Below are 215,241 nucleotides of genomic sequence, written 5' to 3'. Positions count from 1 at the left end.
CGTCTACGAGCTGGCCAAGAAGCTTGGCATATCACGACAGCTCCTTTACCTCCACCTCAAGAAGCTCGAAAAGGCCGGGCTGGTGGAAAGCGAGCTCCGCCTCGAGCCTGGCGACCCGAGGGCGAAGAAATACTACCGCGCGAAGCAGTTCAGGATAGTCATCGACAACGAGCTGTTGAAGAAGCTGGAGGAGGTGTAATAAATGCCGTGGGGAGGTGAGCCAATGACAACCCCGAGCGGGTGGATAAGCATAATCCTGGGCCTGATAATCCTCGTCGTGCTCATATTCGCGTTCTACCAGGTGAACAAGACCCTGGGCGAGTTCAAGGTCGAGCTCGAGAAGCTGAAGAGCGCCCTTGAAGAGACGAGGAGGAACACCGAGGAGGTTAAGAAAAAGCTTGAGGAAGTCTGATTCCCCACTTTTGTACCCCACATTTTAGCGTTCAGACAGAAACTTTAAAAGAGGTTAAGCGCTTCTGTTTATTAGGTGATAGCTTGAGCGCTTTTAGGGACTTGAAGGTTGTCGGCGATGATAGGGTAACGGCCATAGGTCTGGGAACTTGGGGGATTGGTGGCTACGAGAGCCCTGACTACTCCCGAGACGATGAGAGCGTCGAGGTTCTGAGGCACGGCCTTGAGCTGGGGATCAACCTCATCGACACGGCCGAGTTCTACGGGGCAGGCCATTCCGAGGAGCTCGTCGGGAGGGCAATCAGGGGCTTCGACAGGGAGGAGCTCTTCATAGTCAGCAAGGTCTGGCCGAGCCACTTCGGTTACAGTCAAGCCAAGAGGGCCGCGAGGGCGAGTGCAAAGAGGCTCGGCACCTACATTGACCTCTACCTCCTCCACTGGCCCGGGGATAGCTGGAGGAAAATAGAGGAGACGCTCCACGCGCTGGAGGAGCTGGTCGATGAGGGTCTGATAAGGTACATCGGTGTGAGCAACTTCGACCTTGAGCTACTCAGACGCTCTCAGGAGGCAATGAGGAGGTACGAGATAGTCGCCAACGAGGTGAAGTATTCCCTGAAAGACCGCTGGCCCGAGACGAGCGGTCTGCTCGACTACATGAAGCGGGAGAAGATTGCACTCATAGCCTACACGCCCCTTGAAAAGGGCTCGCTCGCAAGGAACCCCTGCCTGGCGGAGATAGGTAGAAAGTACGGTAAAACAGCTTCTCAGGTTGCGCTCAACTACCTCATCTGGGAGGAGAACGTTATTGCAATTCCCAAGGCAGGACGAAAGGAGCACGTCGAGGAAAACGCCGGGGCGATGGGCTGGAGGCTGAGTAAGGAAGACAGGGAGAAAGCGAGGGGGTGCGTCTGATGTTTGCCTACCACAACAAAATAGCGCGGGTAAATCTGACAACTGGAAAGGTTACCTACGAGGAACTCCCCGATGATGTCACAAGGAAGTTCATCGGCGGGAAGGGCCTCGGCTACTACCTGATCTACCGCGAGGTTCCGCCGGGAACCGACCCGCTGAGCGAGGCGAACAAGTTTGTCTTCGCCCCCGGGGGATTGACCGGCCTCATTCCTGGCTCAAGCAAGGTCATAGCGGTGAGCAAGAGTCCCGAGACGCGCCTGATAAGCGACTCCAGCGGCGGGGACGCCTTCGGGCCCAAGCTCAAGGGCCACTTCGATGCGCTGGTCATAGAGGGAAAGGCCGAGGAGCCGGTTTACCTCCACGTTCACGACGGGGAGGTCGAGATCAGGGACGCGAAGCATCTCTGGGGGAAGGGCAACTACGAGGTTGCCGGGGAGCTGTGGAAAGAATATCCTAAGGCGAGCATAGCCTCGATAGGCCCCGCCGGCGAAAAGCTGAGCAGGATAGCCAACGTTATCTACGACACCGAGAGGGCCAGCGGCAGGGGCGGTCTCGGCGCCGTTCTCGGGAGCAAGAAGGTCAAAGCTGTTGTCGTCGAGCCGGGTGAAAAGCCCGGGGTTGCGGAGCCGGAGGAGTTCCAGAGGCTCTGGCGGGAGTTCTACGACCACTTCGCCACAGACCCCAAGTACGAGCACAGCAGGAACTACGGCACGAGCGATGGCCTGAGGAGCTCAGCTTCCCTCGGAATGAGCCCGGCCTACAACTTCTCGAGGCCCCACATACCGGACGAGCTTGCGAGCAAACTGGCTGGAGACGAGGTCAAGAAGTACGAGGTTGAGCCGGAGTGGTTCGTCCACGGCAAGAGCTGTCCGATAAAGTGCGCCCGTTACGTCGAGGTGGAATACAGGGGAAGAAAAATCCGCGTCAAGCCCGAGTACGAGAGCATAGCCATGCTCGGAGCAGCAACCGGAGTGTTCAACTTTCCAGCCGTTGCGTACTTCAACTGGCTGGTGAACGACCTCGGGCTGGACAGCATAGCTACCGGTAACACCATCGGCTGGCTCTTCGAGATGGTAGAGCGCGGTCTCGTCGGGAAGGAGGAGATAGGCTTCCCCGTTAAAGGCTGGGGCGACGAGGAGGCCGAGGAGAGGCTCATAAGGCTGATGGCCGAGAGGAAGGGCATCGGCGCGGTTCTGGCGGACGGTGTGAAGAGGGCCTGCGAGCGCCTGGGTAGAGGTTGTGAGTTCGCGGTACACGTCAAGGGCATGGAAAGCCCCGCCTGGGACCCGCGCGGAAGGAGAACCTACGCTTTAAGCTACGCCACGGCAGACGTCGGAGCGAGCCACCTCCGTGGCTGGCCGAGGCCCCACCAGCTCCCCAACCAGGGGCCTGCGAAGGAGCTGGTGCCCTCGCTCATCGAGGCGAGGGACGAGAGCTACATCACCGACATGCTCGGAACCTGCAAGTTCGTGTCCTACAAGATGGAAGACCTGGCCAGGTTCTACTCCCTCGCGACGGGCGAGGAGTGGACAGTGGAGGAGCTTAGAAAAAGGGCCTGGGCGGTTGAGAGCATCGCGCGCATACACGACGCCCTCGACTGGGTCACGCCGCCGCTCGACGATGTAATTCCGCCGCGCTGGTGGGAGCCGGAGCCGGACGGGCCGGCGGAGGGCAACAAAGCTTTCACTGACCACAACGACTTCCTTGAGGCTAGGAGGGAGTTCTACAGGCTCAGGGGCTGGCACGAGGAGCTTGGCGTTCCATTGCCGGAGACGATGGAGGAGCTCGGTTATGGGGAGTTCAGGGGAGATGCGGAGAGGGCACTGGAGGTCGTGAGGAAGAGGGTGGGAGTTTAGCCTTCTTTATCCTCTCTTCAACCTTTATTATGGCTGGAACAACGCATGTTCCATTGACATCTCTTGCGGTCCAGTTTTCGTTATAGGCGCTTTTCACGACTGAATTACAGTCGGAGACTTTCCCGCCGTGCTCCATGAAGAAGTGAATATAACTCTCCCTCACGCTTTCGTTCGCCAGAATTAGTCTCACACTTTCGTTTTCTAAATCAACAGACACCAAATAAGTTTCGTTCGAGCGGTTTACCAGACCTTCCGCCTTCACCACCGTGCAGTTTGGACATTCGCCCCTTACCCAGAGGGTGGTGTATAGTGGAGCAATCTCCACGTGGATTCCATACTCTTCCTCCAGCAGTCCCTGAATCTGAAAGTACGCGGAGAGAATCGGAGAAACCCTCTCCGGTTCGGAATCTCCTCTTGAATGAAGCGCCCAGAGGAGGGATAGCACCATCACCAGTATGAGCATGGACGAGATGAATTTTCTCACATTTATCACGTTACTATCTCAAGCCAAAAAGTTAAAAATTTTTTGATTGCGTAAAAAATCACCCCTTCAGAAACGCCTCCACGAGGTTTCTCGTCTCGTTGAAGGCCTCCAGGGGGACACCCTTTGGCAGACCACCTATTTCTCCTTTCACGTCCTTGAGGACGCCTTCGCCAGCGCCAAGGAACATGCCCTCACTGACTATTCCGCGGAAGTTGGCCGGTGGGAGCAGAGCGACGGCCACGCGGTTGCCCTCCTTGACGGTCAGGTCGTTCGTAACAACGGTAATGGCTCTGTCGCCGATGTTCACGTTGGTGACGAGAAGCCTGTCGGCGTTCGGGTGCTTGCCAACGCTCATGACTTCACCTACCTTGATGTCCACCGCTATGACCGGGTCGTTTATCTTCCCGAGGGCGAGGCGCTTGTCAAGACCAAGGATGGTGTTGAGGAAGAAGCGGACCTTCGCAACCTGCTCCTCGACCTTCTCGCGCTCGCTCTTGTCTGCCAGGCTGATGAACTTGTGGTGCCAGTCCTCCCCGCCGAGAGCCTCGATTATACCGTTGGCCTTTTCCTTCAAAGCTTTCATCTGAGGGGTCTCAATCAGCTCCTTCGGCTCCACGTAGCTGTACCTCATCGCCTGTATCTCGGGAATCATCTCCTTCGCCAGTTGAATCGCTCCCTTCTTGTTCCACTTCCCCTTGAACTTCGCGCCCTCCACCGTCTTCAGGAACAGCTCCACCGATTTCTCCGCCACCAGTAAGCGGTAATCCTTGCTCGTGTCCCACATAGCTCTCACCCTCCAGTGCCTCTAAAACGCGGTTCTTAACGCTTTCGTCCCGTATACCCTCGGCTATCGAACGGGCTCTAGTCCTATCGCCCCAGCGAGCGTAGGCCAAGGCCACCTCTCCAAGGAGCTCCGAGGCGATTCTATCGTCCCTGATGACGCCGGCCAGAACCAGCGGCTCCTCCAGGAAGCCTATGCGCAGGAAGCGTCTTGCTATTCCCCCCAGCTCTCTATCGGTAGGTCTGAACTTGCCGACGAGAACTATCTCAAGGGCGTCGTCAAAGACCCTCCTCCCGAGCCTGGGCTGCTCGTGGAGGAAAAGCCAGTATGCCAGCTCAAACATGGCTATAGCTCTTCCCTCCAGCGGGAGGAAGCGCATCATCGAGATTGCGAGCTCGACTTCTCCCATCTCAAGGAGCTCCTCCACCGCGGCCTTGCCCCTCTTCAGAACGTTTCTGATGAGCCTCATTTTGTCTTCGATGTATCTCGCCTGGAGTTTGAAGAATATTGAGGCGTAAACGTCCCTGGCCAGCCCGTAGAACTCCAGCGCCATCTCATTGGGTATCTCGTCGGCGCTCTTCTCAATTAGCCGGGCGACCTTTATGAGCGATGACGTTGCCGCAGATGATAGTCCCCGAGAAGCCTGGAGCAGCTCAACGGCCCCCCTGAACAGCTCCAGTCCGTCCCTGTAACGGTCGGAAAGGACGAGGTTCCTCGCTATTCCCGCCAGAACCTCTCCCCGGACCCTCGGCGAGTCTATGCTCCTCGCTATGACAATAGCGTTCTCTAAGTACGTCTCGGCGTCCCGATCCCTGTCAAGCGTGTAGAGCGCCCTTCCGAGGATTGAATATGCCAGGGCCCTCTCGGGTGCCCCACCTGTGGATTCCAGGGCATCGAGCATATGGCTCAGAACCTCGTCCCGCGGGAAGGCCGTCAGGACTTCTGTTAAGGCTATAAGGCGTTTTATTGGGTCTGTTATTTCCAACGCGCTTTTGAGGGCGCCCCGGTAGTCGCCCTTCGACACGTAAAGCTCAACGGCCTCCACGAGAACCACCAGCCGGTAGAAATAGGGGGCGAAAGTAAAAAAGGCTATCGCTACCCTTTAACCTTTTTATCCCACTGTTCGAGCATCGTGTCCAAGGCGAGAAGGCTGTTGAGCCTCAGGCGGACCTTCTTGTTCTCCCAGTCTATGGAGCCTTTAAACTCGTTGAGCAGTGCAAACACCTTCTCCGCTTCCCTCGTCGGCAGATTTTTCCCGTAGAACTCCTCGCCGCAGTGAGGGCACCTGAAGACAAAGGACTCGAAGGTCGCCATGAACCGTTCACGGTCCTTGAAAAGTCCCTCGGCGTCCTCAATGACGAGCATCTGCTCGATCAGCTCCCCCCAGTCAAGGGCCGTTCCGCAGAGCGGGCACTTCGCCATCAGTCCACCTCCCTGAGGAACTTCTCAATCTCCTTAAGGATTAGCTTTATCGCCTTATCAAGGTTGGCCTTACCGTTTGCCCCGGCCGCTCCCGCGTGTCCACCACCTGAGCCCTCTATCACCGGTCCGACCTTTTCCATGATTTTACCGAGGTGAAGGCCCTTCTTGACGAGACTCTCCTTTGCCCTCGCCGAAATCCTCACTCCCTTCTTCTCACTCCCCACAACCGCTATATCGGCCCCGAGCTGGAGGAAGACCTTGCAGGCGAGCGACTCGTAGGCGGAAACCTTCGAGACGGCAATGATGTACCTCCTGAACTTCCTTATCTCCATTCTCTGGCAGGCCTTTAGGACCGCCATGCGCTTTGCTTGGTCGATGTTCTCGTCGCTGGCAGGGGCTACAAGCTGGAAAATCTCACCCATCTGAACCGGGAAGCGCTCCAGCATCTCACTTACCGCTTTGAAGGTCCTCGCGTTGGCGAAGCGGAAGTTGGCGGTGTCGGTGACTATTCCCGCCAGGAGGGCTTTAACGGCGGTCTCGTCGTAGAAGCCGAAGTATTTGAACAGCTCCCAGACTATCTCGGCAGTTGAGGTGCGCGATGAATCAACGACCGCTATGTCAGCTCTAATCGGTCTCTCCTTCTCGATGTGGTGGTCGATGAGAACGACGAACTTCCCGCGCGGGATTTCAATCGGCTCGAGCTGTTCGAGGGAGGAGGTATCGAAGATTACAACCACATCTTCTTTAACCGCCGGGTTCTTCTCAACGGGAACGGGGGAGAACGCTAAAAGCCGCTTGGCGTAGGAGGAGACGCTCTGGGCGACGCCTATTCTAATCCTCTCGACCCCGATTGATTTGAGGTAGAGGGCGAAGGCTATCGCCGAGCCGAGGGAGTCGGGGTCGGCGTTGTGGTGGCAGAGAAGCAGGAAGGACCTGTCCCTTGAGCCTTCAAGGAAGCGTTTAAGTTTGAGTTTTCCCTTCATTGGCAATCTCCCTCAGCTTCCTCTCAACGGCCTCGTAGGCCCTCTCGACGGCCTCCTCTATCAGCCCATCGACGTCCACCCTGACGAAGACCGGAACCTCCAGGTAAACCTCCATCTCAAGGTCGAGCGTTTCTTCGCGGTTTATCCTCATCGTCACCTCGATGTCCTTCACGTCGCTCCGGTTGAGGGTGTCGAAGACGTGCTTTATCACAGTCTCCTGGGCGATCTCGCCTATCTCCATCAGCTGCTCCTCGCTCAGCTTCGGCAGACCGATGTGGATAACCCTCCTTCCGCTGCTTCCCTCGTCCATCGCTCTCACCCCGAAGGAAAAGAGAAGAGGTCAGCCCGCGGTGGGCCTGAGGGCGGACTGTATCTGAGCGGTGAGTTCCTTGAGCTTCTCGTTGAGCTTCTTCTCCTGCCTCTCGAGGGCGTTGAGCCTGACCTCCAGCGTCTCGACCTTCTCCTTCAGCTCCTCGACGGCCTTGCCCTTCTCGGTCCTGACGATGAGCGTTCCGACGGTCTTGTATATGGTAGCTCCATCATCGACCTTCTCGATCTCTTCGAGGGCCTTCTTTGCCTCGGTGAGCTCGAGCTGGACCTTCTGCTTCTGCTGAATGACGAGCTGGAGCTGCTGCTGGTAGCTCTCAAGCTGACCGAGCATGGCCTGAACCTGGGGCGGAATGTTCTGCATTAACAACACCTCCGTAATCGCGATGCCGGGTTAGAATAAGGGGCTGGCTTTAAATAGTTTCGGCTAAACTTCCAGGGAATCCATAGCCACCTTTATCCACCGGAGGTAGGAGTTCAGCGTTCCGCGCAGGGCCGAGTTGTCCCTGGCGAGAAAGCGGATTACTATCCTGTTCCCCTCGCGGAGGAACTCTATCCTGCTTCTCCGGTAAGGCACGCTCTCGTGCTCGTAGAGGACGCTTTCATAGATGACCCTGGCGACCTCTTCATCTGGAAAGGACAGCTCTATCACTCCTTCGATGGGCCAGTTTTCCTCTTCAGCCATGACGCCTCCTTGTAGTCCCATCTCCGCCCGTCCTCCATTATCCATATCTTGACGCTTATGAGAGGGCCGACGGCCTTCTCCCTGCTGACGTCCAGGCGGTAGAAGTTAATCGCCATTCCGCGCGGGTGCCTCTCGATGACGCTCAGGACGTTGGTGTTGTACCTGTCGGCTATGCCGAGGAGCGAGCGCTCCTTCCTCGGGACGAACACTCCACCGGTGAGTTCTGCAAAAACCTGGGCGAAGGCAACGTGGTCGAGGCCGACGCGCTTGGCTGTGGTCACCACGAGGGGCATCTCCTCCCGTATCGGCCTTACGTCCCTGAAACCGATCTCGCGCTGGAGCTTTATGCCGTGGAGGTAGAGGTAGCCGAGGTAGCCCCAGTCCTCGGGGTCGACCTTGATGAAGGTCATCTTAAGCGGGTTGCCCTTCCAGACGTTGATTATCAAGAGTCTCTCGTAGTTCCTATCGTAGGCCTCCATGAGCAAATCTTGTATCGTCTTCTTTCCCCTTGTCAGGTAGAGGGAGTTGGGGAACACCTTCTCCAGGTCGTGCCCGAAGCTCCTCGTTCTTCTGGTGGGTCTGTGGGAAGTCGTTATCAGCATCATGGTCCTCACTTAAAACCCGCTTTGGTCGATAAAAGGCTTTCGAAACGAAAGAATCAGATCGCCTTTACGCGCCTGGCCACCCTCGGCCTGGGCTTGTAGAGTATCTTGCTGCCGCAGTAGGGGCAGCGGACTTCCCTGGTGTTCTCGAGGTCGAGCTCGACCTCCCTTCCGCACTTCGCGCAGCGGTAAACGGCCATCACCATGTTTATCACCCTAAAACCAGGTAAAGGAAAGGAATCAGGCCTTGGAGGCCGTGACACGCTTGGCGACCTTTCCCGCCGGAGTGGTCGGCAGGTAGGCACCGCCGGCGAAGGTGGCACCGCACTTCTGGCACTGCCATATGCCTGTGCTTATCCTCCTGACGGCCTTCCTTCCGCAGACCGGGCAGACGTGCTTCTGCTTCATCTTGGCCTCAACGGCGGCCACTCTTCTTCTAATCTTGAGACCGTACCTTGGACCGAACCTTCCAGCGGAACCGACCTTGGTAGTCCTTCCCATGAGCATCACCCCTAATTACCAACCGATTTTCACGACTGGAGAGTGTTTCCGGGGACGTTTTATAAACCTTTGCCTGGAAACTTTGCCGGGCAAGGTTTCATAAAAGGGTGTGATTCCTCCCCGAGGCTCCTTTGAAAAGGGATTTCAACACCCAATTTAGTCCTTGGAAAGAGGATTCACTAGACGGAGTTTTTCCCACACGGGTTCCACTTAAACCGCGCTCCTACGGAGCGCTAAAAACTTGAACCCTTCCAAAAAAGCATTTCTATGAGAGAATCCACACTCAAAGATAACTCTCGAAGAAATCCACTCTTGATAGTCATTCCAAAAGGAATCACGAACCTTGATCAAACTTCGCGCAGGCGAAGTTTGTAAGGGGGGCATTTGAGCTGTCGCCCCCCTGGGGGTCCCGACGTCATCGCAACCCAATACTCGTCGGGCATTCGTCCCTATGCATAAAACCTTATAACAGTTGGCCCTACTCCCCCATAGGTGCAAGACATGGCAGGAACGATAAGCAAGATAATCCACTTCCATGATGAGGAGGAGTTCCTGGAGGATATGGACGCGGTGATGGAGCGCTTCTCCTACCTGGCGAGCAAGTACGGCCACAATCCCATAGAAGGCGTTCTCCTGTGGGACTATGTTGGAATCCGGGACGACGAGGGGATAAAGGTCTTCCGCGTCGGGGAGTTTCCCTACTTCGAGGGGACGTTGAAGCTTGACCTCGAAACGCTCCGCACGATGGAGCGCTACTTCGACGAGATGGAGAGCAGGTGGGACGAGCTGACGGTCGAGGAGATAAACTACTTCGTCGAGATGCTCAACGAGGCCCTCGGCGAGCAGCGCGTTTACTACGACGCCTACTCACTCGGCCTGGACAGAAACACGGCCTACATAATCCTCAACCTCGTCTCGCTCAACTACCTCGAGAGCGTTCTCGACGGAGGGGACAGGGAGATATTTGAGGAGGCCGTTGAACTGCTGATGCGGTACCTTTGAGCCTCCATTAACCATGCAATTACGCAATCACATAATTATGCAATTGTGGGGGTGGTCGCTTGCTCTTCAAGAAGAAGGGAACCTTCACCGAGGAGGACGCCAGGAAGGTCATCGAGTTTGCCAGTGCGAGGCCGGAGGAGGGGGAACTAATAGTCATGGCGGATAGGATCACAGATGAGGCGAAGAGAAGATTGTGGGATTACGCGAGGGCCGTCAAGCTGATGGCTGACCTGACGGGGGAGGAGCGCGAGGTTAGGGTCGAGATACTCGAGGGCTACGTGAGCGAGAAGATTAAAGGAATCGACGTGGAGGGGCTGTGAAAAGATGAAGCTGATAATGGCCGAGGTCTTTAACAGCTGGCAGGGTGAAGGGGGGAGCGTTGAAGGCTCAGCATTTGGCAGGAGGCAGATTTTCGTAAGGTTCGCCGGCTGCGACCTCGACTGTCTCTGGTGCGACTCCCGGGAGTACATCAACGCCTCCCGCGTTTTCCGCTGGCGCTCCGAGGTTGAACCCTTCACCGGGAAGTTCGAGTACAGGCCGAACCCCGCTTCACTCGATGAGGTCGTTGAAGCGATACTCCGCCTTGATACCGGCGATATACACTCGATAAGCTACACCGGGGGCGAGCCGACCCTTCAGGTGAAGCCTCTAAAGGCCCTCATGGAGGAGATGAGAAGCCTCGGCTTCGACAACTTTCTGGAGACGCACGGCGGCCTTCCGGAGCTGATCAAGGAGGTTGCCGATCTAACAGATTACGCGAGCGTGGACATAAAGGACGAGACGGCCAGGGCAACCGAAGACTGGCGCTCGTTGGTTCTCCGCGAGGTCGAGAGCATAAGGATCCTGAAGGAAGCCGGGGCCAAGGTTTACGCCAAGCTCGTCGTTACTTCCGAGACGAAGCCCGGGAACGTCCGCTGGTACGCGGAGCTCTTAAAAGGCCTGGCCCCCCTCGTCATTCAGCCGAGGGAGCCAATAGAGATAAACCAGGAAAAACTGATGAACCTTTATCGCGAGGCGGCTCTGGTTATGGGGAGAAAGAACGTCGGGCTGAGCTTTCAGGTTCACAAGTACCTCAACGTCCTCTGAGGTGGGAGCGTGAGGGGCGAGGTACTCATCGTGCTCTCCTTCTTCCTCGTGGCCCTCTCGGCGTATTTCCAGAATTCGGGCGGCGGATTATCCCTCGCGCTTCTCCTGGTGGCGTTCTTCGTGCTCCTCGCGGGGGTTCGGGAGCTTAACCGCTCAAGGCCATCGAAGCGCGCTGGAGACGCCCACCTAATTCTCGGCATTCTCCTGCCAATCCTGCTGTTCCTGAACTATGGAAACCCGCTCTACCTCCTGGCAGGGGCTTTCCTGATACCGGCCTTCTTCTGGAAATCCGAGAAGGCGGTTTTGCTGCTCGTTCCCGCGGGCCTACTGATGGGCTGGCTGGCGATGGGGGAGAACTCTTCCGTTGCAAGGTTCGTCGGTGCCTTCCTGATCGCGGTTTCCATCGTGGTCGGAACCGCCTCCCTGTACTTCTGGCTCAGGTACAGGTGAGTTTTTAAGCTCCCGACGAAACGGTCCATGGCGATGATGACATTGGCCTTTGGGGTGAACGATGCCCGGGATCGACGGCCTGAGCCTCCGTCAAATTTTTAAATCTCTCTCTTTTAGTAACCCCTGGAAAGATTAAGGGGGTGGTGTCATGCCGGTGATAGAGGAAGTGGCTCCCAGGAGCTTCGAGAGGGTCGGCATGCACTCCCACATAAGGGGCCTCGGTCTCGACGAGAACGGAAAGGCGAAGTTCATGGCCGACGGAATGGTCGGGCAGGTCAAGGCGAGGGAAGCGGCGGGGATAGCGGTCGAACTCATCAAGCGCGGCAAGCTCGCCGGCAAGGGAATCCTCCTCGTTGGTCCGACCGGGAGCGGTAAGACGGCAATAGCCATGGGCATAGCGAGGGAGCTCGGTGAAGATGTCCCCTTCGTCCAGATAGCGGGGAGCGAGATATACTCGGCCGAGGTCAAGAAGACCGAGTTCCTGAAGGAGGCCCTCAGGAGGGCGATTGGAGTTAGAATCAGCGAGGAGAGGAAGGTCTACGAGGGAGAGGTCAGGGAGATTAAAATCAACAGGACGAGACACCCCTTCAACCCCTACGTCGAAATCCCCGAGAGCGTCATCATAACCCTCCGCACAAAGGACGACGAGAAGACGATTAGGGCTGGCAGGGAGATAGCCTATCAGCTCATGGAGATGGGCGTCGAGGAGGGCGACGTTATACAGATAGACGCCGAGACGGGCAGGATTTCGAAGATAGGCACCACGAAGGAGGAAGAAGGCCTCTTCTTCAAGCGCAAGGTGAACCTCCCGAGCGGGCCGGTGCTCAAGATAAAGGAGTTCACCTACACCGTTACCCTCCACGACCTCGACGTTGCCAACGCCCGCGGTAACATCTTCGGACTGCTCTTTAGCACTGGCATGGAAATAAGCGACGAGATAAGGCAGCGCGTTGACGAGACCGTCAAGGGGTGGATAGAGGAGGGGAAGGCGACGCTCGTGCCGGGGGTGCTCTTCATAGACGAGTGCCACATGCTCGACATCGAGGCCTTCTCCTTCCTCGCGAGGGCGATGGAGAGCGAGCTGGCGCCGATTCTTATCCTCGCCACCAACAGGGGAAGGACAAAGATAAGGGGCACAGACATAGAGGCGCCGCACGGAATACCGATTGACATGCTCGACAGGCTTCTCATAATCAACACCGAGCCCTACAAGAAGGAGGAGATTCGGGAGATAGTTAAGATCCGCGCGAGGGAGGAGAAGATTGAAGTGAGCGAGGAGGCCATCGAGTACCTCGCGGAGCTCGGCGAGAAGACCAGCCTCCGCTACGCCGTCCAGCTCCTCGCCCCGGCGAGCGTCCTCGCGAGGGGCGGAAGGGTGGAGAGGGAGCACATCGAAAAGGCCAAGGACTACTTCGCCGACCTCAGGAGGAGCATGGAGTTCGTGGAGAAGCTGGAGGGCATGCTCAGCTGATTTTCCTCTTTCCACTCGTTTTTGGAGTAATACTTTTAAGTCTTGACACCTTAACACTTCCGGTGGGATAATGCGGGGAGGAGTTTTAACGGTCGTGGCCCTTCTGCTCGTCGGTGTCCTGCTCGTTGGGTGGACCCACATCGACGGCGGTTTTCCCAAGGGAGAATTTGAAAACGCATCCTCTCACTGGAACTCCAACGTGACGGTCTCTGTTGCCACCGTTGGGATCAACGGCCCCTTCACGGGCTACCTCACCGTCCCGAGGAGGTTCCTAAACGAAACGGACGCATTTCTCAACTCCCTTAACATCACCCTTTACGTCTTTACCGTCGAGGTGACGGGGAAGGAGCTAAACGCGAGCATGAGCATTCCCGTCCTTAGGCTCTCTCCGACCTTCGTTCTGAGGGACTTCAACGTGAGCATCAACGGGCACATGGTTACGGGCGTCACCTACGTCCCCTACGCCGAGAGGCTTCCCGTCGCGGTCTGGTCGGCGGAAGGAAGCCTTGAGACGACTTCATACCTCGCAGTTCACCCGGAGGACGAAAAGGCAGTGTCAGGCAGGTGGAGCGCGGAGTACCTGAACGACGCCTCGGGGAGTGTTCTTCTGGAGGCTGGGGAGCTTGAGCTTGTCCTCAACGTCACGGAACCCAACCGCTTCAAGTTTGTGGTACTCCACAACGGCACAGAGGTGTCCTCTGGAATACTGGGGGTGAACCAATGAGGAGGCTTCTCTATGCGCTCCCGTTCCTCGTCCTCGGGCTGGGCCTGCTGTTCTGGGAGCCCACGGTCGCGAGGATCGTTATCGTTCCCCTTAGCTGGCTCACCTTCGCGCTGGAGTACCGCTACGGTGGCGGGAGCGAGGAAGGGGAGGAGCTGGTTGCGCTCGGGGTCTCGGTGCCCCTGCTTCTCCTCCCCATCAGCCAGACCCTCGCGGAGTTCCTGGCCGTTTTCATGTTCGTGCTCGAGCTGGCGGCCCTTTTCGTGAAATTCAAGCTGAAGGCTTAACCGTTCATTATCTCCATCAGCTTCCTTGACAGCTTGAGGTGGAATTCGAACTCGTGATAGGCCCTGTTCTCGGCCGGAAAGACGAGCTTCAGTTCGTTGAGACCCTGCTTGCCGCCGAACTCGCCGAAGACGGTTATCCCGTTCACCTCTATGACGCCGAAGACGGCCGCGAGGTTGAAGAGGAGCGTCCTGAGCTGGTAGGCCGAAACCTCGTGCCTTCCAATCTCCTGCCGGGGGTACCTGAAGAGGAAGTACTCTAGGCCTTCCATCTCGGCCACATCGGTTATTGCTATGTCGGCGGTAAGGAAGACGAGAAGCGTGGGCGTCATGTTGTCGTAGTGCTTCAGGGACTTGACGATTATCTCGTCGTTGTTGTGGGCCGGCTCCTTAACGCTCTCGGCTATGATTATCCTGTCCTTCAGCCTCTCGAACTCCTTGAGGGCTATGTAGGCAGCCTTCCTGCTCCTCTTCGTTCTCCTGTTGCTGAACTCCCGGAGCAGGCTCGCGTTCCTCACCTCGCGCCTTATCTCCTCCAGCTCCCTGTGCCTGTACTTGTAGTTCATCGCGTTCTCTATCTCCTTCTTGACCCCCTCGGCCACGACTATCTGGTACCCGTCGAGGGGCCTGAACCCGGAGATGAAGCGGTGGTAGAAGAGGTTGGTGTCGGGCGCGAAGGCGACGCCCTTCTTGAGCCTCTCGTAGAGTTCAAGGTTCTGGAGGAACTCGTCGATGTTCGCGTACCGCACTATTCCGGCGGATATGAAGCACTCGTAGAAGTCGGTCCAGGTTGGAAGCTCGCTGGAGAGCCTTTCTGGGACCCTCTCGTTGAACTCCCTCCTGCTCACGGTGAGCTCGACGCGGTAGCCGGTTTCCGTCGGCTTCGCCCTCAGCAGGGGAAGGCCGTAGAGGGGATAGCTGACCCTTATTTCCCCCAGGACGTTGAGGAGTATCTGGAGCTCCGGCTTTTCGATGACCTCGCTAATCTCCCTCACTCTCATCACCCAGGAAGTTCTTTATCGGCTGGAGATGGGTTGGAATCATCATGTAGGGCCTGTCCGGGAACTCGGTGTCGAGGAGACCCATGTAGACGATGAACGACACCGGAAACTCCTTTATCTGGACTATGGCGGCTGCAACGAGGGCCTTCCTGCCGGAGGTTATGTCCAGACCCATGCGGTAGCCCTCGCGCTCCAGCTTCGAGAAAAGTTCCCTGAACTTCCTGTCCGCCACAAAGAACCCGTAGTCCGGCACCACCTCGGTCTCTATCTTCGGGTGGAGGTTGTAGGCCTCAGATATTGCCCTGATTGCCGAGACCACCTTTGGAAGGTTGTGCTTGTACCTCTCCTCAGTGAACACGTATATCCTCTCCGCCTTCCCGCCCCTCGTCAGGAGCTTGTAGTAGGTGTTCACGACCGCCCAGGGGGAGCGGCCGAGAAGGGTTATGTAGGCCACCTTCACCATGGCATATTCCCCCATATGTACGCCACGAGACCATAAACCAGTGCAAGGGCAAATGGAATCCAGGAAATGCGACTCTTCACAGTTTTGTGGGCTATTAGAAACGGCACAAGGGCAAGGACAAAGTAGCCAGCGCCGTAGGTTTCGTGAATCCCGAAGGAAGTGACCGCAAAGATGAAGAGCAGGGACGCGAGTACTCCAGCTGGAACGGTTAGAACCGTGAGCATGAGCATATCGGGAGCCCTGCTTGACCTTCTTTCCGGGATCAGGATTATCCAGAATAGGAAGCTCAAAACGAGGAACCGGGCGAGCAGTCCCCAGAACGTGACGTCCAGCTCCGGCTCCCCCCTCGACGGCAGGTAGTAGAACCACGTGGCTCCGAAGGCGTAGACGAGCGTCATGATGAGCGAGATTCCCCACTTCAGGCGCGGGGGTGAAACGTTTTCCCTCATCTTACCACCTTCACTCAATTAGCACCATCCCGTACAAAACGCTTTCGGAGAAGTCTATCTCGACGAGTTCCCCAATTTCAATCCCTACAGCGTCTATGCTCGGCCTGACCTTCGTTGGAAGCCTGCACGGCTCCCCCCTCTCGAAGGGGCAGTCGTCGCAGAGGTTGCAGTTCCCGGGAAAGAGCGCCATCGCATAGAGCTTCCCCTCCCTGAAGAGCTCGGCCTCGCGCCTGAGCAGGTAGAGGATCGCCTCCCGCTTCTCCTCCTCGAAGCGCTCCATGTCGATTTCGAACTTGATTATCAGGGCCCTCCTGAAGTGCCGCACCCACTCTTTGGTTTCCTTCCAGTCCGGCGCGTGGGGCGGACAGCTTGGCCTCTTTCCGTACATCGGGCAAGTTCTGCACTTCCAGACGGGTCTTGGCGAGACAACCATGCTCTCCGCCGGTATCTCCTTCTCCCAGAGCACCTTCATGGGGCATCAAAAGAATATGGGTGACATCTTTAAAAATCAATTCCCGGCCTAGTGAAGTTTTGAAAAGTCTAGTCCCGAAATGTTTTTACGTTTGAAAATCAATTTCTTCATATGAAGAGGTTGATGGTGGTGCTGCTCTTGGTTTTTATTGCCGGTACTGCCGGCTGTACCGCCGAGAAAAAGCCCGATGGAGGGGTAGAAATGGATCTTGAGATAGGTTCAGTGTTTCACAACGGGGACTACATACCCGTCGAGTTCACCTGCGACGGTGAGAACGTGAACCCCCCGATATTCATAGGGCACATAGATCCGAACGCTAAAAGTCTCGTCATCATAATGGACGACCCCGACGCACCTGGAGGGACCTTCACCCACTGGATAGCCTGGAACATACCGCCGCTGGGGGAAATTCCCAAAGGCGTTCCGCCCCAAGGCGTCGTTGATGCTCCTGTGAAGATGGTCCAGGGGAGGAACGATTTCGGGAAGATCGGCTACGGTGGCCCGTGTCCGCCCAAGGGTCACGGGGTACACCACTACCACTTCAGGGTTTACGCCCTCGACACAGTCCTCGAGCTTGATCCGGGAGCGAGCAGAAAAGAGCTGGAGAGGGCCATGGAGGGCCACGTGATCCAGATGGGGGAGCTGGTGGGACTGTACGGAAGGGAGTGAGCTACCCCTTCCTCTCCATCAGCTTCACGACGAGGTTTATGGCGCTCTGGAAGGCCGCCAGGAAGTTCAGGGCGAAGAATATCCAGTCCCCTATGATGTAGGAGTAAACAGTTAGCAGCGTCGAAGCGGTGACGTAGATCAGTATAAACTGCATGTTCAGGGGGCATTTCCTCGTTTTTATGGTCTCTATCGTCTGCGGAACCCATGAGCTGACCAGGAGAAGCATTCCAATAAGTCCGATTATCGCTCCGCTCTCCACCTTTTCTCACCTCCCTCCTTGGAGGGGGGAAGCTTAAAAAAGTCTTGTGGCCCCTCCGGTGTCAAAATTCTGGAGAAATCGGCAGAAAATATACAGATTCGCGCTAAAGCTGGCTGGCGAGCCTCGACATGGCCCAGGTCTTGACGTCGTCGTCCATGATGCCGTTGATTATCTCCATCGCCTCGCTCACCTTGCCGGATTTGGCGAGGACCAGCGCCACCTCCGCCTCGACCTTTGACTTATTCGGGAGGTCGGTTATGTACCGGGAAATTCTGAGGGCTTCCTCCGGATTGCCCATGTTCAGGAACTCAAAGGCCAGGCTCATCAGGGCTTTTGTGCTCTCGTCGCGGTTGTCGATGTCGAGGGCCGCCTTAACTGCCCTCTCCAGCGCCTCGTGATAATCCCTTTCCGACTTTGCCACCTCCACGGCTATGTGTGAGAACGCCTTCGATCGTATGTTGCCATCGGGTATCCCCTCAGCCATTTCGAGAGCCTCATCGATCCTGCCTGACTCCACCAGCTTTTGAACGGCCTCGTACAGTGCCCTGGAGCGGTACCACTCCTGCATGTTTACCCCCTACAATAATCGATGTTGAAGAATTTAAGGGTTCCGCGGCCAAGGTTTATAACTCCGGGGTACAACTATCACAGGGTGATGAAATTGAGAAAAACCGGGGTTGTACTGGTCCTCCTTCTGATCGTTGGGGTGGCCTCAGGCTGTATTTCGAACTCCAATGGCCCAACGGCGACCCAGACGACCACTTCAAGCATTCCTGATTACGTCGTCGTGAACGGGACGAAGATATACCTCGACGAGATTCACTTCTACATGTACGGTATGAAGACCTGTCCGCACTGTCAGAACATGAAGAAGCTCATTCCTGAGACCTACGGAGAGGATAGCCTCACCTACTACGAGCTGGTGGACAACGAAGAGAACACAAAGCTCTTCCAGCAGATCTACCAGCTGACAGGAATACAGGGCGTCCCGGCAATAGCCATAACCTACAACGGAACTCTCTACGCAATAATCGAAGGAGAGTTCAACGTCACCGCAACGCCTAGGATAATCCAGGCAGCCATGAGCGATAATGGCGTGATACTCTTTGTTGGCGGCCAGGCATACATACTGCCGCGCGACAAGGAGGACTCGGCCAAGGTAATAGACGAACTCTACGTCCTCTTCGTCGAGCACAAGATGCCTGACTCCAGCTGAATACTTTTGTTCCCAACTTTTTGTTTTCGAAATCCACAAAAAGGTCCGCGATAACTTTCTACCATGAGAAGTGAGGTAAAGGGACTGGCGATAATCCTTCTGGCCTCCTTTGGGGTTAGCTCCCTCGCGCTGTGGGCGCTGGGCATGGTGGACTTTGTACCAAAGTTCTTTGCCCTCGCTATGAGCGACTCGATAAACCCCTGCACCTTCGTTATCTACACGATGCTTCTCATAGCACTCTCCGTCAGGGAGGTGTCGAAGAGAAGGCTCTACCTCATCGGTGCGGCCTTCATTGCTGCCGTTTACGTCTCTTACTATCTCCTGGGGGTCGGTTTGCTGTACTTCGCCGGCTACCTGCCCCTTTGGGTCGCAGGGATTGCGGCGATAGTATTCGGAGGGTACACGATAGTAACCGGTCTGATGGAGAAGTCCCGCGTGGGCGACAAAAGCAAAATCCGGAGGAAAATATTCAGCAGCGACGCGACCGCCCTCGGGGCTTTTACGCTCGGAGTCATCGTCTCGACGACCCTGCTCCCGTGCTCCGCCGGCAGCTACCTCGTCTACGCCATAATAATCTCAAAGGCCGGGAAAGCTCTCGCCTTCCTTCTCCTTGCCCTCTACAACCTCGTCTTCGTGCTCCCGCTCGTTGTAATCCTGCTGGCGATGGGAAGCGTCACCGAGAGCAAGCGCTTCTCGCAAGCGATGGTGAGGCACAGCAGGGAGCTTTCGGTCATAGCTGGAACGCTACTGATTGCGATAGGGGTGTGGGTTCTTACGGGTGCTTCACTGTAAACCGAGCTTTTCTCTCACCCTTCTCTCAAATTCCGCAAAATTCGGAACCCCTATGAACTCCACTCTGTTGTCTATGAGTATGGTGGGGGTTCCCATTATGTTGTGCTCCATGGCCTTTCTCTGGCCTTCGGGTGTTGCAACGCTCAACTCCCTCGCTATTACACCTTCGTATTTCCTCTCAAGCTCTTGAGCCATCGCCCACGCTATCGGACAGTAGGGGCAACCGGGTGAAGTTATGACCTCAATTACAACCTTAGGCCCCTTTGGTTTGACCTCTATCATTCCGGCTCTCTTCATGAGTTCGAGCATCTTCTTTCTCCTTATCATCTCGAGCTCGTCCATGTTATCCCCCTCAAGGATAGAAATGCACTGGCTTAAAAAATTTAAAAATCTTAAAAAGATTCAACCAACTGCGTTTATGTGTGCTATCAGCAGGACCACGAATATCACAGTCAGCATGATGTGAACCTTTTTCCACTTCTCGTATATCTCAACGTACTTTTTGGTGGTTTCCATGTCTCCACCGTTGGCTTCACTTATGATCTTCCGATTCAGGTGGCGGCCTATAAATCCGGTGGAATTCAGGAGGATCAGCACAATGGCCATTCCGAGTCCTGTGGCGCCCGCGGTCCCGGTGTAGTTGTTGCAGGAGGAGAAGTGAATCAGCGCAAGTACCGTTCCAGTTATCGTGAAGAAGTGGTGAACGGTCATCGGTGAAACAGGGCCTATAACAGTCATGTAGGGATTCTCCATCTTCAGCTTAAAGCCCCACTCGGACGAGGTCTCATGAGTTATTATTAGCTTTCTCTTCGTCAGAGAGTAGTAGACAACTCCAATCGCTATCATCGCGACGCCCAGAACCGCCAGAGGTATGTAGCGTGCCTGATACTCATCTTCTTCCTCGTAGTCATCTGCAAGCGCCAGTGGGCTTACCAGCAGCACGAGAAGCAAAAGGGCGAAAAACGTTTTCTTCCTCGACATATCAGAACACCCCGCTTCCAAGTCCGCATATCTTCGCGAACGGGCAGACCGAGCAGTCCTCGGTGTAGGGCTTGAGGTATGGCTCTCCCTTAACGGCCTTCGTTATCTCTTTTGCCCTCTCCATTGCCTCGTCCTCGCCTTGAAGCACGAGGGTGACACTCCCCTCGGCCCCACCGGTTCCTCCTGCCGCTATCGGAATTGCCTCAACTCCGGCGAGTATCCTGTATGCTTCAACCTCCGTTACCGGGTGGGAGTGGGGTATCGGCACGAGAGCGGAATAAAGCCCGGTCCCCCAGTCGAAGGAGTAGATTCCGGTCAGCTTGGCACTCTCCTCGACGGGTGTTGGCACGAACTTCTCAAGGCTTACCGGCGTTATCGTGAAGACACCTTTCGTTATCGTCCAGCCGAAGGTCTTGCCTATCGTCCCTCCGTCGGGGGCGGCGGCAAAAACGGCAACGTTCCAGTTAATATCTATCGCGTTGGCGCCTTTGATGAAGACGTCCTTCGGACCCATCTGCTTGAGCGCTTCGAGAGGGTCGTCGAAGGGTTCACCCTTGTAGAGGACGAGGTGCTTGGGCCAGGTTTTCCTGGGCGTAACGCAGGTTCTGCCCCTGCTTATCACTCCAACGGTCCACTTCTCCTTTTCGATTTTTTCACCGAGTATCTCCTCCGCTATGTAAGCAGCGGTGGTGCCGGTCGCTATGTAAACGAAACCGTGCTTTAGGGCACGCTGAACTTCCGGCATAGCTACGACCGCCTTTGCGATAAGTCTCTTGCTCTCTGGAGGGGTTAAAGTTACGAGTGCCCTTTTCACGCCAATCACCGGGCTAAAATAGGCATTGAAAGGTATTAAACCTTCCCTTAGTTGGGCCGAGAGGGGTTAGAGAAGCCGAAAAAGCTCCCCATGCGGTGGACAACCAATGAACTAAACGTTTTCTATCATACCCAATCGTGCCCAGAAACGTTTAAAAATGTCCAATTTAATGTGACTGTGAAGGTGATAAAAATGAGCGAGCTGTTGAAGACCCGTGAGCAGAAAAAGGAGGCACTCAAGTCACTTCTCCTGAGGATACATGAGGGGGAGAGTGTTGAGAGCCTGAAGAAGGAGTTCCGGGAGGTACTGAGTTCGATCTCACCCCTAGAGATTCCTATCATAGAGCAGGAGCTCGTGAGGGAGGGCGTTTCTGCCAAGGACATAGCGAAGATGTGCGACCTGCACGTGGAGCTCGTGAGGGAGGCCGTCGCCGGGACAGATGAGCTCGAGGAGAAGGGCCTGCCCGACGGACATCCGCTCAAGATAAGGTACGACGAGAACAGGGAGATAATGAAGGACGCGGAGATGCTCAACCTCTACGCCAGAACCCTCGCGACGACGAAGGACGAACGCATGCGACAGGAAATCCTCGGCGTTCTGGAGGAGATAGTTGGTAACCTCAGAAAGGTCGGCTTCACCCACTACAACCGCGACGAGATGCTCACCTTCCCCTACATCGAGCGCCGCGGTCTCACCGCTATAGCCACCGTCCTCTGGACGAAGCACGACGAGATAAGGTTCATGATAAAGTACCTTGCCGAGCTCCTGAGAAAGAGAAACGAGATGCCCTGGGAGGAGTTCGTCGAGAGGCTGAAGAACAAGGCCGGTGAGGCTTCATTTGCGCTGAGTGACATGGTCTTCAGGGAGAATAACATCTATTACCCCACGCTGAAGGCTCTGCTGAGCGACGGCGAGTGGAAGGCGATACGAATGCAAGACGATGAGATAGGGTTTTACAAGGTAAACCCTCCTGCATGGGATCCGGGGGACGAGGTTAAGCCCCTCCACCCCTGGGAAATTGATCCCGAGCTGAGCGCCGAGGAACTCCTCACCCTTCCGAGGGAGGTTCAGGAAGCACTGAGGGGCCAGCCACTGGAGTTCGACAGGACAGAGCTGAGGCGCGAGGGGGACATAGACCTCGGAACCGGCTACGTCAGCGTCGAGGAGTTGAAGGCGATATTGGAGGCCCTGCCCGTTGATGTTACCTTCATAGACAGGGACGACAGGGTGAGGTTCTTTTCGCCCGGTGAGAGAATATTCGCGAGAACATCTTCAGTCCTCGGAAGGCCCGTTCAGCTCTGCCACCCGCCGAAGAGCGTCCACATCGTGAACAAAATCCTCAAGGCCTTCAAGGAGGGGCGGAAGAAGGAGGCGACCTTCTGGCTCAGGCTTGGCCCCAAGTACGTTTACATAAAGTACGTGCCCCTCTTCGACAAGAACGGAAACTACCTGGGGACGCTGGAGATGACGATGGACATCGCACCCTATAAAAAGATCGAGGGCGAGAAGAGACTGCTCGACTGGAAGGACTGAGGTGGGACGATGAGAGGGGGCGAAGAAATCTTCAGGAGAAGAGTGGAGCGCTTTCAGGAACTGTTACGGGAGAACGACATCGACGGGGCGGTTATAAGGACCCTCTCCAGCTTTATCTATTTTACGGGCACAAAGTGGCTCCGTCCGAGTCTTTTTATTCCAGCCGAGGGTGAGCCGGTGGTTTACGTCGTCAAAGGTGAAGCGGAACTTTTCAGGGAGAAAAGCTGGATTGAAAACGTCGTGGAGTTCCAGAAGGTAGAGGACCTTATGGCTGGCGTCGTGAGTTGGATCCACAGGAACGGTATGGAACGCGTGGGCCTGGAGTTCGGCATCGAGCGCGACGCTTACCTGATATTCCTCAAGATATTCGAGCGCCTCAACCCGACTGTGGAGATAGTGGACATACTAGACCTCACGATGGGGCTGAGAATGATAAAGGACGAGTGGGAGCTGGAGAACATCAGAAAGGCCGGGAAGATGGCAAGGAAGGGTATGAAGGTGGCGGAGGAAGTGATAAGGCCCGGTTTCAGCGAGCTTGAGATAGCGGCCGAAGTGGTTAGGGAGCTCATGCTAAGCGGCAGTGAAGACCCGAAGGTCTATGTCTCCACAACCCCGAGGGCACACGCCGAGCCCTTCCGCGACCTTAGGGTCCCCAAAAATGGCATTGTTACCGTCGTTATAGGGGCCGACTGGAACCACTACTACGCAAACATGGCCAGGACTTTCGTTGTAGGAGAGCCGGGCGAAAGGGTCAGGGAGGCCATCGAGGTTAAGGAGGAGGCTTACAGGCTTGCGCTGAATGAGACAGAGGTGGGAGTGCCGATCAACGCCGTTGAGAAGAAGCTCGCGAGCTTTTTTAGGGATAAAGGCTTTGGAGATGCGTACATAGCTGGCTACACCCATGGCGTTGGCCTGCTCATCGAGGAACCGCCTATAGCCACCATAGTCGTCCCTCAAAGGGCCGCGAAGGTTCAGGAGAACATGGTGCTGAGCATAATACACTCCCCGCTGATGCTCCCCGAGGGTGCCATAAAGCACGAGGATACCTACATCGTCAAGAAAAACGGGCTGGAGAGGGTGACCTAAAACACCCTCGCGTAGCCCCACTTCCTGACGCTCGTGAGGATTGACGTTTCCGTGCTTCTTATCCCCTCTATTCTTCCGAGCTTCTCGATGAGGAAGTTCTCAAGCTCCTGGAGGTCCTTGACGGTCACCTGCATGAGTATGTCATGGGCTCCAGTGGCTATCCCCAGAACGTCCACCTCCGGCAGCTTGCTCAGCTCCTCCGCGGCCTTCTTGACCCTGCTCGGCTCGACATCGACCGCTATGAAAGCAACGATGGAGTAGCCCGCCTTGAAGGGATTTATAAGGGCCGAGAACTTCCTTATGACGCCCCTCTCGACGAGCTTCTTCACCCTTAATCTGACGGTCGATTCCGGCACCTTCAGCCGTCTCGCTATCTCGGAGTAGCTGGCCCTTCCGTCCTCCTGAAGGACATGCAGTATCATCCTGTCGAGTTCGTCAAGGTGTTCATTAATACGCATTTTTTCACCCCGATTTTTGTCATTATCTTGCTACTCTTTTAATCCTTTCTGCGAAATTAGCAAAATTTGGGCGAAATTGCTATTAATTCCAAGCGCGTATAGCAGTACGGTGAGAGCATGGACTATCCCACGAGCAAGGAGGAGGTTCTGGAGCGATACTCACGGATTTTTCCGAGGTCGGCGCGCGTTACCTACGCTCCGATAGTTGGGGTTAAGGCCGAGAACGCCCGCGTCTGGGACATCGAAGGGAGGGAGTACATAGACTTCCTGAGCGATGCCGCAGTTCAGAACGTCGGGCACAACAATCCCCGCGTTGTCCAGGCGATAAAAGAGCAGGCCGAGGAGCTAATCCACTTCACGTTCATCTACGGCTTTCCGGTTGAGCCGCTTCTCCTTGCGGAGAAGCTCGCCGAGATAGCTCCGATTGAGCGTCCGAAGGTCAGTCTCGGCATGACTGGTAGCGACGCCAACGATGGCGCGATAAAGCTTGCGAGGGCATACACGAGGAGAAGGACAATACTCAGCTACCTCAGGAGCTATTACGGGGCGACCTACGGGGCGATGAGCATAACCGGCCTTGACTTCGAGGTTCGCTCCATAGTCGGAGAGCTGAGCGACGTTCACTACGTTCCGTATCCGAACTGCTATCGCTGCCCCTTCGGGAAGGAGCCAAAGACCTGCAAAATGGAGTGCGTAAGCTATCTAAAAGAAAAGTTCGAAGGGGAGGTCTACGCCGAAGGAACCGCCGCCCTCTTCGCCGAGCCAATTCAAGGCGACGCTGGAATGGTTGTCCCGCCGGAGGGCTACTTCAGGAGGGTGAAGAGGATCCTCGATGAGTATGGAATCCTCCTGGCGGTTGATGAAGTCCAGAGCGGGCTCGGAAGGACGGGGAAGTGGTTCGCGATGGAGCACTTCGGTGTCGAGCCCGACATAATAACCCTGGCCAAGCCCCTCGGAGGCGGGCTTCCGATAAGTGCGATAATAGGTCGCTCTGAGGTCATGGATTCCCTTCCATCACTTGGACACACATTCACCCTGAGCGGTAACCCGGTGACGAGCAGGGCGGCCCTTGCCGTTATCGAGGAGATAGAGGAGAAAGACCTGCTGAGGAGGGCGGAAAGGCTCGGAAGGTACGCAAAGAGGAGACTCGAAAAGATGAAGGAAGAGCACGAGTTAATCGGCGACGTCCGGGGGTTGGGCCTGATGCTCGGTGTTGACCTCGTGAGGAACAGGGAAACCAGGGAGAGGGCCTACGAGGAGGCAAGGAAGGTCGTCTGGCGGGCATATGAGCTCGGTCTCGTCCTGGCCTTTTTGCAGGGCAACGTGCTCAGGATTCAGCCACCCCTGACGATAGAGGAGGAACTACTGGAGGAAGGTCTGAACAGGCTAGAGCGGGCCATAAGCGACGTCGAGGAAGGGAAAGTGCCGGACGAGATCCTGACGAAGGTTCAGGGCTGGTGATTGACATAAATCTGTTTATTTTTCAATTCCTCGAAAACTTTTTAAACAAAATTCCACACAGCTTGAGCGGGCTTCAATGGAAACCCTTGAAATGGTGGAAAAGCCGGTAATGAAAATAGGAATCGAGGATAAGGTCGAACCTTCCAAGGCTTTGGTTTTTGGCCTTCAGCACGTTCTCGCGATGTTTGGAGCCACCGTCACTGTGCCCCTCGTCGTTGGGGGCGCCGTTGGACTGAGCGGCTCCGAGATTGCTCTCATGATACAGGCTGTTCTGCTGGCGATGGGCATCGCCACGCTGCTTCAGACGAGTATAGGCTCGCGCTACCCGATAGTGCAGGGCTCAAGCTTCGCCTTTATTCCAGGCCTCATAGCGATTGGCTCAAGCCTCGGAATGGCCGCGGTCCAGGGCGCACTGATCGTCGGCGGTTTGATAGAGGCCGCCATCGGGTGGCTCGGGATAATCGGAAAGGTCAGGAGACTCTTCACTCCACTCGTGACGGGAGTTACGATAACCCTGATAGGTTTTAGCCTGGCCGACGTCGCGGTTAAGAACTTCTTCAACTTCTACGCAGATCCCGCCGGGGGGACCATCGCCAGGGCGACCCTGGTCGCGGTCATAACTTTCCTCACGACGGTCTTCGTTGCCCTGCGGGCGAAGGGTAGCCTGAAAGCGATGCCGGTCGTCGTGGGGGCGGTGGTGGGCTACACCGTGAGCGTTCCCCTCGGCCTCACGGACTTCAGGCTCGTGAGGAGCCTTCCCATCGTGAGCGTCCCAAGGCCCTTCCCGTGGGGCGAGCCGATATTCGACACCACGGCGATAGTCCTGCTCCTCTTCGCCTTCATGGTGAGTATAATCGAGAGTGTGGGCGACTATCACGCCATAGCCACCGTCACAGGTTCGGAGATAACCGAGAGGCACATAGCGCGCGGAATCGGCAGCGAAGGCCTGGCCTGTTCGATAGCGGGCCTTCTGGGTGCCTGCGGGACGACGAGCTACTCCGAGAACATAGGCGTCGTTGCGCTCACCAAGGTGGGCAGCAGGCACGTGGTTCGGGTGGGAGCGGTTATACTCATACTCCTCTCACTGGTTCCAAAGTTCGCCGGGATTCTCGCCTCAATGCCCGCACCGGTGCTGGGCGGACTCACGCTGGCCCTCTACGGCATGATAAGCGTCACCGGCCTGAGGCTGATAAAGGAGAGGGTCGAGTTCAACGACAGGAACACGCTGATACTGGCCGCTTCGCTTATAGCGGGCCTCGGCGCTCCACAGCTCCCGGCGGAGTTCCTCGCCAGCTTTCCAAGGTTGATAGCCAGCATACTTGAATCCGGAATGGCAGTTGGAGCTTTGACCGCGATGGTTCTGGATCGGATCATTTGATCCTTCTTTTTTAGTTGCCCTTTGAATGGGGAGGGAACTTGGCACCATAATTACTCAGATCTCAAAGCTTTATTCAAAAAATGGAAAAGTGTCAGAATATCTGGCCAGATGTTGCCATCTCCCCAGTCTCTATCTCCTCTGGGAGGTTGGAGAAGGCCAGTATCTGGTAGACGGCCGCAACCAGGAGGAGTATCAGTCCGAGACCGAAGAGGACGAGGGTCACCGCACCCCACAGCATCCACGTCGCGGTCTTATCGAACTCCTCGACGCCGGTCAGCCCGTACATCGTGCGCCAGGTCTTGATGGCATAGTAGATGCCAACTATCGCCGCGGCCAGCAGGACAAGGACGCCGATGCCCAGGAAGGCTATTCCAACGGTGGAAATTGAGTCGGCCTCATCGATGAAGGCCGGGATTGAGAGGATTCCAATGGCCATGAAGACTATCGCGATGATGGCGCCTGCTATACCCGAGACGACTGAATAAAGGTAGTACTTAAAGGGCCTGTCGTCCCCGAGCTTTTCACCTATTCCCTTGAGGGAGAGGAGTATGAGAATCTGCCCAATGAGGGAAACCGTGCTCATTATTATCCCGATGTAGGGTATTATGCCCAGAAACCCACCGACTATCACAAGGACTGAACCTATCAATCCGTAGTTCTTTTCGCTCTTAATGTTCACTGTCACGGAATCACCCCGATGGGTTGTTGGACTTTAACACTTTAAAAGGTTACGCCAGCATAGGGGCTTCTGAAAACCTAAGGGATCAAAAGAAAAGAAGAAGATCACTTCTTCTCCCCAGATTTAGCCTCAGCCTTTCCGGCGGGTTTCTCTTCCTTCTTCGCCGATGTGGAGGCCTCTTTCTTCTCTACCGACTTCTGTGAAGGCTTTGCCGCCGGCTTCTTGGGAGGTCTTATGCCGTAGCCGAGTATCTTGAACTCAATCACGTCACCATCGCGGAGGTGGTAGCGGTAGGTGTCGTCCTCGAGCCTCTCGATCTTGACGACCGGGAAGTAGTAGTCCCCAAACTTCTCGTTGAGCTCCCTGACCTTGTCCGGGTGAATGGGCACCCAGTCGAAGAGTTCCAGCGCGTCCTCCGTTCCGTCCGTCGTGAGTATGTAGTTCTCACTGAATCCGAGCGCCCCTGTGGGACAGACGTCAACACAGAACTGGCAGAAGGTACAGCGGCCGTAGTCCACCTTCGGGTGTGGCCTCTTCTCCATCTTTCCGTCCACTTCGAGCCAGGTCATCTCTATTGCCCTTGCCGGGCATATCTGGCCGCAGAAGTTACAGCCAACGCACTTCTTCCAGTCCAGGGTGTGAAAGCCCCTGTACTTTGGTGCGGCGTCTATCTTCTCGAAGGGTATCTTTATAGTGACGGGCCTCTTGAAGAGGTACTTAACCCCCATCCAGGGCTTGACGAAGGACTTCTTGATCTTGACCTTTTCCTCACCCACTACTCTCGCCGGCATTGCCATCACCTGTCTATGTCGGGCGGGCAGTTGTCGAGGGTCTTCAATATGACCGGCACATCGGCAAGGCGCGCGCCTTTGAGCAGTTCTTCAAGCACGGTAACGCCGTGGCTCTGGCTTGGCCCTCTAATGTGGACGCGGTATGGCTTGTGGCTTCCATCGCTGACAACGTATGCTCCAAAATCGCCCTTGGTGCTCTCGACGTGGGCAAAGGCATCTCCGGCCGGAACCTTGAACCTCGGCAGGTTCTTGAGCTTCGGATCCTTGACCATGTATGGCCCGCTCGGCGGCCCCATGTCAAGGAGCTGCTCCAGTATGTAGAGGTCCTGCTCCAGCTCGTACCTCCTTACGAGAACCCTGGCAAGGCTGTCACCTTCCTTGAGAACCGGCACTTCAAAATCAAGCTCGGGGTAGAGGTAGTAGGGGTCGTCCTTTCTGACGTCGTAGGGGACTCCAACGGCCCTGAGGTTCGGGCCGGTGACGGCGTGCTTGAGGGCGAACTTCTTGTCCATGACCCCAACGCCCTCAGTCCTCTCGAAGGTGATGTAGTTGTCAAAGAGTATCTCGTCGAAGTCCTTCAGCTTGCCCTTGATGTACTCGACGGTGTCTCTGAGCTGGCGGAGCCACTTGTCCCCCGGTATGTCCCTTCTGACACCGCCCGGAACTGTGTAGATGTGGTAAACCCTTCCGCCGGTGAGCTCCTCAAAGAGGCGCATGAAGCGCTCGCGGTAAGCTGCCGCCCACTGTCCCGGCGTGTAGAGACCTATCTCGTTTCCAAATCCCATTATCCAGAACATCCAGCCTGCCACCCTGGCCATCTCAAGGACGGTGGTTCTGATCCATATCGCCCTCTCTGGAACCTCCCAGCCCACTATCTCATCGACCGCCATGGAGTAAATGTTCTCCGGCACATCGCTCTCGGGGACACAGATGCGGAGGAGCAGGGCTATGTTGGTGAAGTACGGTCTCTGCTCTGCGAGCTTCTCGAAGCCCCTGTGGAGGAAGCCGGGATTTACTATGGCCTTCTCTATTCTGTTGCCGTCCATCTTGAGGATTATGCTGAAGTTCTCGGTCGCCATGTGCTGTGGGCCGAAGAACAGCTCGTAGGTGTCCTTGTCTATGGGGTGAAGGTACATATCGTGCTGCTTTGCCTCCTGCCTGAGTTCCTTCGGAACCTCCAAATTCGCCATGATCATCACCTCATATCACGTAGTTGGTCTTGCTCTCATCATACCTGTCGAAGTCCTCGCCGTAGACCATCTTAACGTAGCCGAGCATGTTGAAGTCCTTCCTGAGGGGGTGTTTCTCGTACTCCTTCGGCTCGAGGATGAAAGGCCCAAGCCTTGGGTTGCCCTCGTAGATGACGCCGAAGAACTCATGAGCTTCTCTCTCGTAGGTTTCAGCGACGGGCCAGATGTCCATCACCGTCGGAAGCCTCGGATCGTCCCTTGGAATCCTCGTCCTGACCATGGCGTGAACGTTTTCACTCACGCTCCAGAGCTGGTAGATTACCTCGAACTCGCTCTCCTTGAGCCAGTCCACGACGGTTATCTGAAGCAGTATCTCGAACTTCTCGCTGGCGAGCCTGAGGAAGTTCTTCACCTCCTCTTTGGGGACCCTGAACTCTATCCTCCTCTCCCTTCTGACGCTTCCTTCGGCGTAGGGGGCCTTTTCGAGCAGCTCTGCGACGAGCCTGCCCTCCTTGGTGTCGGGGAGTTTTTGGACTTCCATCTCCTGGACCTCCTTCTCCTCCACCTTCGGCTTCTCGTTCATATCCATGCCAGCCACCTCCTGGCGTCCCTCTCGCGCCAGCCTTCACCGAAGAGCTCGTCTTGGTTCTTCCTGTACCACTCGTAGTTCTCCCTATATCTCTTCCAGCCATCGGCTTCCCCGCTCTCGATCTTCCTCATTATCTCCTGGATTCCGTCCATAACAGCTTCCGGCCTCGGCATACAGCCGGCTATGGCGACGTCGATGGGTATGTACTTGTCGAGCTGCTTGACCACGTTGTAGGAGTCCCAGTAGACACCGCCGTTAATGGGGCACGAGCCGTGGGCGATTATGTACTTCGGGTCGGGAATCATCTCGTAAGTTATGATTATCCTCTTGAGGGTCTTTGGAGTGACGTAGCCCGTGATGAGGAACAGGTCCGCCATTCTCGGGGAGGGGTTCGGCATCATACCGAACCTTTCGATGTCGTAGCGTGCCGTGAAGAGCGGAGGCATCTCTATGCCTCCGCACCCTGTACAGAAGGCCACTATCCAGAGGCTCTTCTTCCTGGCCCACCGGAACAGGGGCTCGAAGAGCTTGAACTCCTGGAGCTCGTAGGTTATGAAATCGTCATTCCTCTCGCTCATCCACATCACCTCACATCGTCAGCAGTACGGCTATTATTCCCATTATGGTCGGCCACTTCCAGAAGAACTTGGCTGCCTGGTCGATGGTGAAGCGCGGGTAGATGCTGGCCACGAATATCGCTATGAAGAGCACCGCTATCTGTTTGACAAGCAGTTCAAGGAGGTTACTGGCCCCGCCGAGGAAGAGCACGGCGAAGAAGGCTGTCTCCGCGAAGAGCTGAACCGCGTGCTGGGTGAAGAGCAGGGCCGCGTGCTTGCCGCCGTACTCGACCATGGGACCCATCGAGATTTCCGCTGGGGCGGTGATTATGTCGAAGGGCTCGAGGCCAAGCATAGCCTGGAAGACTATGTCAAAGACTATCATCGCCAGGAAGAGCGCGGGAACGAGTATGCTCCACCCCTGGGTCTGCTGGAGGGCGACTAGCTCTGAAAGCTTGAAGGTTCCCCAGTACTGTATGAGTGCTATCAGGGCCAGACCGTAGGGCAGCTGCATAGCCACCATGGTGAGCAGTCCACGCTGGACACCGACGGCAGAGTAGGGGTTGCCAGAGCTCATGGCACCGAGCATTATGCCGAGCATCGGCACCTCGAGGAGGTAGGCGACGACGATGAGGTCGGCATTGCTGCTGAAGAGCTGGAAGTTGGCTATGGGTATGAATAGGAGCGCGGTTATGCTGGCGCCGAGGGCGAATATCGGCCCGAAGTCGTAGATGAAGCCGTGGCTTATGCTCTCCTTTTTGCCGAGGAGTTTGAGGGTGTCGATGATGGGCTGGTAGATCGGCGGCCCAACGCGCCTCTGTATCCTGGCCATTGCCTTTCTCTCAATACCCATGAAGATGAAACCCATGAAGGTCGCGTAGATGAGCATTCCTATGACTTCAAGTATCAGCTTCCAGTCTATCATTCACAGCACCCCCCACAGAGCGAGTATGAGTAGTACTACCGCCAGATACCAGGAGTAGCTCTGGACGTTTCCGTTGTAGAAGCTCTCCCTGAGCGAGTCAGCGAAGTCCTCGGCCATTGAAGCCAGGCGCTCGTAGAACCTGTCCCAGCTGTACTTGAGCCAGAACTCAAGGGCCTCCGCGAGAGGCCTGTAGAAGTTCTTCCTGATGCTCAGGTTGTACTCCTCGGTGACGGGGTTACCGGACTGGTAAGTGTTGGTGACCGGAACCTTCCTGGCCCTGGCTCCGTAGATGTAGATGAGTCCTGCTATGGCGAGGCCGATGGTGAGCACTATGGTGACGAGAAGGGCGTTGTAGGTTCCCGTCTGGGTGACGAGCCTGTAGTAGTCGCCGCCCACTATCTCGCCGCCAAGCATCTTGTTGATGTAGTCGGTGACTAGGCCGGGGGCAATTCCGAAGACCAGGTTCGGTATCGCGAGTATCGCCATTCCAATGAGGAGCGGTAGCGGGGCCTCCTTGACGTCCTCGAGGTCGCTGGGCCTCTGGCCGAACCAGACGGCGTAGAGGAAGCGGACGACGTATGCGAAGGCTATGCCGCTTCCGAGGAATATGGCCCCAGCGACGAGGGGCATGTGGGCCTGTATTGCTGCCTCGTAGATGAGCCACTTGCTCGCGAAGCCGGCCGTTGGCGGGATTCCAGCGAGGCTGAGCACCGCTATGAGACCCATGGCGAAGGTGAAGGGCATCTTTTCCGCCAGACCGCCCATGTCCTTGAACTGGGTCTTGCCTGTCTGGAGGATTATCGCGGCCGTGACGAGCCAGAAGAGGCCCTTGAAGACGGCATGGCTGAGAACGTGGAAGAGACCTCCCGCAAAGCCGAGGGTGCTGCCGAGCCCAAAGGCGAGCAGTATGTAACCGACCTGGCTGATGGAGGAGTAGGCGAAGAGCTTCCTGATGTCCTCCTGGAGAACCGCGAGGAAGCCGGCGACGACGACGGTTATGGCGCCGAGCCAGGCTATGATGTAGGCGAAGACTAGGTGGTTGTTGAAGGTGCCGAAGGCGGCGTAGAGCTTGTAGCCCATGAGTATGTAGAGCAGGAGGAAACCGTAGGCCCCTGCCTTACTGAGGGCACCGCTGAAGAAGGCAGTGTAGCTCTGGTCCGTCTCGCTGTAAGCACCGGGCGCCCAGACATGGAGCGGAACACTTCCGGCCTTGACACCGAAGGCAACGAGGAAGAGGCCGAATATCATCGCCATCTCCCTGGTCGTTATGGTGCCCATAGCGGCGTCCATGTAGAGGGCCTGTCTGATGGTGGCGAAATCCAGCGCCCCGGTCTTGGCGTAGAGCATTCCGATGGCTATGAGCATGGCGTAGGCTCCGATGACGCTAAGAACGAAGTACTTCAGCGACTCGTGCCTGTTCCTCCTGAGCACCATCATGAAGCTGGCAAAGGTCATGAGCTCCCAGAGCAGGAAGAAGCTCACGAAGTCCTGGCTAAGGAAGACGCCGAGCACTCCAGTGTAACTCATGAGCGCGAAGAGCCAGTCGTAAGAGTTCCTGGAGGTCACGGCCATTCCGAGTGCCATTGCCAGGCCGACGAGCGAAGCGATGACCGCGAAGTACCAGCTCATCGGGTTGAGCTGGAGCTGGAGGGTGAACCCGCTCACGGTGATCGAGTAGTTGATAGCCTCATCGAGCACCTGGGAGTAGAGCTTGGCCAGCACTGCCAGCGGGATCGCGGCACCGATTATCCCTATTGCCTCCCTCACTCCCTTTACGTCGAGCGCCCACGCAATGACTCCCGCTACGAGGGGAGCGAAGAGGATAAGGAGTATCTCGTTAATCATGCTCCCACCCCCATCAGTGGAACGTTCTCAATGTACTGGGCCACGTTGAAGATGTCGCTTCCTGCCTTCTGGGCGATGCTCCAAGCGTAGTCCGGATAAACGCCTATGACCACCACAAGGGCCGCGAGGAAGAGCAGTATGAGGCTTACTGCCAGTCCCTCGCTTATCCTCTCACCCTCCCCGGCGAACCACATCAGGTGGACGAGCCTGAAGTAATAGACCGCCTCGACGACGCTGGCGATGAGCACGACCGCGGCAGCCCAAGTGTAGCCGGCACCTAGGGTGGCGAGGAGGATCCTGAGCTTGCTCCAGAAGACGTTGAAGAGTGGTATTCCAACGGCGGCTATGGCTCCGATGGTTATGGCGAAGGCCGTCAGGGGCATTCTCTTCCCAAGCCCCTCGAACCTCTCCATCTCCGCCCCGCCGAGGGTAACCGCGACGTGCCCGACGGCGAGGAACAGGAGGGCCTTGACTATGGCGTGGTTCACCATGTGGAATACTCCCGCATCGACACCGCTCTGAGTTCCGAGGGCGAAGGCGAGGGCTATAAGGCCTATCTGGGCTATACTGGAGTAGGCTATCATTCTCTTGACGTTCCTCTGCCTCAGTGCCGCGAACTCGGCGACGAAGACGGTGAGGGTGGCCATTATTATGAGCAGCTTGAGGACCGAACCCCAGCTCTCCACCGCCTGCATGAGGTAAAGCAGCCTGGCCATTGCGTAGAGCCCAGCCTTGACGACGAAGGCCGAGAACATGGCCGTTATCGGGTGCGGCGCGGCCTGGTATGCATCTGGCGCCCAGGCGTTGAGCGGGAAGAGCTCGGCCTCAACGGCTAAGCCGAAGATTACCAGCGCCAGTCCGACCTGGGCGACGGTGGCGTTCATGTTACCGGCGAGCTGGGCTATCTGGGCCATGTTGAGGGTTCCGAGCGAGCCGTAGATGAGGGCTATGCCGATGAGGAAGAAGCTTGAGCCTATTCCTCCGAGGATAATGTACTTCATTGAGGCCTCCGCGGCTTCGCCAGTCTTGTTGTAGGCGGTTAAAGCGTAGGCGCTTATGGCCGTTATCTCCATGAAGACGAAGAGGTTGAAGATGTCTCCCGTCGCTATCATGCCGGTGGCTCCGAGCATCAGCAGGAGGAAGAGCATGGCGTACTTGTCTATCGGCTCGACCTCGATGGCCCTGAGGCTGAAGACGGCCATCATGAAGCTGACCGCGGCAACGATGAGAATGAAGAGAGCCGCGAAGTGGCCGATGTAGAGGTTGATTCCAACGGGCGGTCTCCAGGCGCCGGCCATAACTATTATCGGCTTCCCGGTGGAGTAGACCTGCTGGAAGACCCAGGCCGCTATTCCGGTCTGGACTGCGGTGATAGCTATGAGATAATACTTAACGGCCTTCTTTCCGGCGCCCTTTATCAGGGGCACGAAGAAGGCACCTATGAGGGGCAATGCTATGAGGAGTGAAGCGTACTGCCCGTTCATCCTCTCAACCTCCTTATCTCCTCAACGTTAAGGGTTCCGTACTTCTCGTAGAGCAGCATGGCGACGCTAAGGGCCATGGCGGTGGTGGCGACGCCTATGACTATTGCCGTGAGAACCAGCGCCTGGGGAATCGGATCGACCGCCTGGTTCGGCCCGATTCCCTCGCTCAGTATGGGCGCGCTCCTTCCGGCAACGTAGCCGACGCTGACCAGGAGGAGGTTCACGCCGGTCTCCATTATGCTCAGCCCGATGAGCATCTTAAGGAGGTTCTTCTTAACGAGGACTGCGTAGAGGCCTATCAGTATGAGGGAGATGGCACCGAAGTAGTAGACTGAAATCATTCGCTCACCTCCTCCTTGAGCATGTTGTCGATGATTCCGCTCAGCTCGGTGCCGACCTTGAGGCCGATGATGGTGTAGATTATGGGGATGAATCCTCCGCTGAGGAGCCTGCCGATGTTCTCGGTGCCAAAGCCCCAGTCCTGCCATATCCAGTCGTAGAGGAAGTAGCCACCTATGGCAAGGCCTATGAGGCCAACGAGAACGTAGCTCACTCCGACGGCGCCCTCGACCTTCTCAAAGGCCTTGTGTGGTATCTCATACTGAACGAACGCCATGTAGAGCAGCAGGAACGCGGTCGCTATGGTGGCTCCTCCCGGGAATCCTCCGCCCGGGGTGAGGTGTCCGTGAATGAAGATGTAGGCACCGAAGAGCATCACGAACGGCACGAGGAGCCTGGTTCCAGTGGTGAGGACTATCGATCCCTCCGTCCTCGCGGTCCTCTCTTTTCTCCTCCTCCAGAGGAGTGCCCCGACTCCGGTTGAAGCTATGAACAGGACGGTAACCTCACCGAGGGTATCGAACCCACGGTAGTTGACGACCACGGCAGTTACAGCATTGACGGCTCCGGTCTGTTCTTTAACGTGATCGAGGTAGTACTGGCCGACCAGCATCTTGTCCTCGCCGAACGGAACGCCCGCCAGCCCCTGGGCGAGCCAGTAGCCGATTATGAGTAGGGTGATTATCGCGAGCGCGCGCTTGAGCATTTTCACCACCTCACCCACCAGCCGGGCTTCTCCTCCTCTTCCGTCTCAAAGCGCTGGGTTCTCTTGATGGCGAAGATGAATATCGCACCGCTGAGCGCCGCACCTATGGCCGCTTCTGTCATCGCCACGTCCGGTGCCTGGAGCATGAAGAACAGCAGTGAGGCAAAGAGACTCACCGCCGCCATTCCAACCGCCGCCGCCAGGAGGTCCCTCCACTCAACGGCGAGCACAGCGGAGATTATCATGATGCCGACTATGATGTATTCAATGCATGTTATGCAGTTCATTCCTCACCACCCTCCTCGGGGGTTTCTTTGGGGGCCTCTACTTCTTCCTTCTTCCCCGCCTCCAGGTGCTCGCGGTACTTATCAACGACGCTGCCCTCCCAGAGGGGGATTCCGCTCTTGTAGGCGGCTCTTATGAGGGCGTGGGCACTTATCGGGTTGGTGAGCAGGAGGAATGTCGCTATGACCAGGCTCTTGGTGAGCCAGGCGGCGCTTCCGAAGTCCGTTCCGAGGGCCCAGATGCCAACTCCTGCCATGACTCCGAGGCTTCCGAGCGTCGCGCTCTTGGTGGAGGTCTGCATTCTGTTGTAAACGTCAGGCATTCTGATGAGACCCAGGGCTGAGAGGAAGTAGAAAAACGTTCCTATCAACACGAGGGCCTCTCCTATCGCAGTCAAAGCGTTCATAGGCCTCCCTCCATGTACCTCGCGAAGGCTATGACTCCACCGAAGGCCAGTATGGCATAAACCAGCGCGACGTCGAGGAATATCATTCTCTTGTAGTAGAGGGCGAAGAGCACCATCAGGCCGGCTGTTATGGTGGTCATGATATCCACTGCCACGAGCCTATCGACGGTCGTCGGCCCTCTGAAGACCCGGTACATGCTGAGGAGCGTCGCTATTGCTATAAGCACGAGGTAAACGTTTATCCCTATCATCCGAAGATCACCTTCAGGAACTTTTCGAAGGGAACCGTTATGTTCTCGGAAGCGACCTTCACGTGCTCTTCCTCGTTCTCAGTCATAGCTTCCTCTGGAACCCATATCCAGTGAATAAAGTACTCGTCGCCATCGACGTCGAGGGTTATGGTTCCTGGCGTTAGGGTTATCGAGTTGGCCAGGGAGAGCTTTCCAACGTCGCTGTTGAGGACGGTTCTGCACTTCACTATTCCTGGCCTTATGGGCCTCTTGGGGTGGAGGACCCTGTAGGCAACGTCAAGGTTGGCCTTAATCATCGCCCACAGGAAGTAGGGTATGTAGGCGAGCATGTAGGCTATCCTCTTGGGGTGGAGGTTCGCCAGACCGCTCGTGGTGAATATCTCGTAGGTGAATGCTGCGACTATGAGCGACAGCAGCAGACCAAATCCCAATTCCTGCGGGTCCAGACTGGCCGTTATGGCCAGCCATATCAAGAACAGCACGATTACCGTGTACAGGTACCTGCTTATTTTGCTTGCCTCTCCCATATCATCAACCTCCAGCGGTTGGTGGACATGTCCGAACAGAGTTAAGCGAAGCTAATCTTGGGTTTTTAACAATGACTTATAAACCTTACCTGCGAAGAACAAAGGTTTAAAACTTTTGGTTAAAATGGGGGCATCAGATTTGTTCTTTAATGCCAGTAAGGGTTCTTCAGGGAGCACTGCCCTGTTAAAGCTGGCACTTCCCAAATTTGTTCAGTTTCTTTCAGGGGACCAAGGCGGTTTTAGTATCGAACCTCAGAAGAACCTTGGCGAACTAATAAATGGTGTGAAGAAGGGCTCAGTAGATGGAGATTCTCTTGACACCCTCGAGCTTGGAGAGCTCGTTGATGAGGTCGCCCGGAATGGGCTTCTCTGTGATTATCGTGAGGGTCGCCTCGGGATAGAGCTCCGGATCCTCCGCGACGACCTGGACGATGTTGATGTCGCGCTCGGCTATCTTGAGGGCTATTTTGGCTAGTATTCCTATCGCCCTTGGCTCAGGTTCGATCTCGATGACACCGTAGCCCACGTGCCTGCCGACGTACTTCATGTGGACCGTCGGCTCGAGGTTGGTGTATATCTCCTTCAGCTCGGGTATTTTGAGTATCATACCGACGGTCTCTTTCACAACCCTTCTGTCCACGTCGAGGGCCTTGGCGATCTTGGTGTAGGGCACCTCTATGTCACCGGCCTTGATCTTGAGATCATCTGAGACCTTGAGTCCGTACTTGAGAAGCGTCTTGGCGATCTGCTTCCTTACCGGGTATTCGTCAAAGTAATGCTCGATTTTCCCCCACATTAACCTCACCCACACTAGTCCATCGCTAGACTGTTTAATTCAATAATATTAAAATGTTTCCATGCCCGCATGATGGCAACAGGCCTGCCTTTAAAAATCTTTGGGCAGTGGGGAACCGGAAGACCCATCAATGGCGGGATTTTTTATCCATCGGCGGGTTTTTAAGCCCCCTATGAGAACCCCGAAACATGATTGAGGTTCACCTCCCCCACGTCACCTTCGAGGATCTCGGCGAGAGCGTGAGGTTGATATGGCGCGAGACCCTGTACGCGGACTTTGATAAGGACGAGCTCGCGAGGGTGATACGGAGAAAGTACAGGGTCAGGCCTGAAATCTCCGTGAGAAACGGCCTTCTCGTCATCGACACTGACTACCCCGGAATCGAGAAGTTCGTGGCGATATACATTCAGAACAACCTGGGGGCGCTGTTAAGGAACAGGTACACCGACAGAAAGGTACTGTACATTCACGAGGGAATGGAAATCCCCCTCTTAGGCTACAACGCCTTCGGTTTAATAGACAGGGGGACGAACCTCATACAGATTCGCGGTGTCAGCGGGTGTAATTTAAGCTGCATCTTCTGCTCCGTCGATGAAGGGCCCTATTCTAGGACAAGGAAGCTCGACTACGTCGTGGACGTGGACTACCTGATGAAGTGGTTCGATGACGTGGCGAGGATAAAGGGTAAGGGTTTGGAGGCCCACATCGACGGCCAGGGGGAGCCTCTGATATATCCCTTTAGGGTCGAACTTGTTCAGGCCCTTCGCGAGCACCCAAACGTCTCCGTTATCTCGATGCAGAGCAACGGAACTCTTCTCAACGACAGGCTTGTCGAGGAGCTCGCCGAGGCCGGTCTCGACAGGGTGAACCTATCTCTTCACTCCCTCGACCCCGACAAGGCTAAGATGCTGATGGGCAGGAAGGACTACGACCTCGAGCACGTCCTCGAGATGGCGGAGGCTTTGGTGAACGCTGGGATAGACGTCCTCATCGCTCCGGTCATAATCTTCGGGATAAACGACGACGAGGCCGAGGCCTTCATTGAGTTTGCACGGAAAATCGGCGCCGGGAAGCGCTGGCCGGCCCTCGGCTTCCAGAACTACATTCCCTACAAGTTCGGCAGGAACCCAACGATAGCGAAGCTCGTCCCCTTCAAGGAGTTCTACGCCTGGCTCAGGAAACTCGAAGAGAAGACCGGTATGAGACCTCTCGTCCTGAGGCCGAAGCACTTCGGCATGGAGAAGAGAGAGTTCATTCCGCTCGCCTTCCGGCCCGGGGAGATAGTCAGGGCGGAGGTGGTTCTCCCTGGCAGGATAAAGGGGGAGATGCTGGCCAAAGCCCGGAACCGTCTAATAGAGGTCATCAACACCGATGCGGAAGTGGGGGACAGGATCAGGGTGAGGATAGTCAGGACGAGGCACGGCATTTACATCGGAACACCCGTTTAGCGCTTTTTCGCTCACAAGTCCAAAAATTATTTAAGTGCCTCCACCAATTTCTACCCTGGTGAGTGGTTATGAAGAAGGCGCTCTTGATAGTCGTTCTTCTCGCGGTTCTCGCGGCCCCAACGCTTATTATGGCCTCCCAGGACAGCGTATTTACTGAGTACTCGGGGGGAGGGGTGTCTACAGGTGGTCCCACTTTAACCGACGACAACTCAGTCCACGTCCCCCTTGACCCGAACGAGCTTTACATAGTGGTCGTGGCGAGGGAACCGCTGAAGTCCAAACTTGAGGTCGCCATTCCTCCTGTGGCCCGGAGGTACGGACTTGACCCGGGGGTCGTTGCCACGGGAATGGATAGCCTTCCCGCGGTTCAATTCAAGGGCAGACTGCTCGTCGTCTACGTTCTCTCGGAGGACGAGAAGAGCGGACTTCTCTCCCGGACCTGCAAGCTGAACGTCGTTGCGTACTACTCCTCTGTGGGAGACGTCCAGAGCTTCCTGGCCGCCTACGCGGCCATCAAGACAAGCGACCCCGAGGCCTTCGCGGAGGAGCTCGATGCTAGGGCAATGGCATACCTTGGAACCAACAGACTTTCAGGGGACGTTGGGATAGCGTGGTGGAGGGGAATGAAGGCTGAGAGGGGCCGCTTGGTCGGAGGCGATCCCTGCGAGGGCGCGGTTGAGGCCATAGCGGAGGGCGTCGGAGAGCTTCTTCAGACGTCAGGGGTGTTGTGAATGAGGAAGCTCCACCTCGCGGCCGCGGTTCTCTTGGTACTCCTTCTTGCCTTCTACTTCGGCCCCTTCGTTTTCGGAAGCTCGAAAACGGACTCCAAGGTCGTGGTGATGCCGGACCAGGTGAACGTCTCCGCGGGTTCCGGCTTTTGCGTTTACCCCGACTCTACCCTCGGAAACCTCGTTGCCTCTGAACTCAGGTCCAGGGGGTACAGGGTCCTTCTCCTATCGGCCCCCGTTGAGTGCGACGGTCAATTCTTAGCCGTCTGGGTTGAGTGGATCAACATCACCTACTTCCCGGTCTCCTCACGGGGGCACATCAGGGTTGGCGCGTTTTACTCCAGCTCGGGCGACCCGGGCGACTACCTCAGCCATTTAAACTCAACTGGTGGAATGGGGGTTCTATCAGCCTTTAATGAAAGCGAGACGCCCGAGGGCCAGGCCTACCTTCTGGTGGACGTCTCTGACGAGTCCCGTGGCCTCATCGGTTTCGCAGGCTACAACAGGCACCTGCTGGAGATTTCCTCGGAGGCCCTGGTTGATCACGTTGAGAGAATACTGGAGGGTGGACGATCGTGAACCGGTCCGGAAAAGTCCTCCTGCTCCTCATGCTGATAGCATATTCGACCGCGGGCTATCTCCTCCTCACGGCCAACGTCTCGTGGAAATCCTCCGGTGAGTTCAGCCACCTCGAGAACGTGACGACAGGGGAGCGTGTGGTGGTTGATTTCCCCCTGGAGGTGGAACTTGCCTCCGACGTTTACCCGGAGTTTGGTCTTCGGGGGGATTTTGAAAGCGCCCTCAAATCCTCCATCAGGGAGGCCTTCGAGGAGAGGAACATCAGCGTGGAGTTTGCCCACGTCAGGCCGGTAATAATAATGCCCGGCGAGAGTCCGCCGGATTGGATAGACGAGCCAGTGGTGGTGCTGTTCATACCCTTCCAGGGACACGAGGATAGGTTCTACTACGAGACCTGCTACGCCAGCGTTCTGCTCTACGCGAGCTCCAGCGGCGACGTTGGGAGCTATCTCTCCGTTGAGGAAATGTACAGGGGGAACACGGACAACCTGGAGGACTTTGCCCGTGAGCTGTTCCAGACGGCCGAGGCGAGGGGGGACGCCAGCGGTAGGCCCTACTCCACGCTGGTTGTTTACTGGAACACCCTCGAGGTCAGGAACGGAAAGCTCAGCGGCGAGGACTGCTGGGAACTCCTTTCCCGTGAGGTGGTGAGGGAGCTGGAAGCCTGGGCGGAGACCCTGAACTAGATGAACTTCGAGCTCTTCACCTTCAGCTTTCCTTCCTCGTACAGCCCCATCAGGATTTCGGCTATCCTCTCTCCCGCCTTCCCGTCTCCGAATGGGTTCGGCGCGCTCGCCATTCTCCTGTAGAACTCCTCGTCGTCCATGAGTTTCCTCAAATAACCTATCGCCCTTTCCTTTTCGAGACCGACCAGGACGTTGCCGCCGGCCTCAATCGTTTCCGGCCTTTCCGTGTTGTAGCGGAGGGTTAAGCAGGGCACGTTGAGGATTATCGCCTCCTCCTGTATTCCACCGGAGTCCGTCATTATCGCAAAGGCGTTCCTCTCCAGCCTGAGGAAGTCGAGGTAGCCGAGGGGTTTGGTCACGATCAGGTTCCCTATCGAGCTTACCCTCTCCCACAGGCCGAACTCCTTCAGCCTGTTCCTCGTGCGGGGGTGCATGGGGTAGATTCCGATCATCGGCAGGCTCTCGAGGATTTCCACCAGCTTGGCCAGGTTCTCTCTGCTGTCGGTGTTCTCGGCCCTGTGGGCCGTTATTAGAACGTACTCCCCTGGCCTCAGGCCGAACCTTTCCAGGACGTCGCTCTTCCTCTCGGCCAGCTCAGCGTTCTGAAGAACCGCATCAACGACGGTGTTGCCGACGACGTAGACGTTCTCCGTTATGCCCTCGCGTTCAAGGTTTTTCTTAGCCTCTTCGGTCGGCGCGAAGAGGACCTCACTCGCGTGATCCGCTAAAACCCTGTTTATCTCCTCCGGCATCGTCCTGTCGAAGCTCCTCAGGCCCGCTTCAACGTGAGCCACAGGTATCTTCAGCTTGACGCTTGCCAGGGCTCCAGCTAAAACCGTGTTGGTGTCGCCCTGGACAATGGTTACATCTGGCCTCTCGTCCATCAGGACCCGCTCGATCTTTATCATCGCCGTCCCGGTCTGCTCCGCCTGTGTGCCTGAGCCTACCTCCAGGTGGTGGTCTATCTCGGGAAGCCCGAGCTCCTCAAGGAAGACCCTGCTCATCTCGTAGTCGTAGTGCTGGCCCGTGTGCACGAGGAGCGGTTTAACGCCCCTCTCCTCAAACGCCCTTATGACGGGGGCGAGCTTTATTATCTCCGGCCGCGTTCCGAAGACGAAGGCGGGCCTCAATACTCCCCCCTCCCGATGCCCTTGAATAGGAAGCCCCTCGGCGGGTTTTCAACTACGTGCCTGCCGTCTATCAGAATCCTTGTCCTCATGAGCTCTCCGAGTTTCTCCCAGTCGAGGGACTTGAAGGCCGTGTGGTCTGTAGCTATGACGGCCGCGTCGGCCTCCCTAAGAGCGTCTTCAACGCTCCCCGCGCTCCCCCCTACGAAGGGGTCGTAGGTTCTCACCTCCGCGACGTCACCCTCGATGGCCTCTATGAATGCCAGGGCGGGGGAATTCCTCGTGTCGTCGCTGTCGCCCTTGTAGGCCAGGCCGAGAACCGCCACTACAGCGTCCTCCGGCGGAACGTTGAGTTCCCTGAGGGCCGAGAAGAGCAAATCCTTGGTGAAGAGGGGCATCGAGTCGTTTATCTCCCTTGCAAGCCTTATCAGCCCGAAGTCCTCCCTAGCCGGCCAGAGGAGAAGGTGGGGGTCCTTCGGGAGACAGTGCCCACCGACGCCTATGCCGGGCGAGTGTATCCTGACCCGCGGGTGGGTGTTGGCCAGCTCTATCGCCTCAAAGACGTCTATCCCGTACTGGTGCGCGAGGAAGGCGAACTCGTTCGCTAGGGCTATGTTCACGTCGCGGAAGGTGTTCTCCATTAGCTTGACGACTTCACTGACGGTGGAGCTGGTCTTGAAGGTCTGCCCCCGGACGAAGGAGCGGTAGAGCTTCTCCGCCATCTCCGCGCTCTCGGGCGTTATCCCGCCGAAGATGCGAGAGTTGTAGACGAGCTCCTTGAATATCCTCCCCGGCATCACCCTCTCCGGGGCGTGAACCATGTAGAAGTCCTCTCCAGCTTTGAAGCCCGTCAGCTCCTCTATGAGCCCCGCCATCTTAACGGTGGTGAGCGGTGGAACGGTGCTCTCTATGACGACTAGGGAGTTCCTTTTCATGGCCCCTGCAACGGTTCTAACGGCGCTCTCAAGGTAGCTCAGGTCCGGTGTTTTGTCGTCCTTCAGGGGCGTCTGGACGCATATTATGTAGGCGTCCTTTCCCTCTATATCCCTTGGGTTGGAAGTCGCCTTAAGGTTCCCGCTCTCGACGGCCCTCCTGAGGAGCTCGTCAATCTCGGGCTCAACGATGTGTGCTTTCCCCGAGTTTATCCTCTCAACAACATCTTCTCTGATTTCATAGCCGGTAACCTTGAACCCGGCGTTGGCGAACATTATGGCAGTTGGAAGGCCTATGTATCCCAGGCCGATGACCGCGATCTCTGCCGTTCCCGTCTCGATCTTCTCCAGCATTCTCTTCACCCAGCGGTTCTAGGCTTGGTGGAATAAAAGCCTTTTCCAGAAAACGGTTTCCGGCCCGGTTTCTTTGCATATGGGCCGTTATCATAAACTCCGCAGGATAATGATGCCCCGATTGGAATTTTATCATTCCTGAGCTTTGTTTTCATAGACAGAAAGCGTTCTAAACGTTCTTTCCGGTGGGGACACCATGTTAAAGTGTTGAAAAGAAGGCTTTACAACCGTTTTTGGGAAAGCCTTATATTGAACAGGGCTGTCCAGTAGTATGGTGGGTGGAATGAAGGTATGGATAGACATCACGAACGCTCCTCACGTTCACTTCTTCAAGGGTGTAATCAGGGAGCTTGAAAAGGCCGGGCATGAGGTCCTTCTGACCACCCGCGAGTTCGACGGCCTTACGGGAATACTCGATATGTATGGCTTTGATTACTACGTGGTTGGTAAGCACGGTGGGGCAACCCTTGAGGGAAAGCTCCTGGCAAGCTCCGAGAGAATGTATCGGCTCAGCAAGCTCATAATCGAGGAGAAGCCTGATCTCGCGCTTTACAAGCACTCCGCAGAGGCCCCGCGCGTTGCCTTTGGCCTCCAGATACCGTCGATAGGCTTCGTAGACAACGAAACGGCCATCGGTCAGAACAAGCTCATTCTCCCCTACACCCGGCTTCTCCTGTTTCCAAAGGCCATAGACGCCTACGAACTCTTCCGTAGCGGAGCGGACCCTAACGGAATGAGGCCCGTGAACGGCTTTTCCGAGCTGGCCCACCTCTACGGCTTCAGGCCGGAGGCTCGGGTTCTGAGGGAGCTTGGTCTCAGAAAGAACTCTTACATAGTGATGCGAACCGAGCCGATCAAGGCCAACTACTTCAACGGGCCCGAAAAGAGTGTCCTCGAGGACGTCATTCCCCTACTTTCAGAGATTCCAATAGTCCTGTTCCCGAGAACCAAGGAGCAGAGGGAGCGCTTTGAGCGCTTTGACAACGTCATAATGCCGGAGAAGCCTGTGGACAGCCTGAGCCTCCTCTACTACGCCCGGCTGATGATCGGCGCCGGCGGAACGATGAACCGGGAGGCGATAGCCCTCGGAACCCCCACGATCTCAACATATCCTGGCAGGCTGCTCGCGGTGACCAGGTGGCTGATCGAGAAAGGTGTCAAGTTCCACTCCACGGATCCTGTGAAGGTTGCCAGAATGGCAGAGCGCATGATGGAAATGAACGGGAGCTACCGCGCCTACATAAGAAGCGTCGTGAGCGGCTTCGAGAACCCGATGGACGTCATACTGAGCGAGATAGAAGCGTACGAGGAGTCTGGAGCGTTCAGGACGCTAAAAATTGAAGAAGCGTCAGAGGCCGGCGACCTTGGGGGTTACGTAGGCCTCAATGAAGGCCGCAACGAGGAGGAGTAGAACTGACAGGACGAAGAGCTTGAGCCCCTTAACGGCTCCCCTTTTGAACCTTTCCTCCCCGCTTCCTTCCCCCCCAATTATCTCCCGGTACCACACTATACCGGCCACACCCGCCAGGGCTATCGCGGGTATCTCTATCACACCGTGTGGGATAAGACCCAGGATTATCTGTCCCATCGGCACCTCGCTCATTCTGTGAACTGCCAGAACAACTAGGCCCACCATCAGGCCGTTGAAGGCCATTATGAACCATGGACCGAGGCCGAAGAACAGGCCCGAGAGGAAGGTCATGAGGGCCACTGTCGCGTTGTTGGTGAATATCTTAACGAAGTTCTCGAAGCTGGAGTCCGAGATGGGTCCTATCTGCTCGATTATCCTCTTGACGGCATCTACCGCGGTTCCCGGGCTGGCGGTTCCGATTCCATAGCCTGCAAATGACGCCAGCAGAAAGACCAGGAGAAGGTAGCCGAGGGTCTTTTTGGGGACCTCCACTCCGAGCACGGGAATCACTCCTTCAGCGCGTTTTTGAGGGCTATCTTGAAATCCTCCACGTTCACGTAGGGCATCTCTATGTCGAGCCTCATGGCGAAGAACTCGTCCATAAGGTGCTCCAGCTCTTCAACGCGGCGGCCTTCCAGTCTCTGCTCGAGCTCTTGAATAGCTTCCTCCGGGTGCATGAAGAAGTCCCCGGTTATCTTGACGTGCTCCGCTATTCCGTCCTTCTCATCGAACTCTATCCTTATGAGGCCCTTCTTTGCCTTGTGCTCACCCACGCGGTGCTTCATTCTACCCACCTCCAGAGTAAATTCGCGGGAGAACTTTTTAAAGGTTGGGTTCAAGTGAGTGCGGTGGTGTGAATGGGATACGGCGAGGTTAAGGAGAGGGTAAAGCTCATTCTCGAAGAAGCCCTTGACGAGATGCTTAAGGAGGCCGGAAAAGAGTGGAACGGTGAGATAACGTTCGACGACACTCCGAGCATCGAGCTTGGCGACTTCGGAACGGCCGTCGCCTTCCAGCTGGCGAGGGTCTTCAGGAGGGCCCCGAAGCTGATAGCGGAGGAGCTTGCGGACAGAATTAAGGACAAACTCCCCGGAGAAATAGCCGAGGTGAGGGCAGTAAATGGCTACATAAACTTCTACCTGAACTACGACGTCTTTGGAAAAGCACTGGTGCAGGAGATACTCGAAAAGGGAGAGGTCTACGGCGAGAGCGACGTTGGAAAGGGTAAGAAGGTCATCGTCGAGCACACTTCAGTGAACCCCACCAAACCGCTCCACATGGGGCACGCGAGGAACGCGGTCCTCGGTGACACGATGGCAAGGATCATGAGGAAGCTCGGCTACATCGTTGAAGTCCAGAACTACATCGACGACCTTGGCGTCCAGTTCGCACAGGTTCTCTGGGGCTACCTAAACCTCAGGGAGGAGTTCGAGAAGATCGAGGCCGAGCTGATGGAGAAAAACCTGAAGGAGGACTTCATAGACCACGTCATGGGGCTCCTCTACGTCGAGGTAAACAAGCGCATCGAGGAGAACTCCGAGGTGGACGGAGAGGTTCGCGAACTGATGAAGAAACTTGAGGAAGGCGACAATGAGATAGCAGAAATCGGAAGGAAGCTGGCCGAGCGCGTGGTTAAGGCTCAAATGCTCACCACCTACCGCATGGGCATAGCCTACGACCTGCTCAGCTGGGAGAGCGACATAATGAGGAGCGGAATATTCGGGGAAGCCTACGGGCTGATAGAGAAAAACGAGAACTTCTTCTGGGCCACGGAAGGAAAATACAGGGGAGCCTTCGTTATGGACCTCAGGAAGCTCTTCCCCGACATGAAGAACCCCTTCCTCGTCCTCAGGAGGAGCGACGGGACCGCCACCTACACCGGCAAGGACATAGCGTATCACCTCTGGAAGTTCGGGAAGGTAAAGGCCGATATGCTCTACAGGCCCTGGGACAGGATTGGGAACCACGAGACGTGGACGACCGCACCGGACGGAGAGGAGATGCCGGGTAAGTTCGGCAGGGGGGATATAGTCATAAACGTCATCGGGGCGGAGCAGAGGCACCCGCAGATGGCGATAAAGTACGCCCTCCAGCTCCTCGGCTTTGAAGATGCCGCCGGGAACTTCCACCACCTCGCTTACGAGCACGTCGTGAGGGAAGAGGGCAAGTTCTCGGGAAGGAAGGGAACCTGGGTCGGCTTCACCGTCGATGAGGTTCTCAACGAGGCCGTGCAGAGGGCGAGGGAGCTCGTCGAGGAGAAGAACCCGGGCCTGAGCGAGAGGGAAAAGGAGGAGATAGCTGAAGCGGTTGGAGTAGGCGCGGTTCGCTTCAACCTCGTCAAGTACAGCCCCGACAAGGTGATAACCTTCCGCTGGGACGACGTGCTGAACTTCGAGGGGGAGAGCGCGCCCTACATACAGTACGCCCACGCTCGCTGCGCCTCTATCCTCAGGAAGGCGGACGAGAGCGGTCTCGACGTCGGGTGGAAATCCCTGCTCGAAAAGGCCGACTTCTCAGGACTCACCAACAGGGAAAAGGAACTCATAAAGCTCCTCGCCAAGTTCCCAGAGGTCATAGAGAGCGCCGGCAGGGACATCAAACCCCACCTGGTTCCAGCTTACCTCAACGAGCTGGCCTCGCTCTTCAACAAGTTCTACATGGACCACCCGGTGCTCAAAGCCGAGGAGGGAATCAGGGAGGAGCGCCTGTTGCTCGTTCTGGCGGTCAAACAGGTTCTCAGGAACGGGCTTGAGTTGCTCGGCATAGAGGCGCCAGAGAAGATGTGATTTTGGCTTTTCCAAATTTTATCCCGTCTTTTGTGGCATACCTGAAGAAGGGAGAAGAGGTTTAAATAGCTCAGTGAATCTTGTACCTGAGGAACGCCCCAAGGCCGCCGAAGGCCTTGTAGAACTGCTGGCCCTCGTCCGTGTCGAGGGAGATGATCTCCACGTTCGAGCCGGCCTCCTCGGCCATCTTTATGAACTCCTCCGCGACGTCCCACTTCTCGAAGCTTATGTTCTGGCTTCCGCACTTGGGGCAGTGGGTGAGCTTCTTCCTGTAGACGTGGAACTCCTGCTCGCTCATCGTCTTCTCCTCGCTCCAGCCGCAGTTGTTGCACTTGGCCCTGACGCGAACCTTGTCGTAGCCCTCGCTGATGAGGAGAGTGTCCACGGCTCCAAGTTCGAGCGCCTGCCTGACCTCCTTCTCACCGTAGGTTATCATCCCCGTGTCCTTGACGAGGTGCCTGAAGAAGTTCTGGATTAGATGCCTCTCCTTCACCGCCTCGTGGTCCTTGAGTATGTCGCTGGCCTTCTCGACGAGCTCCCTCAGGCCGTACTCGCCGTGGTAGCTGATGTCAACGACGCCTATTATCTTCTTCCTGAGCTCGTGGTGGAGGTAGTCGCCCTCGACGAACTCCTCCTTGGTCGGCCCAGGGCCACCAATGATGATTCCCCTCAGCTCGCCCTTCTCAAGGAGCGGGAGGAAGGCCTTGTTGGCGTGCTCACCGATCCTCTTCATGAACTCGTGGGTCTCCTGCTCGCGGATCCTCTCGTAACGCCTCGCCGACTGACCACCAGCCCTCGTCTTTCCGGGGACGTTCGAAGTCAGCTCGTCTATGACGTCGATGCGCTTTCCGCGGAGAAGGCCTATCGTGGCTTCGTTCTTCTCGACGGTTATCAGGCCGTAGGCGTCTTTGACGCGGAGCATCTCCTCGAGCGGTTCCGTGACGAAGGTCTGGTCACATCGGTAGAGGCGGACCTTCAGCGGCTCGGGCGGAACTATCGCCCAGAGCCTGATGTCGCTCACACCTTCCTGCTCGCTGACGTTCCCGACGAAGAGAGCGAGACCGTTCTCGGGCGTCTTCCGGTAGAGTTTGAGGTGCTGCATGGCCCTCTCAAGTGCTCCCAGAACGTTCTTTCGGGTCGATTTGCTCTTGATGTTCTGGGCCGTTCCGTATTCCTCTCGGAGCTGCTGCATCACCTTGTTTATGTCGTATCCAGCGGGAATGTAGAGGCTGACCAGCTCGGTAGCTCGACCCCGATGGTTCTTAAGTTCTTCCACCTTCTTTTTGAGCTCGTACATTTCCGCGGACTTGTGAGACATGAGCATCACACCCCCTCAGAATGCTTTCCACTCGGTTTTAATCCTGGAGAATGAAAAAGCGGAGAATTTATAAAGTTTAGGAAAAACCAGCTAGAACCAGTAGACTATTATCAGGGCAATTACGCCCAATATCCCGCCTATCGCCACTACCAGCACGTTGAGGGCCGTCAGTGGCACGTCCGAGATGCCTATCCAGTTCGTGAACCACAGTATTATAAGGCCAATTATTGCATTGGCCACTAGGTACTTGATTACTCCAAAGCCAACCTTGACCACCAGCATGATGGCCAGGAAGAGGAAAAACAGCAACAGCAACTCTTCGAGCATAGTATCACCCTGGGTATTTAAAACAAACGGGCTTATTAATTTTTCGCAACATAAATGGAATAATGTAGGAAACGTATCAATTTGAGTTCAGCTTACGAAAGTTTTTCAAGAACTTCTTTGGCTATATCCCCAAGAGGGACCCACTTCTTGCCCTCAAAGGGAAGTATCACCTTGTCCTCGACGCTAACGAGCTCTTCCACCATTGGCCTAAGTTCCTTCAGCCCAAGCTCGCCTATGACCATCAGAAGAAAACCTTTCTGGTCTTTGTTGCCCTCTGTGAGACCCCTTCTCACGCCTTCCACTATCCAGTCCCTGTGCTGGGACGCAACCTCTGGAAAGCTCTTTATTATCTTGTACGATAGGAGCATAGCGTTCTCCCTGACGTATGGATTTTTCCTCTCCATCAGCGCCATCAGCTTCTGGAAGAGTTCTGGGGTTATGTGGCTCCGCGTGGAATTCGGATTGATCTCGAGGACGTTGCTCAGCAGGAGAAGTGCATCGCCAACTATGCCGGGGTTGGAGTCGTCCAAAAGTTCAATCAGTGCCTGCAGGGCTTTCTTGTCCTTAACTGCCATTTTGAGTATTTCGTCGAACTTCTCTTCCTCGATCATCTTTTTTATTTTATCCCTTTTGGATCCGAAGGAGAGGAACGCCATGGGGATCACCTTGTTATGAATTGTGCAAATATTGTATTAAGTTTTTCGTTGTAATCTCTAGGGGGTCATTTTTATAAATCTAAGCTCGTACGTTAGATTATGGAATTACGGGAAGTATATAATTTTTTGTTGGGAGCGTCACTGGCCTTTGGGATTTTCGTTCTCGCTAAGATTAATCCCATACTTTGCACCGTTGCTGGTTGTACTTGTGGGATTTAATATAAGCAGGTATTTGTTTGAAGACATTTTATACCGAATTTCCATATCCCCCGCAATAGGAATGTCTATTCTTTCTATCTTTGCTTATTGCTTTAGTATTGTCCATGTAGATCTAAATGTTCTTGAGTACGTTGTGATCTTTCTTATCACTGTTACATTTGACATTGGAGATTTTCGTTTAATAACAAGCCAAAAAAAGTCAGAGTATATCCCCCTCGTAAAACTATTGCTCACGGTTTTTCTTGTAGTTGGAGTGAGAGCACTAGTGTTCAAGATGCCCACAGATAATGTTGATAACTATTTCCACGCTACAAAAATTCAGTATATTCTCGAATATATGACTCTGTTTCCTCCAAAGGTCCCTGTTTTTAACGTCTTCACTTATCCTGCTGGATACCATGTGCTAGTGTCCCTTGTTGTGCTTGTTTCGGGAGATTTGATACCTCACGCCATGCTGGTTGTACGTCTATGGAGCTGGGCCTTCATAGTCTTGGGAACCTATCTATTCGCGTCTGTTTGGTTTGATCGAAAAATTAGGTTATACGCATCAATGTTAATACTCGTGACTAACATTTGTACCTATTACCTGCTGGTTTACATAAATCCCAACTTTATTGGATTGTATTTCTTCATGGTACTTCTTGCATTGGCATACTTGGACATCGAAAACGCTGGTAACTCTAAGGCTCTTACAATATTTACAGTGCTAATTGGAGTTGGAGCTCTTTCGGTTCCCCCCTATGGTTTTCAGAATTGGGTATTCGTTTTGTCTGTGTACCTTCTTCTAAAAATTATAAGCAGGGAGATGTCCATTAAAAAAGCTCTCTCAGTCGGCGTGATGTATTTTGTTACTCCAGTAGTTTTGTATGTTCTGTTAAATCCATATTTTCTGTGGCCTCAGTTGGCATCAGATGTAACTATTGAATATCCCTGGGCGTCATACGTGGGGGTTGTGGTTGGAAATCTCGCGATATTTAAGGGAAAAAATCCGATGGATACTTGGTGGAAATTTATGTATATCATCAGATGGGCAACGATCAGGAATTCCAACTACCTTGCAACGATCTTTTTGTTTCTAGGTCCGATAGCCGCAATGAGGAAAAAGCTTAAACGTAAAGAAACATTGTCATTGTTGGCATTTACTGTGTTTGTTATACTACTAATGTTAAATCGCCTCACTTATAATGTTCCAGTGCCTTTTTTGGAACCGCTGCCATGGAGAGAATGTTCCTCTGGTTAATCCCGCTATTCCCGGTTTTCATTGCTCTCGGGTGGGACACGGCACTCACATTAACACGCAATATAACGGTTCGAAAATTGCATGTAATGAGTGAGGTATTCATATTGATACTTCTTTTTATAGTTCCAGCCCTCAGTATCCCTTACGATCTGATTGCTGGAGAGGCAAACTTCTATGTGGATTCAAATAATTTAGAGGATTTCAAGTGGATAAATGATAGGTTCAGTAATGCCACCATCCTTAATTCGTGTTTCCAGGATTCTGCACAGTGGATTCCATTTTTCACGTCTAATACTGTTATCTTCTCTCATATGAATAGGTGCAGAGTGGAAAATCTAACCCCCAGCAACGCTGAAAAAACGATACTCCTTGGACTAAGACCACTCAATGCTGAACTTGCTTATATAGATACAAATTATCCCAGTTTGGATCCTATGGTCTTTTATCCAAGATACAAACTGATTCGTTTTAATGATGGAAATTGGTTATTTGATTTAACTTCAACCGATACAAGGAATAATTATAGGATTTTATCTAACGAACTGACACTTTGTGATGATTATATCTCAGGAAATATGCACTTGGACGGTAAGTATTATGTATATGGCTTCTGGAAGAAGTACTTTAGAGTTGAGTACTTTTATCTCGAGGGCATTGACTACGCATGGCTTACGGCTCCTAAAGGAACCATAGCCTTTGTTCCATGCAGGGACTATAATAAAGTCACTATGTCCATCGTTTCATCTATGAGATCTCCTCTTAATCTGTCCGTTATAATAAACGGAAAGGAATACGACGCCACAATAACCCAAGGAGCTAATATCCTTTCATTTAATGTGACTATAAATAGGGATTCGTTGAACGTAATCGAAATCCATAAAGACTGTGATTGCATCATATTCGTGGAGTCGATAAGACTTGAAAACTGATTGATTAAACCCAACCAAAGACTGCTCCTTATTATTGCCGTAGTTACAGGTGATCCCTATGCAAAAAAGGAGGTCTAGTTACTTCCTGTGGGTAACAATGGTAACATACAGTGCGGCCATGGTGCTCATTTCATTTAACAGGCACTACACCTTCCGTACAAATGCCTTCGATATGGGAATCTTTATGCAGTCCCTGTGGAGCACTGTCCACGGAGATTTTATGTATAACACCGTTGAATGGTTCGTTTTTTGTGCCCCCAACCACTTCAGGATACACTTATCCCCAGTTCTCGCTGTCTTGGCCCCTCTCTACGGCCTTTTACCCCACGCCGAGACCCTGCTGGTTATCCAAACGGTCGTCATATCCCTATCTGCGTACCTGCTGTACCTACTGGCTGGGAGAATAATCGGAGAGTCCAAAATTGCCCTGGCGTTAGTGGTTATGTACCTCGGGAATTCCCTCGTTCAAGGGATAAACAGCTACGATTTTCACGCCGTACCCTTCGCAATGCCCTTCATCTTCCTGGCCGCGCTGATGATTGAGCAGAAGAGATATGGCCTTGCGCTTTTGTCCGCTTTGGGTATTCTTAGCGCGAGAGAAGATGCGGGCATTGCGGTCATTTCGCTGGGGCTTTTCTACCTCCTCAAGAATCGGGAGATATTCAGCCCCTCTACGTATGTTTCAATCATCAGGGCATTGAAATCCGGAACCCTTGACGAACTGGAAAGAACGTCCCTTGTTTTTATTGCAGTGGGGACCGCATGGATTCTTCTGGGGTGGGTTGTGGTGGATTCGTCTCACTTGGCGTCCTTCTATGGAGGTCTTCTTGACGGTTGCAACATACCGATGAAGGCGGTTTACTTCCTTGTGGCGAGCGCCACGCTTGGAATGCTAACGTTTCTTAAGCCGAAGTATTCCCTCCTGCTAACCGCTCTTCCCTGGGCCGAGATTTTACTATCGTGCGAGAAAAATCTCTACCGGGTGGGATTTCAGTATCCGTATATGCTCGTCCCCCTCTCAATGATTGCAATCATGTACGCCCTTGCCGAGATGCCCGGCAATCGCAGGAGCAGAACGGTTGTTATGGCGTTGGCCCTTGGCCTCTTCGTTTCCACCGTTACGTCCCCGGTACTTCCCGGTGAGAACGGTCTTACGGGAATCCTGGAGATCCCAGCCAATTACTACGTCCCCGTGACGGGGCACGACAGAATGCTGATGGATGTAACCAGGGCTTTGGCGGCTACCGATTTCTCCGTATTAACCCAGAACGATATATTTCCCCACCTGGCAAACAGAGAAAACACCTACGTCATATGGGCGTCCTACTGCGGGAGGGCCCTGCCGAGAGCGGACCTGGTGCTCCTTGACTGGACTCTGAGTTACGCCGATTACAACTTTCTTGTGGAGGACCTTCTTTCGGAATACACGGTGATATATAAGAGGGACGGAGTTGAAATCTGGGTCAGGAATGACCTCATTGGAACACGGGAGGTTGAGAATCTTCAGCGGGTGCTGGAGGGGATTCAATGAAGAGGGAGGCTCTTGAAAGATTGATTCCTGGGCTCATTCTGCTGGTATATATCCTTACGCGGGTTACTCTCCTGTTCCAGATGAACGAGTACGTGGACTACGACGAGGGAACATACCTGCTGATGGCGAGGCTCATCAACAGCGGTTACCTCCCTTACAGGGATATCTTTGCCGTTCACCCTCCGCTTTACTACTATCTTCTCGCCGGCTGGTTGAGGGTATTTGGGGACAGCTACGTGTCCGGCAGGCTTCTGTCTGTGTTTCTGGGAGGATTGGCAGTTGTTTTGGCGTACCGTACTGGTAAACTCCTTGGGGGAATCAGGCTCGCCGTTCTGTACTCCGCCCTCTTGCTCGTAGATCCAACGGTGTTCAGGATAAATCAGCTGGTTCTCCACGATACCCTGATTGAGTTCTTTGTAATTGCGTCTCTCTACTATTTTGTCAGATACACGAGGACTAAATCCCGGTGGGATATGTACGTCTCCCTTTTCCTCGCGGGACTGGGCAGTACGGCCAAGTTCACGATACTGCCCTTCGTCGTGGCCCTGTATATTACCTTTCTCGCTTTGAACCTGGACGAGACCTCCAAAATGCATTTCCAGTCTGCGGTGAGCCTTGTCCTATCGTGGAGGCAGGGACTGGTTATCGCTGCAGTTTACAGTTTCTTGATAGCCCTTTTCGTGTCCCTTAGAATGGCCTGGCCCTCTTCGATAACAAAGGACATAATCGTTGTCTTGGGGATTCACCCGGTTGTTCTGGTGGGTCACAAGTACGTGGGTGTCTTCATCTTCCTTATGTGGGCGATCTTGGTCGTGTATCTTTTCAGAGTTGAGTACTTTGAGAAGCTCGTACATATCTTTCGTTCGGCAATCTCTCAGCTGCGCCTGCTGATTTGCATGGCCCTTGCAGTTCTGATTCCGAAAGTTATTGTTGAGGGTGCCCTGGGCTATCTAATCTCAGGGGATTATTTCTACCAAACCTACCTCATGCAGGGAGGTAGATACGGCTCGTTCATGGGGCTCTACGAGCTAATTAACAGAGTGTTGTCTACGGTTGGAAGCAACCATCAGGAAACGGCGTACGTCTTTGTCCCCGCTTTCCTGTTGATCTTTGCCCTCATACTCTTCAGGTTTAGAGGATTCTCGAATGAAAAGCCCCTCCCAGTGGATCTCGCGGTTTTATTCGTTATGAACGTGGCCATGTACCTCCTTGTGTTTCCCGTCAGACCGATCACCAGGTTTATCTTACCCCTGCTTCTTACCTTCTACCTGTTCGCTGGGGAGCGTTTGGCTGGATACAGGGTTTTCTGGAAGGAGTGGGTAATCGTCGGTGCAGTCTCTCTGGTGTCGCTGATTATGATTGTGGGGGGGCTCGTTATAAACGCACCCTCGGGGGAGCTGGGCATTCCCTGGGCAGTTCACTCCGGAGAACTCAGGTCCGATGCGATCTCCTACATGAAAACCAGCTCTTCCTGCGGCTCGATGTACTCCGTCAATCCAATGAACACTTACTACTTTAACGCTGAGACGAATCCCCTGCTGGTGGACTCATTTGGTGTTCTGTACGTGAATGGAACACCCGTTGAGGAGTTTTTCAAGCAGGTAAAGGTGTCCTCAGACTGCGTTGTTTTTAGCACGTGGGCCGAAGGGGCCATACGCTCTGGAGGACATCTTGGAGAGATTTACAGCCGGCTTAAGGCTTTGATCGTAACGAATGGTGAGCTCCTATTCTCTGAGTCGTATTCAACTGGGGACGTCTTATCGATATTCAGCCTGCGTATCCCTCCAAGAAGCCCCACAGTAATCTCGGAAAACGGGAGGATCGTTATCCTCGATGACAATGGAAGTGCCGTGATGAGTATTTACGGGCTAGGGGACAACGTCTCCCTTTCCAGCAGAGCATGGATAACACGGATCACTCCTGGAGTGTTCTCAGTTCGCCTGTACTCCGAAAACCCCGGAGAGTACATCGAACTCACCGTGAGGAGCGTTTCGAGAGGCCTGTTGCTGTCCTCCCCCAACACCACGACAAAACTCGTGCTTGAATACGAAGGAGTTGCGACGGATACACGTGGAAATCTGCTGGATCCCGAGAAAAGGTACGGCGAGGTGATCGTTTACTCCGGACATCATAGATTTAGGATATCTGCAGAAGGTATTCACCAGAAAAGGGGCGGGACGATCATATTAGACCCCGGTACCGAGATTGAGGTGATTTTAGAGGATTAGTCGTTGATTTTATCCTCCATCTCATTTGATATCATGCTCTCGTAGGTCTGCTGGAGCGTCCCGGTTCTTCTTATGGTTCCAAAACGGGGATCGAAGAACCTCCTGATCGCAAGAACTATCATAACAATGGCGATTACTATCATAAACATGTACTCCAAAGATGCCTGGGCACGCCTCATCATTGGCAGTCCTCCAAAAGAAAAAGGAGCTGGGGTGGAGACTTCAGCCGTTGGAGCCGGAGTCAATCTCCTGCTGGAGCTCCGAGCTTATCTTGTCCTCCGCAGTGTCGGCAATCTCACTGGCACTGCTACCCCTGCCGCTGATCTGCCTCCAGACTATGAGGACTATAACCAGCGCAGCCGCAATCATAAACAGGTACTCGATGGCACCCTGAGCCTTCCTCTTCATGTTATCCACCTCCAAAGGATTACTTCATACCAATATCCACCGAAAAAGCTTATATAGCTTTCTGCCCAAATTTAAGGGGAAGCCCCCCAATACTGCGGAAACCCCAGGGGTGGTTCTGTGGAGTTGGTAAGCGTTCAATGTGAGTCATCGAGCATTGAAGATTGTATAAAGAACGTGGTATCAAAGTCAAGAAAACTGTTGTCCCCACTGCACGGGTCCATAGTGTCCTCCAAGATTAACCTAACGTTCGGTGCTTTTATGAACCTGACAGTCGTATTGTTGCTGGACGACCACGGTAACATGAAAAAGGGTATAATCGCAGATTACGCCCATGGGAAGAACAAGGAGGACGCCATAACCAAAACTATGGAAAAGATCAACCGCATTCTTCCGAAGAATGCCAAGGTTGTGGACTTCGAGGTCGGCACCTACACCACCCCCGTGACGAGGAGGACCTACGCCGTCGTCGTGGTCGTTTACAACGCTCCACCTGAGGAAAAGCCCCTCAGCGAGTTCACCATAAAGGAACGCCGCGAACTCCTGGCCAAGATACTCGAGAACTTCAACTACAATCCACGCGTTCTGAACATATCGGAGATAGCCAGAATGTTCGGCGTTTCGAGGGACTCCATTTACTATGACATCGAGCAGATACTGAAGGACAAGGAGGGAACGAGAAAGAAGGGGTAGCTCAGCCAGTCGCGCTTATCGGTGCGGGCGTGGCGGAGAGCACGAAGAGCAACACCGCTATAACCGCCAGAAGGATTCTTTTTTTCGAGATTGGAGACACCTCGTCGAGCGCCCCGGGGTTACCCATCGCCCCCATCAGCAGCACCAGAACCCCCCATATGAGCCACCCAACCCAGAGAAAGCTCATTCCTATGAGGACGAGCCCTATGACCGAGGTCATGTAGCGGTGCGCCCTCTCGCTCAGGAAGGCTCTCGCTATGTGTCCCCCGTCGAGCTGTGCCGCGGGAATGAGGTTGAGGAACGTAACGAGTATCCCAACCCAGCCGGCTATAGCAACGGGGTGGAGGAAGACGACGACGTCCTCCGGCAAGCGGAGGAAGTACTTCTCTATGAGCAAAAACAGCAGGTTCTCGCCGAAGGTTATTCCCCCTTCCATAGGCTGGATCGCGTCTACGGGGAGCGGTACCGAGAGCTTCAGCCCAATTATGCTCACCGGGACCGCCACGAGGAAGCCCGCTATCGGTCCGCTGACGCCCAGGTCGATGGCCGCGTTCCTCGTCGGGAGGGGAGACTTCACCCTTATCACCGCCCCCATAGTGCCCAGCATGCTGGGGAAGGGAATGAAGTAGGGCATCGTTGCCCTCACTCCGTGGTAAGCGGCCGCTATCTTGTGGCCCAGCTCGTGGGTTCCCAGTATCCCCATCACGCTTATCGAAAAGGCCAGGGCATTGATGTAGGGGTTCCTTATCCCCGGGAGGTTGTACTCGTTGAGCAGGGATATGTAGCTTAGTGACAGCCAGTAACCGGCTAAAAACGTCGTGAAAATCGTCGCTATCAGGAACACCCAGGGGAGCCAGCGGTTGTCTTCCCCGATCTCCCCCGCGGGGAAGACGTAGAGAAGAACTTTTTCGCCACGTCTCTTGAGGGCCGCCCAGTAGCCAAGCTCCTCGAGTTCCGCCAAAACCCTCTCAAAGTCCGTCTCGAGTATCTCCCTGACCTCGAAGACGAAGACGTTCCCCTCAACGCCGGCCGGCTCAAGGACGTAAAAGGCTCTCAGCTTCTCCTCGACGGCGAGGGGGAGAACCGGAGCGGCGGTCTCCGCTTCTGTGTCTTCCTTTCCAGAAACTTCTTCCGTTTCCCTGGGCTCCACCCGAAAGCCCACTAAAATCATGTCGCCGCCGCAGACCGGGCAGGAGTTCTCTATGACGGGTTCGTTCGAATCGAGAACCTCCCTGTGGCCGCAGACGGTGCACTCGTAGATTCCTCCGGGCATTTTCTGCCTCCAAGCTTAAAATGGGGAGTGGGGTTAAAAAGTTATTCTATTCATTTGACTTTGGACGTATACCACTGACTCCCACCTAACTTAGAAGTTCACGAATTGCCTCATCTGCGCTTAGTCCCTCGTCGGGGTTGTTCTTCAGGTAGTCAGCGCGCCTTTTGAGTTCCTGGTACTCGTCCTCCGGAATAACCTCAGCCCCCTCTTTCTCCACCTGGAGTTTCAGTAGTTCGAGCTTGAGTTCTTCTAGTTCTCTCTCGATTTTCTCTATGCGATTGATAATGACTTGAACGCTCTCGCTCACGCTATCACCAAAGAATGTTCAGTGTCAAACCTCAAAAGGTTTGCGAATTTCGCTTGGGTTGATAAGAGAAAAGAAGCCGGAGTTAGTCCTCCACCTCGACCTCGCCGGAGTCAGCATCAACTCTGACCCTGTCACCGCTCCTCAGTTTAGAAACGTCTATCCCGTCCACCATTGGAATGCCAGCTATTATCGCGCCGGTGGCGACTATCGTCTCGGCCTCGCCGACTATTATGGCCTTCGGTGCCTTTCCGTTTTTCTTGAGGGCGTAGATCACATAGGAACCGACGGTCGAGCCCTTGCCGCGCGGAAAGGCGAGTATCTTCCCCGCTATGCTCTGGCCCCTTATGTCGCTCTCGGCGTCTGTAACGATTCCGGTCTCTGGATCGACGCCACCGAGGAACGAGAGGGGCTTTTGCGACACGATGAGCTCTCCCTCCGCCTTTCCCCCGACGATTTTCCTCCCCTTCATCTTCATTCTCCCACCTCACGGCGCTTCCTTTATGAGCTTCTCGGCGTCGTCGAGCCTCACCTTAAAGCCGAAGGAGCGGAAGTAGAAGGCACTCTTCCCGCTGTTGGTCGCTATGCCGCGGTACCACCCCTTAATCGGCGAGACGACGAGGCAGGAATCCGCTATGATTCTTCCGTTGTAGCGCTCTATCGTCTCGGTGTAGCCGAGCGAATCTGCGAGGGCCTTAACGGCCCTGCTCGCAGTGATGAAGAGGGGTATCTTCAGGGGTCTGCCACGCATTTTCAGGAGCTCGGCTATCTCCTTAATCTCCGCCAGGGAAGCGTGGGGACAGCCGACGAGGATTATGTCAATGTCTCCCCAGTCATCGGAGAAAGCTTCCCTAACGGCTTTTACGTCGCTTTCCTCAACGGTTATTGTCTCAAGTTTATCCGTTACGGCATCGCGGTACTCCGGAGTCTCGCCCTCGACGTGGTAGAGCGCCACGCTCCCGCTCGCCGCCATCGCCGCGCCGAGCTCTTTCAGGAACTCGACCCTTTCGGGCTGGATCCCCCGGAGGTAGGGTACGTCATTGCCAAGGGTCTTCCCGAGGTGGTAGCCCAGGGCCGAGTAATCAACGAACGTCCTCACCTTCGCCTCAACCTCAACTACCACCGTCGCCTTTCTGTTCTCGTCGAGGTGGAGGCCGTAGTTGGGAGTCTTTCCAACTATCGCTGCCGCTAAGCTCGAGGGCCCACCCTCGCGGTTGGTTCTCGCGCCTACGATGGAGTTCGCGAAGCTCACAGCTGAACTCTCGCTCCAGGCAAGGTGGTCGCCGAACTTCGGCAGGTTCGCCCCGTAGTAGGGCGTACAGGTTGAGGTGGTCTCTATTCCCATTGCCCTGTAAAGCTCAAGAACTTCCCTCTGCTTCTCCATGAACTCGTCGTCGCCTATTCCTGCCGGGTTCAGCGTTGTGTAAACGCTGACCTTTGCGCCGGCGTCGGCGAAGTCCCTCAGGAACTCCATTCCGGCGTCGCCTATGTTCTTGTAGGAAACGCCCGCGATCTGAGCGCTCTTTATCGGAATGAGCCTGTCGGCGCCGTAAATTTCGCCGAGGGCGACCAGTATCTCCATGGCCTTCTGGAGGGCGTAGCCGTACTCCCCCGCCAGAACCAGCTCCTCCTCTTTCGTCAGGTACATAGCACCACCGGGGAATTAAGGGTGTCTCCAAATATAAAGCCCGCTCCGAAAAATTTATAAACCCACTCCCGATGACTAACTAACGGGTCAAGCAGCGGGGTGGGGCAGCTAGGAGTGCCCGCCGGGCTCATAACCCGGAGGTCGGAGGTTCAAATCCTCCCCCCGCTACCATGTTCATTTCTGTGCGTTGGTGTCTTTGTTTGTACAGTAGTGACTGTGTGTATGCTCGGCGATGGAGTAAACTTTTTATTGTTGCACGTGTTACGTTAATCGATAGTCATGAGAAAAATTAAAGATCTGGATGTAAATGAACTTCACGAGGTTGTTGAGAGGGTAAAGCTCCTGCGTTCTTTGGGATGTTCCTATGGCAAAATCGTCGATATCATAGCCGATGAGTACCGGCTCAGACTTTCAAAGGCAACAGTGATCCGCTGGTGCAAGGGCACACACGACCCGTTCAACCGGATTAAACGCATCGTGACAGAACCTTCACCGGAACTTTCCTATGTAATCGGAGTTTATCTGGGCGATGGGAGTATTCACAGGAAATCCAATGGAAAGTATCTCATCAAGCTTAAGGTCATTGATGAAGAGTTCGCTAATGCGTTTGCTGAGTCACTTCAACGGTTGGGAGTCAAAACAACTGTGGGTCTTGAAAGTGATTCGACCAGGGTGGATAGGTTCTATGTTGAAGGGAGCAACAAAACATTGTTTCAGCTTTTAAGCAGCTCAAAGGAGACCCTGTTCTCCCTGTCGGAGAGGTATCCGGTGCAGTTCCTCAGGGGGTTCTTTGATAGTGAGGGATTTCCAACTGTGAATGCCGGGAAAACGTTCGATGTTAAAGTCGGGGTCGTCAACTCAGACGTTCAGGTTCTGAAATTTGCCAAGAAACTCCTTAAAGAACTGGGGATTCGTTCACGGATGGTAAAGTTATACTCTAAAGGTCACGAATTCACGATTCGAGGAGAGGTGTACACCTCAAACGTTGATATGTTCGTCCTGTGGATTTCACGCTTTGGGGATGTGGTATCTTTTTATGAAAACGTTGGTTTTACGGCAACGAGGAAATCAGAAAAACTTCGGAGAGCTATAGAGCTGAAGGAAAGTTATCCTCCAGCAGAGGCTATCAGAATGTGGCTAATCGAATACGAGAAGCGTGGACGGGGATACGTCAAGAGGGCAAACCTTTTTAAACCTCCCATCAATTCCCAACGCGAAGGGGCGGCTGGCGGGAGCTGGCCGTCACCGGGAGGTGTATGGTATGGCAAGGATACACGCGAGAAAGAGGGGTAAGTCTGGTTCTAAGAGGCCACCGAGGACCGCTCCGCCGACCTGGGTCGAGTACACGGCGGAGGAGGTCGAGGGGCTCGTTATCAAGCTCAGGAAGGAAGGCTACAGCGCTGCTATGATAGGAACCATTCTCCGCGACCAGTACGGCATTCCGAGCGTCAAGCTCGTCACCGGCAAGAAGATAACCAAGATACTCGAGGAGAACGGCCTAGCGCCCGAGATTCCCGAGGACCTCATGGCTCTCATCAGGAAGGCGGTTAAGCTCAGGAAACACCTTGAGCAGCACCCGAAGGACAAGCACTCCAGGAGAGGTCTCCAGCTCACCGAGAGCAAGATAAGGCGTCTCGTCAAGTACTACAGGAGAACCGGCAAGCTGCCGGCGAAGTGGCGCTACGATCCGGAGCAGGCCAAGCTCCTGGTCCGCTGATCCCTTTCCTTCTTCTTACCCGGTGATGCCTCGTGGATAGGGGGCCGTTTTTGGAGCGGGCCAGGGAAGGGGCAGAGCTAATCAAGATGCACATCGAGCTAGGGCACACCATAAGGCTCATCTCCCACCGCGACGCCGACGGAATCACCGCGGGCGCGATTTTAGCGAAGGCCGTTGCTAGGGAAGGAGGGAGCTTTCAGCTCAGCATAGTCAAGCAGCTCAGCGAGGAGCTGATAAAGGAATTGGCAAGTGAGAGGCACAGGATATACGTCTTCAGCGACCTTGGAAGCGGCTCGATTGAACTGATAGAGAAGCACCTCGACTTCGCAACGGTTGTCGTTGCCGACCACCACCCGCCGGAAAAGAGCGAGTTTTCCACCGAATCCCACGTCCTCGTGAACCCCGTCCCCTTCGGGGCCAACAGCGTCCGCGACCTGAGCGGTTCCGGTGTTGCCTACTTCGTGGCGAGGGAGATGAACGAGAAAAACAGAGATTTGGCCTACATAGCAATCGTGGGCGCTGTCGGCGATATGCAGGAGATAGACGGGACGTTCCACGGGCTGAACCTTGAGATACTCGAGGACGGCAAAAAGCTAGGAATACTCGAGGTGCGGAAGGAGCTCAGGCTCTTCGGAAGGGAGAGCAGACCCCTCTACCAGATGCTGGCTTACTCAACCAATCCCGAGATTCCAGGGATAACAGGCGACGAGAGGAACGCCATAGAGTGGCTCCGCGCCAGGGGCTTCGACCCGGAGATGAGGTACTGGCAGCTTCGTGAGGAGGAGAAGAGGAAGCTCCACGACGCCCTTGTGATACACCTCATAAAGCACGGTGCCCCCAAGGAGACGATAGACAGGCTCATAGGCGACGTGGTGATAAGTCCCCTCTATCCCGAAGGCGATCCGAGACACGAGGCGAGGGAGTTCGCCACGCTCCTCAACGCCACCGGGAGGCTGAACGCCGGAACGCTGGGCGTTGCGATATGCCTCGGCGACGAAGATGCCTACAGGAAGGCCAGGAAGATGCTCGACGACTACAAGAGGGAGCAGATAGAGGCCAGGAAGTTCATAATCCAGAACTGGGGCATGGCCGACGAGGGTGAGCACGCCTACGTCTTCTACGCCGGCAGGAACATAAGGGACACGCTCGTGGGTATAGCGGCCAACATAGCCATAAACGCCGGCCTGGCCGACCCCGAGAAGCCCGTCGTCGTTCTGGCGGACAGCGACGAGGACGAGAACCTGGTGAAAGGCTCGGCCAGAACCACAGAGAAGGCCCTCGCAAAGGGCTACCACCTGGGAGAGGCACTGAAGGAAGTGGCGGAGAAGCTCGGCGGTGAGGGCGGCGGGCACGCGATAGCAGCAGGAATACGCTTCCCTAAGGGCAGGATAGACGAGTTCATACGGTTGTTTAACGAGGCCTTGGCCAGGCAGGTCGGGGAGGGAAAGGGCAGTGAAGATTGAGGCTAGGGCGGAGATAGCCTGGCACTACGGCGACCCCAAGAGGGCCGAGGCCATTGCCCAGGCGCTTGAGGTGGACAACGCGGGCCTCCCTGAGGGCCTAAAGAAAAGTTTAAATGTGCTAACCCAATGGGAAGATGGGGACGTCATAACAAAGGTTAAATACTCGGGTGAGATTGAAACACTCATCAAAGCGCTGGACGATTTGGTGTTTTCAATCAAAATCGCCGAAGATGTTACCGAAAAGGTGTGAAGCGGAGGTGTTAAGATGGCGAAAGGTAACCCCAGGAAGAAGGCTGCCGCTACCAAGGACAAGTGGAAGAGCAAGGAGTGGTATATAGTTTACGCTCCGGACTTCTTCGGAAGCAAGGAGATAGGCCTCACCCCGGCCGATGAGCCGGAGAAGGTAATCGGCAGGGTCATCGAGACCACCCTCAAGGACCTCACTGGAGACTTCACCAAGGGCCAGGTCAAGCTCTACTTCCAGGTCTACGACGTCAAGGGCCAGAACGCCTACACCAAGTTCAAGGGCCACACCCTCGCGAGGAGCTACATAAGGAGCCTCGTCAGAAGGAGGACCACCAGGGTCGATGGAATATTCAACATCACCACCAAGGACGGCTACAAGCTCCGCGTCATGGGCATGGTTATAGCCTACCGCAGGATCCAGACCAGCCAGGAGAGGGCCATCAGGGAGATCATCAGGGACATCATCTACAAGAAGGCCGAGGAGCTTGACTTCAAGGACTTCGTCCTCGAGGCCGTCAGCGGCAAGATGGCGGCTGAGATAGCCAAGGAAGCGCGCAAGATATACCCGATAAAGAGGGCCGAGATAAGGAAGATAAAGGTCCTCGCCGAGCCGGAGGCTTGATGCCTCCAACTCTCCTTCTCTAAACCCGTCCTTCTCTCGGCAGACTTTTAAAGTTCTATCCAACCCTTCTCTGGAGGTGGGAGAGTGAAGTTTCTCGTTAAGACCCAGCGGGGAATGGAGAGCGTCGCGGCAAACTACATAAGGGAGGCCCTTCCAGATGCCAGCGTCTGGGCGTCTCCGATGGGCTACTCGGGTCTGGTCATTGTTGAGACCGACGAGGAGAACGTGGAGGAGAAGATACTAGCGATCCCGGAGGTCGAGAGGATCATTCCCGTCATCGTCGAGGTTCCGGCAGCGCTCGAGAGGATAGTCGAAAGCGCCGAAAAGCTTGCCCCGCTAATAGGAGCGGACGAGACTTTCGCTGTGAAGACGAAGAGGCGCGGAAAGCACAGCTTTTCAAGCCTCGATGTCAATAGGGAACTGGGGGCAAGGATAAGGGAACTGAGCGGCGCTGATGTAAACCTCAGCTGGCCGGACAGGGTTGTTCAGGTGGAGATAATCGGGGACAAGGCTTACCTCTCTGTCCTTCCCGGAGAGGAGTTCAGGAAGTTTACCCCGGACAAGATAGACGCGAGGAAGCTCTTCCGCAAGGTCACGCTCGTCCAGATGCCATACTGGGGCGACTACAAGGCCTGCCGTTCCTTCGGTGAGAAGATAGGTCGGGCCGCTCAGGCCTTCGAGGTGAAGGAGCTCGTCATAGCCCCCAAGGAGAAGATGGACGCCTTCGAGCTGGCCGAGTTCATAAAAGGCGTTAAAATCGGCCAGGAGAGCAGGTACCAGATACAGCGCGAGGCCTATCCCTGGAAGGTCGAGAAGGTTCCCGTTTCAGTGTGGGATCTCTATCAGGTCGTCAGGGACAAGAGGCGGAGCAAGAGGCTGCTCATCATCACCGACCCCAAGGGACCAACTCTGGCCGAGGTGAAGGGGAGCCTCGCTAAGGACATGTTCTACGCCAGGGAGGTTGTGATCTTCGTCGGCTCCCGCGAGGGCATTCCACGCGGTCTCTTCCGCTTCGCCGACTACGTGGTTGATTTGGCCCCATACATGACCTTCGCCACTGAGCACGGCATTCCCGCTGCCCTCGTCTCGCTGTGGGAGGTCTACGAGGAGTACCTGAGGGGGAGGGGAGAGGCGAAGGATGAGTGATCCTTTTCTATCTTTCCGGCGTCAGCCCCTAAGGTCCTCCTCACCGGTCGGGAATCCGCCGTAGTCATCATTCGCCGCGTTGAATTTTCCACTGTGTTCTTAAATCTCACGCGAGGGCGTAGAAGAGGCCCGCACCGATGAAACCACCCATCAGTGAGGCGAGGAAATTGGTGGAGTTGTTGTCGGTTATCCCCTCGTTCTCCAGCGTGGCGCCTATGAGGCTGTCGATGTTCACGCCGATGAAGCCTCCGAGAGTAACGGCTAGAAGCATCGTGGCTTTCTCCGCCGTTAGTGGAAGGGCGAAGAGCGCTATCGCCAGGGCCCCAGCAAAGGCGAACAGTTCTCCAGCCCACGAGACGGCGCCGTTGGTGCCGGGCTTTGCAGGCTTGAGATTGGTTATCAGCTTGGGACTCTTTCCAAAGACCTTGCCTAGCTCACTGGCGAGGGTATCCCCGTTGGCGGTCGCTATCGCGGCGAAGACTGCCGCCCAGAAGACGTCCATGTTGGAAAAATGTTCGAAAATAAGAAAGATTGCAGCTGCCAGGCCGTTTCCAAGGACGTTACCCCAGCTCCTAATACCGTTTTTATCCTGCGCCGCCCCAAGCTGGGTTTTTTCCCGGAACCTATACTTTGTAGCGAGAACACCAAGAATAACGAATGTCACCATCGCCAGAAACGGGTAAAGTCCGCCGAGCTCTATGACCACCAGCCCGAGAGCGGTCGCCGCTACTGCGCCCTTTGCGTCGAGGGCCTTGAAGTGGTACGAGCCGAAGCCAAGGCCCGCAGCCACTGCCACGTCCATAGCTATTCTCTCGAGCATCACTGTCACCTTTTGGAGAAGTTGGGAGGCTCCTTTATTATTCTTTCCTTCGGCGGGTGACGAAGGAATTAAAGGAAATCAAAGAACCTCGAACTTGATGGTCTCGGTGATGAATGTTATGTCGAGCTTGTCGATTCCCGGTATCTTCTTGGTGACCTCTGCGATTATCTTCTCGAGCTCCTTCATGTCCTTCGGCCCAACGATGTGGACAACGAGGTTGTGGGAGCCAAGGGCGCGCTGGACTATCTTGATGTTCTCGTCCTCGACGAGGGTGGAGATAACCTCGTCGATGCTGACTGACGGTTTGACGGTTATGCCAAGGATAACGTGGACGTAGCCAAGGGCGTCGTAGTCCGGTATGACGGTGTACTTCTTTATGACGCCGTTCCGCTCGAGGCGGTCCATTCTCCTGGATATCCTCTGCCTAGTGGTGCCGAGGATCTCGGCGAGCTCTTTGTAGGTGAGGCGGGCGTTCTTTGAGAGTAGCTTTAGAATGCGGATATCGATTCCGTTTATTTTATCCGCCATCTTGTCACCTCCCCCGTATTTAATCGGGAGTTGCCGCTGGATTATAAAAATGTTTCTATACCTTGGATTATCCACAATCTCGAAGTCACCCGTCCGGGCATAAAGCTCCCCTAATTAGGAGCTATAGCATAACCGGTTGTTATGGTAAAATGAAATTATCCCCTTTTGACATCATCGACATCTTTCCACCGGCTTGAATCCCTGGCCAGGTACTTCTCCACGCTCTCTCCGAGGGCCTCGAGCAGGTCTATTCCGTAGTAGTTGGCGATGCAGGCCAGGGCAAAAAGGGTGTCGCCCAGTTCCTCCCTCAACCGCTTTCTATCGCCTTCTCCCTTGATGCCCTCAATCTTGAGCAGCTCGTCCGCCAGTTCGCCGACCTCTTCCATCAGCGCCGCCAGCATCTCAAAGGGGCTCCAGTAGCCCCCGAACTGCTTTATAACCCTGTCCACTCTCTCCTGGTGCTCGTTCATCTCTCACACCAGCTCGACCCCGACCTTCTCAAGGTACCTCTTGAGGACCTCGCGGTTGGTCCGGTAGAAGTGCATCTTGCCCTCTTTCCTGACCTCTATCAGGTTCAGCGACCTCAGGGTGCGGAGGTGATGGCTGATGAGGGTCTGGTCCTGCTCCAGTATCAGCGAGATTATGCAGACACAGAGCCAGTTGTCCTTGAGGAGCTTGAGTATCTTGAGCCTCAGGGGGTTGGAGATGGCCTTGAGGAACTTCACCACGTCCTCCTCAACCTCGGTGTCCACCTCCCTGTCAAGTGCCGGTATGCCGCACGTTTCGTGACACTGCATCACGGTTCTTCTCTGCTTCTCGTCCAGCCTGTCCAGAATATCCCCCACCTTCATGCCCAACACCAAAACCCCTAGCGTGCCAACCTTTTTAAGAATTTTCACATGAACGTGACCTCTTGATCACTCTACGACCTCTATCTTGACTGCCTTTCCATCGCTCCTATAAGCCCTGACCGAGTCCTCCGTGAAGGGGTACGCTATTATTAGGTGCACGCCGCCGAACTTCGAGAAGAAATGCAGATCCGCCCCGGACGGCCGGGGGTTCGGCCCCGGGTGGGAGTGAACGGTCCCCTTTACACTCTCATCGTGGGGAAGGAGCCAGGTATCAAAGAATGCCGAGTTCCTTCCGAAATGGGGGTTGGGTGCTATAAGAACCTCCTCAAAGATTCCGTCCCTTTCCCTGAGAAACCCTGCGAATTCGTTGGGATAAAAGCCCCTGGCCAGCTCGAGCAGGTACTCGAGCAACTCCCGCCTTATCCTGACCTTTTCCATGCTCCCACCTTCATTAAAAATTGGGTCAAAGAACTGCCACCGCCTCTATCTCGACGTCCACCCCCTTTGGGAGGTTCGAGACCTCAACGACAGCCCTTGCGGGTCTGGAGGTCGAGAAATACCTCTCATAGACCTCGTTGAATCGGGCGTAGCCCTTCATGTCCCTGAGGTAGACGGTCACCTTGACGATGTTCCTCGCGCTCCCTCCGGCGGCCTCAACAACCGCGAGGAGATTTCTGATGGCTCTCTCCGCCTGGGCCTCTATCGGTCCATTCACGAGCTCCCCGGTCTCAGGATCTATTGGAATCTGCCCTGAGACGAAGAGAAACTTTCCCTCGGCGATAACTCCCTGGCTGTAGGGCCCTATCGGGGCAGGGGCCCTTTCCGTGAACACGACTTCCTTCTCCATGCCAATCACCTCACGTCGAATCAGCGAAGCGAAGACTCCTCACGGCGGCTGGGGCACCGCTCGGGTGTCCTCGGCGTCATCATCTTCTCTCGGTTCACTTCTTCTCCAGGTACTTTTCCAGGCTCTTGGCCGGAACATCGAGGGAAAGGCCTATCTTTTCGAGCGCCTTCCTCAAGGCGTAGACCCTCGCGTGCTCGACGAAGGGTTCGGACGCGTAGTTCTCGGCTGGAAAGTGCCTGTACTTCTCAACGACGGCGGGAATGTCCGACTTTCTAACCTTCTTGAACTCGCCGAACCAGGAGTCAATTCCATCGACGTCGATTCCAGCGTAAACGGGGAGCTTAGCGGTTATGCTCTCGTTTATGCTCGCGAGGAGCCTTGCAACGTCCGCCATGGGGGTCTTGTCGTCGATTATCAGCCTCCTGACGGCCCTCCACTTGCCGTGCTCCGCGCTGAGGTGGAAGGCGGTAAAGTTCACGTGGTCCTCGTTGTAGGGGAACACTATCCTGACCTCGGTTAGGGGTTCCTCCGGATAATCGATGGGCACTTTTCCAGACAGAACCCCCCTGACCAGGAGGGCCCTGGCGACATCAACGAGGAGTTTCTTGAGCTTCTTGTCCTCCTCGAAGACAAGCTGACCCAGCTTCCTTGCGGTTCCGGGAGACTTGAGGGCGACAATGGCATCGCTCAGATCCTTCCTACCCATCTCCTCCGCGAGGCTGGCTATGCCGGCCACGTTCATGACCTCGGTGAGGTACTCTGGAATCTTGGCGTTTACGGTGTTGGCTATGCTGGCTATGAAGTGGGCGATCTTTTCGTCCTCCATGTCGATGAGCCTGTCCGCGACCTTCCAACTTCCGTGGCGCGCGGTAAACACTATCTGATCCTCAACCTTCATCGCTCTCACCACCCCCTATGGAGTCCAAGGCATATTTTAGCTTTTTCTTATCCCGCTCAAAAAAGTTATAAATCGCCCCGGGAATCCAGACTTAGAGGAAGAAAAGAGGGAAGCGGTATGGGGGACGAAGAGAAGGTTAAAGAGGCCCTGGCCCCCAGGGAATACGGCGAGAGCCTCGAGCTGGGCGTTGAGTTCAGCACGACCGAGGAGATTAAGGTTCCTGAGAAGCTAATTGACCAGGTCATCGGGCAGGAGCACGCGGTTGAGGTCATCAAGACGGCCGCCAACCAGAAGAGGCACGTTCTCCTCATCGGCGAACCCGGAACCGGAAAATCAATGCTCGGTCAGGCGATGGCTGAGCTTCTCCCCACCGAGAATCTAGAGGACATACTCGTCTTCCCGAACCCCGAAGACGAGAACATGCCAAAAATTAAAACCGTCCCGGCCTGCCAGGGGCGGAGAATAGTCGAGAAGTACCGTGAAAAGGCCAAGAGCCAGGAGAACGTGAAGTCATATATTCTCCTCTTCGTTATGTTCACCGTGATGCTAGCCCTCTTCATCGACTTCAACGCCACGACCCTTCTGATGGGCCTCTTTGTCGTCATACTCACCATAATGGCCCTCTCCAACATGCGCCTCAAGGGCTCCGTCCTCGTCCCCAAGCTCCTCGTCGATAACTGCGGCAGGAACAAGGCCCCCTTCATAGACGCCACAGGAGCGCACGCGGGAGCACTGCTTGGCGACGTGAGGCACGACCCGTTCCAGAGCGGTGGACTCGGGACGCCGGCCCACGAGCGCGTTGAGCCTGGAATGATTCACCGCGCCCACAAGGGAGTACTCTTCATAGATGAGATAGCTACTCTATCCCTTAAGATGCAGCAGAGCCTCCTCACCGCGATGCAGGAAAAGAAGTTCCCGATAACCGGCCAGAGCGAGATGTCGAGCGGCGCTATGGTTAGAACCGAGCCAGTACCATGTGATTTTATACTCGTCGCCGCAGGAAACCTAGACACCATCGAGAAGATGCACCCCGCTCTGCGCTCGAGAATCAGGGGATACGGTTACGAGGTCTACATGCGCACCACGATGCCCGACACGCTTGAGAACAGAAAGAAGCTCGTGCAGTTCGTGGCTCAGGAGGTCAAACGCGACGGCAAGATTCCGCACTTCACCCGTGATGCGGTGGAGGAGATAGTGAGGGAAGCGCAAAAGCGGGCCGGCAGGAAGGGCCACCTCACGCTTCGCCTTCGTGACCTCGGCGGTATCGTCAGGGCGGCCGGGGACATAGCAGTCAAGAAGGGCAAGAAGTACGTCGAGAGGGAGGACGTTATAGAGGCCATCAGAATGGCTAAACCGCTCGAGAAGCAGCTCGCCGACTGGTATATCGAGAGGAAGAAGGAATATCAGGTTATCAGGGCTGATGGAAGCGAGATTGGGCGGGTGAACGGTCTCGCCGTCATCGGCGAGCAGAGCGGCATAGTTCTTCCGATAGAGGCGGCCGTTGCCCCTGCCGCCAGCAAGGAAGAGGGCAAGATAATCGTCACCGGAAAGCTCGGTGAGATAGCGAAAGAGGCCGTCCAGAACGTCTCGGCGATAATCAAGCGCTACAAGGGAGAGGACATAAGCAGGTATGATATCCACGTTCAGTTCCTCCAGACCTATGAGGGCGTTGAAGGAGACTCCGCGAGCATAAGCGTGGCAACCGCTGTAATATCCGCCCTGGAGGAGATACCGATAAGACAGGACGTGGCCATGACTGGTTCGCTGAGCGTCCTGGGTGAGGTGCTCCCGATAGGCGGTGCCACGCCAAAGATAGAGGCGGCTATCGAGGCTGGAATAAAGACTGTTATAATACCCAAGGCCAACGAAAAGGACGTCTTCCTCAGCAGGGACAAGGCGGAGAAGATACAGATATTCCCCGTCGAAACCATCGACCAGGTCCTTGAGATCGCTCTGGTTGATACCGAAAAGAAAGAGGAGCTCCTTAGGCGCATAAGGGAAGCCCTCCCCCTCTCCCGATGAGCCCCACAGCACGGCCTTTTCTTTCCCTTTACATTCAGTTCACACACGTGTCCAGAAATGCTTAAAAAACGTCCCAATCACGTTACCCAAGGAGGTGAGCTAATGCTCAAAGTTGAGAACCTTCACGTCTCGGTAGATAACAAGAAGATCCTCGATGGGGTGAATCTGGAGGTTCTTCCCGGCGAGTTTCACGTTGTGATGGGTCCTAACGGCAGTGGAAAGTCCACGCTGGCGCTCACGATAGCCGGCCACCCGAGGTACTCGGTTGATGAAGGGAAGATAATCTTCAAAGGTGAGGACATTACGGAGCTTGGCCCGGACGAGAGGGCTAAGAGGGGGATAATGCTTGCCTTCCAGCACCCGCACGAGGTTGAGGGGGTTAAAATAATCGAGTTCCTCCAGCAGGTTCTCGCGGAGCTCAAGGGACTGGACCCCGTTGAAGCCTACGACCTAATAGTTGAGAAGGCCAAGGAGCTGTGGTTCCGGGAAGAGGACCTGCACCGCTACGTGAATGTGGGATTCTCCGGCGGCGAGAGGAAGAGGCTAGAGCTTCTCCAAGCCCTACTCATAGAACCCAGGCTTCTCATACTCGACGAACCAGACAGCGGTGTGGACGTTGATTCCCTCAGCGTCATTAGCAGGAAGATTGAGGAGCTTCACAGGAAGGGAACGGCGATACTCCTGATAACTCACTACGGCAGAATACTTGGCCACCTCGACAGAGAGAGCCTGAAGGTTCACGTCATGAAGGACGGCAGGATAGTGAAGACCGGCAGTGGAGAGCTCGTCGATAGGATAGAGAGCGAGGGCTTCGGCGGGATATTCGAGGAGGTGAGAGAATGAGCCAGATATCCCTCCAGGAGGCCAAGGAGATAATATCCCAGGAGATAGAGGAGCTCGCGAGGAGGAACAGGGAACCGGAGTGGATGACACGGATAAGGTACAAAGCTTTGGAAGCCTTTGAGAAGGCCCCACTCAACGACCCGCTCATAAGCGAGGAGGAGCTGCTCCAGTTCATCGCCAAACCCGAGATAGAGGGCCTTCCTGATCACATCGAGAGCCTCGATGACCTCCCTCCCGAGATGAAGGCTTTGCTCGACAGACTTGGCATCTCCGAGGTCGAGCAGAAGTACATAGCCGGCCTGGCCGTCCAGACGGACACGGGTGTAATCTACAACGAGTTCCTCAAGGAGTGGGAGAAGAAGGGGTTGATAGTGCTCCCCATGGAAGAGGCCGTTAAGAAGTACCCCGAGATCGTCAAGGACCACTTCCTCAGGCTCTTCCGCGCCGACGAGAGCAAGCTTACCGCCTACCATACGGCCGTCTGGAACGGAGGGATATTCCTCTACGTCAAGGAGGGACTCAAGGTCCCGTTCCCGCTCCACCTGTTCTTCCTTATCCAGGAGAGCGCTTTGGCCCAGGCCCCCCATATAATCATAATAGCGGAGCGCAACAGCGAGTTCCACCTCATAGAAGGCTGCACCGCCCCGGTGCTCGTCAAGCACTCCCTGCATCTCGATATGACTGAAGCATACCTCCACGACGGGGCGAAGGCCCAGCTCACGGTACTCCAGAACTGGCCGGAGTACGTCCACACGAGGCCGATGACGAGGGCGAAGATAGGAAAAGGCGCGCGCTTCATCAACACCACCGTCGGCCTGGGAACCGGCAGGAGCAACGTCGCCAACCCCAAGTACTGGGTGGACGAGAACGGCTACGTGGAGCTTAACGGAATACTCCTGGGTCAGAAGGACTGGTACGTCGATCTGGGCGGCGAGATGTACCTCCGGGGCAGGGGAGCGGCAGGAATTAACGCGAGCAAGGCCGTCATAATGGACGAGAGCACCGTGATAACGCGCGGCGTCATAAAGGCGGAGGCGCCGAGGACGAAGGGGCACATAAGCTGCGACGCCCTGCTGATGAGCGACAAAGCGACGATGGAAACTTACCCCGGCCTGGTCAGCAGGGTCGATGATGCCGAGCTAAGCCACGAGGCGGCGATAGGCAAGATACGTGAGGAGGAGCTGTTCTACCTGATGTCAAGGGGACTCAGCGAGGAGAAGGCGACCCAGCTCATCGTCAAGGGCTTCCTTGAACCAATGCTCAAGGACATTCCGATGGAGTTCCTCGTCGAGATAAGGAAGATCATCGAGCTGGCCGTCAGCGGGGGAATGTAACTGAAAAATTTTTCTTTTATTTTCTTGATCCCCAAATTTCTCGCGGTTTTTCGTTAGGAAAACCTAACTAAAGGTTTTAACGGTTCTAGAGTTCGCATTTAGGGTGATAGCATGGATCCGATGGCAAAGGCTTTCGAGGAGGCAAAAAAGAACCCGAAAATGAGGAAAAAGCTGAAGGTAAAGGCCGCTTTTTCGATGCTACTCTTCGTGATGTTCCTGGGTGTGATATTCATAACGGTTGGGACGGCAATTGCCAGTAAAAACGGCAGCTTTCTGGGAATGACCCAGCTCGACTTCCTCAAGCTCCGCGCCCGCTACGGCATCGTCATGATGTTTCTCATAATAATTCACCTGCTGATGAACAGAAGTATAATGAAAAAGGAGCTGGAGATGCTGTTTGGTTGATTCTCTTCGGTTCTTCGATTCAATTTTTATTTAATTCCGTGATTCAGTTTCTGCAAGTTTTTCAACGAGTTCGACCACTTTTGGGAGGGCATTCTCGACTTCCTCGCTCAGCTCCATACCGAGGTCTACCTCTTTCGCGACGACGCCGATGAAGTGTATATCCGCTTTGGCAAGGCGCTCGTCCAGGGCCATGAGGAGCTTAAGGCCGTCTATCGCTCCCATGAAGTGGGCGCTCCTTATCTCCCCCTTCAGCTTCTCGAAGACCTCTTCGCCCCTCAGGTGGATTATCTTTCCGGGCTCAAGCTTTTCGCTCAGGATTGCATCGATGATTATCAACCGCTCCTCGCCTTTGTAGTGGGCGGAGAGCATGAATATGTCCGTTCCAACTTCGAGGACGTTGTACCCCTTCTCCGAGAGTATTCTGCCGGCCTTCAGTCCTATTCCATCGTCCTTCATCAGTTCGTTGCCGAGGGCAAGGATGAGTGTTCTCAAGCTATCACCCCGTTATCAGCTCGACACCTTCTGCCCGTGCGGGGCCTTCAAAGTCGTCATCGAGAGTTGCCAGTGCAAAACCGTGCTCGATGCAGGTTGCAAGAATCAGTGCATCGTTAGGGAGCATGGCGTACTTTTGGATGAGGTTTTTGGCTATTTGAGACGTCCTCCCGCCGAGTTCGACAAAGGCATACTCTTGAAGGGATTCAAAAATCAGATCCAGTTCTGAAGGCAGTCTTTCAGGTTTTCCCTTTATACTCCTCGGGGATACACCAGAATAGAAGCCGATCAGGAGGTAGACAACCTCACTGAAGACTATTGGATTCACGAAAAGGGCGTCACCCGAATCTATGAGACCCAAAAGGATTTTCCTGGCTTTAGGGTTCCCCTTGAAGTGCTCAATAAGAATCGAGGTATCTAGCAAGACGTTCCTCATGCATCTCCCTCTTCATCTCTTTCCATGTTTTGTCTGTCTTGAGTATCCCAAAGAGCTTCTCCATGTTTTTCCGTAGTTTTTCGCGGTTTCTGAGGTATTTGGCCATCTCCTCAACTTCTTTTTTGAAGCTCTCCTCATAACCCTCGGGAACGTTCACCCGGATGACTATCTCTCCCATTTTCCTCCCCAGTCTTTGGTAATTCTCAAGGCCTTAAAAAAGTTGAGAAATCAGAGCCTCGCGACGTGCACCGAACAGGAGATGCACGGGTCGTAGGCGCGGACGACCATCTCCGCGAGGTACTTGAGCCTCTCCGGGTCGTCGTTGTAGTGCTTCTCGGCCATCATTCTCACGTGGACTTCCATCATCGCTAAGTTAAACGCGGTCGGTGTTATTATGTCAGCGTAAGCCACCCTTCCGTCCTTGACCTGGAGGGCGTAAACGAGTATCCCGCGCGGTGCCTCCGTCGTGGAAACGCCGAACCCGTCCCTCATCTCGACCTCGTCCCTCGGCCTTATCGGCCACTTGGCTAGGGCCTCGTCTATGAGGTCGATGGCCCTCTCGGTGAAGTAGACCAGCTCAAGGGCTTGGGCGAGGTTGTTGGCGAAGGGGTTGGTCGGCCTGAGCAACTCCCTGTGGCTCTTGTAGAGCTCCTTCGCCCTTCCGTAGAGGAGCGGGGCGTTGTTGACGACCCTCGATATCGCCCCGACCATGAAGGGCTCCCCGTGGTAGTGGGAGTGCTTGGCGAAGCTGTGCTCGACCACGAACTCCCTTATGTGCTCCTTGTAGTCCTCGCTCGGGAACTCGTTGCCATCGCTGGCCTTTATGTGGTCACCGTAGATCCCGTAGAGGTCTCCCCTAGGCTTCACCGCCAGGTGAGTTATCGGACCCTCAACTTCTTCGTACTGCTCCAGCTTGGAGAACAGCTCAAAGGTGTACTCTGCCTTCGGAAGGGCCTCCTGAAGGCGCCTCTTCATCTTCTCAAGGGTTGCCCTGCCTGGCAGCTTGCCGAAGCCGCCGAGGACGACGTTCTCCTGGTGTATCGCCCTCGCTCCGAGCTCGTCCATCATCCAGCTTCCGAGGTTCTTGAGGTCGAGGGCTATGCCTATCTCCTTCCTGTACTCGTCCACCATCTTGAGCGGGTTGGAGTAGCCTAGGTAGTCGGGGAGAACGAGGAGGTAGAGGTGCAGAGCGTGGCTCTCTATCATGTCCCCGATGTAGAGAACCTCCCTGAGGGCCTGTATCTCCTCGCGCGGTTCAAATCCGATTGCCTTCTCGGCCGCCTCCACCGCGGTGAGCTTGTGGGCAGCCGAACAGAAGGAGCATATCCTCGGGTAGACCGCTAGGGCCTCGTCGAGCTTCTTGCCTATGGTTATGGCCTCGAAGAACCTTGGCCCCTCTATGATGTTGAGCCTGACCTCCTTGACACCCTCGTCGCCCACTATGATCTCCGCGCCACCCTTACCCTCAACGCGCGCTATGTGGTCAACGGTGATCGGAAGGTAGAGGTTCTTCATTCTTCCACCTCCTGGAATATCTTCTCAACCATCTCCTCGAGCTTTGGGTTGTAGGCGTTGAACATCTTCATACGCTCCAGTATCTCCTCCTTGGTGAGTCCCTTCTCCTTGAACGTCCTGGCGAGTGAGTCGAACCAGGCAACATCGTAGCCTATCGCGCCGCGGCAACCGATGCACGCCACCCCGAATCCCGGGCACCTCGCGTCGCAGCCGGCCCTCGTTATCGGTCCAAGGCACGGTTCGCCTTTCTCGATGAGAATGCACGGGTGTCCCTTCAGCCTGCACTCAACGCAGACGGGGTAGTCGATGTCCTCCGGCCAGGAGCCGACGAGGAAGGTGCCTATCGCGTAGAGGAAGTCCTTCTTCTCCGGCGGGCAGCCGTAGATGCGGTAGTCCACCTTGATGTAGTTCTCGACCGGCTCGGCCATCTTCGGCTCGAACTTGACCTTTCCGTCACCGTAGACGGTCTTCCATAGCTCCTCAAGGCTCTTGTCCTTCTCCCAGCTCTGCACACCTCCTTGGACGGCGCAGGAACCGACGGCCACAACGATTTTCGCGTTCTCGCGTATCCTCTTGACGAGCTCAACCTCTTCCTCCGTTGAAACGCTTCCCTCGATGAAGGCTATATCAACCGGCTCGTCCTCGTAGCTGTCGCGCTCGAGCATGTACCAGCAGACGATTTCAGCGCGCGGAAGCAGCTGGAGGAGCTCGTCCATCATAGCTAACTGGAGCTGGCAGCCGTAGCATGAGGTGAGGGCGTAAAAGCCGATCCTAATTTTCTTCTCCTCCATCTCCACCACCTCAGTCCAGTAAGCCAGGCGTTGATACTATGTCGAAGTACGTGAAGACCGGGCCGTCCTTGCAGATGTACTTCCAGCTCGTGCTCGTTCCGACGTTGCAGTGGCCGCACTTGCCTATGCCGCACTTCATCTTCCTCTCCAGCGTCACGTAGATGTTCTCCGGCCGGTAGCCGTAGTTGATTAGGGCCTCAAAGACCGACTTGTACATTCTCGGCGGGCCGCAGATTGCCACCGCCGTTTTCTTCGGGTTGGTGTTAGCCTCGACTATGAACTTCTGGGGCCTGCCGTGCCTTCCCGGCCAGTCTGGGTCGCGCGTAACGCTCTGGATTATCTTGACGTTCTCGGCCTCGGCGAGGTCCTTCATCGCTTCGAGCTCCTTGTAGAAGAGCAGGTCTTTTCCATAGCGGGCCGTGTTGATGAAGGTTATGTTGCCGTACTTCCAGCGGTTGTCCATGGCATAGAGGAAGACACTCCTGAGCGGTGCCGTTCCGAGACCGGCGGCGATGAGCAGTAAATCCATTCCCTCCCACTCATCAACGGGGAAGCCGTTACCGTAGGGACCGCGAACGAGGACTGTATCCCCTGGCTGGAGCCTGTGGACGACTGTGGTGACCCTCCCGGCTTTCCTGATGCACAGCTCGAAGAAACCCTTCCTCATCGCGGAGGAGCATATGCTTATCGGAACCTCTCCAACGCCGGGTATGGTGAGCTGGACGAACTGGCCGGGCTTGAAGGTCCACCTCTCGGCTATCTCCGGGTCCTCGAAGCGGAACAGGAACAGCTTTTCCGTCTCTGTTAGCGGGTACACCTTGAGCACTTTAACCTTATGAAGGGCGTAGGGATTCTCGCCGGGCATCATGATCTCCCTTGGAACTACCTCGCTCATATGTCCTCACCCCTTATCTCCGAAGCGTAGGCGAAGCCCCTCTTCGGGATCTCCTCACTTATCTCGGAGGGGCAGGTCTTCTCTTCGAGACCCATTATCGTGCGCAGGTTCTTCACGAAGTTTATTCCCGCAGGGCAGAAGTATGTGCACCTTCCACAGCCGACGCAGTAGCTTATGCCGAGCTTCTCATTGTAGGAGTTCTTGCAGAGGTAGCGGTTCATGAAGCGGGCCTTCTTCGTCGGCCTGAAGTTGTGGCCTCCAGCAACCAGACCGTGGCTCCTGAGCTGGCAGGAGTCCCAGCGCCTCTCACGGTAGCCGGTGTTCCCGTCGAGGCTGACTATGTCCTGCACCTCGTAGCAGCGGCACGTCGGACAGGTGGTGTTGCAGTTGCCGCAGGCGAGGCAGATTTCAGCCTGCTCGTCCCACATCGGGTGCTCCATCTCGAGCTCGAGGAGGTAGCGAAGGTTGCTCCAGTCCTCGTGGTACTTGAAGGCCTTCGAGCGTTTGTTCTCGAACTCGCGGAAGTTGCAGATGTCCTCGGTGGTGACCTCCTCGAAGAGCTTGATGTTCTTGTCCACTATGCGGTGCCCGGTTGGGGTTCCGACGCGGACGAGCCAGCCGTCCGGAAGCTCGTGAAGGAACAGGTCGAAGCCGTCGTCGGCGAAGTCCGTTTCACGGAGGTTGCAGAAGCAGTACTCGTCGGGCATACAGCTGATGCCTATAATGATGCCCTTCTCACGCCTCACCCTGTAGTACTTGTCCGGGAGTTCGTCGAGGTAAACTGTGTCGAGTATCTTGAGGCCAAAGATGTCGCAGGCGTGGAGACCGAAGAGTACGAAGGGTTCAACCTCTTCGATGACCTCCTTGTACTCCGCTTTTGCAAGGTTGAACTCGAAGAGCTTTTCTCTAGGCAGGAAGAAGAACTTCTTTGGCGGCATTATCGTCCTGTTGTAGTGAAACTCGACCTTCCTGACGTCGTCTATCTCCCTGAAGTCGTAGAACTTCTCGGATATCTTAACCGGGGCGTAGAGCTTGCCCCACTCCTTCAGCCTTTCAAGGAACGCGTAGGTGTTCTCCTTCGGAAGCTTAACGTATCTCAACCCAACCACCTCCAATGAACAGGATTATGCACGTGCTCATCTTTATCCCCTCAACTGATGCTTAATCGGCGGATAAAAAAGCGTTTTTAAACCCGAAAATTCTAAACCAAAGGTTTACATCGTTTGTTTAGCCGGACCAAAAGAGAAAACAAAAGGAATTGACTTTTGGGCTTGAACCGCAAGATTTTTATTAGGGTGCCCTAACTGATGATGGTTTTGACATGAAGCAGCTCGTTCCTTGTTGCTGTTCATGCTCACAGTCTCTCTAACTCCCGCTGGGACGGAGCCAGGCTGGGAATGGAGGTACCACGACGAATGCATAGTTTTCTCAATTGCGTTCAGCGGCAACGGTAACCTACCGCTTTATTCGCTCTCCCTCCTGCTCCTGATGGCCCTGGGGTTCATTCTCCTCTCAGTGAGGGCCCTGCGAAAGGCCTATTAGGGCTCTCCCCGCGACATCTTGTCCAGCTTGAGATAGAAGAAGAGGATTATCATGAAGATGGTGATGTAGTAGCTCCACTGGAAGGGTATGACGCCCATTATTCCGAGGGTGTAAATCCCCGTGAGGACCAGAACCACAGCGAGCAGGATTCTGTAGAACGTCTTCCTCTCCATGCTCCCACCGTGGGAAAATAGGGAAGGGAGCTTTTAACGTTATTGAACCCTAATAGATGTCCTCCTCCAGCACCAGGAACGCCGAGGAAACCTTAAAAGCCAGCCCCCTGGCCCTACCCTCCCTTTCAGCGGCTACTATGCTTTTCCCCATCATCTCGGCTATTTCAACGTCGCTCCTCGACTTCGACCTCCTGGAGGCCCCAATGGCGACCTTGAATTCACCGTTTCCTGCTGGAGAGACCCGGACCCAATTCACTTTGACCTCCTCGGTCCCGGAAAGCCTCTCCAGGAGGAACGCTTCCAGCGCCCTTGCCGAAACGCCCTTTCCACCGCTCTCCTTGAGCTTTCCGGCGAGCTCTCCTATCCCCGCCTCGCGGAGTATTCTCTCGACCTCCGCCTCCACCTTCTCCCTGTTTATCGCCGCGGTGTCCTTTCCACCGAGTGGCACCTCGAGAACCCTTCCTCCCCTGACGTGAGTCCTAGGTGCGGGCACCTTCAGCACGGGTTTTCCCGGGGTTCTGGTCAGGCTGAACTCCCTTATCACAACCCTGGTGTCGAAGCCGGTCTCCCGGGATATGGCCTCTGACAGAACTCGCGCCAGCTCGGTTTTTTCCACTTCACCGGCCGAGAATGCCTCCACGTTCCCCCTAACGAGGAGTATGTCCCTACCGGTTGCTCCGTATCTCACGGAAGCCTTCAGCTCGGCCCGTCCAATCGCAACACCGAGGGTCTTGTAGGCCCTTGACACCGCCTTTAGGAGGGCTTCCTCGAGGCGCAGGTAGACGTCGCTCGGGGCGTCGAGGGAATATGAAAACTCCACCGCCGTCGGAGTGTCCCGGGTTTCTGTCTCTCCCTGGAGGTGGTCGAGAAACTCGAACTTGTCCAGTTCTACTATCTCGACGTTTCTCAGCTCCTCAGGCGGTTCGGTGTATTTCTTCACGACCCTGCCGCCCCCGTGGAGGAGAATCTTCTCCCCAGAGGCCCTAACGAGAAGGAGCTTGTTCCCCATATCTTCGAGCCTCTCAAGCAGTTCGTCGAATTTAATTGAGTCGAGCGATTCTATCGCCCGCATGGTATCACCGTTGGTGTTATGTGCATTCGAGTATAAAACAGTTACCTCGAGAATATGTTATGGCATTCAGGGACAAAGAAGAAAAGTGGGAGGTTCAGCCCCCGGTCTCGGCCGTTGCGTTGCAGGCCAGGGGCTGGGGCTGAAGGTTAAAGACGTCGGGGTGCAGGTACTCGGCTATCTCCTCCAGCCCGTGCACTATCCTCGGCCCGGGCCTCACGACCAGGTTCTCGTCGCTGAGGACGTAGACCCTTCCCTTCTTCACCGCATCGACGTCCGCGAGGGGACCGGAGCAGAGGTCTTCGGGCTTTATCCCCGCGTTGGGCGAGATTATTATGACCTCTGGATTCCTGGCTATTATCTGCTCCTCGCTCGCCGCTCCCCAGCCGCTCACATCGCCGAAGATGTTCTCGCCGCCCGCGAGCCTTATGAGGTCATCGATGAAGGTTCCTGCTCCGGCCGTCCAGTAGCCGTTGTAGTAGCTCAGGAGGAAGAAGGTCTTGACCTTTGGCTGGTCGGAGACCATGGAAGTGACGTAGACTACCCTGGCCTTCATGTCGGTCACGACTGCCCTCGCGCCCTCCTCGCGGTTGGTTACTCTTCCAAGGAGCTCGATGGCGTCGTAGACCTGACTTAGGTTCTTGGGGTCGATTACGACGACCGGCGCTATCTTCTCCAGGCTCCCGAGTATCTCCAGCGAGAAGCCGTCCGCGAGAATGAGGTCCGGCTCGAGCGATGCTATTGCCTCGAGGTTGGCGTACTTGCCGTAGCCGCCTATCCTGGTGATGTTCTTAACCGCCGGCGGGAAGTCGTCGTAGTCGGTAACCCCGATGACCTTGTCGCCCGCGCCTATGTAGAAGAGGCTCTCCGTTATGCTTGGAGCCAAGGTGACTATTCTCATAGGCTCGCTCTCGATGGTCACCTCCCTGCCCGCGAAGTCGGTCACGGTGAGCGGGTACTCGATCTTGAAGGCCTCCGGGTGGAGGAGCCGGGCAACGGTCTCAAGGCCCCTGACGACGCGCGGGCTCGGGTGTATCAGGTCGTTCTCGTTCTCGATGACGTAGACTTTTCCACTCTTGGCGGCCTTAGTGTTGTCTAACGGCCCACTGTAGACGTCCTGGACGGTCATGCCACAGTGTGGGGTGAGGATTATGACGTCCGGGTTCCTCTCTATGACCTGCTCGGGACTCACCGTCGGCCAGCCGGTGGTGTCGTTGAAGATGTTCTCTCCGCCCGCCAGCTCAATGACGTCGCTTATGAAGGTTCCACCTCCAGCGGTCATAAGCGGGTTGTTCCAGACGACGTAGAAGACCTTAATCCTGGGCTCGTCCTTCACCGCCGAGCTTATCTCCTCCAACCCCGCCTGGAACTCTGCGGTTGCCCTCTTTGCCTGCTCTTCGGCGTTGAACACCCTGCCTAAGAGGTCGAGGGCCCTTGGGATATCGTCAAGGCTGTGGGGATCCACGATGACGACGGGGGCTATCTTCTCTAGCTGGTCGAGTATCGTCAGCGAGTAGCTGTCCGCGAGAATCAGGTCGGGCTCGAGCGACGCTATCTTCTCCAGGTTCGCATACTGGCCGTAGCCACCTATCCTCGTGACGTTCGCGACCTCCGGCGGGAAGTCGTCGTAGTCGGTAACGCCGACAACCCTCTCAAAGAGGCCGAGGTAGTAGAGGTCCTCGGTTATGCTCGGCGCGAGGGTTACGACCCTCTCGGGGGCTTTCTCGATGGTAACTGTTCTGTTGGCGAAGTCCGTTACGGTTATTGGATAGTACGGCTTCTCGGTCTCGGTGGGCGTAGGGGTGGTCGTTGTTTCGGTTGGGCTGGGAGAGCTGGTGGTCTCGCTCGGGGTAGTGCTGGGAGTTGTGCCGGGAGTCGTGCTCGGAGTGGTTGATGTCTCTCTACCGTTCAGACAGCCCGAGGCAACGACGGCTCCGATGAGGAGCACCAGGAGCAGAAGGGCGGTTCTCTTCATTGCTCATCACCTGGATTAATTGTCCATCACTGGTTTGGCTGGGGGTATATAAAGTTGTTGGATATTTTCGCCATAAAAATTGAGAAGAACTCAGCGCTTTTTAACCAGGAGAAACGCGAGAACCGCCGCACTGAGAAGGAGAATAGCGAGAACTGCCACAAGCCAGCCGCTTCCAGAGCTTTCCTCTGGGGAAGTTGTGGGAGCTTGGTGGGTGGAGGAAGAGGTCGCCGAGTCGGCCGTCCATGACGAAGAAGTCGTCGTGTCCTCGTTCTCCGACGTGGTGGTTGTGGTTCTTCTCGTGGTGGAGGTGGTTGTGGTGGACAAGGTTTCGGCTTTTTCCAGCGTGTAGGACTGCCTGACTGCCCAGTTCAGGAGGTTCGAGACGAACCTCTGCCCGTCGAACAGGTAGTTGCCGTAGCGATTGACCCATATTGGAACCTGGCTCCCGTAGGGGCTCTCGCCGCTCACTATCAGGATTCCCTCGGCCCCGTTGGGGAGCTTCACGAACTCCACCGCGAGAAGCGTGAATATGCCCTTCTCCCAGACTCCGTACGCCCTGGGCTCCGGCGCCCTGTTGTCCTCGATCATTCCGTTCGAGCTTGTGGTGACTATCCTGTAAACACCCTCCGGTATTTCCCCAATTATCAGGGGGTGCCACTTCCCGGAATCATCGACCCACGCGATAACGCCCCCCTCGTGGAAGAGAACCTTTCCCACCTCTCCGATGTAGCCCTCGTTGAGCACGCTCGCTCCGGGCGTGTGGAGGTCAGGTCTAACGAAGCCAGAAACGTACGAGCTTTTGCCGGCGTTGCTGAAGGTGTCCGTAACCGTCGCGTAGTCTATCCTGAGCCTCACCCCGGGTATTGCGGAGAGAAGCTTGTTGGCGTTGTCCTGAACGTACGAACCGTCATCGATATCGGAATCCCCCGAGACCCAGAGAACCTTTCCGCCCAGCGAGAACCACTTCACCACAGCTTTTATCTCATCATCGTCGAGCGGCTCGTGAAGCTGCCCGATGATGAGGACGTCCACGTCTCTGAGGGACTCGTAGGTTATCCTGTCACCTAGGAACTTTGCCCCCGCACTTTCAAGGTCCTGATAGCGGCCGAAGTAGGCCCACTCGTACCAGGAGAGGGTCGGCACGATGCCCTCTCCGATGACCCTGCCGCTTGCGGGGTCCACCACCGGATTCACCAGCGCCACAGTCCCCTCCCCGTGGGAAACGTCCACAGCCACCGTCGCGGCCTTGGCGCAAGGAGCTAGGAGTATGGCGATGAGAACGAGAATGGGAATCCACCTCATCTCGGACACCTCCTCAGGCAGGCTTAAGCCCTGCCTTTGCCTATGCGGAAGATGTCCACCCTCGTGATTATCCCGGTTATCTTGCCCTCCCTGTCCTGGACGAGAACCGCAGGGTGCTCTTCCAAGAGGTACTTGACGACCTCGAGGTCCTCGTCCTCGTTCACTATCGGGAAGGGCTCCTCCATTACCTCCATGACCTTGTGGTCATAGATGTCCTCGTACTCGAGGCTCTGTCTAACGAGGGTTTTCTCCGTAACGGAGCCGACGACCTTGTTGCCCGCTATGACCGGGATCTGGGAGATGTTGTGCTCGTTCATCAGCTTGATGACCTTCTCGACCTTCTCGTAGGGCTTGACCGAGAGAACCGGAGATGACATGACGTCCCTGGCGGTGAGCTGGGCCCTCTTGCACTCGAGGAGAGCCTGAAGGATTCGGTTGAACGTCGAGAGTCGCGGATCGACCTTTCCCGTCTCTAGCTTGGCTATGTACGCCTGGGTCACGCCGGCCCTCTCCGCCAGCTCCTCCTGGGTTATGCCGAGCTCCTTCCGGATTCGCCTTATCTCCTGGGGGTCGATGGGTCGGGGGATTATCACCATAAATAACCACCGGTTATGTCGGCTCTCAAAAACTAAATCCCTCCCGGTTATAAGCCTTCCTCAGAAGTGCGTCGAAGTGTGGGCCGGGCACAGAGGCCCGCGCTCATCGCTCACGCGGGTGGATGCTCCCGGCCCTGTGGGCTCGGCGTGAGCACTCTCCGCTCACGGAACCCGATACCTCGCGGAGGCGGGTAGACCGAGCCCGTGCGAGGAGACGTATTGTCCCCTCGCTGTCGGCGATTGGTTCTATGACCGACCACCTTAAAAACCTGAGCCTCAGCCTGTGGAGATGAGTATCACTCCCAGCACGGCAAGAATAAGTCCTTCAAGTATCTTCCTGTTGGGCGGTTCCTTGAGGATTAATATCGCTAGGGTGGAGGCTATTATCGGGTTTATAGCCGAAACGGGGGCCGATATCTGTGAGCCGACGAGGTTTATCGAGTAGACGAAGAGGTACTGCCCGAGGAGCAGGCCGGTGGCCGCGGCGCCGGTCAGGAGAAGCGCTTCCCGAAGGGTTATCCTCCTCAGCTCACCCGCGTACCTCGGCAGGAACAGTGACACTGCTAAGGCCGCGAACATCATTCTTATCCCCGCGAGCGTGAGCACGTCCACGTAGCCGGTGAGCCAGTCCATAGTGAGTATCGCGAAGCTCCAGGAGATTGGGGCCAAGATCGCGAAGAGAAATCCCTTGGGGTTTATCCTCTCTTCCTCCTCCGCCTTCCTCACGACCACTATCGCGGAAACCACCAGCGCGGCGCCCACGATTATCTGGGCGCTCACCTCCCTCCCCAGGAAGAGGGAAGCCCACAGTATGACCCATAGCGGATAGGTGGAAGTTATCGGAACGGTTCTTGAGACGCCCATCATCTTGAGGGCGTTGAGGTAGAAGTAGTCGCCAATGACGAATCCAAAGGCCCCCGAGACGAAGGCAACCGCGAGCAGCTTTGGCGACAGCTCGGCGACCTTCGAGAAGGTGCCGTTGGCGAGGAATATTGCCGTAAACATCACCGAGACAGCATAGAGGCGGAAGATGTTGGCCGCCACCGGGCTCTTGTCCCGCATTCCGGCTTTTATCAGTATCGTCGATGCCGCCCACGAGAAGGCCGATGCCAGCGCCGCCAGAACTCCGAGGATTAGAGCGTCCATGTTGGTGGGTGGCACAGTTAGCTTAAAAGCTTAACGTTTAGATGTTCGACGAAATGTCGGCAAGCTTATTAAGACCACCGGCAAGGGGGAGGTGATGATGACCTCGGCAGTGCTGACGCAAGGATGATGACGATCTTGAGTGCTGACGAACTGACCTCCCTTCCGTCTTGAGGAGCGAGGTTTTCAAGAGGATAAAAAGAGACAGCTCAGCGGATAATCACGTTGAGCCTCCGCACCTTCATTGAAATTCCGTACTCCCTGGACACGTCCTTGATGACCCTCTGGACCGTGGCGGCTATGTCCTGCTTTATCTTGTCGTCGGAAACTCCGGAGAACGAGCCGAACAGCCCGCCGACGTTCTCCCTTATGAAGCTGGCCTCTATGTCCACGTAAACGGTCGTCCCCTTGACCTCGTGGTTCAGCTTGAGCCACTTGAAGGTGACGCGCGGGACGAGCTTTAGCTCCGCGTGAATCCTGTTCTTGAGGGTCTCCACGGCGGGTTCTATGCGGCTCCTGAGCACGGTCTCCTCGCTTTCCTTCTTCTTTTCCTCCGTGAGGACTGAGAGCTCGTCTATTCCAGCCTCCTTGAGGAGCTGTTCGACCTCCTTCTCCAGGAGGGCCTTCTTCGCCAGTATCTCTGCCGCCTTGCCGCTCTCAACCGGGGCAGCTGTCTGGACGGCGGTGGAGGAGGTGGATTTGGATACCGTCTCCACATCTATGTTGTGGACGGTTATGTAGCGCTTCAGGCTCCTGCCAAGCTCCCTGGCGTGCCTGCTCACCACGTCCTTCACTATCCTCTGAACCGCGTCCTTCGTCATGCTTGTCTCAACAACCAGGGAGAGGTTGATCTCAAACTCCTTGCGCCCCCTGATGTCGAAGTGCGCCTTGTCCACCTTTATGCCAGCGCTCTCTATCTCGTTGATGACGGTTCTCGCGTAGGCGCTGAAGTACGGCCACACGTCCTCGAGAACGGAGAGGGTTATCCTGCCGTCCTTTGTCACGTTGCCGGTCTTCTTCTTGTCCTTGTCCACTATCTCCTGCGGCTTAACCTCCTGACCGTCGATGATTATGCTCACGTCCCTGATTATCGGCTTGACCTCGGCTTCCCTGAGGAGAACCGGTGCGTACTTGCTGACGGCGTGGAGCATTCTCTTCTCCGCTATCTCAACGTCCCTTGAACTGCCGGTTGAGCTGCCGTAGATGTGAACGTTGAGGTAAACCACGCCCTCCCCAACGTTGGCATCGAATTCAATCTTGTTTATCGTGAGGCCCCTTATCCTCTTGGCCTCCCTGAGGAGGTCCTCGGCGTAGACCTGGAACGCCCTCTCGGGAATGCTTCCCCCTGTAAGATTCACAATGACCTCCGGCTTTCCTGCGGGAGCCTGAGGCGCGGGCTTCTCCGCGACGGCAGGCTGGGCTGAAACTGCCACCTGAGACGCCGCCGCTTCCGCGGCCATTGCCGGTTCGCTCGGTTTCTGGGGCGGCTCTTCCTTTACGCTCTCAGAGGGGGGTCCCTCGCCGGAAATCTGGAAGAGTTCGCTCAGGGGGACCTTGGGGGTCTGGGCGTAAACCTCAACATTATCCGCCACGGACAGCTTGAGCTCCAGCTCATCGAGGTCATAAACGTCAACGACCATCGGTTTACCGACGAATGACTTCAGCACGCTTATTGCTTCCTCCCCTGATAGATTTTGCTTCGTGTCCACCACGAGGCACTCCGCGGCCAGCACCTTTGACCTGTCGAGGAGGACCGTTATGTAGTACTTGCCGTCCGATTTCTTAGCGAATATCTTCAGAAATGCTCCGTTGCCCTTGGATAGAGCCTTCTGAATAAGCTCCCCAAGCTCCCCCGCAGATGTTACTACCACGTTTTCCATGAGTGGCCTCTTGTCCGGCAGCTGCATGGTCACCACCATTAGCTATATATATCCCTCGGTCAAAGAAACCCAGAGAGGAGTTTCACCGTCCTAGTATATCGGCGCTTGTATTTAAACATTATTGTGCAAAAAGGTGGGGAACATGCGGGTGCTGGTACTTGGAGGAGGGGCAATTGGCCGTTCCATCGCCGAGTCCCTCAGGGGCGAGTTTGACGTGACGATCATAGAGAAAGATGAAATACGCGCCAAGGCCCTGGAGGAGAGCGGGTTTCACGTCGTCCAGGGGGACTTCTCCTACACCGCCACGCTCCTCAAGGCGGGCATAGACCGGGCCGAGCTCGTTATAATAACCACCATGAACGTGGACACCATCAGGAAGACGGTTTATGTAATCAGGACCAACAACAAGGAGGTTCCGATAGTTACGGTTCTCCCCGATGACCTCGGCCTGGACGATCTCGTGGCTCAAATAAACGAGGAGTACGAGGCCGAGGTCAAGGTTGATTACGCCGTTTCACCAGGAAGCGCTCTCAAGGAAGCCCTGGTCAGGACGGTTGAGCGGATCGGGGAGCGGAAGAACGCGAACCTTCTCGTCAAGAAGCTCAAGGAGCTCAGGAGTCAGAGCGAGTGGCTCCTCATAGTGATGCACGACAACCCCGACCCTGATGCGATAGCCAGTGCGGTGGCGCTGAGCGTCATAGCCCAGACCCTCGGCTTCAAGACCCAGATAGTCTACGGCGGCGAGATAGCGCACCACGAGAACAGGGCCTTCGTGAACCTGCTCGGCATCGACTTGAGGAAGGTATCGCGCGGCTCCTACGAGCTGAAGCGCTACCCGTTCATAGCCCTTGTGGACTGCCAGCCGAACGGAAACCTCACGACCCTTGAGCAGTCTGACTACGAGAGGATAAAGATACTCATAGACCACCACCAGATACTCCAGCACCTCCAGGAGCTTATCCCCGAGGACGCGTTCCTCGACATAAGGCCCGACGTCCACTCTTCCTCGGCGATTCTCGCGGAATACCTCAGAATGCTCAACATCTCGCTCTCCCCCCTGCTGGCGACGGCGCTCTTCTACGGGATATACATAGACACCAAGAAGTTCTCCAAGCTCAGCCACGTTGATTTGAAAGCCATAGAGTTCCTCGCCGGCAAAGTAGACTACGAACTCCTCGACAAGATAGAGCACCCGGACATAAGCACCGAGACTGCCGAGATACTGGCGAAGGCAATAATGAACAGGCGCATCTACAAGAACGTGGTCATAAGCAACGTCGGCTTCATCACGAACCGCGACGCCATAGCCGAGTCCGCCGACTTCCTGCTCCGGTTGGAAGGCATAAATACCGTCCTCGTCTTCGGAATCGTCGATGACAGGATAGAGATATCCGCCAGGACGAGGGACGTCAGGGTGAACATCGGGGCGGTTCTCAGGGAGGCCTTCGGCGACATAGGAAGCGGCGGCGGACACTCCCAGTCCGGGGGGGCGAGGATACCCCTCGGCATATTCAAGCTCGCCAAGGACAAGAGCTCGCTCCTGAGGCTGGCGGAGGAGGCCATAACGGAGAAGTTCCTGGAGGCGCTAAAAGTTAAAGAGGGCTGAGCTCACTCCTCCTTCGCCTTCACCAGTATTATGTCCCCTATCGCGGTGACCCGGTCGTAGGGGACGCCGACCTTTTCTCCAGGCAGGCCCAGGGCGAGCACCTTTCCCCTGCCCCTGTCGATTTCGATTAGAATCTCATCGACGTAGCCGACGTAATAGCCCCTGGTGTTGTAAATCTGCTTGCCGTAGAGCTTCGAGAGGCGCATCACCATTTTAATCACCGGATTAGGTTATTGATGAACGTATTTAAACGTTACCTCACCGTCTCCTCGGGAGGCTCCTGGCCACCTCGAAGGCCCACCTCGCGAAGAGGGCGAAGAAGGCCAGTATTGCCCCCATCACACCGACCACGAAGAGGCTCGCCACGGCTCCCTCGGTTCCTTGGAGGGGTTCGTAGCCCTTGAAGACCAGCATGGCCGTAGCGAAACCGCCAAAGTAGCTCAGGGGCGCGAGGAACATATCGAGGTAGTTTGAGGGACCGATGATAATCATAGCCGCCATGACGGCTGCTATGAAGGCGTAAGCCCCGCTCGGCCCGACGTCGTGAACGGCCCAGGCCGCAGCGAGCAGCGACGTCGCCAGAAAGCCCAGGGGAAATGCGAGCGCAGTTGCCCTAGTCCTCAAAGTGTGCCTGGCTCCAACTAGAAGTCCAGCCAGCAAGCCGACGTAGATCAGGTAAACGAAGCCCTCGTTCCCGGATTCGGGTGAGTAGAAGGCCACCGCCAGGGCGAAGCCCACGAACGCCCCAACTCCCGTCCAGGACATGAGGGACTCCCAATCCAGCCTCATGGTTTCACGACCCGTATGGTTATCCTGTCACCGTCATTGAGGTCGAGCTTTTCCCTCAGGTAAACCGGCGCCACTATCTCGGCTATCTTTGGTGGGTGGACCGTTCTGGAGGGTATCACGATGGCCCCCTCGACCTCACCTATCCTCACGCGGTACGCCTTGACGTCCCCAAAGGTTCTTCCGTCCTTCACGAAGCCCGGGAGAATGACGGGCCTCACGCCGCAGAGGGCGTCGAAGACTGTCTTGGGGAAGAGAACGCGGACGTTCAGCGTTCCAGGATATGGGTCAAAGCCGAGGTACTCCCTTATCAGGCGCGAGTACTGGCGCACGTAGTAGGCCCCCTCGCCGATTCCCGATATTACCTCTCCGATTATCACGCCGTTGTATAGGACGCCGGATATGGCGTCGCACAGCTCCTCCAGAAACTCGAGGCCCTTGGGGCTTATCTCCACGCGGGTCTTCTTTCCATCGACGGACCTCTCGAGCAGGCCCTCCTCTTCCATCTCGTCAAGTAACCTGAGGACGGACTGCGGAGAGGTTCCCAGCTCCTCCGCCAGCTCGCGCATCGTGACCTTCACCTTGTTTCCCACCGCGCCCCTGCGGGCGAGAGAGATGAGCAGTTTTATCCTCTTCATATCCTTCCCCTCTTGGACAGTCTGTCCGCCAGCTTTAAAGGCATGGGATAGCCCTCATCAAGGAGGGACTCCACGATTCTCAACGCCGACTCCAGGTTGATGAGATGCCCGACGCTTACATAAGCTTTTCCCACCCTTTTGAACGAATTCCTCGGGGAGCCTCTCAGGGGTCTCTTGGCAACTCCAATCGTGGGCCGCCCTACCAGGAGGCCAATGTGGGAGGCCAAACCGTATCCCCTTGGGTGGGCTTTTCCATGTCCCTCAACGAGAAGGACGTCAAAGCTCTCCCCCCTGACGGCGAGAAGAACCGGCCGTGTCTCCCTCAGAAAGAAAAAAGTCGGGACGTAAGGGGCCGAAACCTCCATCTCCATGAACTTGGCCTTCACAACGGCACATTCTGGGAATGAGCAGAGGACAAAACCCGCCCGCGCGGTGTCCTCTTTATAAGCCACATCGACAGCCGCGACCGTTTTTATGGCGGACAAATCGAGCGGTTTTTCCACTACCCTCGCGGAGAGCTTTTCCTGGGCTTTGGCCATTCTTCCCAGCTTCGACTCATTAATCACATAATCACCGAATTACTGCTTTATTGGTTTACATAATTCTGCACTTGAGTGAGCTTGTCCTCCAGGCTTTTGCTCAGCTTGGCCCTCGTCAGGTCCTCGAGGGTCCTCTCGAGTATGCCCCTGGCCTGATCCTGCTTCACGCGGACGTTTACAAGTCCCTTCGGATATTCCAGCGTCATCAGCTCCTCGTAGGTTTCCTCCATCGTGCGGTAGGTCTTTTCCGCCCCCTCTATGTCTCCAGCCAGAAGGAGAAGCAGAAAATGCCTCCGCAGCTCACCGATGAAGTCCCCTATTCCGAGGGCGTAATCGGCGTGGGGAACCCCAAGCTCCCCGGGCGAGGGATATTCCTCACCGGTTATGTAGGCAAAGAACAGGCTCGCCTCAACGAACTCCTGGTGGGCGCTCTGAACGTAGCCGGTGTGGTACAGGTCCCTGTGGTCGGAGAGCATCTCCCTCAGCTCCGCAACCTTTCTGCCGGCGAGTTCGAGCCTCTCCCTTGCCCTCTCGACCTCACCCCTGTGGAGCGCCTTTACCGCGTCCCCGCTGAGCCGGACTATCTCCCTCGTGAGTTTGAGGGCTTCCTCCCTGAGTGAATCCTTCTCGTCGAGAACCGCTCTTATCTCTTCGATTATCTCCTTCATCTCCATACTCTCACCGGAGAAAGTTGGAGGGGAACCTTAAAAATGTGGGCTTGGCTGATCCCCCGCCTTCATTGACTGCCCTCGGCCTTCTCCAGCGGTCCGGAGGCCAAGCCCTGTCCGCCCGGCATCGTCGCACCCGCTCATCGCTGCCCGAACGCTCCCGGGCCCGGGCCACCGGGCGTCGTCGGACGCGGTAGAAAAATTTTCAGGAAAAATTTTAAGGGTTTCGGGTTTGATAACCTCCAGGAATATTCGGGTTCTTAATTCATGCCGAAAAGTATATAAGCGGACGAAGGGAGCTGACCATACAAACCCTCCAGAGGTGACGCTCATGGCTGAAAAGGTTAGGAACATCGTCGTTGAGGAGCTTGTAAGGACCCCGGTTGAGATGCAGAGGGTAGAGCTCGTCGAGAGGAAGGGAATAGGCCACCCCGACAGCATTGCCGACGGCATAGCCGAGGCCGTCAGCAGGGCCCTCAGCAGGGAGTACATCAAGCGCTATGGGATTATCCTCCACCACAACACCGACCAGGTCGAGGTCGTCGGTGGCAGGGCCTACCCGCAGTTCGGCGGCGGCGAGGTCATAAAGCCGATTTACATACTCCTCTCGGGAAGGGCCGTCGAGATGGTTGACAGGGAGTTCTTCCCGGTCCACGAGGTCGCGATAAAGGCCGCCCGCGACTACCTCAAGAGGGCCGTCAGGCATCTCGACCTCGAGAACCACGTCGTCATAGACTCCCGCATCGGGCAGGGAAGCGTGGACCTCGTGGGGGTTTTCAACAAGGCCAAGGAGAACCCGATTCCGCTCGCCAACGACACTTCCTTCGGTGTCGGCTACGCCCCCCTCAGCGAGACCGAGAGGATAGTCCTCGAGACCGAGAGGCTCCTCAACAGCGATGAGTTCAAGAAGAAGTGGCCAGCGGTGGGAGAGGACATCAAGGTCATGGGCCTCAGGAAGGGCGACGAGATAGACATAACCATCGCCGCCGCAATAGTGGACAGCGAGGTTGCCAACCCTGACGAGTACATGGCCGTCAAGGACGCCATCTACGAGGCCGCCCGCTCCGTTGCGGAGGAGCACACCGAGAGGAAGGTGAACATCTACGTGAACACCGCCGACGACCCCGAGAAGGGAATCTACTACATCACCGTCACAGGAACCAGCGCCGAGGCAGGTGACGACGGAAGCGTCGGCAGGGGCAACCGCGTGAACGGCCTGATAACCCCGAACAGGCACATGAGCATGGAGGCAGCTGCCGGAAAGAACCCGGTCAGCCACGTTGGAAAGATATACAACCTCCTCTCGATGCTCATAGCCAACGACATAGCCGAGCAGGTTGAAGGGGTTGAGGAGGTCTACGTCAGGATACTGAGCCAGATAGGCAAGCCCATCGACGAGCCCCTCGTAGCTAGCGTTCAGGTCATACCGAAGAAGGGCTACAGCCTGGAAACCATTCAGAAGCCCGCATATGAGATAGCCGACGCCTGGCTCGCCGACATAACGAAGATACAGAAGATGATCCTCGAGGACAAGCTGAACGTCTTCTGATTTCCTTCCCTTTTCATTGCAAAAGTTTTTGAAAACATCAAACGGCAGGATAACCGTTCTGCTTGAGGACCCTCACGAGCTTCGCCTCCTCTAGGGCAAGGGCGACCTTCTCCTTCTTCACCTTCGCGAGCTGGGAAGCGGTGGCCTTCTTCTGGCGCACCAGCCTCACGAGCCTGGCCTCCTCGAGGGCGAGGAGTTCCTTCCTCTTCTTGACGACCTCAAGCCTTTTCTGAAGCAGGGTGGATTTCAACCTCTCCATGGTATCACCTGAATTCTTAAGCGCCCCCGACCTTATAAGCTTTTCGATGAATGCTACATCAACCTTCGACAATCAACGGAGACAAGGATATAAATCCCCCGGCCATAGGGCCACAGGTGGGTGAGATGATAATAGCAGTAACCGGAACTCCCGGCGTTGGAAAGACGACGGTTTCAAAGCTCCTCAGCGAGAGGCTCGGCTACGAGTACGTGAGCGTCAAGGACTTCGCCCTCGAGCGGGGCATCGGGGAGAGGGTTGGGGACGAGCTAGAGATAGACGTGGACGAGCTGGCCGATGCAATGGCCGGGGAATTCAAAGGAAGGGACGTCGTGATAGACGGCCACCTGAGCCACTTCGTTCCAGCCGATGTCGTGGTCGTCCTTCGCGCCCACCCGAGGCTCATCGCCGAGAGGCTCGAGAAGAGAGGCTACCCGAGGAAAAAGCTGGCCGAGAACGTCGAGGCCGAGCTGGTCGATGTTATCCTCGTCGAGGCCCTTGAGGAGAACGAGAACGTCCTCGAGGTGGACACCACCGGAAAAACGCCCGAGCAGGTCGTGGAGGAGATAATCGGTCTGATTGAAAAGGGTATTACGAGGCGCGTTGGGGTCGTGGACTGGAGCGGGGTGTATGACGATGTTCTCCCGTACCTCGACCTCGGTGGCTGAGGGGGTGGTGCAATGAGGATCGTGTCGATCACGGACGTTCACGGGGATAGGAGGAAGGCCGAGGCACTTTCCAGGGTTCTTTCGCGGGAGGATTTTGACATACTCCTCATAGCCGGCGATGTAACCAACTTCAGCAACGCCGAAACCGCGCGGGAGGTTCTCGGACCCCTCCTCGACCTCGGCGTCTCAACTCTTGCCGTTCACGGCAACTGCGATGGCAGGGACGTCCCGGCCCTGCTCGAGGAGCTTGGGGTGGGGGTTCACGACCGGAGGAGGGAAATCAAAGGCGTCGGCTTCATCGGCGTAGGCGGCTCAAACATCACCCCCTTTAACACTATCTGGGAGCTCACGGAGGACGAGATACGGGCGATCCTTGAGCGGAACTACCGGCCTGGCGACGTGATCCTCTCCCACGTTCCGCCCAGGAACACCAAAACGGACCTCACACACTCCGGCCTCCACGTCGGCAGCTCCGCCCTCAGGGAGTTCATCGAGGCGAGGGAGCCGCCACTGGTCGTCGTTGGCCACATTCACGAGGCGAGGGCGGTTGATAGAATCGGCGGGACGGTAGTCGTGAACCCAGGGCCGCTCTTCAGGGGCCACTACGCGGTGATCGATTTCGATGAAAGGGAGAAAAGGGTCGAGAACGTCGAGCTTCTCAGGCTTTAGACGAGCTTTTTCTCCCTGAGAACTTTCTCCATTCTGTCCATAGCTTCCTCGAGCTTCTCGTAGGCAGTGGCGTAGCTTATCCTTATGTAGCCCTCGCCGGCCTTTCCGAAGGCCGAGCCGGGAACAACTGCTACCTTTGCCTCTTTGAGCATCAGCTCGCTGAACTCCTTGTCGGTCAGGCCGGTGTCCCTCACGCGGGAGAATATGTAGAACGCTCCTTTCGGCTTCACGGTTGGCAGGCCCATCTCGTTTAAACGCTTCCAGACGAGATTTCTCCTGCGGTCGTACTCTCTCCTCATCTCCTCAACGGCCTTCCAGCTCCTCGGGTCGTCGAGTGCTTTAGCGGCCGCGTACTGGGCGAAGGTGACCGGGCAGGTGGCGTTGTACATCTGGAAGCGGGTCATCTTCTCGATTATCCACGCCGGAGCCGCCACGAAACCCAGCCTCCACCCGGTCATGGCGAAGGTCTTGGAGAAGCCGTTTACCGTTATAGTTCTCTCGAACATGCCGTCTAGAGAAGCGATGCTGTAGTTCCTTGCCCCGTCGTAGACGAAGTGCTCGTAGACCTCGTCGCTAAAAACCATCAGGTCGTGCTCCACCGCGAAGTCGGCTATCTCCTCGACGTCCTTCCTGGTGAGAACCGCGCCGGTGGGGTTGTTGGGACTGTTGATGATGAGCGCACGGGTCTTCTCGCTCACGTGCTTCTTAAGGTCATCAACGCTAAGCCTGAACTCGTTCTCCTCGTAGGTTGGCACCTCGACCGGCTTTCCGCCGGCGAGGATTACCGCTGGAGCGTAGCTGACGAACATCGGGCTCGGAATGAGGACCTCCTCCCCCTCCCTGAGGAAGGCCGCTAGGCCCATTATGAACGCCTGGTTCGCTCCCACCGTGACCATTATCTCGCTCTTCGGGTCTGCCTCTACGCCGTTCTGCTCTTTAAGCTTCCTCGCTATCGCCTCGCGGAGCATAGGAAGACCTGCGTTTGGGCCGTAATGAGTCATTCCCCTGTCCAATGCCTCCTTGGCGTACTCCTTTATGTGCTCCGGCGTGTCGAAGTCCGGCTCGCCGATTCCAAGGGAGATCAGACCCTCGACGCCTTGGGCAAGGTCGAAAAGCTTTCTAATCTCAGAAGGGTTTACGAGCTCGAGTCTGTCGCTCAGCGCCATGAACATCACCGCTTTTCCTTCTCGGCGATGTTTATAACCTTACCTGGGCGAAAAGATGGACATCGAAGTGCAGATAAAGACGTTGGGGGACACGATTTTGGATAGAGAGACCCTCGATTCAGTTCTCCGGGACCATTCCGGTAGACATCTATGTTTCACCTGGGATTATCTCCTTCTGGGCGTTAGTCCTCCGGATTGAGCATTTCAAAATCCTCCAGATCCCACACGAGCCAACCCCTGCTCCTCAGACTCTCCTTTCCATCAACCTTCCTCGCAACAAGCCCATAGCTTTTCTCCCACCCGTCAAGCCCAACAAGCTCGATCTTTCTTTCAAGGTCCCCAAGAATCCCCCTCGCTTCCCTCTCGCTCAGCTCCTTCCACTTAACCTCGATGGACAGAACCTTGTTCTCACGCTCGTTCAGAGCAAGCAGGTCGATTTCTTCACTCTTGCGCCACCATCTTCCAATCCTGGTGAACCTGAACGGAAGTCTTCCAGCCCTGTTCAGCCCGACCAGAAACTGCTCGGCGACTTTCTCGAAGACGAAGCCGAGGTAGTGGTTGAACTCCACCTTGATGTCCTCAACGACGTCGAGGCCCATCTCGATCTCGCCCCGCAGAGGGTAAACGAAACGGAACCAGAAGGCGAAGAGGTTGTCGCTTATCCTGTAGATTCCCCTCCTCCCACCGGTAACTGGGAACTCCTCAGTTACGTAGCCCATCTCCTGAAGAACACTGAGGTATTTGCCGAGGGAGTTCTTTTCAATCCGCGCCTTATCGGCTATCTGGCCGAAGCGGTTGTAGCCAAGCGCTATCGCTCTGAGAATTGAGAAGTAGCGCGAAACGTCCCTCAGCTCCTCGCGGAGGAGGTATTTCGGCTCGTCGTAGTACTTGGCCCCCTTGGAGAGGACCAGCCTTCTGATGTTCTCCCAGAAGCCGAGACCGGGGTTGTAGTCGGCCCAGTACTGGGGAACACCGCCGAAGACGGCGTAAACATGGATTGCCTCCTCAAGGCTCATCTGGTGAAACTTTCTCGCGCTGAAGAAGTCCATCTCCTCAACCTTCCATGCACCGGTTCTTCTGCCGTACACCGGCGATTTTGCCGAGAGGATCCCCTCCATGAACGAAACAAGAGAGCCGCAGAGGATTAACATTATCTTCGTTTTTGAGAGGCTCGTATCCCAGTACTTCTGGAGGACGCTGAGGAACTCCCTGTGGGCCTTGGCCACGTACTGAACCTCGTCTATGACGACCACGAGTCTTTCCGAGCTTTTTTCAGAGAGATAAGCAAAGAAAGCCCTCCAGTTCCTTAACGGGTTCTCCCTCAGCACCGGATCGTTGAAGTAATCGGCCAGTTTCTCTGAAAAGTCCTCGAGAACGGTCTCGCTCTCCTCGGCGAGAAGGTAAAGCCCACCGACCTCCGAGAGGAACCGCTGGAGGAGGTAGGTCTTACCTATCCTCCTTCGCCCGTAGAGAATTATCAGCTCCGCACTCTCAGAACCGTATCTATCCTTCAGGAACTCAAGCTCCCGCTCCCGGTCAATAAACTTACTCGTGAGTATCATACTTTAGAGTACGTTTTCCCATTTATAAGGGTTTCGAAGTCTTCCAAATCCAGACGAGGCGGCCTTCTTTCTTCAGTCTTTCGTTGCCTTTTCTTTTGAAAGCCTCGCCCTTCAGGGCAGATTGGAGGTCAGCTCCCACCTTAAGGGTAAAGGGTTTTCGGGAGAAAAAGACAATAGCTCAAGGGCCCTCCTTCCAAACCGCGAGCCCCTCAACAACCAGAACGTCCAGCTCAGCGGCTCTAAAGGTTCTCAGAGCGTCCTCGGGTGAGCAGACTATCGGCTCGCCGTGCATGTTGAAGCTCGTGTTTAGAACCGCCCCGAGCCCGGTTCTGCGCTCGAAGGCCTTGATGACTTCGTAGTAAACCGGATTAACCTCTTTCCTCACCGCCTGGGGCCTCGTCGTGCCATCAACGTGAACCACAGCGGGGGCGAGCTTCCTGAACTCATCGCTGGCCGCGTAGCTCATCGTCATGAACTCGTTAGGCAGACCGTTGAGGTCTTCAAGGTATTCCCCTGCCTTCTCCCACAGCAGGGAGGGCGCAAAGGGCTGGAAGACGTCGCGTTTTAAGGCCACGTTTAGTCTCTCCTTCACGCGCTCATCGCGGGGGTCAGCTAAAATCGAGCGGTTGCCCAGGGCCCTCGGCCCGAACTCCATTGCCCCCTGGAAGAAGCCGACGAGTTTTCCCTCCGCCAATGCATCGGCCACGAAGCCGGCATCAACCTCCTCAAACTCGAGGCCTTCCCTCCTCAGGAACTCCTCAACTTCCTCCTTCCTATAGGCCGGCCCGAGGTAGACGTGCTCAAGCCTGAAGGGCCTCCATCTTCCGTCGAGCCTGTCCATCTGAGCTTTCACGAAGACTGCCGCACCGAAGGCCAAGCCTCCGTCGTCCATCGCCGGAAAGACCCAGAGGTTGCCGTCCCCGAAGACTTGCCTCAAAACGGCGTTGGCTTTTACGTTCTGGGCGACCCCTCCGGCGTAGGCGAGCGGAAGGCCATAGCCCTTCAGCTTGAGCCCCAGCTCCCCGATGAGCATCTCAAGGTGCCGTTGAGCGCTGGCCGCTATATCTATCGCCTTCTTCTGGAGCTCGCCGTCGAGCTTCCCGCGCTTCATCTGGTTTGCTATCTCCCTCGCCTTTGAGAATGGATAGTGGAAGAGCTCCGCCAGCCTTCTCGTCGCTTCCACGCCGATGACCTTGAGGTGGTTGTCGAAGCTCAGCCCGTTCAGCTCGATTATCGCGCTCAAATCGTAGGCCGGCCTTCCATAGGCGGCGAGGCTCATCACCTTTCCCTCGTGGCGCATCGGTTTGAAGCCTAAAAGTTCAGTAACCGAGGCATAGAAGTCGCCGAGGGAGTCGATGTAGGTGCTCTGGGCAATCCTGATCATCTCGCCATCTCTCGCCACGTAGATTGACGAGCTGAGCCCGTCGCCGGCCGCGTCTATGCTGATTGCCAGGGCATCGCGCCAGCCCGAGGTGTAGTAGGCCGAGGCCGAGTGCGCTAAATGATGCTCGACGAAGATGACTTTCCTCTTGAAGTCCGGCCCAAAAATTGCCTTCAGGTTCTCCTCAAGCTCAAGGAGGCGTTTCTGCTTCCTGAAGATCCCAGCTACCGCTATGACCTCGACGTCTCCAGGCTCAACACCCGCCATCTCGAGGACCTTCTCGACGCTCAGCTTTGGGAAGCCCCTGAACTTCTTGACCCTGTTCAGCCTCTCCTCGTTCACCGCGAAAATTCTCTCTCCTTCTATCAGCACCGCTCCGGCGTCGTGACCGTCGTGGATCCCGAGTATCATGGGAGTGCCTTCGATGTCCGTTTTTTAAACGTTGGGGGAGGGAAGGATTTAAAAACGCTATCAAATGAATACATCTGATGGGGGTGAGACCGTGAGGAAGGCTGCCGCGTTCCTTGCGATTATGATGGTGGCGCTGGTCCCCCTTGCCGGTGTCGCTGGCGCCGCCACCTGGGACTACAAGAGCTTCATCAAGCAGTCCGTGGCCTGGTACTACCTCTACCAGGATAAGGAGGAGACCTTCAACGAGCTTTACAACCTCAGCGTCCAGATGAACGTCAGCAATGAGACCCTTCAGCTGGCCCTCGAGCTCTACAGCAACGCCACCACCGAGTACGACCAGGCCCTCGCCTACGGCCTCCCGAGTGACGGCAGGAGCCTTGGCTGGATCGTCTTCAGCGTCCACATAAGGAAGGCTTACATCTACGTCAGTGAGGCCGTTGAGGTCCTCGAGGAAGCCCTGAAGGAGCTCGAGGCCCAGGCCGCCTGATTCCTCTTTTTTCTTCCTTGTTTCTTCAAAGGAGAAATTTGGAGAAAAAGAATCAGTAGGTTCTCGCGAACCTCGCGATGAACTTGGCCTCCCTGCCGCAGACCGGGCACTTCCTGCCCTCGATGCCTTCTTTGGCCTTATCCTCGGGATAGGGAGTTCCAAGCATCTTGGCGTCAAGTTCTTCCTCCATCTTGAGGCCGCACTCCTCGTCACCGCACCAGGGGATCTCAACTATTCCGCGCCTGTCATCGAAGACCGCTCTGGCCTCCTCGATGGTATCGACGCGCTTGATGTGGCTCTCGAGGAACTCCCTGGCCCTGTTGTGGAGGTTCTCGTGGATCTCGTCGAGGGTCTTCCTGACCTCTTCAACGATGGCATCGCGCTCGACGGTGACCTTTTCAAGGGTATCGCGCCTCGCGAGGACGGCTTTCCTCCCCTCAACGTCCCTCGGGCCGACCTCTATCCTGAGCGGAACGCCCTTGAGCTCCCAGTCGTAGTACTTCCTGCCCGGCCTTATATCGCGCTCGTCCACGTGAACCCTGAGGCCAGCGTTTCTGAGCTCCTCCGCTATCTCCCTCGCGTAGGCGAATACATCGGCCTCGGCGTCCTTCTTCGGAATCGGGACGATGACGACCTGTATGGGGGCTATCGTCGGCGGGAGGACCATTCCGTTGTCGTCGCCGTGCACGGCTATGACCGCCGCCAAAAGGCGCTCGCTCATTCCAAAGGTCGTCTGGTGGACGAACTCGTGCTCGCCGGTTTCAGTCTCGTACTGTATGTTGTAGGCCTTGGCGAAGTTCTGGCGGTAATTGTGCATCGTCCCTATCTGGAGCGTCCTGCCGTCGGGCATCATTATCTCGGCTCCGAGCGAGTAGTAAGCCCCGGGGAACTTGTCCCACTCGGGGCGCTTGGAGACTATGTAGGGCAAGGCCAAGAACTTCGCGAGGCGGTCGAATATCTCGAGGTCCTCCTTGATCTGCCTTTCGGCGTCCTCGTAGCTGTCGTGGGCTGTGTGGGCCTCAAAGAACCTGCTTATCTCCCTGACCCTTATCAGGGGCCTTGTGTGCTTGGTCTCATAGCGGTAGGTGTTCACTATCTGGTAAACCTTGAAGGGTAAATCAGCGTGGGAGCGGATCCAGAGGGAGAACATCGAGTACATCGCGGTTTCGCTCGTCGGGCGGAGGATCAGCCTGATATCCAGCGGGTCTAAACCGGCATGCGTCACCCAGTAGACCTCGTCCTCGAAGCCCTTTATGTGCTCGGCCTCCTTCTGGAACTCGGTTTCCGGAATGAGGGCAGGGAAGAGAACCTCCTCGTGGCCGGTTCTCTCCATCTCGGAGTGGATAAAGCGCTCGATGTTGCGCATTATCTTGAGCCCGTAGGGGAGCCAGATGTTCATTCCCTTGACCGGATAGCGCTTGTCCTGGATTCCCGCCGTCTCGATCAGCTCGTTGTACCACTCGCTGAAGTTCTCGCTCCACTTTTCCCGCCTTACCTTGGCCATTCGCACCACCTAAAGGGAGAACCGGCCAAAGTTTTTAAGCTTTCCCGGCCCGGTTTGGGCGATCTGACGAGGCAGAAAACCTTATTAGGCCGTTTCGATATTCATCTTAAGGTGATATCATGAGGCCGAGGGTGGCCGTTCTCTTCAAGATGAAGAGCAGGCCTTTGGAGGAACTGAGGAAGTACGCGGACGTCGAGCTGATTCTCTATCCGGGCGTGGAGGAGCTGAAAGAGAGAATAGGGGAGTTCGACGGGGTGATAGTTTCCCCCCTCAACCCCCTGCCCGGCGAGGTCATCGAGAGGGCCGATAGGCTGAAGGTGATAAGCTGCCACTCCGCTGGTTATGACCACGTTGACGTTGAGGCGGCAACGAGGAAGGGAATATACGTGACCAAGGTGGCGGGGGTTCTCAGCGAGGCCGTTGCGGAGTTCGCCGTCGGCTTAACCATCGCGCTCCTCAGGAAGATAGCCTACGCCGACAGGTTCATTCGCTCAGGAAAGTGGGACTCCCACAGGACGGTGTGGAGCGGTTTCAAGGAAATAGAGACCCTCTACGGCAAAAGGGTCGGAATTCTCGGCATGGGGGCGATAGGAAAGGCCATAGCCCGGAGAATGAAGGCGATGGGGACGGAGATACTCTACTGGTCGCGCTCGAGGAAGCCCGATATAGAGGAGGAAGTTGGGGCCAAATACCTTCCGCTCGACGACGTCCTGAGGGAGAGCGATGTAGTTATCCTGGCCCTCCCGGCCACGAGAGAAACCTACCACATCATCAACGAGGAAAGGCTGGAACTCCTCGAAGGCAAATACCTCGTCAACATCGGGCGCGGGAGCCTGGTCGATGAGAGTGCCCTCGTCAAGGCGCTCGAGGACGGAAATCTGAAGGGCTACGCGACGGACGTATTCGAGAACGAGCCGGTGCAGGAGCACGAGCTCTTCAGGTACGAGTGGGAGACGGTTTTAACGCCCCACTACGCCGGCTTGAGTAAGGAGGCGATGGAGGACATGGGCTTCCAGGCGGTGAGGAACCTCCTGGCTGTTCTCAGGGGTGAGGTCCCGGAGACGCTCGTGAACAGGGGGGTCCTCAAGATACGCCCGCCCGAGAAGGTTAAGATGCTCTGAGGTGGTTGCGATGCTCGTCGATGAGCTGAGGGAAATCACCCGGGTTCCGGGGATTTCCGGCTACGAGGAAAAGGTCAGGGAGAAGATTGCGGAGTGGGTCGAGCCGTACGCCGACTACACCGTTGACACCATTGGAAACCTGCTCGTCGAGCTCGGCGAGGGCGAGCTTAAGGGCATCTTCATGGCCCACATGGACGAGATAGGGCTTCTCGTGACGGGCATAAGGCCCGACGGAAAGCTGACCTTCAGGAAAATCGGCGGCATAGACGACAGGTTGCTCTACGGCAGGCATCTCGACGTGATAACCGAGAGCGGGAGGCTCGACGGCGTCATTGGCGCCCTTCCGGTGCACCTCAACCTTGAACGGAAGTTCGACACCGTTCCATGGAGCAAGCTCGCCATAGACATCGGGGCTGAAAGCCGGGAGGAGGCTGAAGAGCTCGGCGTTAAGGTGCTCGACTACGCGGTCTTCAAGAAGCACTTCGCGGTTCTCAACGGCCGCTACGTCTCCACCCGCTCCCTCGATGACCGCTTTGGGGTCGTTGCCCTCGTGGAGGCGATAAAGGACCTCGTTGACCACGACCTCGACGGGCGCTTCATCTTCGCCTTCACGGTCCAGGAGGAGATTGGCCTCAAGGGCGCCCGCTTTTTGGCGGAGCGTTACACTCCGAGATACGCCTTTGCCGTCGATTCCTTCGCCTGCTGCGGCGAGCTTACTGGTAACGTTCGCCCCGGCGGGGGAGCGGTGATAAGGGCCGTGGACAACTCGGCCATCTACACGAGGAGGCTCGCCAGAAAGGTCGCGGAAATAGCGTCGAGAAACGAGATTCCCCTCCAGATTGGCGTAACCGGCGGTGGAACCGACGCCTCGGTCTTCCAGGGAAAGAGCGAAGTCCTCGCCCTGAGCGTGCCCATAAGGTACCTCCACAGCGAGGTGGAGACCCTTCACCTCGGGGACCTTGAGGCCCTGATAAAGCTCATAGAGGCGATTGCCTTCGAACTCTGAAGAACGGGGGTGATTCCTTGCTTAAATACGTCTCCTACTTCGCGGTTGGAGTCTTCATAGGAATCCTCGCGGCGCTCTTTGGCCTCGGAGGGGGCTTCCTGATAGTCCCAACTCTCAACTTCCTCGGCGTCGAGATACATCACGCGGTGGGAACCTCAAGCGCCGCAGTGGTCTTTACCTCCCTCAGCTCCGCCTTGGCTTACTCAAGGCAGGGGAGGATACACTACAAGGTCGGCCTCCTGCTGGCTTCAACGGCCGTGATAGGGGCCTACATCGGCGCTTGGCTCACGAGCTTCATAAGTGCCTCCCAACTGAAGGTCATCTTCGGCCTCGCCTTAATCGTCGTTGCCGTCAGGATATACCGCAAGAAAACTGCCGAGCCGGGTGAGGTCAAGCTCGAGGACGTTAAGGTGAACTACAAGCTCGTTCCGGTTGGAGGTTTCTTCGCGGGAATCGCCAGCGGCCTGCTCGGCGTCGGCGGGGGCATAATCAACGTGCCGTTTCTCACGTACCTTGGACTGCCGATTCACTACGCCGTGGCAACGTCAAGCTTCGCTATAGTCTTTACCGCAACCGCTGGGGCGCTCAAACACTACGCGATGGGCAACGTGGAAACCCAGTGGCTCGTCCTCCTTGTCCCGGGGCTGATAATCGGTGCCCAGCTCGGTGCGAGGATAGCGAAGAGAACACGGGCGAGCAGTCTTAAGAAGGCCTTCGCCGTTGTCATGGGGCTCTTGGCCCTGAGAATGATCCTCAAGGGACTCGGCCTTCCGGTTCCCTGAGCTTTTCTTTCCTTCTTTCCATGACGTAGGACGCTCCGAGAAGTGCCGCCACCACGATTAGAACCAGCCACGCGATAACCAGCGGGCGGTCGTAGGGGTAGTAGAAATCTCCCGTCGGGACGTATGGTAACGAGATCAAGAGTAGCATTACGGACAAGATGAACCCAAGGAACCCACCGATTACGAAGAGCACTATGTTTCCGCTGCCATAGCCCATCTCTCCGCCGATGGCAAGTTCCGCGCTATAACCGACCACCACGGTCAGGACCAGGACAACGGCGGAGAGAAGGAGATTCGCCGGGCCAAGTTTTTTCCTTCCCCACTCGTACAGGCCGTAGGTGAGAACCAGAAGCAGTCCTCCCGCCGAAGAACCGAGCCACACCGAGAGGTCCTTGTAAAAGCCGTAGGGCGCGTCCCAGTTGGCGAAGGCTATGGAACCCGGCTGGGTGATCACGAATACAAGGGCCACCAAAAGCCAGTACTTTTTCCAGCTCATCGTCATCTAAATTCTTACGATCCCCGAAGTTTAAAATTTTTTGGCCGAGTTGTGGCATTCTGGCCAAACTATATAAACCCCACCGGCAATACCGGGCCGATGCGGAATGATTAGCTCGGCGGTTGCACTTTTGATTGGCGTCGCGATAGGCTTTATCGCCGGCCTCTTCGGGGTTGGCGGAGGGTTCCTGATCGTTCCCGCCCTGACCTTCGCGGGACTCCCGCTCAGCATCGCGATAGGGACCAGTCTGGCCTGCATAACCGTCGGCTCGATGTCCTCCGCGGCGATGCACGTTCGCGGCGGGAGGGTTCTATACAGGGTCGCCCTGATGACAGCGGCGTTCTCCATTCCAATGGCGATTGCTGGTTCCTACCTCTCCACGGTGATAGACGAGGGAGTGATCCGGGTGCTGTTTGTATTCCTCCTTCTCTACCTCGCCTACACCTTCGCGAGACCGAACAACGAGGGAAGTGGAGATGGAGACGGGGTTTCGGAGGTGAAGTATCGGCACGTGCCTTTCATCGGCGCCTTTTCCGGCCTGGCCAGTGGACTGCTCGGCGTCAGCGGCGGAATAATCAACGTGCCACTTTTTCACGAACTCGCGGGCATTCCCGTTAAGTACGCCGTCGGAACGTCGAGCCTTGCACTCTTCTTTACCTCCCTCACGGCGGCCTACGCCCATTACACCCTCGGTCAGGTGGACATCACAACCGCCGCGATGATAGTTCCCGGGCTGATGGCCGGCTCGTTCGTCGGAGCCCACCTCGTTTCCAGGATTCCTGCGGGAGGGCTGAAGAGAGCCTTTGCCGGACTGCTCGTGCTCACGGCGGTGAAGATGCTCGTTTAGACAGGTTTATTAGCTAAAGGTTCAACCACAAGGCGGGTGAGAAAAATGGAGGAGCTTTTCGAGAGGGTCAAGGCAGAGTTCGGCGTCGAGGTAAGAAATGAAAACGACATGACGGGCGCGTGGAAGCTGGTGGAGATGCTCAAGGAAAGGGGCTGGGTGGTGTACATCATCACCGCGAAGGGGCGCGAGCAGGTCGATGCCTGGCACCCGAACTACGGAAGTCTATACGCCCAGTTCGGCGATATTCCGTCCTTCAAGAGTGTAGTCGAGGGCATCTGCCTCACTGCGCTCCACGTGAGGGAGCTTGAGAGGAACGGAACGATCTGAAACGTTCGTTCCGCCGGAGTCCTCAAATATACCTGACCCCTAGCGTTCAACGGTGATGCCCATGAAGGGGATAAAGGGCCTTGCACTGGCCCTGGCAACCTTGCTGGTTGGTAGCTTAATTCCACTGGGTCTGGCAGAGGGCAACAACACCACCGAGTCGTACACTGGAGCCCTTGACAACAGCACGAGGGAGATTATGATAGCGGGCCAGCTCATAGACCAGCTTCAGAGGCTGAGCAAGCTGGCAGAGGACAGGATAGAGCCGATAAAGGACAAGCTGCCCGAGAACTCCACGATACTTACCAACTATCAGCTTGCCGAGGAGTACAAGGGCAAGGCCGTGAACGAGTACGAGGCCGGCGACTACTACGGCTCGATACTCGACAGCCTCACCGCGATGCACCACTACAAAGCTGCTCTCTCGGCCCTCGAAGGTGCGGAGGAACGAGCCCATAACTGGAGGGAGCGCATCAGGCTGGAAGTCGAGCGCACCAATGAGTACTTCCGGTTCGTGGAGAAGACCATAAGACTCGCCGAGAACCAGGGGATAGACGTGAGCAACCTCACCGAGCTTTACAACGAGACCAGGGACGCATACAAGACAGTCCTTGATGACCTCAAAGCCGGGGACTACGAGAAGGCGAAGGCCGACTATGAGGCCGCCAAGGAGAAGAAGGATCTCCTCGATGAAGAGCTGAGGAAGGTCCGCGAGGAGCTCGCCTACGCGAACGCGGATAAGATAGTCCGGGACTTCCTGATTAAGGGCGAGAAGGGCATGGAGATAGCCCAGAAGGCAATTGAGGTGGGCGAGGAGAACGGCTACAACGTGACCGAGCTTCGGGAGAGGCTCGATGCCTTTACCGCCCTTTACGACCAGGTCAAGACCCTTGCCGACGAGGGCAGATGGGAGGAGGCCCTAAGGGTTATGGAGGGGAACAGGGAGACCATAATCGAGTTCCACGGAGCGGTTGAGTTCGTGCTAAGAAAGGCCCGTGAGAGGGAGCTAAACGAGAAGCTGAAGGACGCACGCGCTTTCCTCAGGGAGATGAACGACAGAATCCAGAGGGATTCCAAAGCGCTTGAGGAACTCAAGAGGGAAGGCGTCGACACGACTCGCGCCGAGGTTCAGCTCAGGGTCGCGGTTCAGGAGCTGAGGACAGGCGTCGGACTTCTCAGAGCAGGGAAGCCGCTCCAGGCAAGGGAACACTTTGCCGTTTCCCTCGAGATGCTCCACAGGGTGGAGGAGTTCATACTCGCCCACTCCTGACCCTTTCATTTTCCCGGGAGGTGCTCAAATGAAGGTGGGCAAAATCACGGTTCTCCTGATGGCGGTGCTCCTTCTCACCCCCTGGACAAGCGCGTACTCCGTTTCCTCTCTGGTTTTAACGGTTTACGAGGACGGCTACGTTAAAGTTGAATACGAGATTACCCCCGAGGATTACGAGTCTCAAATCGGCCTCCCCCTCCCCGGAGGACACTACGAGAACTTCATCGTCGAGGACAGCTGGGGTAATCCCGTCAATTTCAAACTCAACAATGACACCCTCATAGTTTACCCTGGCGGGGCCAGCGTGGTGAGGGTTTCGTACTACACGCCTGACCTGACGAGCAAGCGGGGAATCGTGTGGACCCTTCAGCTGAACAGCAGTTATTCCTTCACCGTTGTGCTCCCTGAGGGCGCAGTGGTGGTTGATTTGAGCGAGGTCCCCCTTGAGATAGCTGGAAGCTCGATAACCATGCCGCCCGGAAACCAGAGCGTCTCATACACCTTCCAGGAGCGCCCGTACAGGGGCGGGAGTGGGGACGAGACCACCGTGATCCTGGTTTTGGGCATACTCACCGCGGGCGCGGTCGGGGTGGGTCTGGTTCTGTGGCTTGGGCGCGGAAGGAGAAAGTCCCTTACGGAAGATGAGTTCAGGAAGAGGCTCGAATCCCTGGAGCTGACCGAGGAGGAAAAAAGGGCCCTGCTCTACCTGTTTGGAAGGGGTGGCCGGGCGAGCCAGGCCGAGGTAAGGGAGGCGATAGGCCTGCCGAAGACGACGGCGTGGAGAATGTTCAGGCGTCTCGAACGGAAGGGGCTGGTCAGGATACTGAAGGGGAAGAAAGAAAACTGGGTGGAGCTGAAGCTCTGACTACCTTATCTTGGCACCCAGCTTAACCTCTTTGTCCGGCATGAGCAGGGCAACGTTCTCGCCGTCGTCGGCCGCCAGAAGCATTCCCTGGCTTTCCACTCCCCTTAGCTTCTTCGGCTCAAGGTTCGCTACGATGACCACCGTCTTGTTGAGGAGCTCGTCCTTGCTGTAGTATTTCTTGAGGCCAGCAACGAGCTGTCTGACCTCGTCGCCCAGGTCAACCCTGACCACGTAGAGCCTGTCGGCGTTCGGGTGGTCCTCAACGCTTATTATCCTCCCGACCCTCAGGTCGAGCTTCGAGAACTCGTCAAAGCTGATGTAGTTCATCTTCCCATCACCCTTGCCCTTCTTCTTGGCCTTTTCGGGTTTTTCGGCTTTGGCCTCAACCCCCTCGCCGTAGACGCTCTTAAGGATTGCGAAAGCTTCCTCCTCGTTCCTGAAGCGCTGGAGGGCAACCTTAACGACGTCGTCGCGCCTGTAGTACTTTTCGAGGAGGAGCCTCGCGCTCTCCGGGTTTCCGCGGGCAATGTAGTTAAGTATGAAGTAGATGATGTCCTCGTCCGTAACCTTCCTGAAGAGCGGGGTGGCCCTCCTGACGCGATGGCCCGCTTTAATCTCGGTGAACTCCCAGCGCTTGAGCTCCTCGAGGTTGAGGAGGTGCCATATCTTCTCGCTCGCATCGGGCAGGAACGGTTCGAGGAGGATTCCGAGGGCCTTGACGAGCTGGAGGGATATGTTCACGGTTGTGGCAGTCCTCACGCGGTCGGTTTTGGCTGTCTTCCACGGCTTCTGGTAGTCGAAGTAGCGGTTGCCGAAGATGGCCAGCTCCATGACCCTCTTGAGGGCGTCCTTGAAGCGGTACTGACCTATCAGCTCCCCGACTTCCTTGAAGGCCCTCTCGATCTCCTCGAAGGCCTCCCTGTCGAGATCGTCCAGCTCGCCCCTTTCAGGAACCACTCCATCGAAGTAGCGGTTGGTGAAGGTGAGCGCGCGGTGAACGAAGTTGCCGAGGTTGTTGACGAGCTCCTCGTTTATCTTGCTCTTGAAGTCGGCGAAGCTGAAGTCGCTGTCCCTTGTTTCAGGCATTATCGCGGTGAGGTAATACCTCAGGTAGTCGGCCGGGAAGGCATCGAGGAACTCGTGGACCCATATCGCCCAGTTCCTGCTGGTGGAGAACTTCCTGCCCTCAAGGTTGAGGTACTCGTTGGCCGGGATGTCGTGGGGGAGAAGCCACTCGGCCTCGGTTTCATCGTCCCTGTATTTACCGTAGGCCATGAGAAAGGCCGGCCAGAATATCGCGTGGAAGGGCACGTTGTCCTTGCCTATGAAGTGGATCACCCTAGTCTCGCCGTCGAGGTTGAGCCAGAACTTCTTCCACTCGTCCTCCCTTCCGGCCCTCTTGAGGGCCTCGATGGTGATCGAGATGTAGCCTATGGGCGCTTCAAACCAGACGTAGAGCACCTTCCCCTTAACGTCCTCGTCGTCGAGGGGAACCGGAATACCCCAGTCGAGGTCGCGCGTTATGGCCCTCTCCTCAAGCCCCTCGTTGATCCAGCCGAGGACGGTGTTCTTTACGTTGGGCTTCCAGTGCTGTCCCTCGACCCACTCCCTCAGCCTGTCCTCGAAGTCCTGCATGCGAATGTAGTAGTGGGCAGAGTCCTTGAAGGTTATCGGATTTCCACAGATGTTGCAGCGCGGGTTGATGAGGATCTCGGGCGTTAAGGGCCTCCCGCAGACCTCACACTGGTCGCCGCGCTGGTTTTCGGCACCACAGTAGGGGCACGTTCCGATGACGTACCGATCGGGCAGGAACATCTTGTCGTGCTCGCAGTAGGCCTGCTTGGTGACCTTCTTGACGAGGTGGCCGTTCTCAAGGGCCTTTAGGAAGAACTCCTGGCTCACCCGGTAGTGGACAGGTAACTCGGTCCTGCCGAAGTAGTCGAAGCTTATCTTGGCCCTCTCGAAGGTCGTCTTTATGTGCTCGTGGAACTCGTCAACTATCTCCCTCGGGCTCCTGCCCTCCTTGAGCGCGCGGAAGGTTATCGGCGTGCCGTGCTCGTCAGTTCCGCAGATGAAGAGCACCTCTTCGCCCCTGAGGCGGAGGTAGCGCACGAAGATGTCCGCGGGGAGGTAGGCTCCCGCAAGGTGTCCCGCGTGTATCGGCCCGTTAGCGTAAGGGAGTGCTGAGGTTACTATGTACCTGACCATTTTAACCACCGTCCCGCTGTGGGTTTGGAGCCTTATAAGGCCTGCGGGTTTTAAACATTACGATGGGTTATTAAGAGCTGAGAAAAATATGCAGGATTTGATATATATCTTTCGACCGCCCTCCCTGTGAGATTATCACGCTGAGGTGATTTTGATTTGAATTTCCTCCCATTGGTGGCGGCGGATTTTTAAAATTTCACTTTACGTGCCCCCGGAGATCGATTTTTGGGCTTTTGTATCTGTAACTTTTTGTTGCGATGAGCACATTGAACTGTAACGAATTTTCTTCGGAATTCTAAAAACAGGCAGGGGGTGGTTGGAAAACACCCTTATCCCAGTGGAAACAGTTTCTTTTTGCATTTTAATCTGCCTTCGAGGTTTTTTGGCGTTTTAAGCGCTTTGGAATGGTCAGGAAATCGTGTGCACTTTTTCATACATCAGGGGATTCAGCCGGTTGAGCGGGTGTTTGAGGTGCTGCCTCCTCTTTGGCTTCTTGGATCCACGACTTTTGGCGGGCTCTTTTCCAGTGGTCTTCAGAAAGGCTTAAATATTCGAGACTGCATAGGCTTTTACTGGGCGAACGGGCGGAATTCCCGCCCTGTTGCAATAAGACTCTGGGAGAATTGAAATCTACGGAGTCATCATCTACCTCGACAATGAGAAGAAGTTGCAATAAGACTCTGGGAGAATTGAAATGAGGAAATAGCAGAAATAGCAGAGAATGAGGCTGAATGTTGCAATAAGACTCTGGGAGAATTGAAATCGACCCTTCACCTCAACCAGCTTACCCACATGCTCAGCGTTGCAATAAGACTCTGGGAGAATTGAAATCTATCCGTTACCGCGAGAAAGCCCTCCCACTCTCCGAGTTGCAATAAGACTCTGGGAGAATTGAAATCTCGACCCGACAAAAATCAAAAAGCTCGACGTCATAGGTTGCAATAAGACTCTGGGAGAATTGAAATCTACGGAACTTACGGCGCCTGCAAACTCCTCCAGGCCGTTGCAATAAGACTCTGGGAGAATTGAAATCACTTTCACCACAAACCCAATCGAGCGAGGCGGTTTTAGTGTTGCAATAAGACTCTGGGAGAATTGAAATGACGAAGCACACAAGGGCAGGCTTGCGGCGATGGTCGTTGCAATAAGACTCTGGGAGAATTGAAATGGGGTGGCCGTCAGCCTCCTTAGTCCAAACCTCCAGAAGTTGCAATAAGACTCTGGGAGAATTGAAATTTCTGTTCCATTTTATTTGGAACGTCTGTCTCGGTTGCAATAAGACTCTGGGAGAATTGAAATGAATTTGCCACCAACTTAGCAGAAAGACGGCAAGATGGTTGCAATAAGACTCTGGGAGAATTGAAATCGAGAGGTGAGCGAGAATGAGTGAGAGAGATAAGGTGTTGCAATAAGACTCTGGGAGAATTGAAATTATTATGTAACAAAAGAAGGCAACGCCTACTTAAGCGTTGCAATAAGACTCTGGGAGAATTGAAATGTCTTCACTGCCTCCTTGAACACGCGCTCAAGGATTTTGTTGCAATAAGACTCTGGGAGAATTGAAATGAATTCTGGAGAATTCTGGTTCAGTGCATAAGAGGCTGTTGCAATAAGACTCTGGGAGAATTGAAATAAAGTCTCCCTCAGTTCCCTCACCCGCTCAACGTCCTGTTGCAATAAGACTCTGGGAGAATTGAAATTGAAGTTATCGTTGAATACTTCAAGCAGAACGGAAGTTGCAATAAGACTCTGGGAGAATTGAAATTGAAGCTGAAGGTTAAAGATAAGGCCAAGGCCAGAGGTTGCAATAAGACTCTGGGAGAATTGAAATGCATTATTCCAGGCAGTCGGGCACTGTTTTTACTGCGCGTTGCAATAAGACTCTGGGAGAATTGAAATAGTATCGGGGTTTTATCATAAAGCAGTCTTGAGCGCCCGTTGCAATAAGACTCTGGGAGAATTGAAATGAGTTGCAGGCAAGTGTAGGGATACTCGCCATAGCGGGTTGCAATAAGACTCTGGGAGAATTGAAATGTCTTCACTGCCTCCTTGAACACGCGCTCAAGGATTTTGTTGCAATAAGACTCTGGGAGAATTGAAATGGATTCGGCACGATGTAGAACTTGTAGTCGGCGGTGTTGCAATAAGACTCTGGGAGAATTGAAATTTTTCCAGGTTTGTAGCGGCTTTCCCCTTTATCTCTGTTGCAATAAGACTCTGGGAGAATTGAAATTGGCCGACGCGTTCATCGCATTGGCCGGGGCCATGGAGTTGCAATAAGACTCTGGGAGAATTGAAATGTGGTTCCACTGGAAGTAAACCTTTTATAAGAAGAGAGGTTGCAATAAGACTCTGGGAGAATTGAAATACCAGATTAGCGGCTTTAACTTGTGGGTCAGCCGCTAGTTGCAATAAGACTCTGGGAGAATTGAAATGGTTATGTTGGGGAGTAGTATGGCGGTTATGATGGGTTGCAATAAGACTCTGGGAGAATTGAAATATAAGGGGAACGGCGGGAACGGTGGTTTTGTTTTTGAGTTGCAATAAGACTCTGGGAGAATTGAAATTCAGGATTGAGCGGAAGGTGGGCGACCGTGGTGTGTTGCAATAAGACTCTGGGAGAATTGAAATTGCTAACTTTCTGTGCCAAAAAATCAAAAATTTTCGCGTTGCAATAAGACTCTGGGAGAATTGAAATACGTTGATGAGCGGTTGAGCCAAATCAACCGCTTCGTTGCAATAAGACTCTGGGAGAATTGAAAGGGGAAACGCAGTTTACCAAGGCCGTTACGGTAGGCAGGTTGCAATAAGACTCTGGGAGAATTGAAAGTGACATAGGAGAGAGTCTTTGCAAAGGCCCACAGCACAGTTGCAATAAGACTCTGGGAGAATTGAAAGGGGAGGGGGCATTGTATTATCTTGACGCCAACCCAGGTTGCAATAAGACTCTGGGAGAATTGAAAGTGGGGATGTCGAACTTCCTCGCGAGCATTTCAAAGCTGGTTGCAATAAGACTCTGGGAGAATTGAAAGAAGAATTGAAAGGAGAATGAGCCGTTCATGAAGCCCGTTGCAATAAGACTCTGGGAGAATTGAAAGTAACATAAACTAAAAAGATGTGGTGGGGCGTCATCACGTTGCAATAAGACTCTGGGAGAATTGAAAGGGAGGGTTTTGATTTTGGGCATGATCTTCTTATATTGATATCCTGGGCTGGATCGGCTGTCGTGCACTATCGAATTGACAAAATCGAGGAGACCAGAATATCGCCAGGCGCCTAGTGTGTTCTAAGATTAAAAATAAAACTTACTGGCCAGAAACGGACAGAAAATTTGAAAAGCGCATCAGAAGAGCCACTGGTTCTCTATGCACTCGTCGCAGGGCGGCTTTTCTCCAGCGATGGCCTTGAACTTCGTGTAGATGCACTCGGGCAGGCCGAGCGGGCAGCGCTCCGGCGTGGCGCCGGGCCTCACCTTGGTCGGGTCGAGCTTTATCCTGATGTAGGCCTCGTACTCCTCGACCTTCTTCCAGGGCAGTATCTTGGCGCCGTAGATGACGAGGTTGTCGTATATCCTTGCGTAGTCGCCGACGACGGCGTTTTCCTTGAGTATAACGTTCTTCCCGACGACGACACCTTCGCCGAGAATGCTGTCCTTTATCTCGGCCCTCTCGCGAACCACGTCGTGGCCGATGAGTATCGAGCGCTTGAGGTAGGCCCTGTCCTCCACCACGGTGTTCGGGCCTATGTAGGTGTAGGCCTTTATCTTGACGCCGTGCCCGATCTTGACCCCCTCGTCTATGTAAACCGGGCCCTGTATCTCGACGTCCTCCGGGACTTCGGTCCCCTCCCTGACGACGAAGTAGCCGTTCTCCCTGGTTATCTCGTCCATCGCCACCTGGTGGGCGTAGAAGAGGTCCTCGGGGGTTCCGAGGTCTATCCAGTAGTTCCCGCGCGGTATCTTGTGGGCGTAGACCTCGCCCCTGGCGACGTACTTCGGGAGTACCTCCCTCTCGAAGTAGACCTCCTTGCCCTTCGGTATCTCCTCGAGGACTTTCCTGTTCACGACGTAGATGCCTGCATCGACGAGGTTGGTCCTGGGCCTGTGGGGTTTCTCCTCGAAGTGGGTCACCCTGTTTCCGTCGTCCAGCTCGACGACACCGTATTTCTCAGGGTCGTAGACCTTGGTCACCGCGACCGTTATGAGGCCGTCGTTGTTCCTGTGGGCTTCGATGAGCTCCCTGAAGTCGAAGTTCGTGAAAACGTCACCGTAGATGACGAGGAAGTCCTCACTCACGTACTCCTCAACGTTCTTGAGCGCTCCGCCGGTTTCGAGCGGCATCGGGTCATTGACGAACCTTATATCCTTCGGGTAATCGACCATCTTCTCCTCTATGAACTCCCTGATCTCTCCCCTCATGTAGTGAACCGAGAGAATGACTTCATCTATCTCTTGGACCTTCTCCAGGCTCTCAAGGATGTACTGGAGGTTCGGTTTTCCGAGAACCGGGACCATCGGCTTGGGCCTGGTCGATGAGATTGGCCTCAGCCTCGTCCCGAAACCACCTGCAAGAATAACCGCCTTCATGGTATCACCGTCTACATTTCGACGGGGGGTTTTATATGTTTTACGGCCATAAAATATATAACCCGCGGTGGCGGATTTAACTGACGGTGAAAAGTTCGAAAAATCCGCGTTTAGGCCCCACATAAGTGTTTTGCCCCAAAAATTGGGTTTAATTGCGGAAAAAATATAAGCCCTGCAAGGGCCAATCACGGTTTCGATACCCTGTCCTTCCAGTCGAGCCTGAAATCTGGGAGTTGATATACCTTCCCCTTGAAGCGGAAGCAGGAGCCGGGACAGACGCTCTTAAGGGGACAGGTGGCGCAGGGGCTCTCCCCCACTTCCACCCGCTCCAGGTAACCGAGGTCTGCCAGCACCTCCATGGCGCCGGCGACCTCGTCCCTTGGAACCCCCAGCTCCTTCGCTATCTCGTCCAGACTTTTCCCCTTCTCCAAGAGTTCCAGGATCCTCTCCAGCATTCCAACACCTCAGTAGCCCAGGGCAGTCCCGATGTTCCATATCAGGATTCCCACGATACTCGCCAGGACCATCATATAAACCACCGTGAAGGCCGCCCACTTCCAGCCGCTTTCGGCCCTTATCGCGGCTATCGTCGCTATGCACGGCACGTACAGGGTCGTTACCATGCCGAGCACGTAGGCCTGGAGCGGCGTCATGGCACCGACTATTGCCTCCTCGCTTCCGTAGATTATCCCGTAGGTCGATATGACGTTCTCCTTAGCGATTATTCCGAACAGCAGACTAACTGCCGCCTTCCAGTCGAGGCCCATCAGTTTCATGTAGGGCTCGAAGAACATGCCCAGCTTTTCGGCGTAGCTCTCGCCAGTGCCTATCGGAACGGGGTAGTTGCTGAGATACCATATCGCTATCGAGCCGAGGAGGATTATCGTTCCGGCCTTCTTGACGAACTCCTTGCTCCTCTCCCAGGAGTGGAGCATCACGGTTCTCCACGAGGGGATAAGGTACTCCGGTAACTCAATGATGAACGGACTTTCCTCCCCCTTGACGACCAGTTTTCCTATCAGCCAGGCCATGAGCAAGGCCAGGAGCACGGCGGTGGCGTAGATACTCACCGCGACCAGCGCCTGATGCCCTGTGAAGAACGCCCCTGCGAGGAAGCTTATAACGCTGAGCCTGGCAGAGCAGGGTATAAGGGGGTTCACGAGCATGGTCAGCAGTCTGTCCCTCTCCTCGTCGAGGGTTCTGGTGGCCATCACGGCGGGGACGTTGCAGCCGAAGGCGAGAACCAGGGGAATGAAGCTCTTCCCTGGAAGGCCAAACTTGCGCATTATCCTCTCCATGACGACGGCGGCCCTGGCCATGTACCCAACGTCCTCGAGCACCGAGAGTGCCAGGAAGAGGAGGAACACGAGCGGGAAGAAGCTCAGAACCGAGCCGACGCCGGCTATTACACCGTCCACTAGAAGGCCCCTCAGAGTCTCGTTTGCTATGTGGGGCGCTAGCCACTCGCCAAAGGCCGAAAACGTTCCATCAAGGAGCTCCTGGAGCGGCAGGCCGACGGCAAAGACGAACTTGAACATCAGGTAGAAGACCCCAAAGAGGGCGAGCAGGCCGTAAACCGGGTGCGTCAGGATCCTGTCGAGCTGGTCGCTCAGGCTCTCGCCTTCTGCCTTCGTGTACCTCACGAAGCGGTGCATGAGGCCGTCTATGAACTCGTACTTCTGGCTGGCTATTATGAGGTCCATCGCCCTCTTATAGCGCTCCTCCACCTCGGCTATGTGGCCCATTATCTCGTCGAGCTTCTCCTTCCCGAGGTGCCTCAGAACGAGCTTTATCACGCCGTCGTCGCGCTGGAGGAGCTTTACCGCGAGCCAGCGGAGGTTGTACTTTTCCGCTAGCGGTGTACCCCTGAGAACCTCAGTTATGTGCTCTATCTCCCTCTCGACCTCCGGGTCATAGCGGGGAATCACGGGGCGTTCTTTAAGAAGTCCGTTGGCCATCTGGTATATCTTTTCCTTCAGCTCCTCTAAGCCCACTCCCTCCTTGGCGCTGAGCGGAACAACAGGAACGCCCAGGGTTTCCTCCATTCGCTTCACGTTTATCTCTATCCCGTGCTTCTCTGCGAGGTCGAGCTTGTTGAGGGCTATTATGACGTTATCCAGGCCCATCTCAAGTATCTCCATCGTGAGAAAGAGGTTCCTCATAAGCGCGGTCGCATCTACCACGTTCACGACCACGTCGGCGCTCCCCTTGAGGAGGAAATCCCTCGTCACGAGCTCGTCCACCGAGTGGGCCGTGAGGGAGTAGGTACCGGGCAGATCCACGACAAGAAACCTCTGCCCCTGGTACTCCAGCACTCCCTCCTTCTTCTCCACGGTCACGCCGGGCCAGTTGCCAACGTGCTGTCTCAGTCCGGTCAGCGCGTTGAATATGGTCGTCTTGCCAACGTTCGGGTTTCCTGCGAGGGCGACCACCTTCATCATCGGGAGCACCTCACAGCTTCCTGATCATCACTTTGCCTGCCATTCCCCTGCCTATTGCGAACCTGACGCCTCCCACGGAGATGATTATCGGCCCGTAGCTGTGGGCCTCGATTATTTGAACCGGCGCTCCGGGGGTCAGGCCCATTGCCACCAGCCTCTGCCTGACAGCGGGTCCGCCGAGCACGTTCACGACGATACCCCTTTCCCCGGGGCGGAGTGCATTTAGGGGTACAATCATGAGCATCACCGTTAGGCTGTCCTAATTCAATATCCAACTCCCTCGAGAGCCTTAAAAAGCTTTGGTGAGCCTAACACAACTTAGAAGTTTGAAATCAAAAATTTTCAGGTTCTAAAGGCTTCGCCAATTTTGCAACTGAGAAAACCAGATGCAGGAAAGGTATTTAAGGAGTTGGACGAATATAGAAAGTTGAGTTTGGGAGGTGTGCTTTATGAGTGAAGCCCCACGCGGGGAACCAAAGAAGACCTCCCTCGGCCTGGACGAGAACGTCGAGGGAATGCTTGCCTACCTTGTCTGGTGGGTTACGGGGATAGTATTCCTGGTGCTTGAGAAGGAGAGCGATTTCGTCCGCTTCCATGCGATGCAATCGTTGATAACCTTCATAGGCATCACGGTGCTTCAAGTGATCTTCGGATTCATTCCGTACATCGGCGGCATAATTTCCTGGCTCCTCTGGATCCTCGGTCTCGCCCTCTGGATACTGGGAATGGTTAAAGCATACCAGGGCGAACGCTACAAGTTCCCCGTCGTCGGAGACCTGGCCGAGGAGTGGGTCGGAAAGGTGAACGTCTGAGGCTTAGATTTTTAAGCCTCCCCGGTTACTTTTTTCCATGATTGAAAGGGTAATTAGAGACGTCAGAGAGTTCTCGAGGAAGAACGGCCTCTACGAAAAACGAATCCTTGTCCTCTTTTCAGGCGGAAAGGATTCGAGCCTGGCTCTTTACCTCCTAAAAGAAGCCGGCCTGGACGTCTCCGCGCTGACCTTCTTCCACCGCTGGAGCTGGAGGGAAACCCTGAACTGGGCGATGGGCTTTACAAAAAAACTCGGCATCGAGCACTACCTCGTTGATGTTACGGACGGCCTCCTCCGCGAGGCAACCGGAAGGAAGGGGCCGATCTGCATAAACTGCAAGAAGGTCATGCTATGGAACGCCAAGTGGTTCGCCCTCAACAACGGCTTTGAGGTCTTAGCCAAGGGCGACAACGCCAACGACAAGATCATAGGCGCACTCCTTGACCAGTGCAAAGGCGATATAAGGCTCTGCGACATACCCCGAATCGGGGTTCCCTTCTTCAGGCCGCTGATAAGGTACACCGCCGAGGAGGTGGAAAGGCTCGCCGAGGAGGCGGGAATAAGGCCCTACCGCATGTACGAGCACGCGAGGAGGAGGCAGTGGCGCGAGGGCTGTCCGCTCCAGTACATCGACCGCGAGGAGGTCGTCACGGAGGAGCTCATGGACTTGGCCTACAGGGTGAACTACGAGGTGAGCAAAATCGCCAGAGCGAGGAAGGTCCGCGTGAGCGTGAGGGTTCCGAGCTTCGAGGTGATGTGCTGGGACTGCAATGAGGAAACCCTCGGGGAGGTAAGGCGCGTCGTCTCAAGGTTCGGAGGGAAGGAAGGTGAAACTTCCGCCCGGAAAGCTGAGGAATGACGTGCTGAGGGAGGTAGTCTTCCCGAACCTCGGCATCGAGGATCCGAAGATAATCCACGGCCCGAGGGAGGGGTTCGACTCGGCGGTGCTCGAATACGATGAAAGTCACTACCTCGTCGTCGCGACGGATCCAACGCTCGGCGTTCCGGAGGAAACCTTCGGCTTCTTCGCCTACCACTTTGCATCGAGCGACGTTGCCGTCTTCGGGGCGAGGCCGAGGTGGCTCGTCCTTGATCTGCTCCTCCCTCCCGGAAGCGGGAAGGGTTTTCTGGAAAAGGTGATGCGTGAGCTGAACGCGGAGTGCAGGCGCTACGGGAGTTCCATAATAGGAGGCCACACAGGGGTTTATCCATCGATCAGGGAGCCAACTGGCACAACAACCGTTATGGGGCTGGTGCGGAAGGACGGGCTGAAACTTCCACTCGCGAGGCCCGGCGACAGGATACTCGTCACGGCCAAAGTCGGCCTTGAGTTTGCTGTTTCCGCCGCGTATTTCCGTGAAAAGGAACTGAGAAAGTTCCTGAGCTTCAGGGAAATAGCAAGGCTCAGGGAGCACTTCAGGTCTGAAACCGTCGTCCCCGACGCCTTAACGGCCAGACCCTTCGTCAGGGGCATGCACGACGCCACCGAAGGGGGCCTAACGGCGCTCCACGAGGTGGCGGATAACTCCGGACTGGGCTTCAGGGTTTACGCCGAGAAGCTCCAGCTCGACCCCCTCGTAAAGAGGGTTCTTGACTTCTACGGCCTTGAGCCGTGGAGCGTCTCCTCCACTGGAACGCTGATAGCGATAACACCGCCCGGGAAGGTTGATGCTTTAATTACAGAATTAAACAAAAATGGAATTGGGGCGTTCGAGATTGGAGAGTTCACCGAGGATAAGGAACGCCTCCTAATCGAAAACGGAGAGGAGAAGGAGTTTCCGGTCTTTGAGGGCGACCCCTACGTGGAGCTGTACGGCTGATCACTTCACCCTGAACCTCAGCAGCGCCGCCAGGCCGCCCAACGCTTTTAGCTTCTCCCCACCCTCGTGCTCCGAGCTCACCACGACCACCTCGCCGCGGGAGTAGCGGACGGCCTCCATCAGCTCCTCGATCTTCTCCCTGTTCTCGCCCTTGAGCAGCTCGTCGAGAACGAGAAGCGTCTCAACCGCACCGTAATTGACGGCCTCCTCGACTTCCTTGAGACCGTAGGCAGCTAAACCGTTGTTTCTCGCTATGTTCTCCAGCACCTTCTCGACGAGCTGAACCTCCTTCGCAACCCTGTTCTCGTGGTAGACCTTATCGACGGTCCCTCGCCTTATGACCTCGTAGATGCCCGTCCTTCCGGTAACGCTCGTGTCCTCGATGACCACCTTCTTGGCCAGCTCGGGGTAGTTCTCGCGCAGGAACTTGTAGAAGTCCTCCTTGACGAAGCCGGGGCCGGCAACTATGGCCCGCTCTATGCCTTCCCGGCTGATTATCTCCTCCATGCTCTTCGCCACGTCGTGGAAGAACTTCTTCTCCTCGCTCTCGCGGTTGGTGGCGTAGCGCTTCCCCCCGAGGTTGTAGCGTATCCCCTTGAGTATCTCGACTCCGTACTCGCGGATTATCGCCATGTCGGCCTCGCCGTCGTCTATGACGACTATCATCACGCGCGCTCTCTTAGAGGCCTCAACCGCTTCCTTTAGCCTTTCGATGTGGTGCTCCTTCCAGCGGGGCTTCTGAATCGTTACGACCGTGCCTTCTTCAATCGCTATCGTGTGGTACTTGCCGAGGGGAACGTCGTCCCTGCTGGCGTAGACTATCGGCCCTGTAACGCGGACCTGGTTGGCGAACTTGTGAAAGTTTATCTTCTCGGCCCTAACCCCAAGGAAGACGGGAATGACCTCAACCTTCTCGGCCCTGAGCGAGTCCGAGCGCTGGCTCTGCTTGCGGAGTGTCTTGGCGTAAACGACATCGCCCGGGTCTATGATGTGGTAGAGGTGCCAGAGGTCATCGAGGGTTTCGGCCTTGACCTTCACCTTGCCCTCCTTGACGTCCTGGTGGATTATCTGCACCCGCTCACCCCCAGAGAAGAGTAGGCGATGGCCTTTAAAAAGTTGTTAGGAGGGGCCTAAATCAGCTCCCTCTCCGTTCTCGTGAGCCTTCTCGCGCCGTTCTCGGTTATGACCACGGTGTCCTCTATCCTCACCCCGCCGAACTTGGGGAGGTATATTCCAGGCTCGATGGTTATCACCATTCCCGGCTTGAGCACCGTCTCGTCAAACTGGCTCACGCGCGGCCACTCATGGATCTCCAGGCCGACGCCGTGCCCGGTGGAGTGAATGAAGTTGTCGCCGTAACCGTACTCCTTGATAACGTCCCTGACGATGGTGTCCAGTTCCTTTGCCGTCATTCCCGGCCTGGCCGCTTCAACTCCCTTCCTCTGGGCCTCAAGGACGGCGTAGTAGATGTCCCTCTGCTTCTCGTTAGGAGTGCCGACGACTATCGTCCTCGTGGTGTCCGAGTGGTAGTGCCTGTAGAGCGCTCCCTCGTCGATGACAACCAGGTCGCCCTTCTCTATCCTCTTGTCGCTGGCTATACCGTGTGGCAGGGCAGAGCGCCAGCCGCTGGCTATTATAGTGTCGAAGGCCGGCTTTTCGGCGCCGTTCATCTTCATGACGTACTCCATCTTCGCCGCTATCTCCCTCTCGCGCCTGCCCTCGCTGATCTCCTCCAGCGCGGCCATCATCGCCTGGTCCGCTATCCTGCAGGCGGCCTCGATGACCTCTATCTCCTCCCGCGTCTTTACTATGCGGAGGTCCCGTATCACGTCGTCAATGCTTACGAAGTCCTCGGTACCCGCCTTCTCCCTGAGGGTTTGCACCGTGGAGAAGCTGGTCCTCCCTTCTATTCCGAGCCTCCTGAGCTTGAAGGACGAAAGCCTCTCGTAGAGCTCCTTCCCTGTCTTGAACTTTTCGACCGGAACTTTGGAGCTTTCCCTGGCTTCCTCATATTCAAGTTCGGGGACGATGAAGATGGCATCGTCAGGTGTGACGACGAGGTATCCACCGAGGACGGGTGATGAGCCGGTGAAGTAGAAGAGGTTTTCCCTCCCGGTTATTAGAACGCCGTCAAGTTCTTTTTCGGTTATGAACTCCTTGAGTTTTTCAATCCTCATGTGGCAACCACCCGTTCCCTGTAATCTCGCGCCCAATAAAACCCTTTCGGGTTCAGGAAAGGTTATAACTCCCCGAGTGATACTTTAATCCATGGTGGTCTACCTCTTTGACTTCGACGGGACGCTCGTGGACAGCACCGGGGCTGTCGAGAAGGCCCTCCGCATAGCCATTGAGAAGACAATTCCAGCCGTGATAGAGAGCGACCTCTATGACGATTACTATAAGGCCCTGTTCCTTTTCATCAAGGGAAAGCTCACATACCAGTACCTCGGGGTTATACACGAGCTGGTGGCACAGGGGACTATACACGAGTACTACAAGCTCATGCCGAGGTACATCAAGGACTTCCCCCACTCGAGGAACGTCATCAGGACGCTCAGGAAAAGGGGCCGCTACGTCATCAGCTTCTCCGGCGAGCACACCTACCCCGGCGGGAAGGTAATCTTCATGAAGAAGACGGACTGGTACGACGAGTTCGACGAAGTGATAACATTCAGGGGCACCAAAGATATGCTCAAGAAGTTCGAGAACCTGCGCGAGCTGTACCCCGACGAGCCCTTCGTCTGGGTGGACGACAGTCCGAGCAGGTTCACGTACATTCTCGACGAGAACACCCTCCTCGTCCAGAAGGCTTCCCCCTACAAGAGCGATGTTGCGCTCCTGTTCGAGAGACAGAATTTCCTCAAAATCAAGTCTCTCAGAGAGATCCTGGAGATAGACGAGGGACTCTCGGCGTTCGCCGGAGGGGATAAAACTTAAAAATTCCACCCCGCGAACCCCCTTCGGTGGGGGTGAGGGCGATGGCCAGGGGAAAGGCTCTCGTCCTTGCCTACGCCGGAACCAAGGAGCACCAGGACAACCACCACATGATTCTGAAGCCCCTCGGCATCGACGACAGGAACGCGGCCTCAAGGCTCATAGGCAGGAAGGTCGTCTGGAGAACCCCTACCGGCAGGAAGATGTACGGCAAGATCCTCAAGCCCCACGGCAACAGGGGCGAGGTCAAGGCCTACTTCAAGCCCGGCCTGCCGGGCCAGGCCCTTGGGGACTACGTTGAGATTCTCTGAGCGCAACCCTTTAAACCCTTCAACCTTTTCTTTCTCCGGTGAGAGAATGGAATTCGTTGAGGTGCGCGAGGGGTCCGCGAGAATACTTGTCCCAAAGGCTGAGAGGATATACGACGCCCCGGTCTTTTACAACCCCGTGATGGCACTCAACAGGGACGTGAGCGTCCTGGCCGTTAGCGTGATCAAGCCCGAAAGGGTTCTCGACGCCCTCTCCGCGACCGGGATAAGGGGCATCCGCTACGCCCTCGAGACCCCAGCGGGGGAGGTCTGGCTGAACGACATAAGCGAAGATGCATTCCGCCTGATTCTGAAAAACGCCAGGCGGAACCTCGGTGTTGAGGGTGAGATGCTCGGTGAGAGAAGGTTCGTCTTTCGCGGCGAGAAAACGGTGGTGGCCAACCACGACGATGCCAACAGGCTGATGGCAGAGAAGTTCCGCTACTTCGACTTTCTGGACTTGGACCCCTTCGGTTCGCCGGTCGAGTTCCTCGACACGGCCTTGAGGAGCGTGAAAAGGCGGGGGGTTCTGGCGGTAACAGCTACAGACACAGGCGTCCTATGTGGGGCCTACAGGCAGGCCTGCAGGAGGAAGTACCTCGCCGAGCCGATAAGGGGCGAGCTCTGCCACGAGGCCGGGCTTAGAATTCTCATAGGGACGGTCGTCAGATACGCGGCGAAGTACGACCTCGGCGTCGAGGTTCTCCTCGCCTACTACCGCGACCACTACTTCAGAGCGTTTTTAAGGCTCAGAAGCGGTGCGAAAAAGGCTGACAGGAGCGTTTCCATGCTTGGCTACCTCATGCAGGAAGCCAGCGGCCGCTTCGAGTACGAAACAGGTTTTCTCCCGGAGAGGGTACCCTCACACGGTCCTCTCTGGCTCGGTCCCCTCAAGGAGCAGGAATTCGTGGAGGAGATGCTCACCCTAACCAAGGAGAAAGCCCTCGCCCACAAAAAAACGCTCTCCTTCCTCGAAACCCTCGCCGAAGAACTCGACCTCCCCTTCCACTACGACACCCACGCCCTCGCGAGGAGGAACGGCCTTCAGGTCGGGAAGCTCGCCGATGTAATCGATGCCCTACGTGAAACCGGCTACCGTGCGACGAGGACGCACTTCTCCCCCACCGCAATAAAAACGGACGCACCCTTCGATGCTGTGATTGAGGCCATAAAGTCCCTGAAGTAGCCGATATCCATTTAACCACTTCACCGTTCTCTATTGAGGGGTGAGGGAATGGACGAGATGATAAGACTCGCGAGGGACTTTTACAGGGACGAGTACGCTGACTCGGTTCTCTACGCCCAGCTGGCGAAGATAGAGAAGGACGAGGAGATAAGGAAGGAATTCCTGAGGCTCTCGAACATAGAATCGAAGCACGCCAAGTTCTGGCACGACTTCATAAAGCGGCGCGGCGGTGAGGTTCCAAGACCTTCCGTGAAGAGGCTGACCGTCTTCTCGGTCAAGCTCCTGAGGAAGCTCCTCGGCCCAGGCTCGGTGGCTTCCCTCCTCGAGATGGGCGAGAACAGTGCAATTCAGAAGTACTTCAAGTATCTCACCACCTACGCCGACAGGTTCAGCGAGGAAGAGCTGGAGGAGATCAAAGAGGTTATCCTCGACGAGCTGGAGCACGAGAAGTTCTTCTACGAGAGCAAGGAGCGCTTCCACGTCGAGAACACCCGCGACCTGGTTCTGGGCATGAACGACGGTCTCGTTGAGATACTCGGTGCCGTCACCGGTCTCTCCGCGGTTTACCCGAACAACCCCCAGCTCGTTGGAATAAGCGGTCTGATCGTCGGTGTTGCCGGCGCGCTCTCGATGGCCATAGGGACGTTTGTTTCAGTCCGCTCCCAGAGGCAGATCAAGGAATCAATACGCGACAGGATGGAGGTTCTCTTCAGGGTCTCCCCCGAGAGGGCCGCTGAAGAGCTGGTGGAGAAGCTCGTCGAGGGTGGAATGCCCGAAGAGGTAGCGAGGGAGGTGGCAGGTGAACTGGCGGACAACAGCGAGGCGATAATGCAGCTCCTCCTTCCCGAGGCGGAGGAGAACGAGATAAGGGCGGCCCTCTACACGGGGCTCTCGTACCTCCTGGGTGTCGCCTTCCCGGTCACTCCGTACTTCCTCGCCTCCAGCTCGCTAACCGCGCTTCCGTTCTCTATACTCCTTGCCGGCTCGGCTCTGGCGGTGGTGGCGACCCTGATTTCACTCCTATCTGGAATATCCATAAAGAAGAAGGTCGCGGAGATGGTGGCGACCGGCCTGGGTGCGGCGTTCCTGAGCTATCTCTTCGGAAGGCTGATGGAGGCCCTCTTCAACGTCTCGGCGCTTTAAGATAGAACACCTCGACGCCGAGCTTTTTCGCTGTTTTTTCCTGCTTTTCATCGCTGGTGGCGAGCCTGCCGTACTTGAGGGCCTGGGCTATGTGGAGGGCGTCGTGAACCGTGATTTTGTGCTCCAGGGCTATTTTCTTCCCCTCTGAGAGATACTGAAGCGGATTTTCGTACGGTGTTATACCCTCGGTGGCGTGGAGATAGTCCAGTATTTTCCGGGCGGTTTCAATGGATACGTCCTTGTACAGGTTGTACCTTTTCCACACGGCATTAGCACCCTCAATCAGCGCCATTTGCAGCTAGGCCAGATCCCCGCTCTTTCTAAGGAATTCCGAAACCGTCTCCCACCCCCCTCTTTCAGGAGATACTTTATGAGGGCGGACGTGTCAATTACTATCACGGGAATCCCTCACGAGCTTTGTGGCCTTTCCTCTTTCAAGCGTGGGGACGCTTTTGAGGAAGGAGTCAATTTCGTCGAGCAATTTTGCCTTTTCTTCATCTCTAATCTTTTGCTCTATGAACCGCCGTATCTCCTCGCTCCAGTTGATGTCGTACTTCTTCATCTTCTCCTTCAGCTCGTCCGGGACGCGAATGATTATCACGGTCACACAACCACCGTTTACAAGAACGCATTAACGCATTACGGAGATATCAACGTTACCGTCACACCTTCACGTACTTCCACCTGCCCCTCTTGAACGCCCACCAGAAGAGGGCCGCGGTGGTGAAGGTTTCGAGGCTCATCGCTATCCACGCCGCTATTACTCCGAGGCCCTCGAAGTGTATCGGGCCTATGGTGAAGCCAAACCCGAGAAGGTAAGCCGGCACTATGCGGAAGAGGAGCTTGCTTATCGCCGTTATGTACATCGGGGTCTTCGTGTCGCCAGCTCCCCTCAGCGCACCTCCGAGGACGAAGAGCCAGCCGAGCGGAATCTCGCTTATTCCGACTATTATCAGGTAGATGCTCGCCAGGCGGAGGACTTCATTGTAGTTCGGATCACTTGGGTTCAGGAAAGGCATCACGAGATAGCGCGGGAAGGCTATCATCACGACCGCCATGATCCCCATGAAAACCCCGACCATCTTGAGGGCCTCATAAACGGTGCGCTCGGCCTTCTCGGGGTTTCCTTCCCCGAGACTCTGGCCAACGAGGGCGGAAGTGGCCACGTTGAAGCCAAAGGCCGGCATGTAGGCTATGCTCTCCACCCTGAGGCCGACTTGGTGGGCGGCCAACGCGACCGTTCCAAAGCGCGTGACTATGCTCATGTAGAGGAAGTTGTAGAAGCTGAAGATGCCGCGCTCTATCATCGTGGGCACGCCAATGCGGAGGATTCTGCTCGCCATCTCGGGGTGGAAGCTCCAGCTGGGCTTGAACTGGAGCACCAGCCTTCCGCTCCAGAGGAGGTAGAGGCCGAGGAGGAACGACGTCGTTATACCCAGCCCTGAGGCCCAGGCGGCTCCAACGGGACCGAGCTCTGGGAAGCCCAGCTTTCCAAAGATGAGGAGGTAGTCGAAGGTCGCGTTTATGATGTTCATTAGGATACCGAGCTTCATCGGGGTCTTCGTGTCACCAGCACCCCTGAGAGCCGAGAAGGCGGTGAAGCCTGCGAAGCGGATCGGATAGAAGGCGAAGAGTACCTTGATGTACTCGTAGCCCAAAGCGATTACGTCCGGCTTCGCCCCCATTATCCTCAGAATGTCGTCTCCGAAGACCCACCCGAAGAGCATGACCGGGATCCCGAGGAGGAAAGCCAGGTAGAGGCTCTGCTCGAGGGTGAGGGTGGCCTTGTCTCCCTCCCCTGCCCCCACGAACCTGGCCACCAGCGCGAGGGTTCCGGTAGCGACGGCCGCCATTATGGGCATCATGAACCAGCTAACCTGGCCACCGAGGCCAACCGCGGCCAGGGCTAGGGACCCGAGCTGGCCGACCATCATCATGTCCACTAGGTTGAGAAGCGTCTGGGAGATGTTGCCCATTATAGCCGGCCACGCTAACTTCCACAGCCTTCTCTGCTCCTCGTTGAGGTGTATCATTAAGACGTCCCTCTAAACGAAAAGAAGAACGTTTAAGTTAAAAAGCGTTGCGGTGGACAGGAGGGGGCAAACACGACGGTAGGGTTAAAAGAAAAGGGTTCAGAGGAGGTTCCTCTTCTTCTTCCACTTGTGGGACCAGCGGTACTTCCTCATGCGCCTGCTCCTGCCGAAGCCACAAGCAGCGCAATAGCCCTTCTTGACGTTGTAGGCGCGCCTTCCGCAGCGCCTGCACCTGATGTGAGTCGGAGTGTGGTTCCTCCTGCCCTTCGGCTCTGTTCCGCTTCCCATCGCTCACACCTCCGGGGTCTCACTCAATCTCGACCGGGGAGATGGCCAGAACGTTGTCTCCCCTGATGACGATTTTACCGTACCTCTTAACCTCCTCGCCGTCCTGAATGAGAGCGGCGTCGGCGAGGACGACGTTCAGGTGTATGTCGTAACCGATGAGCCTCCCCCTGAACTCGGAACCCCTCTTGAGGAGCACGAGCACGTCCTTATCAAGGGACCTGTGGATAACATCGAGTGGTCTTTCCGCCATTTTCACGCACCTCCAAATAATCAAAGCTCATAGCCTAAACGAGGGGAACGGTTTATAACTCTTTCCGTTCTTCCGCTCGGTGAGGCTGTTTCTTCCCGGCCGGACTGAAGTTCCTCCCACGGTGCATTCCCAGAAAGACATATAATCCTGTATCACCCACGGTGATTACGGTGGAGTCAATGAAGGTGAAGGGTCTTGCGGTAATAGTTCTCCTCCTCGCCGCCTTGGCCAGTGGTTGCGTTTCTCCGGGTTCATCGACGGGAACCGGGACTGAAATGTCTTCTCTAACCGACATCTCAGCGCAGTACCCTTCCGGGGGGATACGGCTGGAGCTGCCGCGGGGGAACTACACTCCCCTCTACCTCGGTCCCGGCGAGGCCTGCCCTCCAGGCAGGGTTCCGGTCGTCTTCCGCTACGTTCCGGGCAATGAGTCGGTCGGCTCGGTCAGCTTGCGTGGGAGCTTTAACGGCTGGGCCGAGTGGCCGATGGAGCTGAACAACGGCACCTGGAGAATAGAAATCTGCCTCGCCCCCGGCAGGTACGAGTACAAGTACTTCATAGACGGCCAGTGGGTCAAGGACATGGCCACCGGAAACGGAGGGAATCCCGTTGATCCCGATGCGGACGGCTACGCCGACGATGGCTACGGCGGAAAGAACGCGGTGAGGATAGTCAATGGAAGGCAGGGGGTTGAGATTGAGTTTGACCCCGGAAACCCTGCTTACCTGAGCGTCGCGGACAACAGGACGGTAGTGAGGATCGGTGTGAAGCTGGGCACGGTCAGGTCCGCGGTTCTCGTCACGGACGGGGGGAACTACACGATGGAACTCCAGCTCTGGTGGGACTCCGGTGAGATCTGGCGCGCCGAAGTTCCGTTCGTTAAGCCCTTCTCCTACTACATAGCGGTCACGTCGGCCGACGGCGAGTTACTCGCCGCCCTCAACACTAGCGAGAGCCCGTTCTTCCGCTTCGACGGCGTGGACAGGTTCCCCCAGCTCGAATGGGTGAGCAATGGCATAGCATACCAGATATTCCCTGACAGGTTCAACAACGGGGACGAGAGTAACGATCCCCTCGCGCTTCAGACGGACGAGTTCTGGTTCAACGAGCTCACCGACGAGAGGCCGATCCTCTCCGACTGGAGCGACCCCATAACGCCCCTCCACTGCTGCCACCAGTACTTCGGAGGGGATATAAGGGGCATAACCGAGAAGCTCGACTACCTCCAGAGCCTAGGCGTGACGATAATCTACCTGAACCCGATTTTCCTGGCCGGCAGCGCCCATGGCTACGACGTCTACGACTACTACCGCCTCGACCCGCAGTTCGGAACCGAGGAGGAGCTCAGGGAGTTCCTGGACGAGGCTCACAGAAGGGGGATCCGGGTAATTTTCGACTTCGTTCCCAACCACAACGGGATAGGCCACTGGGCCTTCCTGGACGTTGCTTCGAGGGGCAGAGAGAGCCCGTACTGGGACTGGTACTTTGTGAAGGAGTGGCCCTTCAGGCTGGGCGACGGGAACGCCTACCTCGGCTGGTGGGGGATAGGCAGTTTGCCGAAGCTCAACACGACGAATCCAGAGGTGAGGGAGTACCTCATCGGGGCGGCCCTGTACTGGCTCGACTTCGGCTTCGACGGCATTAGGGTGGACGTCCCCAACGAAGTCCTTGACTCGAAGGAGTTCTTCCGGGAGCTCAGGGAGCGGGTTAAGGGGAGGCACCCAGATGCCTACCTCGTCGGAGAGATATGGACGCTCTCGCCGGAGTGGGTTCAGGGAGATCGCTTTGACTCGCTGATGAACTACGCCCTCGGCAGGGAGATACTCCTGAACTACGCCAGGGGCTACCTCAGCGGCGAGGCCGCGATGAAGATGATGGGAAGGTACTACGCGTCCTATGGAGAGAACGTCGCGGCCATGGGCTTCAACCTCGTCGATTCCCACGATACCTCGAGGGTTCTGACTGACCTCGGTGGTGGTTCTCTCGGCGACGTGCCGTCTAACGAGTCCGTCCAGAGACTCAAGCTTCTCTCGACGCTCCTCTACACCCTCCCGGGAACGCCGGTGACCTTCCAGGGCGACGAGAGGGGCCTGCTCGGGAACAAGAACCACCACGACGAGCAGCGCTACCCGATACAGTGGGATACCGCCAACTGGGAAGTTCTCGATCACTACCGCGCCCTGGCGGAGTTGAGGGAGAAAACCCCCGCGCTCAGGAGCAGCAAGATAAGGTTCTACCGCGCCAGCGGCGGAGTCATGGCCTTCTTCAGGGGACACGACGACGAGGTTCTGGTCGTGGCGAACAGCTGGAGGAAGCCCGCCGAGCTGGAGCTACCCGCGGGGGAGTGGAGGGTGGTATGGCCCGAGAACCGGTCGGGAGCGGTTCTCTCAGGAGCCGTGGAGGTTCCCCCAGTGGGGGTTCTCGTGCTGGAAATGATCGGCCCCTGAGGCTTTCTTTTCTTTCGCCACTCTGACGATTCCCGCCCCAAAAGCTTTTTATGAGCTGGCCTTACTCCAGTTTCAGGTGGTAGAGCATGGGAGAGAAGCCCGATAAGTATGAGGTTCTTCAGGATTTGATGAGGAGGCGGGGCTTTGCATGGGGTAGCTTTGAAATCTACGGCGGTTCACGAGGATTCTACGACTACGGCCCGCTCGGTGCGACGATAAAGAGAAAGATAGAGCAGAAAATCAGGGAAGCCTTCCAGAGGGAGGGCTTCTTCGAGCTGGAGACGCCGGATATAACGCCCGAGAAGGTTTTCATCGCCAGCGGCCACGTCGAGAAGTTCGTTGACCCGCTGGTGGAGTGCAGAAAGTGCGGAGCCAGGTTTAGGGCTGACCACCTCGTCGAGGAGGCCCTCGGCATAGACACCGAGGGAATGAGCGCGGAGCACCTCACCCGGCTCATTAGGGAGCACGACGTCCGCTGTCCCGAGTGCGGCGGCGAGCTGAGCGACGTCTGGTACTTCAACCTCATGTTCGAGACCAGGATAGGCCCCTACGGCGACCAGAAGGGCTACCTGAGGCCCGAAACTGCACAGGGCATCTTCGTTAACTTCAAGAGGCTGAACGCCTTCGCGAGGAACAAGTTACCCTTCGGCGTCTTCCAGATCGGCAAGGCCTACCGCAACGAGATCTCACCGAGGCAGGGCATGCTACGCCTCAGGGAGTTCACGCAGGCGGAGGCTGAGATATTCTTCAACCCGAAGGAAAGCGAGCACCCACACTTTGACGAGGTCAAGGACGAAAAGCTCAGGCTCTACCCGATAGAGCACCAGCTCAAGAACCTCGGCATTATTGAGCTTACCGCCGAGGAGGCGGTAAAGCGGGGCTACATTATGAACACATTCTTCGCCTACTACATGGTCATGGTCAAGCGCGTCCTCCTAGACATAGGCATTCCCGAGGACAAGATAAGGTTCCGCCAGCAGCTGCCCGAGGAGAGGGCGCACTACTCGCGCGACACCTGGGACGCCGAGATACACAGCGAGCGCTTCGGCTGGGTTGAGTGTGTTGGTATAGCCAACAGGGGCGACTACGACCTGAGCAAGCACATGAAGATGAGCGGGGCAGATCTGACCGTGCTGATCCACTACGACGAGCCCAAGATAGTCAAGCGCCTCAAAGTGAGCCTCAACATGAAGCGCGTCGGGCCGAAGCTCAAGAAGGACGCCAAGAGGATAAACGAGCTAATAATGGACTGGGACGAGGAGAAGAAGCGCGAGCTGGTTGAGAAGCTCGAGAAGGAGGGCAAAATTACAATCGACGGCTACGAGCTTGAAAGGGACGACTTCATAATCAGGGAGGTCGAGGAGAAGGTAACGGGCGAGAAGATAGTCCCGCACGTCCTCGAGCCGAGTTTCGGAATAGACAGGCCATTCTACCTGCTCCTTGAGAACAGCCTCGTCATAGAGGAAGACAGGACTTACCTCAGGCTGAAGAAGGACATGGCGCCGATTGAGGTCGCGGTTTTGCCGCTCGTGGCCAAAGAACCCCTTAGGAGCATCGCCTACGACGTCTTTAGGAAGCTCCAGAAGGCGGGCTTCATAGCGGTCTACGACGAGAAAGACACCGTCGGCAGGCGCTACATGCGCTACGACGAGATTGGAACGCCCTACTGCGTGACGATAGACAACCAGACGCCCAAGGACAACACGGTGACGATAAGGGACCGCGACACGAGGGAGCAGATAAGGGTGAAGATTGAAAAGCTGCCGGAGAAGCTCAGGGAGCTGATTTTTGGGGAGTGAGCTCTCCTTTTCTTCAATACCCTTTCTGGTGTCTCTCATGAAAATCCACCTCATCTACCGGCGAATTCCCAACAGGATTCTCGAGAGGGACGATGATGTCGTCGCGGATTTGGGAGAGGTGGTAATCGCGAAATCCCGCTTTGAGGGAATGCTGGTCCCTCTTAAGGTGAACGGCGTTGAGGTAATACGGAACGGCTACACTATGCTCTACTTCGCTTTCATCGGGGAGAACTACGACGTTCTGAAGGTCTACGACGAAAACGGTGAGTTCAAGGGCCTCTACGTCGATGTCCTGGCCTACACGAAGCGCGAAGGAAACACGATAGAGATGCTCGACCTTTTCCTTGACATCTTTGTCTTTCCGGACGGAAGAGCGTTTCTCCTCGACGAGGACGAGCTTGAGATGGCCCTCAACTACGGCGTAATTGACAGGGATACCTTCGACTTTGCCTATTCCGTCGCGAGGGAGATACTCGAAAGGCTTAAACGCGGCGAGTTTCCGCCGGAGGTGGTGTGGAAGTACTAGGGCGGGTTCTCCAGGGAATCGAGGAAGATGTTCACGTAAGCGACCACGTGGGAGGCCAGGTAGCTCTTCCTCCCGACGCTCACCCGCTCCGCTATTCCGTTGAGGAAGGCCTCGTCCTCCCCGCTCAGACCTCTGTGGTCACCCAGGACGAAGGCGACGTTGGGAGGGAACGACACCTCGCTCACCGGCCTTCCCTCCTCGTGGAGGTAGTAGAGGGCCGAGCCCTTGAGGGTGAGCCTCACCACGTCCTCGAAGGTCCTGTTGCTCACGTACAGGCCGGGGTACACCTCGACCTCCTTCCCCGGCTCCCTGAGGCCTTCACCTGCCTTGAGGGCCCTCATTATCAGCTTCGCCGTGCTCCTCTCGTCGGGGTTGAGGCGAACCCTCAGCTTTGGGCCCTCGAAGCGTATCGCCTTGGGCGGGTTCGGCGGGCCGTAGAGGAGGAGCCAGACGCGGACGTTCTTTCTGAAGCCGTGGGAGAGCAGGAAGGCGGAGTTGAGGAACCTGCACAGCACGTCTATCCTGCCGCTCGTTCCTGGAAGGTCGCTCAGCTTGAAATCCGCCCTCGTGTGGGCCTCGTTCGCCTTGATTATGAAGGTCCTCATGGTGCCGGGTAGAGCGAAGGGGTTTAAATGGCTTAACCTCACCATTTCCGGGTGGTGGAATGGAGTTCCTGAAGGAAACCAAGGACGGAACGCTCCTGCTGGTGTACGTCCAGCCGAAGGCAAAGAGGAACGAAATTGAGGGCGTGGACAAGTGGCGCGGAAGGCTGAAGGTGAAGATAAAGGCGCCACCGGTTGAGGGAAAGGCGAATAAGGAACTTGTGAAGTTCCTCTCGAAGGTTCTCGGGACTGAAGTGAAGATAATCCGCGGAGAGGCGAGCAGGGAGAAGGATTTGCTCGTCGGGCTGAGCGCGGAGGAAATTAAGAAAAAGTTGAAGGTCTAGTCACTTCAAAATCCCCAGGCTCTCGTTCGTCTTCTTTATGCTCTCCCACTTATCTGCCAGCTCGAACATGGCCCTTATCGCATCGATGTTCTCAGGAACCACGTCACTCTCCTGGTGGACAGCCTGAATGTAGAAGAGCCTGTTCCCGCGGACGCTTATGCTCTCCTTCCAGACCGCTATTTCGTACAGGTTGTTCCACTCGCGGTGAAGGTCGCGGGCGAACTCTATGAGCTGGGCCGTGCTGTCAAAGCCCCTCTCCTTCTCGAAGAGGAGGACGCGCGTGGTGTTCTCGAAGATATCAACGACGTCCTTCGCCTCCACCGGCTTCCTCAGCTCGACCATTATGCTGTGGACGTGCATGAGCGTGGTCGGAACTACAAAAGCCGAGGTCTCGATGTTTATTGGAATGACTGTCTGGACGTCCGGTCCGTGGTGGGACGGAACGGTGACGCTCGGCGTTATGGCGTTTATCGGACCCCTCTTCGTGTCATTCGGATCGGCGGCCCTTCTAATCATCACCGCGTAGACGTAGTCGATGTACTCCTGAATCGCGCTGAGGGTTCTGGTCAGGCCCGTCGTGTTGCACGACACGACGCGGACGTAGTCCTTGCCTAGGGCCTTCTCGTAGTTGGCCTGGGCCACGAAGGAAACCTCCGCAACGCTCGCCTTCTCACCGCCCTGGAAGACCGCCTTGACGCCGGCCTTTTCATAGAGCTCCTTGTTCTTCGCACCCATTCCGCCGGGGGTGGCATCTACGATTACGTCAACCTCGTTGAGGAGGTCGCCTAGAGTGCCCGCGACCTCGAAGCCGGCCTTCTCGAACCTCGGCAGGAACTCCTCGCTGGCAGCGTAAACCGGGATTCCGAGCTCCGCCGCGCGGTAGGCCTCGAAGTCGGGCTTGGTCTTTGTCACACCGATGAGCTTCATATCGTCCTGTCTCGTTACGGCGTAGGCGACGCGCTTGCCTATTGTCCCATAGCCGTTGATTCCCACCTTCACCTTCATGCTATCACCAGGAGTTTTACAGCGGTAAAATACTTAAGCCTTGTTTTCACTCGTGGTGAAAAGTGGTCTTGGAAGTGGGGATTTTTGACGGATTTCTGGAAAACCCCTCCGCTGGTGTTATAAGCCCTCCCGTCCAAGAAATCCCGGTGGTGGAGATGTTCGCCGAGGTGCTGACGGTAGGGGACGAACTGCTCACAGGAAACACCGTGGACAGCAACTCCGCGTTCATAGCGAAGAGGCTCACCGAGCGGGGCCACTGGGTGAGGAGGAAGACAACCGTTGGAGACGACGTTGAGGAGATAAAGGCCGTTGTGAGGGAAATCCTCGCGAGGAAGCCAGAGGTTTTGGTGATTTCGGGCGGGCTCGGGCCGACCCACGACGACGTTACGATGCTAGCGGTCGCTGAAGCCCTCGGGAGGAAGCTCGTCCTCTGCGAACCCTGCCTAGAGAGGATTAGGCAGTTCTACCGCGAGCTTTATGCGAAGGGCCTCATAGACGACCCGGAGCTGAACGAGGCAAGAAAGAAGATGGCCTACCTGCCTGAGGGGGCGGAACCACTGGAGAACACCGAGGGCGCCGCTCCAGGCGCTTACATCGAGCATAACGGCGTTAAGATATTCGTCCTTCCCGGAATGCCGCGGGAGATGAAGGCGATGCTTGAGAGGGAAGTCCTGCCGAGGCTCGGCTCGCGGAAGTTCGTCCAGAGGAAGCTCTTGGCTGAGATAACCGATGAGAGCAAGCTCGCACCGATACTCAACGAGACGCTGGAGCGCTTTAACGTCAGAATTCACTCCTCGCCCAAGGGCTTCGGGAGGTACATCGGGATAATCCTCTTCGGCGAGAACGAGGAGGAGATAGAGAAGGCCAAAGCCTTCATGGAGTCAAAGGGGATACGCTTCGAGGAAGGCTGGTAGCGAAAGGGTGATAAGGAGGCGCTGGAGTGATGCCTATGCTTCCGCCGGAGGTCCGTTCGCTCCTTGAAGAGATGCGAGCCGAGAGGATAAGGGGCGCCAGCTGGCTGGCCAGGAAGGGCGCCGAGGCGTACATAGTCCTCTCTGAACTCCTCGAGGGGAAGGAGCTTGAGAATGCCTTGATGGAAATGAGGAGGGAAATCCCCGCCGTGAACCGGACGATGGCTTCCCTGTACAATCTGACCAGGTTCATTCCGATAACGGGTGATCCGGATCGGGTGAGGACGAGGGCCGAGGAGTTCATCAGGCTCGGGGAGGAAGCGAAGCGCGAGATAGGCAACATCGGAAGCGAGCTGATAGACGAAAACGAGGTTGTAATCACGCACTCCTTCTCGTCCGCTGTTCTTGAAATTTTCAAGGCCGCTAAGAAGAAGGGCAAACGCTTTAGGGTTATCCTCACCGAGAGCGCACCGGACTACGAGGGGATCGCCCTCGCGAGGGAGCTGGAGTCCCTTGGAATTCCCTTCGAGGTTATAACCGACGCCCAGCTGGGCCTCTTTGCCGGAAACGCCACACTCGCCCTGGTAGGCGCCGACAGCGTGACGCGCGACGGGGCAGTGGTGAACAAGGCCGGAACCTATCTCCTAGCCCTTGCCTGCCACGAGGGCGGCGTTCCCCTCTATGTCGCAGCCGAAAGCTTCAAGCTCCACCTGGAGCTGACCTCGGAAGAGATAGAGATCGTGGAGAGGCCCTACGCGCGGCAGGGCTATCGGGTGAGGAACTTCCTTTTCGACGTTACGCCCTGGCGGTACGTTAGGGGAGTGATAACGGAACTCGGGATTTTAGTTCCGCCGAAGGAAATCTAAGCCTCAAACCACGGAAAATTCAGAAAGGGGGAGAAGAAAGAGGTCACTCCTGGTGGGCAAGCCAGAGGAGGGCGCCCTTGATGAAGGGCCAGTTGCTCTTGATGTACTTCTGGTAGTAGCTGTCGCTGAGGGCCTTGCTGGAGCCGTAGGCGACTATCCTGCCGGTGCCGAGGTCCACAGCGGCGGCTATTATCGGGTTGGTTCCCTTTATCCTGACCACGTTTCCGTCGGCATCGACTGAGTAGCTGGTGTCGTAGCCCTTGATGAGCCAGACAGCGTTTCCGCTTATCGTCAGGGTGTCACCGTTGTAGTACATCGTCCAGTCGTCGGGCACGAACTTCATGACCGGGTGGTCCTTGTTGTAGATTCCGACGAACGGGTAGTACGGCCTGCCGCTGTTCTTGTCGTCGTCCATGAGCTCGTCGGCGTTAAAGGTAATGCCGTAGTCGCCGACTATCGCGTTGAGGTTATCGGCGTTGAGGTACTTGTACCACTCGCCCGCTATGAAGAGACCCCCTCCGTTTTCTACGTACTTCTTGAGACTCTCGATTTCAGCGGGGGTGAAGTCGTCCTTAGGGTCGGTTATTATGACGACGTCGTACTGCCTGAGAAGGTCGTAAGTGAGCGGGAGCTGGTTTATCTCAACTTCCCAGCCGAGCTCGCTCTGTATCTTGTCCACCAGGTAGCTGACCCCGGCCTCCTTGACGTAGTACTGGCCGTGGGAGGCGTCGATGAGGACCTTGGTAACCTTCAGGGTGATGTTGGTGGTCGGGGTGACGTTGGTTTCGGGCGTGGTTCCGGTCTCATTTCCAGGAACGGTTTCGTTGCCAGGGTTCGCCTCGGTTTCGTTGGCCGGGGCCGGCGGGTGGCACATGGGCTGAACCTGGGCAAGGGCGGCCTGGAGAACCGGAAGGACATCGTTGATCTCCTCGGTCACGTCCCTGCCAAGCATGGCGGCCTTTCTTATGTGCACCATCACCGGATAGTAGTAGGCGTTCCTGTACGGGTTCTGCTTGATGAGGAGCCCCTTGAGGGTGTCGTAAAGCTGGTACTGCCTCTGTATCTCCCCCATACTCTCCTCTATCCACTGAACCCGCGGGGCGAAGTCACCGAGGTCAACACCGCAGGACTGGAGCTCGTTCACGGTCCAGGTGAGGTTCTCGTAGAGGGGGGTGAGGGTTTCCATCTCCTTAGAGTAGAGCCGCTCGTAGTATGGAGTAAGGCCGTAGGCAATGACGTTGGGATTCGGAACCACCTTGTAGTCGTATATCCTCTCGTCAATGAGGCCCCAGTCGGTGGTGATGACCTGTATGTCTATCGACAGCGCTCCCAGCTCGGTCGGGACGTAAGAGAGCTCGTAGATGGCGCTTCCATTGACAGCTATCTCCTGGGTGACGTTTCCAACCTTCACGCCGTTGGCGTAGAGAACAACCGTGACGTTGTCGGCGACCTCGCCGTTGTTAATGACGGTGACCTTAAACCTCATCGGGACACCCTTGATGGCGTACTCCGGCCTGCCGACCTCGGAGATGCCTATCGACGGAATGTAAAGCTCGTAATCGAGCGGGTAGACTTCCATAACGTTGTACTTGTAGCCGATACCGTCAAGGTACTTCAGTATCTTGCCCGTGGTGACGTCCATAACCCCGTAGTAGTCGTAGAGGACGAGGCTTCCAGTGTCGTCGGCTATGGTGATCAGCTTTCCATCGACCCTGGTGACCCTGATCCACTCCAGCCTAACGAGCATGCTCTGGTATGAATCGTTGATCTCCCCCACCTTGAGAACTACTGGCTCCGGAAGTTCGGCCTTTCCAACCACCTTGTAGCTCGGGTTGGATATCTCGTAGAGACCCTTCCAAACGGCGGTGGTTCCGTTTACCTGAACGACGTCACCGACCTTCACGGAGGGAGTACTCCCGGTGTAAACGTAGATGCCGCTGTTGGGTTCGGTGCCGTTCTGAATGAAGAAGCCGTTGTACTTGGTGCCTATGACTATTCCGCTGGTGACGACCTGCTTGCCGGTCTCCCAGTTCTCCCTTATCTCCCTGATGGGCTGATAGCTTGGCCCCTCGGGGACGTAGTAGACAACCTCGAGGTATGGATAGTTTCCGTACGAGCTCTCCTTGGAGTTGTAGCCAATGCTCTCGGTCACGATGCCCTCGACGTCAGAGACAAGGACGAAGCTGACCACCTTGTCGCCAGAGAACTCTGCCTTAACGAAGTCCGTCACGTTCCAGACGGACCAGTGCCTCACGGGATCCGTCCTTTTGTTTGAATCCGGGACTAAATCCTTATCGAGAAGTTCCCCGGCGGCAGGCTTGGTGTTCCAGGTTATCGAGTCCTCGGTCCAGGAATCGTCGGAAACCGCGTAGGCGCTTATGTTTACCGGGGTTGAGTAGGCGCCCCAATAGGTGTATGCGTGGAGGGTCGCGCTGACTATGACCGCGTTGTCCGGAATGCCGGAGAGGTCGAATTTGAGGTAAGCCCTCTCGTTCGCATTGTCCCTGTAATAAGTTCCAACGTAGAGACTGCTATCGGAGCCGTAGTTTGAATCTGGAGCGGTGTCCTTGACGTACGCGTCGTCGGTGGGGTTTATTTGAACGGTCGTCGTTGCCGCCGAGACCGCGTGAAACGCGACGCTCGGCACTAGGCTCAATACCAGCAGGGCAATTAAAGCGAGTCCCCATCGTTTCATATAAACCACCCAAAGAAAAACGGCATTGATGTATAAATAAGTTTTTCCACATCTCCTGTGGAGTCGGATATCACCCTTGGTGTTCAAAAGTGCCCACAAAGGCTAAAAAGCCCCGGCACCCTAGTTTCCAGGGTGGTCAAAATGTCCATAACCACGAAAACAGGGGATAAGGGCCTAACCGGCCTTTTCACCAGCGATCGCGTTGCGAAGTTCTCGCCTGTTATGGAAGCAAACGGGACGATAGACGAACTGGACAGCTTTCTGGGGGAAGCAAAGCACTACGTACCAGAGGAGATGGTGGAGATACTCGAGAAGATTCAGGTCCAGCTCTACGATCTCATGGCAGAGCTTGCCAGCAGGGGAAAGTACGCTAAGGTTGGGAAGGAAGAGGTGGAGTGGCTTGAGGGGCTTATTAGTAGGTACGAGGGGGAGGTCCAGCTCAGGGCCTTCGTCCTGCCCGGCTCCACGATAGCCAGCGCCAAACTCGACGTCTGCAGGGCGATAGCGAGGAGGGCCGAGAGAAAGGTTGCCAGGCTCGTCCTGGATTATGGCCTCGGGAAGAACGCCCTCGTCTATCTCAACAGGCTCAGCGACCTGCTCTTCCTAATGGCCAGGGCTATAGAGAAGAGGGAGGGCAGGCTCAGGGAGATCACTTAGACCTGCGGTACTCCTCTATGGCTTCGACGTACCTGTCCTCGAGGAAGTCGTTGGCCCTGCTCTCGACGTCCTTCAGTGCCCTTGCTGCCTCTTCAATGGTAGAACTGACGACGGCCACGCCCAGGCCGCCTATTCTTTTTATGGCTATGGTTTTGTTTCCGTTGCGAATGAAGACCTCGATCTTGTCCCTCTCAAGCCCTATTTCCTCGGCTTTTTTCTCCACGTAGTGGAGTATGTCCTCGATGTGGGCACCTAGCTTTTCGTTTCCTTCTAGACTAAGACCATCTTGGGTGATGACCATCTCGTAGATCCCTGGTTTTTCTCTGCCCCAGAGGAGCTGTATGAGTTTCATTGGCACGCTTCCACCCCCTATAAATGTGGAGGGGGTCAGTAGAGCATCTCCTCGAGCTTGGGGAGAACCTTCCTTAGCTCGAGCTTCATGCGGCCGAGGTTGAGCTCGGAGTCGCCTATCACGATCAGGTAGTAGTCCGCGCCAATTGGATTGACGAAGGTTCTAGCGTTCTTGTACTCCAGTATGGCTTCCTTGAGCTCCCCAGACCCGAACTGGTCACCGATGAGCTTGATTGCAGAAACCAGCTCGTGGAGAACGCCGGCTATGGCCTCGCGGTCGAGGTTCTTCTTCATGGCTGACTCTATGACGAGACCGTCCTTGTCCACGACGATGGTGCCGATAACTCCATCTATTTCGAGCATGTCAGTGAGTATCTTGTCCATCACGAGGTCCACCGCCGCCATTCTCTCACCCCCTCCACGTTTTCGGATAAAAGTAACAACAAGTATTTAAAAATTTTACGGCCCTTTTATTCTCATTTTTTAGTTGATACGTCTCCAACATTCTCTAAGAGGACTTTGCGATATCTATACCAGTAGTAGAACACCACAACTGCCTGAATGATCCATATCCCTAATGAGACCAACCATGCCGCGTAGCGATCCAGCAGCGGGCCAACCGCCACAAGGCCAAGAGGGGTCGAGAGGTTAATGAGTAGCGCCAGTGCCGAGAAAACCCTGCTCCTGAGCTCCGTTGGTACGGCGCGCTGTATCTTGGCGTTGAGGGGCACGTTTATTATCGCATTGCTCACGCCCCACAGCACACCAACTCCGGCGAGGGTCATGAAAGCGACGTCCCTTGAGAGTCCAGCCCAAGGGGAGATCACCCATATGAACACCAGTATCATGGTCCCGTTGAATGCCAGTGCCTTGAAGAAGAATCTCCCTGCATTTTTACCGAGCTTCACCGCCACAATGAGGTTCCCCAGGAGCATGCCGCCCATGAAGAAGCTCTCCAGAAGGCCGAACTGCTGGCTCGTGAACTTGAGAACCTCCCTGAATGCATAGGGCATTATGACGGCACCGAAAGGCTGCCCGACCGCGTTCATGAAGAGTGCAAACCCCATGAGCACCATGAGATATCTGCTTGACCTCAGAAAGGCGAGCCCCTCACGAATGTCCCGTATGACCTCGCCCATGCTCTCTATCTCGCGGGTCTCCCATTCATAATGGATAAATGCCTCGAAGAGGCCGGAACCAAAGAAACTGGTCGCATTTATAAAGAGTGCAATCTTTATCCCACCGAAGGCATAGATAAGGCCACCGAGGGCCGGGCCTATGAGGCGGGCTATTATCGAGAACGAGCTGACGGTGGAGTTGGCCTTCTCCAGCTCCTCAGGCTTAACCAAGTCGGGGAACATGGCACTCGTTGCGGCACCGAAGAACGTTCCCATGACCGCCATGATGACCTGAATTGCGAGTAGCTGGTAGATTCCGAGGAAGTTGAAGGCTATAACAGCGAAGAGCAGAACCCCGCGCAGGACGTCGAACCACACCATAAGCCTCTTTCTATTGTAGCGGTCGCCCACCACACCCGCGAACGGCATGACGATGAGAGAGGGGATTACATCGGCCAGGACGAAGAGGCTCATCATGCCGCCGCTGTGTGTCTTGTCAAGCACATAGAGCGGCAGCGCCACCTCCTGCACCGCCCAGCCGAGCTGGGAGATGAAGCGACCAATCGCGAAGAGCCAGAAGTTCCTACCCAAACTGCCTCGATCGCCCATTTCCGTGCCCCCGGGTTTGTGCTATTACCTAATTGTGTGATTATGTAATTAAACGACCTCCACCCTGACGTCGCCGTTCACAGTGCTGGCCTTGACCTCGAACTCGCCCGTCCCGATGACCGGGTCATCGGGATCTATGCCGACCAATTTGACGTCTCCGTTAACCCCCTTGCTCACTATCCTCGCATCGCAGAACTCGGTCAGGCGAAGCACGATGTCTCCGTTGACGCAGCTTACCTCGACGTCCCCCTCAAGCTCTTCGATGGTAAGCTCGATTTCCCCGTTCACGGTGGAGGCCTTAAGGGGGCCGGCAACCGTTAGACCGGCCCTTATCTCCCCGTTAACCGTGCTAAGCTTCTCGGCCTCGCAGTCCTCCAGCGTTATCTTGCCGTTCACCGTTGTTACCTCCTCAAAGCGCACGCCCCTGGCCTTGAGCTCGCCGTTCACGTTCTTCGCGTTTACCAGGACCCCCCGCGGAACTTTAACGCTTATCTCGGCCCAGCCCTTTTCCCCGAGCAGGTTCAGGAACTTCCTCTTTGGCTCCTCCCCGATGATGAGCCTGCTCCCCTTCTGCTCGACGGTGACCTTCACCTCACCGTGCGGAACGTAGTTCACTTCCACGTAATCGTTCTCCCAGCCCTCAATCTCGATCCGGCCGTTTGTGGCCTTTATCTCGACTTCCAGAATGTCCTCGAACATCATCGCAGATCACCCCAAGAACCCCATCAGTTCGTCCAAGAGTTCCTTCACGCGCCTGTTGAGCAGGGTTCTGTCTATGCCGAGCCCCTCTATCAGCTCCGCGCTCTGCTCCTCGACTATCTCCTTGGCCTTATCCATCACTAGCCTGTAGGCCTCGGAGTTCTCAACGGTGTACGTCTTCCCGCCGGCCCTTATGCGGACCTTTCCTTCCCTGGCAGAGATGACGACGTCCTCGATGCGTATCTTTGCCCTCCCCCTGCCTACGGTGACCGAAACGTCACCCGAGCGCAGGGACACGGTTTCGCCCAGGCTAAGGCTCTCGCTTCCGCTCCGGTAAGTGACCCTCTCCCCGTCCACCTCGATGGAATACTCGTCGGTCTGAATCCTGAGCCTGTCACCAACTTTTGTGAGCTGGAAGCCGTTGCGGAGCTCCTTGATGGTCAGCATATCGCCGGGAGGCATCTCCGGGTTGCCCTCGCGGAACCTCATCGGGCCTATCCTGACCTCTTCGCCGCCCGGCGTCTCTACCACTTCGATGAAGGGCAACTTTACGTACTCGAAGCCCTCCCCCTCGTAGACCTTGATGAAGCCCAGGTCAACCACGCTGTCCTTTCTGCCCTTCCGGTAGAGCCGGTCGGGGTTTATCATCTCGTTTACCCTCGAAACGAAACCCGAATCAGCGGCTGTTTTTCGCCCGGCTATCTTCTCCTCGGTCCACACGATGACCGGGCTGAGGAGCCTCTTCGTTACCCTTCCGAGCGGCGTCTCGGCTTCCACCTCAACACTCCCATCTATCACCCAGCCTACCCTCTTCCGTCCGAACTTCACGGGATAGGCCTTGCCGGTCCCCCTGAGCTTCACCTCCCCGAAATCGGCCCCGCTGAACTCGTAGGCCTTGCTCTCGACCTTCAAATCGAGCCTTTTCTCGTCGAACTTGGAGAGAAGCAGACCTGCTATTGCCAGAACCACCGCGTAGGCAAAGGCAGTGCCGGCGTAGCTGTGAAGGGCCTCGCTCATCCCGAGCCACTGGCCGAAGAACAGAAAGACGCTCGTCCAGAAGAAGCCTTTCGCGAGGGCAAAGACTATTCCGCTCACCGTTACCCCGAACCACTTGCCCACCGCGAGAAGTTCGAAGGCAAAGATAAGCGCCACTATCGCGTAGACCAGCTGGTCGTTATAGGCCTCCAGACGCAAAGGCCCTTTGAAAAGCCACACGATGAGCAGTATCGCCGTAAGGGCCTTCAGATACTCCGCTATCCTGAACCTCGGGCCTTCGTGTGGGGCAGCCCAGTATTTCCAGCTAAAACTCATTCTTCCACCTCCTCAAGGGCAGTTATTATCTCGAGCAAACGCAAAAACAAACGTCCGTCCGGCGAGATTTCATACCTCTCGCCTTTCTTCACCATGCGGGTTTTCACCAGGAGCTTCAGGTGGTGTGAAACAGTTGGACTCTCCACACCGAGGGCTTCCTTTATCTCCTTGAAGCCCATCGGTCTTTCGGAGAGCATTTTGAGTATCCTTATCCTGTCCGGGTTGGCCAGAGCTTTGAGGGTCTTCGCGGCCTTCTCCTCATCTATCTCGGGCAGGCTTCCGCCTTCGAGCTTTCTCCTGAGACGGGCCTTTATCGAGAGCATGACCTCATCAACGGGGTCAATGCTTTCCTCCAGCACCTCCAGCCTTTTCTTCAGCTCTTCGAGCTGAACCTTCAGGTCGTTCTCCATGGTACCACCAGGTACAGACTTTTGTAGTACACTTTTCTGTACTCAACTAGCGCGATAGGTATATAAAAGTTTATCGGTTTGAAGTGCCAAAACGGCCACGCCGAACAAAACTCCGCATAACAAGAAAGTGGAGAAAGACTGACCTCCTCCCAGTCCTGAAGGCCAGGACCCGCTAAAAGAAAAGCCTCATTCTCCAGCCAGCTCGGCCTCTATCGTCCTTATCTCCTCATCGAGTATGTCGCGTATCCTCTTGAGAAGCTCCAGGTAGGTTTTAACGGTCTCCCTGTCCATCGGTCTCTTAAGCTCCATCTCTTCGAGCTTTTTCTTCAGAGCCTCGTGGTAGTTCACGGACGTGTAAAGAACCCTCAGGGCGAGGTCGTTTGAGGTTCTCAGATAGTCCCACCCCTTCTCGGTGAGGCTGTACTTAACGCGCCTGACCCTCCCCCTGTACTCCTCCCTCGGCTCCAGAAGTCCCTCCTCCACCATCTTGTTGAGGATTGTGTACAGGTTGCTGTGGCTCGGCTTCCAGAGCCCAATAGCGAGTTTTTCCAGCTCCTTCAGTATTTCGTAGCCATGTGCCTCTCCCTTCAGGCCGACGATGACGAGTATGATGTCCTTCAGCGGAACCGTGAAGAGCCCCTTGATTATCCTCCGCTCCACATCTTCCCCCATCTTCACCACCTATGGTCGAAGGTTGAACCACAACCCTTATAAACGCTTCTCTCAACGACATGTCGAATTTCAACATGTTTAAATTCGTCATGTTGATAAGCGACAATGGTGGTGGGTATGGCTTGGAACGACTGGATCGTTAAGCACGCAAAGGCCATCGTGGCCCTCTGGATTATCGTGGTTATAGCGGCGATGCCGCTGGCTGCAAAGCTGAACGACCTCACCAACTACAGTATGGACCAGTTCCTTCCGAAGGACGTGGAGTCCGTCAAGGTTCAGGACACCCTGGCCAAGGAGTTTCCGGAGTTCGCGACCAGCGACAACCAGACGTACATGATAGTGAGCGGCGTGAACGTGAACGACCCGGCAACGAGAGAAGCCTACGAGCGCTTCAAAGCAGAAGCAAAGCCCTACGGGAGCAACTTTACGTCCTACTACGATGCCGTTGACCTGCTCCACAACAAGTCCTATGAGATAGCTCTGAACCTCACCAGAACGACCGCCAACCTGACCGGAATCTTTTACAGCTCGGCCATCAACGCGAGCAACGCCTACGGAGCCCTTCTCACCCAGATTGAAAATCTGAGCAGTCAGGTCAGGACACTCAACGAGACCGTTCCGGAGCTGGCTAGGGCCTACATGGGCCTTGAGGCGAACCTCAGCCTTCTCTACAACCAGAGCCTGATCCTCAGGAAGGCGCTCAACCAGACGGATCTGGCCTACGTTGAGCTCCACCGGAACCTCACCAAAGCGAGTGAACAGCTCAAAGCCCTCAACTCTACGATAGCTGATCTTAACGCTGACCTCTACAACCTGAGCGATAGCTACGCGGGAACATACCTCGGAACGATAGGGGCCTACGACGCCCTCGTCCAGGCTGGAGCCTACGAGAGGGGCCTCGATGAGGCAACGGCACAGGCAATAGCTACTCAGCTCGGCGTTCCGGTTGAGTTCGTCTACGCGGTCTACAACGCCACCTACCCAGCCTACTCGGCATATGGAGCAAGTGCGATAACCGACGGCTTCCTTGCCAACGTCACTAGGGAAATCGTCCTGAGCCAGATAAGCGACCCGATGCAGAGGAACCTCGCGGAGGCATACTCGGTTGCCTTCTACAGGGGAGTTGTGGCGTTCGATGAGCAGGCGGGCAGTGATTACGCCCTCATTCAGCTCGGCGAGAGCGCGGTTAGGCCCGTTGATGAGATAGCAGGTGAGGCCCTCAAAAACCTCCCGCTCGTCATCGAGGAAGCGGGTGGGAGCTACGAAGTCCCGGGCTTCGGTGAGGTTCCCGCCAGCACGCTGGCCCACATCGTCAACGTATCGATAGGCCTTGGAAATAACCCGGGCGCTTCAGCTGTCGAGAGCGCGGCAATCGAGGTCGTGAAGGCCCTCATGACTGGAAGCCCTCTCCTCGAAATGCCCAACGCCGACGAGATACTGAGAACCCTCCTCGTTTACGGCCCGACGAAGGAGCTTGAGACTAACCTGCTCACCGGTGCGCTTGAGGAGAAACTGCCCGGGGAGCAGAGGCCTCTGGCGGAGCCGATAGCCAAAACGGTTGTAAGCTTTGACGCCAACGCGACCGGAGTTCTGGCAAGGAATCCCGCCCTGCTGAAGGAGGCAACAGTATCGTTGCTGGCTGAGATGCTCAAGGGCATGGGCGTTGAGCTCCCGGAGGAGGTTATAATCCAGGTTTACGACTCGAAGGGGAACGTTGAACCGATTGCGAGGGAGCTTTTGATACAGAAGACCGCAGAGCGGGTTGGGAGCGAGGAGGTCGCCGAAACCATCGTTGACACCGTCCTCAAGAACCCTGATGAGCTGGCCAAAGGGGTTGGTGTTAAAGAAGCTGTCAGCAAAATAATCACGAGCCTGGCCGGAAACGCCCCCATAGACCTTAGCAAAGTTGTGGACGGGATTTACGCCGGTAAAAGTCCGGAGGAGATTGCCTACAGCCTGTTTGAGCAGGGGGTTGATGAGAAGCTCGCCAACGTTACCGCTCCCAAGGACGTCAAGGAAACGCTGAGGGAGCTAATGCTGACCGTTGCCAGGGATTACCCGATGAGCGACACCCAGATCGAGGCACTTGTCAAAGAAAAGACAGCAAAGCTCGTCGAGAAGTTCGTGGGGGAGATTGACCTCGGGGTTCCGCTCCACATCAACGCGACCGAGCTTGTGAACATTGCCTTCGAATTCAGGGACGATCCGGATGGGATAACGAAGGAAGAGGTCAAACCAATAGAGGAGCAGATTTACCCGTCCATTTACAGCCTCGCAAAGAGCTACATCGGCATGCTCAAGAGCACGGACAACAGAACCATGCTGATTCTCTTCATTCCAAAGGGCCTTGAAGGGGTCAGCGACCTGGAGAAGCAGAGTAAGGCACAGTACGAGAGCTCGCTGAAGGTTAAGGAAATAGCTGTGAAGGAGTTCGGTGGGCTTTCAAAGGACGTCGAGGCCTACGTAACCGGAACGCCCATTCAGACCTACGAGGCCATTAAATACGGAAAGGAGGACAACGACAAGACCACCAGGTTCAGCGTAGTCGGGGCACTCCTGGTACTCCTGGTCCTTATGGGTGCGGCTCTGCTTGCCACGCTCCTGCCCTTCACCGGCGTCGCCACCGCGACGCTCACGGCGCTGGGGATACTCTACCTGCTCGCGAAGGGCGACTACTTAGACGTCGGGAGCTGGGCCCAGATGCTCACCGTCACGACGGCACTCGGCCTTGGAATAGACTACTCCACCTACTACCTGCACAGGTTCAGGGAGTATCTCGCTGAAGGCTACGACCACAACAAAGCCGCAAGCGAAGCCCTGAAGAGAGCAAAAGATGCCGTCCTCGCGAGTGCCTCAACGGACATCATAGCCTTCGCAAGCTTTATCCTGGCATGGGAGTTCCCGATATTCAAGACCATCGGCATGATAGCACCCCTGGCGGTCATCGTAGTCCTCCTCGCCAGTCTGACCTTCATTCCGGCGATAACCGTCCTCATAGGCGACAAACCGGCATTCTGGTGGCCGAGGCACATCGAACACCACCTCAGCAGGGTGGACCTCCATGAGAGGAGCAGAATCGCGGAGTGGGCCGTCAAGCACGCCAAGGTGGTTGTCCTCGTGGCTCTCCTCGTGGCGGTTCCGGCGGCCTACAACTTCGTCAACTTCAACGGGACCCACGACATAAAGCTCTTCATTCCCAAGGACAGCGAGACCTACAACTTCCTCCAGCTCAGCGAGAGCACGGTCGGTGCGGGCGTTACCTCGCCGACCTACGTGGTTATAGACCTCGGCCACCCATTGAGCGATGAGGACATCAAGACCATCAACGAGCTCGTGGGGAGGATTTCAAAGGTGGAAGGCGTTGAGTACGTCTACACCGTGACCCAGCCCTACGGAAGGCCGGTGAGCGTCAGCGTGAAGGAACTGAAGAGCATCGGCGGCGACCGCTACCTGTCCAGAGATGGCACCAAGGTACTGATTCAGGTAACAGGGAAGTACGAGGCCACCGACGACCGCTCCAAGGACATGGTGAGGGAGATAAGGGATATAGTGAAAGAAGAAGAGAAGTCGGGAGCGATAAAGTCCGGAATGGTTGGCGGAAGCACTGCACTGGCGCTCGACCTCAGCGACCTCATCAACGACGTCTTCTGGCACAGAATATTCCCGGTGGCGCTCCTGTTGATGTTCCTGTCCCTCATACCGACACTCAAGGGACTGCCCGCGGTCATAACCACCATAGGCACCATAGCCGTCGGAGTGCTCCTCAGCATAACGGTCTCCAGCTGGCTCTTCGAGAGGGTCTTCGGCCAGCAGGTCATGTGGTTCCTGCCCATGATGGTCTTCATAGTGCTCATGGGAGTCGGCATAGACTACAACAGCTTCTACCTGGTCAAAGCCAGGGACGAGTTCGAGCGCAGGAGCGCGAGGGACGCGCTGGTGGTCGCGGCAGGAACGATGGACACCCTCGTCGTCGGCCTCGCCGCTGTGCTGGCGGTAACCTACGGCTCGCTGATGACGGGAGCGACGTGGGGAATAAGGGAGATAGGCTTCGCCCTGGCCGTTGGTGTCCTGCTGACCGCCACGGCGGCGGTCTACTTCATCGGCCCGGCCACGATGGCTCTCTTCGGTGAAAAGGCCTGGTGGCCCCTGCACAAGACAAAGAAGGAGTGAGCCTCAACCCCCGTTTTTATTTTTCAAGTTCTGCCCCGACCCCTTTTCATTTTTCTACTCGACAGGCTTTTAAACGCTGAACCCCAGGTTTAAGCATGAACATCGCCGAGATGCTCGCCCTCATAGCGGTCGGCTACGTCCTCAAGAGGCTGATTAAATCGGAGAAGCCCTTTGACTACCTACGTATTCTGGTGAACGACTTTCTCCTCGCCCTGTTCATCTTCGGGAACGTGGCGAGCAAGGATCTAGCATACCTCCTGAGCATAAAGACGGTCTTCCTCTACGTCTTCCTGATAATCGCGATAAGCCTTTCAACCTCCTACCTCTACGGCCGCATCGTCCTTAAAAACGACCCCTGGGCCGGTGCGCTGATGGTTCTCTCGGTCTATCCCAACACCGCCGCCCTCGGCTTCCCGATAGCGAGTTTATTCCTCGACGACATAACGCCCGCGATACTCTACTCGACAACCAACTCGATGATAGTTATCCCGATCGTCACCTTCATAGCGGCCCACTATTCCAGCGGCGGAGCGAACGTTAAGGAAAGCTTTCTGAAGGCCCTGAAGTTCCCGCCGACAGTGGCGAACCTCCTCGCCCTGGCCCTGATTATAGCGGGCGTTCGGATTCCGAGCCAAATCCTTGAGCCGATAAGAACCGTCGGCTGGCTCAGCATTCCCCTGCTCCTCATATACTTCGGCTCGCGGATAACGCTGAGGAGCTTCGACTGGCGCAGGCTCGCTGAGGTCGGACTCTTCAGAATAGTGATTCCCTTCGCCTTCGTCTTCCTTACCCTCCGCTGGGCGGCGCCGGACGTTTTCTACTCCGTTCTAGTCGAGGCCTCGATGCCGCCGGCGATAGCGGCCAACGCTATCCTCGCTCAGTACAGGCTCAAGGCCGAGGAGGCGATAAGTGTCACCTTCGTGCTGACCATGATGGTGATAGGACTGTTCATGGCTCTCAGCGCATTGGTTGGTTGAAACCGATGCCCTTTTCAACTCCCCGACCTCTCTTTAGACGGTGGTCTAAATGGAGCGAGTGGTCGAGATTCTGAAGGAGATCCTTGAGATACCCTCCCCAACGGGCTACACGAGGGAAGTCCTGGCCCACATAGAGAGGAAGCTCAACGCGGCAGGAATCAGGACGTACTACACCAACAAGGGCGCCCTGATAGCGGGCAACCACCCCGAGCCAAAGCTCGTCGTGGCGGGCCACGTTGATACCCTCGGCGCGATGGTGAAGGGAATCCTGCCCGACGGGCATTTGAGCTTCACGAGGGTGGGCGGACTCCTTCTCCCGACCTTTGAAGGTGAGTACTGCACGATAATCACCCGCTCGGGGAAGAAGTACCGTGGAACGCTCCTCCTCAGGAACCCCAGCGTCCACGTGAACAGGGAAGCCGGAAAGAAGGAGCGCAAGGAGGAGAACATGTACATAAGGCTAGACGAGCTTGTCGAGAAGAAAGAGGGCACTGAAAAACTTGGCATCAGACCGGGCGACTTCATAGCCTTCGACCCGAAGTTCGAGTACGTCAATGGCTTCGTCAAGGCCCACTTCCTCGACGACAAGGCGAGCGTGGCTGTGATGATAGACCTCATGCTTGACCTTGGAGCCGAAACCCTCGAAAGGCTCCCGGTGGCCTTCTTCTTCTCGCCCTACGAGGAGGTCGGCCACGGCGGTTCAGCTGGCTATCCACCCACCACCGAGGAGCTTCTCGTCGTGGACATGGGCGTGGTCGGCGAAGGCGTTTACGGAAAGGAGACGGCCGTTTCCATAGCGGCCAAAGATTCAAGCGGGCCCTACGACTACGAAATGACTACCAGACTTATCGAGCTTGCCGAGGAGAGGGGCATACCGCACGTGGTCGATGTCTTCCCCTACTACGGCTCCGACGGTTCAGCGGCTCTGAGGGCCGGCTGGGACTTCAGGGTTGCATTAATCGGACCCGGGGTTCATGCAAGCCACGGCATGGAGAGGACGCACGTCAAGGGCCTGCTCGCGACGAAGGAGCTGATGAGGGCTTACATCGAGGAGAAGTCTAGGATTTAAGCTACTTCCTAAGCTTCTCAAATTTTCCTTTTAGAGAGGGGATATCTTCCTTCACTGTTTTCCAAAGCACTCGAACGTCAACGCCAAAGTACGCGTGGATAAGCTTGTCACGCATTCGAGCCATTTCCCTCCAAGGAATCTCCGGGTGGAGTCTCTTGAAGTCGTTAGGGATGTTTTTCGACGCTTCGCCAATTATCTCCAGCGCTCTTATCACCGCAAACTGGGTCTTTTTGTCGCAGAGAAAGTCCTCAAAACAGATCTCTCTCGTGAACTCCTCAATCAGCTCGATGGCTTCGGCTATGTCCTCCAAGTAGTCCTTATGAGAGCGTTTCATACATAGACTACCTCCCTGAGAACAGTCTTGGCTATGCCCGACTTGAGGGAGGACTTCATAACGAGGTCAACCCTGAGACCGAGGAGCGCTTCGAGGTACTCCTCAAGCTCTATGAACTTCAGCAGAGAGGGTATCTCTTCAAAATCCACCAAAATATCAACGTCGCTGTCTTCCTTTGCCTCTCCCCGGACGTAGGAGCCAAACACCCCTATTTCCCTTACTCCAAAGCGCTCCCTAAGCTCTTTCTTGTGGGCTGTCAGAATGCTCTCAATTTCTTCAAGGGTCAGCATTGCCATCGTTGGTATTCTTTGCATAAATAAAGAAAAGGTTTTCGCCCATCACAGGATGAACGGCAGGGAAAGGACATACCAGAGCATTATTCTGCGTCCCGCGTATGCTGAGCACTTTCCTCACCCTAGGATTTTTCTGAGGAGCTCTTCGGTTTTCTTCAACTTCCTTGGAGGAACCCGTTTTCTGCCCGAGAGGGACGGCATTCCAATGAGGGGCTTGACCAGTGCATCCGGCTCTATTGTCTCGGCAAGGTGAGCCTCAACTATGAGAAGCCTTGCCGCCCGTCCGTGGGAGTATTCGAAGAGGAAGTCCTCCGTGTTGCCGTAGCGGTTTAAGAGCCTCTTTGCCCTGTAGGGGAGCAGGAGGCGTTCAACGAAACCCTCGGCTTCGTCACCAATGTATTCCCCCAGGTACTCCACCAGCTCCCTGGCCTTTTTCTCGGCCCTCTCCTCTCCGATTTCTCCCTCCATTAGCAGCCCCACGAAGTCCTCGACCTTCCTCCTCGGGGACTCGCGTCTGAAGAGGCCAACCTTCCTGCTCTCGGGTATCTTCTCGATTATCGGCGCGAGCTCGGCCTCAAGCCTCTCGACGAAGTTCCCGTCCTTCATCAAGGCCAGCATCAGCGAAAGCTCCTCAGTCTCTGTCCTTAGATCCTTTGGAACATCGCCGGCCCAAGGAAGCATTTTGGCGGAGCGGTCGAGGATTTCGTCGATTATATTCACTACATCCTTTCCGTCCTCTGGAAGTCCCCTGATGGCGAGGGATTCAAGGGCGCTGAAGAACATCCTCTCTATCCCAGCTCTCCTCCTCAGCTCATCCGCTGAAAGTTCTCCCCTCTCCAACGCATCGATGAGCTTCGCCCACTCGGCGGGAACCGGCGGGAAGTTCTCCTTGGCGTTTTCTATTCCATCGAGGGTTGCCTTTGCCAGTTCGGGGTACCTTTCAAACATCTGTACAAGGCTTATCGTGCCGAACTTCTCGCTCCACTTCTGGGATAGTTCCTCCGGTGTGTGGACCCCCTGGAGCATGTAGTATATTTCCCTGATGGTGTGCTTGCTCTTCATGGCCTTTTCCAACGCCTTTGCCAGTGCAGGGTCCTTCTTCTTGCTTATCTGCCTGAACTCTTCCAGAGCGGCGAGCACCTTTGCCACGGGCTCCACGTGCTCTAATGTGGTCCCCTCTTCCTCCGCCGCCCATTTTATCATCGCCGCCACTGCCTTCGGGTTCTGCTTCCCCAGTATCTCCCTGAGTTTGTCGGATGCCTTCACTACGGGCTTCCCGTTCTCCTCTCCGACTTCTATTAACCCGTTCTTCACCAGCCAAGAGAAGATCTTCGACTTCCTCTCCTCCACGTCCCCCGTTTCCAGTTTTATGTTTATGTCTAGACCATTCAACGTCCTGAATGCTTCCTCCACTTCTGAGGGGATCTTCTGGGTGATGATCTTAGTGGTGGGGGCACCTTTAGCAGGCGGTTGGATCCCCTTTGGTTTTATGTGCTTGTGCAGAACCTGTCGCAGTTCTTCCAAATATTGTAGTGTTTTTTCAGGGTCCTTTGCCTCTTTTTCTATGAACTCTTTCAAATCATCCATCTTTTTCCCGTATGCCAGCCAGATCGTTGCATGGTCTACGTTGTCGGGTCCCCATGCATCCACGAGTTTCGCTGTAACTTGCGCAACTTCTCGTAGCTTTGCCAAATCTTCGTCAGTTATTTTTCTACCAAGTTTTTTCTCAGTATATTTGCTTTTTTTTAGCGTTTCTTCTATGAGGAACCAGTTTATTCCAAGCGGATCGTCGCTGTTGTGGTTCCATGGCTGAAAATTACTATCGGTATCTTCTAGCTGTAATATGGTAATAAAGTCATGCGGCGTTATGCCAAGAATACTTGCTGCTGCTTCGCTGAATATTTTCATCCAGAGAGAGAGCTTTGTGGCTGACGCAAGATCGTGCTTTACTATCGGTTTCGCAATACCTATCCCAGCACCAAAAGATCTCTCTCTCGAGTTTTTCATACTTTTCCAGTGCCTTTTCACCTTCAGGGTGAATATATTCGATTAGTTGCCGCCACATCTTTGCAGTTTTTTCATTATTGTTGAAAAAGCCATTCAGATACCCCCTTTCCAACATATCATTGCCTCTGTGCTTTGTGGCAAGTACTATCATCCCTCACGCCCCCACATCTATTCTGTTGTTGCTAACTGCAACGGACATCGCATCAAAGATGTTGTCTATTTCTACTGTCAAATTTGGCGTTGTTATTGTTCCCGTCTCGGCTATGAGTGCATAGTAGCTAAGGGTTCCGGCAACGGCTCCTGCAGCACCACATACGAAGCTTGCTTTAAACTCCCTCTTTGCTATGTTCCGTAATTCGTCATCCATTCCCTTGAACGCTTTGTTTGCAGCATCGCCTATTTTTTGTCTCTGCAACTTTGTAACTATGTTTTCTATTAATTTCTCTTTTCCAGCCTCTGTTTTTGCCAGTTCTGCGGCATTCCTTATTTTCAACCTGCTTCCAATTTCAACGAGCTTTTCGGCGGATGGAGTTTTGCCGTATGCGGCAAGGAGCCTCAATATATCGTCTGCATCGTCTGTGACGAATGCTCCCGCCGATCGGACTCCTGCAAGCCTTGGGAACTGACTGGCGATCTTTTCAAACTGGTCGGCTGTTTCAGTGTATTTTAGTCCCAGCTTTACGAAGTCGTCAAACTTGGCAGTATCCTTTGACACTGCTTTTACGAGATCTGCACCGCCACGTATCGCACCCCTGAGCCGGGATATCTGAACGGTCGGTAGCACAGCATACTTGGCAGTTATGAGTTCTCCCGTTCCAAGCGTTTGGGCAAGTATGAAGCTTGCCTGCGCTTTTGTTTTACTCTCCGCTATCTGCTGGCTTGCAAACCAACCGCCCAGTGCAGGGGCAAGGGCGCAGAATCCCAAGTCTTTGAGCCATTTGCCGATGGATAGCGCACCACCTATGCCCCCAGTTCCTGCCGTCATTGCGGCATAGCATATGGTTGTCGTCGTTCCACAGGCAGCCGCATATACACCAATGCCTGCTGGGTTTTTCAGCGGGTTCATCATGTTCTGCCAGTGCTCGATATATGCAACCCCATACCCCTGCAGGCCCTCGCACTCGCTTCCCTTGAACTTCACCGTCAGCAGGTATCTCTGGTAGTCGTCGGCAGGGTATGTGCTCTGGACGAGGTTGCGCAGATCGTCACAACCCTTGTCCTGCCAGTCGTCAGCATTCCTTATCCAGACGGGCCAGCCGTTTTCTGAGCAGACCTTCACCGTGTAGTCGGTCTGGCCCTGGCCCTTGAGGTAGCAGTATTTGGAGCCGTCAACGAATGGCTGCCAGCCGGCTACGGGTTCGTTGACCGTGTCTGCCCCCTGGGTGTTCTGCTGTTCGGTCTTCTGGCCGGTGGCAACCTCAAATATCCTTCTGCCAACCTCCTTGGCGAGATCAACCCTGTCGTCGATCTTCGGGTAGTTCGGGGCGGTTACAATGGCAACGAGATCCCCGATAGGCATCACCACCTAACTTCACCCAGGTAGATATCTAAACTTACTCCTCAAAGGATAAAACCCTTTCGCCCCGAAGGAAAGCCATAAATAGCTGCCCCTCGAAGTCTCCACTGGTGTGAGCACGGGTATAAGGGTAACTAAAGAGAACCTGAACCGGAGGGCTCTTCATGAGTACGCAAAGAGGCTCGGCGTTGAAGTCCCGTTCCAAGCGCGACATGGAGGAGAGGCTGGCCTTCATAAGGCTCTACGTTAAATGGCTCAAGGAGAACCCCGATGAGGTCTTCAGCCAGCAGGTGAAGCTGGTAAATTCTTTCCTCAAAGCGGCGAGGGACTTTCCCCTCACGAAGGAGGAGTATCTAAGGCCGAAGGGTGAGCTGGGGAAGTGAGCCACCAAGACCGTGATTCCACCCTTTGAATTTTCCCGTCCTTTAATAGGCGACTGAGAAATCGGGGAAAGCCTTTTTACTCCCCGGCCATCAAACCTGTAATGGGTGAGGGGATGGAGAACGTTGAAGGAAAAATGGGGATGGATCTCGAATGGCGGGTTAGGATGGATAAGCTCAGGGCCGAGGCGAGGGCAAACGTGGACGGGGTCTTGAAGAGGGCCTTCGGCTACCTGAAAACCTCCAAGGGCTGGGAAGAGCTGGAGGCTGAGCTCTATGAGGAGCTTTCTGGTGGATAGCAACGTTTTCATCGAGGCACTCAAAGGGGACGGTGAGGCGGAGGACATACTTTCACGCCTCCTGCGCTCGGACTGGAGGGTCTTCATAAACGACGTTGTCTTCAGCGAGGTTATGTACCACTTCATACGCATAAGGGCTGGTTCATACTGGAGCGCCAAGAAGAACCCTGAAAAAGTTTCCAAGGCCGTGGAGGAGTTCGAGAGGGTCGTGCTCCCCATGCTCGCGATTCCAGATTTCCTTGAAGTGAACTACGACATCTCTACAATAGCCCTCCGCGTATCAAAGACATACGGCCTGCTTCCGAACGATGCACTCATACTCGCAACTGCCGAGTACTACGGCGTTGATACCCTCGTATCCCTCGACCGGGACTTTAAGAGCGCCTGTAGGGGAGAGGGGATTAAGCTGGTGACGTCTATTAAAGAGCTGTAGACAGAAGCAGCCCGAAACGTCTTGTCTCAAGCCCCCGAACGTTGCCCTAAAAGTGTAAAGAAAAAAGCTCACTCTATTTTCGCCCCGCAGACCGGGCAGAACTTCGCCCCCTCCGGGACTACGTGGCCGTTGGGACAGCGCTTGATCTCGTGCCCGCAGTAGGGGCAGAAGCGCGCTCCGGCTGGAATCGGCTTGCCGCAGTAGGGGCATATCTCCTGGCCCGCTTGTTGAGCCGGTTGCTGGTATCCTGCAGGCGGAACGCCCCCACCGGCGTAGGGCTGTGCCGGCTGTGCTGGTTGAGCCGGCTGCTGAAGGAGCTGGGGCATCACCACCATTCCCGTGCCTATCGCGGCCCCCTCGCTCTTCCCAAGCTCCGCCGCGACCTGCTTCGCGGTGTCCATCTGCATAACAGCCTGGGCATTGCCAGTCTGCATTATCCAGAAGAGCCTCTGGCGCCACTCGTCGGTCGTGTTCACACCTTCAATCTTCACATCGACCAGTTCAAGGCCGAGCCTGCGGAAGTCCTCCATGAGCTTCACCTTGACCTGCGTGCTGACCATGTCGAGGTTCTGGAAGAGGTCGACGATTGAGTAGGCGCTGAGGTGCTTCATCATGCCCTCGTTGAAGTAGGCGCGAATGAACTTGGTGACGTCAGCAGTGTCGTAGAGGCTCTGGCCACCGACGACCTCGGTGATGAAAAGAACGGGGTCAGCGACCTTGAACCAGTAGACACCGTAGTACTTGACCGGGGCGAGTTCCCTCGTCTGCGTTTCTCCTCCGTAGCGCCCCTGGAACTGCTTCATGCTGACGAAAATCACCGTCGCCTTAAACGGGCTGTTTGAACCGCCAACGAGCCTGTAGAGGAGTGGAAGATTCTGCGTCGTCAGCGTGTGCCTTCCGGGGCCGAGAACGTCGTAGATCTTGCCGTCGCGCATGAAGACCGCTACCTCGTACTCGTGGACTATCAGCTGGGCGCCCCACTTGATGACCTCGTTGGGGTAGCGCCAGATTATCTCGTCCTCACCGGGGTTTACCCACTCTATGACCTGAGCCATCTCACTCACCCGCCGCGAAGCTCATTCTCTTGCCAAGGACTTCCTCGAAGTTCACCAGCTTGTCGTCGAGGTTCAGGACGGCCATGCCCAGAGCCTGTGGGTTCGCTATCTGGCCGTTCAGGGCCTTAACCTCGTTCAGTATCTCCTCGGCCAGCTCTATCATCTTGGCGTCGTATTCCAAGAGCCTGTTGAGCTCCTCCTCCTTGAACTTCACCCTGTCAAAGTAGCCCCTGTAACCGGCCTCCGCGTGCCTCACCCTGCTCTCCAGGGCCATGAGCTTCTTTCTCAGGTTGTCTATAGCCACTAGCTGGGCACAGCTTACCATGGCGCAGCGCTGTAGAGCCCGCTCCATCTCCCTCCTGGCCAGGGCAAGAGTGTCAGCCACCTTTCCACGGACGAGCCTGTCGTCCTCCCTTATGAGTTCCTTCTTCTTGTAACCGTGGAAGCCCGGTATGACGAGTTCGAGCTTCTCAACTATCGATGTTTCCTTTCCCATAACCAACACCTCACATAGGCTTGAAATACAGGTTGCCCCTGTTGAGCCTCATAACCTCGCTTACCTTCCTCCTCTTCACGGCCCCTTTCCGGAATATGCCGAAGGCTCCGGCGCCAGCTGAGATGAGTCCGCCGATGAGGCCCCAGGCACTCCCGTAAATGCCGGCCGCGGCTATGCCGAAGACCAGGCCCGCGCCGAGAACACCTGCCCCCAGGAGGCTGGCCTTCTTCCTCGCCCCGCTCATGAGCGGGTACTCCGCCTGAACGACCCTCCCGTCGGTGCCGTCGACGTAGCCGGCAAAGCCCTCCCCACCGTACTCGTAGTGAACCTCCCAGAGGGGATAGTGAACGAGTCCCTGGTACTTCACCTCTATCTCAAAGTCGCCCAGGGACTTGTCCTCCTGCGAGGCCTCGCTCAGCAACGCACTCTCGATGAGCTTCCTCGCCATAGCCTCCGCCTCTTCCCTCGATATCTCCGGCTCGTAGTACCTGCCCTTCTTGACCACTGCCTCATCGAAGAAGCGCTTGCCCCTGATGGGGAAGGGATAGTCCCTGAGAAGCTCCCTGAAGGGCGAGCCAGCGGGTATTCCCACGAAGCGGACTTCCTCTATCGTCCCCCACCGCTTGCTCTTCCCGTGGAGGTAGAAGAAGTAAACCGGCACCCAGTGGAGTTCCTTTTTAGTCACCTTTGCCCCGGTTATGTCGGCCGGAGCACCGTACTGCCTTGAGAGGAACTTGAGCAGAACACCACCGGCGTCTTTCCTCATCGGCGGAAAGAAGAAGTGCTCTCCGGCCTCTTCCCCGGTCTCCAGGTGGAAGGTGGTTCCGCAGTAGGGGCACGTTACCACGCTCACCGTGTCGGGAACCTTGAACCTGGCCGAGCAGGTTGGACACTGAACCTCCATCTGAATCACCTCTTAAGCCCTCCCATGAAGTTCCCCATGAATCCCGTGCTCCTCTCCGTCCTCTGTCCCTCCAGAACCAGCGAGCCGAAGTAGCCTCCCGCGCCGGCGCCGATTATCAGTGAGAGCAACGAGACCATCGCGGAGCCGTTGGCACCGCCGTAGGCAGCTCCAGCGGCACCTATCAGGACGCCGAGGACTATGCCTGCCATGTACTGGGCGCGCCTCCAGATCGGCATGGGCTCGGTGGCGGCTACGTCCTTTCCGTCCCAGCCAGCGAAGACGGCGTGGTATATCGAGTTCTCGTGTTTATAGTAGACCGTCCACATCGGGAGGAGAATCAGGGAGACGTTCCTCGGTTCGTCGGCGGTTACGTCGAAGCGCTCTATTCTGTCCGCCTTGGCCGAATAGCGGTTCCTTATGACGTCTATGGCGTCCTCCCGCATCATCATCTTGGCCTGGACCTCGTCCATCTCCGTGTTGAGTACCTCCAGCTTTATCCTGCCCCACTCCCCCTCGTCCAGCTCGAGGAGTTTCTTTCCCTTTGGCCTGTGTCGGGAGTAGTGGGCGATTATGTCGTCAACGCCAAAGCTCTTGACCTGCCTCCTCGCGGAGCCTATTAGGCCGAGGGTCTCATCGACGTGGTCATGGTAGTGCCTCTCTACCGTGTGGCAGTGGGTTTCGCCTTCGGAATCGGTGTGGCACTCCTCCTCGCGCACCATGTACTCGACGTCACCCTCGACGTGAACATCGCCCACCCAGTAAGGGGCGTAGTGGCCTTCGATGTCAACTATCTCAATCTGTTCCTTCATCCTCTTCAGGTCGAAGTCCCTCTCAACGCGCTTCCAGAAGGCCTTGGCTATGGCGTTTTTATCCATCGTTGGAACGATGTGAATGTTCTCAGTCTTCAGGTTGCCACTTATGTGGTTTGGAAAACCGCAGTATGGGCAGACCGCTACTATCGTCTCGGGAGACACCTCGAGAGGCGCACCGCACCTCTCACATCTAAAGCCTTGGGGTTCCATCATCATCACGACTTGGTCAGTTTGTTTCTTCATGTATATAAGGATAATGAGGTATCACGGATCAAAGGTAAGAATTTCGAAGTTTTAAATTCAAATGTTACGAAGTTTAAACCAAAGGTTTAAAAAATGAACCTACCACTTTTGTCTAGGCTACAAGAAATTGTGAAATTCACAAGGTGTAAAGAAATGATATCCGAAGTGAAGAACACTGTTGGAACTTCACCCGTTTGGACCTTTGATCCGTTTGGGCATCTTTACCGCATATGGGGACATATGAGTGAACCCCCAGAGGGTGCAGTACCCCACCTCGTCGGGATACTTGAGCTCATGGGGGACAGGATAACTGGAATGGAAGTTGAGGTAGTGTTCCACGACATGGAAAGACGACTGACCTTCAGAGACGACCACAGGGTGTATTTCCTCGTGCCGGTAAACCCGTTGGAAGGCGTGGAGGGTGCCTATCTTCGCCTTCAGGAAGTCCTGGGTGAGGTCGTATGAAGCGCAGAGAGACCTCCGTGGAGATAAACGCTCCCCGGGAGAACATTGAAAGAATACTGGAAGACGCACCTCAGTTCATCACAAACTGGCCCTATGTGGTGAAGGTGAGTACTAAGAACGGCGTTCAAGCGGAGATACTACTACCCAGATTTGTATTCAAGTTTGGAGACACCTACGCGTTCACTGTAATGACCGACAGCAGTAGTTACATCTACGAGGGAATTGGTAGAAAGAGCCATTTGACGGCTACTGTGACGTTAAAAGAGTGGCAAAAGAGCGTTACCGCAAACGTCGAGCTCTCGTACCAGGGAAGAGGGGAACTCCTGTTAGGAAAGCCCCTTGAGATACTCACCAAGGGGATTGCCAAGAGCCTGAAGGAGCTAGCTGAGAACCTTGGTCCGATCCCGTCACCATCGGCCTCATCAAGTATCGTCGATGGAGTAGACTTCTCCGACCCGATGAGCGTGGCGACGTTCCTGTCCAAGTCAAAGATGGTGCACAGCGGACTCCACATAGTCCAGAAGGGCGGTCTGCTGAATGTCATAACGGAGATCCGTGACAGACTGAGCGACAGCGTCCTCTACGTCTCCGGTGTCACCCAGGACGGGAGCAGGTCCTTCAAGCTCCTCCTGAGGGGCAGCCAGGTGCTCGCGGTGGAGTACCGGGACCAGAACGGTAGCAGGGTTGTCAAGGTTGAGGACGAGAACACCGCCAGGGAGGCCCTCGAGATAGTCTCCGGAATCGAGGGGGCGTACATGGTGAATGTATGGGTTCCAGTTGGAGGTGCCTGAGATGATAAGGAACATGAACAGCTACCCGCTCTACGACGACGGGGAACACAAGGTTTACTGGCTCGGCATAGAGGAGGCCGAAGACGAGAAGGGGATACTCACCAACCAGTACCTGGTGATAGACGGCAACGAGGGGGCGCTGGTGGAGCCGGGGGGCTTCTTCGTCTTCTCGAGGGTGCTGAGGAACGTCTCGTCACTAATCCCACCCACGCAGATAAAGTACCTCATGTACTCCCACCAGGACCCGGACGTCGTCGCCGGCCTGAACCTGTGGTTCGAGTACGCACCCTTGGCCAAGGTGGCCGTCTCGGAGCTCTGGGTTAGGTTCATCCCCCACATGGCCGTGCTGAGCGCCGGAAGGACGATCGGAATCCCTGACGGGGGAATGGAGTTCAAGCTCGGAAACTCCGTGATAAGGGCAGTCCCCGCCCACTATCTCCACAGTCCAGGTAACTTCGCCTTCTACGACGAGAAGAGCGGAATACTCTTCAGCACGGACATAGGTGCGGCCGCTTTTCCGGAGGGTGAGTGGTACCTTTTCGTCGAGGACTTCGAGGAGCACGTTAAGCACATGGAGGCCTTCCACAGGCGCTACATGAGCTCAACCAAGGCGCTGAGGGCATGGGTTCGCTCAATCAGGAAGCTGAAGCCCAAGGTCATAGCTCCCCAGCACGGTGCGATATTCCGGGACGAGAACGTTGGCAAGTTCCTCGACTGGCTCGACGGTCTCGAGGTCGGGATAGACGTCTTCGAGAAGGAGTTTTACGGGGACTAAGTCCCCAGCATCTTTTTCACGAGCTCGACGAGCTCCCAGAGGTTCTCGACGTAGTGGTCGGCCCCATCGACCCTTTCAAAGCGCGTGACGTTTACCGTTTTTATCCCCGCGTTTTTACCGGCTAAGACGTCGTTTGAGCTGTCGCCAACGAGGAGAACCTCTCCGGGCTTCAGGTTGAGGGCGTTCAAAGCTTTGTTCACGAGGTAGGGGCTCGGCTTCACGCCGTCCAGATAGGAGTAGTCCTTCCCGAATACGACGTCAAAATGCTTATCAAGCCCAAAGGCCCCCAAAACGAGCTCGGTGTTGTCCTGGGAGGCGTTGCTCACCGCGGCAAGCTTCAGCCCGAGATTCCTGAGCTCTCCAAGGGCTTCAACGTCCGGGAAGGGTTTGATCTTTCCCTCGCGTAGGAGCCTCTCGCGGTAGGCCCTGTTTGCCCTGTCCATCGCCTTCCAGAACTCGACGTGGTCTATGCCAAAGCGCTCGACGTACCTTCTCGAGAGCTCACCCTTCACGATCCGCCTGAAGGTTTCCCAGTCGAGAACCACGCCGAGCCTCTCCATTGCTGGCCGTCCGACCTCTTCGTACCAGCTCTTCAGGGTATAACCCTCGTAGTAGACCAGGGTTTCATCAACGTCGAATATCAATCCCCTAATCATGCCTCGGCCTCCTGGACTGCTCATCACCAATCAGCCGGTTGATCCCTCGTCATCGGCGGTGAGGATAGGAAAAAGGGGTTAAAAGGTTTCAGAACAGCTCCTCGAGCTTGACGTCGATCTTGTCCGGGTTGAAGGGCAGGACGTGCCTGGTGGTCTTCGGGGAGTAGACCTCACCACGCTTGACGAGTTCCATGACCTCCTCCTTGCTTGGGGCCTTCCTGATGAAGACGTAGTCGATCTCGCCCTTGGCCATATCCTCGCGAGCGTCCTCCTTGAGGCCGTAGTAGATGAGCTCGATCCTGCCCTCGACGCTCATCTCGTCGAGAACCTTGCTGACTTTCTTCTGCTCTTCAAGACCACCCGGAACGGCGAAGACCTTCTCACCGACGATGGCAAAGGCAATCTCTCCCCTCTCGGCCTTCTCCTCCGCCTCGGGATCCTCGACCACCTCAAGCCCCTCTGCCTTGAGCCTCTCAAGAACCTCCTCAAGGTTTCCCTTGAAGGCAGGGTACCAAGTGTAGACCTTGACGTCGTCGCTGAAGTAGTCGAGTATGACGGAGGGAGCCCTCTTCGCTCCGAGCTTCTGGAGGCCTGCCCAGCGGTGGTGGCCATCGACGATGAGGTACTCGTCGGTTCCCGGAATCTTGGCGAGGAGCATCGGCTTCCAGAAGAGACCGGAGCCTGTGACGCTCTCGATGAATGCCTCGAGCTCCTTCTGGACGAGCTGTTCGTGGGGCTTCATCTTGTCGAGCTCTATGAAGACGTAGTCCACCTTGACGGTCGGGATATCGTACTTCGGAACCTTTTCAACTCCCATCTTCAAACCCTCCGTGAGCCTAACCGGCGAAGGAGAATCGGGACCAGGGATAAAAAGGCTTTCCCCCCATATGACCAAGACCACCCGATGATTCTGCGCTTTTGGTACAATAACAATGAAGATTCTTCCGGGACAAGCGTTAAAACTCCGGACGGTTATATAACTTCGATGAGGAACGTAGCCGATCTGCCCCTCCACGGCGGCCGCGTTCCCGCGTGGCTAGCACAAAGAATGAGAAAGCTCACCCGGTTAGTTCTGATCCTGGCGGTTGAGGAGTACGGCACCAAGGGACTCCTGGAGAGACTCTCCGACCCGGTGTGGTTCCAGGCCTTCAACAACGTCATCGGAATGGACTGGGACTCCTCAGGCTCGACGACCGTAACGGCGGGCATGATAAAGGACGCCCTCTGGAGGGAGGAGCTTGGCGTGAAAGCTGCAGGGGGCAAGGGGAAGAAGAGCCGCGCCACGCCAGAGGAGCTGAAAACCATAGCCGAACTCTACGAACTCGACCCGGAACCCTACGTGAGGACATCGAGGCTTGTGGCCAAAGTTGACACGGTTGCACTCCAGACCGGCTACCAGCTCTACCACCACGTCTTCTTCCTCGATGAGGAGGGCAACTGGGCGGTGGTACAGCAGGGCATGAACGAGGCCGAAAGGATGGCGAGGCGCTTCCATTGGTTCGACGCCGAAACCTTTACCCTCGACCCCCACAGTGCCATCTCCGGTCTGAGGAGAGAGTTCGCCCTGAACACGGTATCGAAAGAATCGAGGGAGTATCAGAAGACGCTCCTCGACGTGGTCCAGGAGAGCCCGGTTAAGATAGAGCGCGAGCTTGAGAGCCTGAAAGCGCTCGCCAAAGGCTACCGGCCGCTCGTCTACTACAAGCCCCGCGATGTCGATGAGGTTTCCATTATGAAGCGCTACGAAAGTCTGGGAAGGTTTGAGCTGAACAAGCGAGCTTTAGAGTTCGCCCGCGAGCTGAGCGTTTCGAACTATGAAGAGTTCCTTCTCCTGAAGGGCCTCGGCCCAAGCACTCTTAGAGCCCTGTCGCTCGTTCTTGAACTCGTCTACGACGTCCACCCGAGCTGGAAGGACCCCGTAACTCACCCGCCCGACCCCTTCAAGTTCACCTACGCCGTTGGCGGTAAAGACAGGGTGCCGTTCCCGATAGACAAGCCGGCCTACGACGAGCTTATTTCCTTCCTGGAGGAGTTCGTCTCAAGGCACCCAGAGGAGAAGGCCCTCGTCCGGAACGTGACGCGGATAACGAAGAGCTGGAAGTTCCCAGAGGAAGAGAAGAGATCCACCTAAACCTTTTTAACTATCTGGATGATAGTATACTATCGGGGTGGTAGTTTGTACTTTGATGAGAGACCCAAGGTCAGGAGAGAGGACCTCTATGACAGGGAGAAGGAGTTGGAAGAGTTACTAAGTGCCATAAACTCACGGAAGCCCCTCATACTGCTCAAAGGAATACGCAGGCTTGGGAAGACCTCCCTCCTAAGGGTGGCCCTCAACGAAGCGAAACTCCCCCACGTTATAGTTGATCTCAGGGGGGTGAATCCCAACTCAAGGCGCGACCTATACCTCCGCTTTCAAGCGGCACTCAACGAATACCTATCGAAAAACGCTCCCCTCCTCAAAAGAGTGAAGGACAAGATAAGGCTCATAGAAGGTGTGAGGATTTCCGGTGTGGGAGTCTCGCTCTCGTGGAAGAACCCCGAAACGTTGTATTCCCTGATCTCCGCCCTTGAAAGCGAGGGGTTTGTAATAGCGTTCGATGAGGTTCAGGAGATTAGAGGGCCAGCCGGAAAGGAGCTGGCTTCACTGATAGCCCATTTCTATGACTATGGAGAGACGAGCTTCATATTAACCGGAAGTGAGGTCGGACTGCTCTATGACTTCGCAGGTATTGAGGACCCCACTGCCCCCCTTTACGGGAGAATTTTTCACGAGATAGAGCTTTCACGGTTCTCAAGAGAGCAGAGCATCGATTTTCTACGTAAAGGCTTTGAACAGGCAGGAATAGAAGCCCCCAGTGGAATTCTGGAAGACGCAGTCAACAGGCTTGACGGCATAGTTGGGTGGCTCGTTAAATTCGGGGTAATCTCTCTCAGGGAGGGACTGAGCAGAAAAACAGTGGATAGGGTTCTTGAAGAAGCGTCGAAGATGGCTTTGGGAGAGCTTGATCGCTTCCTTGAGAAGAGACCCCTCGCAAGAAAGCGATATTTGACCGTTCTCCACGCAATAGCTCGCGGAAGAAACACTTGGAGCAAGCTGAAGACGGAGCTTGAAAAAGCGGAAAAGCGCGAGATAACAGACGCTACCCTCGCCAGGCTCCTTGATGCCCTCCTCAAGGCCTCGTTTATAGAGAAAAAGATCAACGGCAGGAACATTACCTACCACATAGCCGACCCCGTGTTAGAGTTCGCGTTGCGGAGATAAAGCGGGTTATTACAGAAAGCAGGCAAAGTTTTCGGGGGCGTGGGGGCAAAACCCCCACTACGGGGGTTTGAGAGTACAGAGCAAGCTTTAAGAAAACTTGACCAAAAGTTGGTAGCTCTTTTATAATGTTGCACTCTGAGGGTGGGTTTCTAAACTCGAGGTCAACTTTTCCTGTGAGAACCTCCAAAGATTCCTTGCAAAGGGGTTTGACTTCGAAAAGATGTCCGAAGGGCATCAAAAGAAAGCAAACCCTACACAAAGAGGCTTTTAAAGCAATTCTCCACACTAAACTGCTCCAATAATAAGAAACCCCCTGGAAACCGGCATTTCAAGAAGGAGCTACGAACCTTGATCAAACTTCGCGCAGGCGAAGTTTGTAACTGGTGGGCCCGCGGGGATTCGAACCCCGGACCTCCACCTTGTAAGGGTGGCGTCATAACCGTCTAGACCACGGGCCCGCCCACCTTCGGGAACGCTGGAAAATTTATAACGTTTTCGCATTATTATCTGGGGGATTGGCATGGATAGGATTAAACTCCTCGCGGGTCTCTCGGCGGTTCTCATTTTAATTGCAACGGGAGCAACTTGGGCCATCACGAGAGACATCAACACGACCATTGTAATCCTCACGCTTGCATCGACCCTCGCCACGGTGATGATGGCGGTGACAATCTACGAGCTTGACATAGCGCTGAAGGAACTTAACTTCGAAGCAGTCAGCGAGGTTTACGAAATGATGGACGAGAACCTCAAGGAAAACATAAGTAAAATCAAACGATGGCACGCGGAGGACCTCCAAGCGGGACGGATTTCTGGCGGAGTGCTTGTTGGTCCTGCAAGTGGCGATTTCCTAAAAGATGAAGAAAGGGTAAAAGCAGTAAGCGATGCAAGCAGAGTTCTCAACCGCGTCGGTTACTTCATCTACCGCGACTTCGTTGGAGATTGGTTCATTCAGGAGCAGTACGCGGGTTTAATCCTGGAATCCTTCTTAGCAATGAGACCGTATCTCAAGGCTCTACGGGACAGCAGGGAGTGCGAAGGCAACGAGGAGTGTGAAAACGGCCCCTGGTTCCTGAGGCGTTTTTACCTCCTTCTCGTCGTGATTAGCTACCAATACTTGTGCAAGAACTTCAATAAAAACTGTGAGAAGGTCTTTGAGAAGTACAAGGAGTCCGTAGGGAAACCAGTTCCTTCAAAATGGCTCGCCGATGACGTCAAAAGCTGGCTGAAAAAGAAGGGATACAAAGAGTATCTGAAGGAAAATGCTTAACCGACTCCCCTCCTAACCTTCACCGCCAAACCGCTCCCGAAGACCTTCAGCTCCTCACCGTTCAGGAGCGTCTGTCCCGTCGCCAGGAGTTCGTCTTTTTCGTTCACCACGAGAACCTCGTCGTAGGGCCTGATTGAGGGGTCTGCATCGACCACGAACTTGGCGAAAACGTTCTTTCCGCGCCTCGCGAAGGGCTCTGCATCTGAGTTCACAACCACCCTCATTCTCGGGAACGGCAGAACCTCGTGGAGCCTTTTTGCTCCCTCGATGCCGAGGGTCAGCAAACCGTCCTCCGCTCTGAAAGTTGCGAGGTGCTTGCCCTTCGCCTTTATCTGCCTCGGCATGCCCGTCTTCCTTGAAAGCTCGACGAAGGCATCTTTGAAAGCCTCGCCGGCCCCTTCGCCGAACTGGTACTCCGCTATGGCCATGACGTACTTCCTCGCTTCACTTTTCCTCGGCTTCTCTATTGTGAAGTCCTCCTCGCCCTCGCTCTGGGCGAAGGGGTAGCTCAGGCTCAGATACCTGGGAATCTCGCCGAAGATAGGGTGGCTAACTTTCTCGGGAAACTTTCTGGCAACCCTTTCAGCCCTCTCTTTGGCGCGCTGGACTATCGGCCAGCCCATAGCTTCCTCACTCACCTTGAAGAAGGCGCTCGCCTTGGTCACCGGTTCGTTCTTTTCAAGATAATCTCTGTACTCCAGCAGCCGCTTGTAGGCCGCGAACATCTTCGGGTGGCTTCTTGCCCTTTCATCGACGAGCTCCCAGAGGGTTCCCTCCTTTATCGCCTGTTTGACCCTGTTCAGCTCCTCGCGGATTACCCAGAGGTTGTGAAGGGCCAAAAGCCTCGTTCTCTCTTCCTTCGGCATCTCGCGGAGCTCCTGGGGCGTGTAGCGCGAGCACACCGGACAGGAGCATGGGAAATACTCCAGCTCGTCAAGCCTCTTGGTGCCCTCTGGTGTTAAATAGCGGTCGTCCTTGGCGTAGAGGGCGTAGCTCGCTGAGTCGAAGAGGTCAACCCCCATCGCCACGGCCAGGGCAAAAATCATCGGGTGGCCCGCACCGAAGAGGTGAACCGGCCTGTCGGGCCTTAAACCGAGCTTTGAAGCTATCACCACGTCCACCAAGTCTCTGTATCGGTAGCTCTCCATCAGAGGGACGACGGCTCCCACCGGGTGAATCTCGAAGTTCATCTCGCTGAGCTTTTTAGCGGCGTAGGTTCTCAGGTCCGGATAGGTGGAACCCTGCACGGCCGCGTTCATGGCAATGTTTTTAACCTCCTCAGCCTCCTTCGCCCTCTCAAGGGTTATCCTCAGGTCCTCCTTGGCCTTCTCCCTCGGTGCGTCGGGCGGGGTCGGAATGTCGAGGAACGTGCCTATATCAACGCCTATCCTCTCCTGGAACTCGATTATCTCGCGGTTCGTGACCTCGACCTCGCCGTAGCGCATGAGCTGGAAGGAGCCGGAATCGACCTCGATGATGCCGTCGTAGTCGAGCAATCGGTGGATTCCAACTTCAAGCGCCTTCTCGCGCAGCTCAGGCGTCTTGTAGATGATGTAGGAGTTGGTGATGATCATGCCGAAACCCATCTCTTTCAGTTCCTTCGGCGTCACTATCAGCTGCTTCGGATTGATGACCGGCATTATGGCGGGGGTCTCCACGGTTTTCCCGTTAACGGTCAGCTTCCCTATCCTTCCCGCGGCGTCTCTCGCCTTTACCTCAAACTTGAACTCGACCATCTCGCAACACCTCAAGAACCTTCGGCGGTCGGTTTAAAAGCCTAAGCCAGAAGGGCCATGAGGACGTAGGAGAAAGCGCCGGCGAAGACCGGAGCTACCACCCAGCCCTTCACGATTCCGGCGATGAGTTTGAGATTCACGCGCTCCCCCTTGTAGATGCCGAGGCCGCTGATGGCTCCAACTATGGCCTGACCGGAGCTGACCGGCAGACCAATGAGATTCGCCGCGCTCACCGCCAGAGATGCACCGAACTGGCTTGAAAAGGCCGACGTCGGACCGAGGGGTGAGATATCCCTCCCGACGGTCATCATGACCTCGTAGCTGAAGGTTAGCGCCCCCAGGGCGAGGGTAATGGCCAGAACCAGCTTGAAGGGGCCGTTGATTCCCAGGCCCTCCATCAGTCCGGCGACGTTCGAAAGCTCGTTGGCACCGAGGTTGAAGGCCGAGAAGGCAGAAGCGGTGAAAACCAGCCACTTCTGGGTCAGTTCAAGGTTTCTCAGGCATTTTATTCTCCCAAGCACGGGTTTGTAAAGCCTGTAGACCGCCACCGCAAAGAGCGCGGCGACGAGCGGTGAGAGGACCCACGCGGCCACTATCCTTCCAACCGTCCACCAGTCGACCGGCAGTCCAAGGGCAAGGGAAGCCCCGACGAGGCCGCCGATTATGGACTGGGTGGTCGAGATCGGCCTCCCCCAGAGGCTTGCGAGTGTTACCGCCGAAGCGGCGCTGAAGAGGACGAGACCGACCTCGCCCGCGGACATACCCTCGGCGAGCCCGGAAATCGTTCCGGAAACGCCAGAACCGCCTATAAGAACGCCAAGCGTTGTGAAGATTCCTATGAGCAGCACGGCTCTCTTAAAGCCGAGCACGCCTGAACCAACGGCAGTTCCGACGGCCTTCGCGCTGTCATTGGCCCCTATCGCCCATGCCATGAACACCGCCGGGAGCACCAACACAATCATTGCGCATCACTATAGTCTATTTGTTGCCTAATAATCTATATAGTCTATGTAGCACGGAAGTGAGCACTTAAAAGGATTTCGCCCCAAATTGCGTCATGCCCTCCGCAGGAGCACCGCAAGATAGCCGTAGATGTGGAGCACCAAGTAGAATGCCGCCCAGAACCAGACAATGAGCGGAAAGAGGAGTGCGTTTATCAATCTGCCGCCTTCGAAGAGAGTGGGTAAAAGCATCGTGAAGGTCTCGAAGAACCACCAGAGGGCGAAGAGGGCAAAGTTGCCAGTAATGAGGAGAAGCGGCGGCACAACTACATCAAGGAAGGCCACGACGTCCGAGGCGAGCAGAAAAGCCAGGTCCTTGGTGAACCCTCCGCCGAGGTTCTTCAGGTCTCCCAGAAACCAGCGCTTCCTCTGGCGCCAGAGGACGGCGAGGCTCTTCGGCATTTTTGTCCATACCCTCGCGCGAGGGGCGTAGACTACTTTTCCAAACTCTTTAACGGCCTTCGTCGTTGCGTAGTCCTCAACGATGTCCTCGACGAAGCCGCCGATCCTCTCAAGGGCCTCCCTGCGGAAGGCGGCTATCGGACCCGGGGCGAGGCTCAGGTTGTCGAGCTCTTTGGCCCTGCGGAACATCGCTATCCTGAGGTGCTCCGCGTCCTGCGCCCTTTCTAGGAACGAATCCCCCATTACCCTGACCTGTCCGCCAACTCCCAAAACCTCGTCGGAATAAAAGCGCCTCACCAGCTCCCTCACCGCCTCCCGTTCGAGGTAGCTGTCGGCGTCGGTCGTGATTATTACCTCCCCTGAAGCCTTCAAGAGGCCGAAGTTCAGGGCCTTCGCCTTTCCGCCGTGTTCCTTCCGATATACCTTCAGCACGGGACTCTTGACCGAGGAGGCAACCTCAAAGGTGTTATCCTCGCTTCCATCGTCGATTACAATAACCTCGATGTCAGGGTAATCCTGCCCAAGCGCCGAGTTGATGGCCCGTAGAACCCGCTCCCCCTCGTTGTAGGCAGGGATTATTATGGAAACCTTCGGCTCCCACTCCCGAATTCTGTAATTGCGGAAAAGGCTAATTATGTAATTAATGAAGAAGTATCCGTCCCAGAGGAAGATGAGCGCGAGTGCTACGGTTAGGGGGTTCATGGACAAAGATCTGGGGGAAGGTTTTAATCCTTACCGACGATGTCAAGGACTGGTTTCCCGCCGATCCGGTACTTCACCACGTACCGCCCGTGCTCGAAGTCGTCCTCCTCAGCTTCCAAAACCTCTACTGGCTCGATTTCCAGGCCGAAGTCCCTCGCCTCCCACCTGATGTCGTCGAAGTAGTCGTACAGCCCGCAGGTGGCGCAGAATGAGCCCTCGAACTCGATGATAACTTCGTCACCCTTCATCTCAACTATTCTCGCCCTCGCCTCCGCCCCGTGGAGCCTGTTGAACTCCCCGAGAACCCTCTCAAGCTTCTCGACTCCTTCCATTCTCCCACCGGATTCGGTTCATCATCGGCACTTAAAAAGTTTGCTAAAAGAACCTTCCACGTTGGGTTTTTGAAAATCGTGAATCAGGGGAGGGTAAGGACCCTATCCTTATGAACCACTATGCCCCTTTCCGTTATCTCGTAGGGTCTTATGGCGTCGTCGAAGGCACTGCCGCGGAACTTCGTTATGCGTATCCCCCTCGAGAGCCGCCCATTCATGCTGAAGGTCTTCAGCTCAATGACCCCGTTCACGAGGTACTCCTCTATGTCGGTCCTTTCCATCTCGGAGGTGAGGAGAACGGTGGTTCTCAGGCGCATCATGGTCTTGATGAAGCTTAGAAAAGCCCTGCGGTAGTCCATCTCCTTCGTTGCCGTCAGCTTGAGCATCGTGATGGGGTCGATAACTATCCTGGTGTACCTTCTCTCCTGGAACTGTCTCTTGATCGCGTCGGCCATCTTCTCGATGTTCGAGGCGAACTCCTCAAAGAAATCGCTTATCAGAACGTAGCGCTCTGCGGTTGGAGTTGCGTCGATGAGCGTAAAATGCGGGTCGTTGAGATCAAAACCAAGGAGCCTCATATCCGTTTTCAGGTTCTCGGCCGGCTCCTCAAGGGTCACGTAGAGGGCGTTCTCACCGTTGGCGACGCCCGCTATGGCGAAGTGCACGGCGAGGGTCGTTTTCCCTGTTCCAGGCGCCCCCTTGACGAGATACACCCTACCTGGTATGAGGCCTCCTTTGAGCATAGCGTCGAGCCCCGGAATTCCGGTGGGGATCCGCGAGATGTCCATGACACTCCCCTAGTATAGAATAATCCGCCAACAAATATAAGAACCTTTCGAGACGCTGAAGTCCTGGCAGTGAGCCAATTGGAACTACAAAAAGGTGGAAAGAATCAGGTATGGAGAGTCTTGAGCACGAAGGCTAGCAAATCGGTCAGCTCCCTAGCCCTCGTCTCCGGCGATGCCCCCATGTGCCCGCTCTTGGTCTCAACGCGGAGGTAAACCGGCGCTCCGAGCTCCTTCAGCTTCATGAAGAACTTGAGCGCATGAGCAGGGTGGACGCGGTCGTCGTGTAAACCCGTGTAGATGAGCGTCGGCGGGTAGCTCGCCGGCCTGACGTTGTGGTATGGGGAGTATTTAAGAAGGAACTCCCTGTCCTTCGGGTCGTCGGGGTTTCCGTACTCCGGAATCCAGACGCTCCCGATGTAGAGCTTGTGGAAGCGGAGCATGTCTATGACGGGGTAGCCTATCAAGGCCGAGTCCATCACGTCCGGCCTCTGGACGAGCGTAGCTGAGACCAGAAGCCCGCCGTTGCTCCTTCCCCAGGCGGCAACGCGATAGCCCTCGGCTTTGAGCTTTTCGAGCACGGCTATGAAGTCGTTGAAGACATTTTGCTTGTTCTCCCTCATTCCCGCCCTGTGCCACCCCTCGCCGTACTCGCTCCCACCGCGGAGGTTGGCCATTCCAAAGGTTCCGCCGCGCTTTAGGAAGGGGATCACCTGCGGGAAGAAGCGGGGGGTTAGGGCAACGTTGAAGCCGCCGTAACCGAAGACCCACGCTTTCTTCTCGTCCCCCTCCCCCTTCACGAGGAAGTAGTGAACCCTCGTCCCGTCCTTCGATGTGGCAAAGTCCTCTTCGACCCTGAAGTTCCCGTTGATTCTCTGCTCCTCTACAAGCCTAAGCCCACCGTCGAACTCGTAGAGCCTGTAGGGGACGGTGAAGCTCTCATACCTTATGAGCGCCCTCGTCCCATCTGTGTCGAGCGGGTAAACGCTCCCCGGAAGGTCGAAGGTTATCTCGTCGAGCTTCTCCCCGTCGGGCGAGTAAACCTCAACCCTGTGGCTCGCGTGGACGAGCCTGCCGGCGAGGATTTTGCCGTCAACCAGAACTGCCCACTCGAGCGGGAAGTCGCCCTCGGGGATTACTTCTTTGACTTCCCCGTCCTTTATGGCTATAACCTTTCCAAGACCCTTCCCCTCCCTCGTGAGGAGGTAGAGCCTTCCGTTGATCACGTCGATTGGCTCGACCGGAACGTCCGCCGAGTAGACCTTCCTCCACTCCCCTGGCCTGTCTATCGGCCCGGCGTAGATCTCGGCGCTGTTCCAGCCGAAGGTCACCGTGACCATCGCCGTCTTCCCGTCGGTGCCCTTCCTCAGCGAGATGAAGTGGCCTGAGCCGAGGCCCTCGCCGAAGACGAGCCTCTCCCCATCTTCCCCCTTCCAGAAGAGCCTCACCGCTGGGGCTTTAACGCCGTCCGGGGTTTCGCCGTGCCTGTAGAAGCGGGAGAAGTAGTAGCCGTTTTCCAGGAAGGTAACGTTCCAGACGGAGGGCCTGAACTCGTCGATTACTTCCTTCGTTTCGAGGTCGATTACCCTCGTTATCCCCTCGTCCGCCCCGCCGATGGAGAAGCTGTAGGTGAGGAGCTTCCCCCTTTCATCTGCTGTGAAGCCCTGGAGGAGAACCTCGTCGCCGAGTTCCCTCTCGAGATCCTTTGAATCAACTATCACCTCCCCTCCGAGCCATCTGATGACCTGTCTATCCCTCTCGCGGTACATCGCTATTACGCCTTCCTCCGTCAGCCTCGCTTGGTGAAGCGTCGGAATTGAGTAGTACTCCCAGACCTCGGGGAAGAGCTCGTCGCTGAGGCTTCCTATGAACTCCCTAAAGCGAGCGTTCTCCTCCTCAACGAGACTGAGAACGCGCTCGTCCCTCAGGTTCTCCATCCACAGGTAGGGGTCCTCCATGAAAACCACCATCTTAACGTTCGGCGAAGGGCATAAAAAAGTTTTGTTGTTCTAAAATCGGAACAAAACCTTAAAAGTTTCGGAACAAACGCTCAACCATGAGCACGGAAGACGAGAGGTTCATGCGGCTCGCGCTTGAGCTCGCGAGAAAAGGGGAGGGCTGGGTCAACCCAAACCCCATGGTCGGGGCCGTCATCGTTAAGAACGGGAAGATAATCGGCCTCGGCTGGCACCAGCGCTTCGGAGAGAAGCACGCGGAAGTGAACGCCATAGAAGACGCCAAGAGGAAGGGCCACGACGTCAGGGGCGCCACTATGTACGTAACGCTCGAACCCTGCTCCCACTGGGGGAAGCAGCCGCCGTGCGCCGACAGAATAATAGAGGAGGGGTTCAAGCGGGTCGTAGTTGCCATGGAAGACCCCAACCCCCCCGTGGCCGGCAGGGGAATCGAGAAGATGAGGAAAGCAGGCATAGAGGTCGAGGTAGGCCTTCTGGAGGAGGAGGCGAGGAAGCTCAACAAGATTTTCATCAAGTACATAACCACCGGAACCCCCTTCGTCTCGATAAAGCTCGCCCTTACCTTGGACGGCTTCATCGCAACCGAAAATGGCTCTTCACAGTGGATTACCGGAGAAAAGGCGAGGCTGAAGGTCCAGGAGCTCAGGAGGAGGCACATGGCCGTAATGGTCGGCTCCGGAACGGTTCTAGCAGACAACCCGAGGCTCAACTGCCGGCTCGATAACTGCCCGGAGAAGGTGAAGGTAATCCTCGACCGCTCCGGAAGGGTTGCGGAGGCGATTAAGGCGGGAAGGAGGTTCAGACTCTTCGAGGACGGGAGGGTGATATTCTTCACCGAGAGGCCGGAGCTCTTCGAAGGCATAGCCGAGGCATACCCGATAACCGAGCCAGAGAAAATCCTGAGGAAGCTCGGCGAGCTCGGCATTGACAGCGTTCTGATAGAGGGCGGAAGGATTGCCTGCGAGTTCCTGGCTTTTGCGGACAAGTTCTACCTCTTCTACGGGCCGAAGCTCTTCGGCAACGGAATCAAGCCCTTCGAGTGCCTGAAGGTCGAAACGGCCAGCGACGCCCCAGTTCTTGAGATAGAATCGCTGGAGAGGCTCGGTGAGAGCTTCCTCGTGACGGCTTATCCCGGTGGTGGAAATGTTCAGCGGGATCGTTGAGGGAACGGGAAGGGCCCACTACTCTGCTGGAAGGCTCCACGTCGAGTTGCCCTTTGAGGTCAAACCCGGGGACAGCGTCGCCGTTAACGGGGCCTGCCTAACGGTGGTCGAGTTCGATGGGAGGATAGCGACCTTCGACGTCGGCGAGGAGACGCTGAGGAGGACGAACCTGAGGGGGGCGAAGGTGGTGAACCTCGAAAGGGCCCTGAAGCTCGGCGAAAGGCTCGACGGGCACATAGTTACAGGCCACGTGGACGGGACGGTTCGCTTTCTGACGGCAAGGAGCTCAAGGAACACTACCTTGATGGCCTTCGAGATGCCGGCCGAGAGGTGGGGCGTTGCCGAGAAGGGCTCCATAGCCCTGAACGGCGTCTCCCTGACTGTTGCGAGGGTGGAATCAAACCGCTTCTGGATCTAGGTAATCCCCTATACCCTCGAAAAGACCAACCTCGGCCTTCTGAGGCCCGGGAAGAAGGTGAACTACGAAATCGACGTTTTGGCCAGATACGTGAAGCGCATCATGGAGGCGGGAACATGAACTGGGGGGAGATTAGGAAAGCTGTGCTCGATGGGAAGCCGGTCGTTCTGATAGACGAGGGGAGGGAGTTTGAGGCCGATCTGGTTTACCCTGCCGAGATAGCTTCGTCCGAGGTCGTCAACTTCATGCTCTCGGCCAAAGGGCTTCTCTGCCTCACGATGGACATGGACGAGGCCCTAGAGAGGGGCTTCTTTCCGCTCCTGAGCAAGGAAGGTGAGACGAACTTTCTGGTTCCGGTTGATTACAGCGAAACCTTCACCGGGATAACAGCGGAGGAGAGGGCTTTAACCGCTCGAAAAATCGCCGAGGGGCTGAGTGTTAAGGCCTTCCGCTACCCGGGCCATCTGCACCTCCTCGGGGGAGTGGGCCTCAACAGGCGGAGGGGGCACACCGAGAGTTCGCTGGAGCTTATGGAGTTCCTTGGTTTCAAACGCTACGCCCTGATAGTGGAGATCCTCGACGAGGAAGGCGACTCCCACAACAGGGACTACGCGCTCAACTTCGCGAGGGAGCACGGTTTGCCAGTCCTCACAACCGACGACGTCTGGAAGGAGTTCGTGAGGAGGAAGCAACTGATAAGGGTTTACGCCAACGCAAGGCTACCGACACGCTACGGCGAGTTCAGAATCATAGCCTTCGACAACGAGCTGGACTTCAGGGAGCACGTGGCGATAGTGAAGGAGCCCTACGGTGAGGTTCCGCTGGTAAGGATCCACTCGAAATGCCTGACCGGGGACACCCTGGCCTCTCTCAAGTGCGACTGCGGCAGTCAGCTGGCCCATGCCCTAATGATGATAGCCCAGGAGGGGGGCATACTCCTCTACATGGACCAGGAGGGCAGGGGAATAGGCCTGAAGGAGAAGATAAAGGCCTACGAGCTCCAGGATAAGGGCCTTGACACGGTTGAGGCAAACGATGCGCTCGGCCATAAGGCCGACGAGAGAACCTACGAAGCTGCGTTCCAGATGCTCCGCGCTTTGGGAGTCTCCAAGGTCAAGCTAATCACCAACAACCCGGCAAAAGCCAAAGCCCTCGAGGAGTTCGGAATCGAGGTCGTTGAGATCATTCCAGCTCCGGGCGAGGTTACGGAGCACAACAGACCTTACCTCAGGGTGAAGGCTGAGAAGCTCGGCCACAGGCTGCCCTTCGAGGTTTAGGAGGTGGTTTGATGGAGGTAAAAACAATCGAAGGGGCCTTTATAGGAAAGGGCCTGAGGATTGGCATCGTCGTTGCCCGCTTCAACGACCTCCTCACCGAAGAGCTCCTTAAGGGAGCACTCGACTGCTTCGAGAGGCATGGCGTGGAGAGGGTAGACGTCGTGAAGGTCCCGGGTTCCTTTGAGATACCGCTCGCCGCCAAAAAGCTCGCCGAAAGGGGCTACGACGCGGTTCTGGCCCTCGGTGCTGTTGTTAGAGGTGAAACCAAGCACTTCGATCTGGTTGCCAATGAGGTTGCCAAGGGCGTTGTCAAGGTTTCGCTCGACACGGGCGTTCCTGTTATCTTCGGTGTGATAACCGTGGAAGACGAGCTCCAGGGCTTCAACAGGGCAGGGGTGAAGAGCAACAAGGGCTTCGAGTACGCTATGGCAACGCTGGAGATGGCGAACCTCATAAAAAAACTCAGGGACTGAACCAAGCCAGCCCCCACCCCTTCCTTTCTTTCACTATTCCAACCGCGAGCACCTTCTTCTCGAAGGGCAGTTCCGTGGCCCTCTCGGCAAGCTCCTCAGCGCTCTCAAAGGCCGGGAAGTCCAGCTCGGCAAAGCCCAGGTTGTAGGTCGCTGTAACAAAGGCCTTCCCCTCCTTCAGCCCCAGCCTCTTCACCCAGAACTCGTCCCTGCCCGCGAAGCCGAGCCAGCCCTTCCCGCCGGTCCCGATTATTCCGGCTATCCTCGGCGTGCTGTAATCGTCCCTCTCGTAATCGAGGGCGTCCAAAACGTGAACCAGGGCCTTCTTGGGGCTCTCCCACTCGAGGGCCTGGGCAATGAAGTCCGTCTGGAGACCGTTGGTGACGACGGCGTACTCATCGAGGAGCCTCACGACGGGGTAGCTGACGTAGGGGTTGTCCGTCTCTGTTAAGTTCTCGATGTAGACCGCGTTTTCTCTCACGATTGCCTTCCTCCTAGGGAAGGAGCGGGAGCAGAGGAGGTAGAAGGCGAAGGGCTTGCCTTCCATCAGACCGATCCCCAGGGTTCTGCCCGTGTAGGTCAAGTTACCACCTCCGCAAGCCTCTCCTCCCCGAGGGCGAGCCTTATCTCCCGCGCTATCCTCCTGCCCACGCTCATCGGCTCGTCCCAGTAGAGCCGTCCGTACCAGTGGAGCGCGTTGGAACCGCCGTCTATCCGTGAGGCGAAGCCTATCGCCTTGAAGTTTCCATCGTAGGCGAAGTGGAGGGCGAAGGGGCCGATTACCCCGGGTGGCTCCAGCTTTTTCATCGCCTCAACGAAGGCCAGGCCGTAGTCGTAGAGCCTCGGCAGGAGCGACTCCCTCAAAGCGACGCCGACGTTCCCCGCTATGGTGTAGGGGAGCGGTTTTACCGGCCAGCGGGCGTTTCCATCGGCTATAAGCACTCGCTCATCGACTCCAAGGAGCTCGAGCCTCCCGAGAATCGGAGAGTAGAAGAAGTGGACGTAGAGGTAAACGCCCGGTATGAACCCCTCGATTCTGAACTTGGCCTCGATGTTCCCCAGTCTCTCCTCAAGCTCCTCGCCCCTCGCCAGGAAGTGCCCGCTCCCTCCCCTCGGGCCTTCAATCCGGACGAAGTAGAGCCTATCCTGCCTGACCTCCTCTGGTTCGATAACCTCAACCCTAGGAATTCCGGCCGCGTCCAGGGCCCTGTCCTGCAGTTCAAAGGTCGTCTCCCACTTCAGGAAGCGTTTGTTGCCGAAGAACCTGGTTTTAGCCTTCTCTATCCCCTCAAGCCCGAGGTAAGCGACGAAGGAGCCGTGCGGGATTACTATCCCATCGTCCTCAAGGATCGCGCCCATGTCTTCCGTGACGATGAGCTCGTCCGCGAGCCTCGTGGAGGCGTAGAAGGCCCTCCTTTCGGGCTTCACGTAGAGCCTCGTCCTAAACCCTTCGTCTTTGGCCCCAAGGAGGATCTGGAGGGAGGAGTGTGAAGCTATCGTCGAGAGGATCACTCTACCACCTCCGAGAGCTCTTCACGGGTTAGGATTCGCCCGTCTTTCGCGACGCGCATCGTGTCCCCGCTCAGCTCGTCTATAACGGTCAGCCGGCCATCGAGCCTGCCGAACTCGAGCTTGAAGTCAACGAGCTGGAGGCCCTTTGAGGAAAAGAACTCCCTCAAGATTCTTGCCACCTTCCTCGTCGTTTCCTTCATCCCCCTGACTTCCTCTTCGCTCGCGATTCCAAGGGCGACCACTGCCTCCTCGGCTATGGGCGGGTCGTCGAGGGAGTCGTCCTTCAGGGTGAACTCAACTACCCCGAGCCTCTGGAATGGCTTTGCCCAGCCTTTATAGCGCCTCAGAAAGCTCCCGTAGGCGAGTTCCCGATAAATGACCTCCAGCGGAATCCTCTCGGCCTTCAGAAAGCGCGCCTTTCTCTCGTCAATCCGCCCGACGAAGTGCGTCTTTACGCCGTTTCTCTCAAGGAGGCGGAAGAAGAACTCCGTCTGCTCCAAAACGAGGCTCCCCTTTCCCGCCATCTCGCCGATCACCTCGTTGCCTCCGCTGTCTTCTCTCCCATCTCTGCCAAGGACGGTGTCCTTGAAGTGGAAGATTAGGTAGGGTCCATCTTCGTAGACGTCCTTCGTCTTGCCAGAGTAGACGAGCTCCAAGCTCTCACCCCTTCCGGAGCATCTCTTGGATAAGCTTTATCGCGCAGAGGTCGCCGCACATCGAGCAGGCCTCTGTTTTAGTCGGCCTTTCCTTCCTTATCTCGACGAACATCTCCCTGTCCCCGCTCAGCTCGAACTGCTTCGCCCAGTCGAGCCTTCCCCTCGCGACGCTCATGAGGTAGTCCTTTCTAAAATCCGCCTCAAAGCGGGTCAGGTTTACGGCGTGGGCCGCTATTCTGGCAGCTATGACCCCCTCGCGAACGTGCTCGACCGTCGGAAGTCCGAGGTGCTCAGCGGGCGTTACGTAGCAGAGGAAGTCAGCCCCGTTTAGAGCGGCTATCGCCCCTCCTATGGCCGCGGTAATGTGGTCGTAGCCCGGGAAGATGTCGGTAACTATTGGACCCAGGACGTAGAAGGGCGCGTTGTCCGTGGCAACTTTCGCGAGCTTCACCTGCGCCGGTATCTGGTCTATGGGCACGTGGCCCGGCCCCTCGACCATTGTCTGAACGCCGGCTTCCCTGGCTTTTTTAACGAGCCTCCCGAGGGTGTAGAGTTCCGCCATCTGAAGCTCGTCGCCGGCATCGGGAAGTCCACCCGGTCTAAGCCCGTCGCCGAGGCTGAGAACGACGTCGTACTCCCTAGCGAGCTCTAGGAGGTAGTTGTAGTCCCTGTAAAACGGGTTCTCCTCGCCCCAGTGGAGTATCCACGCCGCCAGAAAAGTCCCGCCGCGCGAGACCATGCCGACGATCCTCTTCGTCCTCTTCATCTTCTCGACGACTTCCTTGGTTACTCCAACGTGTATCGTCGTGTAGTCAACGCCGTCCCGGAAGTGCCTCTCAACGGCCCTCCACATGTCGTCCTCGCTCATCTCAATGATCGCCTTTCCTTTAGCGAGCATCTCCTCGGCGGCCTGGTAGATTGGAACCGTCCCTATTGGCACATCGACGGCGTGCATTATGGCCTTCCTTATGGAGTCGAGGTCACCGCCGGTGGAGAGGTCCATTATCGTGTCGGCGCCGTACTTGACGGCCACCTTGGCCTTCTCTATCTCGGCCCTGACATCGACGATGTCGCGGGAGGTGCCTATGTTGGCGTTCACCTTGACGCGAACGACATTGCCAACCGCGACCGGCCTTACCCAGTCGTGGCGGACGTTGCGGAAGATGACGGTGTGTCCTTTCGCCACGCTCCTCCTGAGCTTTTCGGGGCTTATCCCCTCCCTCTCGGCGATGAACTTCATCTCCTCCGTGATTACCCCGCGTTTGGCCTCCTCAAGCTGGGTCATTCCCATCACCCGGTTTTAAAACCCTTTTATAACAAAGTTTTTAAATTTCAAAACTTAGTTTTTACCGCGGCTTAAAAGGTTTTTGGAGTGCTCGATCGAAAACTTTTTGAAGTTGTAAATAAAACAAACTATCGAGGTGACCAAATGAGAAGAGTGTTGGCAGTCCTTCTCCTAATACTAACCATAGTATTAGGGGCGGTCTTTGCCGCCTCTCAGATTCCAGTGGAGTCCGTCGAGTACTATGGTGCACAGGTGGACTACTACAGGAGCTTTATCTTCGAGCCGTCTTTCGAGGTCAAACTCCCAACGGACGATTACGCATCGGTCTCCGTCTCGGCCCTCATGCCCAACGGCTCTCTGAAGTACCTGGGCACCTACTCCGGAAGGGGCAAAATCCAGATAGAGTACAGGGCGATACTCGGCGTCATGCGCGATTGGAACCGCTATCTGGTCGCCAACAACCTCAGCCCCGACAGCGTGAAGCCGTCCCTCCTTCTCCTCGGAACCGTTCAGGACGAGGAGGGCAACCTGGACTACTTCATGACGACAGTCCCGATAGACGTCGAGAACCTGCTTGAGAACCTGTGGGTCAGGATTGACATCGATGAGGACGTCATGGGGAGGCTCTACGGGAAAGACAGAGTCAAAGAGCTCCTAAAAGAGCCGGGAGAAGCTGGGGCCTCAGCGGGGATAGAACCTAACACACCGCTGCCGGAGATTGGAAAACCGCAGTGTTCACCGGAGTTCTGGGTAGGCAGTGACCGCTCCAGGTACTGCTTCGAGTGGCTTCCCGAAAAAACCCTCGGAAGGGCGAGCATCATTCCCGTGGCGGCATTCCAGGTAACCGGGGACACGGGCAAAATAAACGACATTGTCATCTCCCTAGATTACAGTGCGGTAACGACAAACCGGGCCGAGCTAGCGTTCTCGGCAGTTGGGGCGGTTGAAACCGAAAACACCGGCGGTTCTATTGAGGGAAGGATACTCGGTTACTCGTACACGATAAACAAAAACTCGCTCAGGATTCCAAAGTCAGAGGTGAGGATATGGGGACACGAGCTTGTATCCCCCACCGTCATTGGGGCAGGAATTAAAGGTAGCGTTACGTTCGGCAAGTACCAACTGTATAGAGTCGACTACATAAACGGAAGGGCCGAGCACTACCGTCCACTTGACACTTATGCGTACGTTGTCCTCGGAAAGCCCGACGAAAAGGACATGAGACTGAGGAGATACGTCGAACCCGGCTGGCCCGACAGGGAGGGTGGGCCGATGAGCAGGACAATGTGGTTCGTTCACCGGTACTGGAGAGAAGCGATAGAAAATAGTGGTCACGGTGGTCTCAGCATTTCCACGTTCACGGTTAGGCAAGAAGTCAGCACCCTACCATTGTTTTCCGCCTCGGCACCCGTGCTCGGTGTCATCGGAAAGGGCGATGTGAAAGTCTCACCATTTACCCTCGCAATCGCGGTTGGAATAACCAAAGAATTAGAGGAGTCATCTCTCGTCACTGTTGATGTCTCCATAAAGGACGCTGAGGAGTATCTAGATACACCGGTGAAAGCAACGATATACGCGAGCAAAGTGCTGTTTGAGTACAAGGGTGAAAGGTATCCCCTGACCGGAATGTTCGGAGACATTTTCATTCCTGGAAATTCTGGCTACAACCCTCCCTGCGACCCCCGTACAGGTTACTGCCCAGAAAACGTCTCTTCGGATCACGAACGTTGATTCCTCTTTTTTCACCACCCGTGTTTCCCGCGGTTTTAAAACCCCTTTATAACAAAGTTTTTAAATTTCAAAACTCAGTTTTTACCGCGGCTTAAAAGGTTTTGGGTGGTGGCTATGATGAGGGAGATGGAGATAAGCAGGGCGATAATCGAGGCCTACACGGCCGAGCTTCTCGAAAGCCTGAGCCTCGACGTCGCTATTGTGGGCGCGGGTCCTTCAGGAATGGTCGCCGGCTACTACCTCGCCAAAGGCGGTGCAAAGGTGGCAATCTTCGAGAAGAAGCTCTCCATCGGCGGCGGAATCTGGGGCGGCGCGATGGGCTTCAACAGGATAGTCGTCCAGGAGGAAGCCAGAGAAATCCTCGACGAGTTCGGGATAACTTACAGGCCCTTCAGGAACGGCCTCTACGTTGCCGATGCCATCGAGACGGCAACGACGATAGCGAGCAAGGCTGTAAAGGCCGGCGTGAGGTTCTTCAACATGATAGAGGTCGAGGATCTGGTTCTGAAGGAGAACCGCGTGGCCGGGATAGTAATCAACTGGACGCCGGTTCTCATGACGGGCCTCCACGTGGACCCGCTCACCGTCGGGGCGAAGTTTGTAATCGACTCAACCGGTCACGGGGCGCAGATAAGCCAGCACCTCGTTAAGAGGGGCCTGCTCAAGGTTCCTGGAGAGGGCCCGATGTGGGCCGAGAGGGGCGAGGAGCTCACGGTCAAGCACACGGGGGAAATCTTCCCCGGTCTCTACGTCACTGGAATGGCCGCTAACGCGATAGCCGGTGCCCCGAGAATGGGCCCGATATTCGGCGGAATGTTCCTCAGCGGGAGGAAAGCGGCCCTCGAAATCCTCGAAAAGCTGGGGTGATGGAATGGCCGTTTTGATTGTAGCAGGCCTCGACACCGGCGGGGGAGCGGGCATTAAAGCCGACATCGAGACGGTCTCGGCTCTGGGTGAGCATCCACTGCCGATTCTCACAGCGGTCACCTACCAGAACCCCGAGAGGGTTTCCGGCTATTTTCCCCTACCAGCGGAGGCCTTGAGGGACCAGATACGGGCCGTTAGGGGGCACTTTGATATTAAGGCAGTCAAAGTGGGCATGCTCGGGAGCGGGGGGATAGCCAAGGTCGTTGCCAAGGAAACGGAGGACTTAACGAGGGTCTTCGATCCGGTGATGGCTTCGAGCACCGGTGAGAGGCTCATCGACGACATCGGGTCGCTCAAGGTTCTCGTGAAGGGCTCAATAGTCACCCCCAACGTTCCGGAGGCCGAAGCTCTAAGCGGTCTTAAAATCCACTCCCTCGAGGACATGAGGGAATCGGCGAGGATCATAGCCCAAACTCTGAAGGCCGAGGCGGTGATCGTCAAAGGCGGCCACCTGAACCTAACCGACGTCCTCTACTGGAACGGGGAGTTCTTCGAGTTTCCTGGGGAAAGGGTTGATGGCTTCACCCACGGGACGGGCTGTGCCTTCTCCTCGGCTTTGGCCGCTTTTCTGGCGAAGGGCCTTGAGCTTCCAGAGGCGGTGGAAAGGGCCAAACGCTTCGTTGAAGGTGCTATAAGGTTCTCAAAGGCCGAGGCAAAGGCCGTCAATCCCCTCTGGGAGTTCCAGAGAGACGCCCACCGCTGGAGGGCCAGGGAAGAGCTTGAAAGGGCAGTTCAAGAACTCGTGAAGTTCGGCGAAAAACTCAACCCTCACGTTCCGGAGGTGGGCACTAACTTCGCGCTGGCGACTGCCCTTGGAGAGGTCTTCGCGGTGAAGGGCAGGATCGTCCGCTACGGGAAAACGGTTAAGCCCGTGGGCCCGATTGAGCTGAACGCCAGCGACCATCTGAGGAGGGCTTTGCTCAAGATGCGCGAGTTCTACCCCGAGGTAAGGGCCGTCCTGAACCTGCGCTACTCCGGGAAGCTGGTGGAGAGGGCTGAACGGCTTGGCTTTGTCGTTTCATTCTACGACAGGAGGGAGGAGCCCGAGGAGGTTAAGAGGGCCGAGAGAGGAACGATGGAATGGGGCATAGAGACTGCCGTAAGAAGGGCAGGAAAAAGGCCGGACGTAATCTACCACCTCGGGGACTGGGGCAAGGAGCCGATGATCCTGATCTTCGGGCGGGACGCGCGGGAGGTGGTGGAGAGAGTCAGGGTTCTCCTTTCTCCCTCTCCTCGATGAAGACCCTCACGTGCTCCGGCGCTCTCTCCTTTATCTCCTCAGCCAGCTCCCGCCGGTCAAGATAGGTTCTGAGAAGGATTTTCCCCCTAAGCCAGGGGTTTTTGATTCTCTCCGCGGCTCTGAGGGCATCTCCGTAACTCCCGGTGTTCAAAAGTCCAAGGGCGAGGTTCCACCAAGCGGCATCGCTCCCGACCTCGGCGGCTATTGCCTCTCCTCTCCCAGGCCTTCCATCGACGGCATATAGGTAGGCCAGATGAGACAACATCTCGGGGCGGTACGGCTTTTCAAGAAGGCGGTAGAGACTTTCAAGCCTCCCGGGTTTGTCGTGGATTCTGAAAAGGGCCTGCCTGTAGTGGTTGGGGTTTTCGAGCGAGTCGAGGACACACTTTGCCCCCTCCACACTCCCCCGGAACAGGAAGTTCGAGGCCGTTCTCAGGACTTCCTCCACCTCCCAGGGGGCGTAGGCTGGCGGAAGGGCGTCAATATCAATCGGGTGGGCGTCGAGGAGTCCCCTCAAAAGGGTCCTGTATCGCCCAATTTTTCGGGGAGCGTTCACGAGGCCGTACCTGAGGAGCGTCTCCCGCATTCTCTCGAAGTCCCTGACTATCATCGCGAAGAGTCTCACAGTTGAATCGAGCCACTCCTCCAGGGGGACCTCGAAGTAGAGCTCTTGGTGTGGCCCATACCACTCGAGGGAGAGAACCTTAAGGGTTTTCCCGTTCCTCACCAGGTGCAGGTCTATCCAGGGGTCGTAGGAGCCGAGGCTCACCACGGGGTGCTCCTCAAGGAACGCATCGAAGTTCTTCCCCGCGAGGGCTTTTCTGTACGGGTCGTCCTCGAGCTTTCCTCTCCTCAGCTCGCCGAGGTCGAGGGACGGCTTGACTTCGAGAAGGTGGAAGTTCAGCAACGCAAGCTCCTCCAGCGCGCTCCCGAGAAAGACGTCCGCCCCGAAGACGGGGAGGTCGCCCCGCCAGAGGCTTAAAATTCCGTAGTCGTCCCACTCGAGGCGGAGGTACTCAAGGAAGTCCCCGGTCTTCGCCAGCTCCGCGAGACTCTCAAGGAGGGATTCCCTTCCCGTCCCAATCTTCCAGCCCGTTCTCATAGCCAACCACCTTCAGGAGAAGCCTCACCTGCCTGGTGTTCTCAAGGAACGCCCGCTCAAGCCCGTGCTTTGAGCAGACCTCAAAGAGCTCTCCGAGGTCAAAGGTGAGGGAGCTTAGGAAGCACTCCTCGGCGCTGAGAAAATCTCCAAGGGGAACCCGTACGGCCGAATCTTCCGTCGAGAAGGTTACCCCTCCAGGGGAAAGCCCCACCACACCGTAGAAGCCCGCGAACGACAGTCGTATTCCTTCATCAACAGGGTCCGCCAGTAGGCGCGTTCCGGTCAGCTCCGCCAGCTGGAGGGCCCTCCCGAACCTGCCCCTTGCGAGGGCGCCGATGCTTAAAATTCCTTCCGCGAATTTCAGGTAGTCCTCCTCGCCCCGGGCGATGAAGAAACCCCCGGCCGAGAACTCGACACTCGCCCTTGGTCGGGTGCATTCCTTAAAACGCTCCCAGGGTCTTGGGTGGAAAAGTGCACTCGTGAAGCTCCCGGGAACGCGGACCGTCTCGTCCACGAGGGCCTCCAGTGCGGCCTTCTTTATGCACTCCTTTGGGTTGTTATCCTCCGGCACGGCTCTGATTTCCACCCTCATACGATCTGAAGTTGGAATAAGCCTTTTAAATTTTCCGGTTATATTGGAAGCCCCGGAATCGGGCCGTGGATAAGTCTAAGCAGGGCCACGAGAACAGGCTGATGGAGGAGGTAGATCGCCAAGGTGTGTCTCCCGGCGAAGGTTACGAGATGAACCAGCGGATTCTCCGGCGTGGGCAGGCGGACCTTCCTCTCGCCGGTGGGATAGAAAACGCTCCCCGCGGTCATTCCGAGTAGGTAAACTCCAAACCAGGGGAAGATCGGGAAGTAGTCGGGAGCGAAGTAGTCCTCGGGCGTGATGCCCAGGGGAAGGAGGAGCAGGCCGTCGTGGAGGTTCCTTACCAGGGAATAGCTAAGGAGGAAAAAGAAGGCCCAGAAAAGGTTCTTTCTCCCGAACCGGTGAAATGGGATAGCCAGGAGCGTAGCCACGCCGAGGAAGTGGAGGATTCCAAAGTGAATCGTCATTCTGCCCGGGAGGAGTGAGGTGACCAGGGTTATGAGCATGCCAAGGCCGAAGAGCTTGATAAAGCGCCGGAAATACTTCCTGTATGGTTGGGGGTTTCTCTTTATCGCTCGGGAATAGCTTATCCAGAATGAGAGGCCCGATGTGAAGACGAATATCGAGGCGGTGGTGACTGCGAAGGCGAACCAGAACGTACGGTGCCCGGAGTAGTTGAGGAAGAGCCAGAGGTCTGTGACAAAGTTTGAGACCACCATCATCGTTATTCCGATACCGCGCAGGAGATCAACCTCCCAGTACCGGCCCTTCAGGTACACTTCGGCGCCGAGCATAAGGTCTCTTGGGACTGATCCCTAATATCCATTTCGCCTCATAGGAGGACACATAGGACGTCGAAGAGCACCGCCCCGAGCCAGTGGAGGAGAAAGCTGGGGAGAAAGCTCCCGGCCCGAAGGTCGAGTTTGGCGAAGACTATTCCCGCCACGAACGAATAGGGAACCTCTATGCCCGGCTTTCCGATGTGGACGAGGGCGTACGGGACGTCCTGGGCGAGTATGCCGAGCCACTCGTTTCTCCTGGCGAGAGGGAACAGAAGTATCCCCCTGTAAAATGCCTCGTGGGCGAACATTATCGCCCCTACCGCCAGCTCCTTGAGCAGGAAGTCCAGGGGGCCGGAGAAGTCGAATATCGGGTAGTAGGCTTTCATCTCCGGCAGCGTTGCCCCGTAAATGCTCAGGGGCAGGGAGGCGATGAAGAGGAGCAGGGCCCAGCGGTACTCTTTAAGGGCCCCCACTCGAACCCCCAGCTCCCCCCGTTCGAAGCCTAGGGCATACGCCAAGACTAGGGGAAGGGCGAAGTAGAAGAGGGTGTTGTAAACCGCCCAGCTAAAAAGGTCACCGCCGCTGTACCTGACGGCGAGGATAAAGGGGAGCGAGAGGAGGTAGAGAGCGTAGGGGTTGTTCTTAAGCCGCATGGAGAAAAGTTTGGGAAGGAGGATAAAAGCCTTTCACTCCTCCTTGGACTCCTTCTCCTCGGCCGCCTTGGTCTTCTTCTTGCTGGTGGTCTTCTTGGTGGTGGTTCTCCTGGTCTTCCTGCCCTTGGTGCTCTTTCTGGTGGTTTTCTTGGTCTTCTTGGGCTTTTCCTCGGCCTTCTCCTTGGACTCCTCTGGCTCCTCTGACTTCTCAGCCTTCTCCTCCTGCTCTTCAGCTTTCTCCTCGACCTCTATCTTATCCTCCTTGACTTCCTCGGTCTTCTCTTCGGTCTCTTCCTTTTCCTCGGTCTTCTCGACGAGCGGCTCGCTGACTTCCTCCTCGAGCTCTATGACCTCAGTTTCCTCCTCTGAGGTCTCCTCCGGCGGCTTGAGAAGCTCCTCAACGGAGGGCTTGAAGGTTACCTCCTCGTAGCCTATGAACTTGAGGTCGCTCTCGAGGAGTATCTCGCCGAGGACGAGGGTGTTCTTGTCCAGATCGGCGTTGCTGAAATCGACGGTGACGTCCTTCTCGCCGACCTCGATGACCACCTTCTCTGGGTCGACCATCGGCATGCGGAGCTCTATGAGGGCCTTCACCTTCTCTATCGGATCCTCAATCTTTTCAACGACCTCGACCTCGTAAACCAGGTGCTTGCCCGAGTAGGGGTGGTTGAAATCGACCCTAACCCTGCCCCCGCTGACCGTCAGAACCTTCCCCTTGAGCTTCCTGCCGCCCTCGGTTTCTATTTCAATCGGCATTCCCGGGAAGGGAAGTATGCCCTGCCTCCTGAACTGTCCGAGGGTGAAGGTCTTGATGAGCTTGGGGTCGCGCTTTCCGAAGCCCTTCTCGGGCGGGACGATTATCTCGTACTTCTTGCCAACCTCAAGGCCTTCCAGCTGCTCGTCGAGGCCCTTGAGGACGTGGCCAGCTCCGACGGCTATCGGAACCGGACCGTATATGCCCTTCTCGCTGTATATCCCGGCCTCCTTGGCGACCTCCTCGTGAGTGGTGTCGAATATCTCACCGGTCTCCTTGACCCTTCCGGTGTAGTGAAGCCTTATGACGTCTCCCTTCTGAACCTTCATCATCGTAACCTCCCTTTACTGCTCTACCCCGGATTGAGGGGGTTGCTTTTTAAGCTTTTGCTGGCTGGGGGAACCCTCCAAGCCACGCAAACCTGGCCAAAGGGAGGGCGATAACCTAATAAAAGAACCCTCCAAAGTTCCTCCGGTGGTGAGAAGATGGCCATAAGAGTGTACAACACCCTCACGAGGCAGAAGGAGGAGTTCAGGCCGCTCCGCGAGGGCGAGGTCAGGATGTACGTCTGCGGGCCTACGGTTTACGATTACACCCACCTCGGCCACGCGAGGACCTACGTCGCCTTCGACGTCATCAGGCGCTATCTCGAGCACAGGGGCTACACCGTTCTCATGGTGATGAACTTCACGGACATAGACGACAAGATCATCAAGCGCGCGAATGAGACCGGCGAGGACCCGAAGGAGCTGGCCGAGAGGTTCCTGCGCTACTTCCTCGAGGACATGAGGGCTTTAAAGGTCAAGCCGGCCGACATATACCCGCGCGTCACCGAGCACATGGAGGACATCATAGAGTTCGTCAGGAAGCTCCAGGAGAAGGGCTACGCCTACGAAGGCTCTGACGGCGTTTACTTCGAGGTCAGGAAGTTCAAGGACTACGGCAAGCTGAGCAAGATAAAGCTGGAGGATCTCGTGAAGGGCGCACGCGTCGAACCCGGGGAGGGCAAGAGGAACCCCGAGGACTTTGCCCTCTGGAAGAAGGCTAAACCGGGCGAGCCGAAGTGGTCCTCACCGTGGGGCGAGGGGAGGCCGGGCTGGCACATAGAGTGCTCCACGATGAGCACCAAGTACCTCGGCGAGAGCTTCGACATTCACGGCGGCGGCAACGACCTCATCTTCCCGCACCACGAGAACGAGATAGCCCAGAGCGAGGCCTGCACCGGCCACGAGTGGGTTCGCTACTGGCTCCACACGGGATTCCTGATGGTGAACGGCGAGAAGATGAGCAAGAGCCTCGGTAACTTCGTGACTATTAGAGAAATGCTCGAGCGCTACGACCCCGAGGTGATAAGGCTTTTCATTCTCCAGAGGCACTACCGCTCACCCCTCGACTACACGGAGGAGGGCATGGAGCACGCGAAGAACAACCTCGAGAGGCTCTACAACACCCTCGAGAACATTCGCGTGGCGATGGAGAGGGCAGAGATTTCCTTCCGCTGGGAAAAGCTGGAGTTCGAGGCCTACGAGGCCATAAGGGACGCGGGGAGGAAGTTCTACGAGGCGATGGACGACGATTTCAACACGGCCGAAGCTTTAAAGGCCGTCTTCGAGGCGAGCAACGCGGTGAACCGCTACCTCACAGAGGTCGAGACCCCGAAGGAGAGCGTGCTGAGGAAGGCATGGGAGTTCTTCAGAATCGTTAGCGAGGTCTTCGGCATCTTCGAGGACTACTTCAGGGAGCAGAGGGCGGGCGAGGAGGAAGAGCTGATAAGGCTCCTCATAGATGTCCGTGCCCAGCTGAGGAAGGAGAGGAACTTCGCCCTGGCGGACAGAATCAGGGACGAACTCAGGAACCTTGGAATCCAACTCGAGGACACACCACAGGGGACTGTCTGGAAGAGGATCCGGGTTTGATCTCTTTCCCTCTTTGGCCGGGCTTAGTTTACTCCCCCGGTTTTTTGAGCCACGACCGGTCACCACACTTTCGAGAGCGTATTAATCCCAGAAAATATTCTGTTCCGATTCTCCCAGGGTCTTATTGCAACGCGTAACGATTTTTGCGTATACGGCTAAAGAGCCGCGTTCCGATTCTCCCAGGGTCTTATTGCAACAGGGCGGGGATTCCGCCCGTTCGCCTGGTAAAGCCCTATGCAGTCTCGAATATTTAGGCCTTTCCGGAAACCTAACCGAAACCGGCCGATAGAAAGCCCGAATCCACGGACCGGTACGAGAGCTTAACCCCCAAACTCGCCTTTAACAGCCCAATTTTCCCAATGCACAAAAACACACACCCAATTTCCGTGGCTGTTAAAAGGGCTAAAAGAGCCAAAAAACCAAGAAAACCGATTAAATCTGGAAAGAAACAATCGCCACAAGGCAGCGTCAGCTTTCTGCCGTCTCCCTGCTCCTCCAGATCTCTGGGGAAAATCCGTTATAGAATTTCAGCCAAACTGTAACATAACGTAACGATTTCAAAACCTTCGAAACCAATTTCCCAGGGCTTCGGAGAGTAGATTTCCGGGATATCCGGGACGACAGCGCCCCCTATCCCTAGCGCGGGTGTCCGAGCGTGATGCTGGCGGGACGGGCTAATTAAGACGGGCCAATCGCCCCGCCTTTTGCCACTTTTACGTCAAAGTTCCTGCCGCAACGCTTAAATATAACCTTCCCCCTGCTCCGTTAAGGGAAATCCAAATGAAGAAGTTTCCGGCGTATCTCGCTTCTTGGGAGGACATAGAAAGATGGGCCAAGGAAGGTGCATGGAAGGTTCTAGAGGACGGCTGGAGGCCAGACGTCATAGTCGGCCTCGCCCGCGGCGGCTGGGTTCCGGCGAGGCTCTACTGCGACTACCTCGGCGTCAAGGACCTGGTTAGCCTCAAGGTCGAGCACTGGGGGGTCACGGCTACCCCTGACGGCAAGGCAAAGCTCAGGTACGGCACCAGCTACGACCTTAGCGGCAAGAAGGTCCTCATCGTCGACGACATCAGTGACACGGGCGAGAGCCTGACGCTCGCCAAGAACTACATCGAGGGCAAGGGGCCCGCTGAGATAAGGGTCGCCACGCTCCTCACGATCAAGGGCTCCCGCTTCAAGCCGGACTACTACGGCGAGGAGATCGACTGGGCGTGGATAGTCTTCCCGTGGAACTTCGTCGAGGACATGATCAACCTCGTTGGCAACCTCCTTGAGGAGAAGGAAGCTTTGACCACTGATGAAATCATCGAACTGTTCAGGGAGCTTCACGGCATGGAGGTGCCTAAGGGCAGGCTGGAGGAAGCCCTCCGCATGGCGGAGCGCAGGAAGGTTTTTAAGTTCAGGGAAGGCAAGTGGCGCAAAGCCTGAGGAAGTGGTACCTTGGACCGGGAGAAGAAGGTTCGGGAGATCAAGAACCACAGCGTCTACGCAAGGGAGATCTACGAGATGCACAGCGAGAGCATCGACGAGGTCATAGACAACTACGAGAGCCTGAAGGAGAACTACCTGAACGACCACTCAAGGGCAAGGATCGTAAGGATAGTATTCAACGAGGACAACGGCCTCCCCCTGGCGATAGAGTTCAACAGGAAGGACGATTCCTTCAAGGGCTTCACAATAGCTATCGGCAAGCCCCACATAAGGAGCGACTCGGAAGAAAGGGAAGAACCTCAGGAAGCACAGGGAGACTGAACGTAGAATCCCATCTCTATTCCCTTTTCACTCCATATTTCGTAGCTGCTCAGGTAGTACGTCGGGTTCTGGAAAAGCGCTGTCAGGTTCCTGTTCTCCCCTGCCACCCAGACGATGTAGTTCGCCCGGTTGTAGGGGTTCCTCACGGCCATTATCACGGCGGTTCCCGTGATGCTGCCGAGATCCCCCGTGATAACGGGGTCTTCCTCGTCCCCAGTCAGGACGTAGGAGTGGACCTCCCAGTCAGGGCTCTTCTCCAGCACCCAGCGGTCGCTCCCGACAGGGACGAAGCGCAGCGGGAAGCGCTCGTCCAGCTCATCGACGAGCGAGTTTGAGTAAGGCCCTCCGACCAGCACCAGGTTCGATCCCAGGTCATCGCCGGTGACGTTCACGTCAGCCTTGATCGAAACCTCCACCGTCCCGTCCCACTGGGAGTAAAAGACCCTGAGGTTCTCGGCTATGGCCTCGGCCGTCTCCCTGTCCCTCTCCACTCCAGAGGGATCCGGATTCTGGGTTCCGTAAACGACTATGACCTCTCCCTCAACCGCGCCCCTGTCGAAGGCCCTCAGCGGTGTAACCGGGACGCGCTCGCTGTAAAGCTCCCACGCCTTATCTGGAGGAATCATGGTTCTCAGGTCCACGAGCATCTCGTCCACGTACTCCCCCAGAGGGACGGAGTTCTGGACGCTCATTGCCGTGTACTTCCTGTAAAGCTGAAGCACCTCGTCTATCCAGAACTCGCCCCAGGCCCTCTGGAGCCACACTGCTAAAGCCGCGTAGTCAGGGTCCACGTTGGAGAGCGCGAAGTCCAGCCAGCCGTCGGCGAAGCCCTCGTATATCATTCCAGTCCTGTCCCAGAAGTGAATGTCGTAGCGCGCGAGGTAGGGCATGTCCTCCTCTATGGTGTCCTCCAGGTAGGCCAGCGAGTAGGTGTCGCCGTAGCTGGCGTAGAGACCCGGCAGGGTAATGTCGTGGCCAAGCTCGTGGTAGACGAAGCCCAGGTAGATAAGCTCGTCAAGGCCCGTGTTGTTCACGTAGTCCCTGTTGAGGGGCAGGCCGAACATCGTGTCCCTCGCCGTCTTGTAGCTCCAGGCAGTCCTCTGGGGGTCGCGTCTCACGAGCGGCACCATTCCCCCGGCCCCGTATATCTGGACGCCGTCCCTGAGGGGATTGAAGCTGTGGCCGTGTATCGCCACCAGGAACGGGTGCAGGAACTCGAAACGAACGTTGGAAACGTCGGTGTAGCGGCCCATGAACTCGTCCGGTGGCAGGAGCGAGAGCGCGTTCGTGTATATCCCGAGGTCTTCCCAGTAGTAATCCTGGTGGGTTCTGTAAAAGGTCATGAAGTCGCTCTCCCTGGCGAAGTCCCTCAGGGCCTCGATGAAGTCGAGCGTCCAGGGGTCGTCGATGTTTCCCCAGGGCTGGAGCTCGGGCGGTTCCGTGCAGAGAAGGAGGTAGTATTCGGTGTAGAACAGCCTAAGATCCCTCTCCGAGATGGAAGAGGTGTTTTCAAGGTGCTCCCGCAGCATCTGAACCGCGCGGTGGTTCCTGTAGGGGGCGAAGTAACGATCAACCTCATCGAGGTAGCCCCCGCGGTCTATGACGAAGGGGTCGCCCCGGCCAAAGGCGAGGTAGTAAACGACGCTCAGCAGCTCCGAGTTGGGGCTTATCTCAACGCTCACCTTTCCGGTCACGTTGTAGCCGGCTGCCTGCGGCGCGGTGGTTGCAATGAGGAGTGCAAGGATTATTAAAGCCCACAGTCGCTTCATCACGACACCCGGTGGTATTTTGGACGACGGGTATTTAAAGCTTCCGACAGCTTTTAAAGCACGTGAGCGAACCGGATTCGGGTGACCGAAAATGAGGGCGGGAAGGATTGCAGTGGTTATTCTCACCGCGATGATGTTGGTGGGCGCGCTCGTCCCCCTGTCCCGGGCATCACCCGAAAGCCCCCTGGTGGTGACGAGCATAGCCCCCCTCGCCGCGATAGTCGGGGACGCCTTCGGAGACTCCGTTGAGGTCGTCTACCTCATTCCTCCCGGGGCGGATCCGCACGAGTACCAGCTGACCGCGGGCCAGATAGAGCTCCTCGGAAAGGCCAGTGTTATAGTGACGACCGGCGGCCACCTGCCCGTGGAGAAGAAGATAGCCGAACTGATTGATGAGGGAACAATAACCGGGGAGGCGCTTTTCCTCGACGACTACAGGCGCGAGGGCTTCCGCTATCTCCCCGAGTACTGGTACAACAACAAAGACAATCCCCACGGGGTCTGGCTTGACCCCACCAACGCGCTGGCCATAGCGCGGGCAACCGAGAAGGCGCTCGAGAAGGCTAACCCCTCCGGAGCCGAGCTTTACAGGGCAAGGTACCGGGACTTCGAGAGCAGGGTTAGGGCGATAGTGGAAGCCTACAGGGCGCTGGTTGAGGGCAACAAAACCGCGGTCATTCAGATGCCCCCTGACCAGTACGCCATCGAGTGGCTTGGAATAAAGGCAACCGCCGCCATAAAGCCCGAGGAGGAGGTTCCGGCGATAGGTGTGGACGACCTCGTGCCAGCGGCCGAGGGAGCGGATCTCATAGTCTACGCCAGGGACAGCCCGGACCAGATGAAGGACGCGGCGAGGGAGCTGGCGGCAAAGAGCGGAAAGCCACTGGCAGAGATAACGGTCTTCTGGAGCGACAGGCCCTACACGGAAGTGCTGGTTGAGAACAGCGCAGCTGTTCTTAAGGCGCTGGGCGGAGAAAAGCCCGAAACGGGGCCCGTCCAGAGGGAGGACGTTGGGCGATACGTGCTGGTCTCCCTCGTGGTGGGGCTCGTCCTCGGGACGGCCCTGGGGGTGGTTCTGAAGAAGTGACTTCATTTTTTGTTTTCCTGGCCGGAAAAATGAAAAATGGAATAATCACTCGCGCTTGTAGGGCCTTCCGTCCCACTTCGGCGGCCTGGCCCTGCCTATAATCCCCGCCACTATGATGAGGGTCATTATGTAGGGCAGCATCAGGATAAACTGCCCTGGGATTATGTGCTTCGGTGCCAGCCAAGCCGCCAGCGCCTCGAAGAACCCAAAGAGCCAGCCACCGATGAGCGAGATGAGGGGGTTCCAGCCGCTGAAGACCATGTTGGCGAGGGCTATGAAACCTCTGCCGCCCGACATCGTCTTGTGCACCAGCCCGAGCCAGTCCACGCTCATAAAGGCCCCGCCGAGGCCAGCCAAAGCGTGTCCATAGACCGTGGACCAGAAGCGGTACCTTTCGACGTTTATTCCGAGAGCGTCCGCTGCCTCCGGGTTCTCACCCACCGCCCTGACACGCAGTCCGAGGGGGGTCTTGAAAAGCACCCACCAGGTCACCACGGCTATTATTATGGTCACCAGGACCATCGGGCTGAGCTCCCCATAGGGGGTCGCCAGGTGCCACATCGTGGCGTCCTCTGGGAGCTGGTGCTGACCGGCGGTTCCCCAGTAGGCGAGGATTCCGAAGGGGACTATACCAAGCGAGAGGAGGTTGATGCCTATGCCCGGTATGACGTGGTCGCCCTTGAGGTAAACCGTGAGTGCTCCGTGGAGCATTCCGAGGAGGATTCCCACTATGACGCCGCCGATGAGACCGACCACCGCGCTTCCGGCTAGCTCGGCAAAGATGGCCCCAAAGAACGCGCTTATGAGCAAGACGCCCTCGTAGCCTATGCTGACCACTCCAGCCCTTTCGCTCCATGCGGCGCCAACGCTCGTGAGCACTATCGGCACCATGGCCATCAGGGAGGTGAACAGTATGGTGAGGACATCACCTGCGCTCATTGGGCAGCCCCCCTGTGGAAGGCCTTCTTAACGAGATCATAAAGGCTCGGCACGGCGACGGTTATGACGATTATTCCCTGTATGACCTTGATTATCTCGAGCGGAACCTGGGCCTCGGCCTGCATCAGTGCCGTTCCCGCGCGGAGCATTCCGAAGAACAGCGCCGCGAGGATTATGCCAAGCGGGTGGTTCCTGCCGACGAGAGAAACGCCTATTCCGTCAAAGCCGAAGCCGTAGATGTTCGCTCCTCCCTGACTTATGGCGTAGGTCGGTCCCTCGCCCATTATCTTCATCGCGCCGCCGAGTCCACTGAGCAGACCGCCGATGAGGAAGGACCACATGACAGCTCTCTTGGGGTTCATTCCGGCATAACGCGCTGCTCTCTCGTTCATTCCGCTGGCGCGCATTCCAAAGCCCGTTGTGGTGTGCCAGAGCAGGAAGTACGTCAGCACAGAGGCTAGGACCGCGAAGATTATAGCTATTGAAAGGCCGTAGCCTATTTCAGGCATTCTGGCCTCGACTGGAATCCTTATCGTCTTGTTGGGGTCATTGGGGTTAGCGTAGGGTCCGACTATGAGCCAGAGCACGAAGAACCAGCCGATCCAGTTGAGCATTATCGTGGATATGACCTCGTGAACTCCGCGGTAGACCTTGAGAACCGCTGCAGGAAGTGCCCAGAGCGCTCCGAGAAGCATTCCCATTGCCAGCCCGAACCACATGTTGGGCCAGATGTTGGTGAATATCACCGCGGCTATTGCGCCGAAGTAGAAGGAGCCCTCAGCACCGATGTTGAATATTCCCGTCCTGGTGCCTATGGCAAAGGTCAGCGCGGTGAGCATTATGGGCGTGGCGTACTTAAGGGTGGAGGCTATGCCCCTCGTCGAGCCGAGAGCACCCTGGAAGAGCCAGTAGTAGGCCTCGAAGGGGTTGTAGCCGAAGGCTAGGAGGACGATTCCTCCGATGAGGAAGCCGACGAATATCGCTATGAGGCTTTCGACGAAGGGACGGAGGTTTATCGACCCGATGAGCTCACTTCCTGATTTCCTCATAGCGGATACCTCCCATCATCATTCCTATCTCCTCAGTGGTAACCTCTTCGGGCTTCACGATTCCCATGAACTCACCTTCGTAGATGATCCCCATTCTGTCGCTGAGCTGGAGGATCTCATCAAGGTCAGCTGAGACGAGCAGAACGGCCTTGCCCTCGTTCCTCAGCCTGATTAGATAGTTCCTTATGTACTCGGTCGATGCGACATCTACTCCCCTAGTGGGCTGAGCGGCGATGATAAACACCGGTTCCTTGCTGACCTCCCTCGCGACGATCAGCTTCTGCTGGTTTCCACCGCTCAGGCTCTTCACCGGCGCCTCCGTCCCGGGGGCCGAGATGTCGAACTGCTCTATCAGCGCCCTCGCGTGTTCCCTGACCTTGCCCCAGTGGATAACTCCCCTGAAGCGCTGGAACTTCTTCCTCCAGTGGAGCCCCAGAACCGAGTTCTCCGTGACGGTCATGTCGAGGATAAGGCCCATGTGCGTCCTGTCCTCGGGTATGTGGGCCATTCCAAGGTCGTAAAGCTCCTTCGGACCCTTGCCCGTGACGTCATTGCCCTGGAGATAGACCTTCCCTCCCTCGACCTTTCTGAGTCCGGAGATGGCCTCGATGAGCTCCGTCTGCCCGTTGCCCTCAACACCGGCTATGCCGAATATCTCCCCCGCGCGAACCTCAAAGGACAGCCCCTTGACTGCCTCTTCTCCCCTGTCGCCCTTGACCCTAAGGTTCTCAACGCGGAGTATCGGCTCTCCCGGTTCTTTGGGGGGCTTCTCTATCCTGAGAACCACGTCTCTTCCGACCATCATCTTGGCCAGGAGCTGGGGGGTTGCATCTTTGGTTTCAACGGTACCTATGACCTCGCCCTTTCTTATGACGGTAACGCGATCCGTCAGCTCGATGACCTCGTTGAGCTTGTGGCTGATGAAGATTATCGTCTTGCCCTCCTCCTTGAGCTGTCTCAGAACCCTGAAGAGCTCCTCGACCTCTATCGGGGTGAGAACAGCGGTGGGCTCGTCCAGGATAAGGACATCGACGTCGCGGTAAAGCATCTTGAGTATCTCTATCCTCTGCTGGACTCCAACGGGAAGGTCCTCAACGGGGACGTCGAGGGGGACCTGGAAGTTAAGGTCGTCCATCAGGCGCTGGAGCTTCTGCCGGGCCTTATCCACATCTATCTTGGAAAACAGTCCGTGACCCTCCATTCCGAGGATTATGTTATGAAGCGCGTCGAAAACCTCAACGAGCGTGAAGTGCTGGTGAACCATACCAATGCCGTGGGCGATGGCATCGGAGGGGCTTCTGAAGCGAACCTCCTCGCCGTTGATAAGGATTTTACCAGAGGTGGGGTGGAGCATTCCAAAGAGGATCTTCATAAGGGTGGTCTTTCCGGCACCGTTCTCGCCGAGGAGACCCAGAATCTCGCCCTTGTAAACGGTCAAATCAACCCCCTTGAGGGCCTTCGTGCCGTCGGGATATACCTTGACGATTCCCTTCATCTCGATTATCGGTGTCCGTTCCATTGCCGCACCTCCCTAAAGGTGAGAAAAGAAAGGGGAAAACTCAGCTGGCTAGCTCCATCATTTCCTGCCAGGTCTTGGCTTCTCTGACCTTCTGGATGCCCTCCTGGTCCATCGGGGCGGGCACTTTAATGACGCCGGCGACTATCTTGTCCTGGAGCTCCTTGACGGCGTCCCATACCCAGTCGGGAACCTGGGCCCTGGTCTGCTCGAGGTACTGCTTGAGCTCGTCCCTGCTGTTGAAGCCGAGATCCTTGAGCTTCTGCTGCTGGGTGTCCTCAGGCAGGGAGTCGAACATCGCCATGACGTCATCGACGGTGCTTATCCCAACGCCGCCCTCCTTGAGGCCAAGCTCGACTATGCCACCCTTGAAGTTGCCCTCGACGGCGTCCTTGACGGCGGTGTAGACACCGACGTCAACGCGCTTCATCATGCTGGCTATTATGACTCCCGGCTTTATCCAGTCCTGGGCGGAGTCAACGCCTATCGCGAAGGGCGGTCCCATCTTCTTGCCCTGCGAGTCGAGGACCTCCGCAACCGCATCGAAGACGCCGAGGCCGGTGCCTCCAGCCACCTGGTAGATGACCCAGGCACCCTGGGCGAGCTGGGCCCTGGCGGCGGCTTTACCCTTGGCGGCGTCGTTGAAGGTTCCGGTGTACTGGTAAAGGACGTCTATGGCAACGTCCTTGCCCTCCTTCTGCTTGTAGTAGTCCTCGGCCCACTTAACGCCGAAGCGGTAGCCAGCCTCGAACTTGTAGAGAACCGGTATCTCCATTCCGAGAACGATTCCCACCTTGTCCTTGCCGTCGTTGGCCGCTATGAGACCAGCGAGAGCACCGACGAGGGCGGAACCCTCGTTCTCCTTAAAGAGAATGCTCATAACGTTGTCCTTGTCGGGAATGTAGCCGTCGATGATTGCAAACTTCTGGTCGGGGTACTCGTCGGCGACCTGCTTGACAGCGTCGGTCATCATGAAGCCGACCGCGATTATGACGAGGTACTTCTTCTGGGCGGCGAGGGTCTCGAGGTTCTTCACGTAGTCGTCCTCGCTGTTGCTCTGCATCTCAACCAGGTCAAGGTTGAACTCCTCGGCCGCCCTCTTGGCACCGAGATAGGCCATGTCGTTGAAGCTCAGGTCACCCCTGCCACCGACGTCATAGACGATGGCGATGGCGCCCTTGGTGGATTCCTCTCCACCGGGGGAAATGCAGCCGCTGGCCACGACGCTTATGGCCAGAAGGCCGATTAAAAACAGACTCAACCACCTTTTCATGGTAACACCCCGCGAGTTTTCAAAGGTATAACTCCGTACGGAATATATAGTTTGCGGTCACGTAAAAACCGAAAATTCGAGAAAGAATTTTAACCATTGAGTAAAAGTTTTTTGTGATGACAATGCTGAAGAGAATAGCCGAACTGGACTCGGGAGCCGTTTTAATAACTGGAGACGGGAAGAGACTTGCGAGGATATACATCAATGCCTGGAGCAAGTCAGGAAGGCGCGTGCTGGCAGAGTATCTTCCGTTCCAGGTGGGGGGTGATGCTTACATAGGCAGCCCCTTCGAGAGCGACGACTTCGACGTCTACCTCATGGTGGACCCTCTATCGCGGCCCAAGGCGGAGCGCGAGAGGCTCAATGAGTGGCTGGCGAAGCACCGGGACAAGCTGGTGCTCCTCTACGAGCACAAGTACGTGAAGGACTCGATAACGCGCTATGAAATCCGGAACCACATCGACTACCTCATCGCCTACAAGCGCGAAACGGTGGGCTTCGAGAGGGTCGATGTGATGAGGCTCGAAAACGGCAGGGTGGTGGAGAGCAAGACCTACGTGAGGAGGTACTAGCGCGCGGTTTATTAAGAGATATGGCATGAACAGTGGAGCGCCCGATGACGAGTGGCTTCGGGTCTGAGCGGTGATGACACCAGCTATCGCCGAGGGCTTTATATACCGCCTCCCCCTCTCCTCTCCCGGTGGGAGCAATGTTCGGAAAGCTGAAAGAGAAGTTAGGCTCATTCGTGGAGAAGGTTTCCCAGACCGAGATAAGCGAGAAGGACGTCGAGAACGCCCTCTGGGACCTGGAGATAGAGCTCCTCGAGGCGGACGTTGCACTTGAGACCGTCGAGGAGCTGAAGGAGAGAATAAAGGAAAAGCTCGTTGGCCAGAAGGTCAAGATAGGAACCAACAAGAAGGCCATAGTTGAGGAGGCCGTCCGCGAGGCCGTCCTGGAGGTTCTCACGCCCGAGAAAAGGATTGACCTCCTGGAGATGATACGCTCCAAGGAGGAGAAGCCCTTCGTCATAGCCTTCGTCGGCTTCAACGGGAGCGGGAAAACAACAACCATAGCCAAGCTCGCCCACTGGCTCAAGAAGAACGGTCTGAGCGTTGTCATAGCGGCGAGCGATACATTCAGAGCAGGGGCAATAGAGCAGGTCGAGGAGCACGCGAAGCGCGTTGGGGTGAAGGTCATAAAGCACTCCTACGGCGCCGACCCGGCGGCGGTGGCCTACGACGCGATCCAGCACGCGAAGGCCAGGGGTGTTGATGTCGTCCTCATAGACACCGCCGGGAGGAACGAGCTGAACAGGAACCTCATGGACGAGATGAAGAAGATAGTCCGCGTTACCAAACCAGACCTTGTCATCTTCGTGGGCGACAGTTTGGCGGGCAACGCGGTGGTGGAGCAGGCCAAGCAGTTCAACGAAGCCGTTAAGATAGACGGGGTGATCCTCACCAAGCTCGATGCGGACGCGAGGGGCGGTGCGGCGCTGAGCATAAGCCACGCGATTGGGGCGCCGATACTCTTCGTCGGCGTCGGCCAGGGCTACGACGACTTAAAGCCCTTCGACGAGAAGTGGTTCGTGGAGAGGATTTTTGGGGAGGGGTGAATCATATACTCACTGCTAGACCCATGTGCACCACAATCGAGACGGCGATGAAGCTCGGGACGGCTGGGACCGCCCAGAGGGCTTTATCCGTTCTCCTCACCCGTATTTTCAAAACCCTCTCCCCTCCATCAGCAGCTGACCGCAAGCCCGCTGAGTATTATCGTAATCACAACAAAACCCGGCAAAAGGCCCTCGATAGCGAGCAACGCCTTCTCTCCTTTTTCTTCCCCGAGCACAGCACCAACGCCGACGGAGATGACGGGCAGGATCAAGAGAGAACTATCGGGGTTTATGAGAGAGACGAGAACCACCAGCAGAACGGGCACTCCAATCGCGAGACCCGATTTCTTCAGGGTGGCTTTCTTGAAGAGGAGATACATGACGAGCAAGACGAGAGCGGGGAGGAGAACGAGAATGACAAAAGTTAATGATGGTGAGTACTCCCTCCAGCATTTGATGACTCCACTGCTCAGATGAATCATTCCGCCTTTGATGTAGTAGTCGTCCAGCCGGGGTGCGTTGTATGCGAGGAAAAGCTCCCACGCCGTTGCTGAGGCAAGGACAAAAATGTGAAGAAGGAATTCTCTAAGTTTCACTGGCTCACCTCCTCTTTGGGACTATCCTGACAAGGTGAGTCCCGGAGCCCCAGTTGCCCCATGCAAGATAGTGTTCGCGCATGTCCCGTCCATCATGAACCACCACTTCTTCAGGGGGAACACCATTGGATATATCCTCCAATCCCAAAATAAACCTTTTGTTTAACGAAGATGTTTAAAACGAAGCTGAGTCCTGTTCCCCACTTTGTGTAACACGGTGTGATATCAGAACGTAAATTCACAGGCTCAGAAGCCTTTGAAGGTTCTCAAAGTCAACCCTCGCAGTCATGTCGATGTTTATGGGCGTGACGCTGACCTTTCTCTCGACTTTCAGAGCGTAGGCGTCCGTGCCCGGCTCGAACTCCTGGACGAGCCTGCCAACGATCCAGTAGTAGGGGTTGCCCTTGGGGTCTATCCTCTCCTCTATCGTCGGAGAATAGCGCTTCCTCGCGAGGCGCGTTATCGCTATGCCTGTTTCCTCGCTGGCGTCGCTAGGGACGTTCACGTTGAGCATGTCCACCCCTTCAGGCAGGCCCTTCTCAAGGACCGCCGTTGCTATTTTCCTCAGGAAGTGTGCTGAAACCGAGAAGTCAATCCCCTCCCCCTCGCCGAGGGTCTTCTTCCACTCGACCTCAAGGCTTATGGCTATACTTGGAATCCCGTGGGTGGCAGCCTCTATCGCCGCCGAGGCCGTTCCGGAGACGGTTATCTCCGTGCTGAGGTTCTCGCCGAGGTTTATCCCGCTGACCGCCAGATCAAAGTCGCCGAAGCGGGCGATGGCAAAAATCACGCAGTCGGTCGGTGTTCCGTCTATGCCATACGCTATCTTCGCGCCGGGGACGTTCACGCGCTTGGCCCTTATCGGCCTGTGGAGGGTCATCGCCCGACCGCTCGCGCTCCTCTGGAAGAGCGGAGCAACGACATAGACCTCGCCGAGCTCGCTCAGGGCCTTCACCGCCGCGCGCAGACCGTTGGAATAGATGCCGTCGTCGTTGGTGAGGAGGATTCTCATGGAATCACCTCAGGTCCTCAGCTCTTGAAATCGCCGAGAGGCCCTCGCGTGGTGCGACCTTGAGCAGGTCGGAATCGAGGGTTACTATGCCATCGAGTCCATAGTATTTTGCAGTTGCGAGGGTTAAAGCGTCGCTTGGGAGAAGGCCGTGGGTTGTTACAATCGTAAGTGCCTCCACAATTATTTCGTTCGTTGTGTCCAGAAACTTAGGAAACGCAAGAAGAGGCAATATGGAGTCCACGAATTCGTTACCTGCCTTTTTAACCAGCTCCGGGTGCTTTTTTAGATCCCAGTAGCTCTTGCCAGTTTTGTGTTTAAGGTACATAAACAGCACTTCGTTGTAAACAACGTCGTTTATGAAAAGGGGGTATCTCCCCGTAAACAGTTTCTCAACGAGTTGCTCCGCCACTTGGTTCCCACGAAAGTACTCAACAAACACGTTGCTGTCAAGGAACAAGCTCATCATACATTTCCGCCTCCAGCTCCTGCCAGGGTTTTGCTCCCTTCATGGCTCCTCTGGCGCGTTTAAGTGCCTCTTCAACGTTCAACCTCCCCTGAAGCATCGCCAGTTCAATCTTGAGCCTCTCGGCGTTTTTCTGAGAAGTTTTAATCACAACGTGGACTTCCGTAACTTCCTCCATCTTCTCACCAAGATGGAACTCAACCTGGACCGATTTAAACCTTCCCTCACCTTTAAAAACCCTATTCACCACCCGCTCTTAGGTGGGAGAATGACCTACTGGACGAGCGAGGACAACGTCGCTGGAAAGCCGGGAACGGCGCTCTTCATAATCCTCCCGACCATCGGCTGCTACCGCTTCAGGATTAACCAGGCCTGCTACATGTGCGCATATCCAACGGCCGCTCCCAAGGTTAGGTGGAGCCAGGACGCGATAGTGGACTACGTTAAAGAGGCCCTCAAGAGAATCGAGGGCAAAAAGGGCCCCTTCGCCGTGAGAATGTTCACCTCGGGTTCATTCCTCGACAACGGCGAGCTGAAGCCCGAGACGAGGAGGAGAATCTTTGAGATCTTGGCGAAGATGGACAACGTCGAGGAGATAGTCATAGAGAGCAGGAGCGAGCTGGTTCGCTACGATGCAGTCAAGGAGCTGGCCGAGATAGTCCCCGACAAGCACTTTGAGGTCGCTATCGGCCTCGAAACGGCCAACAATGATATAGCAGACGTCTCCATCAACAAGGGCAACACCTTCGAGGACTTCGTTAGGGCGGCGGAGATAACACACGAGGCAGGGGCGAGGGTCAAAACCTACCTCCTCCTCAAGCCCATCTTCCTGAGCGAGAGAGACGGTATAGAGGACGTCAGGGAGAGCATAATCAAAGCCGAGCCATACACGGACACCTTCTCGATAAACATAACGGACATTCAGAAGGGAACCCTCTACGAGAGGCTCTGGGAAAAAGGTGAATACCGCCCGCCCTGGCTCTGGAGTGCGGTCGAGGTCATTATCTGGGCTAAGAAGCGCTTCCCGAACAAGAGGATCCTCAGCGACCCCGTTGGGGCCGGTTCCAAAAGGGGCCCCCACAACTGTCTCACCGACTACGATAGGGCCATTGGAAAGGCAATAAAGAAGTTCTCCGCGACGCAGGACATCAGCTACATCGAGAACCTCAAGCCCGAGTGTCGCGAAAAGTGGAGCTACATCGTCGAGAACGGACTCTTGGACTGGCAACTGATAACCTGGTGAAGCCGTTTCGTTTTTTGAGCCTTTAACCGTTCTCTTTTCGGCTCGTTTATAACGTCCCCCGTGACTCCCTGATGTACGTTCCTGTACGCCCACGAAACCTTTAAATTTTGACAAACGTAAACGGGGTTAGCAAATCGCGGGTGATGATTATGGCAGATGTCGAAGGAAAGACCGTGGTCGTGAAGGAAAACTACCTCGTTACCGGGAAGGCGGAAGGGGTTGTTGAAATCGACGTGGACACTTTTCTCTGCAAGGGTTGTGGAATCTGCGTCGAGATGTGCCCGAGGAAGGTCTTCGAGTGGAGCAAGGAGCTGAGCGAGAAGGGCGTGCATTATCCGGTTCCGGTTCACGCCGAGAAGTGCGTCAAGTGCAAGCTCTGTGAGCTCCTCTGCCCGGACTTCGCCATCGCGGTAAGGTGGTGAGCATGATAATCCGCGGTGACGAGCCGGAGCAGGTCAGGCTCCTTAGAAAGCTCTACAAGCCCGGCAACTACTTCATGCAGGGCAACGAGGCGGTCGCTTACGGCGCGCTCTTCGCCGGCTGTCGCTTCTACGCAGGCTACCCAATAACTCCGTCGAGCGAGATAGCGGAGACGATGGCGCGCGAGCTTCCTAAGCTCCACGGCTACTACCTCCAGATGGAGGACGAGATAGCGAGCATAGCCGCTATGATAGGTGCCTCGTGGACCGGATTCAAGGTCATGACGGCAACGGCCGGACCAGGGTTTAGCCTAATGCAGGAGAACCTTGGCTACGCTGTGATGACGGAGACGCCGCTCGTTCTCGTTGATGTCCAGAGGAGCGGACCGAGCACAGGACAGGCGACGAAAGGTGCCCAGGGCGACTTCTTCCAGGCCAGGTGGGGAACCCACGGCGACCACCCGATAGTCGCGCTCTCGCCGACCAGCGGACAGGACGCATTCTGGGAAACGATAAGGGCCTTCAACATCGCCGAAAGGCTTAGGACGCCTGTTGTGGTCCTCTTCGACGGGATTTTAGCTCACACGCGCGAGCTCGTCAAGATTCCCGACGTTGATGATGTGGAGATAACCTACCGCAAGCTTCCCGCCAACGAGGAGGAGGCCAGGCTTCCCTTCGGCGACCCGCACGGCGACGGCGTTCCTCCAATGCCCCTCTTCGGTCACGGCTACTTCACCCACGTCACCGGCTCGACCCACAAGGAGAACGGACTGAGGGACGTCTACACGCCGGAGGTCCACGACAGGCTCGTGAGGAGAATCCACCGGAAGATAGAGAAGAACCGCGAAGTTTACGAGAGGTACGAGGAGCACTTCACGGACGATGCCGAGATACTCGTCGTCAGCTGGGGAGTCACCGCAAGGCCAGCCCTCGGAGCCGTTCTCAGGGCGAGGGAGGAAGGGATAAAGGCCGGCCTCTTCGTGCCGAAGACCGTCCACCCGTTCCCCGGTGAGAGAATGAGGGAACTCGGAAAGCGCGCCAGGGCAATTCTCGTCCCGGAGATGAACCTCGGCCAGATGATTCTCGAGGTCGAGCGCTACGTCAACGACGACGTCCTGCTGAAGGGGATCAACAAGATCGGCGGTGTGCCCTTAACAGTTGAAGAGATTCTGCGCGAGATAAGGGGTGTTGCCTGATGCCCGAGATTTACTCCCGCTACCCGATGGTTAAATACCTCAGGAAGGAGGCCCTTCCCACCGCTCTTTGTCCCGGTTGCGGCGGTGGAACCGTTCTCAACGCCTTTGCAAACGCGATAGACCAGCTCAAGCTCGACCCGAGGGACCTGGTCGTCGTCAGTGGCATAGGCTGCTCCGCCTGGATAGCCTCTCCCTACTTCTTGGCTGACACCCTCCACACGACCCACGGGAGGGCGATAGCCTTCGCGACCGGCGTCAAGGTCGGTTTGCCGGACAAAAAGGTCGTCGTCATAAGCGGCGACGGCGATCTGGCGAGCATAGGCGGGAACCACCTTCTGCATGCAGCGAGGAGGAACATAGACATAACGGTAATCCTCGTCAACAACTTCATCTACGGAATGACCGGCGGACAGGTGGCTCCAACGACGCCCTTTGGAGCCAAGACAACGACAACCCCCTACAGGAACATAGAGCACCCGCTGAAGATTTCGGAGACGATAGCGGCAGCCGGGGCCAGCTACGTCGCCAGATGGACCACCGCCCACGTCTACCAGCTCATTGAGAGCATAAAGAAGGCTCTAACGGTTAAGGGCTTCTCGCTCGTCGAAGTCATCTCGCAGTGCCCCGTCCAGTTCGGAAGGAGAAACAAGATGAAAGAGCCAGCCGAGATGCTCCGCTGGTTCCTGAAGAACTCGGTTCCGGTTAGCAAGGCCAGAAACATGAGCGAAGAGGAGCTGGAGGGCAAGTTCATCATAGGAGAGCTAGTGAACAGAAAGAGGCCCGAGTTCACGGAGGAGCTCAACAAGCTGATAGACGAGGTGCAGGAGCACTTCGGGCTCAAGGAGGTGTGAGGCATGCAGATTAGGTTCGCTGGCATAGGAGGCCAGGGTGTTGTGCTCGCCGGCGTCATACTCGGTGAAGCTGCTGCGATAGAGGGCCTCAATGTCCTCCAGACCCAGGACTACAGCTCGGCCTCGCGCGGCGGCCACTCAATTGCCGACGTCATAATCTCGAAGGAGCCTATCTACGACGTCATGGTAACGAGGGCCGACGTCTTGGTTGCCCTCCACCAGCTCGGCTACGACACGGTCAAGGACTCGCTCAGGAAGGACGGTCTCCTGATCATCGAAACCGATCTCGTCAGGCCGGATAGGGACTACGTAGGTGCACCCTTCACGAGGCTCGCCGAGGAAACGACCGGGCTGGCCCTGACGGTCAACATGGTTGCCCTCGGCTACCTCGTTGCGAAAACAGGCGTCGTGAAGAAAGAGAGCGTTGAGGAAGCTATTAAGAGGCGCGTTCCGAAGGGGACGGAAGAGATAAACATCAAGGCCTTCAGGGTTGGTTATGAGGAGGGATCGAAATGAGATACCCGTTTCCGGTCGGTAAGAGCGATTTCATTCAGGGCGACGAGGCCATAGCCAGGGCAGCTATCCTCGCTGGTTGCCGCTTCTACGCAGGCTACCCGATTACACCCGCCAGCGAGATTTTCGAGGCGATGGCCCTCTACATGCCGCTGGTGGACGGCGTGAGCATACAGATGGAGGACGAGATAGCGAGCATAGCCGCGATAATAGGCGCCTCCTGGGCAGGGGCGAAGGCGATGACGGCAACGAGTGGCCCGGGGTTCTCGCTGATGCAGGAGAACATTGGCTACGCGGTAATGACCGAAACCCCGATAGTTGTAGTCGATGTCCAGCGCGGGGGGCCAAGCACGGGCCAGCCAACGCTTGCAGCCCAGGGAGACATAATGCAGGCCATATGGGGAACGCACGGCGACCACTCGCTCATCGTTCTGAGCCCATCGACCGTTCAGGAGGCCTTTGACCTAACGATAAGGGCCTTCAACCTGGCGGAGAAGTACAGAACGCCGGTCGTTCTGCTCACAGATGCGGAGATAGCCCACATGCGCGAGCGCGTTTACATCCCAAGACCGGAGGAGATAGAGCTGGTCGAGAGGAAGCTTCCTGCGAATGAGGAGGAGGCGAAGTTCCCGTTCGGTGACCTCCACGGCGATGGCGTTCCGCCTATGCCCATATTCGGGAAGGGTTACAAGACCTACGTCACCGGCTTGACCCACGACGAGCGCGGAAGGCCTAGGACTGTTGAGGCGGAGGTCCACGAGAGGCTCATAAGGAGGATCATCGGAAAGATAGAGAACAACAAGCACGATATCATAACCTACAACACTTTCGAGCTGGACGATGCAGAGATAGCGATAATAAGCACGGGCATCGTTTCCCGGTCCGGCGTGAGGGCGGTTAAGATTCTCCGCGAGAAGGGAATCAAGGCGGGCCTGCTGAAGCTCAACACGATATGGCCCTTCGACTTCGACATGATAGAGGAGCTTGCCGAGCGCGTGAGGAAGATATACGTCCCGGAGATGAACCTCGGACAGCTCTACCACCTCGTCAAAGAGGGCGCCAACGGGAAGGCGGAGGTTGAGCTCATACCCAAGATAGGCGGCGAGGTTCACACTCCGATGGAGATAGTCGAGAGGGTGGTGGGCTGAATGTACCTGAAGTCCGCTTACGATATTCGAGACAAGTACCTGAGGAAGGACATGCTCCCGACGATATTCTGCCCAGGCTGTGGAATAGGTTCGGCCCTGCAGTACACGCTTCGCGCGATAGACGACCTCGGCCTCAACCCGGACGAGATAGTCTGGGTCAGTGGAATCGGCTGTTCCTCCCGTGTTCCGGGCTTCGTCAACTTCGACGGCCTCCACACGACCCACGGCAGGGCTCTGGCCTTTGCGACTGGCATAAAGCTCGCCAACCCGAACCTTAAGATAATAGCCTTCATGGGTGACGGTGACGCGGCAGCTATCGGAGGAAACCACTTCATCCACGCTATAAGGAGAAACCTCGACGTCACGGTGATACTCATCAACAACTTCACCTACGGAATGACCGGCGGCCAGGTCGCGCCGACCGCCCTTAAGGGCCTGCGCGGAACGACCGCTCCCTACGGCCAGTTCGAGAACCCCTTCGACATAGCTGACCTCGCTGTATCCGCCGGAGCCAACTACGTGGCCAGGTGGAGCGTCTTCAACTACCTCCAGGGAATCAACAGCATAAAGAAGGCCCTGAGCAAGGAGGGCTTCACGCTGGTAGAGTTCCTCTCTCCGTGCCCGATAAGCTTCGGAAGGAGGAACAGAATGAAGACGGCTCCAGAGCTTCTCCGCTGGTACCAGAAGATAACCGTCCCGCTGGCGAAGGCGAAGAAGATGCCGCCGGAGGAGCTTGAGGGCAAGATAGTCATCGGCGAGTTCGTGGACAGGGACAGGCCCGGTCTCGTGAGGGAGTACGAGGCGTACAAGAGGCGCGCCAAGAAGATGATGGGGTGGGAGGAATGAGGAAGGAGATACTCTTCAGCGGCTTCGGCGGCCAGGGAGTTATCCTGGCGAGCGTTATCCTCGGAAGGGCCGCGGCCGTCTACGAGAACCTCTACGCGGTGCAGACCCAGGCTTACGGCCCTGAGTCCAGGGGTGGAGCGAGCAAGGCGGAGGTCGTCATAAGCGACGAGCCCATAGACTACCCCAAGACCCTCAAGCCGGACTGTGCGGTTTTCTTCTCCCAGGAGGCCTACAACAAGTACCTCCACACGGTAAAGGAGGGCGCGAGAATCATTGTGGAGGAAGAGCTCGTCCCGCACCGCGACCTGGAGTTCGAGAAGAAGCTCAACGTCATAGCGCTTCCGCTCACCAAAATAGCCGAGGAAACGACCGGGCTGAGCCTCACGATGAACATCTTGACCCTCGGAATCCTAACCGCCTGGACAGGGGTCGTGAGCAGGGAGGCGATAGAGAAGGCCGTTCTCGACGCCGTTCCAAAGGGCACCGAGGAGATAAACTTAAGGGCGCTCCGCAAGGGCTTCGAGCTCGGGGAGAAGGCTAAGAAGGGCGAGCTCTGAGGTCCCTGAGCTCCCCGAGTACCTCCTCTTCTCTCCTTTTCAGCCTCTCCAGCTCCCGCCTGTAGGCCATCTCTATTGACTCAAGGTGCTCCCTCGCCTCTTCTCCGCTCACCTCCACCAGGAGGCCCGAGAGGAGGCGGTAGAGTTTCCTGTCCCCGGATTTAAGATACCTCTTCGCCTCATTGACCTCCGCCAGCTTGAGCTCCAGCGAGGCCCTCAGCTCCCTGAGCCTCTGGAGCTCACGCTCCTTCTCGTACGCCCTCACCAGCTCCATCGTCCACCCTCCAAAAAAGAGGAAGGGTCACTCCTTCTTCTCCTCGGGCTTCATCTTCTCAAGCTCCTTGAGGAGCTCCGTGACCTTCCTGCCGTCCTCCTCTATCTTCCTGAGCAGGGCAAGGCGCAGCTCCATCAGGGCGTTTATGCGCTTCTCGATGTTCTCCCTCGCCTCCTCGATGCTCGCCCCGACCAGTATGCCGGCCCCAACGTCCATTATGACATCGTCAGGCTTCTCTATCTTGCCCTTGATGGCTATGCCACTGCCGAGCGGGATGTATATCTCCTTGCCCTCGCCCTTCTCCTTGATGTAGGCAAGCGTCGCATCGACGGTGCGGAGGTTGCTTATGGTTGCGTCGATGACCCCGACCTGGCTCCTGAGGTACTCTATCTCCCCGAGGTAGCTCCTTATCTCGTCCTGTATCCTCTCGGGGGTTCTCTTTACCTTCGCCATGCCCACCACCTCCGGCCCGTTCTCATATTTTAGTTACTTTTTGTATTTAAAAGTTTTTCGCCGTTAGGGTTATTAACTCCCGACGCGAGAGAAGAACATGCTCATCAACGAGACCAAAGAGCGGACGTGGCACGGGCCCGTAAAGCTTGCCGACAGCTTTTTCAAGCGCTTTAGGGGGCTGATGCTGGTAAGGCACGTCAACCATGCCCTTGTCTTCATCCTTCCCGCCGAGACCAAGGCCAACGCCTCGATCCACATGTTCTTCATGCTGAGCGATATAGACGTGATATGGCTCGATTCGACGAGGCGCGTCGTCGATTTCAAGACCGCCAGGAAGTGGCGCCTCTACGCTCCCAGAAAGCCGGCCAAATACATAATCGAAGGCCCCGTGGGGATTATAAAAGCGCTTGACGTCGAGGAGGGCGACCTCATAAGCTGGAGCCCGAGCGAGGAGAAGGAGCGGGCCGTCCCGGTGAAGGTGTCCCTTCCAGATGGCTTCTCATTCGACAAGGGCACCAACGGGATGGCCTTTACGGAGAGCGTGGGGGAAGTGAAGGCAAGGGAGCATTAAACGTACACGACCTCCCGCATCACGTGCCTGGCTATCCCGGGTTTCAATGCGGACTTGAGGACGAGGTCAACCTTGACACCAAGGAGCTCTTCAAGGTACTCCTCAAGCTCTATGAACCTGAGGAAGGATGGGACCTCACAGAAGTCGACCAGAATGTCGATGTCGCTCGTTTCTTTATCTAATCTCAGCCCTCAAAGCGGTCTGTTCCCTACGCAGGTTTCCTGCGCTCAGAGGGGATTTAACCCTCTCCCCAGAAATCCCCTGGGAGGAGGCGGATTATTTCTCCCACGCCCGCGAAGTCCTCGTCGAGGGTGGCTAAACTATCGCAGTTGTACTCTAAGGCAGTGGCCAGAATTCTTGCATCGTGGGGAAGGAGAGAATAGTCGCGAACGAGGGTGGCAACCGTCAGCCAGTCCCTTGAGTCTGAAACCAGGAGAACATCCTTTGCATCCAGAAGCGCCAGGATGTCCGAGATAACATCAGAAGCTCTGTTCCTGAACTCCTCGTCATCCTTGAGGAGCTTTTTGACCCTCCACACCGACCTCGCACCGTACTCCTTCTCCCCCAGCCTCCTGATGAGGACGTAAAACAGCTCATCAACGACGATATCAGATGTCAGCTTTCCTTCCTTTGCTTCGAGGATCTCAACGGCGTAATGGGTAAGGCTCGTCTCTACCAGGTAGTTGTACAAAACGCTGGAGTCTATGAAAATCACCGCTCGTACACCTCGACCCGGTATCTCTTAAACTCCTCGGCGTTCCCTTTTCCGAGCATTCCCGGTCGGACGTCTTTTTTCTTGTTCTCAATGAGTTTCCTGAGCTCGAGGGCTTCTTTAAGGAGATGAGAGTGCAGTTCCAGCGCCCGCTGAGAGGTAACCTCAGACATGATATCACCAATAATAGCTCTCAGGAGGTGGATAAAAACGTTTCTCAGAACTCAAACTCCACCCCGTTCTCGTCGCCCTCCCAGAGGACTATGCGTTTTAGTCTTACGCCATTGGAAAGGCGCTTCTCAACCTCCCCTGCTATCCATAGCGCAACGTTCTCGGTTGTAGGATTCTCGAAGATGCCGTTGAGGTTCCGGTGGTCCAGCTCCTCAAGGATTTCCTCGACGAGCTTTCTCAGCTCCAGGAAGTCCATGACGTAGCCGTTCCTTAGCGGCCCCTCAACCGCGACCTCGAGCCTGAAGGTGTGGCCGTGAAGCTCCTCGGGCTTTCCATCTATGACCACGGCGTGAGCCGCTTCAAATTTAAAGCGCTCGACGATTCTGGCCCTCATGCAACCACCAAAAAAAGTTCCGGCGGTTTGATAAAAGATTTCCGCACTTCGAAGGGGCTGACTTTAAGCGGGGAATGCTTTGATTCTAGCCGGTCCTATTATAGCGCACATTGCCCGCAATAGTTGGCAGGGGAAGGCTTTCTCTTCTCCCAGAGTCTTATTGCAACAGTATCTCAAAGACTTGCTCGACTTTGCAAGAGAAAGCTTTCAATTCTCCCAGAGTCTTATTGCAACACATTAAGAGTAGTGAACTATACAAACAAAAGGATTATGTTTCAATTCTCCCAGAGTCTTATTGCAACGTTCACGATGCCCTCGCCCACGCTCATGCCGCCAACGTTTCAATTCTCCCAGAGTCTTATTGCAACAAAAGCCCTCTCCGTCGTAAACGGCCTTCTTAAACTGTTTCAATTCTCCCAGAGTCTTATTGCAACTAGGACGGCAGCGGTAATAGAGTACCCAGGGGGCAGCCGTTTCAATTCTCCCAGAGTCTTATTGCAACTTGGTAACAGGTGGGCAGTACTTTATGCTGTTGCCAGGTTTCAATTCTCCCAGAGTCTTATTGCAACTTAAGACTACATACGACACGAACGCAAAAAATGCTTAGTTTCAATTCTCCCAGAGTCTTATTGCAACTGAGGCTAAAGCCAATGGCGTGGAGCAAGTGATACTCTAGTTTCAATTCTCCCAGAGTCTTATTGCAACTAGTAGCAGGGGCGATAAGCCTGCCCGTGATACTAATGTTTCAATTCTCCCAGAGTCTTATTGCAACATGGGGCAACACTTCCCCCACCTGCAAAAACCCCAAGTTTCAATTCT

At 56.0% G+C, this 215,241-nt stretch carries 241 protein-coding genes, 2 tRNA genes, 1 pseudogene and 2 CRISPR repeat arrays (1 of these 246 only partly in view); of the genes and pseudogenes, 101 read left to right on the top strand and 143 right to left on the bottom strand.

Annotated features, from left to right (window positions below):
• From CL1_RS01220 to CL1_RS01205, 4 genes are all read left to right on the top strand, one after another.
• Positions 1–199, top strand: partial view of an ArsR/SmtB family transcription factor gene (locus CL1_RS01220; protein ID WP_014788095.1) — the 3' portion only. 98 nt of this gene lie to the left of the window's left edge; the window shows 199 of its 297 coding nt (coding positions 99–297); its start codon lies off the left edge, out of view; its stop codon occupies positions 197–199.
• Between the two features lie 3 nt (positions 200–202).
• Positions 203–412 (top strand): hypothetical protein, encoded by a 210-nt coding sequence (locus tag CL1_RS01215; protein ID WP_014788094.1) that lies wholly within the window; start codon positions 203–205, stop codon positions 410–412.
• Positions 413–495: 83 nt separating this feature from the next.
• Entirely contained in the window at positions 496–1,323 is an 828-nt protein-coding gene (locus CL1_RS01210) for an aldo/keto reductase (RefSeq protein WP_014788093.1), read from the top strand.
• A complete protein-coding gene (locus CL1_RS01205; protein ID WP_014788092.1) occupies positions 1,323–3,179 on the top strand; it encodes an aldehyde ferredoxin oxidoreductase family protein in 1,857 nt (618 codons plus the stop codon). Before CL1_RS01210 ends, CL1_RS01205 begins: the two co-directional genes overlap by 1 nt.
• Here CL1_RS01205 and CL1_RS01200 read toward each other — a convergent pair.
• The 10 genes from CL1_RS01200 to CL1_RS01150 all read right to left on the bottom strand — a co-directional run bounded on the left by CL1_RS01200 (position 3,124) and on the right by CL1_RS01150 (position 8,964).
• A complete protein-coding gene (locus CL1_RS01200; RefSeq protein ID WP_014788091.1) occupies positions 3,124–3,672 on the bottom strand; it encodes a hypothetical protein in 549 nt (182 codons plus the stop codon). The genes CL1_RS01205 and CL1_RS01200 overlap by 56 nt on opposite strands.
• A gap of 49 nt (positions 3,673–3,721) precedes the next feature.
• Entirely contained in the window at positions 3,722–4,447 is a 726-nt protein-coding gene (locus CL1_RS01195; protein WP_048151698.1) for a tRNA-binding protein, read from the bottom strand.
• Positions 4,448–5,539: 1,092 nt separating this feature from the next.
• Complete coding sequence (locus CL1_RS01185; RefSeq protein ID WP_014788088.1) at positions 5,540–5,866, bottom strand: hypothetical protein; 327 nt, start codon at positions 5,864–5,866, stop codon at positions 5,540–5,542.
• A complete protein-coding gene (locus tag CL1_RS01180; protein ID WP_014788087.1) occupies positions 5,866–6,849 on the bottom strand; it encodes a DHH family phosphoesterase in 984 nt (327 codons plus the stop codon). The genes CL1_RS01185 and CL1_RS01180 overlap by 1 nt, the downstream gene beginning before the upstream one ends.
• Positions 6,827–7,159: a DUF3194 domain-containing protein gene (locus CL1_RS01175; RefSeq protein WP_014788086.1), complete on the bottom strand. Its 333-nt coding sequence runs from the start codon at positions 7,157–7,159 to the stop codon at positions 6,827–6,829. Before CL1_RS01175 ends, CL1_RS01180 begins: the two co-directional genes overlap by 23 nt.
• Positions 7,160–7,189: 30 nt before the next feature.
• On the bottom strand, positions 7,190–7,540 hold the full coding sequence (locus CL1_RS01170) for a prefoldin subunit beta (protein ID WP_014788085.1): 351 nt from the start codon (positions 7,538–7,540) through the stop codon (positions 7,190–7,192).
• Positions 7,541–7,603: 63 nt separating this feature from the next.
• On the bottom strand, positions 7,604–7,861 hold the full coding sequence (gene pcc1, locus CL1_RS01165; RefSeq protein ID WP_014788084.1) for a KEOPS complex subunit Pcc1: 258 nt from the start codon (positions 7,859–7,861) through the stop codon (positions 7,604–7,606).
• Positions 7,825–8,466: a ribosomal biogenesis protein gene (locus CL1_RS01160; protein WP_048151690.1), complete on the bottom strand. Its 642-nt coding sequence runs from the start codon at positions 8,464–8,466 to the stop codon at positions 7,825–7,827. The genes pcc1 and CL1_RS01160 overlap by 37 nt, the downstream gene beginning before the upstream one ends.
• A 53-nt stretch (positions 8,467–8,519) precedes the next feature.
• Entirely contained in the window at positions 8,520–8,669 is a 150-nt protein-coding gene (locus CL1_RS01155) for a DNA-directed RNA polymerase subunit P (RefSeq protein WP_014788082.1), read from the bottom strand.
• A gap of 34 nt (positions 8,670–8,703) precedes the next feature.
• On the bottom strand, positions 8,704–8,964 hold the full coding sequence (locus CL1_RS01150) for a 50S ribosomal protein L37ae (RefSeq protein ID WP_014788081.1): 261 nt from the start codon (positions 8,962–8,964) through the stop codon (positions 8,704–8,706).
• A 501-nt stretch (positions 8,965–9,465) separates the two neighbouring features.
• On the opposite strand from CL1_RS01150, the gene CL1_RS01145 reads away from it, so the two are divergent.
• The 7 genes from CL1_RS01145 (at position 9,466) to CL1_RS01115 (ending at position 13,981) form a co-directional block, all read left to right on the top strand.
• A complete protein-coding gene (locus CL1_RS01145) occupies positions 9,466–9,966 on the top strand; it encodes a hypothetical protein (RefSeq protein ID WP_014788080.1) in 501 nt (166 codons plus the stop codon).
• Between the two features lie 59 nt (positions 9,967–10,025).
• Positions 10,026–10,286, top strand: coding sequence for a hypothetical protein (locus tag CL1_RS01140; RefSeq protein ID WP_014788079.1), 261 nt, complete (start codon positions 10,026–10,028; stop codon positions 10,284–10,286).
• A 4-nt stretch (positions 10,287–10,290) separates the two neighbouring features.
• Positions 10,291–11,052 (top strand): 7-carboxy-7-deazaguanine synthase QueE, encoded by a 762-nt coding sequence (locus tag CL1_RS01135; RefSeq protein WP_014788078.1) that lies wholly within the window; start codon positions 10,291–10,293, stop codon positions 11,050–11,052.
• A 9-nt stretch (positions 11,053–11,061) separates the two neighbouring features.
• Positions 11,062–11,502 carry a hypothetical protein gene (locus CL1_RS01130; protein ID WP_014788077.1) on the top strand — a complete coding sequence of 147 codons (441 nt, stop codon included), beginning with the start codon at positions 11,062–11,064 and terminating at the stop codon, positions 11,500–11,502.
• A 148-nt stretch (positions 11,503–11,650) separates the two neighbouring features.
• Positions 11,651–12,973 (top strand): RuvB-like helicase, encoded by a 1,323-nt coding sequence (locus CL1_RS01125; RefSeq protein ID WP_014788076.1) that lies wholly within the window; start codon positions 11,651–11,653, stop codon positions 12,971–12,973.
• 70 nt (positions 12,974–13,043) lie between these two features.
• Complete coding sequence (locus tag CL1_RS01120; RefSeq protein ID WP_014788075.1) at positions 13,044–13,697, top strand: hypothetical protein; 654 nt, start codon at positions 13,044–13,046, stop codon at positions 13,695–13,697.
• On the top strand, positions 13,694–13,981 hold the full coding sequence (locus CL1_RS01115; protein WP_014788074.1) for a hypothetical protein: 288 nt from the start codon (positions 13,694–13,696) through the stop codon (positions 13,979–13,981). The genes CL1_RS01120 and CL1_RS01115 overlap by 4 nt, the downstream gene beginning before the upstream one ends.
• Here the strand turns inward: CL1_RS01115 and CL1_RS01110 are convergent.
• Genes CL1_RS01110 through CL1_RS01095 form a run of 4 tightly spaced genes read right to left on the bottom strand, consistent with a single transcriptional unit; the run spans position 13,978 to position 16,363 of the window.
• The gene (locus CL1_RS01110) at positions 13,978–14,979 is read right to left on the bottom strand and encodes a PIN domain-containing protein (RefSeq protein ID WP_048151685.1); all 1,002 of its coding nucleotides are present in this window, start codon (positions 14,977–14,979) and stop codon (positions 13,978–13,980) included. The genes CL1_RS01115 and CL1_RS01110 overlap by 4 nt on opposite strands.
• A complete protein-coding gene (locus CL1_RS01105) occupies positions 14,960–15,442 on the bottom strand; it encodes a hypothetical protein (RefSeq protein ID WP_014788072.1) in 483 nt (160 codons plus the stop codon). Before CL1_RS01105 ends, CL1_RS01110 begins: the two co-directional genes overlap by 20 nt.
• Positions 15,436–15,891 (bottom strand): hypothetical protein, encoded by a 456-nt coding sequence (locus tag CL1_RS01100; protein ID WP_014788071.1) that lies wholly within the window; start codon positions 15,889–15,891, stop codon positions 15,436–15,438. The genes CL1_RS01105 and CL1_RS01100 overlap by 7 nt, the downstream gene beginning before the upstream one ends.
• A gap of 10 nt (positions 15,892–15,901) precedes the next feature.
• A complete protein-coding gene (locus CL1_RS01095) occupies positions 15,902–16,363 on the bottom strand; it encodes a DUF2284 domain-containing protein (RefSeq protein WP_048151682.1) in 462 nt (153 codons plus the stop codon).
• 201 nt (positions 16,364–16,564) lie between these two features.
• On the opposite strand from CL1_RS01095, the gene CL1_RS01090 reads away from it, so the two are divergent.
• Complete coding sequence (locus CL1_RS01090; RefSeq protein ID WP_014788069.1) at positions 16,565–17,032, top strand: YbhB/YbcL family Raf kinase inhibitor-like protein; 468 nt, start codon at positions 16,565–16,567, stop codon at positions 17,030–17,032.
• A 1-nt stretch (position 17,033) separates the two neighbouring features.
• On the opposite strand, the gene CL1_RS01085 is transcribed toward CL1_RS01090, so the two are convergent.
• Entirely contained in the window at positions 17,034–17,291 is a 258-nt protein-coding gene (locus CL1_RS01085; protein ID WP_014788068.1) for a membrane protein, read from the bottom strand.
• Between the two features lie 103 nt (positions 17,292–17,394).
• Positions 17,395–17,859, bottom strand: a complete 465-nt coding sequence (locus CL1_RS01080) for a tetratricopeptide repeat protein (protein WP_014788067.1) — start codon at positions 17,857–17,859, stop codon at positions 17,395–17,397.
• An 87-nt stretch (positions 17,860–17,946) separates the two neighbouring features.
• Here CL1_RS01080 and CL1_RS01075 point away from each other — a divergent pair, with 87 nt between their 5' ends.
• Both CL1_RS01075 and CL1_RS01070 read left to right on the top strand, forming a co-directional pair.
• Complete coding sequence (locus CL1_RS01075) at positions 17,947–18,507, top strand: glutaredoxin family protein (RefSeq protein WP_237266290.1); 561 nt, start codon at positions 17,947–17,949, stop codon at positions 18,505–18,507.
• 63 nt (positions 18,508–18,570) lie between these two features.
• Positions 18,571–19,299, top strand: coding sequence for an electron transporter (locus tag CL1_RS01070; protein WP_014788065.1), 729 nt, complete (start codon positions 18,571–18,573; stop codon positions 19,297–19,299).
• Here CL1_RS01070 and CL1_RS01065 read toward each other — a convergent pair.
• The 3 genes from CL1_RS01065 to CL1_RS01055 are packed head-to-tail and all read right to left on the bottom strand — an operon-like array spanning position 19,291 to position 21,094.
• Positions 19,291–19,641, bottom strand: coding sequence for a thioredoxin family protein (locus CL1_RS01065; RefSeq protein ID WP_048151678.1), 351 nt, complete (start codon positions 19,639–19,641; stop codon positions 19,291–19,293). The two genes, CL1_RS01070 and CL1_RS01065, sit on opposite strands and share 9 nt — an antisense overlap.
• 60 nt (positions 19,642–19,701) lie before the next feature.
• Positions 19,702–20,280: a hypothetical protein gene (locus CL1_RS01060; RefSeq protein ID WP_014788063.1), complete on the bottom strand. Its 579-nt coding sequence runs from the start codon at positions 20,278–20,280 to the stop codon at positions 19,702–19,704.
• A gap of 1 nt (position 20,281) precedes the next feature.
• Complete coding sequence (locus tag CL1_RS01055) at positions 20,282–21,094, bottom strand: hypothetical protein (RefSeq protein WP_014788062.1); 813 nt, start codon at positions 21,092–21,094, stop codon at positions 20,282–20,284.
• A 192-nt stretch (positions 21,095–21,286) separates the two neighbouring features.
• On the opposite strand from CL1_RS01055, the gene CL1_RS01050 reads away from it, so the two are divergent.
• Together CL1_RS01050 and CL1_RS01045 are read left to right on the top strand one after the other, a co-directional pair.
• Positions 21,287–22,627: a DUF438 domain-containing protein gene (locus CL1_RS01050; protein ID WP_014788061.1), complete on the top strand. Its 1,341-nt coding sequence runs from the start codon at positions 21,287–21,289 to the stop codon at positions 22,625–22,627.
• A gap of 9 nt (positions 22,628–22,636) precedes the next feature.
• Positions 22,637–23,713 (top strand): M24 family metallopeptidase, encoded by a 1,077-nt coding sequence (locus CL1_RS01045; RefSeq protein ID WP_014788060.1) that lies wholly within the window; start codon positions 22,637–22,639, stop codon positions 23,711–23,713.
• On the opposite strand, the gene CL1_RS01040 is transcribed toward CL1_RS01045, so the two are convergent.
• Entirely contained in the window at positions 23,710–24,171 is a 462-nt protein-coding gene (locus tag CL1_RS01040; protein WP_014788059.1) for an Lrp/AsnC family transcriptional regulator, read from the bottom strand. The genes CL1_RS01045 and CL1_RS01040 overlap by 4 nt on opposite strands.
• 117 nt (positions 24,172–24,288) lie before the next feature.
• Here CL1_RS01040 and CL1_RS01035 point away from each other — a divergent pair, with 117 nt between their 5' ends.
• Both CL1_RS01035 and CL1_RS01030 read left to right on the top strand, forming a co-directional pair.
• Positions 24,289–25,632: a leucine/methionine racemase gene (locus CL1_RS01035; protein WP_014788058.1), complete on the top strand. Its 1,344-nt coding sequence runs from the start codon at positions 24,289–24,291 to the stop codon at positions 25,630–25,632.
• Positions 25,633–25,708: 76 nt separating this feature from the next.
• Positions 25,709–27,010 carry a uracil-xanthine permease family protein gene (locus tag CL1_RS01030; protein ID WP_014788057.1) on the top strand — a complete coding sequence of 434 codons (1,302 nt, stop codon included), beginning with the start codon at positions 25,709–25,711 and terminating at the stop codon, positions 27,008–27,010.
• 91 nt (positions 27,011–27,101) lie between these two features.
• Here CL1_RS01030 and CL1_RS01025 read toward each other — a convergent pair whose 3' ends face one another.
• From CL1_RS01025 to CL1_RS00955, 15 genes are all read right to left on the bottom strand, one after another.
• Complete coding sequence (locus tag CL1_RS01025) at positions 27,102–27,695, bottom strand: DUF996 domain-containing protein (RefSeq protein ID WP_014788056.1); 594 nt, start codon at positions 27,693–27,695, stop codon at positions 27,102–27,104.
• A gap of 98 nt (positions 27,696–27,793) precedes the next feature.
• A complete protein-coding gene (nuoI, locus tag CL1_RS01020) occupies positions 27,794–28,480 on the bottom strand; it encodes an NADH-quinone oxidoreductase subunit NuoI (protein WP_014788055.1) in 687 nt (228 codons plus the stop codon).
• A gap of 5 nt (positions 28,481–28,485) precedes the next feature.
• Positions 28,486–29,670 carry an NADH-quinone oxidoreductase subunit D gene (locus CL1_RS01015; protein WP_014788054.1) on the bottom strand — a complete coding sequence of 395 codons (1,185 nt, stop codon included), beginning with the start codon at positions 29,668–29,670 and terminating at the stop codon, positions 28,486–28,488.
• Positions 29,671–29,680: 10 nt separating this feature from the next.
• Positions 29,681–30,259, bottom strand: a complete 579-nt coding sequence (locus CL1_RS01010; RefSeq protein WP_014788053.1) for an NADH-quinone oxidoreductase subunit C — start codon at positions 30,257–30,259, stop codon at positions 29,681–29,683.
• On the bottom strand, positions 30,250–30,837 hold the full coding sequence (locus CL1_RS01005; protein WP_014788052.1) for a NuoB/complex I 20 kDa subunit family protein: 588 nt from the start codon (positions 30,835–30,837) through the stop codon (positions 30,250–30,252). The genes CL1_RS01010 and CL1_RS01005 overlap by 10 nt, the downstream gene beginning before the upstream one ends.
• A gap of 10 nt (positions 30,838–30,847) precedes the next feature.
• On the bottom strand, positions 30,848–31,741 hold the full coding sequence (locus CL1_RS01000) for a respiratory chain complex I subunit 1 family protein (protein WP_014788051.1): 894 nt from the start codon (positions 31,739–31,741) through the stop codon (positions 30,848–30,850).
• On the bottom strand, positions 31,742–33,586 hold the full coding sequence (locus CL1_RS00995; RefSeq protein WP_014788050.1) for a proton-conducting transporter transmembrane domain-containing protein: 1,845 nt from the start codon (positions 33,584–33,586) through the stop codon (positions 31,742–31,744).
• Entirely contained in the window at positions 33,583–35,070 is a 1,488-nt protein-coding gene (locus CL1_RS00990) for a proton-conducting transporter transmembrane domain-containing protein (protein WP_014788049.1), read from the bottom strand. Before CL1_RS00990 ends, CL1_RS00995 begins: the two co-directional genes overlap by 4 nt.
• Positions 35,067–35,411 carry an NADH-quinone oxidoreductase subunit K gene (locus CL1_RS00985; RefSeq protein WP_014788048.1) on the bottom strand — a complete coding sequence of 115 codons (345 nt, stop codon included), beginning with the start codon at positions 35,409–35,411 and terminating at the stop codon, positions 35,067–35,069. The genes CL1_RS00990 and CL1_RS00985 overlap by 4 nt, the downstream gene beginning before the upstream one ends.
• The gene (locus CL1_RS00980) at positions 35,408–36,115 is read right to left on the bottom strand and encodes a Na(+)/H(+) antiporter subunit B (protein ID WP_014788047.1); all 708 of its coding nucleotides are present in this window, start codon (positions 36,113–36,115) and stop codon (positions 35,408–35,410) included. Before CL1_RS00980 ends, CL1_RS00985 begins: the two co-directional genes overlap by 4 nt.
• Positions 36,116–36,117: 2 nt before the next feature.
• Positions 36,118–36,402 (bottom strand): DUF4040 domain-containing protein, encoded by a 285-nt coding sequence (locus tag CL1_RS00975; RefSeq protein ID WP_014788046.1) that lies wholly within the window; start codon positions 36,400–36,402, stop codon positions 36,118–36,120.
• Positions 36,399–36,806 carry a monovalent cation/H(+) antiporter subunit G gene (gene mnhG, locus CL1_RS00970; RefSeq protein WP_014788045.1) on the bottom strand — a complete coding sequence of 136 codons (408 nt, stop codon included), beginning with the start codon at positions 36,804–36,806 and terminating at the stop codon, positions 36,399–36,401. The genes CL1_RS00975 and mnhG overlap by 4 nt, the downstream gene beginning before the upstream one ends.
• Positions 36,803–37,057, bottom strand: a complete 255-nt coding sequence (locus CL1_RS00965; RefSeq protein ID WP_014788044.1) for a monovalent cation/H+ antiporter complex subunit F — start codon at positions 37,055–37,057, stop codon at positions 36,803–36,805. The genes mnhG and CL1_RS00965 overlap by 4 nt, the downstream gene beginning before the upstream one ends.
• On the bottom strand, positions 37,054–37,584 hold the full coding sequence (locus CL1_RS00960; protein ID WP_014788043.1) for a Na+/H+ antiporter subunit E: 531 nt from the start codon (positions 37,582–37,584) through the stop codon (positions 37,054–37,056). Before CL1_RS00960 ends, CL1_RS00965 begins: the two co-directional genes overlap by 4 nt.
• Before the next feature lie 295 nt (positions 37,585–37,879).
• Positions 37,880–38,380 (bottom strand): hypothetical protein, encoded by a 501-nt coding sequence (locus CL1_RS00955; RefSeq protein WP_014788042.1) that lies wholly within the window; start codon positions 38,378–38,380, stop codon positions 37,880–37,882.
• A gap of 188 nt (positions 38,381–38,568) precedes the next feature.
• Between CL1_RS00955 and CL1_RS00950 the strand changes: the two genes are divergently transcribed.
• The 4 genes from CL1_RS00950 to CL1_RS00935 all read left to right on the top strand — a co-directional run bounded on the left by CL1_RS00950 (position 38,569) and on the right by CL1_RS00935 (position 41,821).
• Complete coding sequence (locus CL1_RS00950; RefSeq protein ID WP_014788041.1) at positions 38,569–39,828, top strand: radical SAM protein; 1,260 nt, start codon at positions 38,569–38,571, stop codon at positions 39,826–39,828.
• A 62-nt stretch (positions 39,829–39,890) separates the two neighbouring features.
• Entirely contained in the window at positions 39,891–40,559 is a 669-nt protein-coding gene (locus CL1_RS00945) for a hypothetical protein (protein ID WP_148267257.1), read from the top strand.
• A complete protein-coding gene (locus tag CL1_RS00940) occupies positions 40,560–41,135 on the top strand; it encodes a hypothetical protein (protein WP_014788039.1) in 576 nt (191 codons plus the stop codon).
• Positions 41,132–41,821, top strand: a complete 690-nt coding sequence (locus CL1_RS00935) for a hypothetical protein (RefSeq protein WP_048151674.1) — start codon at positions 41,132–41,134, stop codon at positions 41,819–41,821. Before CL1_RS00940 ends, CL1_RS00935 begins: the two co-directional genes overlap by 4 nt.
• Here CL1_RS00935 and wecB read toward each other — a convergent pair.
• Both wecB and CL1_RS00925 read right to left on the bottom strand, forming a co-directional pair.
• Positions 41,818–42,951, bottom strand: coding sequence for a non-hydrolyzing UDP-N-acetylglucosamine 2-epimerase (gene wecB / locus CL1_RS00930; RefSeq protein WP_014788037.1), 1,134 nt, complete (start codon positions 42,949–42,951; stop codon positions 41,818–41,820). The two genes, CL1_RS00935 and wecB, sit on opposite strands and share 4 nt — an antisense overlap.
• A complete protein-coding gene (locus CL1_RS00925) occupies positions 42,948–44,234 on the bottom strand; it encodes a UDP-N-acetyl-D-mannosamine dehydrogenase (protein WP_014788036.1) in 1,287 nt (428 codons plus the stop codon). The genes wecB and CL1_RS00925 overlap by 4 nt, the downstream gene beginning before the upstream one ends.
• A gap of 283 nt (positions 44,235–44,517) precedes the next feature.
• Between CL1_RS00925 and CL1_RS00920 the strand changes: the two genes are divergently transcribed.
• Complete coding sequence (locus CL1_RS00920; protein WP_014788035.1) at positions 44,518–45,645, top strand: DUF354 domain-containing protein; 1,128 nt, start codon at positions 44,518–44,520, stop codon at positions 45,643–45,645.
• Here the strand turns inward: CL1_RS00920 and CL1_RS00915 are convergent.
• Both CL1_RS00915 and CL1_RS00910 read right to left on the bottom strand, forming a co-directional pair.
• Positions 45,583–46,146: a stage II sporulation protein M gene (locus CL1_RS00915; RefSeq protein WP_014788034.1), complete on the bottom strand. Its 564-nt coding sequence runs from the start codon at positions 46,144–46,146 to the stop codon at positions 45,583–45,585. The genes CL1_RS00920 and CL1_RS00915 overlap by 63 nt on opposite strands.
• 5 nt (positions 46,147–46,151) lie before the next feature.
• On the bottom strand, positions 46,152–46,430 hold the full coding sequence (locus CL1_RS00910) for a lipoate protein ligase C-terminal domain-containing protein (RefSeq protein ID WP_048151670.1): 279 nt from the start codon (positions 46,428–46,430) through the stop codon (positions 46,152–46,154).
• A gap of 72 nt (positions 46,431–46,502) precedes the next feature.
• On the opposite strand from CL1_RS00910, the gene CL1_RS00905 reads away from it, so the two are divergent.
• Entirely contained in the window at positions 46,503–48,431 is a 1,929-nt protein-coding gene (locus tag CL1_RS00905; RefSeq protein WP_014788033.1) for an arginine--tRNA ligase, read from the top strand.
• Between the two features lie 70 nt (positions 48,432–48,501).
• On the opposite strand, the gene prf1 is transcribed toward CL1_RS00905, so the two are convergent.
• The 3 genes from prf1 to CL1_RS00890 all read right to left on the bottom strand — a co-directional run bounded on the left by prf1 (position 48,502) and on the right by CL1_RS00890 (position 50,732).
• Positions 48,502–49,749 (bottom strand): peptide chain release factor aRF-1, encoded by a 1,248-nt coding sequence (prf1, locus tag CL1_RS00900; RefSeq protein WP_048152322.1) that lies wholly within the window; start codon positions 49,747–49,749, stop codon positions 48,502–48,504.
• A gap of 90 nt (positions 49,750–49,839) precedes the next feature.
• Positions 49,840–50,076 (bottom strand): pro-sigmaK processing inhibitor BofA family protein, encoded by a 237-nt coding sequence (locus CL1_RS00895; protein WP_014788031.1) that lies wholly within the window; start codon positions 50,074–50,076, stop codon positions 49,840–49,842.
• Between the two features lie 92 nt (positions 50,077–50,168).
• A complete protein-coding gene (locus tag CL1_RS00890; RefSeq protein ID WP_014788030.1) occupies positions 50,169–50,732 on the bottom strand; it encodes a hypothetical protein in 564 nt (187 codons plus the stop codon).
• A 208-nt stretch (positions 50,733–50,940) separates the two neighbouring features.
• Here CL1_RS00890 and CL1_RS00885 point away from each other — a divergent pair, with 208 nt between their 5' ends.
• Genes CL1_RS00885 through CL1_RS00870 form a run of 4 tightly spaced genes read left to right on the top strand, consistent with a single transcriptional unit; the run spans position 50,941 to position 56,879 of the window.
• The gene (locus CL1_RS00885; RefSeq protein ID WP_048151667.1) at positions 50,941–52,191 is read left to right on the top strand and encodes a DUF6541 family protein; all 1,251 of its coding nucleotides are present in this window, start codon (positions 50,941–50,943) and stop codon (positions 52,189–52,191) included.
• A complete protein-coding gene (locus CL1_RS00880) occupies positions 52,167–53,120 on the top strand; it encodes a hypothetical protein (RefSeq protein WP_148267256.1) in 954 nt (317 codons plus the stop codon). Before CL1_RS00885 ends, CL1_RS00880 begins: the two co-directional genes overlap by 25 nt.
• Positions 53,121–53,178: 58 nt before the next feature.
• Complete coding sequence (locus tag CL1_RS00875; protein WP_014788029.1) at positions 53,179–54,651, top strand: DUF2079 domain-containing protein; 1,473 nt, start codon at positions 53,179–53,181, stop codon at positions 54,649–54,651.
• Positions 54,648–56,879 (top strand): glycosyltransferase family 39 protein, encoded by a 2,232-nt coding sequence (locus CL1_RS00870; protein ID WP_014788028.1) that lies wholly within the window; start codon positions 54,648–54,650, stop codon positions 56,877–56,879. Before CL1_RS00875 ends, CL1_RS00870 begins: the two co-directional genes overlap by 4 nt.
• On the opposite strand, the gene CL1_RS00865 is transcribed toward CL1_RS00870, so the two are convergent.
• Both CL1_RS00865 and CL1_RS00860 read right to left on the bottom strand, forming a co-directional pair.
• Positions 56,876–57,061, bottom strand: a complete 186-nt coding sequence (locus CL1_RS00865; protein WP_014788027.1) for a class III signal peptide-containing protein — start codon at positions 57,059–57,061, stop codon at positions 56,876–56,878. The genes CL1_RS00870 and CL1_RS00865 overlap by 4 nt on opposite strands.
• Positions 57,062–57,101: 40 nt before the next feature.
• Positions 57,102–57,287, bottom strand: coding sequence for a class III signal peptide-containing protein (locus CL1_RS00860; RefSeq protein WP_014788026.1), 186 nt, complete (start codon positions 57,285–57,287; stop codon positions 57,102–57,104).
• A 258-nt stretch (positions 57,288–57,545) separates the two neighbouring features.
• Here CL1_RS00860 and CL1_RS00855 point away from each other — a divergent pair, with 258 nt between their 5' ends.
• Positions 57,546–57,977, top strand: a complete 432-nt coding sequence (locus CL1_RS00855; protein ID WP_014788025.1) for a helix-turn-helix domain-containing protein — start codon at positions 57,546–57,548, stop codon at positions 57,975–57,977.
• 1 nt (position 57,978) lies between these two features.
• Here the strand turns inward: CL1_RS00855 and CL1_RS00850 are convergent, their stop codons facing one another.
• From CL1_RS00850 to CL1_RS00835, 4 genes are all read right to left on the bottom strand, one after another.
• Entirely contained in the window at positions 57,979–59,250 is a 1,272-nt protein-coding gene (locus tag CL1_RS00850; RefSeq protein WP_014788024.1) for a site-2 protease family protein, read from the bottom strand.
• 85 nt (positions 59,251–59,335) lie between these two features.
• Positions 59,336–59,557, bottom strand: a complete 222-nt coding sequence (locus tag CL1_RS00845; protein WP_014788023.1) for a hypothetical protein — start codon at positions 59,555–59,557, stop codon at positions 59,336–59,338.
• Positions 59,558–59,639: 82 nt separating this feature from the next.
• Entirely contained in the window at positions 59,640–60,032 is a 393-nt protein-coding gene (locus tag CL1_RS00840; protein ID WP_048151657.1) for a DUF126 domain-containing protein, read from the bottom strand.
• A gap of 9 nt (positions 60,033–60,041) precedes the next feature.
• Positions 60,042–61,202 carry an aconitase X catalytic domain-containing protein gene (locus CL1_RS00835; protein ID WP_014788021.1) on the bottom strand — a complete coding sequence of 387 codons (1,161 nt, stop codon included), beginning with the start codon at positions 61,200–61,202 and terminating at the stop codon, positions 60,042–60,044.
• Between the two features lie 93 nt (positions 61,203–61,295).
• Here CL1_RS00835 and CL1_RS00830 point away from each other — a divergent pair.
• The 7 genes from CL1_RS00830 to CL1_RS00800 all read left to right on the top strand — a co-directional run bounded on the left by CL1_RS00830 (position 61,296) and on the right by CL1_RS00800 (position 66,396).
• Positions 61,296–61,373, top strand: a tRNA-Met gene (locus CL1_RS00830).
• A gap of 108 nt (positions 61,374–61,481) precedes the next feature.
• Positions 61,482–62,495 (top strand): LAGLIDADG family homing endonuclease, encoded by a 1,014-nt coding sequence (locus CL1_RS00825; RefSeq protein ID WP_014788020.1) that lies wholly within the window; start codon positions 61,482–61,484, stop codon positions 62,493–62,495.
• Positions 62,464–62,919 (top strand): 30S ribosomal protein S15, encoded by a 456-nt coding sequence (locus CL1_RS00820; protein WP_014788019.1) that lies wholly within the window; start codon positions 62,464–62,466, stop codon positions 62,917–62,919. Before CL1_RS00825 ends, CL1_RS00820 begins: the two co-directional genes overlap by 32 nt.
• A 32-nt stretch (positions 62,920–62,951) precedes the next feature.
• Complete coding sequence (locus CL1_RS00815) at positions 62,952–64,382, top strand: DHHA1 domain-containing protein (protein ID WP_014788018.1); 1,431 nt, start codon at positions 62,952–62,954, stop codon at positions 64,380–64,382.
• Complete coding sequence (locus CL1_RS00810) at positions 64,372–64,632, top strand: KEOPS complex subunit Pcc1 (protein ID WP_014788017.1); 261 nt, start codon at positions 64,372–64,374, stop codon at positions 64,630–64,632. Before CL1_RS00815 ends, CL1_RS00810 begins: the two co-directional genes overlap by 11 nt.
• 15 nt (positions 64,633–64,647) lie before the next feature.
• A complete protein-coding gene (locus CL1_RS00805; RefSeq protein WP_014788016.1) occupies positions 64,648–65,250 on the top strand; it encodes a 30S ribosomal protein S3ae in 603 nt (200 codons plus the stop codon).
• Positions 65,251–65,334: 84 nt separating this feature from the next.
• On the top strand, positions 65,335–66,396 hold the full coding sequence (locus CL1_RS00800) for an SPOUT family RNA methylase (RefSeq protein ID WP_048151654.1): 1,062 nt from the start codon (positions 65,335–65,337) through the stop codon (positions 66,394–66,396).
• A 106-nt stretch (positions 66,397–66,502) separates the two neighbouring features.
• Here CL1_RS00800 and CL1_RS00795 read toward each other — a convergent pair whose 3' ends face one another.
• The 7 genes from CL1_RS00795 to CL1_RS00765 all read right to left on the bottom strand — a co-directional run bounded on the left by CL1_RS00795 (position 66,503) and on the right by CL1_RS00765 (position 70,340).
• The gene (locus CL1_RS00795) at positions 66,503–67,216 is read right to left on the bottom strand and encodes a DUF92 domain-containing protein (RefSeq protein WP_014788014.1); all 714 of its coding nucleotides are present in this window, start codon (positions 67,214–67,216) and stop codon (positions 66,503–66,505) included.
• Positions 67,217–67,294: 78 nt separating this feature from the next.
• Positions 67,295–67,744, bottom strand: a complete 450-nt coding sequence (locus CL1_RS00790) for an Lrp/AsnC family transcriptional regulator (RefSeq protein ID WP_014788013.1) — start codon at positions 67,742–67,744, stop codon at positions 67,295–67,297.
• A 155-nt stretch (positions 67,745–67,899) separates the two neighbouring features.
• Positions 67,900–68,214, bottom strand: coding sequence for a MazG nucleotide pyrophosphohydrolase domain-containing protein (locus CL1_RS00785; protein ID WP_014788012.1), 315 nt, complete (start codon positions 68,212–68,214; stop codon positions 67,900–67,902).
• Positions 68,215–68,217: 3 nt separating this feature from the next.
• Positions 68,218–68,595 carry an ArsR/SmtB family transcription factor gene (locus CL1_RS00780; RefSeq protein WP_014788011.1) on the bottom strand — a complete coding sequence of 126 codons (378 nt, stop codon included), beginning with the start codon at positions 68,593–68,595 and terminating at the stop codon, positions 68,218–68,220.
• 66 nt (positions 68,596–68,661) lie between these two features.
• Positions 68,662–69,033 (bottom strand): Mov34/MPN/PAD-1 family protein, encoded by a 372-nt coding sequence (locus CL1_RS00775; RefSeq protein WP_014788010.1) that lies wholly within the window; start codon positions 69,031–69,033, stop codon positions 68,662–68,664.
• 25 nt (positions 69,034–69,058) lie between these two features.
• Positions 69,059–69,442 (bottom strand): RidA family protein, encoded by a 384-nt coding sequence (locus CL1_RS00770; protein ID WP_014788009.1) that lies wholly within the window; start codon positions 69,440–69,442, stop codon positions 69,059–69,061.
• Between the two features lie 94 nt (positions 69,443–69,536).
• Entirely contained in the window at positions 69,537–70,340 is an 804-nt protein-coding gene (locus CL1_RS00765) for a DUF2666 family protein (protein ID WP_014788008.1), read from the bottom strand.
• Between the two features lie 117 nt (positions 70,341–70,457).
• Here CL1_RS00765 and lonB point away from each other — a divergent pair, with 117 nt between their 5' ends.
• The 4 genes from lonB (at position 70,458) to CL1_RS00745 (ending at position 74,944) form a co-directional block, all read left to right on the top strand.
• The gene (gene lonB / locus CL1_RS00760; RefSeq protein ID WP_014788007.1) at positions 70,458–72,362 is read left to right on the top strand and encodes an ATP-dependent protease LonB; all 1,905 of its coding nucleotides are present in this window, start codon (positions 70,458–70,460) and stop codon (positions 72,360–72,362) included.
• Positions 72,363–72,464: 102 nt separating this feature from the next.
• Positions 72,465–73,205, top strand: coding sequence for a Fe-S cluster assembly ATPase SufC (sufC, locus tag CL1_RS00755; protein WP_014788006.1), 741 nt, complete (start codon positions 72,465–72,467; stop codon positions 73,203–73,205).
• The gene (locus CL1_RS00750) at positions 73,202–74,539 is read left to right on the top strand and encodes an SUF-like minimal system protein SmsB (RefSeq protein ID WP_014788005.1); all 1,338 of its coding nucleotides are present in this window, start codon (positions 73,202–73,204) and stop codon (positions 74,537–74,539) included. Before sufC ends, CL1_RS00750 begins: the two co-directional genes overlap by 4 nt.
• A 111-nt stretch (positions 74,540–74,650) precedes the next feature.
• Entirely contained in the window at positions 74,651–74,944 is a 294-nt protein-coding gene (locus CL1_RS00745) for a hypothetical protein (protein WP_014788004.1), read from the top strand.
• Positions 74,945–74,974: 30 nt separating this feature from the next.
• Here CL1_RS00745 and CL1_RS00740 read toward each other — a convergent pair whose 3' ends face one another.
• From CL1_RS00740 to hydB, 7 genes are read right to left on the bottom strand one after another with little or no spacing between them, the layout of a single operon-like run.
• Positions 74,975–75,436 carry a hydrogenase maturation protease gene (locus CL1_RS00740; protein ID WP_048151648.1) on the bottom strand — a complete coding sequence of 154 codons (462 nt, stop codon included), beginning with the start codon at positions 75,434–75,436 and terminating at the stop codon, positions 74,975–74,977.
• A 4-nt stretch (positions 75,437–75,440) separates the two neighbouring features.
• Positions 75,441–75,872 carry a type II toxin-antitoxin system VapC family toxin gene (locus tag CL1_RS00735; RefSeq protein ID WP_014788002.1) on the bottom strand — a complete coding sequence of 144 codons (432 nt, stop codon included), beginning with the start codon at positions 75,870–75,872 and terminating at the stop codon, positions 75,441–75,443.
• Positions 75,835–76,050 carry a hypothetical protein gene (locus tag CL1_RS00730; RefSeq protein ID WP_014788001.1) on the bottom strand — a complete coding sequence of 72 codons (216 nt, stop codon included), beginning with the start codon at positions 76,048–76,050 and terminating at the stop codon, positions 75,835–75,837. The genes CL1_RS00735 and CL1_RS00730 overlap by 38 nt, the downstream gene beginning before the upstream one ends.
• Before the next feature lie 50 nt (positions 76,051–76,100).
• Positions 76,101–77,387 carry an NADPH-dependent hydrogenase/sulfhydrogenase 1 subunit alpha gene (gene hydA, locus CL1_RS00725; RefSeq protein WP_014788000.1) on the bottom strand — a complete coding sequence of 429 codons (1,287 nt, stop codon included), beginning with the start codon at positions 77,385–77,387 and terminating at the stop codon, positions 76,101–76,103.
• Positions 77,384–78,178: an NADPH-dependent hydrogenase/sulfhydrogenase 1 subunit delta gene (gene hydD / locus CL1_RS00720; protein WP_014787999.1), complete on the bottom strand. Its 795-nt coding sequence runs from the start codon at positions 78,176–78,178 to the stop codon at positions 77,384–77,386. The genes hydA and hydD overlap by 4 nt, the downstream gene beginning before the upstream one ends.
• Positions 78,179–78,188: 10 nt before the next feature.
• Complete coding sequence (hydG, locus tag CL1_RS00715) at positions 78,189–79,073, bottom strand: NADPH-dependent hydrogenase/sulfhydrogenase 1 subunit gamma (protein WP_014787998.1); 885 nt, start codon at positions 79,071–79,073, stop codon at positions 78,189–78,191.
• Complete coding sequence (gene hydB / locus CL1_RS00710; protein WP_014787997.1) at positions 79,070–80,173, bottom strand: NADPH-dependent hydrogenase/sulfhydrogenase 1 subunit beta; 1,104 nt, start codon at positions 80,171–80,173, stop codon at positions 79,070–79,072. Before hydB ends, hydG begins: the two co-directional genes overlap by 4 nt.
• A 250-nt stretch (positions 80,174–80,423) precedes the next feature.
• Between hydB and CL1_RS00705 the strand changes: the two genes are divergently transcribed.
• Positions 80,424–80,615 (top strand): hypothetical protein, encoded by a 192-nt coding sequence (locus CL1_RS00705; protein WP_048151645.1) that lies wholly within the window; start codon positions 80,424–80,426, stop codon positions 80,613–80,615.
• On the opposite strand, the gene CL1_RS10710 is transcribed toward CL1_RS00705, so the two are convergent.
• The 7 genes from CL1_RS10710 to CL1_RS00670 form a co-directional block, all read right to left on the bottom strand.
• Entirely contained in the window at positions 80,612–80,788 is a 177-nt protein-coding gene (locus CL1_RS10710) for a hypothetical protein (RefSeq protein ID WP_014787995.1), read from the bottom strand. The genes CL1_RS00705 and CL1_RS10710 overlap by 4 nt on opposite strands.
• Before the next feature lie 49 nt (positions 80,789–80,837).
• On the bottom strand, positions 80,838–81,860 hold the full coding sequence (locus CL1_RS00695; protein WP_014787994.1) for a hypothetical protein: 1,023 nt from the start codon (positions 81,858–81,860) through the stop codon (positions 80,838–80,840).
• A gap of 94 nt (positions 81,861–81,954) precedes the next feature.
• Positions 81,955–83,832, bottom strand: coding sequence for an ABC transporter substrate-binding protein (locus CL1_RS00690; RefSeq protein WP_014787993.1), 1,878 nt, complete (start codon positions 83,830–83,832; stop codon positions 81,955–81,957).
• Positions 83,833–83,922: 90 nt separating this feature from the next.
• Positions 83,923–85,134, bottom strand: a complete 1,212-nt coding sequence (locus tag CL1_RS00685; RefSeq protein ID WP_014787992.1) for a hypothetical protein — start codon at positions 85,132–85,134, stop codon at positions 83,923–83,925.
• A 23-nt stretch (positions 85,135–85,157) separates the two neighbouring features.
• The gene (locus CL1_RS00680) at positions 85,158–85,730 is read right to left on the bottom strand and encodes a CBS domain-containing protein (RefSeq protein WP_014787991.1); all 573 of its coding nucleotides are present in this window, start codon (positions 85,728–85,730) and stop codon (positions 85,158–85,160) included.
• A gap of 276 nt (positions 85,731–86,006) precedes the next feature.
• Positions 86,007–86,876 (bottom strand): DMT family transporter, encoded by an 870-nt coding sequence (locus CL1_RS00675; protein ID WP_014787990.1) that lies wholly within the window; start codon positions 86,874–86,876, stop codon positions 86,007–86,009.
• Between the two features lie 206 nt (positions 86,877–87,082).
• On the bottom strand, positions 87,083–88,780 hold the full coding sequence (locus CL1_RS00670) for a DUF2226 domain-containing protein (protein ID WP_014787989.1): 1,698 nt from the start codon (positions 88,778–88,780) through the stop codon (positions 87,083–87,085).
• Positions 88,781–88,895: 115 nt separating this feature from the next.
• Between CL1_RS00670 and CL1_RS00665 the strand changes: the two genes are divergently transcribed.
• Positions 88,896–90,359 carry a DHH family phosphoesterase gene (locus tag CL1_RS00665; RefSeq protein ID WP_014787988.1) on the top strand — a complete coding sequence of 488 codons (1,464 nt, stop codon included), beginning with the start codon at positions 88,896–88,898 and terminating at the stop codon, positions 90,357–90,359.
• 2 nt (positions 90,360–90,361) lie between these two features.
• Here CL1_RS00665 and CL1_RS00660 read toward each other — a convergent pair whose 3' ends face one another.
• From CL1_RS00660 to CL1_RS00640, 5 genes are read right to left on the bottom strand one after another with little or no spacing between them, the layout of a single operon-like run.
• Positions 90,362–90,571 (bottom strand): PRC-barrel domain-containing protein, encoded by a 210-nt coding sequence (locus tag CL1_RS00660; RefSeq protein WP_014787987.1) that lies wholly within the window; start codon positions 90,569–90,571, stop codon positions 90,362–90,364.
• Positions 90,572–90,617: 46 nt separating this feature from the next.
• Positions 90,618–91,124, bottom strand: a complete 507-nt coding sequence (locus CL1_RS00655; RefSeq protein ID WP_014787986.1) for a hypothetical protein — start codon at positions 91,122–91,124, stop codon at positions 90,618–90,620.
• Positions 91,125–91,144: 20 nt separating this feature from the next.
• Complete coding sequence (locus CL1_RS00650; RefSeq protein WP_014787985.1) at positions 91,145–91,783, bottom strand: DUF120 domain-containing protein; 639 nt, start codon at positions 91,781–91,783, stop codon at positions 91,145–91,147.
• Positions 91,780–92,322 carry an endonuclease V gene (locus CL1_RS00645; protein WP_048152314.1) on the bottom strand — a complete coding sequence of 181 codons (543 nt, stop codon included), beginning with the start codon at positions 92,320–92,322 and terminating at the stop codon, positions 91,780–91,782. The genes CL1_RS00650 and CL1_RS00645 overlap by 4 nt, the downstream gene beginning before the upstream one ends.
• A gap of 47 nt (positions 92,323–92,369) precedes the next feature.
• Positions 92,370–92,996: a translin family protein gene (locus CL1_RS00640; protein WP_014787983.1), complete on the bottom strand. Its 627-nt coding sequence runs from the start codon at positions 92,994–92,996 to the stop codon at positions 92,370–92,372.
• Between the two features lie 325 nt (positions 92,997–93,321).
• Here CL1_RS00640 and CL1_RS00635 point away from each other — a divergent pair, with 325 nt between their 5' ends.
• Positions 93,322–94,539, top strand: a complete 1,218-nt coding sequence (locus tag CL1_RS00635) for a methionine adenosyltransferase (RefSeq protein ID WP_014787982.1) — start codon at positions 93,322–93,324, stop codon at positions 94,537–94,539.
• A gap of 37 nt (positions 94,540–94,576) precedes the next feature.
• Here the strand turns inward: CL1_RS00635 and CL1_RS00630 are convergent, their stop codons facing one another.
• Complete coding sequence (locus CL1_RS00630; RefSeq protein ID WP_187287169.1) at positions 94,577–94,798, bottom strand: hypothetical protein; 222 nt, start codon at positions 94,796–94,798, stop codon at positions 94,577–94,579.
• A gap of 125 nt (positions 94,799–94,923) precedes the next feature.
• Here CL1_RS00630 and CL1_RS00625 point away from each other — a divergent pair, with 125 nt between their 5' ends.
• Together CL1_RS00625 and CL1_RS00620 are read left to right on the top strand one after the other, a co-directional pair.
• On the top strand, positions 94,924–95,463 hold the full coding sequence (locus CL1_RS00625; RefSeq protein WP_014787981.1) for an adenylate kinase family protein: 540 nt from the start codon (positions 94,924–94,926) through the stop codon (positions 95,461–95,463).
• 12 nt (positions 95,464–95,475) lie between these two features.
• Positions 95,476–96,132 (top strand): metallophosphoesterase, encoded by a 657-nt coding sequence (locus CL1_RS00620; RefSeq protein WP_014787980.1) that lies wholly within the window; start codon positions 95,476–95,478, stop codon positions 96,130–96,132.
• On the opposite strand, the gene CL1_RS00615 is transcribed toward CL1_RS00620, so the two are convergent.
• The 3 genes from CL1_RS00615 to CL1_RS00605 all read right to left on the bottom strand — a co-directional run bounded on the left by CL1_RS00615 (position 96,129) and on the right by CL1_RS00605 (position 100,652).
• Positions 96,129–97,298, bottom strand: a complete 1,170-nt coding sequence (locus tag CL1_RS00615) for a pyridoxal phosphate-dependent aminotransferase (RefSeq protein ID WP_014787979.1) — start codon at positions 97,296–97,298, stop codon at positions 96,129–96,131. The genes CL1_RS00620 and CL1_RS00615 overlap by 4 nt on opposite strands.
• Before the next feature lie 182 nt (positions 97,299–97,480).
• Complete coding sequence (locus CL1_RS00610; protein WP_014787978.1) at positions 97,481–98,860, bottom strand: ATP-binding protein; 1,380 nt, start codon at positions 98,858–98,860, stop codon at positions 97,481–97,483.
• Between the two features lie 178 nt (positions 98,861–99,038).
• Positions 99,039–100,652, bottom strand: a complete 1,614-nt coding sequence (locus tag CL1_RS00605; protein ID WP_014787977.1) for a carbamoyltransferase family protein — start codon at positions 100,650–100,652, stop codon at positions 99,039–99,041.
• A gap of 91 nt (positions 100,653–100,743) precedes the next feature.
• Here CL1_RS00605 and CL1_RS00600 point away from each other — a divergent pair, with 91 nt between their 5' ends.
• Positions 100,744–101,139 carry a pyrolysin gene (locus CL1_RS00600; protein ID WP_148267254.1) on the top strand — a complete coding sequence of 132 codons (396 nt, stop codon included), beginning with the start codon at positions 100,744–100,746 and terminating at the stop codon, positions 101,137–101,139.
• A gap of 52 nt (positions 101,140–101,191) precedes the next feature.
• Here the strand turns inward: CL1_RS00600 and proS are convergent, their stop codons facing one another.
• Positions 101,192–102,643: a proline--tRNA ligase gene (gene proS, locus CL1_RS00595; RefSeq protein WP_014787975.1), complete on the bottom strand. Its 1,452-nt coding sequence runs from the start codon at positions 102,641–102,643 to the stop codon at positions 101,192–101,194.
• A gap of 119 nt (positions 102,644–102,762) precedes the next feature.
• Between proS and CL1_RS00590 the strand changes: the two genes are divergently transcribed.
• The 3 genes from CL1_RS00590 to CL1_RS00580 are packed head-to-tail and all read left to right on the top strand — an operon-like array spanning position 102,763 to position 105,552.
• Entirely contained in the window at positions 102,763–103,764 is a 1,002-nt protein-coding gene (locus CL1_RS00590; protein WP_014787974.1) for a 2-hydroxyacid dehydrogenase, read from the top strand.
• Between the two features lie 10 nt (positions 103,765–103,774).
• Positions 103,775–104,770: a M42 family metallopeptidase gene (locus tag CL1_RS00585; protein WP_014787973.1), complete on the top strand. Its 996-nt coding sequence runs from the start codon at positions 103,775–103,777 to the stop codon at positions 104,768–104,770.
• A 17-nt stretch (positions 104,771–104,787) separates the two neighbouring features.
• Positions 104,788–105,552 carry a sulfite exporter TauE/SafE family protein gene (locus CL1_RS00580; protein WP_014787972.1) on the top strand — a complete coding sequence of 255 codons (765 nt, stop codon included), beginning with the start codon at positions 104,788–104,790 and terminating at the stop codon, positions 105,550–105,552.
• Here the strand turns inward: CL1_RS00580 and CL1_RS00575 are convergent.
• On the bottom strand, positions 105,524–106,054 hold the full coding sequence (locus CL1_RS00575; RefSeq protein ID WP_237266259.1) for a hypothetical protein: 531 nt from the start codon (positions 106,052–106,054) through the stop codon (positions 105,524–105,526). The genes CL1_RS00580 and CL1_RS00575 overlap by 29 nt on opposite strands.
• Positions 106,055–106,154: 100 nt before the next feature.
• On the opposite strand from CL1_RS00575, the gene CL1_RS00570 reads away from it, so the two are divergent.
• The 4 genes from CL1_RS00570 to CL1_RS00555 are packed head-to-tail and all read left to right on the top strand — an operon-like array spanning position 106,155 to position 109,354.
• Positions 106,155–106,895 carry a sulfite exporter TauE/SafE family protein gene (locus tag CL1_RS00570; protein WP_048151642.1) on the top strand — a complete coding sequence of 247 codons (741 nt, stop codon included), beginning with the start codon at positions 106,155–106,157 and terminating at the stop codon, positions 106,893–106,895.
• A 45-nt stretch (positions 106,896–106,940) separates the two neighbouring features.
• Positions 106,941–107,222 (top strand): HAD family hydrolase, encoded by a 282-nt coding sequence (locus CL1_RS00565; RefSeq protein WP_014787969.1) that lies wholly within the window; start codon positions 106,941–106,943, stop codon positions 107,220–107,222.
• Between the two features lie 55 nt (positions 107,223–107,277).
• A complete protein-coding gene (locus tag CL1_RS00560; RefSeq protein WP_237266258.1) occupies positions 107,278–108,489 on the top strand; it encodes a hypothetical protein in 1,212 nt (403 codons plus the stop codon).
• Positions 108,490–108,517: 28 nt separating this feature from the next.
• Positions 108,518–109,354, top strand: a complete 837-nt coding sequence (locus CL1_RS00555) for a helix-turn-helix transcriptional regulator (RefSeq protein ID WP_014787967.1) — start codon at positions 108,518–108,520, stop codon at positions 109,352–109,354.
• Here the strand turns inward: CL1_RS00555 and metG are convergent, their stop codons facing one another.
• The 5 genes from metG to CL1_RS00530 form a co-directional block, all read right to left on the bottom strand.
• Complete coding sequence (metG, locus tag CL1_RS00550; RefSeq protein ID WP_014787966.1) at positions 109,355–111,562, bottom strand: methionine--tRNA ligase; 2,208 nt, start codon at positions 111,560–111,562, stop codon at positions 109,355–109,357.
• A gap of 600 nt (positions 111,563–112,162) precedes the next feature.
• A CRISPR array of direct repeats spans positions 112,163–114,727; the repeat unit is 30 nt; unit sequence GTTGCAATAAGACTCTGGGAGAATTGAAAT.
• Between the two features lie 178 nt (positions 114,728–114,905).
• On the bottom strand, positions 114,906–116,147 hold the full coding sequence (locus tag CL1_RS00545; RefSeq protein ID WP_014787965.1) for a sugar phosphate nucleotidyltransferase: 1,242 nt from the start codon (positions 116,145–116,147) through the stop codon (positions 114,906–114,908).
• A 185-nt stretch (positions 116,148–116,332) separates the two neighbouring features.
• On the bottom strand, positions 116,333–116,602 hold the full coding sequence (locus CL1_RS00540) for a DNA-binding protein (protein WP_014787964.1): 270 nt from the start codon (positions 116,600–116,602) through the stop codon (positions 116,333–116,335).
• Positions 116,603–116,611: 9 nt separating this feature from the next.
• Positions 116,612–118,588, bottom strand: a complete 1,977-nt coding sequence (gene feoB, locus CL1_RS00535; protein WP_014787963.1) for a ferrous iron transport protein B — start codon at positions 118,586–118,588, stop codon at positions 116,612–116,614.
• Positions 118,589–118,598: 10 nt separating this feature from the next.
• Positions 118,599–118,826: a FeoA family protein gene (locus CL1_RS00530; protein WP_014787962.1), complete on the bottom strand. Its 228-nt coding sequence runs from the start codon at positions 118,824–118,826 to the stop codon at positions 118,599–118,601.
• Positions 118,827–119,037: 211 nt separating this feature from the next.
• Here CL1_RS00530 and CL1_RS00525 point away from each other — a divergent pair, with 211 nt between their 5' ends.
• The 3 genes from CL1_RS00525 to CL1_RS00515 are packed head-to-tail and all read left to right on the top strand — an operon-like array spanning position 119,038 to position 121,220.
• Positions 119,038–119,400: a DUF4870 domain-containing protein gene (locus CL1_RS00525; protein ID WP_014787961.1), complete on the top strand. Its 363-nt coding sequence runs from the start codon at positions 119,038–119,040 to the stop codon at positions 119,398–119,400.
• Between the two features lie 37 nt (positions 119,401–119,437).
• Complete coding sequence (locus CL1_RS00520) at positions 119,438–120,259, top strand: DUF7411 family protein (protein ID WP_014787960.1); 822 nt, start codon at positions 119,438–119,440, stop codon at positions 120,257–120,259.
• A complete protein-coding gene (locus CL1_RS00515; RefSeq protein WP_014787959.1) occupies positions 120,228–121,220 on the top strand; it encodes an AIR synthase family protein in 993 nt (330 codons plus the stop codon). The genes CL1_RS00520 and CL1_RS00515 overlap by 32 nt, the downstream gene beginning before the upstream one ends.
• Here the strand turns inward: CL1_RS00515 and CL1_RS00510 are convergent, their stop codons facing one another.
• Entirely contained in the window at positions 121,221–122,294 is a 1,074-nt protein-coding gene (locus tag CL1_RS00510) for an mRNA surveillance protein pelota (RefSeq protein WP_048151639.1), read from the bottom strand.
• Between the two features lie 56 nt (positions 122,295–122,350).
• A complete protein-coding gene (pepQ, locus tag CL1_RS00505) occupies positions 122,351–123,397 on the bottom strand; it encodes a Xaa-Pro dipeptidase PepQ (protein WP_014787957.1) in 1,047 nt (348 codons plus the stop codon).
• A gap of 91 nt (positions 123,398–123,488) precedes the next feature.
• On the opposite strand from pepQ, the gene CL1_RS00500 reads away from it, so the two are divergent.
• The 4 genes from CL1_RS00500 to CL1_RS00485 are packed head-to-tail and all read left to right on the top strand — an operon-like array spanning position 123,489 to position 126,791.
• Positions 123,489–124,157, top strand: coding sequence for a haloacid dehalogenase (locus CL1_RS00500; RefSeq protein WP_014787956.1), 669 nt, complete (start codon positions 123,489–123,491; stop codon positions 124,155–124,157).
• A 41-nt stretch (positions 124,158–124,198) separates the two neighbouring features.
• Positions 124,199–124,465: a 50S ribosomal protein L35ae gene (locus CL1_RS00495; protein ID WP_014787955.1), complete on the top strand. Its 267-nt coding sequence runs from the start codon at positions 124,199–124,201 to the stop codon at positions 124,463–124,465.
• Between the two features lie 46 nt (positions 124,466–124,511).
• The gene (locus CL1_RS00490) at positions 124,512–125,648 is read left to right on the top strand and encodes a tRNA (guanine(10)-N(2))-dimethyltransferase (protein ID WP_014787954.1); all 1,137 of its coding nucleotides are present in this window, start codon (positions 124,512–124,514) and stop codon (positions 125,646–125,648) included.
• 48 nt (positions 125,649–125,696) lie between these two features.
• Complete coding sequence (locus CL1_RS00485; RefSeq protein ID WP_014787953.1) at positions 125,697–126,791, top strand: VIT1/CCC1 transporter family protein; 1,095 nt, start codon at positions 125,697–125,699, stop codon at positions 126,789–126,791.
• Here CL1_RS00485 and CL1_RS00480 read toward each other — a convergent pair.
• The 5 genes from CL1_RS00480 to CL1_RS00460 form a co-directional block, all read right to left on the bottom strand.
• Entirely contained in the window at positions 126,772–127,056 is a 285-nt protein-coding gene (locus tag CL1_RS00480; protein ID WP_237266257.1) for a type II toxin-antitoxin system VapC family toxin, read from the bottom strand. The genes CL1_RS00485 and CL1_RS00480 overlap by 20 nt on opposite strands.
• A 120-nt stretch (positions 127,057–127,176) precedes the next feature.
• Positions 127,177–127,398, bottom strand: coding sequence for a type II toxin-antitoxin system VapB family antitoxin (vapB, locus tag CL1_RS00475; protein WP_014787951.1), 222 nt, complete (start codon positions 127,396–127,398; stop codon positions 127,177–127,179).
• Positions 127,399–127,453: 55 nt separating this feature from the next.
• Positions 127,454–128,824: an MATE family efflux transporter gene (locus CL1_RS00470; RefSeq protein WP_014787950.1), complete on the bottom strand. Its 1,371-nt coding sequence runs from the start codon at positions 128,822–128,824 to the stop codon at positions 127,454–127,456.
• 99 nt (positions 128,825–128,923) lie between these two features.
• Positions 128,924–129,112, bottom strand: coding sequence for a 50S ribosomal protein L37e (locus tag CL1_RS00465; RefSeq protein ID WP_014787949.1), 189 nt, complete (start codon positions 129,110–129,112; stop codon positions 128,924–128,926).
• Positions 129,113–129,131: 19 nt separating this feature from the next.
• Positions 129,132–129,362, bottom strand: a complete 231-nt coding sequence (locus CL1_RS00460) for an LSm family protein (protein ID WP_014787948.1) — start codon at positions 129,360–129,362, stop codon at positions 129,132–129,134.
• Positions 129,363–129,541: 179 nt separating this feature from the next.
• On the opposite strand from CL1_RS00460, the gene CL1_RS00455 reads away from it, so the two are divergent.
• The 3 genes from CL1_RS00455 to CL1_RS00445 all read left to right on the top strand — a co-directional run bounded on the left by CL1_RS00455 (position 129,542) and on the right by CL1_RS00445 (position 134,134).
• Complete coding sequence (locus tag CL1_RS00455) at positions 129,542–131,809, top strand: alpha-amylase family glycosyl hydrolase (RefSeq protein WP_014787947.1); 2,268 nt, start codon at positions 129,542–129,544, stop codon at positions 131,807–131,809.
• Between the two features lie 86 nt (positions 131,810–131,895).
• Positions 131,896–133,608, top strand: coding sequence for a glycine--tRNA ligase (glyS, locus tag CL1_RS00450; protein WP_014787946.1), 1,713 nt, complete (start codon positions 131,896–131,898; stop codon positions 133,606–133,608).
• A 37-nt stretch (positions 133,609–133,645) separates the two neighbouring features.
• The gene (locus CL1_RS00445; protein ID WP_014787945.1) at positions 133,646–134,134 is read left to right on the top strand and encodes a DUF402 domain-containing protein; all 489 of its coding nucleotides are present in this window, start codon (positions 133,646–133,648) and stop codon (positions 134,132–134,134) included.
• On the opposite strand, the gene trmY is transcribed toward CL1_RS00445, so the two are convergent.
• Positions 134,131–134,739 carry a tRNA (pseudouridine(54)-N(1))-methyltransferase TrmY gene (gene trmY / locus CL1_RS00440; RefSeq protein ID WP_014787944.1) on the bottom strand — a complete coding sequence of 203 codons (609 nt, stop codon included), beginning with the start codon at positions 134,737–134,739 and terminating at the stop codon, positions 134,131–134,133. The genes CL1_RS00445 and trmY overlap by 4 nt on opposite strands.
• A 59-nt stretch (positions 134,740–134,798) precedes the next feature.
• On the opposite strand from trmY, the gene CL1_RS00435 reads away from it, so the two are divergent.
• Positions 134,799–135,080 (top strand): DUF167 family protein, encoded by a 282-nt coding sequence (locus CL1_RS00435; RefSeq protein ID WP_014787943.1) that lies wholly within the window; start codon positions 134,799–134,801, stop codon positions 135,078–135,080.
• Here the strand turns inward: CL1_RS00435 and CL1_RS00430 are convergent, their stop codons facing one another.
• On the bottom strand, positions 135,081–136,085 hold the full coding sequence (locus tag CL1_RS00430; RefSeq protein WP_014787942.1) for a phosphorylating glyceraldehyde-3-phosphate dehydrogenase: 1,005 nt from the start codon (positions 136,083–136,085) through the stop codon (positions 135,081–135,083).
• 155 nt (positions 136,086–136,240) lie between these two features.
• On the opposite strand from CL1_RS00430, the gene CL1_RS00425 reads away from it, so the two are divergent.
• Together CL1_RS00425 and CL1_RS00420 are read left to right on the top strand one after the other, a co-directional pair.
• Positions 136,241–136,999, top strand: a complete 759-nt coding sequence (locus tag CL1_RS00425; RefSeq protein ID WP_014787941.1) for a molybdopterin-binding protein — start codon at positions 136,241–136,243, stop codon at positions 136,997–136,999.
• A gap of 35 nt (positions 137,000–137,034) precedes the next feature.
• Positions 137,035–137,862 (top strand): translation initiation factor eIF-2B alpha/beta/delta subunit family protein, encoded by an 828-nt coding sequence (locus CL1_RS00420; RefSeq protein ID WP_048151636.1) that lies wholly within the window; start codon positions 137,035–137,037, stop codon positions 137,860–137,862.
• Between the two features lie 43 nt (positions 137,863–137,905).
• On the opposite strand, the gene CL1_RS00415 is transcribed toward CL1_RS00420, so the two are convergent.
• Positions 137,906–140,557: a CBM96 family carbohydrate-binding protein gene (locus tag CL1_RS00415; protein ID WP_014787939.1), complete on the bottom strand. Its 2,652-nt coding sequence runs from the start codon at positions 140,555–140,557 to the stop codon at positions 137,906–137,908.
• A 141-nt stretch (positions 140,558–140,698) separates the two neighbouring features.
• On the opposite strand from CL1_RS00415, the gene CL1_RS00410 reads away from it, so the two are divergent.
• The gene (locus CL1_RS00410; protein WP_014787938.1) at positions 140,699–141,214 is read left to right on the top strand and encodes a cob(I)yrinic acid a,c-diamide adenosyltransferase; all 516 of its coding nucleotides are present in this window, start codon (positions 140,699–140,701) and stop codon (positions 141,212–141,214) included.
• Here CL1_RS00410 and CL1_RS00405 read toward each other — a convergent pair.
• The 7 genes from CL1_RS00405 to CL1_RS00375 all read right to left on the bottom strand — a co-directional run bounded on the left by CL1_RS00405 (position 141,207) and on the right by CL1_RS00375 (position 146,384).
• The gene (locus tag CL1_RS00405; RefSeq protein ID WP_014787937.1) at positions 141,207–141,566 is read right to left on the bottom strand and encodes a hypothetical protein; all 360 of its coding nucleotides are present in this window, start codon (positions 141,564–141,566) and stop codon (positions 141,207–141,209) included. The genes CL1_RS00410 and CL1_RS00405 overlap by 8 nt on opposite strands.
• A gap of 35 nt (positions 141,567–141,601) precedes the next feature.
• Positions 141,602–141,970: a roadblock/LC7 domain-containing protein gene (locus CL1_RS00400; RefSeq protein WP_014787936.1), complete on the bottom strand. Its 369-nt coding sequence runs from the start codon at positions 141,968–141,970 to the stop codon at positions 141,602–141,604.
• A gap of 71 nt (positions 141,971–142,041) precedes the next feature.
• Positions 142,042–143,292 carry an MFS transporter gene (locus tag CL1_RS00395; protein WP_014787935.1) on the bottom strand — a complete coding sequence of 417 codons (1,251 nt, stop codon included), beginning with the start codon at positions 143,290–143,292 and terminating at the stop codon, positions 142,042–142,044.
• 48 nt (positions 143,293–143,340) lie between these two features.
• The gene (locus tag CL1_RS00390; RefSeq protein ID WP_014787934.1) at positions 143,341–143,994 is read right to left on the bottom strand and encodes a DUF4097 family beta strand repeat-containing protein; all 654 of its coding nucleotides are present in this window, start codon (positions 143,992–143,994) and stop codon (positions 143,341–143,343) included.
• 6 nt (positions 143,995–144,000) lie between these two features.
• Positions 144,001–145,302 (bottom strand): hypothetical protein, encoded by a 1,302-nt coding sequence (locus CL1_RS00385; RefSeq protein WP_014787933.1) that lies wholly within the window; start codon positions 145,300–145,302, stop codon positions 144,001–144,003.
• Positions 145,299–145,712 (bottom strand): ArsR/SmtB family transcription factor, encoded by a 414-nt coding sequence (locus CL1_RS00380; RefSeq protein ID WP_014787932.1) that lies wholly within the window; start codon positions 145,710–145,712, stop codon positions 145,299–145,301. The genes CL1_RS00385 and CL1_RS00380 overlap by 4 nt, the downstream gene beginning before the upstream one ends.
• A 186-nt stretch (positions 145,713–145,898) precedes the next feature.
• The gene (locus CL1_RS00375) at positions 145,899–146,384 is read right to left on the bottom strand and encodes a PadR family transcriptional regulator (RefSeq protein WP_014787931.1); all 486 of its coding nucleotides are present in this window, start codon (positions 146,382–146,384) and stop codon (positions 145,899–145,901) included.
• Between the two features lie 105 nt (positions 146,385–146,489).
• Between CL1_RS00375 and CL1_RS00370 the strand changes: the two genes are divergently transcribed.
• From CL1_RS00370 to CL1_RS00360, 3 genes are all read left to right on the top strand, one after another.
• Positions 146,490–150,554 carry an MMPL family transporter gene (locus tag CL1_RS00370; protein ID WP_237266256.1) on the top strand — a complete coding sequence of 1,355 codons (4,065 nt, stop codon included), beginning with the start codon at positions 146,490–146,492 and terminating at the stop codon, positions 150,552–150,554.
• Positions 150,555–150,649: 95 nt separating this feature from the next.
• Positions 150,650–151,531 carry an AEC family transporter gene (locus CL1_RS00365; RefSeq protein WP_014787929.1) on the top strand — a complete coding sequence of 294 codons (882 nt, stop codon included), beginning with the start codon at positions 150,650–150,652 and terminating at the stop codon, positions 151,529–151,531.
• Between the two features lie 49 nt (positions 151,532–151,580).
• On the top strand, positions 151,581–152,600 hold the full coding sequence (locus tag CL1_RS00360) for a M42 family metallopeptidase (protein ID WP_014787928.1): 1,020 nt from the start codon (positions 151,581–151,583) through the stop codon (positions 152,598–152,600).
• Between the two features lies 1 nt (position 152,601).
• Here the strand turns inward: CL1_RS00360 and CL1_RS00355 are convergent, their stop codons facing one another.
• From CL1_RS00355 to CL1_RS00335, 4 genes are all read right to left on the bottom strand, one after another.
• A complete protein-coding gene (locus CL1_RS00355; protein WP_014787927.1) occupies positions 152,602–152,934 on the bottom strand; it encodes a HepT-like ribonuclease domain-containing protein in 333 nt (110 codons plus the stop codon).
• Positions 152,931–153,230, bottom strand: coding sequence for a type VII toxin-antitoxin system antitoxin protein adenylyltransferase MntA (gene mntA, locus CL1_RS00350; protein WP_014787926.1), 300 nt, complete (start codon positions 153,228–153,230; stop codon positions 152,931–152,933). Before mntA ends, CL1_RS00355 begins: the two co-directional genes overlap by 4 nt.
• 114 nt (positions 153,231–153,344) lie before the next feature.
• Positions 153,345–155,255: a hypothetical protein gene (locus CL1_RS00345; RefSeq protein WP_148267252.1), complete on the bottom strand. Its 1,911-nt coding sequence runs from the start codon at positions 155,253–155,255 to the stop codon at positions 153,345–153,347.
• Between the two features lie 133 nt (positions 155,256–155,388).
• Positions 155,389–156,759, bottom strand: a complete 1,371-nt coding sequence (locus tag CL1_RS00335; protein ID WP_148267251.1) for a hypothetical protein — start codon at positions 156,757–156,759, stop codon at positions 155,389–155,391.
• A 155-nt stretch (positions 156,760–156,914) separates the two neighbouring features.
• On the opposite strand from CL1_RS00335, the gene CL1_RS00330 reads away from it, so the two are divergent.
• The 3 genes from CL1_RS00330 to CL1_RS00320 all read left to right on the top strand — a co-directional run bounded on the left by CL1_RS00330 (position 156,915) and on the right by CL1_RS00320 (position 157,862).
• Positions 156,915–157,133 carry a hypothetical protein gene (locus tag CL1_RS00330; protein ID WP_014787922.1) on the top strand — a complete coding sequence of 73 codons (219 nt, stop codon included), beginning with the start codon at positions 156,915–156,917 and terminating at the stop codon, positions 157,131–157,133.
• Between the two features lie 101 nt (positions 157,134–157,234).
• On the top strand, positions 157,235–157,429 hold the full coding sequence (locus CL1_RS00325) for a hypothetical protein (RefSeq protein WP_148267250.1): 195 nt from the start codon (positions 157,235–157,237) through the stop codon (positions 157,427–157,429).
• Positions 157,422–157,862 (top strand): type II toxin-antitoxin system VapC family toxin, encoded by a 441-nt coding sequence (locus CL1_RS00320; RefSeq protein WP_237266255.1) that lies wholly within the window; start codon positions 157,422–157,424, stop codon positions 157,860–157,862. The genes CL1_RS00325 and CL1_RS00320 overlap by 8 nt, the downstream gene beginning before the upstream one ends.
• Positions 157,863–157,930: 68 nt before the next feature.
• Here CL1_RS00320 and CL1_RS00315 read toward each other — a convergent pair whose 3' ends face one another.
• The 4 genes from CL1_RS00315 to CL1_RS00300 are packed head-to-tail and all read right to left on the bottom strand — an operon-like array spanning position 157,931 to position 161,339.
• The gene (locus tag CL1_RS00315; RefSeq protein ID WP_014787919.1) at positions 157,931–158,917 is read right to left on the bottom strand and encodes an SPFH domain-containing protein; all 987 of its coding nucleotides are present in this window, start codon (positions 158,915–158,917) and stop codon (positions 157,931–157,933) included.
• Between the two features lies 1 nt (position 158,918).
• Positions 158,919–159,413 (bottom strand): hypothetical protein, encoded by a 495-nt coding sequence (locus CL1_RS00310; RefSeq protein ID WP_014787918.1) that lies wholly within the window; start codon positions 159,411–159,413, stop codon positions 158,919–158,921.
• 10 nt (positions 159,414–159,423) lie between these two features.
• Positions 159,424–160,317 (bottom strand): zinc ribbon domain-containing protein, encoded by an 894-nt coding sequence (locus tag CL1_RS00305; protein ID WP_014787917.1) that lies wholly within the window; start codon positions 160,315–160,317, stop codon positions 159,424–159,426.
• A gap of 5 nt (positions 160,318–160,322) precedes the next feature.
• Positions 160,323–161,339 carry a zinc ribbon domain-containing protein gene (locus CL1_RS00300; protein ID WP_048151629.1) on the bottom strand — a complete coding sequence of 339 codons (1,017 nt, stop codon included), beginning with the start codon at positions 161,337–161,339 and terminating at the stop codon, positions 160,323–160,325.
• A 273-nt stretch (positions 161,340–161,612) separates the two neighbouring features.
• Here CL1_RS00300 and CL1_RS00295 point away from each other — a divergent pair, with 273 nt between their 5' ends.
• The 3 genes from CL1_RS00295 to CL1_RS00285 are packed head-to-tail and all read left to right on the top strand — an operon-like array spanning position 161,613 to position 163,403.
• A complete protein-coding gene (locus CL1_RS00295) occupies positions 161,613–161,837 on the top strand; it encodes a hypothetical protein (protein ID WP_148267249.1) in 225 nt (74 codons plus the stop codon).
• The gene (locus CL1_RS00290) at positions 161,834–162,628 is read left to right on the top strand and encodes a hypothetical protein (protein ID WP_014787914.1); all 795 of its coding nucleotides are present in this window, start codon (positions 161,834–161,836) and stop codon (positions 162,626–162,628) included. Before CL1_RS00295 ends, CL1_RS00290 begins: the two co-directional genes overlap by 4 nt.
• A gap of 1 nt (position 162,629) precedes the next feature.
• Complete coding sequence (locus CL1_RS00285; RefSeq protein WP_014787913.1) at positions 162,630–163,403, top strand: oxygen-binding di-iron domain-containing protein; 774 nt, start codon at positions 162,630–162,632, stop codon at positions 163,401–163,403.
• Here CL1_RS00285 and CL1_RS00280 read toward each other — a convergent pair.
• Positions 163,400–164,059: an HAD family hydrolase gene (locus CL1_RS00280; RefSeq protein WP_014787912.1), complete on the bottom strand. Its 660-nt coding sequence runs from the start codon at positions 164,057–164,059 to the stop codon at positions 163,400–163,402. The two genes, CL1_RS00285 and CL1_RS00280, sit on opposite strands and share 4 nt — an antisense overlap.
• A gap of 88 nt (positions 164,060–164,147) precedes the next feature.
• Positions 164,148–164,876, bottom strand: coding sequence for an L-serine kinase SerK (gene serK / locus CL1_RS00275; protein WP_014787911.1), 729 nt, complete (start codon positions 164,874–164,876; stop codon positions 164,148–164,150).
• 168 nt (positions 164,877–165,044) lie between these two features.
• Between serK and CL1_RS00270 the strand changes: the two genes are divergently transcribed.
• Together CL1_RS00270 and CL1_RS00265 are read left to right on the top strand one after the other, a co-directional pair.
• On the top strand, positions 165,045–166,190 hold the full coding sequence (locus CL1_RS00270; protein WP_014787910.1) for a DUF763 domain-containing protein: 1,146 nt from the start codon (positions 165,045–165,047) through the stop codon (positions 166,188–166,190).
• A 45-nt stretch (positions 166,191–166,235) separates the two neighbouring features.
• Positions 166,236–167,324, top strand: coding sequence for an AAA family ATPase (locus CL1_RS00265; RefSeq protein WP_014787909.1), 1,089 nt, complete (start codon positions 166,236–166,238; stop codon positions 167,322–167,324).
• Between the two features lie 381 nt (positions 167,325–167,705).
• Here the strand turns inward: CL1_RS00265 and CL1_RS00260 are convergent.
• A tRNA-Val gene (locus CL1_RS00260) sits at positions 167,706–167,782 on the bottom strand.
• Positions 167,783–167,844: 62 nt separating this feature from the next.
• On the opposite strand from CL1_RS00260, the gene CL1_RS00255 reads away from it, so the two are divergent.
• Entirely contained in the window at positions 167,845–168,594 is a 750-nt protein-coding gene (locus tag CL1_RS00255) for a hypothetical protein (RefSeq protein WP_014787908.1), read from the top strand.
• On the opposite strand, the gene tgtA is transcribed toward CL1_RS00255, so the two are convergent.
• From tgtA to CL1_RS00225, 6 genes are all read right to left on the bottom strand, one after another.
• Complete coding sequence (gene tgtA, locus CL1_RS00250; RefSeq protein WP_014787907.1) at positions 168,591–170,330, bottom strand: tRNA guanosine(15) transglycosylase TgtA; 1,740 nt, start codon at positions 170,328–170,330, stop codon at positions 168,591–168,593. The genes CL1_RS00255 and tgtA overlap by 4 nt on opposite strands.
• A 41-nt stretch (positions 170,331–170,371) precedes the next feature.
• On the bottom strand, positions 170,372–171,292 hold the full coding sequence (locus CL1_RS00245) for an inorganic phosphate transporter (protein ID WP_048151619.1): 921 nt from the start codon (positions 171,290–171,292) through the stop codon (positions 170,372–170,374).
• A 93-nt stretch (positions 171,293–171,385) separates the two neighbouring features.
• A complete protein-coding gene (locus CL1_RS00240) occupies positions 171,386–172,435 on the bottom strand; it encodes a glycosyltransferase family 2 protein (protein ID WP_014787905.1) in 1,050 nt (349 codons plus the stop codon).
• A gap of 23 nt (positions 172,436–172,458) precedes the next feature.
• Positions 172,459–172,767: a hypothetical protein gene (locus CL1_RS00235; RefSeq protein WP_014787904.1), complete on the bottom strand. Its 309-nt coding sequence runs from the start codon at positions 172,765–172,767 to the stop codon at positions 172,459–172,461.
• Positions 172,768–172,850: 83 nt separating this feature from the next.
• Positions 172,851–173,555, bottom strand: a complete 705-nt coding sequence (locus CL1_RS00230) for an RAD55 family ATPase (protein WP_014787903.1) — start codon at positions 173,553–173,555, stop codon at positions 172,851–172,853.
• Positions 173,556–173,659: 104 nt separating this feature from the next.
• Positions 173,660–175,510, bottom strand: coding sequence for a prolyl oligopeptidase family serine peptidase (locus CL1_RS00225; protein ID WP_014787902.1), 1,851 nt, complete (start codon positions 175,508–175,510; stop codon positions 173,660–173,662).
• A 98-nt stretch (positions 175,511–175,608) separates the two neighbouring features.
• On the opposite strand from CL1_RS00225, the gene ribD reads away from it, so the two are divergent.
• The 4 genes and pseudogenes from ribD (at position 175,609) to ribH (ending at position 178,859) form a co-directional block, all read left to right on the top strand.
• Complete coding sequence (gene ribD, locus CL1_RS00220) at positions 175,609–176,691, top strand: bifunctional diaminohydroxyphosphoribosylaminopyrimidine deaminase/5-amino-6-(5-phosphoribosylamino)uracil reductase RibD (RefSeq protein WP_014787901.1); 1,083 nt, start codon at positions 175,609–175,611, stop codon at positions 176,689–176,691.
• A pseudogene (locus CL1_RS00215) lies at positions 176,672–177,229 on the top strand (riboflavin synthase). The gene ribD and the pseudogene CL1_RS00215 overlap by 20 nt, the downstream one beginning before the upstream one ends.
• Entirely contained in the window at positions 177,226–178,386 is a 1,161-nt protein-coding gene (locus CL1_RS00210) for a bifunctional 3,4-dihydroxy-2-butanone-4-phosphate synthase/GTP cyclohydrolase II (RefSeq protein ID WP_014787899.1), read from the top strand. The pseudogene CL1_RS00215 and the gene CL1_RS00210 overlap by 4 nt, the downstream one beginning before the upstream one ends.
• 11 nt (positions 178,387–178,397) lie before the next feature.
• Entirely contained in the window at positions 178,398–178,859 is a 462-nt protein-coding gene (gene ribH / locus CL1_RS00205; protein WP_014787898.1) for a 6,7-dimethyl-8-ribityllumazine synthase, read from the top strand.
• On the opposite strand, the gene CL1_RS00200 is transcribed toward ribH, so the two are convergent.
• The 4 genes from CL1_RS00200 to thiC are packed head-to-tail and all read right to left on the bottom strand — an operon-like array spanning position 178,849 to position 182,309.
• A complete protein-coding gene (locus tag CL1_RS00200) occupies positions 178,849–179,439 on the bottom strand; it encodes an IMP cyclohydrolase (RefSeq protein WP_048151616.1) in 591 nt (196 codons plus the stop codon). The two genes, ribH and CL1_RS00200, sit on opposite strands and share 11 nt — an antisense overlap.
• A complete protein-coding gene (locus tag CL1_RS00195) occupies positions 179,436–180,368 on the bottom strand; it encodes a formate--phosphoribosylaminoimidazolecarboxamide ligase (protein WP_014787896.1) in 933 nt (310 codons plus the stop codon). The genes CL1_RS00200 and CL1_RS00195 overlap by 4 nt, the downstream gene beginning before the upstream one ends.
• Positions 180,365–181,024: a phosphoribosylaminoimidazolesuccinocarboxamide synthase gene (locus tag CL1_RS00190; RefSeq protein WP_014787895.1), complete on the bottom strand. Its 660-nt coding sequence runs from the start codon at positions 181,022–181,024 to the stop codon at positions 180,365–180,367. Before CL1_RS00190 ends, CL1_RS00195 begins: the two co-directional genes overlap by 4 nt.
• Positions 181,025–181,028: 4 nt before the next feature.
• Positions 181,029–182,309: a phosphomethylpyrimidine synthase ThiC gene (gene thiC, locus CL1_RS00185; protein ID WP_014787894.1), complete on the bottom strand. Its 1,281-nt coding sequence runs from the start codon at positions 182,307–182,309 to the stop codon at positions 181,029–181,031.
• Between the two features lie 144 nt (positions 182,310–182,453).
• Here thiC and CL1_RS00180 point away from each other — a divergent pair, with 144 nt between their 5' ends.
• The 3 genes from CL1_RS00180 (at position 182,454) to thiD (ending at position 186,207) form a co-directional block, all read left to right on the top strand.
• Positions 182,454–184,040, top strand: coding sequence for a hypothetical protein (locus tag CL1_RS00180; RefSeq protein WP_014787893.1), 1,587 nt, complete (start codon positions 182,454–182,456; stop codon positions 184,038–184,040).
• 114 nt (positions 184,041–184,154) lie between these two features.
• Positions 184,155–184,907, top strand: coding sequence for a sulfide-dependent adenosine diphosphate thiazole synthase (locus tag CL1_RS00175; RefSeq protein ID WP_014787892.1), 753 nt, complete (start codon positions 184,155–184,157; stop codon positions 184,905–184,907).
• Positions 184,908–184,911: 4 nt separating this feature from the next.
• Positions 184,912–186,207 (top strand): bifunctional hydroxymethylpyrimidine kinase/phosphomethylpyrimidine kinase, encoded by a 1,296-nt coding sequence (thiD, locus tag CL1_RS00170; protein ID WP_014787891.1) that lies wholly within the window; start codon positions 184,912–184,914, stop codon positions 186,205–186,207.
• On the opposite strand, the gene CL1_RS00165 is transcribed toward thiD, so the two are convergent.
• The 5 genes from CL1_RS00165 to CL1_RS00145 are packed head-to-tail and all read right to left on the bottom strand — an operon-like array spanning position 186,176 to position 190,419.
• A complete protein-coding gene (locus tag CL1_RS00165) occupies positions 186,176–187,309 on the bottom strand; it encodes a hypothetical protein (RefSeq protein ID WP_014787890.1) in 1,134 nt (377 codons plus the stop codon). The two genes, thiD and CL1_RS00165, sit on opposite strands and share 32 nt — an antisense overlap.
• A complete protein-coding gene (locus CL1_RS00160; protein WP_148267247.1) occupies positions 187,263–187,901 on the bottom strand; it encodes a hypothetical protein in 639 nt (212 codons plus the stop codon). Before CL1_RS00160 ends, CL1_RS00165 begins: the two co-directional genes overlap by 47 nt.
• 38 nt (positions 187,902–187,939) lie before the next feature.
• On the bottom strand, positions 187,940–188,692 hold the full coding sequence (locus tag CL1_RS00155; protein ID WP_048151608.1) for a heparan-alpha-glucosaminide N-acetyltransferase: 753 nt from the start codon (positions 188,690–188,692) through the stop codon (positions 187,940–187,942).
• Positions 188,693–188,730: 38 nt separating this feature from the next.
• A complete protein-coding gene (gene mrtA / locus CL1_RS00150) occupies positions 188,731–189,333 on the bottom strand; it encodes a CPBP family archaeomyxosortase MrtA (protein ID WP_014787887.1) in 603 nt (200 codons plus the stop codon).
• A 33-nt stretch (positions 189,334–189,366) separates the two neighbouring features.
• Positions 189,367–190,419 carry an FKBP-type peptidyl-prolyl cis-trans isomerase gene (locus CL1_RS00145; RefSeq protein ID WP_014787886.1) on the bottom strand — a complete coding sequence of 351 codons (1,053 nt, stop codon included), beginning with the start codon at positions 190,417–190,419 and terminating at the stop codon, positions 189,367–189,369.
• Between the two features lie 153 nt (positions 190,420–190,572).
• Between CL1_RS00145 and cysS the strand changes: the two genes are divergently transcribed.
• The 3 genes from cysS to CL1_RS00130 all read left to right on the top strand — a co-directional run bounded on the left by cysS (position 190,573) and on the right by CL1_RS00130 (position 193,755).
• Positions 190,573–192,003 carry a cysteine--tRNA ligase gene (cysS, locus tag CL1_RS00140; protein ID WP_048151603.1) on the top strand — a complete coding sequence of 477 codons (1,431 nt, stop codon included), beginning with the start codon at positions 190,573–190,575 and terminating at the stop codon, positions 192,001–192,003.
• A gap of 780 nt (positions 192,004–192,783) precedes the next feature.
• Positions 192,784–193,431, top strand: coding sequence for a phosphoribosyltransferase (locus CL1_RS00135; RefSeq protein ID WP_014787884.1), 648 nt, complete (start codon positions 192,784–192,786; stop codon positions 193,429–193,431).
• Between the two features lie 12 nt (positions 193,432–193,443).
• Positions 193,444–193,755 (top strand): hypothetical protein, encoded by a 312-nt coding sequence (locus CL1_RS00130; RefSeq protein ID WP_048151599.1) that lies wholly within the window; start codon positions 193,444–193,446, stop codon positions 193,753–193,755.
• Here the strand turns inward: CL1_RS00130 and CL1_RS00125 are convergent.
• Entirely contained in the window at positions 193,734–195,524 is a 1,791-nt protein-coding gene (locus CL1_RS00125) for a DUF4932 domain-containing protein (protein WP_014787882.1), read from the bottom strand. The genes CL1_RS00130 and CL1_RS00125 overlap by 22 nt on opposite strands.
• Positions 195,525–195,615: 91 nt before the next feature.
• Between CL1_RS00125 and CL1_RS00120 the strand changes: the two genes are divergently transcribed.
• Entirely contained in the window at positions 195,616–196,611 is a 996-nt protein-coding gene (locus tag CL1_RS00120; protein ID WP_014787881.1) for a metal ABC transporter solute-binding protein, Zn/Mn family, read from the top strand.
• 45 nt (positions 196,612–196,656) lie between these two features.
• On the opposite strand, the gene CL1_RS00115 is transcribed toward CL1_RS00120, so the two are convergent.
• From CL1_RS00115 to CL1_RS00100, 4 genes are read right to left on the bottom strand one after another with little or no spacing between them, the layout of a single operon-like run.
• Entirely contained in the window at positions 196,657–197,550 is an 894-nt protein-coding gene (locus CL1_RS00115) for an ABC transporter permease (protein ID WP_014787880.1), read from the bottom strand.
• Complete coding sequence (locus CL1_RS00110) at positions 197,547–198,599, bottom strand: ABC transporter permease (RefSeq protein ID WP_014787879.1); 1,053 nt, start codon at positions 198,597–198,599, stop codon at positions 197,547–197,549. The genes CL1_RS00115 and CL1_RS00110 overlap by 4 nt, the downstream gene beginning before the upstream one ends.
• A complete protein-coding gene (locus tag CL1_RS00105; protein ID WP_014787878.1) occupies positions 198,580–200,118 on the bottom strand; it encodes an ABC transporter ATP-binding protein in 1,539 nt (512 codons plus the stop codon). Before CL1_RS00105 ends, CL1_RS00110 begins: the two co-directional genes overlap by 20 nt.
• A gap of 40 nt (positions 200,119–200,158) precedes the next feature.
• On the bottom strand, positions 200,159–201,388 hold the full coding sequence (locus CL1_RS00100; protein WP_014787877.1) for a BMP family lipoprotein: 1,230 nt from the start codon (positions 201,386–201,388) through the stop codon (positions 200,159–200,161).
• 122 nt (positions 201,389–201,510) lie between these two features.
• Between CL1_RS00100 and CL1_RS00095 the strand changes: the two genes are divergently transcribed.
• Both CL1_RS00095 and ftsY read left to right on the top strand, forming a co-directional pair.
• Complete coding sequence (locus CL1_RS00095; RefSeq protein WP_014787876.1) at positions 201,511–201,960, top strand: hypothetical protein; 450 nt, start codon at positions 201,511–201,513, stop codon at positions 201,958–201,960.
• Between the two features lie 137 nt (positions 201,961–202,097).
• The gene (ftsY, locus tag CL1_RS00090; protein WP_014787875.1) at positions 202,098–203,003 is read left to right on the top strand and encodes a signal recognition particle-docking protein FtsY; all 906 of its coding nucleotides are present in this window, start codon (positions 202,098–202,100) and stop codon (positions 203,001–203,003) included.
• Between the two features lie 128 nt (positions 203,004–203,131).
• Here ftsY and CL1_RS00085 read toward each other — a convergent pair whose 3' ends face one another.
• The 4 genes from CL1_RS00085 to CL1_RS00070 all read right to left on the bottom strand — a co-directional run bounded on the left by CL1_RS00085 (position 203,132) and on the right by CL1_RS00070 (position 205,252).
• Positions 203,132–203,599, bottom strand: coding sequence for a hypothetical protein (locus CL1_RS00085; RefSeq protein WP_014787874.1), 468 nt, complete (start codon positions 203,597–203,599; stop codon positions 203,132–203,134).
• A gap of 238 nt (positions 203,600–203,837) precedes the next feature.
• Positions 203,838–204,611 (bottom strand): 5'/3'-nucleotidase SurE, encoded by a 774-nt coding sequence (gene surE, locus CL1_RS00080; protein ID WP_014787873.1) that lies wholly within the window; start codon positions 204,609–204,611, stop codon positions 203,838–203,840.
• Between the two features lie 4 nt (positions 204,612–204,615).
• On the bottom strand, positions 204,616–205,077 hold the full coding sequence (locus CL1_RS00075) for a type II toxin-antitoxin system VapC family toxin (RefSeq protein ID WP_014787872.1): 462 nt from the start codon (positions 205,075–205,077) through the stop codon (positions 204,616–204,618).
• Entirely contained in the window at positions 205,058–205,252 is a 195-nt protein-coding gene (locus CL1_RS00070) for a hypothetical protein (RefSeq protein WP_048151596.1), read from the bottom strand. Before CL1_RS00070 ends, CL1_RS00075 begins: the two co-directional genes overlap by 20 nt.
• Positions 205,253–205,342: 90 nt before the next feature.
• On the opposite strand from CL1_RS00070, the gene CL1_RS00065 reads away from it, so the two are divergent.
• From CL1_RS00065 to CL1_RS00030, 8 genes are all read left to right on the top strand, one after another.
• On the top strand, positions 205,343–206,317 hold the full coding sequence (locus tag CL1_RS00065; RefSeq protein ID WP_014787870.1) for an archaeosine biosynthesis radical SAM protein RaSEA: 975 nt from the start codon (positions 205,343–205,345) through the stop codon (positions 206,315–206,317).
• Positions 206,318–206,466: 149 nt separating this feature from the next.
• Positions 206,467–206,739 carry a 2-oxoglutarate ferredoxin oxidoreductase subunit delta gene (locus tag CL1_RS00060; protein WP_014787869.1) on the top strand — a complete coding sequence of 91 codons (273 nt, stop codon included), beginning with the start codon at positions 206,467–206,469 and terminating at the stop codon, positions 206,737–206,739.
• A gap of 2 nt (positions 206,740–206,741) precedes the next feature.
• Positions 206,742–207,932, top strand: coding sequence for a 2-oxoacid:acceptor oxidoreductase subunit alpha (locus CL1_RS00055; RefSeq protein WP_014787868.1), 1,191 nt, complete (start codon positions 206,742–206,744; stop codon positions 207,930–207,932).
• Positions 207,932–208,783, top strand: coding sequence for a 2-oxoacid:ferredoxin oxidoreductase subunit beta (locus CL1_RS00050; protein WP_014787867.1), 852 nt, complete (start codon positions 207,932–207,934; stop codon positions 208,781–208,783). The genes CL1_RS00055 and CL1_RS00050 overlap by 1 nt, the downstream gene beginning before the upstream one ends.
• A 3-nt stretch (positions 208,784–208,786) precedes the next feature.
• On the top strand, positions 208,787–209,299 hold the full coding sequence (locus CL1_RS00045) for a 2-oxoacid:ferredoxin oxidoreductase subunit gamma (RefSeq protein ID WP_014787866.1): 513 nt from the start codon (positions 208,787–208,789) through the stop codon (positions 209,297–209,299).
• Positions 209,296–210,444: a 2-oxoacid:acceptor oxidoreductase subunit alpha gene (locus tag CL1_RS00040; protein WP_014787865.1), complete on the top strand. Its 1,149-nt coding sequence runs from the start codon at positions 209,296–209,298 to the stop codon at positions 210,442–210,444. The genes CL1_RS00045 and CL1_RS00040 overlap by 4 nt, the downstream gene beginning before the upstream one ends.
• Positions 210,445–211,290: a 2-oxoacid:ferredoxin oxidoreductase subunit beta gene (locus tag CL1_RS00035; protein WP_014787864.1), complete on the top strand. Its 846-nt coding sequence runs from the start codon at positions 210,445–210,447 to the stop codon at positions 211,288–211,290.
• Positions 211,287–211,847 carry a 2-oxoacid:ferredoxin oxidoreductase subunit gamma gene (locus CL1_RS00030; protein ID WP_014787863.1) on the top strand — a complete coding sequence of 187 codons (561 nt, stop codon included), beginning with the start codon at positions 211,287–211,289 and terminating at the stop codon, positions 211,845–211,847. Before CL1_RS00035 ends, CL1_RS00030 begins: the two co-directional genes overlap by 4 nt.
• Here CL1_RS00030 and CL1_RS00025 read toward each other — a convergent pair.
• Together CL1_RS00025 and pfdA are read right to left on the bottom strand one after the other, a co-directional pair.
• On the bottom strand, positions 211,828–212,121 hold the full coding sequence (locus tag CL1_RS00025; RefSeq protein ID WP_014787862.1) for a prefoldin subunit: 294 nt from the start codon (positions 212,119–212,121) through the stop codon (positions 211,828–211,830). The two genes, CL1_RS00030 and CL1_RS00025, sit on opposite strands and share 20 nt — an antisense overlap.
• 27 nt (positions 212,122–212,148) lie before the next feature.
• A complete protein-coding gene (gene pfdA / locus CL1_RS00020) occupies positions 212,149–212,574 on the bottom strand; it encodes a prefoldin subunit alpha (RefSeq protein WP_014787861.1) in 426 nt (141 codons plus the stop codon).
• A gap of 97 nt (positions 212,575–212,671) precedes the next feature.
• On the opposite strand from pfdA, the gene CL1_RS00015 reads away from it, so the two are divergent.
• A complete protein-coding gene (locus CL1_RS00015) occupies positions 212,672–213,145 on the top strand; it encodes a DUF192 domain-containing protein (protein WP_048151594.1) in 474 nt (157 codons plus the stop codon).
• Here the strand turns inward: CL1_RS00015 and CL1_RS10545 are convergent.
• From CL1_RS10545 to CL1_RS00005, 4 genes are read right to left on the bottom strand one after another with little or no spacing between them, the layout of a single operon-like run.
• On the bottom strand, positions 213,142–213,333 hold the full coding sequence (locus CL1_RS10545; protein WP_083830200.1) for a nucleotidyltransferase family protein: 192 nt from the start codon (positions 213,331–213,333) through the stop codon (positions 213,142–213,144). The genes CL1_RS00015 and CL1_RS10545 overlap by 4 nt on opposite strands.
• A 50-nt stretch (positions 213,334–213,383) precedes the next feature.
• A complete protein-coding gene (locus CL1_RS00010) occupies positions 213,384–213,860 on the bottom strand; it encodes a PIN domain-containing protein (RefSeq protein WP_014787859.1) in 477 nt (158 codons plus the stop codon).
• Positions 213,857–214,030 (bottom strand): hypothetical protein, encoded by a 174-nt coding sequence (locus CL1_RS10705; RefSeq protein WP_187287168.1) that lies wholly within the window; start codon positions 214,028–214,030, stop codon positions 213,857–213,859. Before CL1_RS10705 ends, CL1_RS00010 begins: the two co-directional genes overlap by 4 nt.
• Before the next feature lie 44 nt (positions 214,031–214,074).
• Complete coding sequence (locus tag CL1_RS00005) at positions 214,075–214,422, bottom strand: 6-pyruvoyl trahydropterin synthase family protein (RefSeq protein WP_014787858.1); 348 nt, start codon at positions 214,420–214,422, stop codon at positions 214,075–214,077.
• A gap of 137 nt (positions 214,423–214,559) precedes the next feature.
• Positions 214,560–215,194: direct repeats of the CRISPR family, unit length 30 nt; unit sequence GTTTCAATTCTCCCAGAGTCTTATTGCAAC.
• Between the last annotated feature and the right edge of the window lie 47 nt (positions 215,195–215,241).

It is taken from the genome of Thermococcus cleftensis (genome assembly GCF_000265525.1).
In the GTDB taxonomy this organism is placed as follows: domain Archaea; phylum Methanobacteriota_B; class Thermococci; order Thermococcales; family Thermococcaceae; genus Thermococcus; species Thermococcus cleftensis.
Note: the sequence above shows the minus strand (reverse complement) of the source record. Positions and strands in the feature narration are given on the sequence as shown.

Excerpts from the sequence above, each read along its gene's own strand:
- CL1_RS01215 (WP_014788094.1), top strand. The coding sequence starts at position 203 with ATGCCGTGGGGAGGTGAGCCAATGACAACCCCGAGCGGGTGGATAAGC.
- CL1_RS01205 (WP_014788092.1), top strand. The coding sequence starts at position 1,323 with ATGTTTGCCTACCACAACAAAATAGCGCGGGTAAATCTGACAACTGGA.
- CL1_RS01195 (WP_048151698.1), bottom strand. The coding sequence starts at position 4,447 with ATGTGGGACACGAGCAAGGATTACCGCTTACTGGTGGCGGAGAAATCG.
- CL1_RS01185 (WP_014788088.1), bottom strand. The coding sequence starts at position 5,866 with ATGGCGAAGTGCCCGCTCTGCGGAACGGCCCTTGACTGGGGGGAGCTG.
- CL1_RS01180 (WP_014788087.1), bottom strand. The coding sequence starts at position 6,849 with ATGAAGGGAAAACTCAAACTTAAACGCTTCCTTGAAGGCTCAAGGGAC.
- CL1_RS01175 (WP_014788086.1), bottom strand. The coding sequence starts at position 7,159 with ATGGACGAGGGAAGCAGCGGAAGGAGGGTTATCCACATCGGTCTGCCG.
- CL1_RS01170 (WP_014788085.1), bottom strand. The coding sequence starts at position 7,540 with ATGCAGAACATTCCGCCCCAGGTTCAGGCCATGCTCGGTCAGCTTGAG.
- pcc1 (WP_014788084.1), bottom strand. The coding sequence starts at position 7,861 with ATGGCTGAAGAGGAAAACTGGCCCATCGAAGGAGTGATAGAGCTGTCC.
- CL1_RS01160 (WP_048151690.1), bottom strand. The coding sequence starts at position 8,466 with ATGATGCTGATAACGACTTCCCACAGACCCACCAGAAGAACGAGGAGC.
- CL1_RS01155 (WP_014788082.1), bottom strand. The coding sequence starts at position 8,669 with ATGGTGATGGCCGTTTACCGCTGCGCGAAGTGCGGAAGGGAGGTCGAG.
- CL1_RS01150 (WP_014788081.1), bottom strand. The coding sequence starts at position 8,964 with ATGGGAAGGACTACCAAGGTCGGTTCCGCTGGAAGGTTCGGTCCAAGG.
- CL1_RS01145 (WP_014788080.1), top strand. The coding sequence starts at position 9,466 with ATGGCAGGAACGATAAGCAAGATAATCCACTTCCATGATGAGGAGGAG.
- CL1_RS01135 (WP_014788078.1), top strand. The coding sequence starts at position 10,291 with ATGAAGCTGATAATGGCCGAGGTCTTTAACAGCTGGCAGGGTGAAGGG.
- CL1_RS01125 (WP_014788076.1), top strand. The coding sequence starts at position 11,651 with ATGCCGGTGATAGAGGAAGTGGCTCCCAGGAGCTTCGAGAGGGTCGGC.
- CL1_RS01120 (WP_014788075.1), top strand. The coding sequence starts at position 13,044 with ATGCGGGGAGGAGTTTTAACGGTCGTGGCCCTTCTGCTCGTCGGTGTC.
- CL1_RS01115 (WP_014788074.1), top strand. The coding sequence starts at position 13,694 with ATGAGGAGGCTTCTCTATGCGCTCCCGTTCCTCGTCCTCGGGCTGGGC.
- CL1_RS01110 (WP_048151685.1), bottom strand. The coding sequence starts at position 14,979 with ATGAGAGTGAGGGAGATTAGCGAGGTCATCGAAAAGCCGGAGCTCCAG.
- CL1_RS01105 (WP_014788072.1), bottom strand. The coding sequence starts at position 15,442 with ATGGTGAAGGTGGCCTACATAACCCTTCTCGGCCGCTCCCCCTGGGCG.
- CL1_RS01100 (WP_014788071.1), bottom strand. The coding sequence starts at position 15,891 with ATGAGGGAAAACGTTTCACCCCCGCGCCTGAAGTGGGGAATCTCGCTC.
- CL1_RS01095 (WP_048151682.1), bottom strand. The coding sequence starts at position 16,363 with ATGAAGGTGCTCTGGGAGAAGGAGATACCGGCGGAGAGCATGGTTGTC.
- CL1_RS01090 (WP_014788069.1), top strand. The coding sequence starts at position 16,565 with ATGGATCTTGAGATAGGTTCAGTGTTTCACAACGGGGACTACATACCC.
- CL1_RS01080 (WP_014788067.1), bottom strand. The coding sequence starts at position 17,859 with ATGCAGGAGTGGTACCGCTCCAGGGCACTGTACGAGGCCGTTCAAAAG.
- CL1_RS01075 (WP_237266290.1), top strand. The coding sequence starts at position 17,947 with ATGAAATTGAGAAAAACCGGGGTTGTACTGGTCCTCCTTCTGATCGTT.
- CL1_RS01070 (WP_014788065.1), top strand. The coding sequence starts at position 18,571 with ATGAGAAGTGAGGTAAAGGGACTGGCGATAATCCTTCTGGCCTCCTTT.
- CL1_RS01065 (WP_048151678.1), bottom strand. The coding sequence starts at position 19,641 with ATGGACGAGCTCGAGATGATAAGGAGAAAGAAGATGCTCGAACTCATG.
- CL1_RS01060 (WP_014788063.1), bottom strand. The coding sequence starts at position 20,280 with ATGTCGAGGAAGAAAACGTTTTTCGCCCTTTTGCTTCTCGTGCTGCTG.
- CL1_RS01050 (WP_014788061.1), top strand. The coding sequence starts at position 21,287 with ATGAGCGAGCTGTTGAAGACCCGTGAGCAGAAAAAGGAGGCACTCAAG.
- CL1_RS01045 (WP_014788060.1), top strand. The coding sequence starts at position 22,637 with ATGAGAGGGGGCGAAGAAATCTTCAGGAGAAGAGTGGAGCGCTTTCAG.
- CL1_RS01040 (WP_014788059.1), bottom strand. The coding sequence starts at position 24,171 with ATGCGTATTAATGAACACCTTGACGAACTCGACAGGATGATACTGCAT.
- CL1_RS01035 (WP_014788058.1), top strand. The coding sequence starts at position 24,289 with ATGGACTATCCCACGAGCAAGGAGGAGGTTCTGGAGCGATACTCACGG.
- CL1_RS01030 (WP_014788057.1), top strand. The coding sequence starts at position 25,709 with ATGGAAACCCTTGAAATGGTGGAAAAGCCGGTAATGAAAATAGGAATC.
- nuoI (WP_014788055.1), bottom strand. The coding sequence starts at position 28,480 with ATGCCGGCGAGAGTAGTGGGTGAGGAAAAGGTCAAGATCAAGAAGTCC.
- CL1_RS01015 (WP_014788054.1), bottom strand. The coding sequence starts at position 29,670 with ATGGCGAATTTGGAGGTTCCGAAGGAACTCAGGCAGGAGGCAAAGCAG.
- CL1_RS01010 (WP_014788053.1), bottom strand. The coding sequence starts at position 30,259 with ATGGATATGAACGAGAAGCCGAAGGTGGAGGAGAAGGAGGTCCAGGAG.
- CL1_RS01005 (WP_014788052.1), bottom strand. The coding sequence starts at position 30,837 with ATGAGCGAGAGGAATGACGATTTCATAACCTACGAGCTCCAGGAGTTC.
- CL1_RS01000 (WP_014788051.1), bottom strand. The coding sequence starts at position 31,741 with ATGATAGACTGGAAGCTGATACTTGAAGTCATAGGAATGCTCATCTAC.
- CL1_RS00995 (WP_014788050.1), bottom strand. The coding sequence starts at position 33,586 with ATGATTAACGAGATACTCCTTATCCTCTTCGCTCCCCTCGTAGCGGGA.
- CL1_RS00990 (WP_014788049.1), bottom strand. The coding sequence starts at position 35,070 with ATGAACGGGCAGTACGCTTCACTCCTCATAGCATTGCCCCTCATAGGT.
- CL1_RS00985 (WP_014788048.1), bottom strand. The coding sequence starts at position 35,411 with ATGATTTCAGTCTACTACTTCGGTGCCATCTCCCTCATACTGATAGGC.
- CL1_RS00980 (WP_014788047.1), bottom strand. The coding sequence starts at position 36,115 with ATGCTCAAGCGCGCGCTCGCGATAATCACCCTACTCATAATCGGCTAC.
- CL1_RS00975 (WP_014788046.1), bottom strand. The coding sequence starts at position 36,402 with ATGAACTGCATAACATGCATTGAATACATCATAGTCGGCATCATGATA.
- mnhG (WP_014788045.1), bottom strand. The coding sequence starts at position 36,806 with ATGAACGCTTTGACTGCGATAGGAGAGGCCCTCGTGTTGATAGGAACG.
- CL1_RS00965 (WP_014788044.1), bottom strand. The coding sequence starts at position 37,057 with ATGATAGGGATAAACGTTTACCTCGTGCTTATAGCAATAGCGACGCTC.
- CL1_RS00960 (WP_014788043.1), bottom strand. The coding sequence starts at position 37,584 with ATGGGAGAGGCAAGCAAAATAAGCAGGTACCTGTACACGGTAATCGTG.
- CL1_RS00955 (WP_014788042.1), bottom strand. The coding sequence starts at position 38,380 with ATGTGGGGGAAAATCGAGCATTACTTTGACGAATACCCGGTAAGGAAG.
- CL1_RS00950 (WP_014788041.1), top strand. The coding sequence starts at position 38,569 with ATGATTGAGGTTCACCTCCCCCACGTCACCTTCGAGGATCTCGGCGAG.
- CL1_RS00940 (WP_014788039.1), top strand. The coding sequence starts at position 40,560 with ATGAGGAAGCTCCACCTCGCGGCCGCGGTTCTCTTGGTACTCCTTCTT.
- CL1_RS00925 (WP_014788036.1), bottom strand. The coding sequence starts at position 44,234 with ATGCTGGAGAAGATCGAGACGGGAACGGCAGAGATCGCGGTCATCGGC.
- CL1_RS00920 (WP_014788035.1), top strand. The coding sequence starts at position 44,518 with ATGAAGGTATGGATAGACATCACGAACGCTCCTCACGTTCACTTCTTC.
- CL1_RS00910 (WP_048151670.1), bottom strand. The coding sequence starts at position 46,430 with ATGAAGCACCGCGTGGGTGAGCACAAGGCAAAGAAGGGCCTCATAAGG.
- CL1_RS00905 (WP_014788033.1), top strand. The coding sequence starts at position 46,503 with ATGGGATACGGCGAGGTTAAGGAGAGGGTAAAGCTCATTCTCGAAGAA.
- prf1 (WP_048152322.1), bottom strand. The coding sequence starts at position 49,749 with ATGTCTCACAAGTCCGCGGAAATGTACGAGCTCAAAAAGAAGGTGGAA.
- CL1_RS00895 (WP_014788031.1), bottom strand. The coding sequence starts at position 50,076 with ATGCTCGAAGAGTTGCTGTTGCTGTTTTTCCTCTTCCTGGCCATCATG.
- CL1_RS00890 (WP_014788030.1), bottom strand. The coding sequence starts at position 50,732 with ATGGCGTTCCTCTCCTTCGGATCCAAAAGGGATAAAATAAAAAAGATG.
- CL1_RS00880 (WP_148267256.1), top strand. The coding sequence starts at position 52,167 with ATGGAGAGAATGTTCCTCTGGTTAATCCCGCTATTCCCGGTTTTCATT.
- CL1_RS00875 (WP_014788029.1), top strand. The coding sequence starts at position 53,179 with ATGCAAAAAAGGAGGTCTAGTTACTTCCTGTGGGTAACAATGGTAACA.
- CL1_RS00870 (WP_014788028.1), top strand. The coding sequence starts at position 54,648 with ATGAAGAGGGAGGCTCTTGAAAGATTGATTCCTGGGCTCATTCTGCTG.
- CL1_RS00865 (WP_014788027.1), bottom strand. The coding sequence starts at position 57,061 with ATGATGAGGCGTGCCCAGGCATCTTTGGAGTACATGTTTATGATAGTA.
- CL1_RS00860 (WP_014788026.1), bottom strand. The coding sequence starts at position 57,287 with ATGAAGAGGAAGGCTCAGGGTGCCATCGAGTACCTGTTTATGATTGCG.
- CL1_RS00855 (WP_014788025.1), top strand. The coding sequence starts at position 57,546 with ATGAACCTGACAGTCGTATTGTTGCTGGACGACCACGGTAACATGAAA.
- CL1_RS00850 (WP_014788024.1), bottom strand. The coding sequence starts at position 59,250 with ATGCCCGGAGGAATCTACGAGTGCACCGTCTGCGGCCACAGGGAGGTT.
- CL1_RS00840 (WP_048151657.1), bottom strand. The coding sequence starts at position 60,032 with ATGAAGATGAAGGGGAGGAAAATCGTCGGGGGAAAGGCGGAGGGAGAG.
- CL1_RS00835 (WP_014788021.1), bottom strand. The coding sequence starts at position 61,202 with ATGTACCTGACGAAAGAGGAGGAGCTGGTTCTGGCGGGGGAGTACGGC.
- CL1_RS00825 (WP_014788020.1), top strand. The coding sequence starts at position 61,482 with ATGAGAAAAATTAAAGATCTGGATGTAAATGAACTTCACGAGGTTGTT.
- CL1_RS00820 (WP_014788019.1), top strand. The coding sequence starts at position 62,464 with ATGGCAAGGATACACGCGAGAAAGAGGGGTAAGTCTGGTTCTAAGAGG.
- CL1_RS00805 (WP_014788016.1), top strand. The coding sequence starts at position 64,648 with ATGGCGAAAGGTAACCCCAGGAAGAAGGCTGCCGCTACCAAGGACAAG.
- CL1_RS00795 (WP_014788014.1), bottom strand. The coding sequence starts at position 67,216 with ATGCTCGAGAGAATAGCTATGGACGTGGCAGTGGCTGCGGGCCTTGGC.
- CL1_RS00790 (WP_014788013.1), bottom strand. The coding sequence starts at position 67,744 with ATGGCGGATAAAATAAACGGAATCGATATCCGCATTCTAAAGCTACTC.
- CL1_RS00785 (WP_014788012.1), bottom strand. The coding sequence starts at position 68,214 with ATGAACGAGCACCAGGAGAGAGTGGACAGGGTTATAAAGCAGTTCGGG.
- CL1_RS00780 (WP_014788011.1), bottom strand. The coding sequence starts at position 68,595 with ATGAAGGTGGGGGATATTCTGGACAGGCTGGACGAGAAGCAGAGAAGA.
- CL1_RS00775 (WP_014788010.1), bottom strand. The coding sequence starts at position 69,033 with ATGGAAAAGGTCAGGATAAGGCGGGAGTTGCTCGAGTACCTGCTCGAG.
- CL1_RS00770 (WP_014788009.1), bottom strand. The coding sequence starts at position 69,442 with ATGGAGAAGGAAGTCGTGTTCACGGAAAGGGCCCCTGCCCCGATAGGG.
- CL1_RS00765 (WP_014788008.1), bottom strand. The coding sequence starts at position 70,340 with ATGAAGGTTGAGGATCAGATAGTGTTTACCGCGCGCCACGGAAGTTGG.
- lonB (WP_014788007.1), top strand. The coding sequence starts at position 70,458 with ATGGGGGACGAAGAGAAGGTTAAAGAGGCCCTGGCCCCCAGGGAATAC.
- sufC (WP_014788006.1), top strand. The coding sequence starts at position 72,465 with ATGCTCAAAGTTGAGAACCTTCACGTCTCGGTAGATAACAAGAAGATC.
- CL1_RS00750 (WP_014788005.1), top strand. The coding sequence starts at position 73,202 with ATGAGCCAGATATCCCTCCAGGAGGCCAAGGAGATAATATCCCAGGAG.
- CL1_RS00745 (WP_014788004.1), top strand. The coding sequence starts at position 74,651 with ATGGATCCGATGGCAAAGGCTTTCGAGGAGGCAAAAAAGAACCCGAAA.
- CL1_RS00735 (WP_014788002.1), bottom strand. The coding sequence starts at position 75,872 with ATGAGGAACGTCTTGCTAGATACCTCGATTCTTATTGAGCACTTCAAG.
- CL1_RS00730 (WP_014788001.1), bottom strand. The coding sequence starts at position 76,050 with ATGGGAGAGATAGTCATCCGGGTGAACGTTCCCGAGGGTTATGAGGAG.
- hydA (WP_014788000.1), bottom strand. The coding sequence starts at position 77,387 with ATGAAGAACCTCTACCTTCCGATCACCGTTGACCACATAGCGCGCGTT.
- hydD (WP_014787999.1), bottom strand. The coding sequence starts at position 78,178 with ATGGAGGAGAAGAAAATTAGGATCGGCTTTTACGCCCTCACCTCATGC.
- hydG (WP_014787998.1), bottom strand. The coding sequence starts at position 79,073 with ATGAGCGAGGTAGTTCCAAGGGAGATCATGATGCCCGGCGAGAATCCC.
- CL1_RS00705 (WP_048151645.1), top strand. The coding sequence starts at position 80,424 with ATGCTCACAGTCTCTCTAACTCCCGCTGGGACGGAGCCAGGCTGGGAA.
- CL1_RS10710 (WP_014787995.1), bottom strand. The coding sequence starts at position 80,788 with ATGGAGAGGAAGACGTTCTACAGAATCCTGCTCGCTGTGGTTCTGGTC.
- CL1_RS00695 (WP_014787994.1), bottom strand. The coding sequence starts at position 81,860 with ATGCGGGCGATAGAATCGCTCGACTCAATTAAATTCGACGAACTGCTT.
- CL1_RS00690 (WP_014787993.1), bottom strand. The coding sequence starts at position 83,832 with ATGAAGAGAACCGCCCTTCTGCTCCTGGTGCTCCTCATCGGAGCCGTC.
- CL1_RS00685 (WP_014787992.1), bottom strand. The coding sequence starts at position 85,134 with ATGAGGTGGATTCCCATTCTCGTTCTCATCGCCATACTCCTAGCTCCT.
- CL1_RS00680 (WP_014787991.1), bottom strand. The coding sequence starts at position 85,730 with ATGGTGATAATCCCCCGACCCATCGACCCCCAGGAGATAAGGCGAATC.
- CL1_RS00675 (WP_014787990.1), bottom strand. The coding sequence starts at position 86,876 with ATGGACGCTCTAATCCTCGGAGTTCTGGCGGCGCTGGCATCGGCCTTC.
- CL1_RS00670 (WP_014787989.1), bottom strand. The coding sequence starts at position 88,780 with ATGCAGCTGCCGGACAAGAGGCCACTCATGGAAAACGTGGTAGTAACA.
- CL1_RS00665 (WP_014787988.1), top strand. The coding sequence starts at position 88,896 with ATGCGGGTGCTGGTACTTGGAGGAGGGGCAATTGGCCGTTCCATCGCC.
- CL1_RS00660 (WP_014787987.1), bottom strand. The coding sequence starts at position 90,571 with ATGGTGATGCGCCTCTCGAAGCTCTACGGCAAGCAGATTTACAACACC.
- CL1_RS00655 (WP_014787986.1), bottom strand. The coding sequence starts at position 91,124 with ATGTCCTGGACGGGAGTTGGGGCGTTCGTGGGCTTCGCCCTGGCGGTG.
- CL1_RS00650 (WP_014787985.1), bottom strand. The coding sequence starts at position 91,783 with ATGAAGAGGATAAAACTGCTCATCTCTCTCGCCCGCAGGGGCGCGGTG.
- CL1_RS00645 (WP_048152314.1), bottom strand. The coding sequence starts at position 92,322 with ATGGCCAAAGCCCAGGAAAAGCTCTCCGCGAGGGTAGTGGAAAAACCG.
- CL1_RS00640 (WP_014787983.1), bottom strand. The coding sequence starts at position 92,996 with ATGGAGATGAAGGAGATAATCGAAGAGATAAGAGCGGTTCTCGACGAG.
- CL1_RS00635 (WP_014787982.1), top strand. The coding sequence starts at position 93,322 with ATGGCTGAAAAGGTTAGGAACATCGTCGTTGAGGAGCTTGTAAGGACC.
- CL1_RS00630 (WP_187287169.1), bottom strand. The coding sequence starts at position 94,798 with ATGGAGAGGTTGAAATCCACCCTGCTTCAGAAAAGGCTTGAGGTCGTC.
- CL1_RS00625 (WP_014787981.1), top strand. The coding sequence starts at position 94,924 with ATGATAATAGCAGTAACCGGAACTCCCGGCGTTGGAAAGACGACGGTT.
- CL1_RS00620 (WP_014787980.1), top strand. The coding sequence starts at position 95,476 with ATGAGGATCGTGTCGATCACGGACGTTCACGGGGATAGGAGGAAGGCC.
- CL1_RS00615 (WP_014787979.1), bottom strand. The coding sequence starts at position 97,298 with ATGGCGCTGAGCGACAGACTCGAGCTCGTAAACCCTTCTGAGATTAGA.
- CL1_RS00610 (WP_014787978.1), bottom strand. The coding sequence starts at position 98,860 with ATGATACTCACGAGTAAGTTTATTGACCGGGAGCGGGAGCTTGAGTTC.
- CL1_RS00605 (WP_014787977.1), bottom strand. The coding sequence starts at position 100,652 with ATGATACTCGGGATCCACGACGGTCACGACGCCGGAGCGGTGCTGATA.
- proS (WP_014787975.1), bottom strand. The coding sequence starts at position 102,643 with ATGGCCAAGGTAAGGCGGGAAAAGTGGAGCGAGAACTTCAGCGAGTGG.
- CL1_RS00590 (WP_014787974.1), top strand. The coding sequence starts at position 102,763 with ATGAGGCCGAGGGTGGCCGTTCTCTTCAAGATGAAGAGCAGGCCTTTG.
- CL1_RS00585 (WP_014787973.1), top strand. The coding sequence starts at position 103,775 with ATGCTCGTCGATGAGCTGAGGGAAATCACCCGGGTTCCGGGGATTTCC.
- CL1_RS00575 (WP_237266259.1), bottom strand. The coding sequence starts at position 106,054 with ATGACGATGAGCTGGAAAAAGTACTGGCTTTTGGTGGCCCTTGTATTC.
- CL1_RS00570 (WP_048151642.1), top strand. The coding sequence starts at position 106,155 with ATGATTAGCTCGGCGGTTGCACTTTTGATTGGCGTCGCGATAGGCTTT.
- CL1_RS00565 (WP_014787969.1), top strand. The coding sequence starts at position 106,941 with ATGGAGGAGCTTTTCGAGAGGGTCAAGGCAGAGTTCGGCGTCGAGGTA.
- CL1_RS00560 (WP_237266258.1), top strand. The coding sequence starts at position 107,278 with ATGCCCATGAAGGGGATAAAGGGCCTTGCACTGGCCCTGGCAACCTTG.
- CL1_RS00555 (WP_014787967.1), top strand. The coding sequence starts at position 108,518 with ATGAAGGTGGGCAAAATCACGGTTCTCCTGATGGCGGTGCTCCTTCTC.
- metG (WP_014787966.1), bottom strand. The coding sequence starts at position 111,562 with ATGGTCAGGTACATAGTAACCTCAGCACTCCCTTACGCTAACGGGCCG.
- CL1_RS00545 (WP_014787965.1), bottom strand. The coding sequence starts at position 116,147 with ATGAAGGCGGTTATTCTTGCAGGTGGTTTCGGGACGAGGCTGAGGCCA.
- CL1_RS00540 (WP_014787964.1), bottom strand. The coding sequence starts at position 116,602 with ATGCTGGAGAGGATCCTGGAACTCTTGGAGAAGGGGAAAAGTCTGGAC.
- feoB (WP_014787963.1), bottom strand. The coding sequence starts at position 118,588 with ATGATGAAGGTGGTCGCCCTCGCAGGAAACCCGAACGTTGGCAAGACG.
- CL1_RS00530 (WP_014787962.1), bottom strand. The coding sequence starts at position 118,826 with ATGATTGTACCCCTAAATGCACTCCGCCCCGGGGAAAGGGGTATCGTC.
- CL1_RS00525 (WP_014787961.1), top strand. The coding sequence starts at position 119,038 with ATGAGTGAAGCCCCACGCGGGGAACCAAAGAAGACCTCCCTCGGCCTG.
- CL1_RS00520 (WP_014787960.1), top strand. The coding sequence starts at position 119,438 with ATGATTGAAAGGGTAATTAGAGACGTCAGAGAGTTCTCGAGGAAGAAC.
- pepQ (WP_014787957.1), bottom strand. The coding sequence starts at position 123,397 with ATGAGGATTGAAAAACTCAAGGAGTTCATAACCGAAAAAGAACTTGAC.
- CL1_RS00500 (WP_014787956.1), top strand. The coding sequence starts at position 123,489 with ATGGTGGTCTACCTCTTTGACTTCGACGGGACGCTCGTGGACAGCACC.
- CL1_RS00495 (WP_014787955.1), top strand. The coding sequence starts at position 124,199 with ATGGCCAGGGGAAAGGCTCTCGTCCTTGCCTACGCCGGAACCAAGGAG.
- CL1_RS00490 (WP_014787954.1), top strand. The coding sequence starts at position 124,512 with ATGGAATTCGTTGAGGTGCGCGAGGGGTCCGCGAGAATACTTGTCCCA.
- CL1_RS00485 (WP_014787953.1), top strand. The coding sequence starts at position 125,697 with ATGGACGAGATGATAAGACTCGCGAGGGACTTTTACAGGGACGAGTAC.
- CL1_RS00470 (WP_014787950.1), bottom strand. The coding sequence starts at position 128,824 with ATGATACACCTCAACGAGGAGCAGAGAAGGCTGTGGAAGTTAGCGTGG.
- CL1_RS00465 (WP_014787949.1), bottom strand. The coding sequence starts at position 129,112 with ATGGGAAGCGGAACAGAGCCGAAGGGCAGGAGGAACCACACTCCGACT.
- CL1_RS00460 (WP_014787948.1), bottom strand. The coding sequence starts at position 129,362 with ATGGCGGAAAGACCACTCGATGTTATCCACAGGTCCCTTGATAAGGAC.
- CL1_RS00455 (WP_014787947.1), top strand. The coding sequence starts at position 129,542 with ATGAAGGTGAAGGGTCTTGCGGTAATAGTTCTCCTCCTCGCCGCCTTG.
- glyS (WP_014787946.1), top strand. The coding sequence starts at position 131,896 with ATGGGAGAGAAGCCCGATAAGTATGAGGTTCTTCAGGATTTGATGAGG.
- CL1_RS00445 (WP_014787945.1), top strand. The coding sequence starts at position 133,646 with ATGAAAATCCACCTCATCTACCGGCGAATTCCCAACAGGATTCTCGAG.
- trmY (WP_014787944.1), bottom strand. The coding sequence starts at position 134,739 with ATGAGGACCTTCATAATCAAGGCGAACGAGGCCCACACGAGGGCGGAT.
- CL1_RS00435 (WP_014787943.1), top strand. The coding sequence starts at position 134,799 with ATGGAGTTCCTGAAGGAAACCAAGGACGGAACGCTCCTGCTGGTGTAC.
- CL1_RS00430 (WP_014787942.1), bottom strand. The coding sequence starts at position 136,085 with ATGAAGGTGAAGGTGGGAATCAACGGCTATGGGACAATAGGCAAGCGC.
- CL1_RS00425 (WP_014787941.1), top strand. The coding sequence starts at position 136,241 with ATGTTCGCCGAGGTGCTGACGGTAGGGGACGAACTGCTCACAGGAAAC.
- CL1_RS00420 (WP_048151636.1), top strand. The coding sequence starts at position 137,035 with ATGCTTCCGCCGGAGGTCCGTTCGCTCCTTGAAGAGATGCGAGCCGAG.
- CL1_RS00415 (WP_014787939.1), bottom strand. The coding sequence starts at position 140,557 with ATGAAACGATGGGGACTCGCTTTAATTGCCCTGCTGGTATTGAGCCTA.
- CL1_RS00410 (WP_014787938.1), top strand. The coding sequence starts at position 140,699 with ATGTCCATAACCACGAAAACAGGGGATAAGGGCCTAACCGGCCTTTTC.
- CL1_RS00405 (WP_014787937.1), bottom strand. The coding sequence starts at position 141,566 with ATGAAACTCATACAGCTCCTCTGGGGCAGAGAAAAACCAGGGATCTAC.
- CL1_RS00400 (WP_014787936.1), bottom strand. The coding sequence starts at position 141,970 with ATGGCGGCGGTGGACCTCGTGATGGACAAGATACTCACTGACATGCTC.
- CL1_RS00395 (WP_014787935.1), bottom strand. The coding sequence starts at position 143,292 with ATGGGCGATCGAGGCAGTTTGGGTAGGAACTTCTGGCTCTTCGCGATT.
- CL1_RS00390 (WP_014787934.1), bottom strand. The coding sequence starts at position 143,994 with ATGATGTTCGAGGACATTCTGGAAGTCGAGATAAAGGCCACAAACGGC.
- CL1_RS00385 (WP_014787933.1), bottom strand. The coding sequence starts at position 145,302 with ATGAGTTTTAGCTGGAAATACTGGGCTGCCCCACACGAAGGCCCGAGG.
- CL1_RS00380 (WP_014787932.1), bottom strand. The coding sequence starts at position 145,712 with ATGGAGAACGACCTGAAGGTTCAGCTCGAAGAGCTGAAGAAAAGGCTG.
- CL1_RS00375 (WP_014787931.1), bottom strand. The coding sequence starts at position 146,384 with ATGGGGGAAGATGTGGAGCGGAGGATAATCAAGGGGCTCTTCACGGTT.
- CL1_RS00370 (WP_237266256.1), top strand. The coding sequence starts at position 146,490 with ATGGTGGTGGGTATGGCTTGGAACGACTGGATCGTTAAGCACGCAAAG.
- CL1_RS00365 (WP_014787929.1), top strand. The coding sequence starts at position 150,650 with ATGAACATCGCCGAGATGCTCGCCCTCATAGCGGTCGGCTACGTCCTC.
- CL1_RS00360 (WP_014787928.1), top strand. The coding sequence starts at position 151,581 with ATGGAGCGAGTGGTCGAGATTCTGAAGGAGATCCTTGAGATACCCTCC.
- CL1_RS00355 (WP_014787927.1), bottom strand. The coding sequence starts at position 152,934 with ATGAAACGCTCTCATAAGGACTACTTGGAGGACATAGCCGAAGCCATC.
- mntA (WP_014787926.1), bottom strand. The coding sequence starts at position 153,230 with ATGGCAATGCTGACCCTTGAAGAAATTGAGAGCATTCTGACAGCCCAC.
- CL1_RS00330 (WP_014787922.1), top strand. The coding sequence starts at position 156,915 with ATGAGTACGCAAAGAGGCTCGGCGTTGAAGTCCCGTTCCAAGCGCGAC.
- CL1_RS00325 (WP_148267250.1), top strand. The coding sequence starts at position 157,235 with ATGGGTGAGGGGATGGAGAACGTTGAAGGAAAAATGGGGATGGATCTC.
- CL1_RS00315 (WP_014787919.1), bottom strand. The coding sequence starts at position 158,917 with ATGGCTCAGGTCATAGAGTGGGTAAACCCCGGTGAGGACGAGATAATC.
- CL1_RS00310 (WP_014787918.1), bottom strand. The coding sequence starts at position 159,413 with ATGGGAAAGGAAACATCGATAGTTGAGAAGCTCGAACTCGTCATACCG.
- CL1_RS00305 (WP_014787917.1), bottom strand. The coding sequence starts at position 160,317 with ATGGAGGTTCAGTGTCCAACCTGCTCGGCCAGGTTCAAGGTTCCCGAC.
- CL1_RS00300 (WP_048151629.1), bottom strand. The coding sequence starts at position 161,339 with ATGGAACCCCAAGGCTTTAGATGTGAGAGGTGCGGTGCGCCTCTCGAG.
- CL1_RS00295 (WP_148267249.1), top strand. The coding sequence starts at position 161,613 with ATGAGTGAACCCCCAGAGGGTGCAGTACCCCACCTCGTCGGGATACTT.
- CL1_RS00290 (WP_014787914.1), top strand. The coding sequence starts at position 161,834 with ATGAAGCGCAGAGAGACCTCCGTGGAGATAAACGCTCCCCGGGAGAAC.
- CL1_RS00285 (WP_014787913.1), top strand. The coding sequence starts at position 162,630 with ATGATAAGGAACATGAACAGCTACCCGCTCTACGACGACGGGGAACAC.
- CL1_RS00280 (WP_014787912.1), bottom strand. The coding sequence starts at position 164,059 with ATGATTAGGGGATTGATATTCGACGTTGATGAAACCCTGGTCTACTAC.
- serK (WP_014787911.1), bottom strand. The coding sequence starts at position 164,876 with ATGGGAGTTGAAAAGGTTCCGAAGTACGATATCCCGACCGTCAAGGTG.
- CL1_RS00270 (WP_014787910.1), top strand. The coding sequence starts at position 165,045 with ATGAGGAACGTAGCCGATCTGCCCCTCCACGGCGGCCGCGTTCCCGCG.
- CL1_RS00255 (WP_014787908.1), top strand. The coding sequence starts at position 167,845 with ATGGATAGGATTAAACTCCTCGCGGGTCTCTCGGCGGTTCTCATTTTA.
- tgtA (WP_014787907.1), bottom strand. The coding sequence starts at position 170,330 with ATGGTCGAGTTCAAGTTTGAGGTAAAGGCGAGAGACGCCGCGGGAAGG.
- CL1_RS00245 (WP_048151619.1), bottom strand. The coding sequence starts at position 171,292 with ATGATTGTGTTGGTGCTCCCGGCGGTGTTCATGGCATGGGCGATAGGG.
- CL1_RS00240 (WP_014787905.1), bottom strand. The coding sequence starts at position 172,435 with ATGAACCCCCTAACCGTAGCACTCGCGCTCATCTTCCTCTGGGACGGA.
- CL1_RS00235 (WP_014787904.1), bottom strand. The coding sequence starts at position 172,767 with ATGGAAGGAGTCGAGAAGCTTGAGAGGGTTCTCGGGGAGTTCAACAGG.
- CL1_RS00230 (WP_014787903.1), bottom strand. The coding sequence starts at position 173,555 with ATGGACATCTCGCGGATCCCCACCGGAATTCCGGGGCTCGACGCTATG.
- CL1_RS00225 (WP_014787902.1), bottom strand. The coding sequence starts at position 175,510 with ATGGAGGACCCCTACCTGTGGATGGAGAACCTGAGGGACGAGCGCGTT.
- ribD (WP_014787901.1), top strand. The coding sequence starts at position 175,609 with ATGAGCACGGAAGACGAGAGGTTCATGCGGCTCGCGCTTGAGCTCGCG.
- CL1_RS00210 (WP_014787899.1), top strand. The coding sequence starts at position 177,226 with ATGAACTGGGGGGAGATTAGGAAAGCTGTGCTCGATGGGAAGCCGGTC.
- ribH (WP_014787898.1), top strand. The coding sequence starts at position 178,398 with ATGGAGGTAAAAACAATCGAAGGGGCCTTTATAGGAAAGGGCCTGAGG.
- thiC (WP_014787894.1), bottom strand. The coding sequence starts at position 182,309 with ATGACCCAGCTTGAGGAGGCCAAACGCGGGGTAATCACGGAGGAGATG.
- CL1_RS00180 (WP_014787893.1), top strand. The coding sequence starts at position 182,454 with ATGAGAAGAGTGTTGGCAGTCCTTCTCCTAATACTAACCATAGTATTA.
- CL1_RS00175 (WP_014787892.1), top strand. The coding sequence starts at position 184,155 with ATGATGAGGGAGATGGAGATAAGCAGGGCGATAATCGAGGCCTACACG.
- thiD (WP_014787891.1), top strand. The coding sequence starts at position 184,912 with ATGGCCGTTTTGATTGTAGCAGGCCTCGACACCGGCGGGGGAGCGGGC.
- CL1_RS00165 (WP_014787890.1), bottom strand. The coding sequence starts at position 187,309 with ATGAGAACGGGCTGGAAGATTGGGACGGGAAGGGAATCCCTCCTTGAG.
- CL1_RS00160 (WP_148267247.1), bottom strand. The coding sequence starts at position 187,901 with ATGAGGGTGGAAATCAGAGCCGTGCCGGAGGATAACAACCCAAAGGAG.
- CL1_RS00155 (WP_048151608.1), bottom strand. The coding sequence starts at position 188,692 with ATGCTCGGCGCCGAAGTGTACCTGAAGGGCCGGTACTGGGAGGTTGAT.
- mrtA (WP_014787887.1), bottom strand. The coding sequence starts at position 189,333 with ATGCGGCTTAAGAACAACCCCTACGCTCTCTACCTCCTCTCGCTCCCC.
- CL1_RS00145 (WP_014787886.1), bottom strand. The coding sequence starts at position 190,419 with ATGATGAAGGTTCAGAAGGGAGACGTCATAAGGCTTCACTACACCGGA.
- cysS (WP_048151603.1), top strand. The coding sequence starts at position 190,573 with ATGGCCATAAGAGTGTACAACACCCTCACGAGGCAGAAGGAGGAGTTC.
- CL1_RS00135 (WP_014787884.1), top strand. The coding sequence starts at position 192,784 with ATGAAGAAGTTTCCGGCGTATCTCGCTTCTTGGGAGGACATAGAAAGA.
- CL1_RS00125 (WP_014787882.1), bottom strand. The coding sequence starts at position 195,524 with ATGAAGCGACTGTGGGCTTTAATAATCCTTGCACTCCTCATTGCAACC.
- CL1_RS00120 (WP_014787881.1), top strand. The coding sequence starts at position 195,616 with ATGAGGGCGGGAAGGATTGCAGTGGTTATTCTCACCGCGATGATGTTG.
- CL1_RS00115 (WP_014787880.1), bottom strand. The coding sequence starts at position 197,550 with ATGAGCGCAGGTGATGTCCTCACCATACTGTTCACCTCCCTGATGGCC.
- CL1_RS00110 (WP_014787879.1), bottom strand. The coding sequence starts at position 198,599 with ATGAGGAAATCAGGAAGTGAGCTCATCGGGTCGATAAACCTCCGTCCC.
- CL1_RS00105 (WP_014787878.1), bottom strand. The coding sequence starts at position 200,118 with ATGGAACGGACACCGATAATCGAGATGAAGGGAATCGTCAAGGTATAT.
- CL1_RS00100 (WP_014787877.1), bottom strand. The coding sequence starts at position 201,388 with ATGAAAAGGTGGTTGAGTCTGTTTTTAATCGGCCTTCTGGCCATAAGC.
- CL1_RS00095 (WP_014787876.1), top strand. The coding sequence starts at position 201,511 with ATGCTGAAGAGAATAGCCGAACTGGACTCGGGAGCCGTTTTAATAACT.
- ftsY (WP_014787875.1), top strand. The coding sequence starts at position 202,098 with ATGTTCGGAAAGCTGAAAGAGAAGTTAGGCTCATTCGTGGAGAAGGTT.
- surE (WP_014787873.1), bottom strand. The coding sequence starts at position 204,611 with ATGAGAATCCTCCTCACCAACGACGACGGCATCTATTCCAACGGTCTG.
- CL1_RS00075 (WP_014787872.1), bottom strand. The coding sequence starts at position 205,077 with ATGATGAGCTTGTTCCTTGACAGCAACGTGTTTGTTGAGTACTTTCGT.
- CL1_RS00070 (WP_048151596.1), bottom strand. The coding sequence starts at position 205,252 with ATGGAGGAAGTTACGGAAGTCCACGTTGTGATTAAAACTTCTCAGAAA.
- CL1_RS00065 (WP_014787870.1), top strand. The coding sequence starts at position 205,343 with ATGACCTACTGGACGAGCGAGGACAACGTCGCTGGAAAGCCGGGAACG.
- CL1_RS00060 (WP_014787869.1), top strand. The coding sequence starts at position 206,467 with ATGGCAGATGTCGAAGGAAAGACCGTGGTCGTGAAGGAAAACTACCTC.
- CL1_RS00055 (WP_014787868.1), top strand. The coding sequence starts at position 206,742 with ATGATAATCCGCGGTGACGAGCCGGAGCAGGTCAGGCTCCTTAGAAAG.
- CL1_RS00050 (WP_014787867.1), top strand. The coding sequence starts at position 207,932 with ATGCCCGAGATTTACTCCCGCTACCCGATGGTTAAATACCTCAGGAAG.
- CL1_RS00045 (WP_014787866.1), top strand. The coding sequence starts at position 208,787 with ATGCAGATTAGGTTCGCTGGCATAGGAGGCCAGGGTGTTGTGCTCGCC.
- CL1_RS00040 (WP_014787865.1), top strand. The coding sequence starts at position 209,296 with ATGAGATACCCGTTTCCGGTCGGTAAGAGCGATTTCATTCAGGGCGAC.
- CL1_RS00035 (WP_014787864.1), top strand. The coding sequence starts at position 210,445 with ATGTACCTGAAGTCCGCTTACGATATTCGAGACAAGTACCTGAGGAAG.
- CL1_RS00030 (WP_014787863.1), top strand. The coding sequence starts at position 211,287 with ATGAGGAAGGAGATACTCTTCAGCGGCTTCGGCGGCCAGGGAGTTATC.
- CL1_RS00025 (WP_014787862.1), bottom strand. The coding sequence starts at position 212,121 with ATGGAGCTGGTGAGGGCGTACGAGAAGGAGCGTGAGCTCCAGAGGCTC.
- pfdA (WP_014787861.1), bottom strand. The coding sequence starts at position 212,574 with ATGGCGAAGGTAAAGAGAACCCCCGAGAGGATACAGGACGAGATAAGG.
- CL1_RS00015 (WP_048151594.1), top strand. The coding sequence starts at position 212,672 with ATGCTCATCAACGAGACCAAAGAGCGGACGTGGCACGGGCCCGTAAAG.
- CL1_RS10705 (WP_187287168.1), bottom strand. The coding sequence starts at position 214,030 with ATGTCTGAGGTTACCTCTCAGCGGGCGCTGGAACTGCACTCTCATCTC.
- CL1_RS00005 (WP_014787858.1), bottom strand. The coding sequence starts at position 214,422 with ATGAGGGCCAGAATCGTCGAGCGCTTTAAATTTGAAGCGGCTCACGCC.